The sequence below is a fragment of the Rhizobium sp. WYCCWR10014 genome (assembly GCF_001657485.1).
GTDB lineage: Bacteria > Pseudomonadota > Alphaproteobacteria > Rhizobiales > Rhizobiaceae > Rhizobium.
This window is the reverse complement of record NZ_LXFU01000025.1, coordinates 110,417-308,539: the sequence shown is the minus strand read 5'-3', so window position 1 is coordinate 308,539 and position 198,123 is coordinate 110,417. Positions and strand designations below refer to the sequence as shown.

The 198,123-nt window shown below is 61.1% G+C and carries 200 protein-coding genes, 3 tRNA genes, 4 pseudogenes and 1 riboswitch (1 of these 208 running past the window's edge); of the genes and pseudogenes, 116 read left to right on the top strand and 91 right to left on the bottom strand.

Annotated features, from left to right (window positions below; translation table 11 throughout):
• The first annotated feature begins 296 nt into the window (after window positions 1-296).
• Window positions 297-575 carry a hypothetical protein gene (locus A6U98_RS06405; RefSeq protein WP_003556229.1) on the top strand — a complete coding sequence of 93 codons (279 nt, stop codon included), beginning with the start codon at window positions 297-299 and terminating at the stop codon, window positions 573-575.
• Window positions 576-642: 67 nt separating this feature from the next.
• On the opposite strand, the gene A6U98_RS06400 is transcribed toward A6U98_RS06405, so the two are convergent.
• Window positions 643-1,791 carry an AraC family transcriptional regulator gene (locus A6U98_RS06400; RefSeq protein WP_064648690.1) on the bottom strand — a complete coding sequence of 383 codons (1,149 nt, stop codon included), beginning with the start codon at window positions 1,789-1,791 and terminating at the stop codon, window positions 643-645.
• Window positions 1,792-2,145: 354 nt separating this feature from the next.
• Here A6U98_RS06400 and A6U98_RS06395 point away from each other — a divergent pair, with 354 nt between their 5' ends.
• From A6U98_RS06395 to A6U98_RS06375, 5 genes are read left to right on the top strand one after another with little or no spacing between them, the layout of a single operon-like run.
• Window positions 2,146-3,192, top strand: coding sequence for a UDP-glucuronic acid decarboxylase family protein (locus A6U98_RS06395; RefSeq protein WP_064648688.1), 1,047 nt, complete (start codon window positions 2,146-2,148; stop codon window positions 3,190-3,192).
• Window positions 3,192-4,178 carry a UDP-glucose 4-epimerase GalE gene (gene galE / locus A6U98_RS06390; RefSeq protein ID WP_064648686.1) on the top strand — a complete coding sequence of 329 codons (987 nt, stop codon included), beginning with the start codon at window positions 3,192-3,194 and terminating at the stop codon, window positions 4,176-4,178. Before A6U98_RS06395 ends, galE begins: the two co-directional genes overlap by 1 nt.
• Window positions 4,175-6,082, top strand: coding sequence for a glycosyltransferase family 2 protein (locus tag A6U98_RS06385; RefSeq protein WP_064648684.1), 1,908 nt, complete (start codon window positions 4,175-4,177; stop codon window positions 6,080-6,082). The genes galE and A6U98_RS06385 overlap by 4 nt, the downstream gene beginning before the upstream one ends.
• A gap of 19 nt (window positions 6,083-6,101) precedes the next feature.
• Window positions 6,102-7,040, top strand: a complete 939-nt coding sequence (locus A6U98_RS06380) for a glycosyl hydrolase (RefSeq protein WP_064648682.1) — start codon at window positions 6,102-6,104, stop codon at window positions 7,038-7,040.
• 18 nt (window positions 7,041-7,058) lie between these two features.
• Window positions 7,059-7,568 carry a DUF995 domain-containing protein gene (locus tag A6U98_RS06375; RefSeq protein WP_064648680.1) on the top strand — a complete coding sequence of 170 codons (510 nt, stop codon included), beginning with the start codon at window positions 7,059-7,061 and terminating at the stop codon, window positions 7,566-7,568.
• 131 nt (window positions 7,569-7,699) lie between these two features.
• On the opposite strand, the gene A6U98_RS06370 is transcribed toward A6U98_RS06375, so the two are convergent.
• Window positions 7,700-7,773: transfer RNA gene (locus tag A6U98_RS06370), tRNA-Gly, on the bottom strand.
• 59 nt (window positions 7,774-7,832) lie between these two features.
• Complete coding sequence (locus A6U98_RS06365; RefSeq protein ID WP_064648678.1) at window positions 7,833-8,927, bottom strand: 2'-deoxycytidine 5'-triphosphate deaminase; 1,095 nt, start codon at window positions 8,925-8,927, stop codon at window positions 7,833-7,835.
• A gap of 73 nt (window positions 8,928-9,000) precedes the next feature.
• A riboswitch (SAM riboswitch) is annotated at window positions 9,001-9,079 on the top strand.
• A gap of 42 nt (window positions 9,080-9,121) precedes the next feature.
• On the opposite strand from A6U98_RS06365, the gene A6U98_RS06360 reads away from it, so the two are divergent.
• Entirely contained in the window at window positions 9,122-10,306 is a 1,185-nt protein-coding gene (locus A6U98_RS06360; protein ID WP_064648676.1) for an O-succinylhomoserine sulfhydrylase, read from the top strand.
• Window positions 10,307-10,547: 241 nt separating this feature from the next.
• On the top strand, window positions 10,548-10,940 hold the full coding sequence (apaG, locus tag A6U98_RS06355) for a Co2+/Mg2+ efflux protein ApaG (RefSeq protein WP_008524271.1): 393 nt from the start codon (window positions 10,548-10,550) through the stop codon (window positions 10,938-10,940).
• A gap of 164 nt (window positions 10,941-11,104) precedes the next feature.
• Here apaG and A6U98_RS37490 read toward each other — a convergent pair whose 3' ends face one another.
• The 4 genes from A6U98_RS37490 to A6U98_RS06335 all read right to left on the bottom strand — a co-directional run bounded on the left by A6U98_RS37490 (window position 11,105) and on the right by A6U98_RS06335 (window position 15,048).
• Window positions 11,105-11,449 (bottom strand): hypothetical protein, encoded by a 345-nt coding sequence (locus A6U98_RS37490; protein WP_245304487.1) that lies wholly within the window; start codon window positions 11,447-11,449, stop codon window positions 11,105-11,107.
• 359 nt (window positions 11,450-11,808) lie between these two features.
• Window positions 11,809-12,801 (bottom strand): Hsp33 family molecular chaperone, encoded by a 993-nt coding sequence (locus A6U98_RS06345; RefSeq protein WP_064648674.1) that lies wholly within the window; start codon window positions 12,799-12,801, stop codon window positions 11,809-11,811.
• Between the two features lie 90 nt (window positions 12,802-12,891).
• Window positions 12,892-13,806 carry an ornithine carbamoyltransferase gene (gene argF, locus A6U98_RS06340; protein WP_064648672.1) on the bottom strand — a complete coding sequence of 305 codons (915 nt, stop codon included), beginning with the start codon at window positions 13,804-13,806 and terminating at the stop codon, window positions 12,892-12,894.
• Window positions 13,807-13,848: 42 nt separating this feature from the next.
• Window positions 13,849-15,048: an aspartate aminotransferase family protein gene (locus A6U98_RS06335; RefSeq protein WP_064648670.1), complete on the bottom strand. Its 1,200-nt coding sequence runs from the start codon at window positions 15,046-15,048 to the stop codon at window positions 13,849-13,851.
• A 420-nt stretch (window positions 15,049-15,468) separates the two neighbouring features.
• Here A6U98_RS06335 and A6U98_RS06330 point away from each other — a divergent pair, with 420 nt between their 5' ends.
• Window positions 15,469-16,002, top strand: a complete 534-nt coding sequence (locus tag A6U98_RS06330; protein WP_064648668.1) for a GcrA family cell cycle regulator — start codon at window positions 15,469-15,471, stop codon at window positions 16,000-16,002.
• A gap of 259 nt (window positions 16,003-16,261) precedes the next feature.
• Here the strand turns inward: A6U98_RS06330 and phoB are convergent, their stop codons facing one another.
• From phoB to phoR, 7 genes are all read right to left on the bottom strand, one after another.
• Complete coding sequence (gene phoB / locus A6U98_RS06325) at window positions 16,262-16,945, bottom strand: phosphate regulon transcriptional regulator PhoB (RefSeq protein ID WP_003545181.1); 684 nt, start codon at window positions 16,943-16,945, stop codon at window positions 16,262-16,264.
• 133 nt (window positions 16,946-17,078) lie between these two features.
• Window positions 17,079-17,792 (bottom strand): phosphate signaling complex protein PhoU, encoded by a 714-nt coding sequence (gene phoU / locus A6U98_RS06320; RefSeq protein WP_011650335.1) that lies wholly within the window; start codon window positions 17,790-17,792, stop codon window positions 17,079-17,081.
• Window positions 17,793-17,836: 44 nt separating this feature from the next.
• Entirely contained in the window at window positions 17,837-18,652 is an 816-nt protein-coding gene (pstB, locus tag A6U98_RS06315) for a phosphate ABC transporter ATP-binding protein PstB (protein WP_064648666.1), read from the bottom strand.
• Window positions 18,653-18,668: 16 nt separating this feature from the next.
• Window positions 18,669-19,991: a phosphate ABC transporter permease PstA gene (pstA, locus tag A6U98_RS06310; protein WP_064648663.1), complete on the bottom strand. Its 1,323-nt coding sequence runs from the start codon at window positions 19,989-19,991 to the stop codon at window positions 18,669-18,671.
• Complete coding sequence (pstC, locus tag A6U98_RS06305; RefSeq protein ID WP_064648661.1) at window positions 19,988-21,469, bottom strand: phosphate ABC transporter permease subunit PstC; 1,482 nt, start codon at window positions 21,467-21,469, stop codon at window positions 19,988-19,990. Before pstC ends, pstA begins: the two co-directional genes overlap by 4 nt.
• A 165-nt stretch (window positions 21,470-21,634) precedes the next feature.
• Entirely contained in the window at window positions 21,635-22,669 is a 1,035-nt protein-coding gene (locus tag A6U98_RS06300; RefSeq protein WP_064648659.1) for a substrate-binding domain-containing protein, read from the bottom strand.
• 374 nt (window positions 22,670-23,043) lie between these two features.
• Complete coding sequence (gene phoR / locus A6U98_RS06295) at window positions 23,044-24,267, bottom strand: phosphate regulon sensor histidine kinase PhoR (RefSeq protein WP_064648657.1); 1,224 nt, start codon at window positions 24,265-24,267, stop codon at window positions 23,044-23,046.
• A 242-nt stretch (window positions 24,268-24,509) separates the two neighbouring features.
• Between phoR and ppk2 the strand changes: the two genes are divergently transcribed.
• A complete protein-coding gene (gene ppk2 / locus A6U98_RS06290; RefSeq protein ID WP_064648655.1) occupies window positions 24,510-25,391 on the top strand; it encodes a polyphosphate kinase 2 in 882 nt (293 codons plus the stop codon).
• Window positions 25,392-25,482: 91 nt separating this feature from the next.
• Here the strand turns inward: ppk2 and A6U98_RS06285 are convergent, their stop codons facing one another.
• Window positions 25,483-26,664, bottom strand: a complete 1,182-nt coding sequence (locus A6U98_RS06285; protein ID WP_064648653.1) for a hypothetical protein — start codon at window positions 26,662-26,664, stop codon at window positions 25,483-25,485.
• A gap of 286 nt (window positions 26,665-26,950) precedes the next feature.
• Here A6U98_RS06285 and A6U98_RS06280 point away from each other — a divergent pair, with 286 nt between their 5' ends.
• From A6U98_RS06280 to A6U98_RS06270, 3 genes and pseudogenes are all read left to right on the top strand, one after another.
• Complete coding sequence (locus tag A6U98_RS06280) at window positions 26,951-27,910, top strand: nitronate monooxygenase family protein (protein ID WP_064648650.1); 960 nt, start codon at window positions 26,951-26,953, stop codon at window positions 27,908-27,910.
• Window positions 27,911-28,031: 121 nt separating this feature from the next.
• Window positions 28,032-28,107 (top strand) — tRNA-Thr (locus A6U98_RS06275).
• Between the two features lie 177 nt (window positions 28,108-28,284).
• A pseudogene (locus tag A6U98_RS06270) lies at window positions 28,285-28,757 on the top strand (hypothetical protein).
• Between the two features lie 81 nt (window positions 28,758-28,838).
• Here A6U98_RS06270 and A6U98_RS06265 read toward each other — a convergent pair.
• Window positions 28,839-29,396 (bottom strand): hypothetical protein, encoded by a 558-nt coding sequence (locus A6U98_RS06265; protein WP_156667816.1) that lies wholly within the window; start codon window positions 29,394-29,396, stop codon window positions 28,839-28,841.
• A gap of 241 nt (window positions 29,397-29,637) precedes the next feature.
• On the opposite strand from A6U98_RS06265, the pseudogene A6U98_RS06260 reads away from it, so the two are divergent.
• From A6U98_RS06260 to A6U98_RS06240, 5 genes and pseudogenes are all read left to right on the top strand, one after another.
• A pseudogene (locus tag A6U98_RS06260) lies at window positions 29,638-30,022 on the top strand (hypothetical protein).
• A gap of 232 nt (window positions 30,023-30,254) precedes the next feature.
• Window positions 30,255-31,745 carry an MDR family MFS transporter gene (locus tag A6U98_RS06255; protein ID WP_064648647.1) on the top strand — a complete coding sequence of 497 codons (1,491 nt, stop codon included), beginning with the start codon at window positions 30,255-30,257 and terminating at the stop codon, window positions 31,743-31,745.
• Between the two features lie 41 nt (window positions 31,746-31,786).
• Window positions 31,787-32,227, top strand: coding sequence for a hypothetical protein (locus A6U98_RS06250; protein ID WP_064648645.1), 441 nt, complete (start codon window positions 31,787-31,789; stop codon window positions 32,225-32,227).
• Between the two features lie 63 nt (window positions 32,228-32,290).
• Window positions 32,291-32,857: an AAA family ATPase gene (locus A6U98_RS06245; protein ID WP_064648643.1), complete on the top strand. Its 567-nt coding sequence runs from the start codon at window positions 32,291-32,293 to the stop codon at window positions 32,855-32,857.
• Window positions 32,858-32,940: 83 nt separating this feature from the next.
• On the top strand, window positions 32,941-33,489 hold the full coding sequence (locus tag A6U98_RS06240) for an AAA family ATPase (RefSeq protein WP_064648641.1): 549 nt from the start codon (window positions 32,941-32,943) through the stop codon (window positions 33,487-33,489).
• Here A6U98_RS06240 and A6U98_RS06235 read toward each other — a convergent pair.
• Together A6U98_RS06235 and A6U98_RS06230 are read right to left on the bottom strand one after the other, a co-directional pair.
• A complete protein-coding gene (locus A6U98_RS06235) occupies window positions 33,486-33,707 on the bottom strand; it encodes a hypothetical protein (RefSeq protein ID WP_245304486.1) in 222 nt (73 codons plus the stop codon). The genes A6U98_RS06240 and A6U98_RS06235 overlap by 4 nt on opposite strands.
• Before the next feature lie 81 nt (window positions 33,708-33,788).
• Entirely contained in the window at window positions 33,789-34,166 is a 378-nt protein-coding gene (locus A6U98_RS06230; RefSeq protein ID WP_064648637.1) for a nuclear transport factor 2 family protein, read from the bottom strand.
• Window positions 34,167-34,286: 120 nt separating this feature from the next.
• Between A6U98_RS06230 and A6U98_RS06225 the strand changes: the two genes are divergently transcribed.
• On the top strand, window positions 34,287-34,745 hold the full coding sequence (locus tag A6U98_RS06225) for a MarR family winged helix-turn-helix transcriptional regulator (RefSeq protein WP_064648720.1): 459 nt from the start codon (window positions 34,287-34,289) through the stop codon (window positions 34,743-34,745).
• Between the two features lie 14 nt (window positions 34,746-34,759).
• Window positions 34,760-35,179, top strand: a complete 420-nt coding sequence (locus A6U98_RS06220) for a GFA family protein (protein WP_064648635.1) — start codon at window positions 34,760-34,762, stop codon at window positions 35,177-35,179.
• Here A6U98_RS06220 and A6U98_RS06215 read toward each other — a convergent pair.
• Entirely contained in the window at window positions 35,169-37,175 is a 2,007-nt protein-coding gene (locus A6U98_RS06215; RefSeq protein ID WP_064648633.1) for an ABC transporter ATP-binding protein/permease, read from the bottom strand. The two genes, A6U98_RS06220 and A6U98_RS06215, sit on opposite strands and share 11 nt — an antisense overlap.
• 288 nt (window positions 37,176-37,463) lie before the next feature.
• On the opposite strand from A6U98_RS06215, the gene A6U98_RS06210 reads away from it, so the two are divergent.
• Window positions 37,464-37,940 (top strand): nucleoside deaminase, encoded by a 477-nt coding sequence (locus A6U98_RS06210; RefSeq protein WP_064648632.1) that lies wholly within the window; start codon window positions 37,464-37,466, stop codon window positions 37,938-37,940.
• Between the two features lie 60 nt (window positions 37,941-38,000).
• On the opposite strand, the gene A6U98_RS06205 is transcribed toward A6U98_RS06210, so the two are convergent.
• Complete coding sequence (locus A6U98_RS06205; protein ID WP_064648630.1) at window positions 38,001-38,900, bottom strand: GntR family transcriptional regulator; 900 nt, start codon at window positions 38,898-38,900, stop codon at window positions 38,001-38,003.
• 341 nt (window positions 38,901-39,241) lie between these two features.
• Here A6U98_RS06205 and A6U98_RS06200 point away from each other — a divergent pair, with 341 nt between their 5' ends.
• The 8 genes from A6U98_RS06200 (at window position 39,242) to A6U98_RS06165 (ending at window position 48,118) form a co-directional block, all read left to right on the top strand.
• A complete protein-coding gene (locus tag A6U98_RS06200; protein WP_064648628.1) occupies window positions 39,242-40,744 on the top strand; it encodes an altronate dehydratase family protein in 1,503 nt (500 codons plus the stop codon).
• Window positions 40,745-40,835: 91 nt separating this feature from the next.
• Window positions 40,836-41,855, top strand: coding sequence for an aldo/keto reductase (locus tag A6U98_RS06195; RefSeq protein ID WP_064648626.1), 1,020 nt, complete (start codon window positions 40,836-40,838; stop codon window positions 41,853-41,855).
• 9 nt (window positions 41,856-41,864) lie between these two features.
• Window positions 41,865-42,311, top strand: a complete 447-nt coding sequence (locus A6U98_RS06190; protein ID WP_064648624.1) for an RbsD/FucU domain-containing protein — start codon at window positions 41,865-41,867, stop codon at window positions 42,309-42,311.
• Window positions 42,312-42,519: 208 nt separating this feature from the next.
• Window positions 42,520-43,509: an ABC transporter substrate-binding protein gene (locus tag A6U98_RS06185; RefSeq protein WP_064648622.1), complete on the top strand. Its 990-nt coding sequence runs from the start codon at window positions 42,520-42,522 to the stop codon at window positions 43,507-43,509.
• A gap of 107 nt (window positions 43,510-43,616) precedes the next feature.
• Window positions 43,617-45,170, top strand: a complete 1,554-nt coding sequence (locus A6U98_RS06180) for a sugar ABC transporter ATP-binding protein (RefSeq protein WP_064648620.1) — start codon at window positions 43,617-43,619, stop codon at window positions 45,168-45,170.
• Between the two features lie 27 nt (window positions 45,171-45,197).
• Entirely contained in the window at window positions 45,198-46,172 is a 975-nt protein-coding gene (locus tag A6U98_RS06175) for an ABC transporter permease (RefSeq protein WP_018244613.1), read from the top strand.
• Between the two features lie 281 nt (window positions 46,173-46,453).
• Entirely contained in the window at window positions 46,454-47,473 is a 1,020-nt protein-coding gene (locus A6U98_RS06170; RefSeq protein ID WP_064648618.1) for a zinc-binding alcohol dehydrogenase family protein, read from the top strand.
• 267 nt (window positions 47,474-47,740) lie between these two features.
• Window positions 47,741-48,118: a hypothetical protein gene (locus A6U98_RS06165; RefSeq protein ID WP_064648616.1), complete on the top strand. Its 378-nt coding sequence runs from the start codon at window positions 47,741-47,743 to the stop codon at window positions 48,116-48,118.
• A gap of 363 nt (window positions 48,119-48,481) precedes the next feature.
• On the opposite strand, the gene A6U98_RS06160 is transcribed toward A6U98_RS06165, so the two are convergent.
• Window positions 48,482-49,207: a copper homeostasis protein CutC gene (locus tag A6U98_RS06160; RefSeq protein WP_064648614.1), complete on the bottom strand. Its 726-nt coding sequence runs from the start codon at window positions 49,205-49,207 to the stop codon at window positions 48,482-48,484.
• A 379-nt stretch (window positions 49,208-49,586) separates the two neighbouring features.
• Here A6U98_RS06160 and A6U98_RS06155 point away from each other — a divergent pair, with 379 nt between their 5' ends.
• Window positions 49,587-50,648, top strand: coding sequence for a helix-turn-helix transcriptional regulator (locus A6U98_RS06155; RefSeq protein WP_064648612.1), 1,062 nt, complete (start codon window positions 49,587-49,589; stop codon window positions 50,646-50,648).
• Between the two features lie 111 nt (window positions 50,649-50,759).
• Here A6U98_RS06155 and A6U98_RS06150 read toward each other — a convergent pair whose 3' ends face one another.
• Window positions 50,760-51,980 (bottom strand): LysR family transcriptional regulator, encoded by a 1,221-nt coding sequence (locus A6U98_RS06150; RefSeq protein ID WP_064648610.1) that lies wholly within the window; start codon window positions 51,978-51,980, stop codon window positions 50,760-50,762.
• Window positions 51,981-52,029: 49 nt separating this feature from the next.
• On the opposite strand from A6U98_RS06150, the gene A6U98_RS36645 reads away from it, so the two are divergent.
• The 7 genes from A6U98_RS36645 to A6U98_RS06120 all read left to right on the top strand — a co-directional run bounded on the left by A6U98_RS36645 (window position 52,030) and on the right by A6U98_RS06120 (window position 59,221).
• Window positions 52,030-52,305 (top strand): hypothetical protein, encoded by a 276-nt coding sequence (locus tag A6U98_RS36645; RefSeq protein WP_128400868.1) that lies wholly within the window; start codon window positions 52,030-52,032, stop codon window positions 52,303-52,305.
• Between the two features lie 97 nt (window positions 52,306-52,402).
• Window positions 52,403-53,314, top strand: a complete 912-nt coding sequence (locus A6U98_RS06145; protein ID WP_064648608.1) for an ABC transporter substrate-binding protein — start codon at window positions 52,403-52,405, stop codon at window positions 53,312-53,314.
• Between the two features lie 83 nt (window positions 53,315-53,397).
• Entirely contained in the window at window positions 53,398-54,564 is a 1,167-nt protein-coding gene (locus A6U98_RS06140; RefSeq protein ID WP_064648606.1) for an ABC transporter permease, read from the top strand.
• Entirely contained in the window at window positions 54,561-55,505 is a 945-nt protein-coding gene (locus tag A6U98_RS06135) for an ABC transporter ATP-binding protein (protein WP_064648604.1), read from the top strand. The genes A6U98_RS06140 and A6U98_RS06135 overlap by 4 nt, the downstream gene beginning before the upstream one ends.
• On the top strand, window positions 55,502-56,251 hold the full coding sequence (locus tag A6U98_RS06130) for an ABC transporter permease (protein ID WP_064648602.1): 750 nt from the start codon (window positions 55,502-55,504) through the stop codon (window positions 56,249-56,251). The genes A6U98_RS06135 and A6U98_RS06130 overlap by 4 nt, the downstream gene beginning before the upstream one ends.
• 48 nt (window positions 56,252-56,299) lie before the next feature.
• Complete coding sequence (locus tag A6U98_RS06125; RefSeq protein ID WP_011650298.1) at window positions 56,300-56,695, top strand: VOC family protein; 396 nt, start codon at window positions 56,300-56,302, stop codon at window positions 56,693-56,695.
• 72 nt (window positions 56,696-56,767) lie between these two features.
• Window positions 56,768-59,221, top strand: a complete 2,454-nt coding sequence (locus A6U98_RS06120) for a glycoside hydrolase family 2 protein (RefSeq protein ID WP_064648600.1) — start codon at window positions 56,768-56,770, stop codon at window positions 59,219-59,221.
• 269 nt (window positions 59,222-59,490) lie between these two features.
• Here the strand turns inward: A6U98_RS06120 and A6U98_RS06115 are convergent, their stop codons facing one another.
• The gene (locus A6U98_RS06115) at window positions 59,491-59,883 is read right to left on the bottom strand and encodes a PRC-barrel domain-containing protein (RefSeq protein WP_011650296.1); all 393 of its coding nucleotides are present in this window, start codon (window positions 59,881-59,883) and stop codon (window positions 59,491-59,493) included.
• Window positions 59,884-60,132: 249 nt separating this feature from the next.
• On the opposite strand from A6U98_RS06115, the gene A6U98_RS06110 reads away from it, so the two are divergent.
• From A6U98_RS06110 to otsA, 3 genes are all read left to right on the top strand, one after another.
• Complete coding sequence (locus A6U98_RS06110; protein WP_064648598.1) at window positions 60,133-61,833, top strand: long-chain fatty acid--CoA ligase; 1,701 nt, start codon at window positions 60,133-60,135, stop codon at window positions 61,831-61,833.
• A gap of 137 nt (window positions 61,834-61,970) precedes the next feature.
• Window positions 61,971-63,596, top strand: coding sequence for a glucose-6-phosphate isomerase (gene pgi / locus A6U98_RS06105; RefSeq protein ID WP_064648596.1), 1,626 nt, complete (start codon window positions 61,971-61,973; stop codon window positions 63,594-63,596).
• 546 nt (window positions 63,597-64,142) lie between these two features.
• The gene (gene otsA / locus A6U98_RS06100; protein ID WP_064648594.1) at window positions 64,143-65,549 is read left to right on the top strand and encodes an alpha,alpha-trehalose-phosphate synthase (UDP-forming); all 1,407 of its coding nucleotides are present in this window, start codon (window positions 64,143-64,145) and stop codon (window positions 65,547-65,549) included.
• A gap of 80 nt (window positions 65,550-65,629) precedes the next feature.
• On the opposite strand, the gene A6U98_RS06095 is transcribed toward otsA, so the two are convergent.
• Entirely contained in the window at window positions 65,630-66,592 is a 963-nt protein-coding gene (locus tag A6U98_RS06095; RefSeq protein WP_064648592.1) for an acyl-CoA desaturase, read from the bottom strand.
• A gap of 169 nt (window positions 66,593-66,761) precedes the next feature.
• Between A6U98_RS06095 and A6U98_RS06090 the strand changes: the two genes are divergently transcribed.
• Entirely contained in the window at window positions 66,762-67,142 is a 381-nt protein-coding gene (locus tag A6U98_RS06090; RefSeq protein WP_062939842.1) for a metalloregulator ArsR/SmtB family transcription factor, read from the top strand.
• A 172-nt stretch (window positions 67,143-67,314) separates the two neighbouring features.
• Here A6U98_RS06090 and A6U98_RS06085 read toward each other — a convergent pair whose 3' ends face one another.
• From A6U98_RS06085 to A6U98_RS06075, 3 genes are all read right to left on the bottom strand, one after another.
• Window positions 67,315-68,241 (bottom strand): carbohydrate kinase, encoded by a 927-nt coding sequence (locus A6U98_RS06085; RefSeq protein ID WP_064648590.1) that lies wholly within the window; start codon window positions 68,239-68,241, stop codon window positions 67,315-67,317.
• Window positions 68,242-68,303: 62 nt separating this feature from the next.
• Entirely contained in the window at window positions 68,304-68,993 is a 690-nt protein-coding gene (locus tag A6U98_RS06080) for an orotate phosphoribosyltransferase (RefSeq protein ID WP_028731601.1), read from the bottom strand.
• Between the two features lie 72 nt (window positions 68,994-69,065).
• A complete protein-coding gene (locus A6U98_RS06075; RefSeq protein ID WP_064648588.1) occupies window positions 69,066-69,719 on the bottom strand; it encodes a TetR/AcrR family transcriptional regulator in 654 nt (217 codons plus the stop codon).
• A gap of 99 nt (window positions 69,720-69,818) precedes the next feature.
• On the opposite strand from A6U98_RS06075, the gene A6U98_RS06070 reads away from it, so the two are divergent.
• Both A6U98_RS06070 and A6U98_RS06065 read left to right on the top strand, forming a co-directional pair.
• On the top strand, window positions 69,819-70,643 hold the full coding sequence (locus A6U98_RS06070; protein ID WP_064648586.1) for an NmrA family NAD(P)-binding protein: 825 nt from the start codon (window positions 69,819-69,821) through the stop codon (window positions 70,641-70,643).
• Window positions 70,644-70,645: 2 nt separating this feature from the next.
• On the top strand, window positions 70,646-71,128 hold the full coding sequence (locus A6U98_RS06065) for an anthrone oxygenase family protein (RefSeq protein ID WP_064648718.1): 483 nt from the start codon (window positions 70,646-70,648) through the stop codon (window positions 71,126-71,128).
• Between the two features lie 179 nt (window positions 71,129-71,307).
• On the opposite strand, the gene A6U98_RS06060 is transcribed toward A6U98_RS06065, so the two are convergent.
• From A6U98_RS06060 to A6U98_RS06030, 7 genes are all read right to left on the bottom strand, one after another.
• Complete coding sequence (locus A6U98_RS06060; RefSeq protein WP_064648584.1) at window positions 71,308-71,844, bottom strand: glyoxalase superfamily protein; 537 nt, start codon at window positions 71,842-71,844, stop codon at window positions 71,308-71,310.
• A 190-nt stretch (window positions 71,845-72,034) separates the two neighbouring features.
• Window positions 72,035-73,213, bottom strand: coding sequence for a GGDEF domain-containing protein (locus A6U98_RS06055; protein ID WP_064648581.1), 1,179 nt, complete (start codon window positions 73,211-73,213; stop codon window positions 72,035-72,037).
• A gap of 173 nt (window positions 73,214-73,386) precedes the next feature.
• A complete protein-coding gene (gene pyrC, locus A6U98_RS06050; protein ID WP_064648579.1) occupies window positions 73,387-74,433 on the bottom strand; it encodes a dihydroorotase in 1,047 nt (348 codons plus the stop codon).
• Window positions 74,434-74,505: 72 nt separating this feature from the next.
• Complete coding sequence (locus A6U98_RS06045; RefSeq protein WP_064648577.1) at window positions 74,506-75,138, bottom strand: nucleoside triphosphate hydrolase; 633 nt, start codon at window positions 75,136-75,138, stop codon at window positions 74,506-74,508.
• Window positions 75,135-75,917 (bottom strand): ATP-binding cassette domain-containing protein, encoded by a 783-nt coding sequence (locus tag A6U98_RS06040; protein WP_018244589.1) that lies wholly within the window; start codon window positions 75,915-75,917, stop codon window positions 75,135-75,137. Before A6U98_RS06040 ends, A6U98_RS06045 begins: the two co-directional genes overlap by 4 nt.
• Before the next feature lie 2 nt (window positions 75,918-75,919).
• Window positions 75,920-76,984: an ABC transporter permease gene (locus tag A6U98_RS06035; RefSeq protein ID WP_064648575.1), complete on the bottom strand. Its 1,065-nt coding sequence runs from the start codon at window positions 76,982-76,984 to the stop codon at window positions 75,920-75,922.
• Between the two features lie 155 nt (window positions 76,985-77,139).
• Entirely contained in the window at window positions 77,140-78,159 is a 1,020-nt protein-coding gene (locus tag A6U98_RS06030) for a sugar ABC transporter substrate-binding protein (RefSeq protein ID WP_003556143.1), read from the bottom strand.
• A 229-nt stretch (window positions 78,160-78,388) separates the two neighbouring features.
• On the opposite strand from A6U98_RS06030, the gene A6U98_RS06025 reads away from it, so the two are divergent.
• Window positions 78,389-79,636 carry an ROK family transcriptional regulator gene (locus A6U98_RS06025; RefSeq protein ID WP_064648573.1) on the top strand — a complete coding sequence of 416 codons (1,248 nt, stop codon included), beginning with the start codon at window positions 78,389-78,391 and terminating at the stop codon, window positions 79,634-79,636.
• Entirely contained in the window at window positions 79,620-80,096 is a 477-nt protein-coding gene (locus tag A6U98_RS06020) for an RbsD/FucU domain-containing protein (RefSeq protein WP_018485575.1), read from the top strand. Before A6U98_RS06025 ends, A6U98_RS06020 begins: the two co-directional genes overlap by 17 nt.
• 3 nt (window positions 80,097-80,099) lie before the next feature.
• On the opposite strand, the gene A6U98_RS06015 is transcribed toward A6U98_RS06020, so the two are convergent.
• The gene (locus tag A6U98_RS06015; protein WP_064648571.1) at window positions 80,100-80,582 is read right to left on the bottom strand and encodes a RidA family protein; all 483 of its coding nucleotides are present in this window, start codon (window positions 80,580-80,582) and stop codon (window positions 80,100-80,102) included.
• 19 nt (window positions 80,583-80,601) lie between these two features.
• Window positions 80,602-81,048, bottom strand: coding sequence for a cupin domain-containing protein (locus A6U98_RS06010; RefSeq protein ID WP_064648569.1), 447 nt, complete (start codon window positions 81,046-81,048; stop codon window positions 80,602-80,604).
• 117 nt (window positions 81,049-81,165) lie between these two features.
• Between A6U98_RS06010 and A6U98_RS06005 the strand changes: the two genes are divergently transcribed.
• The 4 genes from A6U98_RS06005 to A6U98_RS05990 all read left to right on the top strand — a co-directional run bounded on the left by A6U98_RS06005 (window position 81,166) and on the right by A6U98_RS05990 (window position 86,271).
• The gene (locus tag A6U98_RS06005; protein WP_064648567.1) at window positions 81,166-82,698 is read left to right on the top strand and encodes a winged helix-turn-helix domain-containing protein; all 1,533 of its coding nucleotides are present in this window, start codon (window positions 81,166-81,168) and stop codon (window positions 82,696-82,698) included.
• Between the two features lie 187 nt (window positions 82,699-82,885).
• Entirely contained in the window at window positions 82,886-83,560 is a 675-nt protein-coding gene (locus tag A6U98_RS06000; protein WP_064648564.1) for a hypothetical protein, read from the top strand.
• A gap of 559 nt (window positions 83,561-84,119) precedes the next feature.
• Window positions 84,120-85,667 carry an EAL domain-containing protein gene (locus tag A6U98_RS05995; RefSeq protein WP_064648562.1) on the top strand — a complete coding sequence of 516 codons (1,548 nt, stop codon included), beginning with the start codon at window positions 84,120-84,122 and terminating at the stop codon, window positions 85,665-85,667.
• A 307-nt stretch (window positions 85,668-85,974) separates the two neighbouring features.
• Window positions 85,975-86,271 (top strand): YciI family protein, encoded by a 297-nt coding sequence (locus tag A6U98_RS05990; RefSeq protein ID WP_064648560.1) that lies wholly within the window; start codon window positions 85,975-85,977, stop codon window positions 86,269-86,271.
• 120 nt (window positions 86,272-86,391) lie between these two features.
• Here the strand turns inward: A6U98_RS05990 and A6U98_RS05985 are convergent, their stop codons facing one another.
• The gene (locus tag A6U98_RS05985; protein ID WP_064648558.1) at window positions 86,392-87,018 is read right to left on the bottom strand and encodes a TetR/AcrR family transcriptional regulator; all 627 of its coding nucleotides are present in this window, start codon (window positions 87,016-87,018) and stop codon (window positions 86,392-86,394) included.
• Window positions 87,019-87,405: 387 nt separating this feature from the next.
• On the opposite strand from A6U98_RS05985, the gene A6U98_RS05980 reads away from it, so the two are divergent.
• On the top strand, window positions 87,406-88,221 hold the full coding sequence (locus tag A6U98_RS05980) for an oxidoreductase (RefSeq protein WP_064648556.1): 816 nt from the start codon (window positions 87,406-87,408) through the stop codon (window positions 88,219-88,221).
• Window positions 88,222-88,367: 146 nt separating this feature from the next.
• On the opposite strand, the gene A6U98_RS05975 is transcribed toward A6U98_RS05980, so the two are convergent.
• Window positions 88,368-89,108 (bottom strand): glucose 1-dehydrogenase, encoded by a 741-nt coding sequence (locus A6U98_RS05975; RefSeq protein ID WP_064648554.1) that lies wholly within the window; start codon window positions 89,106-89,108, stop codon window positions 88,368-88,370.
• 81 nt (window positions 89,109-89,189) lie between these two features.
• Here A6U98_RS05975 and A6U98_RS05970 point away from each other — a divergent pair, with 81 nt between their 5' ends.
• Entirely contained in the window at window positions 89,190-89,873 is a 684-nt protein-coding gene (locus A6U98_RS05970) for a TetR/AcrR family transcriptional regulator (RefSeq protein WP_064648552.1), read from the top strand.
• A gap of 251 nt (window positions 89,874-90,124) precedes the next feature.
• Here the strand turns inward: A6U98_RS05970 and A6U98_RS05965 are convergent, their stop codons facing one another.
• The 4 genes from A6U98_RS05965 to A6U98_RS05950 form a co-directional block, all read right to left on the bottom strand.
• On the bottom strand, window positions 90,125-91,162 hold the full coding sequence (locus A6U98_RS05965) for a 4-hydroxyproline epimerase (protein ID WP_064648550.1): 1,038 nt from the start codon (window positions 91,160-91,162) through the stop codon (window positions 90,125-90,127).
• A 15-nt stretch (window positions 91,163-91,177) separates the two neighbouring features.
• Window positions 91,178-91,888: an SDR family oxidoreductase gene (locus A6U98_RS05960; RefSeq protein WP_064648548.1), complete on the bottom strand. Its 711-nt coding sequence runs from the start codon at window positions 91,886-91,888 to the stop codon at window positions 91,178-91,180.
• A 9-nt stretch (window positions 91,889-91,897) separates the two neighbouring features.
• Window positions 91,898-93,148: an FAD-binding oxidoreductase gene (locus A6U98_RS05955; RefSeq protein ID WP_064648546.1), complete on the bottom strand. Its 1,251-nt coding sequence runs from the start codon at window positions 93,146-93,148 to the stop codon at window positions 91,898-91,900.
• 147 nt (window positions 93,149-93,295) lie between these two features.
• Window positions 93,296-94,573 (bottom strand): alpha/beta hydrolase, encoded by a 1,278-nt coding sequence (locus tag A6U98_RS05950; protein ID WP_064648544.1) that lies wholly within the window; start codon window positions 94,571-94,573, stop codon window positions 93,296-93,298.
• A 199-nt stretch (window positions 94,574-94,772) separates the two neighbouring features.
• Here A6U98_RS05950 and A6U98_RS05945 point away from each other — a divergent pair, with 199 nt between their 5' ends.
• Complete coding sequence (locus A6U98_RS05945) at window positions 94,773-95,156, top strand: hypothetical protein (protein ID WP_064648542.1); 384 nt, start codon at window positions 94,773-94,775, stop codon at window positions 95,154-95,156.
• 573 nt (window positions 95,157-95,729) lie between these two features.
• Here the strand turns inward: A6U98_RS05945 and A6U98_RS05940 are convergent.
• The 6 genes from A6U98_RS05940 to A6U98_RS05915 all read right to left on the bottom strand — a co-directional run bounded on the left by A6U98_RS05940 (window position 95,730) and on the right by A6U98_RS05915 (window position 99,874).
• Entirely contained in the window at window positions 95,730-96,611 is an 882-nt protein-coding gene (locus tag A6U98_RS05940) for an aldo/keto reductase (protein WP_064648540.1), read from the bottom strand.
• Window positions 96,612-96,917: 306 nt separating this feature from the next.
• Entirely contained in the window at window positions 96,918-97,553 is a 636-nt protein-coding gene (locus A6U98_RS05935; RefSeq protein WP_064648538.1) for a TetR family transcriptional regulator, read from the bottom strand.
• Window positions 97,554-97,572: 19 nt separating this feature from the next.
• Window positions 97,573-98,244, bottom strand: coding sequence for a methyltransferase domain-containing protein (locus A6U98_RS05930; protein WP_064648536.1), 672 nt, complete (start codon window positions 98,242-98,244; stop codon window positions 97,573-97,575).
• A gap of 291 nt (window positions 98,245-98,535) precedes the next feature.
• Window positions 98,536-98,838, bottom strand: coding sequence for a hypothetical protein (locus A6U98_RS05925; RefSeq protein WP_064648534.1), 303 nt, complete (start codon window positions 98,836-98,838; stop codon window positions 98,536-98,538).
• Between the two features lie 154 nt (window positions 98,839-98,992).
• On the bottom strand, window positions 98,993-99,364 hold the full coding sequence (locus tag A6U98_RS05920; protein WP_064648532.1) for a hypothetical protein: 372 nt from the start codon (window positions 99,362-99,364) through the stop codon (window positions 98,993-98,995).
• A gap of 189 nt (window positions 99,365-99,553) precedes the next feature.
• Window positions 99,554-99,874 (bottom strand): hypothetical protein, encoded by a 321-nt coding sequence (locus tag A6U98_RS05915; RefSeq protein ID WP_064648530.1) that lies wholly within the window; start codon window positions 99,872-99,874, stop codon window positions 99,554-99,556.
• A 261-nt stretch (window positions 99,875-100,135) separates the two neighbouring features.
• Here A6U98_RS05915 and A6U98_RS05910 point away from each other — a divergent pair, with 261 nt between their 5' ends.
• Complete coding sequence (locus A6U98_RS05910; RefSeq protein ID WP_064648528.1) at window positions 100,136-100,837, top strand: class I SAM-dependent methyltransferase; 702 nt, start codon at window positions 100,136-100,138, stop codon at window positions 100,835-100,837.
• A gap of 86 nt (window positions 100,838-100,923) precedes the next feature.
• On the opposite strand, the pseudogene A6U98_RS05905 reads toward A6U98_RS05910, so the two are convergent.
• Window positions 100,924-101,510: pseudogene (locus tag A6U98_RS05905) on the bottom strand (hypothetical protein).
• Window positions 101,511-101,735: 225 nt separating this feature from the next.
• Between A6U98_RS05905 and A6U98_RS05900 the strand changes: the two are divergent.
• Together A6U98_RS05900 and A6U98_RS05895 are read left to right on the top strand one after the other, a co-directional pair.
• Window positions 101,736-102,161 (top strand): hypothetical protein, encoded by a 426-nt coding sequence (locus A6U98_RS05900; RefSeq protein WP_064648714.1) that lies wholly within the window; start codon window positions 101,736-101,738, stop codon window positions 102,159-102,161.
• A gap of 214 nt (window positions 102,162-102,375) precedes the next feature.
• Window positions 102,376-103,854: a hypothetical protein gene (locus tag A6U98_RS05895; protein ID WP_064648713.1), complete on the top strand. Its 1,479-nt coding sequence runs from the start codon at window positions 102,376-102,378 to the stop codon at window positions 103,852-103,854.
• A gap of 104 nt (window positions 103,855-103,958) precedes the next feature.
• On the opposite strand, the gene A6U98_RS05890 is transcribed toward A6U98_RS05895, so the two are convergent.
• Window positions 103,959-104,255 (bottom strand): hypothetical protein, encoded by a 297-nt coding sequence (locus A6U98_RS05890; protein ID WP_064648526.1) that lies wholly within the window; start codon window positions 104,253-104,255, stop codon window positions 103,959-103,961.
• Window positions 104,256-104,282: 27 nt separating this feature from the next.
• Window positions 104,283-104,465 carry a hypothetical protein gene (locus A6U98_RS05885; protein WP_064648524.1) on the bottom strand — a complete coding sequence of 61 codons (183 nt, stop codon included), beginning with the start codon at window positions 104,463-104,465 and terminating at the stop codon, window positions 104,283-104,285.
• 201 nt (window positions 104,466-104,666) lie between these two features.
• On the opposite strand from A6U98_RS05885, the gene A6U98_RS05880 reads away from it, so the two are divergent.
• The 3 genes from A6U98_RS05880 (at window position 104,667) to A6U98_RS05870 (ending at window position 105,811) form a co-directional block, all read left to right on the top strand.
• Entirely contained in the window at window positions 104,667-105,188 is a 522-nt protein-coding gene (locus A6U98_RS05880; protein ID WP_064648522.1) for a hypothetical protein, read from the top strand.
• A 171-nt stretch (window positions 105,189-105,359) separates the two neighbouring features.
• The gene (locus A6U98_RS05875; protein ID WP_064648520.1) at window positions 105,360-105,605 is read left to right on the top strand and encodes a DUF982 domain-containing protein; all 246 of its coding nucleotides are present in this window, start codon (window positions 105,360-105,362) and stop codon (window positions 105,603-105,605) included.
• Between the two features lie 11 nt (window positions 105,606-105,616).
• Window positions 105,617-105,811 carry a hypothetical protein gene (locus A6U98_RS05870; RefSeq protein WP_064648518.1) on the top strand — a complete coding sequence of 65 codons (195 nt, stop codon included), beginning with the start codon at window positions 105,617-105,619 and terminating at the stop codon, window positions 105,809-105,811.
• 22 nt (window positions 105,812-105,833) lie between these two features.
• Here A6U98_RS05870 and A6U98_RS05865 read toward each other — a convergent pair whose 3' ends face one another.
• From A6U98_RS05865 to A6U98_RS05850, 4 genes are all read right to left on the bottom strand, one after another.
• Window positions 105,834-107,705: an adenylate/guanylate cyclase domain-containing protein gene (locus A6U98_RS05865; protein WP_064648515.1), complete on the bottom strand. Its 1,872-nt coding sequence runs from the start codon at window positions 107,703-107,705 to the stop codon at window positions 105,834-105,836.
• A 607-nt stretch (window positions 107,706-108,312) separates the two neighbouring features.
• Window positions 108,313-108,389, bottom strand: a tRNA-Arg gene (locus A6U98_RS05860).
• A 122-nt stretch (window positions 108,390-108,511) separates the two neighbouring features.
• The gene (locus A6U98_RS05855; RefSeq protein ID WP_064648513.1) at window positions 108,512-110,032 is read right to left on the bottom strand and encodes a HAMP domain-containing sensor histidine kinase; all 1,521 of its coding nucleotides are present in this window, start codon (window positions 110,030-110,032) and stop codon (window positions 108,512-108,514) included.
• A 366-nt stretch (window positions 110,033-110,398) separates the two neighbouring features.
• A complete protein-coding gene (locus A6U98_RS05850; protein ID WP_064648511.1) occupies window positions 110,399-112,396 on the bottom strand; it encodes a methyl-accepting chemotaxis protein in 1,998 nt (665 codons plus the stop codon).
• 420 nt (window positions 112,397-112,816) lie between these two features.
• Here A6U98_RS05850 and rpmH point away from each other — a divergent pair, with 420 nt between their 5' ends.
• The 8 genes from rpmH to A6U98_RS05810 all read left to right on the top strand — a co-directional run bounded on the left by rpmH (window position 112,817) and on the right by A6U98_RS05810 (window position 118,401).
• Window positions 112,817-112,951 carry a 50S ribosomal protein L34 gene (rpmH, locus tag A6U98_RS05845; protein WP_003545006.1) on the top strand — a complete coding sequence of 45 codons (135 nt, stop codon included), beginning with the start codon at window positions 112,817-112,819 and terminating at the stop codon, window positions 112,949-112,951.
• Between the two features lie 20 nt (window positions 112,952-112,971).
• Window positions 112,972-113,373 (top strand): ribonuclease P protein component, encoded by a 402-nt coding sequence (rnpA, locus tag A6U98_RS05840; protein WP_003545005.1) that lies wholly within the window; start codon window positions 112,972-112,974, stop codon window positions 113,371-113,373.
• Complete coding sequence (yidC, locus tag A6U98_RS05835; RefSeq protein WP_064648509.1) at window positions 113,373-115,166, top strand: membrane protein insertase YidC; 1,794 nt, start codon at window positions 113,373-113,375, stop codon at window positions 115,164-115,166. The genes rnpA and yidC overlap by 1 nt, the downstream gene beginning before the upstream one ends.
• Window positions 115,167-115,318: 152 nt before the next feature.
• Window positions 115,319-115,972 carry a ribosome biogenesis GTP-binding protein YihA/YsxC gene (yihA, locus tag A6U98_RS05830; protein ID WP_012755831.1) on the top strand — a complete coding sequence of 218 codons (654 nt, stop codon included), beginning with the start codon at window positions 115,319-115,321 and terminating at the stop codon, window positions 115,970-115,972.
• A gap of 266 nt (window positions 115,973-116,238) precedes the next feature.
• A complete protein-coding gene (locus A6U98_RS05825; protein WP_018244551.1) occupies window positions 116,239-116,448 on the top strand; it encodes a cold-shock protein in 210 nt (69 codons plus the stop codon).
• Between the two features lie 133 nt (window positions 116,449-116,581).
• Window positions 116,582-116,806, top strand: coding sequence for a hypothetical protein (locus A6U98_RS05820; RefSeq protein ID WP_064648507.1), 225 nt, complete (start codon window positions 116,582-116,584; stop codon window positions 116,804-116,806).
• Window positions 116,807-116,927: 121 nt separating this feature from the next.
• Window positions 116,928-117,203 (top strand): hypothetical protein, encoded by a 276-nt coding sequence (locus A6U98_RS05815; protein ID WP_024323874.1) that lies wholly within the window; start codon window positions 116,928-116,930, stop codon window positions 117,201-117,203.
• Window positions 117,204-117,324: 121 nt separating this feature from the next.
• Window positions 117,325-118,401 (top strand): histidine kinase dimerization/phosphoacceptor domain -containing protein, encoded by a 1,077-nt coding sequence (locus A6U98_RS05810; protein WP_064648505.1) that lies wholly within the window; start codon window positions 117,325-117,327, stop codon window positions 118,399-118,401.
• A 124-nt stretch (window positions 118,402-118,525) separates the two neighbouring features.
• Here the strand turns inward: A6U98_RS05810 and A6U98_RS05805 are convergent, their stop codons facing one another.
• From A6U98_RS05805 to A6U98_RS05795, 3 genes are all read right to left on the bottom strand, one after another.
• Window positions 118,526-119,080, bottom strand: a complete 555-nt coding sequence (locus A6U98_RS05805; protein WP_003544994.1) for a fasciclin domain-containing protein — start codon at window positions 119,078-119,080, stop codon at window positions 118,526-118,528.
• A gap of 121 nt (window positions 119,081-119,201) precedes the next feature.
• Entirely contained in the window at window positions 119,202-119,921 is a 720-nt protein-coding gene (locus tag A6U98_RS05800; protein WP_064648503.1) for an anti-sigma factor, read from the bottom strand.
• The gene (locus A6U98_RS05795; RefSeq protein ID WP_064648502.1) at window positions 119,918-120,457 is read right to left on the bottom strand and encodes a sigma-70 family RNA polymerase sigma factor; all 540 of its coding nucleotides are present in this window, start codon (window positions 120,455-120,457) and stop codon (window positions 119,918-119,920) included. Before A6U98_RS05795 ends, A6U98_RS05800 begins: the two co-directional genes overlap by 4 nt.
• A gap of 143 nt (window positions 120,458-120,600) precedes the next feature.
• On the opposite strand from A6U98_RS05795, the gene argB reads away from it, so the two are divergent.
• Together argB and A6U98_RS05785 are read left to right on the top strand one after the other, a co-directional pair.
• Window positions 120,601-121,488 carry an acetylglutamate kinase gene (gene argB / locus A6U98_RS05790; protein ID WP_003544982.1) on the top strand — a complete coding sequence of 296 codons (888 nt, stop codon included), beginning with the start codon at window positions 120,601-120,603 and terminating at the stop codon, window positions 121,486-121,488.
• A gap of 68 nt (window positions 121,489-121,556) precedes the next feature.
• Complete coding sequence (locus A6U98_RS05785; RefSeq protein WP_064648499.1) at window positions 121,557-122,705, top strand: alpha-hydroxy acid oxidase; 1,149 nt, start codon at window positions 121,557-121,559, stop codon at window positions 122,703-122,705.
• Window positions 122,706-122,772: 67 nt separating this feature from the next.
• On the opposite strand, the gene A6U98_RS05780 is transcribed toward A6U98_RS05785, so the two are convergent.
• Window positions 122,773-123,543, bottom strand: coding sequence for an isocitrate lyase/phosphoenolpyruvate mutase family protein (locus tag A6U98_RS05780; protein ID WP_064648497.1), 771 nt, complete (start codon window positions 123,541-123,543; stop codon window positions 122,773-122,775).
• Window positions 123,540-124,616, bottom strand: a complete 1,077-nt coding sequence (locus A6U98_RS05775) for a trifunctional transcriptional activator/DNA repair protein Ada/methylated-DNA--[protein]-cysteine S-methyltransferase (RefSeq protein WP_064648495.1) — start codon at window positions 124,614-124,616, stop codon at window positions 123,540-123,542. The genes A6U98_RS05780 and A6U98_RS05775 overlap by 4 nt, the downstream gene beginning before the upstream one ends.
• A gap of 102 nt (window positions 124,617-124,718) precedes the next feature.
• On the opposite strand from A6U98_RS05775, the gene A6U98_RS05770 reads away from it, so the two are divergent.
• Window positions 124,719-125,426 (top strand): pyrimidine 5'-nucleotidase, encoded by a 708-nt coding sequence (locus A6U98_RS05770; RefSeq protein WP_064648493.1) that lies wholly within the window; start codon window positions 124,719-124,721, stop codon window positions 125,424-125,426.
• A gap of 170 nt (window positions 125,427-125,596) precedes the next feature.
• Entirely contained in the window at window positions 125,597-126,235 is a 639-nt protein-coding gene (locus A6U98_RS05765) for a calcium-binding protein (protein ID WP_064648491.1), read from the top strand.
• Between the two features lie 177 nt (window positions 126,236-126,412).
• On the opposite strand, the gene A6U98_RS05760 is transcribed toward A6U98_RS05765, so the two are convergent.
• Complete coding sequence (locus A6U98_RS05760) at window positions 126,413-127,279, bottom strand: LOG family protein (protein WP_064648711.1); 867 nt, start codon at window positions 127,277-127,279, stop codon at window positions 126,413-126,415.
• Window positions 127,280-127,471: 192 nt separating this feature from the next.
• Between A6U98_RS05760 and dapD the strand changes: the two genes are divergently transcribed.
• From dapD to A6U98_RS05745, 3 genes are all read left to right on the top strand, one after another.
• On the top strand, window positions 127,472-128,332 hold the full coding sequence (gene dapD, locus A6U98_RS05755; protein ID WP_062943804.1) for a 2,3,4,5-tetrahydropyridine-2,6-dicarboxylate N-succinyltransferase: 861 nt from the start codon (window positions 127,472-127,474) through the stop codon (window positions 128,330-128,332).
• Between the two features lie 204 nt (window positions 128,333-128,536).
• Entirely contained in the window at window positions 128,537-129,730 is a 1,194-nt protein-coding gene (dapE, locus tag A6U98_RS05750; protein WP_064648487.1) for a succinyl-diaminopimelate desuccinylase, read from the top strand.
• Window positions 129,717-130,313: a hypothetical protein gene (locus A6U98_RS05745; protein WP_064648486.1), complete on the top strand. Its 597-nt coding sequence runs from the start codon at window positions 129,717-129,719 to the stop codon at window positions 130,311-130,313. The genes dapE and A6U98_RS05745 overlap by 14 nt, the downstream gene beginning before the upstream one ends.
• 6 nt (window positions 130,314-130,319) lie before the next feature.
• Here the strand turns inward: A6U98_RS05745 and truA are convergent, their stop codons facing one another.
• From truA to A6U98_RS05715, 6 genes are all read right to left on the bottom strand, one after another.
• A complete protein-coding gene (gene truA / locus A6U98_RS05740) occupies window positions 130,320-131,126 on the bottom strand; it encodes a tRNA pseudouridine(38-40) synthase TruA (RefSeq protein WP_064648484.1) in 807 nt (268 codons plus the stop codon).
• Complete coding sequence (gene fmt, locus A6U98_RS05735) at window positions 131,126-132,061, bottom strand: methionyl-tRNA formyltransferase (protein ID WP_064648482.1); 936 nt, start codon at window positions 132,059-132,061, stop codon at window positions 131,126-131,128. Before fmt ends, truA begins: the two co-directional genes overlap by 1 nt.
• Before the next feature lie 20 nt (window positions 132,062-132,081).
• A complete protein-coding gene (locus A6U98_RS05730; RefSeq protein WP_064648480.1) occupies window positions 132,082-132,501 on the bottom strand; it encodes a type II toxin-antitoxin system VapC family toxin in 420 nt (139 codons plus the stop codon).
• Window positions 132,498-132,758 (bottom strand): hypothetical protein, encoded by a 261-nt coding sequence (locus tag A6U98_RS05725; RefSeq protein ID WP_064648478.1) that lies wholly within the window; start codon window positions 132,756-132,758, stop codon window positions 132,498-132,500. Before A6U98_RS05725 ends, A6U98_RS05730 begins: the two co-directional genes overlap by 4 nt.
• 64 nt (window positions 132,759-132,822) lie before the next feature.
• Complete coding sequence (gene def, locus A6U98_RS05720) at window positions 132,823-133,338, bottom strand: peptide deformylase (protein ID WP_064648709.1); 516 nt, start codon at window positions 133,336-133,338, stop codon at window positions 132,823-132,825.
• A gap of 97 nt (window positions 133,339-133,435) precedes the next feature.
• Window positions 133,436-134,932: a globin-coupled sensor protein gene (locus A6U98_RS05715; protein WP_064648476.1), complete on the bottom strand. Its 1,497-nt coding sequence runs from the start codon at window positions 134,930-134,932 to the stop codon at window positions 133,436-133,438.
• 206 nt (window positions 134,933-135,138) lie between these two features.
• Here A6U98_RS05715 and A6U98_RS05710 point away from each other — a divergent pair, with 206 nt between their 5' ends.
• Entirely contained in the window at window positions 135,139-136,365 is a 1,227-nt protein-coding gene (locus tag A6U98_RS05710) for a DNA recombination protein RmuC (RefSeq protein ID WP_064648474.1), read from the top strand.
• 192 nt (window positions 136,366-136,557) lie between these two features.
• On the top strand, window positions 136,558-137,457 hold the full coding sequence (locus A6U98_RS05705) for a ribokinase (RefSeq protein WP_064648473.1): 900 nt from the start codon (window positions 136,558-136,560) through the stop codon (window positions 137,455-137,457).
• A gap of 108 nt (window positions 137,458-137,565) precedes the next feature.
• Here A6U98_RS05705 and ptsN read toward each other — a convergent pair whose 3' ends face one another.
• The 7 genes from ptsN to lptC all read right to left on the bottom strand — a co-directional run bounded on the left by ptsN (window position 137,566) and on the right by lptC (window position 143,891).
• Window positions 137,566-138,030 (bottom strand): PTS IIA-like nitrogen regulatory protein PtsN, encoded by a 465-nt coding sequence (gene ptsN, locus A6U98_RS05700; RefSeq protein ID WP_017995882.1) that lies wholly within the window; start codon window positions 138,028-138,030, stop codon window positions 137,566-137,568.
• 70 nt (window positions 138,031-138,100) lie between these two features.
• Window positions 138,101-138,676: a ribosome-associated translation inhibitor RaiA gene (gene raiA / locus A6U98_RS05695; RefSeq protein ID WP_017958734.1), complete on the bottom strand. Its 576-nt coding sequence runs from the start codon at window positions 138,674-138,676 to the stop codon at window positions 138,101-138,103.
• Window positions 138,677-138,968: 292 nt separating this feature from the next.
• Window positions 138,969-139,883 (bottom strand): EamA family transporter, encoded by a 915-nt coding sequence (locus A6U98_RS05690; protein WP_245304485.1) that lies wholly within the window; start codon window positions 139,881-139,883, stop codon window positions 138,969-138,971.
• Window positions 139,884-140,021: 138 nt separating this feature from the next.
• On the bottom strand, window positions 140,022-141,581 hold the full coding sequence (gene rpoN, locus A6U98_RS05685) for an RNA polymerase factor sigma-54 (RefSeq protein ID WP_064648472.1): 1,560 nt from the start codon (window positions 141,579-141,581) through the stop codon (window positions 140,022-140,024).
• 173 nt (window positions 141,582-141,754) lie between these two features.
• Window positions 141,755-142,531 carry an LPS export ABC transporter ATP-binding protein gene (gene lptB, locus A6U98_RS05680; RefSeq protein WP_003556077.1) on the bottom strand — a complete coding sequence of 259 codons (777 nt, stop codon included), beginning with the start codon at window positions 142,529-142,531 and terminating at the stop codon, window positions 141,755-141,757.
• A 40-nt stretch (window positions 142,532-142,571) separates the two neighbouring features.
• Window positions 142,572-143,210 (bottom strand): LptA/OstA family protein, encoded by a 639-nt coding sequence (locus A6U98_RS05675; protein WP_064648471.1) that lies wholly within the window; start codon window positions 143,208-143,210, stop codon window positions 142,572-142,574.
• 15 nt (window positions 143,211-143,225) lie between these two features.
• Window positions 143,226-143,891 (bottom strand): LPS export ABC transporter periplasmic protein LptC, encoded by a 666-nt coding sequence (gene lptC / locus A6U98_RS05670; protein WP_064648469.1) that lies wholly within the window; start codon window positions 143,889-143,891, stop codon window positions 143,226-143,228.
• Window positions 143,892-144,116: 225 nt separating this feature from the next.
• Between lptC and sppA the strand changes: the two genes are divergently transcribed.
• The 3 genes from sppA (at window position 144,117) to A6U98_RS05655 (ending at window position 145,889) form a co-directional block, all read left to right on the top strand.
• Entirely contained in the window at window positions 144,117-145,067 is a 951-nt protein-coding gene (sppA, locus tag A6U98_RS05665; protein ID WP_064648705.1) for a signal peptide peptidase SppA, read from the top strand.
• A 29-nt stretch (window positions 145,068-145,096) separates the two neighbouring features.
• Window positions 145,097-145,396 (top strand): integration host factor subunit beta, encoded by a 300-nt coding sequence (locus tag A6U98_RS05660; protein ID WP_003544934.1) that lies wholly within the window; start codon window positions 145,097-145,099, stop codon window positions 145,394-145,396.
• Window positions 145,397-145,556: 160 nt separating this feature from the next.
• Window positions 145,557-145,889, top strand: coding sequence for a LapA family protein (locus tag A6U98_RS05655; protein ID WP_064648468.1), 333 nt, complete (start codon window positions 145,557-145,559; stop codon window positions 145,887-145,889).
• Between the two features lie 41 nt (window positions 145,890-145,930).
• On the opposite strand, the gene A6U98_RS05650 is transcribed toward A6U98_RS05655, so the two are convergent.
• Together A6U98_RS05650 and A6U98_RS05645 are read right to left on the bottom strand one after the other, a co-directional pair.
• Window positions 145,931-146,365 (bottom strand): GNAT family N-acetyltransferase, encoded by a 435-nt coding sequence (locus tag A6U98_RS05650; RefSeq protein ID WP_064648467.1) that lies wholly within the window; start codon window positions 146,363-146,365, stop codon window positions 145,931-145,933.
• A gap of 37 nt (window positions 146,366-146,402) precedes the next feature.
• Window positions 146,403-146,858, bottom strand: coding sequence for a carbon monoxide dehydrogenase subunit G (locus A6U98_RS05645; protein WP_064648466.1), 456 nt, complete (start codon window positions 146,856-146,858; stop codon window positions 146,403-146,405).
• A gap of 112 nt (window positions 146,859-146,970) precedes the next feature.
• On the opposite strand from A6U98_RS05645, the gene A6U98_RS05640 reads away from it, so the two are divergent.
• The 7 genes from A6U98_RS05640 to A6U98_RS05610 all read left to right on the top strand — a co-directional run bounded on the left by A6U98_RS05640 (window position 146,971) and on the right by A6U98_RS05610 (window position 154,291).
• A complete protein-coding gene (locus A6U98_RS05640; protein WP_064648458.1) occupies window positions 146,971-147,561 on the top strand; it encodes an NUDIX hydrolase in 591 nt (196 codons plus the stop codon).
• A gap of 187 nt (window positions 147,562-147,748) precedes the next feature.
• Window positions 147,749-148,846, top strand: coding sequence for a class I SAM-dependent methyltransferase (locus A6U98_RS05635; protein ID WP_064648455.1), 1,098 nt, complete (start codon window positions 147,749-147,751; stop codon window positions 148,844-148,846).
• Window positions 148,843-149,703, top strand: coding sequence for an RNA methyltransferase (locus tag A6U98_RS05630; RefSeq protein ID WP_064648453.1), 861 nt, complete (start codon window positions 148,843-148,845; stop codon window positions 149,701-149,703). Before A6U98_RS05635 ends, A6U98_RS05630 begins: the two co-directional genes overlap by 4 nt.
• Entirely contained in the window at window positions 149,700-150,203 is a 504-nt protein-coding gene (lspA, locus tag A6U98_RS05625) for a signal peptidase II (protein WP_064648451.1), read from the top strand. Before A6U98_RS05630 ends, lspA begins: the two co-directional genes overlap by 4 nt.
• 54 nt (window positions 150,204-150,257) lie before the next feature.
• Window positions 150,258-152,540, top strand: coding sequence for an ATP-binding protein (locus A6U98_RS05620; protein ID WP_064648449.1), 2,283 nt, complete (start codon window positions 150,258-150,260; stop codon window positions 152,538-152,540).
• Between the two features lie 108 nt (window positions 152,541-152,648).
• Window positions 152,649-153,527 carry a GNAT family N-acetyltransferase gene (locus A6U98_RS05615; RefSeq protein ID WP_064648447.1) on the top strand — a complete coding sequence of 293 codons (879 nt, stop codon included), beginning with the start codon at window positions 152,649-152,651 and terminating at the stop codon, window positions 153,525-153,527.
• 131 nt (window positions 153,528-153,658) lie between these two features.
• On the top strand, window positions 153,659-154,291 hold the full coding sequence (locus A6U98_RS05610; RefSeq protein WP_064648444.1) for a VOC family protein: 633 nt from the start codon (window positions 153,659-153,661) through the stop codon (window positions 154,289-154,291).
• 47 nt (window positions 154,292-154,338) lie between these two features.
• Here A6U98_RS05610 and A6U98_RS05605 read toward each other — a convergent pair whose 3' ends face one another.
• From A6U98_RS05605 to A6U98_RS05595, 3 genes are all read right to left on the bottom strand, one after another.
• Window positions 154,339-154,728, bottom strand: coding sequence for a type II toxin-antitoxin system VapC family toxin (locus tag A6U98_RS05605; protein ID WP_064648443.1), 390 nt, complete (start codon window positions 154,726-154,728; stop codon window positions 154,339-154,341).
• Window positions 154,725-154,967: a type II toxin-antitoxin system prevent-host-death family antitoxin gene (locus A6U98_RS05600; RefSeq protein ID WP_064648442.1), complete on the bottom strand. Its 243-nt coding sequence runs from the start codon at window positions 154,965-154,967 to the stop codon at window positions 154,725-154,727. The genes A6U98_RS05605 and A6U98_RS05600 overlap by 4 nt, the downstream gene beginning before the upstream one ends.
• A 216-nt stretch (window positions 154,968-155,183) precedes the next feature.
• A complete protein-coding gene (locus A6U98_RS05595; RefSeq protein ID WP_064648441.1) occupies window positions 155,184-157,466 on the bottom strand; it encodes an NADP-dependent malic enzyme in 2,283 nt (760 codons plus the stop codon).
• A 113-nt stretch (window positions 157,467-157,579) separates the two neighbouring features.
• On the opposite strand from A6U98_RS05595, the gene mutS reads away from it, so the two are divergent.
• The 4 genes from mutS (at window position 157,580) to murJ (ending at window position 165,239) form a co-directional block, all read left to right on the top strand.
• Window positions 157,580-160,306, top strand: a complete 2,727-nt coding sequence (mutS, locus tag A6U98_RS05590) for a DNA mismatch repair protein MutS (RefSeq protein ID WP_064648440.1) — start codon at window positions 157,580-157,582, stop codon at window positions 160,304-160,306.
• A gap of 12 nt (window positions 160,307-160,318) precedes the next feature.
• A complete protein-coding gene (locus tag A6U98_RS05585; protein WP_003544896.1) occupies window positions 160,319-160,594 on the top strand; it encodes a hypothetical protein in 276 nt (91 codons plus the stop codon).
• Window positions 160,595-160,727: 133 nt separating this feature from the next.
• Window positions 160,728-163,634, top strand: a complete 2,907-nt coding sequence (locus tag A6U98_RS05580) for a [protein-PII] uridylyltransferase (RefSeq protein WP_064648439.1) — start codon at window positions 160,728-160,730, stop codon at window positions 163,632-163,634.
• A 24-nt stretch (window positions 163,635-163,658) separates the two neighbouring features.
• On the top strand, window positions 163,659-165,239 hold the full coding sequence (gene murJ, locus A6U98_RS05575; RefSeq protein WP_064648438.1) for a murein biosynthesis integral membrane protein MurJ: 1,581 nt from the start codon (window positions 163,659-163,661) through the stop codon (window positions 165,237-165,239).
• Between the two features lie 24 nt (window positions 165,240-165,263).
• Here the strand turns inward: murJ and A6U98_RS05570 are convergent, their stop codons facing one another.
• Complete coding sequence (locus A6U98_RS05570; RefSeq protein ID WP_064648437.1) at window positions 165,264-165,692, bottom strand: D-Ala-D-Ala carboxypeptidase family metallohydrolase; 429 nt, start codon at window positions 165,690-165,692, stop codon at window positions 165,264-165,266.
• Window positions 165,693-165,880: 188 nt separating this feature from the next.
• On the opposite strand from A6U98_RS05570, the gene A6U98_RS05565 reads away from it, so the two are divergent.
• The 12 genes from A6U98_RS05565 (at window position 165,881) to A6U98_RS05510 (ending at window position 175,662) form a co-directional block, all read left to right on the top strand.
• On the top strand, window positions 165,881-166,279 hold the full coding sequence (locus A6U98_RS05565; RefSeq protein WP_064648436.1) for a VOC family protein: 399 nt from the start codon (window positions 165,881-165,883) through the stop codon (window positions 166,277-166,279).
• 131 nt (window positions 166,280-166,410) lie between these two features.
• A complete protein-coding gene (gene trpS / locus A6U98_RS05560; protein WP_003544886.1) occupies window positions 166,411-167,475 on the top strand; it encodes a tryptophan--tRNA ligase in 1,065 nt (354 codons plus the stop codon).
• A 129-nt stretch (window positions 167,476-167,604) separates the two neighbouring features.
• Window positions 167,605-168,096, top strand: coding sequence for a universal stress protein (locus tag A6U98_RS05555; protein ID WP_003544884.1), 492 nt, complete (start codon window positions 167,605-167,607; stop codon window positions 168,094-168,096).
• Window positions 168,097-168,315: 219 nt separating this feature from the next.
• Window positions 168,316-168,882, top strand: coding sequence for a NifU family protein (locus A6U98_RS05550; RefSeq protein WP_017958704.1), 567 nt, complete (start codon window positions 168,316-168,318; stop codon window positions 168,880-168,882).
• An 88-nt stretch (window positions 168,883-168,970) separates the two neighbouring features.
• Entirely contained in the window at window positions 168,971-169,633 is a 663-nt protein-coding gene (gene tsaB, locus A6U98_RS05545) for a tRNA (adenosine(37)-N6)-threonylcarbamoyltransferase complex dimerization subunit type 1 TsaB (RefSeq protein WP_064648435.1), read from the top strand.
• Window positions 169,630-170,130 (top strand): N-acetyltransferase, encoded by a 501-nt coding sequence (locus tag A6U98_RS05540; protein ID WP_184499196.1) that lies wholly within the window; start codon window positions 169,630-169,632, stop codon window positions 170,128-170,130. The genes tsaB and A6U98_RS05540 overlap by 4 nt, the downstream gene beginning before the upstream one ends.
• Before the next feature lie 82 nt (window positions 170,131-170,212).
• A complete protein-coding gene (locus A6U98_RS05535) occupies window positions 170,213-170,641 on the top strand; it encodes a Fur family transcriptional regulator (RefSeq protein ID WP_003544875.1) in 429 nt (142 codons plus the stop codon).
• Window positions 170,642-170,668: 27 nt separating this feature from the next.
• Window positions 170,669-171,466, top strand: a complete 798-nt coding sequence (locus A6U98_RS05530) for a 1-acyl-sn-glycerol-3-phosphate acyltransferase (RefSeq protein WP_064648433.1) — start codon at window positions 170,669-170,671, stop codon at window positions 171,464-171,466.
• Between the two features lie 49 nt (window positions 171,467-171,515).
• The gene (gene miaB, locus A6U98_RS05525) at window positions 171,516-172,937 is read left to right on the top strand and encodes a tRNA (N6-isopentenyl adenosine(37)-C2)-methylthiotransferase MiaB (RefSeq protein WP_064648432.1); all 1,422 of its coding nucleotides are present in this window, start codon (window positions 171,516-171,518) and stop codon (window positions 172,935-172,937) included.
• Window positions 172,938-172,955: 18 nt separating this feature from the next.
• Window positions 172,956-174,005 carry a PhoH family protein gene (locus A6U98_RS05520; protein WP_003544862.1) on the top strand — a complete coding sequence of 350 codons (1,050 nt, stop codon included), beginning with the start codon at window positions 172,956-172,958 and terminating at the stop codon, window positions 174,003-174,005.
• Window positions 174,005-174,520: an rRNA maturation RNase YbeY gene (gene ybeY / locus A6U98_RS05515; protein WP_029873916.1), complete on the top strand. Its 516-nt coding sequence runs from the start codon at window positions 174,005-174,007 to the stop codon at window positions 174,518-174,520. The genes A6U98_RS05520 and ybeY overlap by 1 nt, the downstream gene beginning before the upstream one ends.
• Complete coding sequence (locus A6U98_RS05510; RefSeq protein ID WP_064648431.1) at window positions 174,517-175,662, top strand: hemolysin family protein; 1,146 nt, start codon at window positions 174,517-174,519, stop codon at window positions 175,660-175,662. Before ybeY ends, A6U98_RS05510 begins: the two co-directional genes overlap by 4 nt.
• A 283-nt stretch (window positions 175,663-175,945) precedes the next feature.
• On the opposite strand, the gene A6U98_RS05500 is transcribed toward A6U98_RS05510, so the two are convergent.
• From A6U98_RS05500 to A6U98_RS05490, 3 genes are all read right to left on the bottom strand, one after another.
• On the bottom strand, window positions 175,946-176,236 hold the full coding sequence (locus A6U98_RS05500) for a chorismate mutase (RefSeq protein ID WP_064648429.1): 291 nt from the start codon (window positions 176,234-176,236) through the stop codon (window positions 175,946-175,948).
• Between the two features lie 116 nt (window positions 176,237-176,352).
• Complete coding sequence (locus tag A6U98_RS05495) at window positions 176,353-176,802, bottom strand: carboxymuconolactone decarboxylase family protein (RefSeq protein ID WP_064648703.1); 450 nt, start codon at window positions 176,800-176,802, stop codon at window positions 176,353-176,355.
• Between the two features lie 211 nt (window positions 176,803-177,013).
• On the bottom strand, window positions 177,014-178,435 hold the full coding sequence (locus A6U98_RS05490; protein WP_064648428.1) for a PLP-dependent aminotransferase family protein: 1,422 nt from the start codon (window positions 178,433-178,435) through the stop codon (window positions 177,014-177,016).
• Between the two features lie 226 nt (window positions 178,436-178,661).
• Between A6U98_RS05490 and A6U98_RS05485 the strand changes: the two genes are divergently transcribed.
• The 4 genes from A6U98_RS05485 (at window position 178,662) to A6U98_RS05470 (ending at window position 182,820) form a co-directional block, all read left to right on the top strand.
• Window positions 178,662-179,297: an NAD(P)H-dependent oxidoreductase gene (locus A6U98_RS05485; protein WP_064648427.1), complete on the top strand. Its 636-nt coding sequence runs from the start codon at window positions 178,662-178,664 to the stop codon at window positions 179,295-179,297.
• Between the two features lie 152 nt (window positions 179,298-179,449).
• Window positions 179,450-181,171, top strand: a complete 1,722-nt coding sequence (locus tag A6U98_RS05480; RefSeq protein WP_245304484.1) for an acetamidase/formamidase family protein — start codon at window positions 179,450-179,452, stop codon at window positions 181,169-181,171.
• Window positions 181,172-181,173: 2 nt separating this feature from the next.
• Window positions 181,174-181,767: a hypothetical protein gene (locus A6U98_RS05475; protein WP_245304483.1), complete on the top strand. Its 594-nt coding sequence runs from the start codon at window positions 181,174-181,176 to the stop codon at window positions 181,765-181,767.
• Between the two features lie 60 nt (window positions 181,768-181,827).
• Window positions 181,828-182,820: a nitrilase-related carbon-nitrogen hydrolase gene (locus tag A6U98_RS05470; RefSeq protein ID WP_064648425.1), complete on the top strand. Its 993-nt coding sequence runs from the start codon at window positions 181,828-181,830 to the stop codon at window positions 182,818-182,820.
• Here A6U98_RS05470 and A6U98_RS05465 read toward each other — a convergent pair.
• From A6U98_RS05465 to A6U98_RS37485, 3 genes and pseudogenes are all read right to left on the bottom strand, one after another.
• Window positions 182,792-184,195, bottom strand: a complete 1,404-nt coding sequence (locus tag A6U98_RS05465) for an adenylate/guanylate cyclase domain-containing protein (protein WP_245304482.1) — start codon at window positions 184,193-184,195, stop codon at window positions 182,792-182,794. The genes A6U98_RS05470 and A6U98_RS05465 overlap by 29 nt on opposite strands.
• 237 nt (window positions 184,196-184,432) lie before the next feature.
• Window positions 184,433-185,524 (bottom strand): DNA polymerase IV, encoded by a 1,092-nt coding sequence (gene dinB / locus A6U98_RS05460; protein WP_064648699.1) that lies wholly within the window; start codon window positions 185,522-185,524, stop codon window positions 184,433-184,435.
• A gap of 6 nt (window positions 185,525-185,530) precedes the next feature.
• A pseudogene (locus A6U98_RS37485) lies at window positions 185,531-185,741 on the bottom strand (hypothetical protein); the annotation flags it as partial.
• A 22-nt stretch (window positions 185,742-185,763) separates the two neighbouring features.
• Here A6U98_RS37485 and lnt point away from each other — a divergent pair.
• The 4 genes from lnt to A6U98_RS05440 all read left to right on the top strand — a co-directional run bounded on the left by lnt (window position 185,764) and on the right by A6U98_RS05440 (window position 190,064).
• Window positions 185,764-187,368, top strand: coding sequence for an apolipoprotein N-acyltransferase (gene lnt / locus A6U98_RS05455; protein WP_064648424.1), 1,605 nt, complete (start codon window positions 185,764-185,766; stop codon window positions 187,366-187,368).
• Between the two features lie 152 nt (window positions 187,369-187,520).
• Window positions 187,521-187,937: a helix-turn-helix domain-containing protein gene (locus tag A6U98_RS05450; RefSeq protein WP_064648423.1), complete on the top strand. Its 417-nt coding sequence runs from the start codon at window positions 187,521-187,523 to the stop codon at window positions 187,935-187,937.
• Window positions 187,938-188,115: 178 nt separating this feature from the next.
• Window positions 188,116-189,354: a methionine adenosyltransferase gene (gene metK, locus A6U98_RS05445; protein ID WP_064648422.1), complete on the top strand. Its 1,239-nt coding sequence runs from the start codon at window positions 188,116-188,118 to the stop codon at window positions 189,352-189,354.
• An 8-nt stretch (window positions 189,355-189,362) separates the two neighbouring features.
• Window positions 189,363-190,064 carry a tRNA (guanosine(46)-N(7))-methyltransferase TrmB gene (locus tag A6U98_RS05440; RefSeq protein WP_064648421.1) on the top strand — a complete coding sequence of 234 codons (702 nt, stop codon included), beginning with the start codon at window positions 189,363-189,365 and terminating at the stop codon, window positions 190,062-190,064.
• A 200-nt stretch (window positions 190,065-190,264) separates the two neighbouring features.
• Here the strand turns inward: A6U98_RS05440 and A6U98_RS05435 are convergent, their stop codons facing one another.
• Entirely contained in the window at window positions 190,265-190,675 is a 411-nt protein-coding gene (locus A6U98_RS05435; RefSeq protein WP_348627429.1) for a hypothetical protein, read from the bottom strand.
• A gap of 351 nt (window positions 190,676-191,026) precedes the next feature.
• Between A6U98_RS05435 and A6U98_RS05430 the strand changes: the two genes are divergently transcribed.
• Together A6U98_RS05430 and A6U98_RS35470 are read left to right on the top strand one after the other, a co-directional pair.
• On the top strand, window positions 191,027-191,293 hold the full coding sequence (locus A6U98_RS05430; protein WP_017995848.1) for a DUF2277 domain-containing protein: 267 nt from the start codon (window positions 191,027-191,029) through the stop codon (window positions 191,291-191,293).
• A 102-nt stretch (window positions 191,294-191,395) separates the two neighbouring features.
• Entirely contained in the window at window positions 191,396-191,884 is a 489-nt protein-coding gene (locus A6U98_RS35470; RefSeq protein WP_082933845.1) for a GNAT family N-acetyltransferase, read from the top strand.
• A 217-nt stretch (window positions 191,885-192,101) separates the two neighbouring features.
• Here A6U98_RS35470 and A6U98_RS05420 read toward each other — a convergent pair whose 3' ends face one another.
• Complete coding sequence (locus A6U98_RS05420; protein ID WP_003556039.1) at window positions 192,102-192,359, bottom strand: DUF1150 family protein; 258 nt, start codon at window positions 192,357-192,359, stop codon at window positions 192,102-192,104.
• A gap of 47 nt (window positions 192,360-192,406) precedes the next feature.
• Window positions 192,407-192,832, bottom strand: coding sequence for an Hsp20 family protein (locus A6U98_RS05415; protein WP_003544836.1), 426 nt, complete (start codon window positions 192,830-192,832; stop codon window positions 192,407-192,409).
• A 280-nt stretch (window positions 192,833-193,112) separates the two neighbouring features.
• On the opposite strand from A6U98_RS05415, the gene A6U98_RS05410 reads away from it, so the two are divergent.
• The gene (locus A6U98_RS05410) at window positions 193,113-194,057 is read left to right on the top strand and encodes a nucleoside hydrolase (RefSeq protein WP_064648697.1); all 945 of its coding nucleotides are present in this window, start codon (window positions 193,113-193,115) and stop codon (window positions 194,055-194,057) included.
• A 41-nt stretch (window positions 194,058-194,098) separates the two neighbouring features.
• On the opposite strand, the gene grpE is transcribed toward A6U98_RS05410, so the two are convergent.
• Both grpE and hrcA read right to left on the bottom strand, forming a co-directional pair.
• Window positions 194,099-194,731 carry a nucleotide exchange factor GrpE gene (gene grpE, locus A6U98_RS05405; RefSeq protein ID WP_018244488.1) on the bottom strand — a complete coding sequence of 211 codons (633 nt, stop codon included), beginning with the start codon at window positions 194,729-194,731 and terminating at the stop codon, window positions 194,099-194,101.
• 111 nt (window positions 194,732-194,842) lie between these two features.
• Entirely contained in the window at window positions 194,843-195,931 is a 1,089-nt protein-coding gene (gene hrcA / locus A6U98_RS05400; protein ID WP_003556035.1) for a heat-inducible transcriptional repressor HrcA, read from the bottom strand.
• 128 nt (window positions 195,932-196,059) lie between these two features.
• On the opposite strand from hrcA, the gene rph reads away from it, so the two are divergent.
• The 4 genes in view from rph to hemW are tightly spaced (at most 9 nt apart) and all read left to right on the top strand, a layout consistent with a single transcriptional unit that may run on beyond the window.
• On the top strand, window positions 196,060-196,779 hold the full coding sequence (gene rph / locus A6U98_RS05395) for a ribonuclease PH (RefSeq protein ID WP_011650181.1): 720 nt from the start codon (window positions 196,060-196,062) through the stop codon (window positions 196,777-196,779).
• Entirely contained in the window at window positions 196,776-197,201 is a 426-nt protein-coding gene (locus A6U98_RS05390; protein WP_064648418.1) for a VOC family protein, read from the top strand. The genes rph and A6U98_RS05390 overlap by 4 nt, the downstream gene beginning before the upstream one ends.
• A complete protein-coding gene (gene rdgB, locus A6U98_RS05385; RefSeq protein WP_029873925.1) occupies window positions 197,202-197,846 on the top strand; it encodes an RdgB/HAM1 family non-canonical purine NTP pyrophosphatase in 645 nt (214 codons plus the stop codon).
• A gap of 9 nt (window positions 197,847-197,855) precedes the next feature.
• Window positions 197,856-198,123, top strand: partial view of a radical SAM family heme chaperone HemW gene (hemW, locus tag A6U98_RS05380; protein WP_064648417.1) — the beginning only. Its footprint extends 935 nt past the window's final position; only the first 268 of its 1,203 coding nucleotides appear in the window; the start codon lies at window positions 197,856-197,858; its stop codon lies beyond the right edge, outside the window.

Below are 198,123 nucleotides of genomic sequence, written 5' to 3'. Positions count from 1 at the left end.
ACCAGCAACGATCTTGAATCACAAAATCAAAGGCAAGGGAATCTCTCCACACGATTCCGATTAGCGCTGACAGACTCTAGCAGACGACGCCGGTTTCGGCAATGGATGGGTCGGCGCATCTGGAGGAACGGGATTCTCACCCTAATATCCATAGGTGGATGTCGTGTCCGGCCGCTCGCTCACGACGCCCCGGGAATGCTTCCCAAAGGATTGAAGAGCGGCATGGGCATTCGTGTCGTGAACTCTCTCCGGCAAGGCGTAGAGTGACACTATTCGCGGCATTGGGAGGGATGGACATGAAACCTGCAATCATCGGCCTCGTCGGCACGCTCGTTCTCGCGGGATGCAATACCGTCAGCTACAGCGGCCCGGGCCTCGAACCCATCCCCGGCAGCATTACCTATAGCGGTCAACCGCGCACCAAACTCACCAAATCGCCCGTTGGTTCCGCCTTTCCGCATGATTTCATCGACCAGTACGGCCGGCAGGTGGAGGAAACCTACATCATCCAGCCCGACCGGAGCCTGATCATCGCGCATCGGCAATACAAGCCGATCCGGTTCTTCGGGGATTAGGCTTGGTCTGCGTGGTTTGCGGGAGATGGAGCGGGCACTTCGAGTCTGGATTTCAGCCCGAGCCGGATCAACCAGTCAGGGCCAGCCAATCACCGATCGTTTTTCCGTAACGCCGCGTCGAGCGGATGGCCGGGGCCGGCCGCTGTTGGGTTGCCATCGTCCTTCGGATTTCACGCGGGCTCAGCCCGAATTCGTGGATGAAGGCGCGCGTAAAATTGGCGGCGACCTCGAAACCGGCGGCTTCTGCGATTTCTGAAATCGGCCGGTGGTCGGCCGAATTGCTGAGGTCCGCATAGGCCTGCAGCAATCGCCGCTTGCGAATATAATTGAGCACGCCTCCGTTCGCCTCAAACAGCTGGTAAAGCCGCGTGCGCGAAATCCCCAACGCGCGGCACATCATGTCCGGTGTCAAGTTTTCCGAATGGAGATTGACGTGAATGTAGCGATGCGCCCGCTCCATCAGTCCCATGTTGGTCTGGTTTTGACCGGTGTCAGTCCTTGTGGACGACGCGGCGCCCGCAACGACCATATCGCCGATGGTTTGGATGATCCGGGGCACTTCCTCTATCGTCAGATTGCCGAGGTTCGTTTCGAGGCCCGTGAGATAGCCCGTGAGCAACTCGGCGTGGCTGCCCGAAAGAACCGTGTTGCCGGCGCTCTGGAGAAGGCTCGCGTCGCGAGCCAGCAGCTCATACGGCAGGAACACGAGCAAAGCTTCGGTATCGGTCATCCGTCCGCGATAGGGGCTGCCGAGAGACATGAAAAGTATCTCGCCGGCAGCGGTCTCGGTGACACGACGGTTGACCTCGGTCCAGGCTTGGCCGCTGCGCTGCAGGCCGACATTCCAATGGTCGATGGGGCTCGATCGAAGCATGGCCTGATCGCGGATATATCTGTGGGCATGCGCGCGCTGCTGGACGATGAGGATATCGCCGAGATGCCAGCCGATCTGCTCTGCGAGGAACCCGTCTTCCGGTGACTTCCCCTCCGGCAGATGAACATCCACGAGCGGCGCCATATGTTCCTGCCAGGCCTGGAATTGTTCTGCCGGTGGCAGGTCCTGCGTCGAGAATCGCAGCGGCACGAGTGCAGGGGAGGCATGGGATGGGCGTTCCTTGCGCATGGCCGGTTCACGCGGCCAGCGCCGCCGCTCCATATGCGCCGGCCGTTCCTGTTCCGCGGCAGGATCATCGTCGGATTCAGACCCTGTAGCCATCCAATTCCTCCAGCGCATAACTCGACCCGAGCCATGGAAATTGAGAAAAGCAATTGTTTTTGCGGCTGAAATCTCCGCAGAACTCCGTCTGAAAAAGCGCAAGCGCTCGAACAGTCACCTCCATAAGTTGCTTATCATATTCCTTTTCGCTCTGAAATGTACGGAGCGATAATTTCTAGGACGCGAGGATAACGACAATAGCCTCCTTTAGCTGTATCTAAATAAACATCGGTACTTTCCAAAAGAAAAACCGGACGAATAAAATATTCGCATGATCGAACGACTTAGTTTCGCGGGATAGCGAAGTAAAGATCGAAGATCCCACAGCAAAATCTGAAAACACGGGAGGTGGTTGTGAACTATCTTGGCAGGATTCGTGCGCGCTGTTTGCAAACTTCGGCTCGTGATGCAAATAATTCATCCGGAATATCTGGTGCTCCCAAAAGAGTTCTTGTCACCGGCGGTGCAGGTTTCCTCGGATCACATCTGTGCGAGACGCTTTTGGCCGCTGGACACCAGGTGATCTGCCTCGACAACTTTTCCACCGGCATGCGGCGCAATATCGCCCACCTGAGGCGAGTCGATCGCTTCAATGTCATCGCCCACGATGTCGTCCACCCGCTCGATCTGGAAGTCGACGAGATCTATAACCTCGCCTGCCCGGCATCACCCCCGCATTATCAGGCCGATCCGATCCATACGACAAAGACCTGCGTGCTGGGCTCCCTCAACCTTCTGGAGCTGGCCGCGCGCACCAGCGCACGCATCCTTCAGGCATCTACCTCCGAAGTCTACGGCGACCCGAACGTCCACCCGCAAGTCGAAAGCTACTGGGGCAACGTCAATTCGTTCGGACCCCGCTCCTGCTATGACGAGGGCAAGCGATGCGCGGAGACGCTGTTCTTCGACTTCCACAAAACGCACGGCGTCGAGATCAAGATCATCCGCATCTTCAACACCTACGGCCCGCGGATGCGTCCGGACGACGGCCGCGTTGTCTCGAATTTCATCGTTCAGGCCCTGACGGGGCAAGACATCACGATATATGGCGACGGTTCGCAGACCCGCTCGTTCTGTTTCGTCGATGATCTCATCGGCGGCATGGTCCGCATGATGGCCTCACCGTCGTCGCTGACGGGGCCCGTCAATCTCGGCAATCCGGGCGAATTCACGATCCGGGAATTGGCCGAGCAGGTGATCGGATTGACCGGCTCCCGGTCGCAAATCATCCATCGCGCTCTGCCGGTTGACGATCCCCGTCAGCGTCGCCCCGATATTTCGCTTGCCATGCAGGAACTCGACTGGCGGCCGAAGATCGACTTGTCGAGCGGCCTGCGTCAGACGATCGACTATTTCGATGGCCTTCTCACCCGTCCGGCACGCGAACTGGAAACGGTCTGATGGATACGCCCCGGGTCCTTGTCACGGGCGGTGCCGGCTATATCGGCAGCCACACCGCCAAGCTCCTCCGCTCGGAGGGGATTGAGCCTGTCGTCTACGACAATCTTACGACCGGAAACCGTTCGTCCGTGCGCTGGGGCCCTTTCGTCGAAGGTGACGTCCTCGACACGTCATGCCTGATCGAGGTCATCGAGAAATATGCTCCCGATGCCGTCATCCACTTTGCCGCCTCGGCCTATGTGGGCGAGTCCGTGCAAAACCCAGCGAAATATTACAACAACAATGTCTGTGGTGCATTGTCGCTTATCGATGCCTGCCGGCAGACAGGGCTTCAGAACGTCATCTTCTCGTCGAGTTGTGCCGTCTACGGCGTCCCCTCCGTGCTGCCGATCGATGAGACGTTGCCGAAGGCTCCGATCAATCCCTACGGCAAGACCAAGCTGATCTTCGAGCATATGCTCGCCGATTATTCGGCGGCCTACGGCCTGCGGTATGTTGCCCTGCGTTACTTCAATGCCTGTGGAGCCGATCCGGACGGCGAGCTTGGCGAATGGCACGTTCCGGAAACCCATCTCATTCCGCGGGCGCTACTTGCCGCGGCCGGCCGGATTCCGCACCTGGAAATATTCGGCGATGATTACGACACCCCTGACGGGACCTGCATAAGGGACTATATTCACGTCGCAGATCTCGCGCGCGCCCATGTTCAGGCCTTCACCCATCTCGCCAAAGGCGGAGCAAACCTCGCTGTCAACCTCGGCACCGGGCGGGGTTTTTCCATCAGGGAAGTCCTGCGCGTGATCCAGGAAACGACCGGGTGCGAAGTCCCGGTCGTCATCCATCCACGCCGGCCGGGCGATCCGCCCAGCCTCTACGCCGACGCCAGCCTGGCCCGCGAGACGCTCTACTTCCAGCCTCGATATTCAGACCTCGAAACCATCGTGCGAACGGCGGCTCCGTTCTTCGGACTGGAGGCGCGCGCGTGACCGAACTTGCGATTACCCAAGCGACGCATGCTCCGGACCCCTCTCACGAGCCGCTTCTTGTCCCGGTTCTGACTGGACGTCGGCGGGCCGAATATCTGTTGTTGGCGGCCGTATGGGCCTGCGCCTTCGCCTATTTCTGGATCTGGTGGCTGGAGCCGCGCCATCACGTCGATGCTTTCGGCACAATTACGGTGAGCCTCGTTCTTGCCTGGGTTACCGCTCTGCCGGCCTATTTCATCGTCGTCTTCTATCGGGCGGCAAGACCGAACGGTCCCTTGCGCCTGCCGGCAGGCAGTCGAGTGGCCATGGTCGTGACCAAGGCGCCGGCGGAACCCTTCTCGGTCGTCAGTGAAACCCTGCTGGCAATGCTTGCCCAGGAGGTGGAACACGACACCTGGCTTGCCGACGAAGACCCTTCCCCCGAGACTCTCAACTGGTGCTCCGGACACGGGGTCCTCGTCTCGACCCGTAAGGGACGATCCGATTATCATCGGACGTCGTGGCCCCGACGCACGCGGTGCAAGGAAGGCAACCTCGCCTTCTTCTACGACCACTACGGCTACAGCCGCTACGATTTCGTGGCGCAACTCGATGCGGATCATGTTCCCGCGCCCGACTATCTCTTCCACATGCTGCGTCCGTTCGCCGATCCAAAGGTCGGCTATGTCTCGGCCCCCAGCATTTGCGACAAGAACGCTTCCGAAAGCTGGTCGGCACGTGGAAGGCTCTATGCCGAGGCCAGCATGCATGGCTCGCTCCAAGCCGGTTACAATGGCGGCCTGGCGCCGATGTGCATAGGGTCGCATTACGCGGTGCGTACCGTCGCCCTCAAACAGATCGGCGGCCTCGGTCCGGAGTTGGCTGAAGACCATTCGACGACATTGATGATGAATGCCGATGGCTGGCGGGGGGTGCATGCGCTGGATGCTATCGCCCATGGTGACGGCCCCAGAACCTTCAGCGACCTCGTGACGCAGGAATTCCAGTGGTCGCGCAGCCTGGTCATGGTGCTGTTGCGGTATTCGCCGAGCCTCGTCGGCCGGCTGCCGCCCCGGCTCAAGTTCCAGTTCCTCTTTTCGCAACTCTGGTATCCGCTTTTTGCGTTCTTTATGTTGCTCATGTTTGCGCTGCCGATCATCGCGCTCGTGCGCGGCCAGAACTTCGTGACGGTGACCTATCCCGATTTCCTGGCGCATTTCGCACCGCTTTCTATCGCTCTCGTGGTGATGGCCTATCGCTGGCGCGCCAGCAGCTCTTTCCGCCCCTACGACGCCAAGATCCTGAGCTGGGAATGCATGCTCTTTCTCTTCGCGCGCTGGCCCTGGGCGCTCGCTGGCACGCTGGCTGCGGTGCACGATTTTGTGACAGGCTCCTTCGTCGATTTCCGCGTCACGCCGAAAGGGCGGTCCGAAGTCGATCTGCTGCCGGTGCGTGTCCTGGCGCCCTACGCTTTGCTGGCGCTCATGGCGGTATTGCCCGCCCTGGCAATCGACGATGCCGGCGCTTCCAAGGGGGGTTACTTCTTTACCGTCCTGAACGCGGCGATCTACTGCGCGCTGCTGTTGGTCATCGTCGGGCGCCATTCGAAGGAAAATACCGTTGCGGCGGCCCCGCGTTTCTACCGTCCGGCGATGGCGACCGTGCTTGTTGCGCTCGTCGCGCTGCCGGGGGTTGCAACCGTCATGCGCGGAAAGGATGCGACCGAGGCACTCGCCTGGGGCAGCGGCCGCCTGCAGCTGTTCGAAGAGCGCTATGCCGTCGCCGGTGCAGGCCGGGGCGGGACCGCCCTGCGCACGATCTTTTTCAAACCACGATGGATTTCCGATCCGGAGGAGATCCAACTGAGAACCGATGCCGCTCACCCGGATGTGCGGCCGAGCGTGGAGGAAGTACACAATGCATAGCCCATCCAAAATAGCCCTGTTGTCGTTAACCGGCCTGTTGCTGTCGGGAGTCGCGATCCTGCCGACCGCTCTGGGCAGCTCTGCCGAAGGGCAGCCGCTTGCAATGACGACATCGTCCATTGCGCCGCCGGCCAAAATGCCGGTCATCACGAAGGAGTCGATCACGTTCGGCGCCTATGATCCGCACGGAGATTTAGGCGCCTCGTCCGATTCCAAGATCGAACACCTCTTCCTGCCCTGGGAAGATGTCGATCTCCAGACGCTCGCCGTCGCCGACAATTATGCGCAAGCGCGTGGCCGCACCCTGCTGATCTCGGTCGAGCCCTGGACCTGGTCACCGGATTGGCGCCAAACCTCGCAGGAACTGCTGCACAGCATCCTGGACGGTTCGCGCGATGCGAACATGGCCGCCGTCTGCTCGACTGCTGCCAAGCTGAAAAGTCCGGTCATCATTCGCTGGGGACAGGAAATGGACGAAACCGACAGCCAGTTCTCCTGGTCGCATTGGCAGGGCGCCGATTATGTCAAAGCCTATCGCCGGATGGTGGATGTCTGCAAGGTCCACCTGAAGACGGCCAAATACATGTGGTCACCGAAGGGCAATGAGGGGCTTCAAGCCTTCTATCCCGGTAACGATGTCGTCGATCTCATCGGGCTCTCGGTCTTTGGCCTGGAGCAATACGACAGGGACAAGACTGGCCGCGACCAGACGTTTGCCGAGCACCTTGCGCCCGGATACGCGCGTGTCGCTGGTTACGGCAAGCCCATCATGGTTGCCGAACTCGGCTACGAGGGCGACGAACCCTTCGTGCGAAGCTGGGCTGAGAGCGTAACGAAACGCTATCCCCAGTTCCCGGCCCTGAGCGCCGTTGTCTACTTCAACGACCGTGAAGTCTATCCGTGGCCGGACGGCTATGGCCGCCCCGACTGGCGGATCGTCCGCCAAAGCATCAATTGAACAAGAAGGAACCTGACCATGTTCATGCTTCAAAAAGTGCTCCTGGCCGTGGCCCTGACCAGCGGTATCGCCACGGGCGCATCCGCGGCCGGAACCAATGAGCCTGCGGGGATCGAGACCGCAAAACCGATGAGCAGCGCGGAAATCTATCGGCTCTACAACCAGAATTCGTGGATGTGGAAAGCCGGCGCCGGCTACTTCTCCGCAAAGGCGCGTCGCTTTACCGCCTGGTCGCGGGAAAATGGCTCGCCGTCCTTCGGCATGGGCCGCTGGTTCATCACGGAGACGGGTAAACTCTGCTTCAACGCCGACTGGCACGCCAAGACCGGAACGGCGACGGCAATCACCTGCTTCAGCCACCGCAAGAAGGGCGGCCTGATCTATCAGAAACGCGAACCGGACGGTGAATGGTACGTTTTCAAGAGCGCACAGACACAGGCCACCGACGAATTCGCTAAGCTTCGCCACGGCGACTACGTGAGCTCTCAATTGGGGAGGATTGAGACGAGCGTCAGTAAGACCAAATAAAGGCGAAGCTAGGGGTTGCGCGCGGCCGAGGCGCCATCTGTTTCCTTGTAGGAGCCGATGCCTGCGCGCAACCCTTTTCATAAAAGATCGCGAAGCGCCTTCAAAAGGCGGCGAACGGCCTGAGGGTCAGCTGGAGCGGGTGAAGGGAATCGAACCCTCGTATTCAGCTTGGGAAGCTGCTGCTCTACCATTGAGCTACACCCGCGACGATACGAGATTTCCAACAGATAGGGGCGGCTGTCAAGTCGCGCCGCATGCAACGCCTCAGATGCGGAAATGTTTCGAGAGCTTCAGGCCCTGGGCCTGGTAGTTGGAGCCGAGACCGGAGCCGTAGAGGCTGGCGGGCGTTTCCTGCATGTGTTCGTAGACGAGGCGGCCGACGATCTGGCCGTCTTCGAGGATGAAGGGCACTTCGTGGCTGCGCACTTCAAGCACGGCGCGGCTGCCGCGGCCGCCGGCAGGCGCATGGCCGAAGCCCGGATCGAAGAAGCCGGCATAATGGACGCGGAATTCGCCGACCAGCGGATCGAAGGGGGTCATTTCGGCGGCATAATCTGGCGGCACGTGCACCGCCTCGCGCGAGACGAGGATATAGAACTCGTCGGGATCGAGGATCAGCTCGTTGCGGCCGCGGCTATAGAGCGGTTCCCAGAAATCATAGATATCGTGCTGGTCTTTCTTGTCGACATCGACGACGGCGGTGTGATGTTTGCCGCGATAGCCGATCAGGCCGTCCTTGTCTCCGGCGAGGTCGATCGACAGCGCGATGCCGCCGCCTGATACGTTGGGCAGCTTGCTGGCGACCAGCGTCTCGCTTTCATGCAGCTTCAAGAGTTCCGGCTCGCCGAGCAGCGCCTGGCCGACGCGGAAACGGATCTGCGACAGGCGCGAGCCGCGGCGCACGACGATCGGGAAGGTGCGCGGGCTGATTTCGAGATAGAGGGGGCCGGCATAGCCTGATGGAATCTTGTCGAATTCCTGGGCGTAATCGGTGATGACGCGGGTGAAGATATCGAGGCGCCCGGTCGAGCTCTTCGGATTGGCCGAGGCCGACATGTCGGCCGGCAGCGCTAAGCTCTCCATCAGCGGCACGATATAGACGCACCCGGTTTCGAGCACCGCGCCCTCGGAGAGGTCGATCACGTGCAGGCTCAGCCGGTCGAGCTTGTCGGACACCAGGTGCGAGGGGCCGGGCATGAAGCTGGCGCGCACGCGAAACGCCTTGGCGCCCAAGCGCAGGTCGAGACTTGCCGGCTGGATCTGGTCGCGGTCCAGCTCCCGTTCGGAGATCAGACGCCCCGTTTCGAACAGCGCGGAGATCGCGCGATCCGCCAGAATTCCCGTTTCGCGAGCCATCATGCCTCATCCATCATTTGCCGCCGACAAAACCAAACTCGGGGAATTGACGCAAGCAGCTAACAGCAGTATTGCAGAATTATCCCGTGGTGATTTGGCCGGTCGGCTTGCAGCCACGTTAAACAAGTGGCTAAAAAGACCGGGTTGAAACCGGTCTGCTTTTGCGACCGGTTTTTTTGTTATGTGAAGGTGATGGCATGAGCAAGACCTGGCGCCCGGCAACCCAACTCGTCCACGGTGGCACGCTGCGTTCGCAATATGGCGAGACGTCCGAGGCAATCTATCTCACCCAAGGCTTCGTCTATGAGACGTCGGAGGCGGCCGAAGCCCGCTTCAAGGGCGAGACGGAGGGCTTCATCTACGCCCGCTACGGCAGCCCCACCAACGACATGTTCGAAAAGCGCATGTGCATGCTCGAAGGCGCTGAAGACGCCCGCGCCACGGCTTCCGGCATGGCCGCCGTCACCGCGGCGATCCTCTGCCAGCTGAAATCAGGCGATCATATCGTCGCCGCGCGCGCCCTGTTCGGCTCCTGCCGCTGGGTCGTCGAGACGCTGGCGCCGAAATACGGCATCGACTGCACGCTGATCGACGGCCGGGATCTGGCGAACTGGGAAAAGGCGATCACGCCGAAGACCAAGGTGTTCTTCCTGGAAAGCCCGACCAACCCGACGCTCGAAGTGATCGATATCGCAGGCGTCGCCAAGCTCGCCAACCAGATCGGCGCCAAGGTCGTCGTCGACAACGTCTTTGCGACACCGCTCTTCCAGAAGCCCCTGGAGCTCGGCGCCCATATCGTCGTTTATTCCGCCACCAAGCATATTGACGGACAGGGCCGCTGCCTCGGCGGCGTCGTTCTTTCCGACAAGGAATGGATCGACGAGAACCTGCACGACTATTTCCGCCATACCGGCCCGGCGATGTCGCCGTTCAATGCCTGGACGCTGTTGAAGGGCATCGAAACGCTGCCGCTGCGCGTGCGTCAGCAGACCGAGAATGCGGCGAAGATCGCCGATTTCCTGGCCGAGCAAGGCAAGGTCGCCAAGGTGATCTATCCCGGCCGCAAGGACCATCCGCAGGCCGATATCATCGCCAAGCAGATGACCGGCGGCTCGACGCTGGTCGCCTTCGAGCTGAAGGGCGGCAAGGATGCGGCCTTCGCGCTGCAGAATGCGCTCGATATCGTCAAGATCTCCAACAATCTCGGCGACAGCAAGAGCCTGATCACCCATCCGGCGACGACGACGCACAAGAACCTGACGGATGAGGCGCGCGCCGAACTCGGCATTTCCCCGGGCACGGTCCGCCTTTCGGCCGGCATCGAGGATACCGACGACCTGATCGAGGATTTCGCGCGGGCGCTTGCCAAGGTTTCGGCCTGATTTAGGGATAAAGGCGGCCGGACCTCATCTGGGGTTCGGCCGGACCTCACCAAGGTGAGACCGGGGGGGGAACAAGTTCGCCCGCCGGGGCGTTCCGAACCGAAATTAACACTGACAATTAGGCTTAACGATCGAAAACCCTTCGGACCGCAGCCATTTCAGCGATGATAATTGTTCCGTTTCTTGACGGACAGGGCCTCTTATAAGATACGGGTAACATATCTTGACTAAGGTGCAAGGCATGTATCGCGCCCTCACAAGAGAGATCGAAGTAGTCGTCGAGCCGTTCTATCTGGAGGAGCAATCCGATCCGGAAGACGATCGCTATGTCTGGGGTTACCGGATTGTCATCAGCAACAATTCCGGCATAGCCGTTCGGCTGGTCAACCGTTACTGGAACATCACCGACCAGAACGGCCAGGTGGACGAGGTGACTGGTCCCGGCGTCGTCGGCGAGCAGCCGCGGCTCAGCCCCGGCGACACCTACGAATATTCATCCGGCTGCCCGCTCGACACGCCCTCAGGGCTGATGTTCGGCCATTATCAGATGGAAACGGATGAAGGCGAGCTGTTCGATGTCGACATCCCTGCTTTCTCCCTGGATTCACCGGGGCTGCTGCGCGTGCTCAACTGACGGGTTGCTTTGTCAGTTCGAACACCAACGCCGTGCTTNCCTGCTTTCTCCCTGGATTCACCGGGGCTGCTGCGCGTGCTCAACTGACGGGTTGCTTTGTCAGTTCGAACACCAACGCCGTGCCCGCGGTCGTAAATCCTCGGGCTTGCCCAGTCATCAATCTGCTAAAGGTCAAAAGGATCCGAGGCCTGGGTGCCTGGCTTTGCTTCGAACGGATCTTTTGATTGTGGCGGCGCCGGCTGTTTCATGACCGCATTGTTTACCGCCTTTTGGCAGGCGAGCAACTCATCCGCTGCCCTCTCGGAATCTTTCAGACCGAGGGCAGCAATCTCTTTTCCGTTAAAGCGGGCGCGGAAACTCAGTTTACCGGAGAACTCCTCAATCAAGTCGGTATCGTCGGTATCGATCCACAATGATTTGAGGCCGTCGAGATCCAGACCTCTCGCGTCAGCCGTCCATTGAGTCTGGTCTAACGACAGTTCGATGGGATAATGCTTACCTTTCTCCAAGGATTCCCATTCGGATTTCCGAGCAGAATGTACAGAGGTTTGTCCTTTTTTCGGAAATTGAAGCCAAGACGAAAAATGGTGTCGTCATCAAAGGACGTCAGAACAAAACAGCCATTGTCTAAAGTCGGGTCGACAGCCACGGTCCAGCCCCCGACCTCTTTCCATTGGATTGCCTTATCATCAGCCAAGCCAATTCGTGGCATCGCAGCCATGAATGCGAGTACGAAATAAAAAAAGCGCATGAAGTCCCCATCCCTGAACCAGTTGGAGAATAGGTGCACAGCGACTACCGAAAGTCGAGTCACTGTGCTGGATCATCGCTAATCTTTTGTATTCGTTCAACGTGTCCTTAACCGCGCCTACTCCGCCGGCTGGAGCTCGGCCGGCTCGAAGCGGTAGGTGGTCGAGCAGAATTCGCAGGTGACGGCGATCTCGCCGTTTTCCTGGCTGGCTTCGATCTCCTCGGCCGAAAAGCCCTTCAGTACACCCTTGATCTTGTCGCGCGAGCAGCTGCAGCGGTCGAAGACGGCGCGCGGTTCGTAGACGCGCACACCGCGCTCGTGGAACAGGCGGAACAGCAGCCGCTCGGTGCCGACAAGCGGGTCGGTCAGTTCATCGGCATCGATGGTCTCGACCAGCGAACGGGCTTCGACCCAGGCGTCGTCCTCGCCATGCGGGCGGCTGCCGGTGTCGCCGTCGCCGCCGTGGAGATCCCGCTGGCGCATGCGCTCCGGCGCTTCCGGCAGGAACTGGGCGACGAGGCCGCCTGCCCGCCAGCGATGGCGCGGCTTGCCCGCATCGTCGCGATCGAAGAGCTCGGCCGCGGCAAGGCGGACGCGCGTCGGGATCTGCTCCGACTGGCGGAAATAGACGCCGGCAATTTCTTCCAGCGTGGTGCCGTCAAGCGCGACGATGCCCTGGTAAGGCTGGCTGAACTTGCCCTGGTCGATGGTAAAGGCGAGCACGCCCTTGCCGAGCAGTTGCTCCGGCTCGGTCTCGCCTGACTCGATCGCCTTGTTGAGCAGCGCCTGATCGAAACGGGCATAGGCGCGGACATTTTCCGGCGTCGAGAAATCGGCGACGAGAAGATCGACCGGGCCATCGCCCTTGGTCTGCACCGTGAACTTGCCGTCGAACTTCAGCGAGGTGCCGAGCAGCACCGTCAGCACGACGACTTCGGCAAGCAGCCGGGCAACGGGTGCGGGATAATGATGACGCTCGAGGATCGCATCGAGCATCGGGCCGAGCTGGACGGCGCGACCGCGCACATCCAGCCCCTCCACCTGGAAGGGGACGACATGGTCATCGCCGGCGAAATCAAACTGGCCGAGGGCGGCTGCAGCTTCTGCCATGGCTTTCACTCCTAGTTTTCAGAGCGATGGGCCAGCGTGCCCTTCGCTCACGCGGTCGCGAGTTTGTGACTCGCGACGTCCGATTATGGTTCAGATCGCGCCCAGGCACCAAGCAAGAATCGACTTCTGCGCATGAAGACGGTTTTCCGCCTCATCGAAGACCACGGATTGCGGACCGTCGATCACTTCGTCCGTCACTTCCTCACCGCGATGGGCGGGCAGGCAATGCATGAACAATGCATCATTGCCGGCTTTCGCCATCAAGGCCGCGTTGACCTGATAAGGCTGGAAGACATTGTGACCCCGGGCCCGATGTTCCTGATTCATGGAGACCCAGGTATCGGTCACCACGCAATCGACGCCGGCGACCGCACGGTCGGCATCATGGCAAAGCATGATTTCGGCGCCCTCATTGCGGGCCCAGTTCAGATAGTGATCCTTGGGCTCGGAGCCAAGGGGTACGGCCATGTTCATGCGGTAGCCGAAACGCGCGGCACCCTCGACCAGCGAATGCAGCACATTGTTGCCGTCGCCGGTCCAGGCGATGGTCTTGCCCTTGATCGGGCCGCGGTGCTCTTCGAAGGTCATGATGTCGGCCATGATCTGGCAGGGATGGGTATCATCCGTCAGCGCATTGATCACAGGCACGGTCGCATGCTGGGCAAGCTCCAGCAGCCGCGAGTGCTCGGTGGTGCGGATCATGATCGCATCGACATAGCGCGACAGCACCTTGGCGGTGTCGCCGATCGTCTCGGCACGGCCGAGCTGCATCTCGGTGCCGGATAGGAACAGCGTTTCGCCGCCGAGCTGGCGCATGCCGACGTCGAAGGAGACGCGGGTGCGCGTCGAGGGCTTCTCGAAGATCATCGCCAGCATCTTGCCGGCGAGCGGCTTGTCGCCCGTGCCGGCCTTGAAGGCCTGCTTGCGGGCGAGCGCATCGTTCATGATCGTTCTGAGATCGGCGGATGTGACCGCCGAAAGATCGAGGAAGTGTTTAGGGCTCATATCGTCTTCTTACCTGTGCTGCGCCCGAAGGCGGCAATTTCTTCAAGCCGTCTTCTTGACCTTGGAAGCGCGGATGCTCTCGGCGGCGCGCTCGACGCGGGCAAGGCCCTCGCGGGCTTCCTCGGCGGTGACCACGAGCGGCGGAAGAAGGCGGATGACATTGTCGCCGGCGGGCACGCCGAGCAGATGGGCGGCGCGGATCGCCTGCAGCAGTTCGGCTGAGGGAACCGCAGCCTTGATGCCGAGCAAAAGCCCCTCGCCCCTGATATCCTCGATCACATCGGGATATCGATCCTTCAGCGAGGCGAGACCCTGGCGGAAGACAAGGGCTACGTCGCGCACCTGCTGGAGGAAGCCATCGGCAAGGATGATGTCGAGCACGGCGCTGCCGACGGCCATGGCAAGCGGATTGCCGCCATAGGTCGAGCCATGCGTGCCGGCCTTCATGCCGGAGGCGGCCTCTGATGTGGCAAGGCAGGCGCCGAGCGGGAAACCGCCGCCGATGCCCTTGGCGACAGCCATGATGTCCGGCGTGATGCCCGACCATTCATGAGCGAAGAGCTTGCCGGTGCGGCCGACGCCGGTCTGGACCTCGTCGAGGATCAACAGCAGGCCGTTCTCGTCGCAGAGCTGGCGAAGCGCCTTCATGAACTCAGGCGTGGCAGGACGGACGCCGCCCTCGCCCTGCACCGGCTCGATGAGGATGCCGGCCGTCGCCTCGGTGATTGCGGCACGGACCGCTTCGATATCGCCGAAAGCCACCTGATCGAAACCCGGCGCCTTGGGGCCGAAGCCTTCGAGATATTTCTCCTGGCCGCCGGCGGCGATCGTCGCCAGCGTCCGTCCGTGGAAGGCGCCTTCGAAGGTGATGATATGGAAGCGCTCGGGATGGCCCTTGGAAAACTGGTAGCGGCGCGCCGTCTTGATCGCGCATTCGAGCGCCTCGGCGCCCGAATTGGTGAAGAACACCTTGTCGGCGAAGGTGGCTTCCGTCAGCCGTTTTGCCAGACGCTCCTGGCCGGGGATCTCATAGATGTTCGACAGGTGCCAGACCTTGTCAGCCTGCTCCTTCAGCGCGCCGACCACATGCGGATTGCTGTGGCCGACGGAGGTGACGGCAACGCCGGCGCCGAAATCGAGATATCGCTCGCCGCTTTCGGTGATCAGCCACACGCCCTCGCCTCGCTCGAACCGCAGTGGGGCACGAGAATAGGTGTCATAAAGCGGCGCGGCTTCAGCCATGGCGCGATCTCCATCAAAGTTGGCGGGCAATGACTCCGGCTAAGGAAACCAGGCCCGAAAAATTAAAAATGCCGCCTTGCGGCGGCGAGTGGCACTATTTCCTTTTCGCGCTGCAATGTCAACAAAACTGCGCCCTTAGCGTATGCAGCAAGGGTGTACAGCGGCATTTTCAGTCTTCAACAGGCATTATTGCAGAAATGCCACGCAGGGGCAGCAAGTTGGGGAAAACTACGAATTCGATTCATCCGGATTCATGCGACTCTTGTCACGGAGTCAGCCTCACACTAGGTTAAAGATCAATTACTAGACTGCATGCGGCGGAACTAGTCACCAAAATTGATCAAGCGTTTCTTGTTTCGGAGCTCCCGGGACAACGGTGAGGGATTCTGCCATCACCAACGCAAAAGGTGGAGACAGGGCATGAACTGGACAGACGAGCGGGTCGAGAAACTCAAGAAGCTCTGGGCCGAAGGACTGAGCGCCAGCCAGATTGCGGCACAACTTGGCGGTGTCAGCCGAAACGCGGTCATCGGCAAAGTGCACCGGCTGTGCCTTCCCGGCCGTGCCAAGGCCGGCGGCACCAGCACCGCCGCGCGAACGCCGAAGCGCAATACATCGGCGCCGCGCGCACCGAACTACGCCTCACGGATCACGACCCGCACCGTTACCCGCCAGCAGGGCGCGACGATGCTGAAGGAAGAGATCGAGATCGAAACGATCGAGGAAATGGAATACGTGCCGAGAGGCAATGTGGTGGTGCCGATTTCGCGCCGCCTCGGCCTGACGGAACTGACCGAGCGCACCTGCAAATGGCCGGTCGGCGATCCGCTGAAGGACGACTTCCATTTCTGCGGCTGCGAGTCCCCCGACAATTCGCCTTATTGCAGCTATCACCAGAAGCTTGCCTACCAGCCGGTCAACGAACGCCGCCGGGCGGCAGCGCGGGCCAGCTGAGCGGGCTGACCATCGTCAGAATGCAGAAAACGGGCCGAGTGGCCCGTTTTTTTGTGCTTATTGGTTCGCGAGGGTGCCCCTCATCCGCCTGCCGGCACCTTCTCGCCGCGCGCGGGGAGAAGGGGATATGCCGTGACCTCTGCGTTCCCCCGCCAACCCTTCGCGGGGCACGTCCCCTCGCCCCGTTTACGGGGAGAGGGTTAGGGTGAGGGGCAGACGTTAGCACGAGCGACTTTGTCAGCAACCAGAACGGAAGCCCTCAGGCTTCCATCGAATAACCGGCGCCGCGGACGGTGCGGATGACGTCCTGCATGTTGGAGAAATTCAGCGCCTTGCGCAAGCGGCCGACATGGACGTCGACGGTGCGCTCGTCGACATAGATATCGTGGCCCCAGACGCCGTCCAGAAGCTGCGAGCGGGAGAAGACCCGGCCCGGCGACGACATCAGGAATTCCAACAGGCGGAATTCGGTGGGGCCGAGGCGGACTTCGCGGGTCTTGCGATGGACGCGATGGGTCTCTCGATCGAGCTCGATGTCACCACATTTCAGCACTGTCGACAGCACTTCGGGACGGGCGCGGCGCAGCATCGCCTTGACACGGGCAACAAGCTCGGGGGTCGAGAAGGGCTTGACGACATAATCGTCGGCGCCCGTCGACAATCCGCGGACGCGCTCGCTCTCCTCGCCGCGCGCCGTCAGCATGATGATCGGCAGGCGCTCGGTTTCCGGCCGCATGCGCAGGCGCCGGCAGAGCTCGATGCCGGAAACGCCAGGCAGCATCCAATCGAGGATGAGAAGATCGGGCGTGCGCTCCTGAAGCCTCATTTCGGCTTCGTCGCCACGAAGGATGGTATCGACCTCGAAGCCTTCCGCTTCGAGATTGTAGCGAAGAAGCACGCTGAGGGCTTCCTCGTCTTCAACAACTGCAACTCTCGGGATCATGCGTGTCGGTCTCCTCGCGCATGATCCTTAAACCAGGGGTGATTTAAGCAATCCATCCTGCGCAAATTCAGAAATTGGCTGCGACCTCTTTGCGCGCCCGGACGGGCGCGCACGCAATTAGCTGTGCGGGCGGTTATTCCGTGACCGCGCCGACGGTGTTGGCGCTGTCATCCTTCGGACGATCGCCTTCCGGCTGTGCGCCGGTCGTCATGTAAAAGATCGTCTCGGCGATGTTGGTGGCATGGTCGCCGATGCGCTCGATATTCTTGGCGCAGAAGAGAAGATGCGTGCAGCTGGTGATGTTGCGCGGATCTTCCATCATGTAGGTCAGAAGCTCGCGGAACAGCGAGGTGTACATCGCGTCGATCTCGTTGTCGCGTTCACGGATCGCATTCGCCTTGTCGGCTGAACGATTGGTGTAGACATCGAGCACTTCCTTGAGCTGGACGAGCGCCAGCTCGGACAGATGCTCGAGGCCGCGGGCGAGCTTGCGGGGAACGCCGGTGCTTTGGACGGCGATGACGCGCTTGGCGGTGTTCTTGCCGAGGTCGCCGACGCGTTCGAGATCGGCGGCGATGCGGATCGAACCCATGATTTCACGCAGGTCCGAGGCCATCGGCTGACGGCGGGCGATCGTCACGATCGCCTTGTCGCCGATTTCGCGTTCGGCGTGATCGAGGATCACATCGTCCGAGATGACCTTCTGCGCCAGCGCGGTATCGCCGTTGACCAGCGCCCGCACGGATTCGCCGACCATCTGCTCGGCCAGGCCGCCCATTTCGGAAATCCGCCTGGACAGGAACTTCAAATCATCATCATAGGCAGAAAAAATATGTGTCGATGCCATGGGGCTTTATCCTCGAATAACGGGAAGGCTTGATGTCGCCAAAATCAACCGAAGCGACCCATGATGTAGTCCTGGGTGCGCGGATCGTCGGGATTGGTGAACATCTTGTCGGTGTCGTTCTCCTCGACGAGGTTGCCGAGGTGGAACATGGCGGTGCGCTGCGAGACACGCGCGGCCTGCTGCATGGAGTGGGTGACGATGACGATCGTGTAGTTCTCGCGCAGCTCGTGGATCAGTTCCTCGACCTTGGCAGTGGCGATCGGGTCGAGCGCCGAGCAGGGTTCGTCCATCAGGATGACTTCAGGGCTGACGGCGACGGCACGCGCAATGCAGAGGCGCTGCTGCTGACCGCCCGACAGGCCGGTGCCGGACTCGTGCAAGCGGTCCTTGACCTCGTTCCAGAGACCGGCGCGCAGCAGGCTGGTCTCGACGATCTGGTCGAGATCGGCCTTCGACTTGGCAAGGCCATGGATGCGCGGTCCGTAGGAGACGTTTTCATAGATCGTCTTCGGGAACGGGTTCGGCTTCTGGAAGACCATGCCGACGCGGGCGCGAAGTTCGACGACGTCAATATCGGGATCATAGATATCGTCGGTATCAAGCGTGATCTTGCCGGTGACGCGGCAGCCGTCGATCGTGTCGTTCATGCGGTTGAGGCTCCGCAGGAAGGTCGACTTGCCGCAGCCGGACGGGCCGATCAGGGCGGTTACGGTGTTTTCGCGGACGTTCAGGTTCACATCGAAAAGCGCGCGCTTCTCGCCGTAGTATACTGAGACATCCTTTCCGATCATCTTATACGGGACGTTGCTCATCTTCTGATCCAGCGCCTTTTCAACTGCAGCTTCCGTCAACATGTTCATGATCTTGTAACTCCGTTTACCAGCGGCGCTCGAAGCGACGACGCAAGAGGATGGCGCCCATGTTCATGACGATCAGGAACAGGAGCAGGACGATGATGGCACCCGAAGTACGCTCAACGAAGGCACGTTCGGCCTCGTTGGCCCACATATAGACCTGTACAGGCAGAGCCGTCGAGGGATCGAGCGGTGTCGTCGGCGCGCTGGCGACGAAGGCGACCATGCCGATCAAGAGCAGCGGCGCGGTTTCGCCGAGCGCATGCGCCAGGCCGATGATCGTGCCGGTGAGGATGCCGGGCATGGCGAGCGGCAGCACATGGTGGAACACCATCTGCATTTTCGAAGCGCCGAGGCCGAGCGCTGCGGCGCGGATCGACGGCGGCACGGCGCGCAGTGCCGCACGCGTCGCGATGATGATCGTCGGCAGTGTCATCAGCGTCAGCACCAGGCCGCCGACCAGCGAAGCAGAGCGCGGCAGGCCGATGAAGTTGATGAAGACGGAAAGACCGAGCAGACCATAGACGATCGAAGGGACTGCGGCGAGGTTGTTGATGTTGACCTCGATCAGGTCCGTCAGCTTGTTCTTCGGCGCGAACTCCTCGAGATAGATCGAGGCGGCGACGCCGATCGGCAGAGACAGCACAAGCACGATCAGCATCAGGTAGAGCGAGCCGATCAGGGCGACGCCGAGGCCCGCGGCCTCCGGACGGCTGGAATTGCCGTTGACGAAGAGGCCGGTGTTGAACTGCTTGTGGAGAGCGCCGCTCGCCTTCAGCTCGTTCATCCAGCCGACCTGCTTGTCGTTGACCTTGCGGTTCTTTTCATCGACGGAGAGATCGATCTGGCCCTTGTTGGCGCTGTCGACATTGGCGTCGGCGAGCACCGTGACATTGACCGTCTTGCCGATGATCGACGGATCGGCGATCACCATGTCGCGCAGCTGGATCGGCGCACTCTTGGAGAGCATGGCGGATGCATCGCGCACGTCGGGACGGCTTGCGGCATTGACGTTCAGCTGCTTGACGATCGCGTCGCGCAGGAGAACCGGGTAGTTGGCGGCGATCAGCACCGAAGGGTCGGTCGCACGCTTGTTGTTGGGGTCGATTGTCTTCTCGGAAAATTCGATCGGCAGGGTGATCGCCGTCTGCTGGAAGGCGGTATAGCCCTTGCCGATCACCGTCCACAGCAGGATGAAGAGGAAGACGAGACCGAAGGTGATGGCGGCGATGCCATAGGCCTGGAACCGGCGCTCGGCAGCGTAGCGCCGCTTGATACCGATATCGCGGCGCGCTGGCGCCTTGGAAACGGTGACGCCTGATGTGGGAGAAACAATATCCGTCATTCGTACTGCTCCCGGTATTTGCGCACGATGTAGAGCGCATAGATATTGAGGCAAAGCGTGATGCAGAACAGGGTGATGCCAAGGGCAAAGGCAACCAGGGTCTGCGGCGAGGTGAACTCAAGGTCGCCGGTCAGCTGGTTGACGATCTTGACGGTCACCGTCGTCATCGGCTCGAAGGGGTTGATCTGGATGCGGGCGGCGACACCGGCGGCCAGCACGACGATCATGGTTTCGCCGATGGCGCGCGAGGCGGTCATCAGCAATGCGCCGACGATGCCGGGAAGGGCTGCGGGCAAGACCACTTTCTTGATGGTTTCGGAGCGTGTGGCGCCAAGACCGAGCGAACCGTCACGCAGTGCCCGCGGTACGGCAGTGATGATATCGTCCGACAGCGAGGACACGTAAGGGATCAGCATGATGCCCATGACGATGCCGGCCGTCAGAACGCTCTGCGCCTGGATGAAGTTGCTGTAGTTACCGGACAGGAGGCCACTGATCTGCGCGGAGAAATCGCGCAGGAACGGGCCGACGGTGACGAGCGCGAAGAAGCCGTAGACGATCGTCGGAATGCCGGCGAGCACTTCGAGGAGCGGCTTGGCGACCCCACGCACCTTCGGCGAGGCGTATTCGGCCATGTAGATGGCGGCGAAGAGGCCGACCGGCACGGCGACCAGCATGGCCACCAGGCCGATATAAATCGTGCCGAGCAGCAGCGGGATCAGGCCGAACTGACCGAAGGACGAGCTGCCGGCGCCTGCAAAGCGCGGATCCCAGACGGTGCCGAAGAAGAAGTCCATGGCGGGAACGGCCGCAAAGAAGCGCGCGGCTTCTGACAGCATGGAGAGCACGATGCCGATCGTCGTCAGAATGGCGATCGAGGAGGCGAGCAGCAGGCCCCAGAGCATGACGCGCTCGACCCGGTTGCGGGCGCGGAAGCGCGGCGCGATGGAACGCAGCGCGTAGAAGGCGCCGGCGACGGCGAGAGCGAAGACGATCGCCGTCATGGCGATGCGGCTCGTCATGCTCATGGCGTTGAGCTTTTTGGCGGCGTCGAGCATGTAGGGCAGCGGCTGGCTGGCAAGCGGCACACCCTTTTCGAGGAGCTTGGCCTGCAGGGCAGCCGGATCGTTGGCGACCGCGGCAGCTTCATCCGAGGTCAGCATCGTCAGGCCGCGGGCAACCGTTGCCACCGTCGAATAGCCGAGATCCTGCTCGACCGAGGCTTGAGCCCTGATGTCCTCGGGGAAAGCGCCGCGAACCGAGGACTGGATGATGCCGGGGCTGACGGAGAGCCAGACGCAGAGGACGAGCAAGGCGGGAAGAATTGCCCAGATCGCCGCATAGGCGCCGTAATAGCCCGGCCGTGAATGCAATGCGGAGGACCTGCCTCCGGCAAGCGCCGTGGCGCGGTTGCGCGCGACCAGATAGGCGGCGGCACCGATCACCACAAGGCACAAAAGTATGATGGATGTGCTCATTCGTTACGTCCCCAGGCCCATAGCCCCAAAAAAGCCCGGCAGCTTCATTAGCTGCCTTCAGCTTCCAATCATGGAGAAGGAATTCCAACCCTGCAGCGGACATGCCGGCGCAGGGACATAAGCAATGCCGGCGCGGGCCAAAAGGCACCGCGCCGGCTAAGGTCATTACATAGCCTTGCCGGCTTCGACGTCCTTGCGGATCGCTTCGCGCTCGGCATCCGGAGCGGCAACGAGGCCGTATTCGACGAGCGGGCTGTCAGGGCCGATCATCTGGTCGGATACGAAGAAGTTGACGTATTCCTTCAGGCCCGGAACAGCGCCGAGATGTGCCTTCTTGACGTAGAAGAACAGCGGGCGGGAAACCGGGTATGTGCCGTCAGCGATCGTTTCGGTGGACGGAACGATACCGCTCATCGAAGCAACCTTGAGCTTGTCGGCGTTGTTTTCATAGAAGGAAAGCCCGAATACGCCGACGCCGGTCTTGTTCGCGGCGATGCGCGCCAGGGTTTCCGGATAGTCGCCGTCGATGTCGACAGCAGCGCCGTCCTTGCGGACTGCGACGCAGGCCTTGCCCTGGGCTGCCTTGTCGGCGATTTCCTTGGCGATGACGTCGGTTGCGCCAGAGGCCTTGCAGCCGGCAGCGAGAACGTTCTGTTCGAAGACTTCGCGGGTGCCGTGCTTTTCGCCCGGGATATAGGCGGCAATATCAACAGCCGGAAGCTTAGGATTGACTTCCGACCACTTCTTGTAGGGGTTGGCGACGAGCTTACCGTCGACGACGACCTGAGCTGCGAGGGCCTTGTAGATGTCGGCAGGAACGTAGGCGACATCAGCATTGGAAGCGTCGGTTGCGAAGACGATACCGTCATAACCGATCTTGACTTCCTGGATGTCGGTTACGCCGGCAGCCTTGCAGGCTTCCACTTCGTTCTTGTTGATCGGACGCGAGGAATTCGCAATATCGATGGTGTCTTCGCCAACGCCCTTGCAGAATTCCTTCAGGCCAGCGCCCGAGCCGCCGGATTCGACGACCGGCGTCTTGAAGTTGGTGAAGGTTTCGCCGAAGGACTCGGCAACGATCTTTGCGTAAGGCAGGACGGTGGACGAACCAGCGATCTGAATCTGGTCGCGGGCGACGGCGGCGCCAGCGAAAGCAGCGGTTGCAGCGAGCGCGGCAACGGTGAGCTTGAAGGTGTTCATGTAAATCTCCCGGCATTTGGGCTTGTGTGAGTGCGGCCTAGAGAGGCCCTCGCATTGCCTTTTTTCATCGGCGAGACTCTCTTAGCGCTTGAAGCACCGTCCTTTTATGTCAAACGCGTGAAACATTTGTGACAGCTTAAGTAGCTGATTGATAACGATATATTTTAAATCGACCGATTAATCATGTCGGCGAACGGCAAATTCTGACGGGCAATCCACCTTGAGTTGTAAAAACCGCTGCAGGTAGTAGTTCGGTTGCGGCACTTTCCGCCTGCGTCCTCTCATCAAAGTCGTTCCGTGTGATTTGCCCCTCACCCTAACCCTCTCCCCGTAAAAACGGGGAGAGGGGACTACGTCTCAGGCTGCCTGTCGCGTCAAAAACGGACGGTAAAATCGGTGCCCTTGCCGACTTCCGACTTGACGATCAGACGCGCCCGGTGGCGGGTGAGGATGTGTTTGACGATGGCAAGGCCGAGGCCGGTGCCCTTCTTCGAGCGGCTGTCCTCGATGCTGACGCGGTAGAAGCGCTCGGTCAGGCGCGGCACATGTTCGGCCGGAATGCCCGGGCCTCTGTCGACGATGCTGACCTCGACCGGCTGGCCGGTGCCGTTCTTCAGCCAGACATCGACGACCTCGCCCTCCTGGCCGTATTTGCAGGCATTTTCCATCAGGTTTTCGAAGACCTGGACAAGCTCGTCGCGGTCGCCCAGCACCTCGACCTTACCCTCCGGCAGATGCAGGTTGATGTCGACGCCGACATCCTTGGCCAACGGCACCAGTGAATCCCTGACATGGCCGAGCAGCGGCACCAGGTCGATCTTCTCATCCGGCGCGATGTGCGATTTCAGCTCCAGGCGCGAGAGCGACAGCAGGTCATCGACCAGCCGGCTCATGCGCGTCGCCTGATCGAGCATGATATTGAGGAAACGCGCCTGCGCCTTCAGATCGTTCTTCGCCGGCCCCTGGATGGTCTCGATGAAGCCGCGCAGCGAGGCAAGCGGCGTGCGCAGCTCATGGCTGGCATTGGCGACGAAATCCGAGCGCATGCGGTCGATGCGGCGGACCTCGGATATATCGCGGAAGGAGAGGATGAAATAGCGCTCATGCGGGCCGTCATCGGCCGTGAATTCAATGGGCGCGCTGCGCACGATATAGACGCGCTCGGACGGCAGCCGCTCGGAATGCTCGATCTGGTTCGGCGCGTTGGTGGCGATGGTTTCGCGCACCATGTCGAGCACGCCGGGCGAGCGCAGGCGGGCCGATATATGGGCGCCGAGCGCCACCTCGCCGAAAGCCTTTTCGGCAGCGCGGTTCTGGAAGAGCACCGAGGCATCGTCCGAGAGCACCATGACGGGGATATCGAGGCCGGCAAGCGTGGCGGAGACTTCAGGCAGCCGGCTTGGCGGCGCAGCCGGCTTGATCTCCACCGGCGGGGCGGGTTCGGCCTCGATGATCGGCGCCTCGTTGAAAAGCGCGGTGAGGATCATCACCAGCAGCAGGACAAGCACCACCCACTTGTTCATGCCGGCGGCAAGCGCGGCGAGCGCGCTGAGGATCGCCGCAAGCAGCACCGGTCGCTCGCGCCTTATGCGCGCCAACAGGCTTTTTCTCCACGGAGTTTCGTCTGGCAAGTGCCCTCGCGGCGTCGATTCGTTTTTCTTATATTGAACTCTGCCTGATAGCGGCAATTCATGACAGAAGTTTTCGGGCTGCCGCGTCTCAAGCGAAAAGCCGCAGCCGAAACCCACGAAAAATTGCCGGCCGCCCGCGAGAGATTTGATTTTCAACGGTAAATATGTTCGCTTGCAGGAAGAGAAGCGATCGGACGGTGGAGGCTGATATGGACGAGGACGTCGAAAACAGGGCCGTGGAGCTGGATATCCGCGGGAAGAAGCGCATCTTCGATGTCGACGATCCCACCCTGCCGGCCTGGGTGGACGAACGCGCGCTGGAATCCGGCGACTTTCCCCACAAGAAAAAGCTCAAGGAAGAGGACTATCTGGAGCAACTGGAAAAGCTGCAGATCGAACTCGTCAAGGTGCAGTTCTGGCTGCAGGCGACAGGCAAGCGGGTGATGGCGCTGTTCGAAGGGCGCGACGCTGCCGGCAAGGGCGGCGCGATTTCAGCCTCCTCGGCGAATATGAACCCACGCCTTGCGCGGGTCGTGGCGCTGACCAAGCCGACCGACCGCGAGCAGGGACAATGGTATTTCCAGCGTTATGTCGCGCAGTTTCCGACAGCCGGCGAATTCGTGCTGTTCGACCGCTCCTGGTACAACCGCGCCGGCGTCGAGCCGGTCATGGGCTTCTGCACGCCGAAGCAATATGAGGATTTCCTCAAACAGGCGCCACAGCTCGAAAAGATCATTGCCCATGAGGGCATCTTCTTCTTCAAATTCTATCTCGATATCGGCCGCGAGATGCAGCTCAAGCGCTTCCACGACCGCCGGCACGATCCGCTGAAAGTCTGGAAACTGTCGTCAATGGATATCGCCGCACTGACGAAATGGGACGATTACAGCGACAAGCGCAACCGGATGCTGAAGGAAACCCATACGGATTTCGCGCCCTGGACGGTGATCCGCGCCAATGACAAGCGGCGCACGCGCCTCGAACTCATCCGCCACATGCTGAACAAGATGGATTATGACGGCAAGGACAAACAAGCACTCGGCACGGTCGACGAGGAGATCATCGGCTCAGGGCCAGGCTTTTTGAAATAGAGCTTCGGAACAGGCTGGCTTCCTGAAATCGAAGGCGGGGGTTTCACCGGCTCCGCCGGGACCGGGGTCACCGGCTCCGCCGGGACTGGCCTTACTGCCCCGGCAGGATGCGGATGGCGAAGAGGTTGATGCCGCGCGCCTTGCCGTCGAGATCGCTGTTGATCGTCAACGTGCCCGGCGAATTCGGCGCGAGCGAGCGGTCGAACTTCACCTGCAGCAGCGCATCCGACTTTTCCCGGGTGACGTTGAAGCGATGGCGGGCGCAATTGCCGAGCGTCTGGAAATTGCATTCGACGGTAATCTGCGTCGGCTCGTCGGTGGTGGATTGCAGCGTCAGCGCGATCGTCGAGGATTTGCCGGCCAGCTGCTGCAGCACCGAGGGCGGAACGCTGATCGAGATATTGCCATCGGCAGTCCCGCTCTCGGAAATCAGCCGGACGGCGGGGCCGTCATTCTCGGCGATTTTTTCGGTGCGCGCCCGCGGGCCGCTCTGGATCTTGTCGGCGTCCTCAGGCTTGAACAGGGGGATCCAATCGGCCGAGAAACTGTTCTGCGGATCGATGGTCACCGGCTGATCGGTGTGAGAGCCCGCATTCCCGGCGCCCTCGTCATTGCCGGTAAAATCCTCGGGCTGCGTGCTTGCCGGCGGATTGGCGACGCTGGTGTCGCGCTCGGCCGCCGTCATCAGCAGGCCCGACGTATGCGCCCACCAGGCGCCGATGCCGATGAAGGCCAGCAGGACGCACCAGACGAGCAGTCTCGAAAAGAATTTGCGCGGCTTGCGGCCTGCCGCCCGCTCCGGGCGGAAATCCATATTGGTGGCGCGCTGACCTCGCCCAAGGCGCTCCTCGCCGACCGGGGCGGCAGCCAGATGATCGGTATTGCCGGCATGCACGTCGTCGAGGCTGGACTCGTCGCCGCGATGCATAACCTCGGGCGCGCGGGTCTCACCCGATACCACAGGGCCGTCGAACGCATCGGCTTCGGCTTGGTGAACCGGCGGCGCCGGCATTTCCACCACCGGCGGCACGGGCACTTCGGGCGGCCTCTGGCGGGGGTGAAGACGGTCACGCTCCTCGCCTTCGATGGCGTGGATAGTGCTTTCCAGGCGGTGGCGGTGATGGGAGACGACCTCGGTGTCGGTGATGTCCTGCTTGCGCAGCCCGGCTTCCAGCGCTTGGCGGGCGGACTGATAGATCCTCGCTCGAACCTCCGGATTATCGCGATCGGAATTCTCGAGCGCTGTTCTGATGGCCGTTTCTAATCCGCTCACATTCAGTCCTTCACCTTGAATTCGGCATCGGACTGCAATCCCTGCCGTTCTCCATCAAAATTCGGTAGCGGCAAGTGCGGCAAACCGCAAGCCTTGCAGGCCCTGCTGCAGTTGATCGGCGGAGATATCGGCAGGTTTCACCGCTTACGGGCCTTATTCTATTAGCTTTCTCGGACGTATATATTCGGGCTGAAATCGACGAAGGCATGGCAGCCGCTCTTTTATCGCCTTTTCATCTCTGTTATGAGATTGACGTTTTCGTAAACGTCAATGGAAGCGACGAACCATGGCCCTGCCCCCGATCCTCAAGGACAGATTGAGACTGCCGGTTATCGGCTCGCCACTGTTCATCATCTCGCATCCGGCGCTGACGCTGGCGCAATGCAAGGCGGGCATCGTCGGGGCGTTTCCGGCGCTGAACGCCCGGCCGGAAAGCCAGCTTGACGAATGGCTGGCGGAGATTACCGAGGAGCTTGCCCGCCACGACGCCGCCCATCCGGAAAGGCCGACCGCCCCCTTTGCCGTCAACCAGATCGTCCACATGTCGAACAAGCGGCTGGAGCACGACCTCTCGCTCTGCGTCAAATACAAGGTGCCGATCGTCATCTCCTCGCTCGGCGCCGTGCCGGAGGTCAATGCCGCCGTGCATTCCTACGGCGGCATCGTGCTGCATGACATTATCAACAACCGCCACGCCCATTCGGCCATCCGCAAGGGCGCCGACGGGCTGATTGCAGTCGCTGCCGGCGCCGGCGGCCATGCCGGCACGCTGTCGCCTTTTGCGCTCGTCCAGGAAATCCGCGAATGGTTCGAAGGGCCGCTGCTGCTGGCCGGCGCGATCGCCACCGGCGGCGCCATCCTTGCCGCAGAAGCGATGGGCGCCGACATGGCCTATATCGGCTCGCCCTTCATCGCAACGCAAGAAGCCCGCGCCGCGGACGCCTACAAGCAGGCGATCGTCGAAGGGGCGGCCAGCGATATCGTCTATTCCAACTATTTCACCGGCGTGCACGGCAACTATCTCAAACCCTCGATCGTCGCTGCCGGCATGGACCCCGACAACCTGCCGCTTGCCGATGTCTCGAAGATGGATTTCGAGCAGGCTGTCGGCGGCGCCAAGGCCTGGAAGGACATATGGGGCAGCGGCCAGGGCATCAGCGCCATCAAGGCTGTCGAGCCGGTGGCCAAACTCGTCGACCGGCTCGAGGCCGAATACAGGGCGGCGCGCGCCCGGCTGACGCTCTGAGGCGCGCCGTCCCGCCCCTGCCTTCTTTTTTGCCAAAGCCATGACAGGGCGCTTGAAATCTTCCGACAATGGCTGTATCAGCGCCATGCAAATCGCGGGCCGCATGCTTCGGCCGTGAAATGCCGCTTTAGCTCAGGTGGTAGAGCACATCATTCGTAATGATGGGGTCGCAGGTTCGAGTCCTGCAAGCGGCACCATTTCTTTATAAGCCTCTTTTAAAAATCCTTCGTTTACCTTTAGCTGCCTTTGGCCACTCGGCAGGCAAAATTTCAGTAATTAGAGCCTCTTCACTCATGGCGGCTGGACTGCCCTTCATCTACATATGCGCGACCGATATCGATCGAACGAGAGCAGGTTTGCGATTAGGAGGATCTATGAGGACATCGCTGTTAAGTATCGCGCTTTTCACATTTAGCTTGTCCGCTGCGCAGGCAGCAGACTTCCCTCTCGCCTCATGTGCTGGATGGAACGGAACGCTTGTCAGCAAGACCGGCATCGATTCAAGCACCGCAGTTATGAAAGGAAAGGTCACTCAAGCCAATTCCGGGAATACTGCGAGCGAGACCCAGGAGGTGAGACAACAGCACATGGCGGCAAACTTACTGTAAAGCAGTGCGTGGCGACGTATACAAAAGCGAATGGGAAAGACACCTACCGCTCCACCGCCAATTGCATCGAAGGCACCCTGTCCTTCGTTCCTCCTCGTGGAGAACCGCTGCGTGTCACTTTCCCATTACCAGAGGACGCAGATGTGTCGTGCGCCTCAGGCATGCCGCCGCTGATCGAGCAGTTCAAGCTCCTCTGCCCTCAGGCGGCGCGGGAGTTTCTTTTGATGGATGACGAATGACGAGATGGCTGCGTAACAGCACCATAGACTCGCATTTCCCGACAACGTAGCGGCGTTTGTGACGCCGCAGACACAACCCCGTCATCGTTTGATAGCTGACTTGAGAAACCGCCTCAAAACTTCATGGAGAGTCAGAAGGGAAAACAGAGTGATCCACCCGCCGACAAGGCAGATCAGGTAAAACGCGGCAAATCTGAAATGACCAAACAACTCGACTCCACTTCGGCACCTCGCGTTGGTGCATGCGGGAACTTGAGCCATGCCATAGGCAGCTAACCCAACCAGAGCCAAGCTTAAAAACGCAATCCCTAACGCCTTGGCGGTTGAAATCTCAGGGTCAGGTTTGCGGGCGATCTGGCGCGAATAAAGGAAATAGATCGCTAAACATGTGCACGGAAGAGCCGTCGCCAGTAGAGCCAGCAGCATCGAAGCCAACAGCGTCGAAGCAGGCGTCGGATCAACGAGGATCGAGAAAACGTTCGCGAAAAAATAAGCTAAAATAGGAATGCCAAGTATTGAGGTTTCCCAGCCTTTAGGGCCGGGCTTATAGAACTCTTGGAATACGAAGACAAAGTGGGCTCCCAGCGCAAAGAGCGCGGGAAGCAGTGGGAATTCCCATCGTAAAATAAGCAATCTCAACAATTCGAAACCTACCTGGCGCTCTGCCGAAAATGAGGCGATGCGTTGCGCTTTATCTAGAAGAACCGACTCCTCCTCAGTCCAGGAACCATCCTGAATTTCCGGGTTAACTGAACCGTATGAGACCGGGCTTCCGGCGGCTCCCGGTTTATGCCATCAATGACCTGAAAACTGCAACCGACAGGAACAATGCCGCCGCCGAGCAGGTTTTCTCCCTTGAGACAACAAGCATGGAGAAACTATGTCCTGCAAATTCATCGCGATATCGCTGCTTTCCATCGGCCTTGCCGTTCCGGCGCTGGCGCAGACGGCGGGTGGGGCGGATTCCAGTGGGCGGCTTTCGGTGGCGCCTGTTATCGGCGGATCGGGGAGTTCGGGCGGTGGTTCCGCCGGCACCGGCTCGGCTGGAACCGGATCTACCCGGCACCAATTCACGGGGCACCGGTTCCGTCGGTACCGATCCCGGCGCCACCGGCAGCACGAGCGGCAATGGCGGGGTCGAACTCAAGAGCGGCCGGAGCACGATCAATCCCGGTGGGGTCAATCCCGATCTGCAGCCGACGCCGGGTTGCACCGCCGGTTCCGCGGATAGCAGCGGATCGGGTGGCGAGGCCTGCCCGCAATGAGGACAGATGGCCGCCTGACTTTCTGACTGCGAAGGCTCTGGGCGAAGCGGCGCCGGGCCTTCGCTTCGCCCGCTCCCCAATCGGACGAAAATAGCGGCTGTCATGGGAACGGCTTTACGACTCGCGGTTACGGACGTAAAACTACCCGTCACTCCGCAAGCGGCGCATCGCCCCACACCCAGCCAGCCTGCCGATATTTCCGGCATCTGCGGAGCACCCGAAGAGGATCGTCATGTCGAATGCAGCGCAACGCTCGAACCGCGTGCTTATCGTCGCCACCATCATGCTCGCGACCTTCATGGTGGCGATCGAGGCGACGATCGTGGCGACCGCGATGCCGCGCATCGTCGGGGAGCTCGGCGGCTTTTCCTATTACAGCTGGGTGTTTTCAGCCTTCCTGCTGGCACAGTCGACGACGACAGTCATCTACGGCAAGCTCTCCGACATTTTCGGGCGCAAGCCGGTGCTGATCGGCGGCATCCTGATCTTCCTCGTCGGCTCTTTGCTCTGCGGGCTTGCCTGGTCGATGATGTCGCTGGTGCTGTTCCGGCTGCTGCAGGGGCTGGGCGCCGGGGCCATCCAGCCGGTGACGACGACGATCATCGGCGATCTCTTCAAGCTAGAGGAACGCGGCCGCGTCCAGGGCTTCATGGCGACCGTCTGGGCGACCTCGGCTGTCGTCGGGCCGCTGGCCGGCGGCATCATCGTCGACAATATCTCCTGGGCCTGGATCTTCTGGATCAACCTGCCGATCGGCATCATCTCGATCATCGCCTTCATGCTCTTCCTGAAGGAGGACGTGGCGCACAAGCAGGCAAAGATCGATTACCTCGGCTCGGTGCTGTTTTCGATCTCGATCGTGGCACTTCTCGTCATGCTGACGGAAACCGATGCCAGCGCCTGGATCCTGCTGTCGCTTTTCGCCGTCTTCGTGGTCTCGGGCATCCTTTTCCTGGCCCAGGAGAGGCGGGCGCCGGAGCCGATCATCTCGATCCCGCTGTGGAGCCGAAGGCTGATCGCGACCAGCAATGCGGCGACGCTGCTGGCCGGCATGGCGCTGATCGGGCTTTCGACAATCCTGCCGCTCTATGTGCAAGGCGTGCTCGGCCGCTCGCCTCTTGTCGCGGGGTTCACGCTCACCATGCTCGTCGTCGGCTGGCCCTTGGCGGTGATGCTCTCCGGCCGTTTCTACAGGGCCTTCGGCATCCAGCGCACCTTGCGCGTCGGCAGCCTGATGTTTCCCTTCGGCGCCTGTTTCCTGTTGTTCCTGACCCCTGACAGTTCGCCGATTGTTGCCGGCGCCGGCTCCTTCTTCATGGGCTTCGGCATGGGTCTCATCAGCCTCACCAGCATCGTGCTGGTGCAGGACAGCGTCGAATGGTCGATGCGCGGCAGCGCCACTTCGTCGATCATCTTTTCCCGCAGCCTCGGCAATACGCTCGGCGCCACCGTGCTCGGCGCCATCCTCAATGCCGGCATCAACCACTATGCGAGCGGCGAGGCAGCGGCGGGCCTGCATGATGCGCTGAACCAGCCGACCGGGCTCTCGGCGCTCGCCGCCGATCCGGCGATCCGCGCCGTCTTCAATGCGGCCTTGCACTGGAGCTTCTGGGGCGTCGTCGTCGTCGCGGTGCTGACCTTCTTCACCACCTGGCTGATCCCGGTCGGGCCTAGCCAGAAGCGCGAGGGGGCGGCTGTGGCAAGCGAGGCGGCTTCGCATTAACGCGGTTCAACCGTTCGGCGCGACTTAGGTAATAGGCTCTGATGGGTTACGATCTTCACATTACTCGCAAGGCAAATTGGTTCGATGCGTCTCCATCGATCGCTCTCGACGAATGGCTCGAGTACGTTACCAATGATCCCGAAATTCAGCATGAGGGTTTTGCCGAAACTCCCGCCGCCGACGGGGGTGTTTTACGGGTGGAACAGGCGGGCATATCCGTGTGGAAAGGATACTCCCGCGGCGAAAATCGGGAAAACGCCGCATGGCTTTGGTGGAGCGGAGGCAACATCGTTGTCAAAAATCCGGATCAAGAAATCCGTCGGAAATTGTGGCTTATCGCCCAATCTCTCGAAGCCAAAGTCCAGGGAGAAGAGGGAGAATATTATGGCCATGATGGCGAGATGATCGTGATGAAAGGCATACTCGCGCCCGAGCCTTCGATGCCTCCCGATCCAAAGCGTCCATGGTGGAAATTCTGGTAGATTCCAGACAATGTTCTGCACTGCGTTGTTACCGGTGGATTGTGCTGGGAGAGTTGTCGGACGATGGGTGTTTTCGTTTTGCTCTTGGGGTTTCCGGGCGTGGGCAAGCTGACGATCGCCAAAGAACTCGGCTCGCTCATATCCGCAAAGATCGTCGATAATCACTGGTTCAACAACCCGATCTTGCGCCTCCTCGACGAAGAGGGGACCGCTCCTTTGCCAACGGGCATATGGGAGTACACTGGAAGAATCCGGCAGGCCGTTCTGGATGCAATCACTGCCTATAGCGGCCCGTCGGCGAATTTCATCTTCACCCATGCCGGTGTCGAAGGCGATGAGCGGAGCACGCGGACGTACCAACAGTTCGTTGATGCCGCCAGACAGCGCGCCGCGGTCTTCGTTCCGGTGCGATTGCTGTGTGCCGAAGAAGAATTGGCGCGTCGGGTTTCCTCCCCCGCACGGCGCGACCATTTGAAAACCACCGACATCGAGACGTCGAGGAGCCGAAGCCAACAGGCCGTGGTTCTTGATATCCCGCACCAACACGCGCTGACGTTGGATGTGACTTTCATGTCGCCTGCAGAAAGTGCCGCGGCAATACGGGATCATGTTGCGCGACGCAGTACCTGAGGAATGCAGCCCTTCGTGCCGATAGCGGAAGATCGGCCTCGGGCTGGAATGCGTCGCGTGATGGGGGATCAACGAGAACGAAAATGGGCGTCAGAAACTACTTGATCGAAGGCGTTTCCGGCAGCGGCAAAACCACGGTGGCGGAAGAACTGCAGCGGCGCGGTTACCACGTCATCCACGGGGACCGGGCGTTGTCTTATGTCGGCGATCCTGAGACTGGTGAACCACTGGATGGGCTTGCCCATAAGAGCCTGACGGACAGTGTCACATGGGTGCACGAGCATCACATTTGGGATGTCGACAAAGTCAAAGCCGCTGTCGCCGATCACTGCAACGCGATCTCCTTCTTCTGTGGCGGCTCTCGAAATCTCCCCCGCTTTATCGATGTGTTCGACGGGGTTTTCGTTCTCGACATCGATCTCGACACGTTGAACCGGCGGCTTGCCGCGAGACCGGAAGACGAGTTTGGCGGAAGACCTGCCGAGCGGGAGCTGATTGTGCGCTTGCATGCAACGAAAGAGGATATTCCGGAGAGTGGCATCGTCATCGACGCCACTCTCCCGCTCACGATCGTTGTCGACGAGATTCTCTCGACATGCAGCGGTTGGAGTTCAAGAGCGAAAGGCGTTTAAATCAGCCCTACCAGCACTTCCAAAAGAATCGACGGTGAGCTGAGGAAGCCTCCGGCGACAAGGCCGACAAAACCCAACGCCACCGCTCCGGCAACGCCGTGATTTTGCCAGCCGATACGGGCACCCACGGCTGCAGCCGTTATGACAACCGAAACGGTCCAGACGATTTTGACCAACGAGATCAAGCGGTGAACAACTGTTTGTTTTTCTTCCGCCACGGAGCAAAGCAACCTTCCGAAGGACCTCGATGTTCTGAATATAATGTTGAATTTCTTCCCACCAAGAATGCCTGCCTTGGCTTACAGGGCATCCCGGATATCGAAGCGGTCAATCTTGTCGCCTTCCATGCGGAAGATATGCGTCACCGTCTTGTCCTTCAGGCCATGGCTTTGCCCTTCCAGCGGCCGGCCATCGAGGTCGAAGACCGACTGGATCACCTCGACAGCTATGGCGCCATCTTGCGTTTCCTGAAATGCCACCGGCTCGACGTGTGGACTGATGACAGCCCACTGGCGTGTCCAATAATCGCGCACGGCCTGACGACCATGAACGTGCCCGCCATCCATGCCGTTGGCCCAGGCGACATCATCGGAAAGGACGGCAAGGACAGCGTCGATGTCTCTGGCGTTGAAGCTGGCATAGATGCGCTTGATCATTTCGACGTCATTTTGAGACATGTCGTTTCCTCTATGGAGATTTCGCTGCGCGGCATCAAAACGGCATTGCCTCATGCCGCGCATCACGATACATACGTACATATATATCTTGCGGTCAAGCGCAAGCAAGGGGTGAGCGGAATGAATGAAGACGTGCTTTCTACGCCGGGGCATCTCATCAGTCTTGCGGCGCGGGGCTTTGCCCGCCTCAGCGAGTCACGCCTTAAACCGCTCGGCTTCGGTGTCGGCCAGTTGCCTGTCCTGGTCGCGCTGCAGAATGGCAAGGCCAGCACGCAGCGCGACCTCGCCCGCTTTGCCAGGGTAGAGCAGCCGCCGATGGCGCAGATGCTCGCTCGCATGGAGAGGGATGGCTTGATTGAGCGGACGCGCGACCCGGCTGACGGTCGCAGCAGCCGTATCGTGCTGACGAAAACCGCACAGGAATGCATGCCGAAGGCGATTGCGGCCCTATTCCAAGGGAATCGTGAGGCACTGGCCGGGTTCACGGATGCGGAAGCGGGACAACTTGCAGATCTGCTGACGCGGCTGATCGAAAATCTGGATCAGATTGCGAGCTCGGAGTCCTCGGCGCAGCTTTAGAGAGAGGAAGGCTTATGCATAAAGGATCCTGCCTCTGTGGCGCGGTAACTTTTGAGATCGAAGGCGATCTGCGAGCGCCGGATGCGTGCCATTGCTCCAAATGCCGAAAACACTCCGGCCACTTTTTCGCTTCAACCGACGTGCCAAGGCGTCAGATCACCATTCAGGGAGGTGAAAGTGTCACCTGGTACCAATCCTCAGAAAAAGTGAGGCGTGGATTTTGCGGAGTATGTGGATCATCGCTATTTTGGGATCCACCCCACCACGACTGGATTGCTGTCGCGATGGGTGCATTTGATGGACCGACCGAAACCAAACTGAAAATGCATATCTTTGTCGCTGACAAAGGCGACTACTACGACATCACCGACGACCTGCCCCAGAATGAGCAATGGGCAACTGTTGCTCACCCGCGAGCGGCCTTCAATTTCTAGTCTGAGGCTGCGGCCCCTTGCTCGCGGTCGTGTTGCCTTTCGGCAGGGACCGGCGCTTCTCCAAAACGCGTGACAGCAAGTTCCGTTTTCTCTTGCGCTTGATCAGATCGATATCGCTGACGAGCTTTGCGCCGCCTTCGCGCCGCTCGAGCGTGATCTTGCGGCTATGGAAGACTTCCAGCTCAGCGCGATGCGCGACGCTTAGGATGGTGACTTCAGGCAATTCATCGATCACCATCTGCATCATCTTATCCTGGCTCTTCTCATCGAGTGCTGCCGTTGCTTCATCCAGCACGATGATATCGGGTTGGTGCAGCAGCAGACGCGCAAAGGCGAGCCGCTGCTTTTCGCCACCCGACAAGGTCTGGTCCCAGGGCGCCTCTTCCTCGATCTTGTCGTTCAGATAGTCCAGTCCCACCTTGTCGAGCGCCGCCTTGATCTCATCCAACGGCCAACTATCGGCGGCCCCGGGATAGGCGACCGCACGGCGAAGCGTGCCCGAAGGGATATAGGGCCGTTGCGGCAACATGAACAATCGCCTGTCGGCATGGAAATTGACGCTGCCGCCGCCCCACGGCCAGAGACCTGCGATGGCCCTTACCAGCGTGCTCTTGCCCGACCCGGATTCGCCTGACACAAGCACCCGCTCGCCGGGTTCGATCTCGACCCGGGTTTCCGTGACCACTGCGGTGCCATCGTCAAGCGACACGGAGAGATCGTTGAGGCTAAGCATCGCCTCGCCTTCGGTTTCGCCATGCTTGATGCGCCCGAGCGAGTCGCTCTGTTCGGCGCGCTCCAACCCGTCGAGCGACATCATCAGCGAGGCGACGCGCCGTGCACAGGCATTCCAATCGGCAAGACGGGGATAGTTGTCGACCAGCCAGCCGAACGCGCCCTGAACGATGGCAAAAGCAGAGGCGGCCTGCATGACCTGTCCAAGGGTCATGCTGCCTTCGAGAAATTTTGGTGCGCAAAGCAGGACCGGCACGACAGGCGCAATCAGCATCGATCCATGCGACACAAGCGTCGTGCGCATATGCTGGCGGGCAAGGAGCGCCCATTGCTTCAGCACATTGGCGAAGGTCTTCTCGAGGTCGTTACGCTCCTCCTCTTCGCCACCGAGAAGCGCGATGCTCTCGCCGTTTTCCCTGACATGCGTCAGCGTGTAGCGAAACTCGGCTTCAGCCTGATTTTTGGCCTCGGAGACGTGGACGAAATAGCGGCCGATGACCGCCATCGAAGTAGAGGTGATCGCGGCGTAGAGGACCGCAGTGACGACGAGAAAGCCGGGAATGGTAACGGTGAAACCTGCAATCGGCAGAGTGAGGGCCCCGCCGATCGTCCAGAGCACCACGATGAAGGTCGAGGCCGCCAGAAATGCGGAAATGACGCCGGCGATGAAATCGACGGGTGCTTCGGTGGCAATCCGCAAATCCTCGGAAATGCGCGCTTCGGGATTCTTGTGGTCGCCGCCGATAAGATTCAACTGATAGTAACGGCCGTTTGCGAGCCAGCGCGCGATGACTGCTGTTGTCAGCCAGGAACGCCAGCGACGTTGGATCATCATGCGAACGGCGACTTGTATGGTGACAATGGCGACAGTTCCGAGCACGAGCGGCACGAATACGGCGCTCAGGAAATAGACGGTGCCGGCATCGTGTCGCTCTATGGCGTCGAAGATCCCGCGGTTCCACAGATTGATTCCGTACTGGAAGCCGACATTCATGCAGATCATCGCCAATAGCCCGATCGAGAAGGGCCACGCGAATTTGTCGCCACCGCGGCCCCAGTAACGGCGCGCGCTGATCCAGAAACGCTTAAGCAGATACCGCCTGCGCGCCTGCTCGGCCTCCTCAGGCGTCAACTCCGGATCGGGTTCGATGGCATCTGGCGGCAGCATGACCTCGACAGTCGATGCCGTCTCCTGGGGCGAGTTCCCGGCACCGTGCGGTTCGGTGCCGTCGACCGATTTCGGTTTGAGTTTAGCGTCGGTCATAAGCGCGATAACGGCTTACACATCGAAATGTTTCATGAGGCCGGTAGCGAACGTGGCGTCGGAGGGCTTGTCGAGAAAATGAGGGAAGACCGTGGCCGCACTGTCGCTATTGCGCCGTGTCTGAGCTCTTGACGTAGCTGTCGTTCGCCGCGTTCTGGATCATTGCGATGGCGACCGGCGGCAGGATGAAGCTCCACCCAGCTAGCATCTTGAATCTGATTTGCCGCCCCTTGGAAATCCCTTCGATTCAAGAGAAGATCATCCGGCCTAGTGTCTGGGGAAATCCTGATGGAAAACCACGAGCCGTTTTTGCGCGAGGCGATTGCGCTCTCGAAATCCGCGGTGGAAAACGGCGACGAACCGTTTGGCTCGGTGCTGGTGAGGGACGGCAAAATCATCCTGCGCGCCGAAAACAGCGTCTTCACCGGCCACGATATGACGAACCACGCCGAGATGAACCTGGTCAAACTGGCGGCACAACACTACGACACGGCTTTTCTCGCCGGCTGCACGCTCTACACCAGCACGGAGCCGTGCGCGATGTGCTCCGGGGCGATTTACTGGTCGGGCATCGGGCGCATGGTGTTTGCGTGCTCCGAAACGCGGCTTGGCGAGATCGCCGGGATCGGGTTGAACGTGCCGAGCCGGGCGGTGTTGCAAACCGGCGCACGCATCGTCACTGTGGTTGGCCCGGACCCGAACCTCGAAGACGAAGCCGCCGCAGTCCATCAGGAATTCTGGCCGAAGCATCTGGGCAAGGTATAGTCTCTTTCGTCCGAAATGCCGCTGACGAGCACGGCGGTGCCTGGAGTTGCCCTCGCCGGCTCAGGCGGTTTCGGTGGCGATCTGCGGCAGGGATTGCAGCAGGGTCTGGCGGGCGGAGTGCAGATGCGCGCGGCAGGCGGTTTCGATCGCCGCCTGGTCGCCGGATTCCAAGGCTGCGATATAATCCAGATGTTCGTGGATGGCGCGCTCGTTGCGCTGGCGGGCGGCGGCCTTGTTCCACTGGTAGTGATAGTGGAAGACGATGGCGATGGCGTCGTAGAAATCGGCGATGAAGCGGTTCTTCGAGGCGCGGTGGATCAGCAAGTGGAAGCGCTCGTCGAGGACGGAGAAATCCTTGAAGCGCTGGTTGATGTCGGCAAGCATGGCGTGATGTTCGTCGCGAATGGCGGCAAGATCCGCCCAGCTCTGATTATCCCTGGAAAGCCGGCCGAATTCGGCGGCGGAATGCAGCTCGAACATCTCGCGCACATCGGCAAGTTCGAGGGCAAATTCGCGGGTGAAGCCTTTGAGCGTCCAGTGGCTGTTCGGGCGTTTCTCGATGAGGCCGAAGCGGGAGAAACGTATCAGGAATTCGCGCACGCTGGTGGTGCCGGTGCCGATCTCGCGGGCAAGCTCCAATTCATTGATCTGCATGCCAGGTGCTGCATCATCGGCAAGGATGCGCTGCATGAAGCTGCGCTCGATGATGTCATGCAGGGAGTCGGTTTCTTCGGAGGGAAAGAGGTCGTGGTCAGTCGGTTGGCGCAGCACGATCTTCTGACGCTTGTTCCAGCGGATGATGCCTTCTTCGCTCAACCGCGTCAGGATGGCGCGCGCCGTCGAGCGGCTGACGCCGAGTTGGGCGGCGATCTCCGGTTCCGAGGGCAGCGCCGTATCCGTGCGCAGGGCTACGGCATACCTATTGTAGGCTTCCTTGAAGACCGTATTCTGCCTTGCCACCAGACCCCGCTTTCCGCCCTCGTGACCGTGCCCCGCTTCAAAGCAGGACGGAGCGGACCGGGGCTTGTTCAAACGACCTTTAGCTTATTTCCGGTCGCCTGCGGCTCATTGCCTCCCTCGTCCACAGGATCAATATTCCCGTTGACTTGAAAATGTTTATTGTAGATAAAAAACAAAATCAATGCGCTTTCGCCGATGTAGCGAGCCTTTCGATAGAACAGGATGATTTTAGGTGGGATGGCCTAAAAATCTGAATCCTGTTTTAAATTAAAGAGTTAGAGCCTGATGTCGTCCGAAAACCGCTGACACTTTTCGGCATCATGCTTTAGGGAGATAGAGACTTGGACAAACTGCCTTGGATCATCCTTTCGGCCGGCGACAATGTCGCGGTCGCAACGGCGGCAATCGCGCCGGGTTCGACGGTTGCCGGCATTCAGACCCGTGAGAAGATCGACCCCGGCCACAAGGTGGCGATAGCGGATATTCCGCTTGGGTCGCCCGTGGTGAAATACGGACAGGCGATCGGCCGCACCACGGCCGAGGTCAAGGCCGGCGATCATGTGCACAGCCACAACCTGCATTTCGAAAACGACCGGCTGGCGGCGACCGCCAATTCGGCACCGGAAACAGCGTCGGCCGACGACGTGGGGCGCACCTTCATGGGGTATCGCCGCGCCGACGGACGGGCCGCGACCCGCAACTATATCGGCATCATCGCCAGCGTGAACTGTTCCACCACGGTCTGCCGGGCAATCGCCGACGAGGCAAACCGGACGATCCTGCCGCATTATGAAGGCATCGACGGTTTCGTGCCGATCGTGCACGACCAGGGCTGCGGCATGAGCTCGACCGGCGACGGCATGAACGTGCTGCACCGGACGCTCGCCGGCTATACAAGGCATGTAAATTTCGGCGGCGTGCTGATGATCGGCCTCGGCTGCGAGGTCAACCAGCTGACGCTGTACGGCCAGAGCGGTGCGGGTGCCTCGAAGCGGCATTTCAACATCCAGGATGCCGGCGGTTCGCGCCGCGCGGTCGAGCGCGCCATGGGCATGCTGCGCGAGATCGCCGCCGATGTCGGCAAGGAAAAGCGCGTACCGATGTCGATCGGTGAGATCATCATCGGCCTGCAATGCGGCGGCTCGGACGGCTTTTCCGGCATCACCGCCAATCCGGCGCTGGGTGTCGCGGCCGACCTGCTGGCGGCCGCCGGCGGCACGGCGATCCTGTCGGAAACCTCGGAAATCTATGGTGCGGAACATCTGCTGCGCAGCCGCGCCGTCAGCGACGAGGTGGCAAAGAAGCTCGACGACAAGATCGCCTGGTGGGAAGAGTACGTCGCTCTCCACGGCGCCTCGCTCGACAACAACCCCTCGCCCGGCAACAAGCGCGGCGGGCTGACGACCATTCTCGAAAAGTCGCTCGGCGCCGTCGCCAAGGGCGGGCGCTCGCCGCTGACGGCGGTCTATGGTTATGCCGAGCGGGTCACGGCCCCCGGCCTCGTCTTCATGGACACGCCCGGCTACGACCCGGTCTCGGCAACCGGCCAGGTGGCGGGCGGGGCGAACATGATCGCCTTTACCACAGGTCGCGGCAGCTGCTTTGGCTGTCGGCCGGCGCCGTCGCTGAAGCTTTCCAGCAATTCGGCGCTCTATGCCTCGATGGAAGAGGACATGGACATCGATTGCGGCACGATCGCCACCGGCGATGCGACGATCAGCGGCAAGGGCCGCGAGATCTTCGACCTCATCGTCGATACGGCCTCGGGCAAGAAGACCAAGAGCGAGCTCTTCGGCTACGGCGACAATGAATTCGTGCCCTGGCATCTCGGTGCGACGCTGTAATCTTTGATTTTACGCAATCCCGGACGGAAAACCGCTTCACACTTTTCCTGGGATTGCTCCAGATAGTTCAGCTTCTTCGTGAGGAGGAATGATGAAGACGAGACGGATCGGCAAGACCAAGCTGGAAGTGACCGAAATCAGTTTCGGCGCAGCCGCTCTCGGCGGTCTCTACCGCGCATGCCCGCGCGAGCAGGCGATCGATACGCTGCAGGCGGCCTGGGATAGCGGCATTCGCTATTTCGACGTGGCGCCCTGGTATGGGCTCGGCCTTGCCGAGCGGCGGGTCGGCGATTTCCTGCGCGACCAGCCGGACGGCTCTTACGTGCTGTCCACCAAGGTCGGCCGGCTGCTTCGGCCGGTGCCGACCGGCACCGTGCCTGATTACAGCTATGTCGACCCGCTCTCCTTCGATGCCGATTACGACTATTCCTATGACGGCATCATGCGCTCGGTCGAGTTCAGCTATGCGCGTCTCGGCCTCAACCGCATCGATATTCTCTATGTGCACGATCTCGGCGTCTACACACATGGCGCGGCGAAGAATGCGGTCCACCAGAAGCAGTTTCTCGATTCCGGCGTGAAGGCGCTGGAGGAACTCAAGTCGTCTGGCGCGATCTCCGCCTTCGGCCTCGGCGTCAACGAAGTGCCCGTCTGCCTCGACGTCATGCGCCATTCCGATCTCGACTGCATCCTGCTCGCCGGCCGCTACACGCTGCTCGACCGCTCGGCCGTCGCCGAACTGCTGCCGCTCTGCCGGCAGAAGGGCACCTCGCTCGTCGTCGGCGGCGTCTTCAATTCCGGCATCCTCGCCACCGGCCCGGTGCCGGGTTCGCATTTCGACTATATGCCGGCTGATGACGACGTGCTTGCCAAGGTCGGCGCCATGGAGGCGATCGCCAAAAGCCACGGCGTGCCGCTGGCAGCGCCCGCCCTGCAGTTTCCGCTGCGCGAGGCGATCGTCGCATCGGTGCTGATCGGCACGGCCAAGCCTTCGAGCCTGACGCGCAACATGGAGATCGTCGAGCCGCGGCTTGCCGACGACATCTATGCCGAATTCGAACCCTATACGCTGGTCGCGCCGCCGCTCGGCGCCGAAGCCGTCCGAGTCTGAGGAGAGACTATGCTCAAGGGTATTCATCCGCTGCTTGGCCCCGACCTGCTCCATGCATTGAAGACCATGGGACATGGCGACGATATCGTCATATCGGACGCCAATTTTCCCTCGGGCTCGATGGGTCCGCCGGTCATCCGCGCCGACGGCGTCGGCGCCACGGACATGGCCAAGGCCATCCTGACCCATATGCCGCTCGACACCTTCGTGCCGGAAGCGGCGTGGCGGATGGAGGTGGTCGGCGATCCCGATGCGATGCCGGAGGTCTGCACCGAATTCCAGCAGATCGTTTCCAAACATGCCGGCGATTTCCGCATCGTGCCGGTGGAGCGTTTTGCGTTTTATGCGATGGCCCGCAAGGCCACCTACATCGTCGCGACGACGGAATTTCGGCTGTACGGCAACCTGATTTTGAAAAAAGGCGTCGTCCATCCTGATGAGGTCGACATGGCCTGATCCCTATTTTAGGGTATCGTGGTATTGGAATAAAATCAGTTGCTTGGCGGGAGTTTACCAAAGAAAAAAAGCCGGTTTTGCGCACTTGCAATTTGATTGCGCCTCGGCTAGCTTCACCTGGCAAATGTTTTTTATCGATAAAAATCGTCCGCCTGCGTTCAGCGGCCGATTTATTTGGAGGAGAACGCACCCTGAGAGGAGAACCCTTATGAGTATCGTGAAATCCCTTCTGTCCCGCCGCGCCTTTACCGCGCTTGCGGGTGCCGCAGTCATCGCCACGGCGATGCCGGCACCGTCGTTTGCCGCCGACGTGACGATCCCGATCATCGTCAAGGACACGACGTCCTTCTACTGGCAGATCGTTCTGGCCGGTGCCCGCAAGGCCGGCAAGGATCTCGGCGTCAACGTGCCGGAACTCGGCGCACAGGCCGAGTCCGACGTCAACGGCCAGATCAGCATTCTGGAGAACGCCGTTGCCGGCAAGCCGGCCGCCGTCGTCATTTCGCCGACCGAATTCAAGGCGCTCGGCAAGCCGATCGATGAAGCGGCCAAGTCGGTTCCGATCATCGGCATCGACTCAGGCGCCGACTCCAAGGCGTTCAAGTCGTTCCTGACGACCGACAACGTTCAGGGCGGCCGCATCGCCGCTGACGGCCTGGCCGCCGCCATCAAGGAGATGACCGGCAAGGAAGAAGGCGATATCGTCATCCTTACCAATCTTCCCGGCGTCGGCTCGCTGGAGCAGCGCCGCGAAGGCTTCCTGGATCAGGTGAAGACCAAGTATCCGGGTCTTAAGGTCATTGCCGACAAGTACGGCGATGGCCAGGCGACGACCGGCCTCAACATGATGACCGACCTGATCACGGCCAACCCGAACCTCGTCGGCGTCTTCGCCTCGAACCTCATCCTGGCGCAGGGCGTTGGCCAGGCGATCGCCGAAAACAAGCTTGGCGACAAGATCAAGGTCATCGGCTTCGACAGCGACGACAAGACGGTGGGCTTCCTCAAGGACGGCGCGATCGCCGGCCTCGTCGTTCAGGACCCCTATCGCATGGGCTATGACGGCATCAAGACCGCTCTTGCCGTCTCCAAGGGCGAGAAGGTCGAAGAGAATGTCGACACCGGTGCCAATCTCGTCACCAAGGCGAACATGGCCGATCCGAAGATCGACGCGCTGCTGAACCCGAAGATCAAGTAACAAAAACAGACAGGCCGCGCCGGCTTCAAAAACCGGCGCGGCCTTTTCCATCCGTGGTATGTTTTGTGCGGGATGGAGAGCAGAGGCGACACAAGGAGGAGAGGTCCATGATCGGACTGGAAGAGGTCAGTCATCGCCATGATGACAGCGCGACGCTGAAAGAAGCCAATCGAATTCCCGCCGGATCGCCTATCCTCGAACTCAAGGGCCTGCAGAAGAATTACGGTCATGTGCAGGCGCTGAAGCCAGCGACGCTGACCTTTCTTGCCGGTGAAATCCACGCCATCGTCGGAGAGAACGGCGCCGGCAAATCCACCCTCATCAAATTGCTGACAGGCGTCATCACCCGCACCGCCGGCGAGGTGTTGTGGTGCGGCCAGCCGGTGGCGCTGGCGACGCCGAACGAGACGATTGCCCGCGGCATCAACGCCGTGCACCAGGAAGTCGTGCTATGCCGGCACCTGACGGTCGCCGCCAATCTCTTTCTCGGCGACGAGGTCAACCGCTTCGGCCTGATGCGCAAGAAGCAGATGGAGAAGATGGCGCAGGCCGTGCTCGACGATCTCGGCTTCGGCCTGCCGGCCGGTGCGCTCTTAAGCTCGCTGACGATCGGCCAGCAGCAGCTGGTGGCGACGGCGCGCGCGGCGATGCGCGGCACGCAGTTCCTGATCTTCGATGAACCCACCGCCTATCTGACGCGCCAGGAATCGGCACAGCTCTTCAAGCTGATCCGCCGGCTGCAGGGCGAAGGCGTCACCATCGTCTATATCAGCCATCGCATGGAGGAAGTGTTCGAGCTTGCCGACCGTGTCTCGGTGCTGCGCGACGGCACGCATGTCGGGACGCGCCTGATCGGCGAGACCAACGATGCCGAGCTGATCGCGCTGATGATCAACCGCTCGATCGAGCAGATCTACCACAAGGAAGAGATTGCGATCGGCGAGACGATCGTCGAGGTCAAGGGCCTCTCCGGCCCTGGTTTCGAAGACGTGTCGCTCAGCGTCAAGGCAGGACAGATCGTCGGCCTCTACGGGCTGATCGGCGCCGGCCGCAGCGAATTCGCGCTCGGCCTCTACGGACGCCAGCCGATCAGCGCCGGCGAAATCCACTGGAGGGGCAAACGTGTCGATATTCGCAACGAACGCACCGCCATGGAACTCGGCATTGCGCTCGCGCCCGAAAGCCGGCGCGACCAGGGGCTCTGCCTCAACCTGCCGATCGGCCTCAACATCAACCTGCCGGTGTTCGGGCGCCTCAGCCACGGCCCCGTCATCAATCACGCACGCGAATCGGCCAATGCCGACAAGCAGATCCGCGATCTCAGCATCAAGACGCCGAGCCGGCGCGTTCCGGCCTCCAGCATGTCGGGCGGCAACCAGCAGAAGATCGTCATCGGCAAATGGCTGAGCCACGGCGCCCAGCTGTTCATCTTCGACGAACCCACCGTCGGCGTCGACGTCGGCACCAAGGCGGAAATCTACCGGCTGTTCGCCAAGCTTCTGAAGGACGGCGCGGGCATCATCCTGATCTCCTCCTACCTGCCCGAGGTCTATGAACTGGCCGACCGGCTGCACGTCTTCCGCGCCGGCAGGCTCGTCGCGAGCCATGATTTCCACGCGGCGACGCATGAACAAGTGCTCAGCGAAGCGATCGGCGTCTGAGCCAAAAGAATAAGAGGGAGAAAATTCATGACTGCCACCCCCACAGAAATCGTCGCACCGCCGCCGCGCCGGAAAATGAACATCCTGTTCGGCCTGACGCTGATCGGCCTGCTGATCTTCCTCTGGATCGTGCTCGCCGTTGTCACCCCGAGCTTCTGGACGCCGCTCAACATCTCGAACCTGCTGCGTCAGGGCGCGATGACGGCGATCCTCGCACTCGGCCAAACCTTCGTTATCATCACCGCCGGCATCGACCTTTCGGTCGGCGCCATCGTCGGCTTCTGCACGGTGATCATCGCCTGGCTGCTGCAGGCGGGCGTACCGGTCTGGGGTGCGATCGCGCTGACGCTGCTCATGGGTGTGGCGATCGGCGCCTTCCATGGCTTCGGCATCGTGCATATGGGCCTGCCGCCATTCATCATCACGCTGGCAACCCTGACATCGCTGCGCGGCATCGGCCTCTTGATCACCAACGGTTCGACGATCAACATCACCAATGAGGGCTTCAGCAATTTCGCCCGCGCCGATCTGCTCAGTATTCCGAGCTTGTTCTGGATGGTCATCCTGGTGGCGGTCCCCTCCTTCATCTTCCTGCATCTGAGCCGCTGGGGCCGCTATCTCTTCGCGGTCGGTTCGAATGCCGAGGCGGCGCGCCTTTCCGGCGTCAACGTCAAGGGCATGATCTACCTTGCCTATATCCTCTCGGCCTCCTTCGCCGCCTTCGTCGGCGTGCTGCTCGCCTCGCGCATCGCGATCGGCAATGCGACACAGGCCGACGGCTGGGAACTGCAGGCGATCGCCTCCTCCGTTATCGGCGGCACCAGCCTTTTCGGCGCGGTCGGCTCTGTGCACGGCCCGCTGATCGGCGCGTTCATCCTCGCCACCATCAACAACGGCGCAAACCTTCTGAACGTCAACTCCTTCTGGCAGCGTATCATCACCGGTCTGCTGATCATCGTGATCGTGTTCTTCGACCAGCTGCGCCGCCGCAAGAGCAATTGAGAGGCGAGCAGGAGATCGCCGCTCGGGGAGATCGCCGCCTGCCCCTCATCCGCCTGCCGGCACCAACCGGGGTCGAGCCACAGGTCTCGACCCGTCCTTCGGACCCCCGCTCGCGGGGAGAAGGGCAAATGCCGCAAACCTGTCCGTCCCCATTGACGTCGTGCAGGGCACGTCCCCTCGCCCCGTTTACGGGGAGAGGGCTAGGGTGAGGGGCAGCTACCTGCACGAACGAACAGCAGTGGCACGACACAGAGTAAAGAACGAAGAATGTGAGACCCGTCATGAAAGCAGTTCTTTGCCGGGAGCCCGGCGTGCTCGATATCGTCGAGCGTCCTTCGCCAGCGGCTCCCGCCGCCGGCTGGGTGCGGCTTGCCGTCAGCCATGTCGGCATCTGCGGCACCGACTACCACATCTTCGAGGGCAAACATCCCTTCCTCGAATATCCCCGGGTGATGGGGCATGAGATCTCGGCAACGGTGCTGGAAGCGGGCGACGGCGTCACTATCGCCGTCGGCACGCCTGTCATCGTCAATCCCTATCTCTCCTGTGGGCAATGTATTGCCTGCCGTCAGGGCAAGCCGAATTGCTGCACCAATATCAAGGTGCTCGGCGTCCATACCGACGGCGCCTTCTGCGAGGAGATTTCGGTTCCGGCCGAGAACCTCTATGCCGCCGAAGGTGTAAGCCTCGAAGCGGCGGCGACCACCGAGTTCCTGGCGATCGGCGCCCATGCGGTGCGCCGCTCGATGACCGGCGCCGGAGCGCGGGCGCTCGTCATCGGCGCCGGGCCGATCGGCCTCGGGGCGGCGATCTTCTCGCGCATCGCAGGCCATGAGGTGACGCTGCTCGATACCAGCACCGAGCGGCTGCAGATGGCATCCGAGCGCTTCGGCTTCACCTCCGGCATCGTTGCCAACGAGCAAACGGCTAACGCCGTTCGTGACAAAACCAATGGCGACGGTTTCGACGTGGTCTTCGACGCGACGGGGTACGGCCCTTCAATGGAAAAGGCCTTCTCCTTCGTCGCCCATGGCGGCGCGCTGGTGCTGGTCAGCGTCGTCAAGGACGATATCCGCTTCTCCGATCCCGAATTCCACAAGCGCGAGATGATGGTGATCGGCAGCCGTAACGCCACCCGCGTCGATTTCGAGCATGTGGCGGATTCGATCGCCAAAGGGCTGGTGCCGGTGGACAAGCTCATCACCCACCGCACGACGCTCGCCGATGCGCCACGCGATCTCGCCCGCTGGGCGCATGAGAAGAATGGGCTGATCAAGGCGGTGATCCGCATCGGTGCTTAGCGCAATCCCAAGGTACGAAGTCGCATAGCGATTGCCTTGAACGCTTCCGGCAAATCTCGCCGGGAGCCGTTGGCCCTTGGTCTTTCCACAAGACCTTCTGATGGGTGCGCCCGGAAACAACGCGGTTCCGACTCAGACCGGCGCCGGCGATTTCGCGCAACATTTCTCAATCAAAAAGCACACAGACGAAAACGGAAATGTCCATAAGTGGGGGCCGCCGGATACTCGGCAGATGTTCATCAATTGAGTGATGGAAAGGGTCGGCCGATGAAAATGCGAATTGCTTCCTTGGCAATGGCTATTGCGCTGACAATGCCGCTTGCGGTGCCGGCTCGTGCGCAGGTGGTCATCCAGGAAGGTCAGGGATCGGAGTTCTATGCTGATCCTGACGATAACCAGACGGAAACGGACTTTCTGCAGCGATGGAATCGCCACCACGACCAGCGAAGCGGATGGCGCTCGGGTCGGGACAATTTCGGGCCAGACGATGCGGTTCGCCTCCTCGAACGGCGTGGTTATCGCGTCAGAGATGTGAAGGACGTGGGTGAACGATATCTGATCAATGCATGGCGTGACGGGGACGATCTCCTCGTGAGTGTCTCCCGCAGGGGTGAGATCATGGGCGTCGTGCACGACCGCGAGTGATGAGCCGCTTGGGCTTTGTTCAAGAGCCGGGTGTCTGGTTCGCGCCGATGGCTGCCCCAGCTTGCGAGAGCGAGCGGGAACGGAGACGTCGCGGCATGCCCTCTTCTCCCCTCGGGGAGAAGGTGCCGGCAGGCGGATGAGGGGGCCACACGGCACATCCTTCACGTAAAATCTACTCCGCCCCGCCGACGGCAGTCGCGCTGAACACGGTCGAGACTATACCGGCGCGGTCGAAGTTCGCATAGGCGTTGTTGAAAAGACCGGTTTCGCCGGCCCCCTCATCCGCCCTACGGGCACCTTCTCCCCGCTGGGGAGAAGAGGGAATCGAGATGTTGCGGCATATCCCTTCTCCCCGCAGTCGGGCTAACCCACCGCCTCAATCGCCCTGCGCATCTGCCTGACAACGGCGGCATCGGTCTTGTTGGTGCTTTTCGCCTCGAAGCCGAAGGCGACCGCGCGTGGATCGGCGCTTTCGACCGGCGAGCTGCAGGAACCGTGGACCTCGCGGGCGCCGGTCGCCCGCAGGATCTCGCCCACATTTGCCGGGCGGATGCCGCTGCCGGGCATGATGGCGATCCGGCCGGCCGCCTTTGCCGAAATGCGCTTCAGCGTGTCGAGGCCGTCGGCCGCTTTCAAGGCGCAGCCGGAGGTCAGGATGCGTTCGCAACCGAGTTCGACCGCCTGCTCCAACGCTTGATCGGCATCCGGCACCAGATCGAAGGCGCGATGCAGCGTCGAGCCGAGGCCGGCCGCATGCGCCTTCAAACGGTGGATCAGCGGCATGTCGAGCGTGCCGTCCGGCCGGTTGGCGCCGATGACGACACCGGCAAGGCCAGCGGCGCGCACGGCATCGATATCGATCATCATCGCTTCCTCGTCTGCCCCGTCGAAGATGAAGGGACCGGCATGAGGGCGGATCATCGCGTAGACCGGAATGGAAGCCCGAGCGGCGATCCGCATCAGACTCGGCAGCGGCGTCAGGCCGCCGAGTTCCAGCGCCGAGCAGAGCTCGATGCGCCCGGCACCGCCTTCGATTGCCGCCGCAAGGCCCTGAGCGCTATCGACACAGACTTCCAGCAAAACCGTCATATTCCGAATCCTTCTTCTTCCGCCATCGGCCTTCGATTGTCTGCCTAAATGCGATATGGCCGCCAATCAGCCCGGATGGTGGCATTACCGTCAAGTAGCACAAACCGCCAACTCCAGGTTTCAGCTCCCTTGCTTCTGTCAGCAATAAGACCGGGGATGACAAGAATTGCTGCGCGCGACAGCGCGATATCGCGTGACATGCACAGTGCCGAGTTGTGGATAGGTCGCCAGCGAACGCGTCGCGTGAGATGAAGTGAAACTCATATAAATTTTTCTGTAGATTGTGTCGTTTAGCTGCGAGTGAAAACTTCCTTGCATGATCGACGAATTTATGCGCATATATACGCATAAATTTGTCGATCATTAGAAGAGCCAAGTGATGATTAATCGGCTGAAACATTTCCGGGTCATGAATGCCGAAACCCAGACTCAGGCCGCTAAGGCGGCGGGCGTGACGCAACCCACCTATCAGCGCTGGGAAACTGGCAAGGTCGAGATCCCGAGGGGCCACCTTGTCAAGTTGGCAAAGCACTTCAAGACCAGCGAACTGGAATTGCTTGGTCGGCACCCGCCGAAAGAGGCAGCGTTCTACAACGACGAGGCTCCGCTTGACCTACAATACTATGGTGAGTGTGCGGTTCATTTCGGCGGTGGCGGCGAGCCACTGGTGCTTTCGATTTCGGAAGCGGCATACGCGCAAGCCTATCGCGAGTTGCAGAGCAGCAAGCGCTTCATCGTTGTCAAAGACTTGGGTAACCGTACCGTGGCGATCCGACACAAGGCAATTTCCGAGTTTTATTTTTCGAGTGAAGCTTACGACACTTACGGGCCCGATCATGGTGACTACAAACTGGCAACGCCAATCCAGATGCCTGACACTCGCGACTGGGCCATAGTCGAGGCCATTCGAGATGAAGAGGAGGACGGGGACAATTACACGTCGGATTTCGCTAAGGAAGACGTTGAGCGTGTCCAGCGCCAAATCATGATTACTGACGAGCAATTCGATGAGCTGGTCGCCAAGGGGGCCATCAAGCCCGAGGACCTCGCGATTGAGAAGGCCGCGCGAGCAGTTGAAACCGAGGAGATTATGGCCCTAGCTAACACAGTGACCGTCCAGTTCTCGACCGGGAAGCGCCGAGAAATCGACTATGTCAATTGCAACCTTTTCGAATGCATCGAACCTCTTATTGATGTCCATTATCCCTACAGCGGCGATGATGACGATGAACCGCACATGATCCGGTTACCGTATGAGGGCTATCATCGCGCGGCGTTCTTCAACCCGGACGTGCTGGATTATATTTCGTTCCCGACCCACAAAATCGAAGAGGGTGAAATCGAGAGTTATGACGACGGGCTGATCGACGAGGATGAACCCGACAATGATGATGCGGTGGAGATCAAGCCGCTGAAGACCAAAAAGAAGAGGCCGAAGTGAGAACTGACGTATCCATTCTCGCAAAAAAGCGGCCGGTCTCATTCCGGAGAATCGGATAGGGCTGGCGTAAACATATTGCCCATTTTCGTCATACCGGTCCGCTTCAGCCCATTATGCGAAGGCGGCATTTTCCGCGACGGGTGCCAAGACAATTTTTGCAGCGGTCGTGATCAGCAGGTCGCAGGCATCGGCGGCGGCTTTTCGATGGTTGAAGGCGACGTGATAGTACATCGGCAGGTGCTCGTCGAGATCGACGATGCGCACCTTGTCGGCGATCGGCATGGCGCTGACGCGGCCGAGGAAGGAGACGTAACCGTGATTGGCGACGAGGTCGACGATCACGGGCAGCGAATCCGCCGCGGTAATATCCTGACCGCGCAGGCGCCGGTTGGGCGCGCGCTCGTAGCTGAAGGCCATGGCCGCATGGCCGAGGCCGGTGCGCGGGCTCGGCATGCAGATCGGATGGCCGGCAACGAGATCGGCGACGCTGGTCTCGGTGCTATCAGGCGGCGCGATCACCACCATGTCGGTCTGCAGCAATTCGCGATGGCGGAAGTTTTCCAGTCCGAAGACCGAATCCAGGATCGCAACATCGATGCGGCCGCTCTTCAGCGCCTCGCGCAGATCGTCGGCGGTCATCGAGACCAGCGAGATCGCATTGTTGTTGCGGCGTACATTCCATTCCGAGACCAGCGCGCCCAGGCAGCGGGCCACCCAGCTTTCCGATCCGGTCGGAATAATCGAGCCGATGCGCAGCGACCGGGCGGTACGCCGATAACGCTCGTCGGCCGATGATTTGAGATCGTTCCACGCCTGGCTGATCACCATGAAGATCTGGTAGGCCCGCCTGCCCTCTTCCGTCAGCACCGAGCCCTGCGCCTGCCGCTCGAACAGGCGATGGCCTAAAAATTTCTCAAGATTGGCAAGCTGAAGCGAAAGCTGCGGCTGACCGAGGCGAAGGCGGCGGGCGGCCCGGTTGATGCTGCCCTGGTCGGCAACTTCGAGAAAACGCTCCATCGTGACGATCTTGACGGGAATGCGGGATGCCCAGGCCTCGTCGATCTCGGCGCCGGCACGGTCGTGACCGGCCCATCGGCCGAGCTCGCCGATCGCAGCCATGATCGGCTCCAGGCCTTCCAGCACCCTGCCGCTCGCAATCAGCGTCGCGAGCTCGCCTGAGGCGCGTTCCGTCAGCTTCATCGCGAGTTCGGTCTCGAGATTATGGATTGCCGTCGAGACGGTGGAGGGCGACAGCTGGAAGCGCCGCGCCGTCTCGCGGACCGAACCGGAGGTCAGGACATGGCTTGCGATGAACAGGGCACCAAGATGCAATCGGCCACCTCCGGAAAGCGCTGGAAAAACCGGACGATATGATGTGTTCATGAAAAAAGATATCCCTGCCTCCGGAGAGGCGGGCTATCGTTCGATCATAGAAAAAATCCGGGCGGCGGGAATCCGCAACAGAGCACCGGAGCATCGTGGAAACACGCAAGGGGACAAAAACAAATCGCGCCGGCCCTGGAAAAGGGAATGCGTTTCCGCGCGCGGAGGTGCATTCGCCGCCATAATCGTGCCGCGACCGCAAATACTGGAGGGGGCTTGCATCGATTTTTCGGGCATGAACGCTATTTCCATGACGCACGCAATTCCGGCATGATGGCGGCTTGGTCGCCTTCGCCGGCGGATTTCCTATGCGCAGGCCTCCCGCCCGAGGCTTGGGCCACATTCAATAGTTTTGAAAAAGGGGACTTTCCATGCTGAAGAAACTCGCACTTGCCGTCTCGCTCTCCGCCTTCTTCGCGGTGGGTGCGGCCCATGCCGCCGACGTCGTCGTTTCGTCGAAGATCGACACCGAAGGCACGCTGCTCGGCAACGTCATTGCGCTCGCTCTCGAAGCGAACGGCATCAAGACGCAGGACCGCATCGCGCTTGGCGCAACACCCGTCGTGCGCAAGGCGATCACCGCCGGCGAAATCGACATCTATCCCGAATATACCGGCAATGCCGGCTTCTTCTTCAACAAGGCCGATGACGCCGCCTGGAAGAACATCGACCAGGGTTATGAGCTGGCGAAGAAGCTCGATTACGACGCCAACAAGATCGTCTGGCTGACGCCGTCGCCTGCCAACAACACCTGGGCGCTCGCCGTGCGCAGCGACGTCGCCGGCCCGAACAAGCTGAAGAGCCTTACGGACTTCGGCAAATGGGTTGCCGGCGGCGGTGCCGCCAAGCTTGCCGCCTCCGCCGAATTCGTCAATTCGGCCGGCGCGCTTCCCGCCTTCCAGACGACCTACGGCTTCCAGCTGAAGCCCGACCAGATGGTCGTTCTTTCCGGCGGCGACACGGCGGCTACGATCAAGGCGGCCGCCGACCAGACGAACGGCGTCAATACCGCCATGGTCTACGGCACCGACGGCGCCATCGAAGCGGCCGAACTCACCGTTCTCGAAGACGACAAGAATGTGCAGCAGGTCTATGCCCCGACGCCGATCATCCGCGAAGAGGTGCTGAAGGCCAATCCGAAGATCGAGGAAGTGCTCTCGCCGATCTTCAAGAGCCTGACCGCCGACGAATTGCGCAAGCTCAACGCCAAGATCCAGGTCGACGGCGAGCCGGCAAAATCCGTTGCCGAAGCCTATCTCAAGGAAAAGGGCTTCCTGAAGTAATCATCGCTCGCTCCGCCCGATTGCGGGCGGAGCCCCCTTTGCTGATAGGGTTGGGCTGATGTTGGCCAGACAGGGTTGATTTGATGGAAGAAACCTTAGCGGTCCGCAGGCTGGACCGGCTCGGCGTGGTTCTGGTGGCCGGCGGCATCGCGGCGACAGTACTGATGCCCTTCATCTATGTGAAGGCGAACCGCATCGCCGCCGGCAAGCCGATGCTGCTGATGCAGCTTCTTCCCCAGCCTTCCGTCGTCATCCTGACCGTGTTTCTCCTTCTCACCGCCTTCGCCACGCTGTTCCTCGCTAATGCGATAGCGCGGCTTGTCATCGCCACGCTCTGCCTTGCGGCGCTGATCGTTGCGATCGGCCTCGTCTCGACGGCGGCAACGCCCCCCGGCAGCACGGTGGCGCGCATGACGCCCGGCGGCGGCTTCTGGGCGCTGTTTGCGGTGATCGGGCTCGTCATATCCGATGCGCTTGTCAAAATCCGGCTGGCGCCCTGGATGCGGGTCGCAGCCCTTGCAGCCTATACGGCGCTGCTCTTCATCTCGCTCTCCTCCGGCCTGCTCGACAGCCTTTCGATCATGAAGGAATTCTCGACGCGGGCCCCGCAATTCGAGACCGAAGCGATCTCGCATCTGCTGCTGGCGTTCGGCTCGCTTGCCATCGCCATTGTTCTCGGCCTGCCGCTCGGCATCCTCTGCTTCTGGGTGCCGAAGCTGCGGGCCATCGTGCTGCAGGGGCTGAGCCTCATCCAGACGATCCCGAGTCTGGCACTCTTCGGCCTGTTGATGCTGCCGCTCGGCTACCTCGCCACCCACGTGCCGCTCGCCGCCGCGATCGGCATTCGCGGCATCGGCACGGCGCCGGCCTTGATTGCGCTGGTGCTCTATTCGCTGCTGCCGATCGTTGCCAACACCGTCGTCGGCCTGCAGGGCGTCGACCCCTCGGTGCGCGACGCGGCAGCCGGCATGGGGCTGACGCGCTTGCAGATCCTTGCTGGAATCGACATGCCGCTCGCCTTTCCCGTCATTCTCACCGGCATCCGCATCGTACTGGTGCAGGCGATCGGCATGGTGACGATCGCCGCGCTGATCGGCGGCGGCGGCTTCGGCATCTTCATCTTCCAGGGGCTCGGCCAGACGGCCATGGACCTCGTCCTGCTCGGCGCCGTGCCGACCGTCTTCTTCGCCTTCTCATCGGCCGTCATCCTCGATGCGGTCATCGACAGCATCCGGGGATCCGCCGCATGACCATGATCGAGATCAGCAACGTCACCAAGCGCTACGGCGCCGCCACCGTCGTCAACAATGTCTCGATGAGTGTCGAGAAGGGCGAGATCACCGTCATCGTCGGGACATCGGGCTCGGGCAAATCGACGCTGATGCGGATGATCAACCGGCTGGTGCCGATCACCGAAGGCGAAATCTTTGTCGGCGGGCAGAATGTGATGGACGTTCCGGTGACCGAGCTTCGCCGCAAGATCGGCTATGCGATCCAGGGCCACGGCCTGTTTCCGCACCGGACCGTGGCGCAGAATATCGCCACGGTGCCGCAGCTTCTCGATTGGGATACCGCCCGTATTGCCAAACGGGTCGAGGAACTGCTCGGGCTTTTCAATCTCGATCCGGCAACATTTGCCGACAAATACCCGCACCAGCTCTCCGGCGGCCAGCAGCAGCGCGTCGGTGTGGCCCGGGCGCTGGCGGCCGAACCGGAGCTGCTGTTGATGGACGAACCCTTCGGGGCGCTCGATCCCGTCATCCGCGGCAAGGCGCAGGACGATCTCTTGGCGATCCAGAAGCAGTTCGGCACGACAATTATTCTCGTCACCCACGACATGGACGAGGCCTTCCATCTCGGCAACCAGATCGCGGTGATGAGCGAGGGCAGATTGCTGCAATGCTCGACGCCGGAAAAGATCCTCACCGAACCCGCCGATCCCTTCGTGCAGCAATTGACCGGCACCTCCGACCGGGCGCTGAAGCTGATGTCGCTGCTGCCGCTGAAGGAAAGCATGGAGCCGGCCAAGAGCGGTCTCGCCTATGCCCTGCCGCAGTCGCTCAGCCTGCGTGATGCGCTCGCCGAAATGATCTGGCAGGGGGTCGACGAGGCAGCGGTGCAGGACGGCGAAAAGGCGCCTGTCGGATCGATCTCAATGACCCGGCTTCTCGAACTGGGCCGCAAGGCATGAAGCTCCTCGTCGCCAATCTCTTCCGCCTGGCGGCGCTGGCCCTGTTGCTCATCCTGCTGTTCAGGACGGAGTGGCTTTCCTTCCTGCTGGTTCCGCTGACCAGCAATAATGCGCCCGCCGTCTATACGCAAAACAGCCTTGCTTCGCTGGCTGCCGGGCATCTGCAACTGGTGATCGGCTCGATCGTCGGCAGCGCCGTGCTTGCCGTTGTCGGCGGCATCTTCGTGACGCGGGAAAGCGGGGCTGACTTCCTGCCGCTGTCGCGCGCCATCGCCAATGCGGGGCAGACCTTTCCGCCGGTCGCGGTGCTGGCGCTCGCCGTTCCCGCCACCGGCTTCGGCGCCATGCCGACGCTGATCGCGCTCTTTCTCTACGGCCTGCTGCCGATCTTCGAAAACACCGTCGCCGGGCTGAAGCAGGTTTCGCCGCAAGTGCTCGATGCCGCCGACGGCATGGGCATGAACGGCACGCAGCGGCTGTGGCGCGTCGAGCTGCCGCTTGCCCTGCCGCTGATCCTCGAAGGGCTGAAGGTTGCGACCGTGATCAATATCGGCACGGCGACGATCGGCTCGACGGTTGCGGCAAAGGGCCTCGGCGAGGTCATCATCGCCGGGCTGATCTCCGACAATACCGCCTTCATCCTGCAGGGCGGCCTGATCGTCGGCCTGATGGCGGTGCTGATCTATGACGCCATGGGTCTCGTCGAAGCGGCGATCACCCGAAGAATCGGCTTGCGCCCAGCGTAAGAGGACGAGTACCAAGACTGCCGTAATGGATGAAAATGGGAGGCAGAATTGGCGAAGATGATCCACTCCATGATCCGCGTTCTCGATGAGGCGCGCTCCGTCGAATTCTACGAGAGGGCCTTCGGCCTTTCGGTCGCCGACCGCGTCGATTTCGAAACCTTCACGCTGATCTATATGAGCAATGCCGAGACCGGCTTCGAGCTGGAACTGACCGTCAACAAGGGCCGGACCGCGCCCTATGACCTCGGCAATGCCTATGGCCATCTTGCCGTCTCGGTCGAGGAGGTGGCGGTCGAGCGGGAGCGGCTGTCGAAGCTCGGGCTCAAGCCCGGTGAACTGGTGGAGCTCAACCGCGACGGCAAGCTCTTCGGCCTGTTCTTCTTCATCAGCGATCCCGATGGCTACAAGATCGAGGTGCTGCAGCGCCACGGCCGGTTTCTCTGACGCCGAACCACCGAGACGTTCCAATCCACAGATAATCCCACAGCTTCAAGCGGCATACATCAGGAGCCCGCCATGATCGAAAAGACTGCGCTCAATTCCGGCTGGACGCTCTCCTGTAACGATGCAGCAAGACCCGGCATGCCGGCTGCGATACCCGCGACGGTGCCGGGCTGCGTTCATCTCGACCTTCTCGCCAACCGGCTGATCCCCGATCCCTATATCGACGTCAACGAGATCACCAACGACTGGGTCGGCAAGACCGACTGGACCTATCGCTGCAGCTTCGAGGCGATGCCAGACGATGGCAGGGTGCATGAACTGGTCTTCGACGGGCTCGATACGGTCGCGGTGATATCCCTCAACGGCGAAGAGATCGGCCGCACCTTCAACATGCACCGCACCTATCGTTTCGATGTTTCCGGATTGCTGAAGTCCGGTGTGAACGAACTGACGGTCACCTTCCGCTCCGCCTACTCCTATGGCGCGGAGATGGAAAAACATTACGGCTATCGTCCCAACAACTATCCGGGGCCGGGCAATCTGATGCGCAAGATGGCCTGCAACTTCGGCTGGGATTGGGGGCCGACCCTGGTGACGGCGGGTGCCTGGAAGCCCGTCCGGCTGGAAAGCTGGGATCGGGCGCGGCTTGCCGAAACGCGGGTGTCGGCGACACTTGCCGGCGGCGACGGACTGGTGAAGGTGCATGCCAGGCTGGCGCGGCATGGCGACACGACGCCGTTGAGGCTCATCGCCGAAATCGGCGGCGTGACCAAGACGGTGGCGATCGCCGCTGACGAAGACGAGGGTTCCTTCGCGCTTGCCCTCCCCTCGCCGCAGCTCTGGTGGCCGCACCATCTTGGCGCGCAGCCGCTTTATCCGATGATGCTCCGGCTGGTCGACGACGCCAGCGACGATCTGCTCGACAGCTATCAGCGCGAACTCGGGTTCCGCTCGCTGCGGCTCGATACCTCCGCCGACGAGCATGGCTCGGCCTTTACCTTCGTCATCAACGACGTGCCGCTCTTCATCTGCGGGGCGAACTGGATTCCGGACGATTGTTTCCCCCCGCGGGTGACGGCTGAGCGTTATGCCGCGCGGATCGAGGAGGCAAAGGCCGCCAATATTCACATGCTGCGCGTCTGGGGCGGCGGCATCTTCGAGGCCGACGAGTTCTATGAGACCTGCGACCGTGCCGGCATGCTGGTCTGGCAGGATTTCCTCTTTGCCTGCGCCGCCTATCCGGAGGAGGAGCCGCTCAGAAGCGAGGTCGAGGCGGAGGTGCGTGACAATGTCGTGCGGCTGATGCCGCATGCCTCGCTGGTCCTCTGGAACGGCAATAACGAGAACATCTGGGGCTTCGACGAATGGGGCTGGCGGCCGATCATCAAGGCAAGCGAAAGCTGGGGCCTCGGTTATTATCTCGACCTGCTGCCGCGCCTCTGCGCCGAACTCGATCCAGAACGACCCTATTATCCTGGCAGCCCCTATTCCGGCTCGATGGAAATCGAACCCAATGCCGACGCACACGGCTGCAAACATATCTGGGACGTGTGGAACGATGTCGGCTACGAGGTCTACCGCAATTATATCCCACGCTTCTGCTCCGAATTTGGCTGGCAGGCGCCGGCTGCCTGGGCGACGATCGAAGAAAGCGTGCACGACGCGCCGCTGACGCCGCAATCGAACGGCGTCTTCCACCATCAGAAGGCGACTGAGGGCAATGACAAGCTGATCCGCGGCCTGTCCGGCCATCTGCCGGAGCCGCGGACAATGGACGATTGGCACTTCGCCACCCAGCTCAACCAGGCGCGCGCCATCCGCTTCGGCGTCGAGCACATGCGCTCGCATCGGAATATCTGCAAGGGTGCTGTCGTCTGGCAGTTCAACGATTGCTGGCCGGTGACCTCCTGGGCCGCGCTCGATTCGGCCGGACGCCGCAAGCCGCTCTGGTACGCGCTGAAGGCAGCCTATGATCCGCGCCTGCTGACGATCCAGCCGCGCGGCGGCGGGCTTGCCGCGGTGGCCGTCAATGAACGCACCCTGTTCTGGCGGGCGAAGATCAGCGGTAAACGCGTGAAGCTCGACGGCACCGTGCTGGCCGAATTCGAATTCTGGCGCCTGCTCTGCGACCGTTTCGAAGCAAAGGAATTTCCGCTGCCCGAGGAGATCGTCACTCCTGGCTTACCGAAGGACGAGGTGATCGTCGTGCAGATGCTGGACAGGCGGGCCTTCCATTATTTCGTCGAGGATATCGAGCTTGCCCTGCCGGCACCGCGGCTGACTGTCGATGTCGTCGGGATCGACGGCGGGTATGCGATCAAGGTGACGGCGCAAAATTTCCTCAAGGATCTCTGCCTGATGGCCGATCGGCTGGATCCGGATGCCGTTGTCGATTCGATGCTGGTGACGCTGCTGCCGGGCGAGAGCCATGTGTTTGCGGTCAAGACGGCAAAGACGATCGTAGCAGACGATATTGTCATCGGCACCGTTCTGTGGTCGGCCAACGATCTTGTTGCCGGACGTTAGAAGAGCCCCTCATCCGGCTGCCGCCACCTTCTCCCCGCCTGCGGGGAGAAGGGGATACGCCGCGACCTCTCCGTCCCCCGCTCACCTCTCGCAGGGCACGTCCCCTCGCCCCGCAGGCGGGGAGAGGGTTAGGGTGAGGGGCAGCCATCGGTACGAACCTGACAGCAGCGGATCCAACCAAAGAACCCACGTGAGGAACGATCTCATCGCCAAACACCAAAAAGGCCCCGCATCCGCGGGGCCCTTCCAGCTCGGCCTATCGGACGACGTTACATCCAGTAGGGCGGCACGCCGTAGTAATCATAGACCCGGCGGCCATTGTCGTTGTACCAGGTGTCGTCATCGTCCGAATAGCTCGGGGCGCCTTCGATCTGCTCCTTGGTCAGGTCGATGCGATAGCCATCCAGCTGGGTGTCGTAGTTCAGCTTTTCCCAGGGAAGCGGATAGTGATCGTGGCCGATGCCCAGGAAGCCGCCGAAGCTCAGCACGGCATAGGCAACACGGCCGTCGAGCTTTCCGATGATCAAGCGTTCGATCGAGCCAATATGCTTGCCATCGGCCCCATACACACGAGTGCCTTCGACGCGGTCGCTGGCGATCAGCGAGTGTGTGCTCTTGACATTCGGGTCACGGCGGGTGGCGTCAGTATCCTGGTTCAACATTGTGCACCTCCTTTGGGTGTTTCCTCATGGTGAGTATGCAAGATCAACGTCATGGCGGACTCAAAGTTCCCCATCCGTCCAACGATCGGGCAGCGAGCGATTGTTGACGTTTACGTCAAGGTTAGTATAGCTTCATTCGGCTTGAACCGTTCAGGCAATGGCATAAGCTGCCGGACTGGAAGATGGAGGATCCTTCTAGTCGATTGCCGGCTCGGCGCCGGCGGTGGCAGCAAGGGAGAGAGGAAAAAGATGAACAGCATTTCCGTCCATCCGAACGGAGCCAAGCCCGACAAACCCTGGCTTGCCGCCTATCCCGATATCGTTCCGGCAGAGATTCCGCCGCTGGAATATGCCTCGCTTGCCGAACTGCTGGAAAAATCCTGCGCCCGTTACGCCGACCGGACCGCCTTCTCCAGTATGGGAAAAGGGATGCGCTATCGCGAGTTGGAGAGCCAGACGCGCAAACTCGCCGCCTGGCTGCAAAGCACCGGCCTTCAGAAGGGCGACCGCGTCGCCGTGATGATGCCGAACGTGCTGCAGAACCCGATTGCCACCTATGCCATCCTGCGCGCCGGCCTGGTGGTGGTGAACGTCAACCCGCTCTATACGCCGCGCGAACTCGAACACCAGTTGAAGGATTCCGGCGCCAAGGCGATCTTCGTGCTGGAGAATTTCGCCCGCACGGTGGAGCAGGTCCTCAACAAGACCGATCTGCGCCATGTCGTCGTCACCTCGCTTGGGGAAATGCTGGGGCCGAAGGGGCTGATCGTCAACTTCGTCGTGCGCAAGGTGAAAAAGCTCGTTCCCTCCTGGTCGATCCCTCAGCATAAGAGCTTCGGCCAGGTGCTCCGCGAAGGTGCGGGAAAAAAGCTCCAGCCGGTCACGCTGACAGGCAGCGACATCGCCTTCCTGCAATATACCGGCGGCACGACGGGCGTTGCCAAGGGCGCGGTGCTGACGCATCAGAACCTGCTCGCCAACAAGGTGCAGCTGTCGCTCTGGCTGCGATCGGCCTTCGAGCGCAAGAAAGAGCCGGAGGTGCTGAATTTCCTCTGCGCCCTGCCGCTCTACCATATCTTCGCGCTGACGGTGAATTCGCTGATGGGCATGTCGCTCGGCGCCCACAATATCCTGATCGCCAATCCGCGTGACATTCCCGGTCTCGTCAAGGAATTCGAAAAGTCGAAGGTGCATATTTTCCCCGGCCTCAACACGCTGTTCAATGCGCTGATGAACAATGCCGATTTCGCCAAGCTCGACTTCTCCTCGCTGATCATGTCGCTCGGCGGCGGCATGGCTGTGCAGCGCCCGGTCGCCGACCGCTGGCTGAAGATGACAGGCACGTCAGTGACGGAGGGCTACGGCCTTTCCGAGACATCGCCCGTTGCCACCGCCAACCGCTTTGATTCGGCGGAGTTCACCGGCACGATCGGGCTGCCGCTTCCCTCCACCGAACTCGACATCCGCGACGAGGCGGGCAATTCGCTGCCATCAGGCGAGGTCGGCGAGATCTGCATCCGCGGGCCGCAGGTGATGGCCGGCTACTGGCAGAAGCCTGAGGAAACGGCGCGGGTGATGACCGACGACGGCTACTTTCGCTCGGGCGACATGGGTTTCATGGACGACCGCGGCTATACCAAGATCGTCGACCGCAAGAAGGACATGATCCTCGTCTCCGGCTTCAACGTCTATCCGAACGAGATCGAGGAAGTCGCCGCCATGCATGCCGGCATCCTCGAGGCCGCAGCCATCGGCGTGCCGGACGGACATTCGGGCGAGGCAGTGAAGCTCTTCGTCGTCAGGAAGGATCCGAACCTGACGGAAGCGGAGGTGAAAGCCCATTGCATCGCCAACCTCACCAACTACAAACGGCCGCGCTTCATCGAATTCCGCACCGAGCTGCCGAAGTCGCCTGTTGGTAAGATCCTGCGTAAGGACCTGCGCGGCTGAATTTGACGATCTGATGAAAATAAAGCCATCCGCTTGCCGCGGGTGGCTTTTTTCCATTTCGGCAGGTGGCTGAACTTGATTTGCGGGTGAGAAAGCGAATAGTTTCCGCAACCTTTCCGCCTCCAAAGGAGCCTCCCATGAACGCCATCGTCGAACAGCTGAAAAGCACCGCTGATGCCACCAAGGCAACCGATATCCGTGCCGCCTTCGCCGCCGATTCGCAGCGCTTTTCGCGCTTTTCCGTCGCGCTTGACGACCTGCTGATGGATTTTTCCAAGACTGCGGTGAATGACGACATCCTCAAGCTCCTGGTGAAGCTCGCCGAAGAAGGCGGCGTCGAGACGAAGCGCGAGGAAATGTTCTCCGGCAAGGCGATCAACTTCACCGAGGACCGCGCCGTTCTGCACACCGCGCTGCGCAACCGTTCCAACACGCCGGTTCTGGTCGACGGCAAGGACGTCATGCCCGACGTCAATTCCGTGCTTGCCGCCATGGGCAAGTTTGCCGACGACGTCCGCTCCGGCACGCTGAAGGGCGCCACCGGCAAGGCGATCACCGATGTCATCAATATCGGTATCGGCGGCTCGGATCTCGGCCCGGTGATGGCAACGCTGGCGCTTGCCCCATTCCATGACGGCCCGCGCGCCCATTTCGTCTCCAATATCGACGGCGCCCATATCGCCGATATCCTGAAGCTGGTGCAGCCGGAAACGACGCTGTTCATCGTCGCCTCGAAGACCTTCACCACCGTCGAGACGATGACCAATGCGCAGACGGCGCGCAATTTCATCGCCAAGGCGCTCGGCGAAGCCGCCGTGCAGCACCACTTCGCCGCCGTCTCGACGGCGCTCGACAAGGTCGCCGCTTTCGGCATCGACAGCGCCCGCGTCTTCGGCTTCTGGGACTGGGTCGGCGGCCGTTACTCGATCTGGTCGGCGATCGGCCTACCGCTGATGATCGCCGTCGGGCCGGAGAATTTCGCCAAGTTCCTCGACGGTGCTCATGCCGTCGACAATCATTTCCGTAAGGCACCGATTACCGAGAACCTGCCGATGCTGCTCGGCCTGATCGGATTCTACCATCGCAATGTGCTGGGCTACCCCACCCGCGCCATCCTGCCCTACGACCAGCGCCTGTCGCGGTTCCCGGCCTATCTGCAGCAGCTCGACATGGAATCGAACGGCAAGGGCGTCACCATCGACGGCACGCCGGTCGAAGGCAATTCCGGCCCGGTCGTCTGGGGCGAGCCCGGTACCAACGGCCAGCATGCCTTCTACCAGCTGATCCATCAGGGCACGAGCATCATCCCGGCCGAGTTCATGATCGCAGCCAACGCCTTCGAGCCGGAACTGCGCCACCAGCACCAGCTGCTGATCTCCAACGTTCTCGCCCAGTCGGAAGCGCTGATGAGGGGACGCAGTTTCGCAGAAGCCAAGAAGCAGCTGACCGACAAGGGCATGGACGACAAAAAGGCCGATTTCATCGCGCCGCACCGCGTCTTTACCGGCAACCGTCCGTCGATCACCTTCGTCTACGACAAATTGACCCCTTATGCGCTCGGCCGGCTGATCGCGCTTTACGAACACCGCGTCTTCGTCGAAGGCGTGCTCTTCCGCATCAATTCCTTCGACCAGTGGGGCGTCGAGCTCGGCAAGGAACTGGCGACGGGCCTGCTGCCGGTCGTCGAAGGCAAGGAAAGTGCGGCATCGCACGACTCCTCGACGCAGGGCCTGGTTGCGGCACTGGCGAAGTTGGCGAAGTAAGCGATCGAGATTGCCCCTCACCCTAACCCTCTCTCCGTTCTGACGGGGAGAGGGAACGTGCCCTGCGAGAGGCGAGTGAGGAACGGAGAGGTCGCGGCATATTCCCTTCTCCCCGTCAGAACGGGGAGAAGGTTCCGGCAGGCGGATGAGGGCTGACGCTGGCTCTAACCTTACAAACCAATCTCACGCGCTGGGGCGGATTGGCGCCAACATCGACATTGCCGCCGCAAATGATGAACTGATATCAGCCGGCTCGGTGCATCCGCACGATGGGCTTCGTCATGCGAAACCGGATTGAACGTTCTTCTAATCAAAAATTGTAGAATGAATTCTTTCAATCCGCGGGAATCGCCCTAGATTCAAGCAAAATCTGTGCGGAAAATGCTCCGTTCGTTGTTCTTGTTGGCATCTGCACCGGGCCGCTCGCGTTCGGGTCGGCTCTGTTGACGTCGGCGCCTTCACTGCATGGTCCCTGCCAAGTTCAGGAGATGCCTCAAGACGCTCGTCGCACAGCGTTTCATCTCCCATCTTCACTAAAGGAAGCTCATGAGCCGTCTTATCGTCGTTTCCAATCGTGTTCCCATGCCGGCCAAAGATGGGAGCGCCGCTGCCGGCGGCCTGGCCGTCGCGCTGCAGGCAGCCCTGCAGGAGCGGGGCGGCATCTGGATGGGATGGTCGGGAGAATCGAGCGGGGACAGGGAACCTGGCCCTCTGTCGCAACTGCAGAAGGGCAACATCACCTATGCGCTGACCGATCTCACCGACACCGACGTCGAGGAGTATTATCGCGGCTTCGCAAACCGCGTTCTCTGGCCCATCTGCCATTATCGACTGGACCTCGCCGAATATGGCCGGAAGGAAATGGCCGGCTATTTCCGCGTCAACCGCTTCTTCGCTCACAGGTTGGCGCCGATGATCGAGCCGGACGACATCATCTGGGTTCATGATTACCACCTCATTCCGCTGGCGGCCGAACTGCGCCAAATGGGGTTGAAAAACCGGATCGGCTTCTTCCTGCACATTCCCTGGCCGCCGGCCGACATTCTCGTCACGATGCCCGTCCATGAGGAAATCATGCGCGGGCTCTCGCATTACGATCTCGTCGGCTTCCAGACCGACTACGACCTCCAGAACTTTGCCGGGTATCTCAGAAGGGAGGGAATTGGCGACGATCTCGGACATGGATTGTTCGATTCCCATGGGCGGATTTTCAAGGCCGGCGCCTATCCGATCGGGATCGAAACTGCTGGTTTCGCCGAGTTCGCCGAGAGAGCCGCAAACCACATCATGGTACAGAAGACCCGGCGCAGCGTTGAAGGCCGGGACATGATCATCGGGGTCGACCGCCTCGATTATTCGAAGGGCATCATTCAACGACTGGAAGCGTTCGAAACCTTCCTCACCAGCAATCCTGCCTACCAGAACAAGGTCACTTATCTGCAGGTCACGCCAAAATCGCGATCGGAAGTTCCCGAATACGAGCATATGCAGAAGATGGTCGCCGAACAGGCCGGCCGCGTGAACGGCGCCATCGGAACGGTCGACTGGGTGCCGATCCGCTATGTCAACCGATCGATCAGCCGCAACGTGCTTGCCGGCCTCTACCGGCTGGCGACGATCGGGCTGGTCACGCCGCTGCGCGACGGCATGAACCTCGTCGCCAAGGAATATGTCGCCGCTCAGGATCCCGATCGCCCGGGCGTATTGGTGCTATCGCGCTTCGCCGGCGCGGCTCGAGAGTTGAAGGGTGCGCTGCTGGTCAATCCTTACGATGTCGAAGGCACTGCCAATGCCATCGCCAAGGGCCTTGCCATGTCGCTGGAGGAGCGCCGCGACCGCTGGAGCATGATGATGGAGCATCTGCTAACCCACGACGTCTCACTTTGGTGCCAAAACTTCTTGGGGGATCTGGTGCTTGCTCCCGAGCTTCGCCCGGAGCGTGACCCCGGATAGGCTCCTGATCGATCGGCGTCGACCCGTCCTGGCCTCTGGAGAGTAGAGGGAATCGAGACGTTGCGGCAAGGAGGAGGCACTTACGGGCGAGATTCCGCGCGACCTGCTGCGTGATGTGGCGGATGACTGTCGCCCGCCGTTACAATTGCGTCGATGCGTCTCAATCCCCGCCTTGGCACGATCATGTGTGGGAGCTTGATCGCCGAAGCCAGACCGAGCCTTGCCAGCAGCCGGATGAAATACCAACCGAGATCCAGTTGCCCCGGCTCGATGCCGAGCCGCGCCGAATCCGGAAAGGCGTGATGGTTGCCATGGAAGCTCTCGCCAAAGGTCACCAGCCCGAAACGCGGCAGGTTATAGCCCTGCACCGCGACACCATCGACACTCCAGCCCTGATGGCCGGCTCGATGCGCGAAATGACCGACCAGCCAGTGTCCGGTCAGCGACACGGATATCCGCACGACAATACCCCAAACCACCCATGGCAGTCCGCCGAGCGCAAAGAGCGCGAGTCCCAAGGGGATCTGCTGCGCCATCCATGTCGCCTCCAGGAAGCGATAGAAGCGGTCGCGCCGCTCGCGCTCGTCGAGGACGAAACGCGGCGGATGGTCCAGCGCCACGATGCAATGCATCTGCCAGAAGGCATCGATGAAGAAAGACCGCCGATGGGCGTAGAGGTCATGGCAGTCTCGCTGCCGTTGCGCCCAGTCGCGAATGTCGTGCGCGTAGATCATGCCGAAGGGGCCGGCCATGCCGACCAGCGTACCGAGATAGACGAGAAAGTGCTCGATCCAGATATGAGTGCTGAATGAGCGATGGATCAGCAGCCGGTGCATGCCGACCGAATGACCAAGGCAGATCGTGATGGCGGTCAAGAGGATAAAGACGGCAAAGGCGCTCCAGGTGAAGGTCAGTGGGCCACCAATGATGGCAATCAAGGTCATCGCGGTGATCCAGATCGACTTTGCGGGCATCCAGACCACTCTGCCCTTCACCGGATCGCTCCCGTTGTCGATCATTCGTCCAGTGGAAATACTGCTCATGACAAACTCCTTCCCATCGGGCGCATTCTCTACTTGAACATCGCCTACCAATTCATTATTTAAGAAATTACCTAATTACTTTGCATGAACGGAATCAATTAAGCAATGCATTAATTCCTTAATTGATTAACGGATCGATGCGATGATGCCGCTGGCACGGAGACCGGACTTGGACGAAGAGACTTTCGATGACGCCGTGGAAGGCCGTTCCGTCAGCGCCGCCCAGCGGGTATTTCACGCGCTTTCCAGTGCGCCGCGCCGGAAGATCCTCGCCTATCTCTCGGCATCGGGTCTGACCGCTGGCGAGATCGCGGACCGCTTCAGCATGTCCAAGCCAGCCGTTTCGCAGCATCTTTCCATCCTCGAAGCTGCGGGGCTGATCAGACGAGAGAAACAGGGCCAGTTCGTCCACTACTCCCTGATCGAGAACAATCTCGTCAATACGCTCAACGGCTTCGTGCAGGAGGTCTGCCCGGTCGGTCGGCCGATCAAGAAGGAAAGCCAGGCGCGCACCCGGGGCAGATTGGTGCCGGCGAAGCCCGCGAAATAAGCGTTCGAGATTTGCCCCTCACCCTAACCCTCTCCCCGTGAAGAACGGGGAGAGGGGACGTGCCATGCGGGACGTCAAGGGGAACGGAGAGAGCGCGGCAGATCCCCTTCGCCCCGTGTTTACGGGGAGAAGGTGCCGGCAGGCGGATGAGGGGCGGAGGCTTGATCGAGCTTTAAAGCCCGATCTCGCGCGCCCAGGGTGGATTGGCGCCCGCGCGGGAGACGGTGACGGCCGCCGCCTTCGCACCCAGCGCCAGGGCGTTGCGCAGCGCCTTTTCATCGAGCGAGGCGACTTGGCGTTTGGTCAGCAGATTATCCATCTTCAGCGACGCCAGGATGCCGGCATCGAAGGTATCGCCGGCGCCGACCGTGTCGACGACGGTGACGCGCTCACTCGGCACCGTGACTTTGCGATCCTTGGTATAACCGGAAGCACCCTCCGCGCCCTTGGTGATGACGACGAGCTTGGCGCCGTGGTTCAGCCAATGGGCGGCGAGCGCATCATGGTCGCCCTGCAGGCCGAACCATTCGAGATCCTCGTCGGAGAATTTGACGATGTCGGCTTTTGCGGCCATGCGCTTGATACGGGCCATATGCGACGGCTTGTCCTTGATGAAACCGGGACGAATGTTCGGATCGAGCGAGATGACGCGGCTTGCGGCTTCGCGGTCGAGCAGGGCCTCATAGGTTTCGCCGCAGGGGCTGGGGATCAGGCTGATTGCGCCGAAGTGCAAGGCTTCGCAATCGTCGCCGAGAACAGGCAGGTCGGCCGTGGTGATCATCCGGCCGGCCGTGCCTTCGTCGTAGAAGGCATAGGTCGCCTGGCCGTTCACCAGCTTGACGAAGGCGATGGTCGAGGGACGCGGCGTGATGGCGCATGGGCTGTAATCGACATTGCTCGCCTTCAGCGTCTCGAGCAGGATTTCGCCCATCATGTCATCGGCGATGCCGGTGAAGAAGGCCGTGGGAATGCCGAGGCGGCCGAGCGCGATGGCGGTGTTGAAGATGGCGCCGCCGGCATAGGGAGCAAAGCCCTTTTCGCCCAGCGTCGTGTCCCTCGGCAGCATGTCGATCAAGGCTTCGCCGCAGCACAAAATCATCGAATTCCTCCCAACAGCATTTATACGTTCATCAACCGATTAAGTGGGCTTTTGTCAACAGGCTAGAGCGAAAGCTCACTTACGCCACCATTCCTGCCCGACCAGGCCAGCGGCGCATCGAGGAAGGCCTCGACTTCCGACAGCGTCTTGTCGTCGAAGAGCTTCTGCTCTTTGGCGACGGCGAGAACATTCCGCCAGGTGGCGATGTGATGCAACCTGACCTTTCCATCGGCAAAGCGCTGTTCACCGAATATGCCGTAGAAGAACAGCGCGATGCCATGATCGACGACGCCGCCGGCGGCACGGACGGCATCGATGAACTTGAACATGCTGCCGCCGGCCGTCGTCAGGTCTTCGATGACGAGCACCCTCGACCCTTCCGGCATGTTGCCTTCGATCTGGGCGTTGCGGCCATGGCCCTTCGGCTGTTTGCGGACATAGATCATCGGCAGGCCGAGACGATCGGCAAGCAGAGCGGCGAAGGGAATGCCGGCGGTCTCGCCACCGGCGATGCAATCGAACTGCTCGAAACCGGCATCGCGCAAGAGGGTGCTGGCGGCGAAATCCATCACCGTCGAGCGGATGCGCGGGAAGGAGAGCAGCTTGCGGCAATCGATATAGACCGGGCTCGCCATGCCGGAGGAGAGTTTGTAGGGCTGGGCGGCATTGAAATGCACCGCCTTGATCTCCCAGAGCATCTTGGCCAGCAATTCGGCCATCACGGCGCGGTCGGGAAATGTGGTCTGGATCATGCGGCTCTCCTTCGGCTTGGATCCTTGCGGGAATAGCAGCAAGAGCCCGACGTTTCCAGACGAAAGGCGGGGCTATTGCAGCAGACGGCCGATATCAACGATCTGCATCTTCTTGAACAAAGCGACTGTCTGGGCGCCCTCCTCCGCATCCAGCGAAACGGCATAACGCACGCCGGCGGCAAGCAGTTGCATCGTCAGCCGGGCGATCGCCAGCAGCTCCCTGCGGTCGCGATCCGGCCACAGGCGGACCAGCACGGCGAGAAATGCCTGGGCATGAAATTCCATGTCCTCGGCATCCACCTGCTGCAGCAGCTTGTCGGTATGGGTCGCATGCCAGATATCGCGCATGACGGGCTCGCGGCGGAAGAAGGCGTAATATTCGTCGACGATCGTGGCGAGCGCGCCCTGCAGGGCCGCAGCGTCGTTCACCTTCGCCAGTTCCTCTTCGACACACCGCCTGCCCTCTTCGTTGAAGCGCTCGGCCAATGTCCGAATGATCGAGGTCTTGTCGGGGAAATACTGGTAGAGGGCCCCGAAGGAGAGACCGGCCTTTTCGACGATCTCGCTCATCTTCAAGCCGTCGCTGCCATGGCTTTCGATCAGCTCGGCGGCCACAGTGAGGATCTTTTCGAAGCGCTCGCGGCCGCGCTGCTGGCTGGGAATGCGGCGCAGCTGGCCGGTAGACTCCTGCTGGCGCCTGCGCGTTGCGGCCGGCTGTTCCGACATGCTCTCTCCTTTTCCACGTTGACAAACAAAATAAGAGAGATTATCTCATTTTGCAAATGAGAGAGTTTCTCTTGTTTGTAGGTTTGGAGGAGTTTTGACATGCAGACTTCCGAAATCGTCCTCGTCGGTGGATCGGGAAAGACCGGCGGGCGCATCATCAAGCGTCTGGAAGAGCGCGGCCTCACCGTTCGCGCGGCATCGCGCTCCAGCGCACGGCCCTTCGACTGGGAGGACAGGTCGAGCTGGCGCGCGGCGCTTGACGGCGCATCGAGCGCCTATGTCGCCTTCCAGCCGGACCTTTCCGTCGCCTGGGCGGCGGAAGCGATCGAAGCGCTCGCCAAGGTCGCCAGGGAATGCGGCCTTGAGCATATCGTGCTGCTTTCCGGCCGCGGCGAAGAGGGCGCGCAGCGGAGCGAAGCGGCGCTGAAAGCTTCCGGCATAAACACCACCATCCTGCGCGCCTCCTGGTTCTGCCAGAATTTCAGCGAGGGCGCCTTTGTCGAGCAGATCATTGGCGGCCGGCTGCAATTGCCGGCGGGCGAGATCGGCGAACCTTTCATTGATGCCGACGACATTGCCGATGCCGCCGTCGCCGCCTTGACCGACCCGCGCCACCGCAACAAGACCTACGAACTGACCGGCCCGCGGGCGCTGACATTCCGCCAGGCGGTCGCCGAGATCGCTCAGGCCGCCGGGCGGCCGATCGAATATCAGCAGGTGTCGATGGCGGATTTCACCGGCGGACTTGCGGCGGCCGGCCTGCCGCAGGGCCTGATCGATCTTCTGGAGGAGCTCTTCGGCCAGGTGCTCGATGGGCGCAATTCCAACGTGATGGGCGGTGTCGCCGAAATTCTTGGCCGTCCCGCCACCGATTTCAGCGAATATGCCCGCCGGACCGCGGCAACCGGACTATGGAGCGCCTGACCATGCAGATCATTCTCATCCTCTCCCTCGTGGCGGCGGCGATCGGCAGCGGCCTTGTCGCCGGCATCTTCTTCGCCTTCTCGACCTTCATCATGACCGCCTTCTCGCGGATTCCGGCAGAGCAAGGCATCGCGGCGATGAACTCGATCAACGTGACGATCGTCCGCTCTCCCTTCATGTGCCTCTTCGTGCCGACGGCGATCCTCTGCCTCGTCATCGCCGTGCTCGCCCTGATCGACTGGCGCGGCGGGGCATCTTTTCTGATGCTGGCCGGAGCAGCCCTCTATGTCTTCGCCTCCTTCGTCTCGACCATCATCTTCAACGTGCCGATGAACGATGCGCTAGCGAAGGTCGCCGGCAACGGGCCGGAAGCGGTTCAGCTCTGGACCAGCTATGTCAGGGACTGGACGTGGTGGAACCATGTGCGGACCATCGCCTCGCTACTCGCCTCAGTCGCCTTCGTCCGGGCGTTGATGATCGTCTGAGAAGCAAGCGGGGCCTAGAAGGGATATGCCGCAACCTCTCTGTTCCCCCCACCAACCTCTCGCAGGGGCACGTCCCCTCGCCCCGTTTACGGGGAGAGGGTTAGGGTGAGGGACAGCTATCCGCGTGAACCAGACGACTGTGGGGCAAGCCGGAGCATGGCGAAAGAGAAGTTCACCGTCTACGTCTGCTCGCAAAAGACGATGCGGTTGCTGAAGGGGTCGGTGACGGTCATCTCCAGTCCCCACGGCGCTTCCTCGACGCCCGGCTTCATATAGCGATAGTCCTTGCCTGAGAGTTCGGCGTGATAGGCCCGGACATTGGCGACGCGAACGAAGGCCTTGGCGCCGGGGCTGGCATCGCCGGAATGTTCGCTGAGGTGCAGCGCCATGCCGTCACGCGAGACCTGGCAATAGAGCGGGAAGTTTTCGCCGAAGCGGTGTTCCCAATCGAGACGGAAGCCGAGAAAGCCGCAATAGAATTCCATGGCTTTTTCGACCGAGAAGATGCGGAAGATCGGCATCGGCGGCTCGATGCCGATGACGGAGCGGGAGGCGCCCGCCTCCTCTATCTTGGCCGAGAGAATATTCCATTGATCGAGCCCGAATTGCCGGGCAACGATTTCGAGCGTCTCGCTGTGGGTGAGCGAAATGTCGCGGTCGGCGAGGGCCTGCCGCAATGTCTTTGCCAGGAGCTTGGCATCGCGAAAATCGCGCATGATGTCATCCTTCCGTTGGCGGCAAACAGGAAGATCAGTGCCCGCGTCTGCTGACCCGTTCGCCATCGATCGCCAAACGGCAAGGGATGTGAAGGATGTTGTCTGGATGCATTCACCATAACGCAGAAGCGTCGCGGGGCGGCTGGCCGCATCCGGCCGACGGCGATAATATGAGAGGGTCGGTCAGGAATCAAGACGCGGTGCGCGTTGCCTCGACCGGAACCGCCTTGAGGTAGCTGGCAAGCTCGACCCGGTTGCGGCCGGCGCGTTTGGCGACATAGAGCGCCTTGTCGGCGGCACTCAGCATGGTGTCGAAATCCAAGCTCTTCGAACGTCCGGGGGCGACACCGACGCTGACCGTGCATGTCAGCACCTCGTCATCGATATGGATCTCGCGCGCCTCGAATGCCCGGCGGATGCGCTCGGCCGTGAGTTCCGCCCGGCCGGGCATGATCTCCTTCAGCACCAGTACGAATTCCTCGCCGCCGAGCCGGGCAGCGGTGTCGCCGGTGCGGCAATGCGCCGAAAGTTCGCCGGCAAAGACATTGAGCACGCGGTCGCCGGCGGCATGGCCGAAGCGATCGTTGACGGATTTGAAGTGATCGATATCGAAGACGATGACGGCGGTGGTCGTTCCCATCGGGCGCGCGCCGTATTGGTCGAAGAGTGCGCGGCGGTTGAGCAGGCCGGTCAGCGGATCGGTGATCGCATCGAGACGATGGCGAGCAGCGAGCCGCCATTGATGCAGCGCCAGCGACAGCGCACCGATCCCGGTCATGCCGGCGATGCAGACGGCAAGGCTCAGATCTTCGGCCCAGTTGCTGGGGGCTTTGCCGAGCACCAGCTTGCCGTCTGAAATCAGCACCGCGGCGCAGAGAACGAAGGAGATCGCCGTCAGCGTATAGAGCGCGGTAATGCCAAGGAGCGGCGCCGGTGCTTCGGCACGGGCGAGCCAATATTGCCGGGCCGTGGCAAAGAGCAAAAGGGCGATGGCGAGATTGTCGGCGATGAAGGCCAGCCCGTCATAGCCCGACAGCATCGGCACGATGGAGAGGACCATCGCCGCAAGCGCGCGGATCGCGATGGCGAGGAGAGACACCCGGCCGGTGAGGAATTGTTTGCCGGCGCCCCAGATGGTGGCAAAACCGGCATGAAACAGTACGAAATTGGCGACGCCGAGCCATGTCTCCGGCGTATTGACATAGGCGCTGTAGACGAAAATGCCGCTGACGACGAGGACAAGGCCGACGGTGGCGGTGAGCAACACGGTTTCCGAGCGACGGACAAGCCAGCTGCCCATCAGCGTCACCGCAAGGCAGGCCGCGGAGACGCCGAGCGCCAACAGGAGGGAGTTATAGTCAAGCATCATGCTTTTCAGTCTCCGCAGCTATTGTCGCTTCGAATGGCAGCTTGTGGGTCCGCGAGGAGGAATGTCTTATGCATCCGTTAACAAATGATGCACCGCACAATACAAATGTTACGCGTTTAACGTCGCGCCGAAATTTAAGATGAATATTCTATTTAAAATTGAAATCTGAAAGCTTACGCCTGCTGCACCACCTGCCAATGCAGGGGAAACATCGGATCGAACACCGTCACTGGACCGGCGCCGGTTTCAATCCTCGCGGGAAAGACGACCGGCTCGGCCTGCCTCGACAGGGTGATGCGCTCCTCGTTCGGCGGAAGCCCGTACCAGGCCGGCCCGTTCAGCGACACGAAGGCTTCGAGCCGCTCCAGCGCGCCCTCCTGTTCGAAGACATGGGCGAGACAACTCATCGTATTGACCGAGGTATAGATGCCGGCGCAGCCGCAGGCGCATTCCTTCAGCGGATCGACATGCGGGGCGGAATCCGTGCCGAGGAAGAAGCGGGCGTCACCGGTGACGGCCGCCGCACGCAAGGCCAGCCGGTGGTTTTCGCGCTTGGCGACCGGCAGGCAATAATAATGCGGGCGGATGCCGCCGACGAGGATGGCGTTGCGGTTGATGATCAGATGGTGGGTGGTGATCGAGCCGGCGAGGTTGCCCTTGGCCGCCTTGATGTAATCGACGCCATCTGCGGTCGTCACATGCTCCATCGTCACCTTCAGCTCCGGCAGGCGCTGCCGCAGCGGATCGAGCACGGTCTCGATGAAGACCGCCTCGCGGTCGAATATATCGACCTCCGGCGTCGTCACCTCGCCATGGACGCAGAGCGGCAGGCCGATCTTCGCCATGCGCTCCAGCACCGGCATCGCCTTTTCCATGTCGCGGACGCCGCCATGCGAATTGGTCGTGGCGCCGGCGGGATAAAGCTTCACGGCGGTGATGAGGCCGCTGTTCTTCCCCTCCTCCACGTCATCGGGGCTGGTATGTTCGGTCAGATAAAGCGTCATTAGCGGCTGGAAGCGATGGCCCTCCGGCAAGGCCTTGAGGATGCGCTCGCGATAGGCCTTGGCGTCAGTGGTGGTGACGACGGGCGGCACGAGATTGGGCATGATGATGGCGCGGGCGAAGGTGCGGCTCGTATCGGCGATCACGCCTTCCAGCATAGCGCCGTCGCGCAGATGCAGGTGCCAGTCATCAGGACGGCGGATGGTGATCGATTGCATGGCAGGCCTCCGAAGCGATGCGTCTGCCGTCTCGATAGCACTATCTTTTACATGAAAACAATCGCTGCGGCATCACGCCAGCGCGATCTCCAGCGTCACATCGGCCGGGCGGCGGTTTTCGAGGATCAGCCGGCCGTTCGGCAAGTCGTTGCCGTAGACCTTGGCGTTGGCGGCCTCTTCGGTCAGGTTGTAACCGCGCCAGCGATCCCAAAGGCGCTCTTCCAGCACCTCGATTGGTGGGGCGAGCATGATCGTATAGTCGAAGATGCCGTCGAGTTCAGCCCATTTGCCCTGCGTGAAGAGCAGATAGTTGCCTTCGATGATGATGAAACGATCCCCGGGAGCGATCGGGCGGGCAGAGGCAATCGCAAGCTCGCGCGAGCGGTCGAAGACGGGGACGAGAACTTCCTGATCTGCGGGGCGAACCGCGCGGACGATATCCAGGAAGCCACGCACATCGAAGGTTTCCGGAATGCCCTTGCGGGCAAGCAGGCCGCGTTCAATGAGAATGGCATTGTCCATGTGGAACCCATCCATGGGCAGCACCGCGACACTCTCGCCTTTCGCCCTCAGCGCTTCCGCCAGATTGTCGGCCATGGTCGATTTGCCGGCACCCGGCGGTCCGGCAATGGCGACCAGGAAACGCTTGGAATGGCCGGCGCGATCAAGCACCGCGCCGGCGATTTCATCGATACGTGCATTCATGCGGCAACAGGCTCCGTCGGCACCGCCTTGGCGCCGGTCATGAAGGCGACGGCGTCGGACATGGTGTATTCCTTCGGATCGATCACCGTCAGCCGCCGGCCGAGGCGGTGGATATGGATCCGGTCGGCGACTTCGAAGACATGCGGCATGTTGTGAGAGATCAGCACGATCGGCAGGCCGCGGGCGCGCACGTCGAGGATCAGTTCCAGCACGCGGCGGCTTTCCTTGACACCAAGCGCTGCCGTCGGTTCGTCCATGATGATGACCTTCGAGCCGAAGGCGGCCGCACGGGCGACCGCAACACCCTGGCGCTGACCGCCGGAGAGCGTCTCCACCGCCTGGTTGATGTTCTGGATGGTCATCAGGCCGAGTTCGGACAGCTTGTTGCGCGCCAGCTTTTCCATCGCCGGCCGGTCGAGCATGCGGAACATCGAACCGAGCACGCCCGGTTTGCGGATCTCGCGGCCGAGGAACATGTTGTCGGCGATCGACAGCGCCGGCGACAAAGCGAGATTCTGATAGACGGTCTCGATACCGGCCTCGCGCGCTTCCATCGGCGAGCGGAACTGCACCTGTCGGCCTTCGAGGGTAATCACCCCCTCGTCCGGGGTGACAGCGCCCGATATCGCCTTGATCAGCGAAGATTTGCCGGCGCCGTTATCGCCGATGACGGCGAGAATTTCACCCGGATAGAGGTCGAAATCGGCATTGTCGAGCGCGGTCACGCGGCCATAACGCTTGACGAGACCGCGGGCGGTGAGAAGGGGTTCGCGAGCCATGATTACACCGAAACCTTTCTGATCCACTGATCGATGGCGACGGCGGCGATGATCAGCACGCCTGTCAAAAGGACTTTCCATTGCGGGTCGGCGCCGAGCATGTTGAGGCCCATCGAGACGACGCCGACGATCATGGCGCCGAACAGCGTACCGAGAATGGAGCCGCGGCCGCCGAACAGCGAGATGCCGCCGATGACAGTCGCAGTGATCGCCTGGAGGTTAAAATCGGTGACGGCCGAGGACGGCGAGATCGAGCCGTTGCGGCCGATCGAGACCCAGGCGGCCAATCCGGCAATGACACCCGAGATGGCGTAAACGGTCAGCAGCACCTTCTTGGTCTGAATGCCCGAGAGCTTGGCCGCCTCCGGATCGTCGCCGACCGCATAGACATGCCGGCCCCAGGCGGTGTGATTGAGGACATACCAGAGCACCAAGACGAGCAGCACCATGGCGATGACGCCGAGGGTCAGCACGGCGCTGCCGAGCTTGAAGCTCACGGCGAAAAGATGCAGCAGCGGCGCCTTTTCGTCGACGTCGGTATCGCGGATCGTCTCATTGGCGGAATAGATGAAATTCGTCGCCATGACGATGTTCCAGGTGCCGAGCGTGACGATGAAGGGCGGCAGCTTCATATAGGCGACGAGGAAGCCGTTCAGCAATCCGCAAAGGCCGCCGACGACAAGCCCGGCGACCACTGCAATCGGCGTCGGTATGCCGTAAGTGATGGCGACATTGCCCATGATAACCGCCGAGATCACCATGATGACGCCGATCGAAAGATCGATGCCGGCGGTCAGGATGACCAGCGTCTGGGCGGCGCCGAGAATGCCGACGATGGCGATCTGCTGCAGGATCAGCGTCAGCGTATAGGACGAGAAGAACCGTCCGCCGATCGTCATCCCGAAGATGACGATCGCCAGCACCAGCACGATCAGCGGCACGGCGGCCGGCGTCGAGTGGAGAAAATGCTGCGCGCGCTTGATCAGCGAGACTTTCTCGTGCTCGAAGGAGGCAACGCTCTTGTCGCTGCCGTCGAGGACACGTTCGAATTCCTGTGTTCCGGTCATGGTTCCTCCTCCGCATCCGCGCGCCGAACTCGCGCGGGGGCCGTCACCGATATCCATCCGGTCTTTGATTAGCCGGTTCGTGAGGCGACGGCACATCGTCCGTCGAAAACGGCCGGGGATCAAGCCCCGGCCGGTCTGCTTTCAGCAATCAGGGCTCAGCCCCAGCACTTGTCCGTGCCTTCCTTGGTGTCGATCGACTTGACGCCGGAAACCGGCTTGTCGGTGACGAGCGAGACGCCGGTGTCGTAGAAGGACTTGCCTTCGGTCGGCTTCGGCTTTTCACCGCTGTCGGCGAACTTCTTGATCGCTTCGACGCCAAGGGCTGCCATCATCAGCGGGTATTGCTGCGAGGTGGCGCCGATGACGCCTTCCTTAACCGACTTCACGCCCGGGCAACCGCCGTCGACCGAGACGATCAGCACGTTCTTTTCCATGCCGACGGCCTTCAGCGCCTGATAGGCGCCGACAGCGGCCGGCTCATTGATCGTGTGGATGACGTTGATGCTCGGATCCTTCTGGAGAAGGTTTTCCATGGCCTTGCGGCCGCCTTCTTCATTGCCGTTGGTCACGTCATGACCGACGATACGAGCATCGTCCTCGTCGCCGATCTTGTTCGGGTCCTTCGGATCGATGCCGAAGCCCATCATGAAGCCCTGGTCGCGCAGAACGTCGACCGTCGGCTGCGACGGGGTCAGGTCGAGGAAGCCGACCTTGGCATCCTTGGCCTTGTCGCCCATCGTTTCCTTGGCCCACTGGCCGATCAGCTTGCCGGCGAGCAGGTTGTCGGTGGCGAAGGTGGCGTCGGCGGCATCGGCCGGCTCGAGCGGTGTGTCGAGAGCGATGACCAGCAGGCCGGCATCACGGGCCTTCTTCACCGAAGAGACGATGCCCTTGGTGTCGGAAGCAGCGATCAGGATGCCCTTTGCGCCGTCGGCAATGCAGCTTTCGATCGCGGCAACCTGGCTTTCGCTGTCACCGTCGACCTTGCCGGCATAGGACTTCAGCGAGACGCCGAGTTCCTTGGCCTTAGCGGTCGCACCTTCCTTCATCTTGACGAAGAAGGGGTTGGTGTCGGTCTTGGTGATGAGGCAGGCAGCAACGTCAGCCGCCATCACAGGAGCGGAAAAGGTGACACCCAGCGCGAGCGCGCCGAAAGCGAGAACAGATTTCTTCATGGAACTCCTCCCAGAGTTTGCCGGCGCCGCCCCTGCGGGGCCGGAAGCTTAAAGATATGACACTTCGCCGTGGATCGCTAATGCCTCCCAGCGGTCCCGTGCCCTTGACGACGGCAATTAAGAGCGAAAAGAAATTGGCTTGTCAATAAATAAATCCAATTGAATTATTAATTCGATGTGGCATGCTCAATAGAATTAGGGCATAGGCCAACAATCGGGAGGAGCGGCCATGTCGTCCTTGGATGGACCGGAACACACGCCGGTCCCGCCACCAATTCTAAATCCGGCCGGCGGTGCAAACCAGGTCAGGGTGCGAGCCTATAACGAACGGCTCGTGCTGTCGCTGGTGCGTCTCTACGGCGCGCTATCGAAGGCCGATATCGCACGCCGCAGCGGGCTGTCGGCGCAGACCGTCTCCGTCATCATGCGGGTGCTGGAAAAGGAAGGGCTGCTGTCGCGCGGGGAACCGGTGCGCGGCCGTGTCGGCCAGCCGTCGATCCCGATGCATATCAATCCCGACGCCGTCTATTCCTTCGGCCTGAAGATGGGCCGGCGCAGCGCCGATCTGGTGCTGATGGATTTCGTCGGCCGCATCCGCATGCAGCTGCATAAGACCTATGCCTATCCGCTGCCGGATGAAATCCTCGCCTTCGTCACCTCAGGCATCCGGGAACTCGAAGAGCGGCTCGACGACAAGCAGCGCGGCCGCATTGCCGGCCTCGGCATCGCCGCGCCTTTCGAGCTCTGGAATTGGGCCGAAGAGGTGGGGGCGCCGGCCGGCGCTATGGAGGTCTGGCGGGAGATCGACCTGCAGGCCGACATCGCCGCACGCGTCTCCCATCCCGTCTTCATGCAGAATGATGCGACCAGCGCCTGCGGCGCCGAACTGGTCTTCGGCGTCGGGCCGTCCTATCCGGATTTCGTCTATTTCTTCATCGGTTCCTTCATCGGCGGCGGCATCGTCTTGAATTCGGCGATCTTTTCCGGCCGTACCGGCACGGCGGGCGCGATCGGGCCACTGCCGGTGCGCGGCAAGAACGGCGAGACGATGCAGCTGCTTGAAATCGCATCGATTTTCGTGCTCGAAAACATGCTGCGCGAGCGCGGCATCGATCCCGAGCCGCTCTGGTATTCGGCCGACGGCTGGGTGGATTTCGGCGAGCCGATGGAAGCCTGGATCCAGGATAGCGCCAAGGCGCTGGCGCAGGCGATCGTTGCGGCCGCCTCGATCGTCGATTTCAGCGCGGCTGTGATCGACGGCGGCTTTCCCGATTGGGTGCGCAGCCGCGTGGTGCAGGCGACGATCGACGAAGCCGCCAAGCTCGACCTGCAGGGTGTCGTCATGCCCGAAATCATCGAGGGCGCGGTCGGCGCGCAGGCGCGCGCCATCGGCGGCGCCAGCCTGCCGATCTTTGCGCGGTACCTCACCGACCAGAACGTACTCTTCAAGGAGGTAGACCATGCTGAAAGGACTTGATCCGCTGTTGAGCCCGGAGCTGCTTTTTACGCTTCGCGCCATGGGCCACGGCGACGAGATCGCCATCGTCGACGGCAATTATCCGGGCGTCGAACATGCCCGCCGGCTGATCCGGCTCGACGGCCATCACCTCATCCCGGTCCTCAACGCCGTACTCAGCGTGCTGCCGATCGACGATTTCGTGGCGGAGGCGATCTTCCGCTCGACCGTAAAGGCCGAGCGCGACAAGCTTGATCCCGTGCATGAGGAGATGATCGACTGCTGCGCCCGCCACGAGCCGCACCGGCAGGTGGTGCCGCTGATCGGCCAGGATTTCTACGGAAGGGTGAAAACCGCCCATGCGGTGATCCAGACCGGCGAGCCCAGGCTCTATGCCAACATCATCCTGCGCAAGGGCGTGATCTATCCGAAAGAGCCGGGCACCCATGCTGCGGCCGGGGTCGATCCGTTCGTCTACTAGCGGTCACCCGTCGATTTCGACCTCCGCTTCACAGTTTACGGGCGCATTTAAAGGGATGGCCATGCCGATGGACGAGCGGGCGTGGGCGCCAACATTGGGCCCGTACAGCTCCAGTATCAGATCGGAATAGCCGTTTGTGACCAGCGGCGTCTCATCGAAACCCGGAGCAACATTCACCATGGCGAAGACGCGCAGCCAAGCCGTGACCCGATCAAGGTCTCCGACAGCACGTTTGAGGCTGGCGAGATGGGCCAGGGCAACGAGCCGGGCCGACGCATAACCCTGCTCTGGCGAGACCTCCGCTCCGACCTTGCCAAGTGGGGTTGCCAATGTCCCATCGCGGTTGCACGCGATGTGACCCGAAATGTAGGCGCGGTTGCCGCGCACCCGAACCCAGACGAAGGGCATTCGCAGCCCTTCGCGGACTTTCAAAGGCTCGGGCAAATCCAGACCCATTTCGGCCAAACGTTGTTCGATGATGGCCATGGTGCACCTCCCGGCATGATCAAGGTACGATGTTGTCGAGCTCCGGCATCAGAACGACGCTCTCGTTGGCGGCGGGGTCATTGCGGGCACCGAGGAACTCGGCGTTTTCGGTGCTGCGATTGACGGCCACATGGGGAACGCCGGCCGGAATGAAGAGATAGTCGCCGGCGTGGACCAATTCGCACTGTTCGAGCTCCGACCCCGACCAGATCTCGATCTCTTGGCCCGCGGTCATGAGAAGAGCGGTTTCGTGTCCCTCATGGCGATGGGCCCTGGTTCGTCTGCCTGCGGGTAGCGAAATCGTCCCGAGCCACAGCATGGTTGATCCGACGCTTTCCGCCGAGACACCTGAGCGATAGACAGACCCCTGCTCGGCGACATGGCTGCCGCTCCCGCGTACGACTTTCGCAGTTGATGCACGCGGATTTTTCGGCGGATTTTTCGGTTGCTTTGCTTCATTCTTCATCGCTCTCACCACTTCAACCGCTGCACTGAAGCGGAAACTGCGCGCTCAGCCGGCGCAAGTCCTGAAGCGGGGCCGAAAAATTCCGAAAAGCTGCGAAATCGGGTATCATTCCCGGCCATGAACACCCAGCACCTTACCTTCGGCCACTTCGAGTTCATTGCCGAGAACGGATGCCTGTTTCGCGACAATAGGCCTGTCGCTATCGGCGCCCGAGGTGCTTCGCTGCTTGCCGTTCTGCTTTCGGCACAGGGGGGTGTCGTCTCAAAGTCGGCCCTGATGGATGCCGTTTGGCCGGGATTGGCCGTCGAGGAAAGCAATCTTTCCGTTCAGATTGCTGCCCTTCGCAAGCTGCTCGGCCCTGCATCAGACGGCAGCGAATGGATCGTCACGGTTCCGCGCGTCGGGTACAGATTCTCCGGCCCGGTGGAGAGCCGGACCGACGCAGCCGATAGCGGATGGCATGCGCAGACCGGTTCCATCCCGGCGATTGTTGTACTGCCGTTCGAAAATCTCGGCGGCGATGATGAAAGACAGTATCTGGCCGACGGCATCACCGACGACCTGATCATGGCGCTCGTCCGGTTCAGATGGTTCCGCGTCGCATCACGTGGGGCAAGTTTCACAAGGAGGAATGGCTCGAGGGATCCGCAATCTATCGCGCGCGAACTTGGCGTCGATTTTCTCGTGGATGGAGCTGTTCGGTATATCGGCGATCGGATCCGAATATCGGTGCACCTCGCCGATGCAGCGAAAGGCGCCACCGTCTGGTCCGAACATTACGATCTTCAGGTGGCCGAGGTATTTGCGGTGCAAGATGCCATCGCCGAGCGGATCGCAGCGGCGATCGAGCCCGAGCTGCTGTTGCGCCATGGGCTTCAGGTGGCTCCGCACACCGGCAACATCACTGCCTGGGATCTTGTCCGGCAAGGCACATTCCATTTCCACAAGGTCACGCAGTCCACCCACCTCATGGCCCGGCGATTTTTCCGCGAGGCCACGGAGCTCGATCCCCTGCTGCCGGAGGCGCAGATCTGGCGGGCGCGGGTCAATGCGGGCCTCATTGCCTACGGCTGGAGTGATAACCCCGCAGCGGACGGGAAGGAAGGGTTGGATGCGGCGCTGCGAGCGATCTATCTCGATGCGCGAAACCCATACTCGCACTATGCGCTGGCGATTGTGTCGGCCTATACAGGCAGGGCTGACCAGGCGATCCTCGCAGCGGAACGGTCCATCGAACTCGGTTCGAGTTTCGCCTTGGGCTATCTCGTCCTCGGCATGGCCCGTCTTTTTTCGGGTGATGCGGCCGGCGCGCGCAAGCCCCTGGCTCGCGGCCTCGAACTCAACCCCCATGATCCGCAGAATGGGGTTTGGTTCAGCCTCTTGATGCTTGCATTGTTCTTTTCGGGCGACGTGGAGAGCGCGCTCGAAACGGGGCATACGGCGTTAAAGGCGCGGCCTGACTGGCCGGCGCTTCGGCGCATTCAGGCGTGCTGCCATACGGCCGTGGGACATCGTGAGCAGGCTCGCCGCTTTGCTGCGGCGGCCAGCGACCTTCCCGAAGCCGCCGGCGATGCGCTTGGTCCTTTCAGAGATGGCAACAAGGAATGGGCCAGCCGCCTGAACGAGCTGCTGGAAGAGGCGGAACTTTAAAACGACCTTTTAGGTATTCGGACCGGCTGAGGGTCAGTCTTTCCCCATTCATTCGATGGATGTTATTGTGCGGCCGGTGCGTTGGTCTACCGCGCCCGCAAAACCGCTCGGCTGCGAACGGCGCCTGACCACCAAGAGCCGATGTCGCGGGATCAGGCCGGTGAAGCGATGAGGACACGGATCTCACATGGCATCTGACCTGAACGCGCCTCCTCGTCGCAGCACCACCGGTCTGCGCAAGTTTCTGGATCCTGAGCAGCAGCGGGCGTGGATAGAAGGCGAGGCGGAGTTGATCGACGCCGAAGAGCGCTCGGAGTCCCTGGAACAGCGGTTCAAATACGTCGCCCGGTACGAGAAGCTGCTTCGTCGCCCGCAGGCGCAAGACGTTCTGGAGATTCTCGGGGTATACGGACAGGCCTGCATCCCCATCCCGCGCAAGACCGAGCGGCACTACTGGTCGGTTTCGTGCCTGCCCTCGACTTCCGACAAGCCGCTCATCCGCGTCAATGCGAGCTGGATGGAGCTTTTCACGCTCTACGCCGACGGCGAGGGCCTGCGTGCACGATTCCTGGTGCATCTTTCGCATTTCACCATGGACCATTCCCCCGCGCAGGGCGACGTGGACGAGGCTTTTCTCGAGGACTGCGTCGCGACGCCCGAAGACGTCGGTTACTTTTTTCCGCGCGGCGACGACATTTTCGGCATCACTGTGCGGGGCTCGGCCTCGATCCGTAAATTCCTCGCGGAGCGACGCATCGTGCGCGCCATTCGGACTTTCAATGTGACGCATATGAACCGAGGTCGGAACGCCTATCAGGCGAGCCACTGCTACAGCCTGGCGGATACGATGCTGGCAGGTTGATCGGCTCCGGGATGCGCCCTGCACCCATCCGGCGGCCGGGGTCGGTCCCTTCGTGTACTAACCAGGGAGTTTCCTCCTTCTCTCCTGCTTACTCAAAGTGCGGGAGCGTCCCCTGGGAAGGGACGCGCAGCGCTGTAAACGCATTGGCAATTGTTATCTGGAAAGGCTCTAGCAGCGGGTCGGTTTGATGCCGATCCTCCGGCGAATTCTTCAGCCGATCGAAAGAATGTCTGTGTGCGGCGACCGATGGACAGGAACCGAATCCTCATCCGATTTGCGGCAAAGATATCCATTGTGCGCAGCGAAACTCCCGTACGTTTGTAAAGGCAACCCACCATTAACCTACCAAGCGCACGATCTTTGGGATTTGTCGGTGCTGCGCGGCTTCATCAGCCATTGCGATACCGGCCCTCTTAATTCCGCCCGAATGAATTGAGGCGGTTCGATCACGGCGTAGGACCGCCGATGCCGTGACGTTGCGCCATCTGTCGTCGGCATTCGGTGATACGAGCGTACCAATTGGCCATGACGGCTCTTCACACAACAGGAGCCTGTTCATATGCCTCGCTTCCAACCGACCAGACCCCAGGTGGAGATCGTTGTCTGGCTCGCGGTCTTCCTGCTCCTCTTCTGCCTATCGTGGTCCTTCGACTGGCATGAGGAACTGGATGCATTCATCGACAAGCATCATGACTATCCGCTGGACCACGCGCTCCTTGCCCTGAATATCTCCGGGTTTCTCGGGCTGATTTATTCCGCGCTGAGGATCAGCGATCTTTCGAGGGAGGTTCATCGCAGGCTGCAGGCCGAAAAGAACGTAGACTGGATTGCCTGTCACGACACGCTGACCGAACTGCCGAACCACAGGTTTCTGGATTCCGTATGCGCTCGGGAGATGACCGATCAACGGGCACAAGAGACATATGCCGTGTTCAGCATCGATCTCGACGGCTTCAAGAAGATCAATGACCTCCTGGGGCACGATCACGGGGACGCGGTGCTGAAGACCGTCGCTCAGCGGCTCTCCTCCCTCTTTCCGCGTGAGCATGTTTTCCGTCTTGGCGGAGACGAGTTTGTCGTTCTGGCGCGGCGCACTGGAAATCCCGATCTTGCCGCGCTGGGGAACCGCATGGTGAGCGTGATCGGCAAACCCTTCACATTCAATGGCGTCGCCGTCGACCTCGGCGCCAGTGTCGGCTTCGCGCTTTATCCGGAGAACGGCGATGACCTCAGCCAGGTCATTCGACATTCGGACTGTGCGATGTATGTCGCGAAAAAGCAGGGGCGAAATCTGGTGAAGCGCTTCGTGCCTTCGATGCAGGATGAGTTGGCGAAACGGATTCGGGTGGAAGCCGATCTACGAGCCGCCATCAGGAAGGCCGAGATCGTTCCCTACTATCAACCGCTCGTAGACCTGAAGACGAATAGGATTATCGGCTTCGAGGCCCTGGCGCGCTGGATGACGGCCTCCGGCGAATTCATCCCGCCGAACGAATTCATTCCTGTGGCGGAGGAAGCCGGGCTGATCGTCGAATTGACGGACCAACTGCTTCGCCGTGCCTGCACCGATGCGCTTTCCTGGCCAAGTGAGTTCGTCCTGTCGTTCAACCTTTCTCCGATCCAGTTGAGCGACCGGCTGCTGGGCCTGCGAATTCTCAAGATATTGGGTGATGTCGGTCTGCCCGCGCACAGGGTCGAGATGGAAGTGACGGAGAGCGCCATCATCCAGGACGCAGTCACGGCACAAATCGTCCTCGATGATCTGGTGAATGCAGGGGTCAGGATTGCTCTCGACGACTTTGGAACAGGTTATTCCAGCCTCTCACAACTCTCCAACTACCGGTTCGACAAGATCAAGATCGACAGGAGTTTCGTCGCTTCGTTCGAAACCAATGACAAGCAGGACAAGGTGATCAAGGCCATCATCGCTCTCGGCGTCGGACTTGGCGTGACGATAACCGCCGAAGGTATCGAAGAGGAGAGCCAGCTTCAGCGGCTTCAGGATCTGGGTTGCGACATCGGCCAAGGATATCTGCTTGGCAGGCCAGCGCCGGCCGCGGAGCTCGCCACAGATCAGGTCAGCGCCAGGATTTTGCAACGCGGTTGATGGGGCTGCGCTGTATCGGCTCTGATTCAGAGCTGACCGACTTCAGGTGGCGGGTATGCTTGGGCTGAAACCTTAAGCGACGGTTTCTGGCCGTCGCCGCGCTCACCACCGAGCAGGCTGCCTGCGGGTCGTTCGAGCCGTGAAGATTCTTCATTCGATATCTTTTTGATAGTGATTTAGTTTTAAATTGATAGTAACTGAATGCGGGTGGATGTTCCATCGCAACGGCAGCCTGGAGATAGGCAGGGTCAGGCGGTGGCGGTGTCGCTATCGCCTTCAGGCCTCCCGGCAAATCAGGAGTCAATTTATGAAATACTACCTGTGCAAATACATTCCGCCGCGCCCAGACTTTCTGGCGACCATGTCTGCCGACGAGCAGGAATGGATGAAGCAGCACGGGGTTTTCCTCGATACGCTCCTCCAGGAAGGAAAGATCGTCGCGCATGGTCCGGTGATGGATCCTGCCGGCGGCTACGGCGTCTCGCTCTACCAGATTGGCGATGATCAAGACATTCAGGCGATCACGTCGGAAGATCCCATCGTGAAGAACGGCGCCGGCCATTATCAGCATCATCCAATGCTTCATCTGAAGGCGCGTGTCTGACGTCGCATTGGCGCTGTTGCCAGAGACCCCTTGGACCGGGCTGTCCTGTCGGTGTTGCGGAGCCAGTCCTCTGCAAGCGGTCCAAGAGGGGAGCTCTTTCTCAGCGAGTTTTTGACCGGCTCATTGCAGATCTTTCACCGGCCAATTGAAGTTCAACATCGACGGCAGCAAGGTGCCCAGCAGCTCGGTTTCCGGTTCGTCGCTTCTGAGTACGAACGAGAATTTGTCTTCGATTGCCATGTGGGCAATCCCGTGGATCGTTGACACAGCCGAGACGATGCCGGGATGCACGGCATGGTCCGTTTCAGGTGGAAAAGTCGATCCGTAATATTCTGCGGCGGCAAGGACGAAGCCAGCCATGGCGGAATAGACGGCTGGCTCGAAATCGGGATGATGTCGGTTGACGAGATCCTTCCGGCAGATCAGGCGGAAATGACCGGGATTGTCGAGGGCGTATCTGACATAAGCCGCCCCGAGCGATTGGAGCTTCTGCTCAGCAGTTTCATCCTCGATGAGAGCGTCGGACAAATACCGAGCCAGTTGCCCGTAGGCCGCGATTGCCACCTCGGTAAGCAGGCCGACGATGCTGCCAAAATGGTGTTTCGGTGCGCCGGGTGACACGCCGGCTCGGCGGGCTGCCTCCCGCAACGAAAATCCCTCGACGCCGCTTTCTCGAATGATCTCATCCGAGGCCGCGATCAAAGCCGAGCGAAGTTCGCCGTGATGGTAGCTTTCCCGGATTGTCATGCTCACCTTAAATCCTCAAAAATTGCGCCCCAATCTATACACTGCATAAATTCCTCTTTACATGGGATTTATGCAGTGTATAGATCTGCCCTGTCCAGTCCACGCATAACCGAAACTTCAGGGATTTGCATCCATGAGTACATCAATCGCCCTTATCGGCCAGGAAGAGCAAATGGCCTCGCGGGCCTGGCGCCCGTCCGAACGGCGGCGACCGATGGTGTGCTTGAACTCGGCCCCGGCACTGGCATGCTGAGCTAAGTCACCAGCAATCCCCTTCAACAAGCAGGTTTCAACCGGACGGTCCTACGAGGCCACCCGACCCAAAACGACGACCGGAATATCCCACAACCCATTGCCGTTGGCGGCATGATTTGAAGGAAAATTGAAATGAGCAACAACAACCGCGGCGTCGCCGTCGTCACAGGGGCAGCGGCCGGCATCGGCCGCGCCACGGCAAGGGCTCTGGTAACCGCGGGCTACCGCGTCTTCGGAACCAGCCGCAAGGCGACGGCCGGGTCTGCCAATGGCATCACGATGTTGACCTGCGACGTGACGGACAGTCAATCCGTTGCGAGCATGATCGCCGAGGTCATCAAACAGGCTGGCCGCATCGACGTCCTCGTCAACAATGCCGGTGGCGCACTGATCGGCGCAGCGGAAGAGTCCTCAATCGAACAGGCTCAGGCACTTTTCGACCTGAATGTCTTCGGCATCATTCGTGTCACGAACGAGGTCTTGCCGATCATGCGGAACCAGCGCAGCGGCCGCATCATCAACATCAGCTCGGTCGTCGGCTTCATTCCGAGCCCATTCAGTGCCCTCTACACCGCGACGAAACATGCCGTCGAAGGTTATTCCGAATCGCTCGATCATGAAGTCCGCTCGCTGGGGATCCGCGTTCTGCTCGTCGAACCTGCATTTACCCGCACAGCTCTCGACCATAACTCGACGCAGCCTGACCGCATGGTGAGTGTTTACGACGGAAGCCGCAAGACGACGGAGGCTGTCTGGAACACTGCCATCAAAGCAGGCGATGCGCCCGAAGTGGTCGGCGAAGCGGTCGTCAAGGCCGCCACCACGAAATCGCCGAAACTGCGCTATCCGGCCAGCAAAGCTGCCCGGCAACTGCACTTCCTGCGTCGCTTCGTTCCCGCCAGTGCATTCGACAAGAGCCTGCGCAAGCAGATGAAGCTGCCAGTCTGACACGGCCTGCGGCTCAACAATGCGTCTCATGCCGGTATCCGGCATGAGACGCAGGCAAGACACTTATAGGCGATCGGCTCGCATTCGAGCGGACCGCTCTCTGTCGACCTCCATGTCTTTGCAGGCCAGCGGCACCATATCCCAATTCAGGTGTTCAAGCCGCCATCGACTGTGAGGATGGTTCCGGTGATGTGCCTTGCAGCAGGGCTTGCGAGGAAAGCCACAGCGGCGGCCACATCTTCCGGCTCGCCGTAACGTCCAAGTGGAATCAGGGCACGCTGGAAGTCGGCGAAGTCGCCATTGGCGGGATTCATTTCGGTGTCGGTCGAACCCGGCTGGACGAGGTTTACGGTGATATCGCGAGATCCGAGTTCCCGCGCGAGGCCGCGGGTAAACGAGTGGAGCGCGGATTTTGTCATGAAATAGACCGTGCCGGTGTCGCCGACGATGCGTTCGGCGCCGACCGAGCCGATCGTGATGACGCGGCCTCCCGCCTGCAGATAGGGAATGGCGGCCTGTGAAGCGAGCAGAGGCGACCGCACATTGACGTCCAGCAGCGCATCGATCTGCTCGACGCTGACGTCGGCGATCGCACCATAAAGCGCGATTGCAGCATTGTTGACGAGAATGTCGAGACCGCCAAGTGCCTGGGCCGCCTCGTCGACCGAGCGCTTCACGGCTGCCGGATCGGCGCTGTCGGCCTGGATGGCAAGCGCTTTGCGGCCCTTGCCCTCGATGGTCCGGATGACTTCCGCGGCGCGATCGGCCGAACGCTCATAGGTGATGGCGACATCCGCGCCCTTGTCGGCAAGCGCCAATGCGATGGCGGCGCCAATGCCACGCGAGCCACCTGTTACCAGGGCACGCTTTCCAGCCAGTTCTGTCATGATCTTCTCTTTCTGTAGTGATCGACACATAAATAGCTAGGCACGTTGCGATGGGGTGTCAATGGGTTTATATAATGATCGATGCAAAAATCGGATGAGATGTCGAACGTCGATGAAACCCCTGCCCGCAGTCGCGGGCGGCCGCGGGCGTTCGATCGGGAAGCAGCCTTGGCGCAGGCGACCCGCCTGTTCTGGATCAAGGGCTTCGAGGCGACTTCGATCGCCGACCTCACCGAGGCGATGGGGATCGGATCGCCGAGCCTTTACGCGGCATTCGGTTCGAAGGAGGCGCTCTATGCCGAGGCGCTGCGCCACTATCGCGACAACAACGAGGCGCTCGTCTGGGCCGGCTTCTTTTCCGCAGGCACGGCCCGTGAGGCGGTGAGGTCGTTTCTAATGGATTCGGCCGCCGCCTTGACCGGCTGTGTCGTGGATATTCCCCGCGGCTGCATGGTGGCGCTCTCTTCGGTCGGCAGCGAGGGCCATGTGGAACTCGGCGAACTCGTACGAGCCGCCCGCGCCGTCACGCTCGACCGCCTGAAGGCGCGCCTGAACCAGGCGATATCAGCAGGCGAAATTCCAGTCTCGACCGACATCCACGCGCTTGCCCGCTTCGTGCAGACCGTTCAGAACGGCATGTCGATCCTGGCCCGCGACGAAGCGACCCGTGGCGAACTGGAGGCAGTGGCCGAGCTGGCCATGCTGGGTTGGGACACTCGAACCGGGGGTGCTGAGCGCAGGCAGCCTTACGCCGATCATGCGTAACCTTTAGGCAGTCGATCGCGGAAGTTTCGCGGGATCGTTGAAGCGTGCCGCTGCCCCTCATCCGGCTGCCGCCACCTTCTCCCCGCCTGCGGGGCGAAGGGGATGTGCCGCGCCCTCTCCGTTCCTCGCCAGCCTCTCGCGGGGCACGTCCCCTCGCCCCGTTTACGGGGAGAGGGTTAGGGTGAGGGGCGGCCATTGAAGCAAACCGGTCAGGAAACCGCTTCACACTTCCGGCAACATGCTCCTCGCAGTCAAATCTCGCCGGCAGACGGCCCCCAGACATCCGTCAGCGCAAAACCGTTCGGATGCGGATCGAAAGGATCGAGCGCTACCTGGGTCAGGCCGAAGGTGAAGCCGCGGCCGGTGATGGTGGGGATGACGGCGGGGCGGCCGGCCACCTCGGTTACTGCCTGCAGTCCGACCTCGAATTCCGAGCCGATGATCGATTTCGAGGTAAAGACGTCGCCGATCTTGGCCTTGCCGCGGGCATAAAGCGTGGCGAGATTGGCGGAATTGCCGGTGCCGCAGGGCGAGCGATCGGCGCGGCCCGGCCACATGGTGGTGCAGGTGCGCACTGTGCCATCGGCTTCGGTATCGCGGAACATCACATAGGCGACGCCCGAGATCGCCGGGATCTCGGGATGGACGACCTTGATGTCGCGGTTGATCAGTTCCTTGAGGATCATGCCGGCCTGGACGAGGCCGGCGGCATTCGCCTTCTCGATCGTCAGACCGATCTGGCCGACATCGACGAGCGCATAGAAGATGCCGCCATAGCAGATATCGGCCTTGATCCTTCCCCAATGCGGCGTGTCGATCCCGACATCCAGCTCATGGACGAAGGAGGGCACCATGGTCAGCCTGACCTTTTCGCAGCGCCCGTCGCGGCACGTCGCCGTCGCCTTGACCAAGCCGGCGGCGGTTTCGAGGGTGACTATCGTCTCCGGCTCTTTCATCTCGACGATGCCGGATTCGAGCAAGGCCGTGGTGACGCAGATCGAGTTGGAGCCGGAGCTCGCATGCGCCTGGTCGGGCTGCAGGATGATGAAGGCGGCGTCGGCCTCCGGGTGCCGTGCCGGCAGCAGCAGGTTGACCGAGCCGATCGGCGCGCCGCGCGGCTCAAGGCAAAGGAAGCGGCGAAGCTCGTGACCCTTCGGATCGGTGTTCAGCCAATGCAGCTGGGCGGCAATGGTATCGCCCGGGATCTTCGGCACGCCGCCGATCGCGACGCGGCCGATCTCACCTTCGGCGTGGACATCCAGTAGCTGGATGGTGCGCTTCCATCTCATGTCGAAAACTCCAGATCAGACGTGACGGGTGACGCCGCCATCAACGCGAATATTCTGGCCGGTGATATAACCCGCGCCATCGGAGAGCAGGAAGGCCGCGGTCTTGGCGATCTCCTCCACATGGCCGATGCGCTTCATCGGCACCGTCTCGGCAGTCCCCGGCTTGTGGTTCAGGCTATCGATATAACCCGGCAGGATGCAGTTCATGCGGATATTGTCGGCCGCATAACGATCGGAATAAAGCTTGGTGAAGGCGCCGGCAGCGGCGCGATAGGTGCAGGAAACCGGGAAGACCAGCGTCGGCTCGTAGGCGGCGAAAGTGGTGATGTTGACGAAGGCGCCCTTGCCCTGTTTCAGCATGACTGGCGTCACCAGGCGGGCCATGCGCACCAGCGACAGGATCATCATGTCGGAACCGAGCGTCCAGTTCTCATCTGAAATATCGAGCAGGTCGCCCTTCGGCGGATGGCCGCTCAAGTTGACGACGGCATCGATGCGGCCATAGGCCTTCATCGTCAGGTCGAAGATCGCCTTGAGATCCTCGGCCTTTTCGGCAACGCCGCGCGACGCGACGCCGCCAAGTTCGGCCGCCAGCTTCTCACAACTTTCGGACGGCGACATCAGCGCCAGCTGATAACCTTGCGCCGAGAGCTCACGGGCGATCGCCTCGCCCATGCCGCGGCCGCCGCCGGTGATCAGCGCTACGGGTTTCGTGGTATAGGACATCGGGGCCTCCTAATAGCGGTCTATGCGGAACGGGGTCATATCGAGGGATGGTTTGAGCCCGGTCACCATATCGGCGATCACCAGCGCTGTCGTTGCCGAAAAGGTCAGGCCGAGATGGCCGTGGCCGGTCGCATAGAAGACGCCCGGCATCTTCGACGAGGGCGAAATGATCGGGATCGTATCGGGCAGCGCCGGACGATGACCCATCCACTCCGTCGTCTCCTCGACCTTCAGGCCGGGCAGCGCGCGCTGGGCATGGCGCACCAGCACTCGCGGACGGCGGAAATCGGGCGCGGCATCGAGACCGGCGAGCTCGACATTGCCGCCGACACGAATGCCGCCCGCCGTCGGCGTCACCATGAAGGCGCGATGCGGCCAGATCACCGAATAGCGCATGGAGATGCCGGGCTTCATGATCTGCGTGTGATAGCCGCGCTCGGTTTCGAGCGGGATCGGCTCGCCGAGCTTTTCGGCAAGAAAACGGGTGTGGACCCCGGCGGCAAGCACCACCGAGCCGGCCTCGATCCGCTTGCCATCCTCGAGGAGAACGACGGCGGTGCCATCGCCCCTGCGCTCGATATTCCGCACAGTGCCGGAGACGAAGGTCGCGCCTGCAGCTTTTGCTGCGTCGGCGAGTTTCACCACGAGCTTGTAGGGGTCGCGGATCGACTTGTTGTCGGGAAGCAGCACGGCTTTGGCGATCGCCGGCGACAGCGTGGGTTCGTAATATTGGATGGCGCCGTTGCTCAAAACCTCGAATTCGAGGCCGTAGCGCTGCATCATGGCGAGATGGCCGCGATCGGCGGCAAATTCCGCCTCCGTCTCGTAGATCGCCAGACATCCTTCCTCGGTCATCAATTCGGGTGCGCCGATCGCCTCGAGCATCTGCCTGAAATCGCAGAGCGCGCGGTTAGACAGGCTCATGCCGGCATCCTCGATCTCTCGGAGACGCGAGGGCCGGCCGGCGGCGAGGAAGCGCAGGAACCAGGGCAGCATTCTGGCTGCATAGGAGGGACGCAGCCAGACCGGGCCTTCGGGATCGAGCAGCCAGCCGGGGATCTTCTTCCAGGTCGAAGGGCCGGAGCCGGCGGCAAAATCGAGCGCGATGCTCGCCATATTGCCGAAAGAGGTGCCGCGTCCCGGCTCGCCCTTGTCGATCAGCGTCACATCAAGGCCGCGCCGCTGCAGCTCGAAAGCGATCGAAGCGCCGATCACGCCCGCGCCGACGACAGCCACGCTCTTCTTCATCTCATCCGCCATGCCATCAACCCATCGCACGGCAGACAGAAGTGCCGTCGTGAATCTGATATATCACATCAAGATGCGATGCCTAGAGATGTCTTTGTTTTTCGTAATTCCGAAACGAAAACCGCTGTGCACTTTTGCTGGAATTGCTCTGTGGAATTTTTACTGGTTTTCCGGCAGGCCGGCGCCGACGCTGTCGCCGACCGAACCGACGGTGTTATTCATCGACTGGCCGAGACGCTTCAGCTGGGCGTCGTAATTGCGCCGGGTGCGCGGATCGAAGATCGCAATCGGCGTGCTGACGGCAACACTGACCGCACTTCCGGCAGTCTGGGCAGCGCCCATTGCCACCGCGCCGACGGCCTCGCCGAGACCGACATTGGAATCGGTGATCGTCTGGCCGGCAATCAGCCGGTCGCCGATCAGCTTCACCACTTCAGGGCTTTCGGCGAACTTGCCGTGGTTCAGCCGGTCGCCGCCCTTGAGCTTGGTGAGGTCGAGCACGGTGATGCCGGCCGCCTCAAGCTTGCTGCGATAGGGTTCGACGGAGGGATCGATCTGGCCGAGCCGGTCGACATTGCCGGAGATGCGCCGCGACAGCGCCAGAGCCCGGTCGTCCTGCGAGACGAAGATGGTGAAGTGCGGTCGTTCCTTGCCGAGGCTGGCGAACTGGCGGCCGAAGACATCGACATCGAGATCCGGCGAGGCAAGGATGACATTGTTGATCTTCGGTGCGACGTGGCCGTTGCGGATCGCCATCTGCCTGAGCGCTTCGACGGTAAGCCAGGTGCCCATCGAATGCGCCATGATGGTGATGTCGCTGACCGCCGGATTGGCGGCGGTGCGGGTCAGCAGCTCCTCCAGCGCGTCGCGGGAATAATTGGTGCTTTCCTTGTCGTAATTATAATCGAAGATGCTGCCGCGCGACGGCCAGGTGAAGACGACGGGGGCGACGTCGGCATGCGAATCGTGGACGATCTGCGCGAAGCGGTAAACGGCGTCCTCATAACGGTTGTTGAAGCCGTGCACAAAGACGAGCACGCGGCGGCTCTTCGGCATATGGGTCTTCAGCCAGGTCTCGCCGGCCCGCTCGCCTTCCAGGGGATCGACCGAAACGGTGACGAAATTGCGCAACGGATCGGCCGGCAAGCGGCTTGGCCATTGCACCTGGCCGGCCTTGCGATTGGCTTCCGGCGGGATCGAGACGTCGACGGCATTGACGGCGAGGCCAGTACCGCGTTCGCCGGAGAAAAGCACGGCGGGATTGTCGTCGGCAGCGCGCGTCGTGGCGACGAGAAGATCGACCTTGGAGGTGCCCGGAGCGACGGTGCCGGCCGCCTGCATGACACCGACCGGCCTGCCGCCGCAGCCGGCGAGCACCATCGTTGCAACCAGAAGACCTGTCAGGGCCGCGCGCGAGGCGCGCCTTTTGCCGATCATGACCAAACTCCAATCGGTTCACGCACCGGACAGGCGGCGCCCGTTCAAATAGTCCAACGAGGCTTGCCGAGTCAAACCGCGGGAGGTGGACAAGAGCTTTCCTGTGAGAACCGCTGCGCGCTTTTACTGGAATTGCTCCTGAAACTTTCGGCTGTCCGCGGCGTTTTGCCCGATCACATTCAATCGATGGATCAGGGTGATGAAGTTGCTCGCGATCACAGGCTTGTCGTCATTGATGCTGATGCCGTCTCTCGGCTCGACGGAGCCGCTTGGCGAGGCCGATATCCGCCGCGACATCATCGGCAAGACGGTCTATCTCTCCACACCGCTCGGCGGTGAACTGCCGCTGATCTTCCGCTCTTCCGGCAAGGTCGACGGCGACGGCCAGGCGATCGGTCTCGGCCGCTATGTCAAACCCAGCGATACCGGCCAATGGTGGATCGATGCCAACCGCCTCTGCCAGAAATTCCAGAGCTGGAACAAGGGTAAGCCGATGTGCTTCGAACTCGAGCGCGCCGGCGCCAACAAGGTCAAATGGACCCGGGACAACGGCAAGACCGGTGTTGCCCGCATCGGCAATTGATCGATTTCGATTTGGGAGAAAGAGACTTGGGTAAAGAAAAAAGCCCGACGCGGGAGGAGGTGCGCCGGGCTCTTGATCCTGACTGACAACTGGGAGGAGGAGTGTTGTCAGTCCGATGTAAGAGCGCTGGGAGGAGGAGTGCGCTGCTTACGAAGATAATAATAGCCAATTCTTTTGATTCGGAATAGCGAAAATACCGCAATGCAGCAATGCGCTAGACGCAAGGCTTGCCCTCAAAATAACAGGTCGCCGCCTCATTTTACAGCATGTTTGACCGGATGGTCAAAATTATGCCGAAAATTTGGAGCCTCGGCTTGGGGACCCGCCCCGCATCCGGCCGCCGGCAGGCCGACGGCGTTTCGCGCTTTCATCGCGACACGCGTGCGTCAGACCGCTGACAAAGTCGGATAACCTCTCCGTCGTCATGCTCGGGCCTGTCCCGAGCATCTGCGGCCGGTTGATATGTAGCAGATCCTCGGCACAAGGCCGAGGATGACGCCGCGTTTCGAATGAAGCTTTTCAACAAAACGACAGCCGCACGCCGACTGCGCCGGTTGTTCGTGATCTGTCTCGTCAAGCAGCCTTGAAGACCTTGCTGCCTTCGGCGTCGAGGGCGGAGAATTCCTCGTTCGAGAGGGTGATGTCGACGGCCGCGACGTTTTCTTCCAGATGCTTGACCTTGGAGGTGCCGGGGATCGGCAGCATGACCGGGCTGCGCTTCAGCACCCAGGCGAGCGCGATCTGGCTTGGTGCCGCATTGTGCTTTTTGGCGATCGTATCGAGCAGCGAGCCCGGCTTGGCGAGGTCGCCGGCGGCCAGCGGATACCATGGGATGAAGCCGATATTGTGCTTGGCGCAATAGTCGAGCACGTCCTCGCTGGTGCGGTCGACGAGATTGTAGCGGTTCTGGACGGTCGCGACCTTGAAGTGCTTCGAAGCGGCCTCGATGTCGGCAACCGACACTTCGCTCAGACCCGCATGGCGGATGAGGCCGGTATCGAGCAGCGATTTGATCGCATCGAACTGCTCCTTGGCCGGCACCTTCTGATCGATCCTGTGCAGCTGCCAGAGATCGATCTGCTCGAGCCCAAGATTGCGCAGGCTCTTATGCGCCTGCTGGATCAGATATTCGGGACGGCCGACGGGCAGCCAGATATCGGGGCCGTGGCGGGTCAGGCCGCCCTTGGTGGCAACGACAGACTTGCCGCCATAGGGATGCAGCGCTTCCTTGATCAGCCATTCGGAGACATCGGGGCCGTAGGAATCGGCCGTATCGATGAAATTGACCCCGAGTTCCGGCAGGCGCTTCAGCGTGCGGATGGATTCGGCATGATCGGAAGGCTCGCCCCAGATGCCCTTGCCGGTGACGCGCATGGCGCCGAAACCAAGACGATTGATCTCGATATCGCCGCCGATCTTAAAGGTGCCTGACTTTGCTGCGTTGTAACTGGACATGGTCTTTCCTCTCTTATCAATCAATCATTGAAATCGGTGGAACGGTCGGAGGCGGTTGAACAGCGGCGGCACGGATGCCGAGGCTTTCGGAGATGCCTTCGAGCGCGAATGTCTGCCTGATCGAAAGCGATGCCCGGCATGATGATGATCCGCCGATCGGGGGGATCATCAGAATGTGGCCGCTGCGACGCTTGCAGATATAGGATGGCCCGGTTCCGATAACAGGGCCTGATTGACGGGGATGGGTGGAAACATCGACATCGAGCTGATGTCGGAAGTGCGCACGGAGGCTTAGGCGGGGCCGCGTCAACGCCTGGTCTTTGCCTCTTCGCCGAATTCCGCCAGCATCTTCCAAAGGTCGGCGAAAATCTCCCGGGCGAAATCCTGCGGCGAAGCACTTGGCGGGCGCTGCTGCCAGAGCTCCGCCCCGACGCGCAGCGCACCGATGACGATGGCCGCAAGGACGCGCATGCGGGGCCGCTCAAGCGGATCATCTCCCTTGCGCAGAAGCAGCGCCTCGGCGAGCTTCTGTTCGAGCTTGGCGTATTTCAGCTGGTCGCGGGCCTTCAGCGCCGGCGTGCGATGGATGAGATCCCCAAGCGCCAGACCAGGCTCGTCGACGGCCGCGATGACGGTTGCGGTGATCGCCGCCTCGACCGCGGTGACGGAGGATTCGTCCGTCGGCCTTGCGGCGATTGCCGCCATCAGGCGATCGGCGAAGGCATCCTGCCAGGCGAAAACCACCTCTTCCTTGGAGGGGAAATAATCGAAGAAACTGCGCTTGGAGACATCTGCCGCTTCGGTGATGTCCTCGATCGTCGTGGCCTCGAAACCGCGCTGCAGAAAGAGGGTCATCGCAGCGTTTTCGATGCGCGCGCGCGTCTGCCGCCGCTTGCGTTCCCGCCTGCCTTCCGTGGTCTCCGTCCGCTTCTTCTCAGCCATTCCGGCCCGGTATCATCGTTCAGCCGCCGGTTTCGTTGGAAAAGGCGGCGACATCGTCGATGTCAGCCACGCTCTCGCGATAGCTGAAGCGCTCGCGTGACAGCTCCAGCGGCTTGCGGCGCGAAATCCGGTAGACCGAGGCCGGCGGCAAGTTGCGCACCGTGCCGCCGATGCGCACCGCCTTCAGACCGAGACGGTCAAGGATCGGCCGCGGCACCGGGCAGCGCGGACCATAGGTAAACTGATAGACTGCGCCGCCCGGGCGCATATAGGCGAAGGCACCGGCCAGGATCGAGGCGATCTTGCGCGGCGACATGGAGAGCAGCGGCAGCCCACTGACAACCGCGCCGACCGGTTCGCCTTCGAAAATATCGGCATGGGCGAGATGGGCGGCATCCATCTGCAACACACGGGCCGTTGGAAAACGCGCCTGCAGCGATGAGATGAACTCCGGACCGTACTCGATCAGGGTCAGATCCTCTTCACTCACGCCGCGCGCCAGCAGCGCCCGGGTGAAGACGCCGGTTCCCGGGCCAAGCTCGATGATCGGCCCGTCGAGTGCGGCAATTTCACTGGTCATGATCCTGGCAAGCGAATCCCCCGACGGCGCGATGGCCGCGACCCGAAGCGGGTTGCTGACCCAGGAGCGGAAAAAATGCAGGAAATCGGAGCATGCGGCCTTTGCAGTCATGACTATCCCACCTGTCTGAAATTCGTTTGATTATGAAAAGCGACCATCGCGGCGAGCATGGCAATTCCAAGGCAGAGGCGTCAATCGCTGGACGCTGCGGCTTTTCGCAACACCCACTCACCAGTTTGCCTAAATTTGTACTTATTGCATTTTTGCATTCAGCGCAACATTTTCCAAGCTGAACAATCTATCCAGCGCAACCAGTCACCCCGCATACGAAAGGGCGACCCCGAGGCCGCCCCTTCAGCCCAACGCGGGCTGCTCATGATCGCGAAAACGCCGAGCGTCTCGTCAGTAGTTGCAGCTGGAGCCGCTCCCCGGGTTGAAGCCGAGCTTGCAATCCCTCTTGAGGGGCTTCTTTGGGTTCATCATGTAAGGCGTCGAGCCCGGGGTTTCCGAGGCTCGATCGCCAATCGAACCGGTTGTGCGCGTGTCGTGCCGCACCGTGGTTTCTTGTTGGGCAACCGGACGCTGGGCTGCACCCTGCTCTGTCGCGCTCGACTGGAGGGGAGCTGCCGTGGCCGAGACCGCCGAGAGGCCGAGGATTGCGCCGAAGGCAGCGGCCATCAGGCCGTGCTTGAATGTCGTGGTCATAATCGTCTCCTTGGGAGGATTCATGGAATTTACGCCCCGGAGTTAGGAAGGCGATCTGTCACAAACTACGGTGCCAAAGCAGAGGTCACGGATATGTGAGCAGCGGCTCGATCAAGAAAAAGGCGGCTCATCGCCGCCTCTTTCATTTGCCGGCTCAATAGCCGTTGTCACAGGGCATGCTGCCGGGACCGATCGATCCGGAAAACGTAGGGTTGCACATTTCCGGAGCTGCCGGCCTGTTCACCGGCTGGCGGACGATGGAGCCCGTAGTTCCGGCCTCGACGCCGAAGGCGGCAAGGGGATACCAGTAGCCATCGGAGTGGCGGCGGGTGCCGGGGCGCTCTGTGCGGAAGCCCTGATAGCCATGCCAGGACCCGGCATGTGGTTTATATTGCACCATTTTTACGTCCGAGACAGCGGGCGGCCGAGCCGGCTGAACGGGTGCTGCCTGCGCGGGGATGATCGACGTGAGGGCGAGAAGGGCGCCGAGCGCGGCGGTGGATGGGCCAAGTCTGAACATCTTCATGATAAACCCTCCTTATGGATTTATCTCGGGAAAATGCCTTTCAGACGAGCCGAGTTCCATGGCTCACACGCAATTCCAAAACTCGTGATTGCAGGCGATCCGGCGTGACTGAATCGCCGAAAAACGTGAAAAGTCGCGATCAGGAAAGGGCTCGAACGGCGCTGATGACGAAACGTGAATTCTCTGTTCTCAATTCGCGTATAATGTCCGGTAACCTTGGCCGGAGAGGCATGCGACATATTGGCGATGGGCGGCAGCGCGCGCGCTGGTTTCGGCTTCCAGCTCATCCGCCCCGGCATAGCCGGTCAGTTGGGCGCGCAGCTGATACTGCTTCCTCGCCTCGTCATACATGGCGTTGCCGTCGGTCATACAAAGGCCGTGCGCAACGACCGGCGGATTGACCGGCACGCCGACCGCCAGGAGCACGGGATCATTGGCATGGTCGATGCAGCCGGCAAGGGCCGTCATCATCGCCAGGGCAGCCAGAGCCCGAAAAATTCCCACCGTCATGCATTCCTCCGGCTGAAGCGCCTCTGAATCACCAGACCTGCGGATACATGCGCAAGGTTGCGCGAAACTAGGCAAACCGATCTTCGGGGCAAAAGCCGCTGCTTGCCTGCCAACTGCGGCCGGACGGGCAAGCAGCATATCCATTCTTGTCAGCCATGTGGGCTAAGAACGGCAGCGCCTCGAAAGTTTAAATATTGCTTAAATATTATATTAATGCTTACTTATAGTCGTAGACGCTAATCTTTTCGGGAGGGAAAGATTATGGCTTCGCCGTGGGTAAACGACGCGCTGTCGCACGCACAATCAGCTTTTTCCAGCAAGACAGACACAAATATCCTTGAGGTTGGAGGCGGCTCTCGCACGCATATCCCCTTGAAGGGAGCGAGATATACCGTTGTCGATATCTCCAAGGAGCAGCTGGAGAAGAACAAGGACGCCGCTGAGCGAATCCTCGGCGATGCTCAAACCATCGACTATGGAGATCGTCGCTTCGACGCCTGCGTCTTCTGGGACGTTCTCGAGCATTTGGAAAGCCCGCGCTCTGCCTTGTTGAGAGCCCATGACACCCTGTCTCCCGGTGGTCTGGTGTTCGTCAAGGGTCCGATCCTGAACTCAGCCAAGGGGATCTTTACCGATCTGACACCCTGGTGGACCCACGTCTTGTTCTATCGCTACGTGCTCAGGCAGAAAAACTCCGGAAAGCCGGGCTATGCCCCCTTCCGCGTCGAACATGCCGCGGAGGCATCCCATTCGGAGATTGCGGGGACATTAAAGGAACTCGGCATGGATGTCGTCTTCGTCGGCGAATATGTGTCGACACAGGTGCACGCGCTCAAGGACAGAATTCCCCCGCTTTATTGGCTTTATGAAGCTTTCGGCCTTCTGCTTCGCACCACTACGGCTGGGAAGATCGGAGGTCGGGAGACGGAGTTCCTGATAGTGGCAAAGTGCCTTCGACAGTAACTCCCCACCAGAATCTATATAGCACTTCGGAATCCCGAAATTGGTTGCGGCATTGAAATCATTCAGCGTTTTTCACTGTCGACAGCTCACGAAGCGCGGCGGATTTCGGGATCCCGAAGCGGGGGATTTCGGGATTCCGAAGTGGGATTTTTTTCTTCCTGCCGACGCGACCGCGTTTGTCGGCGGCAATCTTGCGGTCGGTCTCGGACCATTTCCGGCACCTTTCCGCCGTGCATCGCTTCCACTCATCGGTGGGTGGCGCGCCTTCATGGTTACCGACAAAAGTCAGCGTGAACCGGTTGGGATGCGCGACACCGCTGCCCGCCCGGCCGCGGCGAACTTTTATCAGCCCCTTATATTCGAGTTCATCGATCGCATCGGCCACATATTCCCCGGTCACGCCGTAAGATACGAACTGAGGGTGCGTCACGATCAGCTTGCCGTTTTCCAAGGCGGCGTGGGCTGTGTGCTCGATAACGATGCGGAAGAAGGCGCGGCAAGCATTCGCACTCAATGTGGTGAAGGCCGGGGATTCCAGCAACTGAACGGTGAACCATTGCCAGCGGAGGCTACCGTTATCCGTCCCGCTCGGCGGAGCGGTATGCTTGCGCACCATCGCCCGCGTCTTTCCCTGACTGGTTCGGCTTTTGTCGCGAGGGTTGAATTCCGCCATCAGCCCCTCGCCCCCGTCGCCGGCCGATCCTTCGGCAATCTGCCTGTGCTGCGAGACCGGCAATTCTGTTCATAAAGCGGCCGACGAACCGGGCTCGTCCCGGCGACCAACTCGCCGATAGGGAAAAATTTGCTCGACATCCGGCATTCCATGGTTGCAATCACGTGCAACCTGTTCGGTTGCGCCTGCTACGATCAGCGCCTGAATATCGAGGGTAGGAGCGCGATGCGAATGATCGGCATGAGGGAAAAGCGCGTGGTGGTTTGCGGCAAGCGGCTGCTGGCATTGATTTCGATCCTGCTGGGAAGCGCCGTTCAGGCTTTTTCCTGCGATCAGCCGGTCGTGATCTCGAATTGGTCCTTCTGTGCGACCGGCAATGTGAGCGCTGAGGGCGGCGCCGCTGATTGGAAAATCGTTCCCGCGTGGACTCGCAAGGACGCCATAAGCGCGTATTTCGGAAATGATCCGCGGCTTTTGGCAAACCACGGGCTTTGCAACGCCAAATTCCAGCGCGTCGTCCTCTGCCAGCCGGGATGGCAAACGGGCAACCCGGATGAGTGCTCATATCTGGTTTGCAGCGGCTATTACGCATCTTTGGTCGGGAAGGAAGAAAGGGAAGCCTATGAGAGAGACCACCCGACCGCTCAATAGTTTTTCGCTTCGCTGCCTTGGGGCAGAGACTGGGGCGGTCGATGAAAAGTGCTTAACCTTGATCTCCCGATCTCGATCTTGAAAACCTGAAGCAGTTTCGCGCAAAACGATTATCGTAGCGTCAGCACTACCCATTCTCTTCATCAGCCAATAAGCTCGCGGCCGGCAGCCGGAAGGCGCCCTACAACCTTCAATGTTCAGAGGCCCTGCCCGCATGACATCACTGTGCTGGAAGAGAATTGTCTGGTTTTGCGTTTGCCTCATACTCTCCCATCCGGCATGGTCCGCCGGCGGCATCGAGATCCCGGGCTACGCGCCAGCGACCGGCGTCGAGCGCAGCTACCGCGTTCAAAAAGCGACCGAGACCGATATGTCGTTCTGGTTCGACAAATCAGGCACCCCGCCGGTGACGGCGCGCGGCGCGTTTCGCCAGGCTATGACGGTCCTGTCGCGGGATGAAGACGGCATGCGGGTCCGCTGGTCCCTCAGCGCCGATTTGCCGGAAGGCATTGCGGGCCTTGCCGACAGCTATCAGATGAACCTGCTCTATCGTAATTCCCTCACAGCCTATGGTACCGCTACGCTCGAACTCGAAACCGACCTGAACGGCAACCCGCGCGATCTCTCCGGTGTCGATCAGATCGTGGCGCACATGCGGGAGGTGGCAGCCAATGGACCGGGTGGAGTTCCCGCGACACCACAAAGCGGGGTCTCTGACATCATCGCCAAGCTGGAGACAAACCCTCTTCAGATTGTTGCCGCCCTGGTGCCGGAGGCGCAACTGCTTGCCACGGGACAATCCTATCAGGCAGAGACCATGGGGATTGGTCAGGTCTCGGCGACCTCGCGGGACGAAGATTATGGCGGCGTCAGCGTGCCGGTGACGTCGACCTGGACCCTGGAATCCACCGACCCGTCCGCACGCACGGCAACCCTTTCCCTGTCGGAGGAAGCCGACGCCGCAGCGTTCAGCCAATCGCAGCAGCCGGCAATCGCAAATTTGATGACGGGCTTTGCCGAGCGGGCAAAGGGGCTCACAAGCGATCAGCTGGCTTCCGTCAAACGCGCCAGCAAGAACCGAAGCGTCGAGCTCGTGGTGTCCCTGAACGATGGTTCGACGCTCGAAGCGTCGGAGATCGTAACAGTTGAGGCAGGAGGGACAATATTGCGCACATATAGCCACATCCAACGCGAGGATATGCCGGCCAGCCTGCAGCTTCCCGCCGTACTGACGGCAAAAGACTTGCAGACGCCCGATTTGCACATCGAGCCGCTGCCATCAGCCAAGGCCGGGCCGGGCATCCTGGATGAGCTTTCCACACCGCCTGCTCCACCCACGGCATCGCAAGAAGCTGCCGTTGCTGCAGACGATGACGCGGCCAAGGCGATTGCGCCTGTCTCGCTTGAGGTGAAGAGTGCGGAGGTAACCCTGTCCCCCATGTCCTACGACCACGGCCTGAATATCGTGCTCACCCCGGAAAGCGCCGCCACATTCCGTGATTTCACGCAGGCGGTGTTGGGACGACAAACGCAGATGCTGATCAACGACAAGGTCGTCATGGAACCCTGGATGAGGGAGCAGATCATGGATGGTCGTATCGTTCTGGCGGGAACAGATAGGAAAGATCTGGAAGCGATGGCGGAACAGTTGAGGGTTCCCGGGGCCAAGATTCTCGTCCGTTTACGCCCATGATGGCGCCAGCTGTGTAGTCCGCATTCCCCTGGTGAGCTGCCCTTCATCTCAGCCGCTGGGGTCGGTCGCCGACGGCAAAATTAAAGGGTGAACGACTCCGGGCTTCAACCCTTCGCTTCAGGGATCAGGCGTATCAGCGTTCCATCACTCGCCGCAGCGCTGATTGCCGTTGCGATCTGCCGGAGCGATCCACGCGCGACGAGCGTCTCTGGCGGAGGAGGTTTTCCGGGACCCGGATCGATAAAGGCCGAACACAGGTGATCCGAGTCGCGCATCGCCATGAATGATGTGGCGACAATCGTTTCGCCGCAGGCGGCGCATCGAAGAATGTAGGAACCGCGGTGGACGATCGATTCTGTTTTGTCCAATCCGCAGGACGGGCAGGCCAACATATTGGTCATTGCTTCACTCCAGCCTGCGCACGCGGCCTATGAGGCAGCCGCCAGAATGATGGCGATCGCGAGCAGCAAGGGACCCATCCACTTGAACTGGCGAACCACCGGCGGCCGGCTGGCCGGCTTGCCTGGGTATGGCAGATAACCAAAGCCGACTGATGTCATCCATAGGCCGGCGCAAAACATGATGATTTCATCGATATAGGCTGCGATCATGACTTTCCCGCCTTCGGATCGGCGCTGCGATATCTCCGTCTCCGCGTCCGATACCACTCATCCTACCCATCAGCACGGCCAGACGGAAGAGAAGAGTGGATCTGAGAGATTAAACTTTGGGTAGCATAATTACCTCGAATCCCCTAGTCATTCGAACTCGTACACACGAATCCGCTAGAGCCACTTTCTCGGGAATGTTTCATGCACAACGCCAAATTCATTCGTTACGCCGCCTTCTCTGCGTGCGTCGCTTTTGCGGCATTTCAGGCCGGACAGGTTCTTGCCGATTCGGCCAATGACAAGTTCTTTGACGCAGCCCTATGCAAGCCACCCTATACGATGACATCGGCAATGAAGATCTATGATGTCGTGGAAGCTCTGGCCAAGCCGGACACGTCGTCTTTGGGCGCGGCGATCTACAAACTCCCGAACCAGATAGGCCGCGACGGCTTTAAGTCGACCGAGATTTTCTTTGCTAACAACGCTGTTGGCGTCTTGATCGAGGGCGAACGCGCCGACGATCTGGCCGCGAAATACGGTTTGAAGCCGGAGACCTCCGATCTGCTCGGCACAGCCACCAAGGGCTATTCGCGCGAGCTGCCGGCAGATCTGCAGCCGGAACCCGGAATGGCCGGGCCTGGAAAGGTCTCTATCATTGCCCGCCAAGGCAACGCCCTGCCAGGCAAAACCTTGCTGGCGTGTGAATTCGTGCAGGAATTCTAAGAGGCTCCGCATAAGCGCGCAAAACGGCGGCACGAAACCCCTTTCGAAAGCATATCCCAGCAGTTCACTGTTTAAGAAATGTATCTCGTTCATCCCCTCGCCTCGCCACACTGGATCAACCGCGCTATGTGAGCAGCCTTACAGAGACCACGCAGCGGAGATCCTGAGATCATGCAAACCATTTGGAAGAAGCCGGTGACGATCGCCCTTGAGGGCCCGGATCAGTGGGTGGTGATCCAGACGACCCAGGCCGCAACATGGGCACTGGTCGAAGACTGGCCGACCGAAGAGGGGCCTGCCTTGGACAAGGCCTGTGCGGTTTGCGCCGATGTCATGGCGGGCAAACGAAACCGGGAGGAGGCGCGGCAGGCGTTCATCGATGCTGCGATCGAAGCCGGAATCCCGATCAAGGAATAAGGCCACGACCCATGCGGCGCCTATTTGGCGGCGACCCGGTCAAGCTCGGTGAAGTCCCTGTGAAGCTTGCCGACGTGGCGAACCCGCCGAAGCAGTTGATGGCGAGCGGTGATGCCATATCAGCGATGGTCTCTGTTCTGGAGCAGCGCCTCGCTGAGCTGCATGCCTATAAAGAGCTGTCCAAGTCCACGGACGGATCATTCTAAAACCGCGACGCAGACAGAAACGTCAAGCCGTCTCCGGGGCTTTGGCTCTCGCCAGGTCCTGCAGGAACTCTTCCATCAAGGGCTTGTCGCCGAACCGGCGATAAGCCCTTTCCGCTTCCAGCGAGAATGTCGGATGGGCTCCAACAAGGCTCGCCATGGTAGCCTGCGCCTTTTCAAGCTCTCCGCTTCCACCCTGCAACGCGGCTTGGATGAGAAGGCAATTCGCATCGCGGGGCGCTCTGACAAGACACTCGCTGATGACCGTGGCCGCCTCTTCGCGGCGGCCATCGGCATAAAGCGCCTGACCATGCACATAGGCATAGTATTCCGGCGCCATGGGGTGCAGTCGGCGCGCCCGCTCCGCATTGGCGACAGCGTCCGGATAGTCTCCGAACCGGACCTGCGCTTTGGCCAGCGCAATCATACTGTCGGGATCGTTGGGGTTCAGTTCGACCGCACGCTGCGCCGCCTGAAGTCCGCCGGAATAGTCCGCCTGCAATGCAAGTCCGAAACTGATTACCTGATATCCAAAACCGAGATTGGGATCGAGCCGCACGGCCTGCCGCGCCTCACTGAGACCCAAATCCAGCTCGGGCGCGGTGGCCTGACCGCCGGACCTTTGCGCCACTTCGCCGATATAGGTCAACGCAAGACCAGCGCGGGCTGCGGCGTAAGCCGGGTCCATTTCCACGGCGCGCTGATACAGGCCACGGGCATCGAGAATAGCGCTACGATCAGTGGCGCCGTGCCGGTAACGGTCGCGGGCCTGCAAGACGAGATCATAGGCCTGCAGACTATCCGTCGGCCGCAGCGCCGCCGCTGCCGCTTCGCTTCGGCCGATATAGGGCGCGAGTTGCGCGACGATTTCCGTGGTGAGCTCGCTCTGGACGGTGAAAACATCAGCAACCTTCTTGTCGAAGCTACGCGACCATAAGTGCGCGCCCGTGCCCACATCAATGAGCTGCGCCGAAACGCGGAGCTGGTCGCCTTCCCGGCGCGCGCTGCCTTCAACCACGTAATCAACGCCAAGCTTTGCCGCGAGCTTACGTACATCCGTCTCCTGACCGCGCGCGGCATAGGTGGAATCGCGGGCGATGACCTGAAGCTCGGGATTACGAGCGAGCGCCGTGGTCACGTCCTCGGTCAGTCCGTCCGCAAAGTAAGGCTGGTTACCGCTGCCGCTCATGGTTGCGAACGGCATGACGGCGATCGAGGGCCTGGGGTCGCGACGGGTCTGGTCCAGAGAGAGTGCAGTCGGGATGCCGCTCACCATCGCTGCCAGCGGAAGAGGTGAAATCTGGGTGCCGATGAGAATGAGAGCGATGGCTGCAACGCCATAAGACCAGCGCGCCGCGCTGCAGCGCAGGACATGTGGCACTTGCTGCCAGATCGACAAGGGAGAGCCCGCCCGCTTTACGCGGTACACTTCAAGCAGCTCGGGAATATTCTTGGCGCGCCTGCGGCCGACTCGGGCGAACAGATCGCCGCGGTTGCGCTCGGCGGCCATCACCACGGCGCCGCTGACGAATATCTGGCCGGGCTCGGTCATGGTCTCAAGCCGGGCCGCGACGTTCACCCCATCCCCATAGACATCGCCATTATCCTCGATGACATCACCGAGGTTGATGCCGATACGCAGCTTGAAAGGCCCGTCGTCAAAACCTTGCTGGATGGCAAGTGCCGCATCAACGGCCTCGTTGACGCTCGGGAACATCGCAAGGAAGCCGTCACCCGTCGTTTTGAAGGTGGTTCCGCCATGGCGCGCGACAGTGGGGGCGATCAGGTGGTCAAAAACGGTGCGCAGCTCAGCATAGGTGGAAGACTCGTCCTCAGCCATCAGCCGGCTATAGCCGACGATATCAGCGGCCATGATTGCCGCGAGCTTGCGTTGCATTTCAGCCTCCCAACGGAGTGGCTTGGCACACGGCCGACACAGCTAACAATTGGTGTGCAGCGATCATTCAGACTAGTCCTGCAGTTCGGGAAGCGGTAATCAATACAGCTCATAAATGCGTGAATATTGAGACGGTCCGTCAGTTGGCAATCCGCCGGCCCCGACTTCGCCCAGAGCCGTCCCGTCGCCTCACCGATGATGGCGACGGCATAACGCAAGGGCTGATACCTTTCCGCCCCGCCTACTTCGCTCCGTTATCGATTATGTCGAAGTCGATGACGATGGAATCCGCATCCTCGGAAGGCGGGACGTTCTGGAGCGTTTGGTGATGAGGGGAGCGGCTGCAGCAAGAGTGCACAGCTTTATATGGAAATGGCGCGCCGGACGAGATGACACGGGGCACCGCTATATCATTGTAGGTGCTTTAAATTTCCGGGCGGCGATCCTACCGTTGCCAGCCCCAGAGGGTCGATAGTCGCGACCGGTCGGCATTCGGGCGGCAAAAAAGTATGGGTCAGGCGGGCGGGGGTATCACGCGTCCTGGGACGGAACTCCAAGCTTCGCGGTATGCGGAAAATCGCCGGTGGCGATGAATTGTGGGGAAAAATGGCGCACCCGAAGAGATTCGAACTCCTGACCCCCAGATTCGTAGTCTGGTGCTCTATCCAGCTGAGCTACGGGTGCGTGCAAAATGCGGCGGTGCCGCTTGCGTGGCGATCCTCTAAAACGTCCTTCGGGACAATGCAAGAGCATTTCTGAAAAAATCGCGTCTTTGTCTGCCAGCAGCCGCGCCTTGGGAAACCCCGTCACTTTTCGATGTGCGTCCGGCTGCGGTAATCCTCCAGCGAAACCGGGCGATCGGGGATCTCGATGCGGAACTGTGTGCCGACCGTCGGTTTTTCCACCAGCGCGATCGTGCCGCCATGGGCGAGCACCAGCTCGCGGGCGATGGTGAGGCCGAGGCCGGTGCCGCCGGAACGGGCGGAGCCGCGGAAGGCGGCAAAAAGGTTCTGGCGCGCCTTCAGCGGCATGCCGGGGCCGGTATCATCCACCGTGATGCTGACGACGCTGCCGACGCGCTGGGCGGAGACGGTGATCCGCCTGACGGAGCCCGGGCCGCCCTCGCCCGGCGACGTCAGCGCCTGCAGCGCGTTGCGGCAGAGATTGTGGATGACGCGGAAAAGCTGCTCGCCGTCGGCATCGACCTCAAGCTCGGCGCCGATCTGCTCTGCGAATTCGATGCCGCTTTGCGGATCGATCCCCAGCATGTCCTTGACGTCCTGGGTCAGTTCCAACAGGCGGATATGGCGGCGGCGCGGCGCGGATTCGCTCGCCTTGCCGTAGGACAGCACCTCGGTGGTGTAACCGACGGCGCGATCGATGGTGCGCAGCAGTTTCGGGGCGAAGCTTTTCACCATCGGATCATCGACATCGACCAGCCGATCCGACATCAGCTGCGCAGAGGCCAGGATATTGCGCATGTCGTGATTGATCTTGGAAACGGCGAGGCCGAGCGCTGCCAGGTTCTTCTGCTGCTTCAGCGTCTTCTGCAGCTCCATCTGCATCGAGGTGAGGTTGCGGCCGGCGACCGCCAGTTCATCGCGGCCGCCGTCGCCGATATAGATATGGGCCGGGTTGTCAGGATCGGAGGAGAATTGCTGCATGCTGCCGGTCAGCCGACGGATCGGGCCGATGAGGATGCGGTTGATCGCAAAGAAGATCAGCGTCGCCGTGAACAGCGAGATAAGCACCGACAGCAGCAGGACATTGCGGGAGTAGACCAACATCGCCCTGCGCAGCTGCCTGTCCTTCATCACCACCTCGACGCCGGTGTTGGTTTCGCCGACGGGGCCATAGACGCGGATCATCCGGCCGCCACCGAAGACCAGCGTGTCGAGCGCGTCGCGTATCGCCGTTACCGGCGGCACATCGGTGAGATCGTAGGACTCGTCGACGGAGGTCGGCATATCGGTCGTCGCCAAGAGCCGCGAGGTGCCGTCCTTGCGCAGCACGATCGCCTTGGTGCCGGTCGCCTCCAAGGTCTCCTTCTGCAGCGCGCGCGGCAGTTCGACCGGCTGCAGCCCATCGATGACGATGGCGGCGGCAGCGGCCGTATTCAGCCTGTCCTGCAGCCAGCGTACTCGCATGCTGGCGACCGATGGGAAGAAGATCAGGATTTCGGCGAGCATGATAAAGAAGACGGTGAGCCAAAGCAGCTTGCCGGAAAGACCGCCGAACAGGCCGGCAGACGGGCACGGCGCCCTGGCGGCCTCGCCGGCCGCCGGGTTTTCCGCCGAAGGATTGTCGCCCTGATCTTGAATCGGCATTCTGGTCTCGCCCGATCGGCAGCACCCAGGCCACCCTTACCGTTGAGCTCTATATTAGACCAAGATGCTCCGCTTTCAAATCTTTGCGAGCAGCGTCATGTCGTCACAAAGAAACGTCCGCCCGAGAGGAGGAAGGCCCCTCCCCAACCCCTCCCCACAAGGGGGAGGGACCAATTTGCGGCGCCCGCGCAGCAAATATCAGCCATTCCGCGGATGAAACGACGAAGTGGGAAGCGCCGGTGCGACAGGTTAAGCCCCTCCCCCTTGTGGGGAGGGGTTGGGGCGGGGTCTTTGCCCGGCACGGACCGGGCAGAAAAAACTAACGCCGCCCGGAGGCGGCGTTAGAATGGCGTGTGATAGGAAGGATCAAAACTCTTCCCAGCTCTGCTCGGCTGCGGCCGCATTGCCGCCGAAGGCGCGGGCGACCTTGGCGATCGCCCGGCGGGCGGGCGAGGCAACCGGTCTTTGCGGCTCGTTGCGGACAAGCGCCACAGGTGCCGGCGCATCATCCGACAGCTTGAAGCGGGCAATGAGGCGCACCAGTCCACCGGCTTCGGCCGAAAGCCTGTGCGTGGCGGCGGAGGTCTCTTCCACCATCGCAGCATTCTGCTGTGTCACCTGGTCCATCTGGTTGACGGCGGTATTGACTTCCTTGAGGCCGGTCGACTGTTCTGTCGCGGCGGTGGCGATCGAGTGGATATGGTCGTTGATGGCGATGACGCGGGTGCCGATTTCGGCCAGCGCCTCGCCGGTCGCCTGGACGAGCTTGACGCCAACCTGCACCTCGTTGCCCGATTTGGTGATCAACGCCTTGATGTCCTTGGCAGCCGTTGCCGAACGCTGGGCGAGTTCGCGCACTTCCTGCGCCACCACGGCGAAGCCCTTTCCGGCATCGCCGGCACGTGCCGCCTCGACGCCGGCATTCAGCGCCAGCAGGTTGGTCTGGAAGGCGATCTCATCGATGACGTTGATGATCTGGCTGATTTCGCGCGAGGCCTGTTCGATTCGGCCCATGGCCTCGACGGCATTGCGCACGACGACACCGGAGCGGCCGGCATTCTCCTTGGCTTCGGACACCATGATGGTGGCTTCATGCGCCCGCTCGGTGGAATTCTGGACGACGGCGGTGATCTCGTCGAGCGCTGCCGAGGTCTCTTCGAGGGCGGCGGCCTGCTGCTCGGTGCGCTTCGACAGATCGTCGCTGGCATTGCGCAGCTCGGCGGTGTTGCCGTTCATCGCCTCCGTCGTCTCACGCACTTCGCGCATCGTCGCCTGCAGGGTGACGAAGGTATTGTTGACGTTCTGCTGCAGTTCAGCGAAGGCGCCCTGGAAGCTGCCGCTCATCGTCTGGGTGAGATCGCCTTCGGCAAGGCTTGCGATGACGCGGCGGGTCTCGCCGATGCCGGCATCGACGCTCGACAGAAGCATGTTGATGTTGCCGGCAAACTGGTTGAGGTTATCGTCCTCGTAGTCCTTGCTGATGCGATGGCTGAAATCGCCAGCCGCAGCCGCAGCCACGACGACCGACATGCTCGACTGCAGGTCGTCGCTCTTGGCGCGCATCGCCGCCTCTTGGGCGTTCAAGCGCTTGATGGCGAGGCCGTTCGCCTTGAAGACCGCAACCGCTGCGGCCATCTCGCCGATTTCGTCCGGACGGCCGGCAAACGGGACCTCGGCGTCGAAATTGCCGTCGGCGACTTCCTTGATCGCATGGGTGACGCGCTTGATCGGGCGGCTCAGATGGCTGGTGCCGATATAGAAGCCCATGCCGACGCCGACCGCGATGCCGATGCCGGTGATGCTGAGCACGAGCATCAGCACCCAGGAGCGGAAGCTCTCGATCTCGGCATTGACGGTCTCCAGCGCTGCCTTGTCGGTGGCGACGACGGCGTCGATTTCCGCCTGGAACGCCTTGCGGTTGGCGCGATTGGCGTCGTTGTTGCCCTGTTGACCGGCAGCCTCAGGGCCGACTTCCGTGCCGAGGCGGGCCGTTTCCGTGCGGAAGGTGCGGAATTCCGCGGCACGGGCGACGAGCTTGGCAAAATCGGCCTTCTGGCTCTCGGGAACGAGCGGCGCCCAGCCCGAGATGACCTTGTCGATCTCGTCGAGACCGGCCATCAGGCCTTTGGCGAAGTTCGGCGTATCCTTGACCGTCTTGGCCGCATAGATGCCCCGCGCCTCCATAACCACAGCCGTGACGAAACGGTTGAGGCGTTCGCCGGCATAGGCGCGGCTGGCGGCATGCTCGTAAGCCGTCAGGTTGCGACTGTATTCGTGCATGGCGGACAATGCCGTTGCGCCGATCAGAAGTGCGACCGCGCCCATCACGCAAACCAGCAGATTAATTTTGCCCCGGATCTTCAATGCAATGCTCCTAGCTACGCCACTGCCTGGAAAGCAAATTCCCAGTCGATACGTTGAATATCGGCGAAATTTATTAAAGTTAGATTTCTAATATTTACGATTGTGGCTTCGGAAATGATCCATGCCGAATACGGTCGGGCGGCGTAAACGCCTGAAAACCGGGGCGATCGATCTGCCGCGGCGCAAATCTACAACCACTCAGGGCAGGCCTCATTTCTTAACACCAGAGTGCGAAATTACTTTCGGGACCGGCAGCCCAGGGCGAAATTATCCGGCATAATTGACTTTTACAGGCTTCATCCTTATAAGCCCGCGCACGTTCGGTCACTCAAGCCTTTCATGGCCCCGCCCGTTCGAAAAACAACGCTCCTTGCATTATGCAAATTCAAGAAGGGCCGCACTCCGCGGTGTTTAAAATAAATGAAGCGTACCTACCAACCATCCAAGCTTGTTCGCAAGCGTCGCCACGGTTTCCGTGCCCGCATGTCCACGAAGGGTGGCCGCAAGGTCATCGCAGCCCGCCGCGCGCAGGGCCGCAATCGTCTGTCGGCGTAAGCCGGGTTGCCCGGTAAGAGATGGCGGGCGAATTGACGATCAGTGAGAAGAAACACACTGTCGGGCGGCTGAAGAGCCGCCCGCAGTTTCTTGCCGCGCGCGAGGGCGAAAAACGCCGGGGCGGCCTCTTCCTTCTCGAAGTCCTCGACCGGAAGGAACCCGACAGCCAGGCACGCGTCGGTTTTACAGTCACCAAAAAACATGGCAACGCGGTCGAACGGAACCGCATGCGCCGCCGCCTGAAAGAGGCGGTGCGGCTTCATGCGGGGTTTGCAATGCAGCCCGGACACGACTATGTGGTTGTCGCGCGCAGGGACGTGCTTGACGCGTCCTTCCAGGAATTGGCCGCGGAACTGAAATCCCGCGTGGAAACCAGGCCGAAACACCGGCGCTCCGGAGACGGACGCCCCAGGAACGTATGATGGAAAACAACCGCAATTACTTCATTGCGATCGCTCTCTCGGTGCTGATCGTCCTCGGCTGGCAGTTTCTCTATATGAATCCGCGCATCGAGGCCCAGCGCAAGGCGCAGGAAGCCCAGAAGGCGCAGCAGCAGACCGAGCAGGTGCAGCAGCCGGCAGCGGGCGGCGAGACGCCGGCCCAGCCGAGCGGTACGGCCCCTTCCGGCCAGGCAGCCGCGACGGCGACGCTCGAGCAGGCGCTGGCAAAGACCCCGCGTGTCGTCATCGATACGCCTGCGCTGTCCGGCTCGATCAACCTTGCCGGCGCCCGCCTCGATGATCTGAAACTCAAGGGCTATCACGAGACCGTCGACGACTCGAGCCCGATCATCACGCTGTTCAGCCCGGCCGAGACAAAGGACGGTTATTTTACCGAGCTCGGCTATATCGGCAGCGACGCGACGGGCAACGTTCCGGGCGCCTCGACGCTGTGGACGGCGCCTGAGGGCGCCAAGCTCACTGAAAAAACGCCGGTGACGCTTTCCTATACCAACGACAAGGGCCTGACCTTTACCCGCACGATTTCCGTCGACGAACGCTACATGTTCACCGTTGCCGACAAGATCACCAATGCCGGCCAGGCGCCTGCCTCACTGTCTTCTTACGGCCGCGTAACGCGCTACAACAAGCCGACGACACCCTCCGTCTACGTGCTGCATGAAGGATTTATCGGCGTCATCGGCGAAGACGGCCTGATCGAAACCAAATATAGCGCCGCCGAAAAGGAAGCCGTGATGCCGGCGAAATCCACCGGCGGCTGGCTTGGCATCACCGACAAATATTGGGCCGCGACGATCGTTCCGCCGCAGAGTGCTGCCTATGAGGCGCGCTTCTCGCATTTTGCCGATGGCCAGCCGCGCTATCAGGCCGATTACAAGGACGATGCCTTCACCGTCGCGCCGGGCCAATCGATCGAGCTGAAGAACCTCGTCTTCGCCGGGGCCAAGGAAGTGCCCGTCATCGACGGCTATGAGGCCAGCTATTCGATCCCGAAATTCGACCGCCTGATCGACTGGGGCTGGTTCTATTTCATCACCAAGCCGATGTTCAAGCTGATGGACTTCTTCTTCCGCTACTTCGGCAATTTCGGCGTGGCGATCCTGTGCACGACCATCGTCGTCAAGGCTCTGTTCTTCCCGCTCGCCAGCAAGCAGTACGCTTCGATGGCGAACATGAAGCGCATGCAGCCGAAGATGGAAGAGCTGAAGGCGAAATTCGCCGACGACCGCATGGGCCTGCAGCAGGCAACGATGCAGCTCTACAAGGAAGAGAAGATCAATCCGATCGCCGGCTGCTGGCCGGTGGCGCTGCAGATCCCGATCTTTTTCTCGCTGTACAAGGTGATCTACATCACCATCGAAATGCGGCACGCACCGTTCTTCGGCTGGATCAAGGACCTTTCGGCGCCCGATCCGACGACGATCGTCAACCTGTTCGGCCTGCTGCCTTTCGAGGGGCCGACGCTGCTGCACCTCGGCGTCTGGCCGCTGATCATGGGCGTTACCATGTTCGTGCAGATGCGCATGAACCCGACGCCGCCCGATCCGACACAGGCGATGATCTTCAACTGGATGCCGCTGGTATTCATGTTCATGCTGGCAAGCTTCCCGGCCGGCCTGGTCATCTACTGGGCCTGGAATAATACGCTGTCAGTGGCGCAGCAGGGGCTGATCATGAAGCGTCACGGCGTCAAGGTCGAACTCTTCGACAATCTGAGGGGTCTGTTCCGACGAAAAGAAGCGCCGTCGAAATGACGCTTGCCAAGCCCCGCTCCGGCGGGGCTTTTCTTTTCCGGCAGCGGAAGAAGGAGGCAAAGCAAAGGCTGCAAACGGCCTCGAAGCTTGACATCCGCCCGCAAAACCACGAAGCCCGGTAAAAGACCCAACCCAGAGATTGCAGAGCCCGCATGCCCGAAACCGAAAAGCCGCTCTTCGGCCACCCATGGATCTTCATCCGCGGCGTGCCGTCCCTGAATTTCCTGCCGCCGGAAGGGCCGTTGGAAGTGGCCTTCGCCGGTCGCTCGAATGTCGGCAAATCCTCGCTGATCAATGCGCTGGTCGGCCAGAAGGGCCTGGCGCGCACCTCGAATACACCGGGACGCACCCAGGAACTGAACTATTTCGTGCCGGATGGTTATTCCGGTGAAGGCCAAGACCTGCCACCGACGGCGATCGTCGACATGCCGGGCTATGGTTATGCGCAGGCGCCGAAGGAACAGGTCGACAAGTGGACCAAGCTCGTCTTCGATTATCTGCGCGGCCGCGCGACGCTGAAGCGCGTCTATGTGCTGATCGACAGCCGCCACGGCATCAAGAAGAACGACGATGATGTGCTTGATCTGCTCGACAAGGCCGCCGTCTCCTATCAGATCGTGCTGACCAAGACCGACAAGATCAAGGCGGCTGGTGTGCCGAAGCTGCTTGCGGAAACGGCGGAAAAGATCCGTAAACGCCCGGCTGCCTATCCCGGCGTGCTGTCCACCTCGTCCGAAAAGGGCGACGGGCTGGACGAACTGCGCCAAGCGATCGCCGAGACCGTCGGTATCGCCCGCTGGAAGTAGAAGGCCTGCGCACGCCGGATGCAAAGCCGTGTTGGTGTAAAGGTCTCAGAGACATCCCATGGTTGAACATAGCGACAACAGAAAACTAACGGTTGACGCCGCAAGCCGGATGAGCTACATAGCGGCCATCGAATTTTGCTTGCTGGCTTGGTTATCGCGCGATTGGCACCGCGCCCTGAACGAACTTCCTTTCAAAAATCGCTATCACCATCCGCATCGCCTTGGCGTTGCGGTTCTTCAATATTGCTATGAAAGGGTTCATGATCATGGCCACTGGCACAGTTAAATGGTTCAATTCCACCAAAGGCTTCGGCTTTATTCAGCCTGATAATGGCGGCGACGACGCCTTCGTTCACATCTCCGCCGTCGAGCGCGCCGGAATGCGCGACCTCGTCGAAGGCCAGAAGATCGGCTTCGACCTCGAGCGTGACAACAAGTCGGGCAAGATGTCCGCTTGCAATCTCCAGAACGCTTAAATCGGTATCTGCTTCCCTTTGACCACGGATGTACTGGCACTGCCGGAAGCACGTTATCAATCCAAGGCCAGGCGATTTGCCTGGCCTTTTTTGTTTTCGCTCGCGCGTCGAGCCCTCCCGTATCGGAGCCAATATGACTGAGACATACAGCAAATCTCGCCAGCGGGCGGAGATTGCCTTCGGCAACGTCCAGACCCAGTTCTTCGCGAAGAACCAGGCGGCCGAAGAGCTCGAATCCGACGCCCAATCGCAACAGGCAAAGACGTTGCGGCTTCGGGAAGCCCGGCTTGCCAGGGAACAGAGTGACCGGGTGTCGGCAACCTCTGCCCTCATTGCCAAACGCGCCAGGGGTCGCTGAGATTACAACCCGATGGACAAGGCTCGAGATTTAAACCGCGTCTGAAAGGACGGGGTTGCAGATCGCGCGCTGCAGCATGGCCGACGGCGTGCTGGCAATCACTCGCACCAAGGAAGCGTCAATGGCAGAGACTGCGAACGAACTTCAATCGATCAATACGGCCTGGCAGATCGCCATTCAGGAGATCCTGCGCATGGTGATCAGAGACATGTATCACGGCGGCGGCGAAGCGTCGTTCAGGACCCATATCAAGCGTATCGAAGAAGCGGCCGTCGACAGTATTTACACGGATTTGCGGCTGCGCGGGACCGATGAATGGACGGAGGTCCTGGTCAAGGAAAGGGCGAGCAATTTCGTCACGACCCTGCTGACGTCATTTACCTATGACCGGGCTTAAATCACCCAGTGGCCGGCAATCGATCGACGTGCCGCCGATCAATGCTTGCGTCCCCGCAGTTTTTAAAGCAACCCTAGTTCTCCTGCTGTGCGGGAGCAGCCGCGTCCACGAGTAATATTTGATGACCGATAGCAAAGACCAGCCGATTTCGCCGGAAGGCGTCGGCAACTTGCCCCATCTTGCCGAAGCCCTTGATGACGACCGGTTTCGACACTTTCTCGATCATGTGCCATTCGCGGTGGCTGTCTCCGAACTCGGTGGCGACGAGCCGCTGATTTACGTCAATCTCGAATTCGAACGGCTGACGGCGCTTGAGGCAACCGAGGTCCAGGGAAAACCCTGGGCAGACATCGAATTGAAGTCCACCGCCGTCTCCGGAGAGGAGCCGCTCACAGCCGCTGTAACCTCTGCGGAGGAATATATTGGTGCCTTCTCGCTGGTGGCCGAACCCGAGAGCACCGTCATTATCGATGTCTGGTCGAATACGATCGTCGACGACGATGACACGCCGCTTTTCCGATTGGTGGCCTTTGCTGCCCGCAATGAGGCGACGGCCGCTGAGAGCTTCAGCGAACTGCTGACGGAGAAAGATGTCCTTCTGCGGGAACTGCAGCATCGCGTGAAGAACAATCTTCAGATGATCACGGCGCTCATCCGAATGGAGGCGCGCAATGCTCAACAGAATGAGGAAAGCGAGAGGTTTGCACGGCTAGCCGGGCGGATCGAAGCCTTGGCCCTGCTCTATCGCTCGCTGTCAGACGAAGAGAAAGGCGCCACAGTCGATCTTGGCACCTATGTCAGCCAGATTGCCGCCTCGGTAATGGCGGCCCACGCCGTGGAAGGGATCCGGCTGGACATGAAGGTCGATACCTGGCCGGTTTCGGTCGATGTCGCCATGCCGGCCGGCCTCGTCATCAACGAACTCCTCACCAATACGCTGAAGCATGCCTTCGTGGGGCGTGATGGCGGTGAGATTACGCTCCGCTGTGTTGTCAGCGATACCGGCTGCAGGATCACCGTTGCCGATAACGGGGTCGGTCTTCCCCAGGATGTGACCTGGCCGCAACCGGGAAAGCTGAGCGCGATGATCGTACAGTCGCTGAAACAGAATGCCCGCGCCGAGGTTGAAGTCAGCTCGTCCCCAGACACCGGCATGAGTGTCTCCCTCGTCTTCCCGAGAGCCGAAGCAGCCCGATAGAGCGCCGCGCGTCTTTTCAGACGCGCTAAGGACGCTCTATCACTTTGAATCTGCGCATAACTCATCAATTTGTGTTTGGGGCGCCCGATAGAGCGCCCCAATGCATCTGCCGATACAGGCGGGCTTACATCTTCGGCAGCAGCACCTTGTCGACGACGTGGATGACGCCGTTCGACTGCTTGACGTCGGCAATCGTCACATGCGAGACACCGCCGTTTTCATCGGTCAGCGTGATCTTGCCCATGTTTTCCTTGGCTTTCAGCACGCAACCGCCGACGGTCTTGATGTCGTGCTCGCCGCCGTCATCCTTGATCATCTTGGCAACGGTCTTGGCCATCGCATCGGCGGCCACGACGTGGCAGGTCAGAACCTTGGTCAGCGTCGCCTTGTTTTCCGGCTTTAGCAGCGTATCGACGGTACCCTTCGGGAGCGCGGCGAAAGCTTCGTTGGTCGGTGCGAAGACGGTGAAGGGGCCCTTGCCCTCGAGCGTGCCGACCAGGCCGGCTGCCTTGACGGCTGCGACTAGCGTTGTGTGATCCTTGGAATTCACGGCATTCTCGATGATGTTCTTGCTGTCGAACATCGCAGCACCGCCAACCGTCGGGTTTTTCGCGGCGGCAAAGGCGACGGCGGACATGGCAGTGGCGAGCGCGAAGCCGCGCAATACGGACTTGATCATGATTTTCTCCTCACCGGACACCATCCGCGGGCTTTATGCCTGAGCGTCGTCCGGACATTTCGAACTACGGAGGGCCGCGCCGAAGAGTTTCAGAAGGGAGACATGATTTATGGCGGCACGATTACGGCCGGTGCAGCGGACCGCTTGCGATCACCGGACCAGTCGCCTGGCCGGTCGGCGAACCGCCGAAGGGTTCGAGGCTGACGGCAAGCGTTGCGCCATCGGCTATCATGCTGCGCAGTTCGGCCGGAATGACAAGTTCACCGCTTTCGCCCGGCTGGAAGACGCCGAGCGATCTCGTCATGCCGCTGCCCGGGACCAGCCAAAGTTCCAGCGACTTCTCCTCCGGCTTGCCGGCGGCGACCGGCACGATCTTCAGCCTGCCGCTCTGCAGCTCATAGGATGCAAGAAGATTGATGGTGCTGTTCTGGCCCGAAAGCGAGGCTACCAGCGGTGCCGGCCCCTGCGACTCCGGCACCACGCCGGAGGCGAAGATGACGGCGCTGGCGGCGACGACGATGCAGGCGAAGCTCAGCGAGCGCCAGAAAACGGCGGAATTCCAGAGTCCCTGCGAAAAGGAGGGCGGCTTTTGGCCATCGCCGAACAGCCGCGCCTCGATCTGCTTGAAGGTTTCCCGGTTCGGAGCAACGCCTTCATACTCGTCGTTGAAGGAGGAGAGGTTGGTTTCCCAGCGGCTGACGATCGCAGCGAAGGGGCGGTCGTGGCGCATGCGCTCTTCCACCACCCGGCGATCCTGCAACGATAGGACGCCAAGCACATATTCGCCGGCGAGAACCTCGTCGCGGGAGCGGTCTCCCTTGCTTTTGTCGGGCGATGTCATCGTTCCATGCACTCTCTCAGTTTCAAGAGGCTGCGCCTGAGCCAGGTCCGCATCGTGTTCAGCGGGACACCAAACTGATCGGCCAGTTCCTGATAGCTCAGCCCTTCGACATAAGCCCGTTTCACCGCGACCGCACGATCAGCTTCCAACTCTTCCATGCAGGTGTCAATCCGCCTTCCTTCATCCTTCGTCACCGTCTGCATTTCCGGGTCGGGTCCGGCATCGGCAAGATCGTAGACCGTGTCTAATTCGTCGGCGACGGGCTTGCGCGCCCGCAGCGCATCGATCGACCGGTTGCGGGCAATCGCCGCCAGCCATGCCGAGGATGAACCCGAGGCGACGGAGAAGCTGCGCGCGCGTTGCCAGATGCTGATATAGACTTCCTGCAGGGCTTCTTCTGCTTCCGTGCGATCCTTCAAGATACGCAGGCAGATTGAGAAAAGTTTCGGTCCGGTCTGATTGTAGAGGGCCACGAAAGCCCTGCGATCGCTGAGTGCGACGCGGCCGATCAGGTCTGCGATCTCATCGCCTTGCATGCCGTTCCTCATCTCAAGCTTGCTTGCGCCAGACGGTAACGGCGTCCGGCTTCGCGCCATATACGAAAAACTATTGCCCTCTGGATTATTCCCTCTGTCAGAAACTTGCGATAAAAGGCCGCGAACAATTCTGCGGGGTTCCCATGAACGAAACCGAAAGCGAAATGCAGGCACGGCTTCTGGCCAAGGCACTGCCCTTCATGCAGCGTTACGAGAACAAGACGATTGTCGTGAAATATGGCGGCCACGCCATGGGCAATCCCGAGCTCGGCAAGGCCTTTGCCAGCGACATCGCCCTTTTGAAGCAGTCCGGCGTCAACCCGATCGTCGTTCACGGCGGCGGCCCACAGATCGGCGCCATGCTCAGCAAGATGGGCATCGAATCGAAATTCGAGGGCGGGCTTCGCGTCACCGACCAGAAGACGGTCGAGATCGTGGAGATGGTGCTCGCCGGCTCGATCAACAAGGAAATCGTCGCGCTCATCAACCAGACCGGCGAATGGGCGATCGGCCTTTGCGGCAAGGACGGCAACATGGTCTTCGCCGAAAAGGCGCGCAAGACCGTGAAGGATCCGGATTCGAACATCGAGCGCGTGCTCGATCTCGGTTTCGTCGGCGAAGTGGTCGAGGTCGACCGGACGCTGCTCGATCTGCTCGCCCGCTCCGAGATGATCCCGGTCATCGCGCCCGTCGCGCCTGGCCGCGACGGCGCCACCTACAATATCAACGCCGATACCTTCGCCGGCGCCATTGCCGGTGCGTTGAACGCGACCCGGCTGCTGTTCCTGACCGATGTGCCCGGCGTACTCGACAAGAACGGCCAGCTCATCAAGGAGCTTTCGGTCGCCGAAGCACATGCGCTGATCGCCGATGGCACGATCTCCGGCGGCATGATCCCGAAGGTCGAGACCTGCATGGATGCGATCAAGGCCGGCGTGCAGGGTGTCGTCATCCTGAACGGCAAGACCGCTCATTCCGTCCTGCTGGAGATCTTCACCGAGCACGGCGTCGGAACGCTGATCGTTCCCTGAACGAGGCTGCGCCCTTCACCACGAAGGGCGGATCTTCCTGGCACGGGAACAGGGTATCGAGGAACGAAATGCGCCTGACAGACTGCTATAATTTTCACGATTTCCGGCGCATGGCCAAACGGCGTCTTCCCGGGCCGATATTCGATTATATAGACGGCGGTGCCGATGACGAGGTGACGTACCGGCGCAATACCGCGGCCTTCGAGGCCTGCGATCTGGTGCCTGACGTCTTGCGCGGGGTGGCCGATGTCGACATGTCGGTGACCGTCATGGGGCAGAAGCTCGCAATGCCGGTCTATTGCTCACCGACCGCGTTGCAGCGCCTTTTCCACCACCAGGGAGAGCGGGCGGTCGCGGCAGCGGCGGCAAAACACGGGACGATGTTCGGCGTCTCCTCGCTCGGCACGATCAGCCTGGAGGAAGCCAGAACGATCAGCAACGGGCCGCAGGTCTATCAGTTCTATTTCCACAAGGACCGCGGGCTCAACCGCGAGATGATGGCGCGAGCGAAAAATGCCGGCGTACAGGCGATGATGCTGACGGTCGACAGCATCACCGGCGGCAACCGCGAGCGCGACAAGCGCACGGGTTTTGCCATTCCCTTCAAGCTCAATCTTGCCGGCATGACCCAGTTCGCGATCAAGCCTTCCTGGGCAATCGACTGGCTGACGCACGAGCGCTTCCGGCTGCCGCAGCTCGAAAACCACGTCAAGATGGATGGCGGCGCGCTATCGATCAGCCGATACTTCACCGAGATGCTGGACCCCTCGATGTCGTGGGACGACGTGGCGGAGATGGTGCGCGAATGGGGCGGACCATTCTGCCTGAAGGGCATCATGTCGGTCGAAGACGCCAAGCGCGCCGCCGAGATCGGCTGCAGCGGCATTGTGCTTTCCAATCATGGCGGGCGCCAGCTCGACGGCTCGCGCAGCGCATTCGATCAGTTGGCCGAGATCGTCGACGCCGTGGGTGACCGGATCGACGTGATGATGGATGGCGGCGTGCAGCGGGGAACGCATGTTCTTAAAGCGCTGTCGCTGGGGGCGAAGGCCGTCGGGCTCGGGCGCTACTACCTCTTCCCGCTTGCCGCTGCCGGACAGCCCGGCGTCGAACGGGCGCTGGAGACGATGCGCACCGAGATCGAGCGCGGCTTGAAGCTGATGGGCTGCACCTCGGTCAGCCAGCTCAGCCGGCGGAATCTGCGCTTCCGTTCCTGAGCAGAACGGGATTTCATTGCGGGCCGCAGGCTTTCGCACCAGATCTGCGGCCCTCGGGCATTCGACGTCAGAGCGGGCTATAAATCGCCGCCGCCTCCTGTTTCAGCTTTTCCATCATCGACCGGTAAGGCCCCGGGCCATAACTGACGCGGCCGACACCGAGCTTGGCGAGCGTCTTCACATCCGGGGCACCTGTCCGCATCATGATGTTGACCGGCAGCGGCGATGCGGCGCAGATCTTCTCGATCAAGGCGGGATCGATCAGGCCAGGCACGAAGAAGCCGCTGCCGCCGGCGGCCGCATAGGCCTTGCCTCGCTCGATCGCCTCGTCCACCAGGCCGGCATGTTTGGAAAGATCGCTCTCGGCCAGGAAACGGTCGGTGCGGGCATTGATGAAGAAGGGAATGCCCTTGCCTTCGGCCATCTCGCGAATGGCGCGGATGCGGGCCGCCTGCCTCTCGGCCGGATAAAGCCCGCCACCGCCGACCACCTGATCCTCGAAATTGATGCCGATAGCGCCGACCTCCACCAGTTTGGCAACGTTGGCGGCCGCTCCCGTGGGGTCGGCCGAATAGGCGCCTTCGAAATCGACCGAAAGCGGCAGATCGACGACAGCGGTGATGGATTTTGCTGTCTCGACCAGCACCGACATCGGCAGCTTTTCGCCGTCGGCATAACCATGGGCTGCGGCAACCGACCAGCTTCCTGTTGCAAGCGCCTTGGCGCCGGCATCGGCGACGGCCTTGGCCGTCCCGGCATCCCAGATATTGTAAAGAACAACCGGGTCGCCCTTGCGGTGCAATGCGCCGAATGCCTTGGCCTTTTCAGTCTGGTTCATGCCGTCTCCTCCATGTTGGGTGCTTGTGCGCTGATCTTCTCTTCATGCCGCAGCAGCCATTGCTTGCGCCAGAGCCCGCCGCCATAGCCGGTCAGCGAACCATCCGCGCCGAGGATGCGATGGCAGGGCACGATGATGGCAAGCTGGTTGGCGCCATTGGCGCGGCCGACGGCCCGCACCACTTCCGGCCTTTCCATCTCCCTTGCAAGATCGCCATAGGCGCGCGTCTGGCCGGCAGGGATATCCATGAGCTTTGCCCAGACATGTTTTTCGAAGGGTGTGCCGCCGAGCGCCAATGGCGTCCTGAAGACGGTGAGCCGCCCTTCGAAATAATCCCGGATTTCTGCCTCGATCTGGTCGATAACAGGTGTGCGGCCGATCGCGACCGACGAGCGGACACGCTTCTGCAGCGCCTCGAGCTCGGTCGGCAGTGCCTTGCGGTCGTGGAATTCGAGAAGATGCAGATGCGTCTGGTCGGCAACGGCTATCATCGGCCCGAGCGGCGTGTCGAACCAGTCGGCAAAGAGCAGTTCGCGGTTCTGCGACAGCGCCGGCGCCTTGCCGACCAGCCGCTGAAAAGCCGTCCGGAAACCGCTTGGGGAGTCATATCCCGCATCGAGCTGCGCATCGATGACGCGCGCGCCATCGGCCAGGTGCCGGGCCGCTTCACCCAGCCGGCGATAGCGGACGATATCGTGGAAGGTCATGCCGAGCCCGCGTTTGAAGGCGCGGCGCACGGTCGAGGGATCGTGGCCGCGGCGCACGAGCTCATCCTCGCTCCAGCGCAGTTGCGGCTCGCGGTCCAATGCGGCAAGCAGCTCGTCGACGATCGGCTCCCTGCCCGGTTGCTCGAGCGGCCTGCAGCGCTGGCACGGGCGGAAGCCGGAATGCATGCAGGCGGCGATCGTATCGAAAAAGAGCGTATTTTCCCGCTTCGGCTTGCGCGCCGGGCAGGTCAGGCGGCAGAAGATGCCTGTCGTCTTGACGCAGACATAGGCCTGCCCTTCATAATCGGCACTGCGCGCGATCAAGGCATCATAAAGCGTATCATCGTCGGGGCGTTCGAAAAGCATGACCGCTTTCTAGCATTCCGTGCCTGCGCCGTCCGCCGAAAATCGGGCGTCTATTCTTTCTTGTCGATTTCCTTGGCGGATAAGCCGTGCCATAAGACCGCCATGACCAAGATCGACCGCACGCCTGATAAAGCCGATTTCCACCACGTCACAGACTGGGTCTTCGACCTCGACAACACGCTCTATCCGCATCATGTCAATCTCTTCGCGCAGATCGACAAGAACATGACCGCCTATGTCGCGGCACTCCTGCACATGGAGCGGGAAGAGGCGCGCAAGCTGCAGAAGCAATATTACCTCGACCATGGCACGACGCTGCAGGGACTGATGATCCATCACGGCATCGACCCGAACGACTTCCTCGAAAAGGCACATGCGATCGACTACACGGCGCTGACGCCGCAGCCGGAACTCGGCGAGGCGATCAAGGCGCTGCCGGGGCGCAAGTTCATCTTCACCAACGGCAGCGTCAAGCATGCCGAAATGACGGCGGAGGCGCTCGGCATTCTCGAACATTTCGACGACATCTTCGATATCGTCGCCGCCGACTACGTGCCGAAGCCGGCGCAGGCGACCTACGACAAGTTCGCGGCGCTGAAGCGCGTCGAAACCAGTAAGGCGGCCATGTTCGAGGATCTGCCGCGCAACCTGACGGTGCCCAAAGCGCTCGGCATGCAGACCGTGCTGCTCGTGCCGCGCAATCTGGAAGAGACGGTGGTCGAATGGTGGGAAAAGACCAGCGGCGAGGAGGATCATATCGATTTCGTCACCGACGATCTCGCCGCCTTCCTAGGCAAGATTACCGGCTGACAGCCAGTCTTTATTTGATGCATGTCGTTGTCCCAAAACTGCTGCACAGTTTTGGGCGACATGCATTGGATTACGAAGTTTTCACTCAGCTTACCGATGTTTAACTGGGTCTTCCGGGTCCGCGGCCATATCTTCTTTCGTGAGGGGACACCTTACGAAAGGCAAACACGATGTACCGCAACAAGCTGATACTGGCAGCGCTTTCCTCCACCCTCATCTTCGGCGCAGCCGCCGGGGCAGGCTTTGCAGCACCCGGTGACGGGCCGCGTCAGCACCCCGGCAGGCACGGTCCTGTGCACGGTCCGGGACCGGCCGCCTTCCGCGAAATCACCTATGTCCGCATGCTCAAGCAATTCGATACGAACAAGGATGGACAGGTCTCCAAGGACGAGGCGACCGCTGGCCTCGACAAGATCTTCGCCGCGATCGATACCAACAAGGATGGCTCGCTGACCCCGGGCGAAATCCGTGAGTACCGGAAAACGCAGATGCAGGCGATGAGAGACCAGCGCAAGCAGGAGGCCGGCGAAAACAAGGATGCGAACGCGGCACCCGAGACGGCAGACAATAGCGACCAGGGACGGCCGCCTCGCGAAGGCCACGATGGTCGTGATGGGCATCGCTGGATGCGCCATGGCGGCAACATCATGCGTGCCTCGATCATGATGCAGCGGGTCGACACCGACCAGAACGGCCAGATTTCCAAACAGGAAGCCACAGCCGCCTTCGACAAGCTGTTTGCGCGGATGGACCGCAACAAGGATGGCGTCATCTCAATCGACGACATGCCGGACCGGCCGCTGCTCTAAAGCATGTCGCGCAAGGGTGCCGCGGTTTTTGCGACAACGGCATGCGTGAAAACAAAGACCTAAAGCGCGAGGAGGGAATCTGAAAGATCGCGACGCGCTTTAGAATAGGATGACGAATTGCCCTGCCTTTCCCCGCCTCGGCGGGGAGAGGCTCTGCAGCGTGCCCCTCCGAAGCGCCTATTCGCGGTGTTCGTAGAAATTCTGAACGATCTTCCATGCCTCTTCGGCCGTATCGACAAAGCTGATCAGCTTGACGTCGTCGGGCGCGATCGTCCCGAATTCCGCCAATGCGTCGAAATTGATGATGCGCCGCCAGAACGCCTCCCCGAAAAGGATCAGCGGCAAGCGCTCCATGCGGCCGGTCTGGATCAGCGTGAGGCATTCGAAGAATTCGTCGAGCGTGCCGAAGCCGCCGGGAAAGACGGCGATCGCCTTGGCGCGCACCATGAAATGCATCTTGCGGATGGCGAAATAGTGGAAGTTGAAGCTGAGCTCCGGCGTCACATAGGCGTTCGGCGCCTGCTCGTGCGGCAGCACGATGTTGAGGCCGATCGAAGGGGCGCCCTCGTCGGCCGCGCCGCGATTGCCGGCCTCCATCACGCCGGGGCCGCCGCCGGTGACGATGACATATTCGTGGAAATTGAAGGTGGCAGAATATTTCGAGCAGAGCCGGGCGAATTTGCGCGCCTCGTCATAATAGACGGAAGCCGCCTCCAGGTTGACGCGCTGGATATCGTTGCGGGCTGCCCAGGCGCTCTGGCCGGGGGCGGGAATGCGGGCGCCGCCGAACATGACGACTGTTGATTTGATGCCGCGTTCGGTCAGCATCATCTCCGGCTTCATCAGTTCCAGCTGCAGGCGGATCGGCCGCAACTCCTCGCGGCAGAGGAAATCCTGGTCGACATAGGCAAGGCGGTAGGCAGGCGACATCGTCTGCGGCGTCTTCGGCACGGCCTCGGCACGCTGCTTGTCGGTCGAGCTGCTCTTCAGCGGGTCCCATACGCCATCCTTGCGCCGCGAACCGCCGTTTCGTCCCTTCGCCATGTCGAAATGCCTTTCAGTATTGCCGGCTACGAAGCCGGATATGTCGCTATAACGTCTTGAATCCAGGTATGATCTTGTCGGAAAAATCATTCCGTTCTACGGCTTCATGCTGTAGAGCAGGGTAAACCCCGCCAACCGCAATTCCGGAGACGCCCCGTCTCCACGATAAAGATCGAAGTTTAAGGAATTCTCATGAGCGCCACCGACCTCGCATCCCTCGAAAAGATCATCGAAGCCGCCTTCGACAATCGCGACAATGTGAACACGTCGACGAAGGGCGAGGTTCGCGATGCGGTCGAATCAGCACTCGACCTGCTCGATGCCGGCAAGGCCCGCGTCGCCGAACGCTCCGCCGACGGTGCCTGGACGGTCAATCAGTGGCTGAAGAAGGCCGTGCTCTTGTCCTTCCGCCTCAACGACATGGACGTGGTGAAGGGCGGCTCGGGCAATTCCACCTGGTGGGACAAGGTCCCCTCGAAGTTCGAAAACTGGGGCGAAAACCACTTCCGCGCCGCCGGCTTCCGCGCCGTGCCGAACTGCGTCGTGCGCCGCTCGGCCTATATCGCCCCGAACGCGATCCTGATGCCCTCCTTCGTCAATCTCGGCGCCTATGTCGGCGAAGGCACGATGGTCGATACCTGGGCGACCGTCGGCTCCTGCGCGCAGATCGGCAAGCATGTGCATCTCTCCGGCGGCGTCGGCATTGGCGGCGTGTTGGAGCCGATGCAGGCCGGCCCGACGATCATCGAGGACAATTGCTTCATCGGCGCCCGTTCCGAGGTGGTCGAAGGCTGCATCATCCGCGAAGGCTCGGTGCTCGGCATGGGCGTCTTTATCGGCAAGTCGACCAAGATCGTCGATCGTGCCACCGGCGAGGTGACATACGGCGAAGTGCCGCCCTATTCCGTCGTCGTCGCCGGCTCGATGCCGTCGGGCAATGCGACGATGGGTAACGGTCAGCCGGCGCCGCATCTCTATTGCGCCGTCATCGTCAAGCGCGTCGATGAAAAGACCCGCTCGAAGACCGGCATCAACGAGCTGCTCAGAGATTGATGACACCGGGACGTTGATCCGGTAAACAGACGGCGTCTTTTTACGCACCTGCATAATTCCTTAAATCGAAATCGATTTAAGGATAAAATTATGCAGCAATTCAAAGTGCTACAGTGTCCTTTGCGCGTCTTAAAAGACGCGCGGCGCTGTAGGCAACCCCGCCTTGCCATGTCTTTGCCATTCCCGCCGGATAGTTCGACCGCCATGACCGCTACCGACCCCGTCGCCAATCTTCAGACGCTGATTCGCTGCCCGTCCGTGACGCCCGCCGAAGGCGGCGCGCTGTCGGCGCTGGAGGCGATGCTTGCGCCGCTCGGCTTTACGGTCGACAAAGTGAAGGCGAGCGAAGAGGGAACACCCGACATCGAAAACCTCTATGCCCGCCTCGGCAAGGACGGCCCGCATCTGATGTTTGCCGGCCATACCGATGTCGTGCCGGTCGGCGACGAAGCCGCCTGGACGCATCCACCCTTTGAAGCCCAGATTTCGAAGGGCGAGCTTTTCGGCCGCGGCGCCGTCGACATGAAGGGCGGCATCGCCTGTTTCGTCGCCGCCGTCGCCCGCCATATCGAGAAAAACGGGCCGCCCAACGGCTCGATCTCCTTCCTGATCACCGGCGATGAGGAAGGGCCGGCGATCAACGGCACGACCAAGCTGCTGCAATGGGCGGCCGAACGCGGCGAAAGCTGGGATGCCTGCCTGGTCGGAGAGCCGACCAATCCAGACAGGCTCGGCGATATGATCAAGATTGGCCGGCGCGGCTCGCTGTCGGGTAAAATCACCGTTCACGGCGTCCAGGGCCATGCCGCCTATCCGCATCTTGCCGACAATCCGGTGCGCGGCATGCTGCAGCTGACGCAGGCGCTGATGGACACGCCGTTTGACGGCGGCACTGACGATTTCCAGCCGTCGAACCTCGAAGTGACCACGGTCGACGTCGGCAATCCGGCGACCAACGTCATTCCGGCCAAGGCATCGGCAAGCTTCAACATCCGCTTCAACGACAGCTGGACCGTCGAAACGCTGCGTGCCGAAATCCTGCGACGCCTCGATGCCGCCGCAGGCAACGGCGCCTTGCGGCCGGGCCGCGAAGCAGTGTCCTATGATATCGTCTGGGCCGACCGGCCGAGCCATGTCTTCCTGACGCGCAACAATGCGCTGATCGCCTCGCTGTCTTCAGCCGTCGAAAGCGTTTCCGGCCAGTCGCCGCGGCTTTCGACCACCGGCGGCACATCGGATGCGCGCTTCATCAAGGATTATTGCCCGGTCGTCGAATTCGGCCTCGTCGGCCAGACGATGCACATGGTCGACGAGCGCGTCGCTGTCGCCGACCTGGAGACGCTGACGGCAATCTACGAAACCTTCATCGCCCGCTGGTTCGCCAATGCCGGGCTTTAGAGAGGTTCAGTACTATCTGGCCGGCCTCTGGCTGCTGATCCGGCTGGATCCGCGCGGCTTCCGCTACCTCGACATCTCCGAGCGCGGCGTCAACCGTTCGTTCTGGGCGATGCTCTGGTGCCTGCCGCCGATGGGTATTTCCTGGCTCTGGTGGCGACAGGCTTTCCTGCGGGCGATGCCGCCGGAAGCCGATGTCGATTTTCCCTTCTATATCAGGCTCGGCCTCGTCGAAGTCGCCAACTGGTTCGTGCCGCTGGTCTTTGCCGGGTTTCTGCTGCTTGCCTTCCGCATGGGCGAGCGTTTCGCGCCTGTCGTCGTCAGCGTCAACTGGCTCGGCGTGCCGCTTTCCTATATCAACGGGCTGCTGCTGGCGCTGGTGTTCTTCCTGCCCGGCTCCGTCGGCCTCGTCTCGCTGCTGCTGCTCGCCTTCATGCTGGCGCAGGTCTTCGTGCTGGCGCGCATCCTCCGGATGATCTGCCACGGTCACGCGCTGATGGTGGGCGCGCTGACACTGGTGCTGCTCGTGCCATCGATGATCCTTTCGGAATATCTGCAGCACTTCCTCGGCATCTATCCTGCCTGATCAGGCTTACGACAGATCATCATCTGTATCGGTATCGGTGACCGGCCTTCGGCGATCGGGGATCACCTCGGGATAATCCACCTGCATGAAATAGAGCCCATCCGGCGGCGCCACCGGGCCGCAGGCCTTGCGGTCGCGCGCTTCAAGCGCCGCCTCGACATCATCAGGCGTCCATTTGCCCTCGCCGGCGAGCTTCAGCGTGCCGGCGAAGGAGCGGATCTGGTTGTGGAGGAAACTCTGCGCCGTGGCGCGGATCTCGATCAGCTCGCCGTTGCGCGTCACATCCAGCCGGTCGAGCGTGCGGACCGGGCTGTTTGCCTGGCAATGGGCGGCGCGGAAGGTGGAGAAATCGTGCCGGCCGACCAGCCTCTGGGCGGCTGCATGCATGACCTCGTGATCGAGCACCTTCGGCACCCACCAGGCCTTGCCGGCTTCGAGCGCCAGCGGCGCCTTGCGACTGACGATGCGATAGAGGTAATGGCGCCGCAGCGCCGAAAAGCGGGCATCGAAGAATTCGGCAGCCGCCTCGACGTCGAGAATGGAGACGCGCTCGCCGGCAAGCCTCAGATGCGCGTTCAAGGCATTCTGCAGCTGGTAGGGCGACCAGTCCTTCGAAAGATCGGCATGGATCACCTGCCCCATGGCATGGACGCCGGAATCCGTACGTCCGGCGCCGCGCACCGACACCGTCTCGCCGGTCAACGACAGCACCGCGGCCTCGATCGCGCCCTGCACCGAAGGGCCGTTCTCCTGCCGCTGCCAGCCGACATAGGGGCCGCCGTCATATTCGACGGTCATACGGAAACGCGGCATCAGGTGAGCCTCGTGCCCGCCGCAAGCGGCGTGCCCCTGAGGAAATCGGCCGCCGCCAGCGGTTTGCCGCCGGCCTTCTGCAGCCTGATCAGCCGCACCGCGCCCGAGCCGCAGGCGACCACGAGATCATCCGTCAGCAATAACCCGGCCGCACCCTGCCCCTCAGCCAGTTCGGACGCCAGCACTTTCACCCGCTCCGGCTTGCCGCCGATTTCGAGCTCGAACCAGGCCCCCGGAAACGGCGCCAGGCCGCGGATGTGATTGTGCACGTCCTTGGCATCCCTGGAAAAGTCGATGCGCGTCTCGGCCTTGTCGATCTTGGAAGCATAGAGCACGCCGTCTTCAGGCTGCGGCGTCAGCGGCAGGTCGTTCATTTCGAGTTTGACCATGGCTTCCGCCATCGCCTTGGCGCCCACGAGCATCAGCCGGTCGTGCAGCTCGCCAGCCGTCATGTTCGGGCCGATCTCGACCTCGCGGGTGAGTGCCACGGCGCCGGTATCCAGGCCCTTGTTCATCTTCATCACCATCATGCCGGTCTTTGCGTCTCCGGCCATGATCGCCCGCTGGATGGGAGCAGCACCCCGCCAGCGCGGCAGCAACGAGGCATGACCGTTATAGCAGCCATCCCTTGTGCCGTTCAAAATCGCTTCCGGCAGCAACAGCCCGTAGGCAACGACGACGCCGACATCGGCATTCAAGCCACGAAACCTCTCGCGCTCCTCGGGGTCCTTGAAATTGACCGGGGTGAAAACCGGCAGGCCGAGCAGTTCGGCCGCCTGATGCACCGGCGATTTCTGCAGATCGAGCCCGCGCCGCCCGCCCGGCCGCGGCGGCTGCGTATAGACCGCAACGATCCTGTGACCGGCATCGACGAGCAGGCGCAGGGTCGGGACCGAGAACTCCGGGGTTCCCATGAAGATCATGCGAAGAGACATTTTATCTCGCCAATTGAGGATCAACCGTCTTCAAACGGGTTTACGAGCTTGAGATCAAGCCCCTCGAAATCTCGGGTGTTGCGGGTCGCAAGCGTCGCGCCGTTTGCAAGGCAGATGGCGGCAATCATAGCATCCTTCGTTTCCATCGGTCGTCCCGCCTTTCTGCGCTCCGCAGCCAGCAGGCCGTAGCGATGCGCCGCACTCAGGGAAAAACCGAGGATACGGCCTGAAAATTCCGACTCGATCCGATTGAAGTCGGACACCAGCGCTGTCTTTCGCCTGCCATCATCAAGGAGTTCAAGACCGTAACGCATTTCGGCGACGGCAATCGTCGTCAGGAAAAGCGTCTCGACGTCGTAGCCGTCCAGCCAGTTCAATATTCGCTCGCTGTGGGTCCTCCCCTGCATTTCGGAAATCACATTCGTATCGAGGACGATCATGTGTCGAAGTGCGGCGGTTCGCGGTCGCGTTCGTGGCGAGATGCGGCAATGGCCTCCACTTCATCTTCGCTCAATCTTTCGTCACTCATCAGAGAGCGCAGGCGCTGCCCGGCGGAAGCTCCCGAGCGCTCCACGGCAATCTGCCGGCGCATGATTTCGATCGCCTCTTCTGAAAGGCTGCGGCCGTTGCGCTGCGCGCTTTCCTGAAGCTGCCGCTTCATCGCATCCGGAACATCTCGAATAAGTAGGTCACCCATTCGGCACCTCCATCATGATATCGGTGATATCATAGTGCCTTGCCGGTGAATTTTCAACGCAGCGTCAGAGCGCCTTGGACTTCGCCGCCTTGGTGAATTTCTTGATGACCATCTCCCGCTTCAGCCGCGAGATATAATCGATGAAGAGCACACCGTTCAGGTGGTCGATCTCGTGCTGCAGGCAGGTGGCGAGCAGGCCGTCGGCTTCCACGGTCTGTTCCTTGCCGTCGCGGTCGAGATATCTGACCGAGACGACAGCCGGGCGCTCGACCTCGGCATAATAATCCGGAATCGAAAGACAGCCTTCCTCATAGACGGAGCGCTCGTCGGAGGATTTGACGATCTCCGGGTTGATGAAGACCTGCGGCTGCTTTTCCTCGCCCTCGCGCGCGATGTCGATGACGAGCATCCGGCGCGGCACGCCGATCTGGATGGCGGCAAGGCCGATGCCCGGCGCGTCGTACATGGTTTCCAGCATATCGTCGGCAAGACGCTGCAGGTCGGAGTCCACCCGCTCGATCGGCTTTGACAGCTGGCGGAGAACGGGATCGGGAAGAATGATGAGTGGCTTGATGGTCATGGCGTTCCCATAACCCATCTTTTCCGACTATGGAATTATCCGGCAGGCGGGGAATACGCTTTTTTGCATCCCCCCCTGGAATTTCGCCATATTCGCCTTAGGCAGCCCGGCTGGCCGCGCGGGCTGGACGGCCTTCCGGCCGAGCGCTGAAGCGCCGCAGCAGCTCGATCAGGGTCTCCACCTCGTCCTTGAGGCGGCGGGTTTCCGCCGAGGAGTGCTCGACCATGTCCGAATTCTGCTGGGTGATCGCACCCATGTTGCGGACGGCGATGCTGACTTCGTTGACACCGGTCGCCTGATCGCGGGCGGCGGCGGCGATATCGGCGACAAAACGGTTGATGATGTCGATGCGGCTGATCATGTCGTTCAGCGCCTCACCGGTGCTTGAGACGATGCTGACGCCCTGATTGACCTGTGTCGAGCTCTGCGAGATCAAGTTCTTGATCTCCTTGGCCGCTTCCGCGGTGCGCTGGGCGAGCTGGCGGACCTCCTGAGCAACGACGGCAAAACCCTTGCCGGCATCACCGGCACGCGCCGCCTCGACGCCGGCGTTCAGCGCCAGCAGATTGGTCTGGAAGGCGATCTCATCGATGACGCCGATGATCTTGGAGATCCCGGTCGAGGATTTCTCGATGCCGGCCATCGCCGAGACGGCGCTGGTGACAAGTTCGCCGGAGTTCTTCGCCTTCTCTTGCGTCTCGCGCACAGCGTCCGAAGCCTTCTCGGCATTGGCGGCCGTCTGGCCGACGCTGACGGACAGCTGCTGCAGGGCGGCCGAGCTCTCCTCGACGCCTGCCGCCTGCTGGGCAGTGCGCAGCGCCAGATCGTTGGTTGCGTTGGAAATGACGTCGGCGCCGCTCATGATATGGCCAGAAGTCTCGCGCACGGAGGCGAAGGACTGGCTTAGCGCCCTGACGGCGCGGTTGTAGTCCTCGGCCATCTGCCGGAAATTGCCCGGCAGGTCGGAGGGCAGGGTGGCTTCGAGATCGCCGTTCGACAGCGCTTCCAGACCGCGGCGCAGCTGCTCCAGCGCGATCGCCTGATCGGATTCGGCCTCAGCGCGCTGCTCTTCCAAAGCGCGGCGCTTGGCTTCGAGCGTCTCAAGATAGACCGAGATGGAATAATCCATGTCGAGCATGCCTGATTTGATGACCGCCGACAGCTTCTCTGCCAATGCCTTGCCCTCTCGGCGCGCGAAGATCGACGGCCACTGCTTCTCCATGATGCCCTTGACGAGTTCGGACATGACGATGGCGTAGCCGCCAATATACCAGCGCGGCTCCAGCCCGATGCGGGCGTGCGTCCGGCCGACCGCGGTCACGCCGTTGACATAGCTCTCGTCGAACGCGCCGCCGGCGAGATTGGCCCAATGGTCCTGCTGGCGCTTCTTGGCATGGCCGACATGGTTCTTATCGGCGAAGAAGCCTGCGACAGCCGGGGTCTTGGCGATCTTGGCGTAGAATTTGTCGAGGGCGCCGCCGATCAGCTCCGATATGACAGGACGCAGATCCCGCATCGACTTGCGCGCTGCCTCATCCAGTTCGATGAAATCGAGGCGCTGCCTGAGGGCACTGTCGGTCTGCTGGGCGGTCATGGAGATCTCTGTACTTGGCGCGACGCGCGCGGGAAGGAATTTCTGCGCCGCAGGTTTTGGCCAATATGGTTGAGCAATCGTTAAATCAGACGACGATTTCTTCTCCCCGAGCGAGGAAGAGCGATAGCTTGGAAAGATAGTGAGGGCGGCTCATTCCGTTCACGTTTTGATCTATATATCACCATTTCTTCTGTTATGCTTGCGACATGACCATCCATTCCGAATCGCTCGCCCTTGCCCTTGCCTCGATCAGCCCGGCCATGCTGGCGCTTATCGGCGGCGTTCTCGCCGCCCTCGCCCTGCTGGTGATCTTGCTTCTGCTGCGCGGCGCCAGCCTTCGCCGCGAGCAGGCCGAGGAAGCGAGCTTTCGTGCTGAGGAAAACGAAGCGCGGATGGCCGAGCTTTTGAAGATCCAGTCGGAGATGCAGGGCCGCATCGCTGTCATGACCGAAGTCTTCGGCGCGCGGCAGAGCGAACTCAACCAGACGATCAGCCAGCGCCTCGACGGCATGTCGCAGCGCGTCAGCTCGACGATCACCGAGCAGACGAAATCGACGCATGAGAACCTGCAGCGGCTGCAGGAGCGGCTGGCGGTCATCGATGCCGCGCAGAACAATATCCAGACGCTCGCCAAGGATGTCGTCGGGCTGCAGGCCATTCTGTCCAACAAGCAGACGCGCGGCGCCTTCGGCCAGTCCAGAATGGAAACGATCGTCGCCGACGGTCTGCCGATGGGCGCCTACGCCTTCCAGCAGACGCTGTCCAACGGGTCGCGGCCCGACTGCACGATCCGCATGCCGAACGGCGCGCCGCCGCTGGTGATCGACGCGAAATTTCCACTCGAAGCCTGGAACGCGATCCGCGACGCCGGCAGCCCCGAAGCCGGCAAGATCGCCGGCCAGCAGTTCCGCCGCGACATGGAGGTCCATATAAGGGACATTTCCGAGAAATATCTGATCCAGGGCGAAACCCAGGATACGGCCTTTCTCTTCGTGCCGTCCGAATCGATCTTCGCCGAGATCCACGAGCACTTCGAGCCGGTGGTGCAGAAGGCCCACCGCGCGCGCATCGTCATCGTCTCGCCATCGCTGCTGATGCTGTCGATCCAGGTCATCCAGGCCGTGCTCAAGGACCAGCGCATGCGGGCGCAGGCGCATCTGATCCAGGGCGAAGTGGCGATCCTGATGGACGACCTCAGCCGCCTCGATGAGCGGGTGCGCAAGCTGCAGGGCCATTTCGCCATGGCGCAGAAGGACATCGACATGGTGGTCACGTCAGCCGACAAGCTCACCAGGCGCGGCGCCAAGATCGAAGCGCTGGAATTCGAGACAGGCGGCGGCGATCCCAAGCCCGCCCGCGACAGCGAACCCCCTGCCAAATCGGTCGAAAGCCGCACCGGTCTTCTGAAGCTCCGGGTGGTTGACGAGGAGTGACCGCTTCGGGCAGTGTCGCGCCCACATGAACAGCAGGAGCATGATTTCATTTGCGGGCTCTAGAACAGGATGACTTTAGGCCGGGTCGGCCTAAAATCTGAATCCTGTTCTACATTATATAGTTAGAGCATGATGTCGTCCGAAAACCGCTCACACTTTTCGGCATCATGCTCTAGAAGACGGGACACATTCATGATCACAGTTTTCGGGTCCATCAACATGGATCTTATCGCCACGACCGAGCGCCTGCCGAAGCCCGGCGAGACGGTGGCCGGCAACGGCTTTGCTACGGCCGCCGGCGGCAAGGGCGCCAACCAGGCGCTGGCAGCGCGCCGCGCCGGCCGCTACGTGCACATGGCCGGCGCCGTCGGCAAGGATGCTTTCGCTGCGGAGGCGCTGGCACTGCTCGATGATGCAGGTACCGACCTTTCTCTGATCAAACATGTCGACGGTCCCACAGGCACGGCGCTGATCCTTGTCGGCGGCGACGGCGAGAACATGATTGCCGTCGTTCCCGGCGCCAATGGCCAGGTCACGCCTGCCGATGCCGAGACGGCGATCGGCCGCATGGACGAAGGCGATATCCTGATGCTGCAGCTGGAAGTGCCGGCTGCCGCCGTCGAAGGCGCGCTGTCGGCGGCCCGCGCCAAGGGCGTCACCAGCATCCTCAACCTTGCGCCGCTGATCCCCGATGCGCCGCGTCTCGGCCGGCTCGCCGATATCGTCATTGCCAACGAGACCGAGTTCGAGCGGCTCGCCGGGCAGGAGGGCATGGACGCGCAAGCGCGCGAGGCAGCCCTTGCGCGTCTGCATGCGGAGACGGGCCAGACGCTGATCGTGACGCTCGGCGCCGACGGGGTCATCGCCATTCGCGACGGGGCGATTTCAAGGGCGCAGGGTCTCAAGATCGAACCTGTCGATACGGTCGGCGCGGGAGACACTTTCTGCGGCTATTTCGCCGCCAGCCTCGACGACGGTCTCGATTTTGTCTCGGCGCTGCGCCGTGCGGCAGTCGCCGGCTCGCTCGCCTGCCTCAAGGCCGGGGCGCAACCATCGATCCCCTTGAGCGAGGAAGTCGCAGACAGGATATAGGAGAGCTGGCAAGAGTCTTGATCGTTCAGCGCATCATAATGCGAAAGGCGCCTGAGAGATCAGGCGCCTTTTTGTATTCGAGAACCGATGCGTTATCGCACGACATGCTCAGGCAGCGTTCGACGTCTGCTCTTCATTGAGGAAGGCGTAGATCGCCGAGGCGGAATCGGTGGCGCGCAGCTTGGCGACCAGATCGTGATCGCGCAGCACGCGGGCGATACGCGACAGAGCCTTGAGATGATCAGCGCCGGCGCCCTCCGGCGCAAGCAGCAGGAACACGAGATCGACAGGCTGGTCGTCCAGCGCCTCGAAATCGACCGGCTGCTCCAGCCGGGCGAAGATGCCGACGATCGAATGGATGTTTCCCAGCTTGCCGTGGGGAATGGCGATGCCGTTGCCGACTCCGGTCGAGCCCAGGCGTTCGCGCTGCAGGATGACGTCGAAGATCTCCCGTTCGGAAAGCCCGGTGATCCTGGAGGCTCTTGCAGCCAATTCCTGAAGCAACTGTTTCTTGGAATTTACTCTGAGGGCGGGAATGATCGCATCCTGATGGAGCAAATCTGCCAATGCCATTTCTTTTTCCTTCTGTCGCCGGGATCAAATGCAAGGAGCGGCGGCAATACCGCCGCTCACCACCCTGATCTCAGCCTTTGATACTGGCTGAATCGATCCAGCCAATATTTCCGTCGTGCCGACGGTAAACGATGTTCAGATGTTCCTTGCCGGGGCTGCGGAACAGGAGAAGCGGCTCGTCGGTCATGTCGAGCGCCATCACTGCGGTGGCGACCGACATGGTCTTCAGCTGCTTCGTGCTTTCTGCGACGATCGCCGGAGCGAAATCGTCGGCGATTTCATCATCGTGATCAGGAACGGAATCCATAACCGTGTAGGAGACCTCTGCAAAACCATTCAGATGGTTTCCGGCGTGATGGTCCTTCAGCTTGCGCTTGTAACGCCGCAGCCGTTTTTCGATCCGCTGGGAGGCGGCGTCGAAAGCCAACTGCGGGTCGGTCGCCTCGCCGGCCGCATGCAGCACCACGCCGCTGTCGAGATGCAGCTTGCAATCCGCCGAGTAACGAGAACTCGCCTTTTCCACGGTCACCTGGCCGGAATATCCCCCGTCGAAGTATTTCGTGATGGCCATACCAATTTGGTCCTCGATCTTTTGACGGAAGGATTCACCAATTTCCATATGTTTCCCGGATACACGCACACTCATGGAGTTTCCCTTCTTATGGTCGTTTGCGGGTATCAGTTTACGCCAAGCCTCAGGTTCATCCAAGCACTTCGCACAATCTCAAGCAAGATCGGCTTAGGCCTGCGGGTCCTTGGTGCCCTTCTGATGCTGGGGATAACTCCAGATGCCGTCCACGGCATCGATTGCGGCGGGCTTCTAGCCATAGGTTACCGAAAAGTCAATAGGGCGACGAATCACCACAAGCGGCACTCGGGCAGCGTGTGCCGGACACCTTGCTGGGCAAGGCATGCCGCCGATCCCCACCCGATCCACTTTACGCATTTCGCGCTTGCGTTGCGCCCGTCCTTGCGGGGATCGTCATGGCGGCGACACCTGCGATGACGCAGACGAGTCCGATCCAGGCCGTCGAGCTCAGCCTTTCGCCGAGGAAGACGATGCCGATCACAACGCCGATCGGCACTCTGAGATAGGCTTGCGCGGTGGTCCCGACCGAGCCCAGCGTCTGGACGAGACGGAAATAGATCACAAAAGCGAGCGCCGTCGAAAAGGCGGAGAGGGCCAGCAGCGCCAGCATCGATGCCGCCGAAGGATCGAGCTCCCACGGCCGATCGACGACGAGACTCATCGGCAAGAGAATGACCGCGCCCGAGATCAGCGAGCCGGCCGCCGGCACTGCGGGATCGAGCCCCTTGAAGTTCTTGCTGAAAATCGCGGCACCTGCATAGCAGATGGTCGCCAGGATGATGGCAAGCTGCGCAATCAGGTTTTCACCGAGACCACTGAGCGCTTCGACGCCGATGACGAGGCAGATTCCGGCAAGCCCGGCCATGACGCCGAAAAGCCTTCGCAGCGTCACCTGCTCATGGCGGGTGATCAGCACGGCCAGCAGGAAGGTGAAGATCGGCGTTGCCGAATTCAGGATCACCGCCAATCCAGCATCGACGGACTGTTCCGCCCAGGCGATCAGCGTGAAGGGAACGACGCTGTTCAGACAGGCCTGAACGAAAAACCGCTGCCAGGTGGCACGATCGCGCGGCAGACGGACACGCCGGTGGCGCAGGACGGCCAGCAGAATGCCACCGGCAATCAGCGTGCGGGCGGCGATCAACGTTATCGGCGGGATCGTCTCGACGCCGATCTTGATGAAGCTATAGGAGGAACCCCAAAGGGTCGCCAGCACCAGCAGCAGGAAAAGCTCCCTGGCAAGGTTGGAATTTTGCGCCGTCATGGTCGGTATTTCGATTTTCGTTGAAGACAATTCAAAGGGTTGCGGCGCCGTTGCGCGTCAGGAAAGACGCAGGGCGCTGGAGAGGAATAGCGGGATTTGCGGGCCGGATGCTTCGATCGAGGTCGAAGCATTGCTGCGTCAGAAGCCCGCGACCTTGGCGAGCGCCCGCTTCTCGCGGCGGCGCTGGACCGAAGAGGCGATGTTCATTGCCTCCCTGTATTTCGCAACGGTGCGGCGGGCGAGATCGACGCCGCCCTTCTTCAGCATGTCGACGATATCGTCATCGGAAAGCACCGCCTCCGGGCTCTCCTGCAGGATCAGCGCGCGGATCTTGTGACGCACGGCCTCGGCCGAGTGGCTGTCGCCGCCGGCAACGGCGCTGATCGAGACGGTGAAGAAATATTTGAGTTCGAAGAGGCCGCGCGGCGTCAGCATATATTTGTTCGACGTGACGCGGCTGACGGTGGATTCATGCATCTTGATCGCCTCGGCGACCGTTTTCAGGTTCAGCGGGCGCAGGTGATCGACGCCGTGCAGCAGGAAGGCATCCTGCTGGCGGACGATTTCGCTTGCCACCTTCATGATGGTTTTTGCCCGCTGGTCGAGGCTGCGGGTCAGCCAGTTGGCGCTCTGCAGGCAATCGGAGAGGAAGGCGTGGTCCTCGCCGTTCTTCGTCACACGGGAAAAATAGGACTGGTTGACCAGCACGCGCGGCAGCGTATCCGGATTGAGCTCGACCAGCCAGCTGCCGTCCGAGGCGGGCCTGACGACTACATCCGGCGTGATCGCTTCGGAAACGCCCGCTTCGAAGCCGCTGCCGGGCTTCGGATTGAGCTGGCGGATCTCGCCGAGCATGTCGAGAAGATCTTCCTCGTCGACGCCGCAGAGCCGCTTCAAGGTGGCGAAATCGCGCCGGGCCAGCAGTTCGAGGTTTTCGACCAGGGCCTGCATGGCCGGGTCGTATCGGTCCTTCTGCCTGAGCTGGATCGCCAGGCATTCGGCGAGGCTGCGGGCGAAAACACCTGGCGGATCAAGGCTCTGGAGGGTGGCAAGCACACGCTCGGCCTGTGCGAGGCTCGTGCCCAGCCTCTCGCCCGCCTCGACGATATCGGCCTGCAGATAACCGCAGTCGTCGAGCTGGTCGACGAAATTCTGCGCGATCAGCCGGTCGGCCATGTCAGGCAAGACGAAGGGGATCTGCTGGGCGAGATGATCGCGCAGCGACACCTGACCGGCCACGAAATCGTCGAGATCGTAGTCGGCGCCCTCACCGCTGCCCGGCATCGACTTCCACTGGCTGACGAGTTCCGGCGCATCGAGGCGCTGCGGGGCACCGTCATCAGGAAAGACATTGGTGTAATTGGCGTCGAGTTCGTCGTTCAGCCGGCTTGTGCTGGCGCTGCCGCCATTGTCATACCAGTCGCTGGAGAGCGCCTCGGTGCGGTTGTCGTAGCCATCGTCCGAGCCGGCATCCTCCGGCTGATGAGCATACTCTCCATCTTCGGCATCGCCGCGTTCGCCGCCCGCCTCGCCGTCATTCGACGGAAATTCCAGCAGCGGGTTCTTCTCCACTTCCAGGGCGATGAACTGGTTGAGTTCGAAATGAGTCATCTGCAGCAACTGGATGGATTGCATCAGTTGCGGTGTCATCACCAGGGACTGGGTCTGGCGCAGGAAAAGATTGGCGGACAGTGCCATGACGGACGCGAAACTCCCCTCGATTCCTCCGGGAAACCGCGTCCGATCAAGGCTTCAGGCCACGGAAATCCAAGTTGGCCCAAAAATTGCTTTTTTATTGTATTTGGTCAAGCGGAACTATGACGGCACGGTGAATTTCTGCCGATCCCGCCTAAAATCATCCGGATCCGGCGTCAGAGGCTGAAATTGTCGCCGAGGTAGAGCCGGCGCACTTCCGGATTGTTGACGATGTCGTTCGCCCGGCCATGGGTCAGCACCTCACCGGCATGGATGATGTAGGCGCGGTCGATCAGACCCAGCGTCTCGCGCACATTGTGGTCGGTGATGAGAACGCCGATGCCGCGCGCCGTCAGGTGGTGAACGAGATTCTGGATGTCGGCGACCGAGATCGGGTCGACGCCGGCAAAGGGTTCGTCGAGCAGCATGAAGGTCGGATCGGTCGCAAGCGCACGCGCGATTTCAAGGCGGCGGCGCTCACCGCCGGACAGGGCGACGGCAGCGCTCTTGCGCAGCTTCTGTATATGGAATTCCTCCAGCAGCTCGTTCAGCTTCTGCTCGCGTTCGGCCTTGTCCTTCACATGCACTTCGAGGACGGCGCGGATATTCTCTTCCACCGTCAGGCCGCGGAAGATCGAAGCTTCCTGCGGCAGGTAACCGACGCCGAGGCGCGAGCGGCGGTACATCGGCATGGTCGTGACATCGTTGCCGTCGATCTCGATCGTGCCCTCATCGACCGGCACCAGGCCGGTGATCATGTAAAAACAGGTGGTCTTGCCGGCGCCGTTCGGGCCGAGCAGGCCGACGGCCTCGCCACGGCGCACCACCAGCGAGACGCCGTTGACGACGCGCCGCGTCGCATAGGTCTTCGTCAGACCCCGTGCGATCAGCGTTCCCTGATAGCGACTCTTGTCGGCGGCGCCCGCAGCTTGTGGCCCGGGCTTGCCGAACATGGTGGATAGCGATGATAATTTCACGTGGGAGGCCGGCTTCTCAGTTCTGCTTCTGCTGCTGCGCATTCGGCTGCGATTTCGGATCGAGCTGAATCTGGACACGCCCGCCGCAGCTTTCAAGCTGCGCCTGACCGGTCTGCATGTGAACCGTCAATTTGCAGCCGGTAAAAACGTTCGGCCCGTCCGACAGAATAACTTTATTCCCCTGATCCGCCGTGAGGATGAATGTCTGCGAGGCCATGTCGAAATTGCCGTCATCGGCGGTCGCCGTCTGTGTGCCCGAGGTCAGGAAGACCTTGTCCGTCACCAGGATCTTGTCGATATCGGCACTTCCCGATGCAAGCGAGGCCGACTGCTGCGGCTGTGCTGCGGGCTGCGCGCCGTCAGCGGCCGGCTTTGCCGCCTTGTCCTTGTAATAGACGGTCATCTTGCCGGACTGCATCGTCGTCGTCCCCTGGACGACCTTGACGTTGCCGGTGAAGAGCGCGGTGTGTTCCTGGTCGTGGATCTCCAGCTTGTCGCTTTCGATCTGGATCGGCTGGTCGTTAGACAGCTTCATGCCCGGCATCGTCGCCGTCGCCTGCGCGCCGGCGCCCGTGGCCGTCAGAATAAGGGCAAATGCGCCGGCAATGAATGCCATGCCTGTCTTGCAAGTGGAAATGCGACAATCTTTTGTCATGGATGACCCGGCTGGTTAAGTGCCCTGTTTATGGATGGCGGATGGATCGACATTCATGCGAACATTCCCCTCGAATGTGATCACCCGCCCCTTATCGGTTATCTGAAGCGTCTTCGCAACAATGGAGGCATTGTCCTTGGTGATGGTGACGGGGTCGTCGCTCCGCATGTTTCCGCCCTTGATGTCGAGCTGCGCGGACTGGAAATTCGCATTGAGGCCGCTGCTCAGCACCAGGGTGAAGGGGGCCGTCATATGCAGGTTGTCGGTGGCGCGGTTGTAATCGGCGGTCGAGGCGACGACGCGGGCGATCAGGCCGTCATTCATCGGCACGGCGGCCTTGATGGTCTCAAGCGTGATGAGATCGGGATTGCGGATATCCTGCAGCGCCCTTTCGGCCAGCATCGAATAATTGATGCCGTCGGAATTGCGACCTGATATCGCCGGCTTTTCCATCACGACCTTGCCGTTCTCGATCTTGGCGCCTTCCATCTTGATATTCTCGGGCAGATAGATGCTGACCAACGCCACCGCGGTAAGGCTCGCTGCGACGATGAGGGCCGCCACCGGCAGCAATATCTTCAACCGCCGCACGCGGGCGGAATGGAACAACGCATCGCCATAGGCATTCCTGCCGGACCCTGAATAGGCGGCATGTCCGTTGTTCTTCAGGGTATCGAGCATAGGCCTCGTCCATGTGCGGTGATCGCCGCGCCTTCATAACAAAGCCGGCCGCCAATCACAGTTCGTTTCGCATTATTACATTGGCTTGCCAATATGGAATTTTTTCTGCAACAAGCAACAAAACGGAAAAACATTGAAAAGTGGCATTCGTACGGGCCGCTGCCACCCTATTTTACCGGATCGATCGGCGGCATGCCGAAGCCGGTGCCAGCGCTGGAGGTTTCTATGGACAGTTCGATCATCGCGGATCGCCGGCGACTGCGCCGCAAGCTGGGCTTCTGGCGCCTCATCGCGGTGGCCCTCATCGTGGCACTGGGTTTCGCCTTCTACCGCTTCGCCCTCGGCGATGCCGGGACGCAGCGCCCGCATATCGCCCATGTGACGATATCCGGGCTGATCGTCGACGACGACGAGCTTCTGGAGCGGCTGAAGAAGGTCGAGACCAGCGACCAGGTGAAGGCAGCGGTGATTTCGATCTCCTCGCCCGGCGGCACGACCTATGGCGGCGAAAAAATCTTCAAGGCGATCCGTGCGATATCAGCCAAGAAGCCTGTCGTCTCCGACGTGCGCACGCTTGCCGCCTCCGCCGGCTACATGATCGCCACCGCCGGCGATACGATCATTGCCGGCGACAGCTCGATCACCGGTTCGATCGGCGTCATCTTCCAGTATCCGCAGATCCAGCCGCTGCTCGACAAGATCGGCGTCTCGCTGCAGGAGATCAAGTCCTCGCCGCTGAAGGCCGAGCCCTCGCCCTTCCACGAGGCGAGCGAAGACGCCAAGGCGATGATCCGCAACATGGTGGTCGACAGCTATAACTGGTTCGTCGACCTGGTCGCCGACCGGCGCAAGCTGCCGCGCGACGAGGTGCTGAAACTGGCCGACGGCACGATCTATACCGGCCGCCAGGCGCTGAAGGTGAAACTCGTCGATGCGATCGGCGGCGAGGCCGAGATTCGCGCCTATCTGACATCGCGCGGCGTCGACAGCGATCTGCCGATGGTCGACTGGGACAAGAAGAGCAATACGCCCTTTTTGCTCGCTGGGGCTGTTTCCCGGTTGATTACGATCTTCGGTTATGATGATCTCATGAAAACCCAGGATATCAATGGAATCCTGCCCCCAAAGTTGCTTCTTGACGGGCTGCTTTCAGTTTGGCAGGTTGGCCACGATTGATAAGAAATCAATAATTTAAGGGGGCGAAAGTGATCAAGTCCGAATTGGTGCAGATTGTTGCGGCACGCAACCCGCATCTCTATCATCGCGACGTCGAGAATATCGTCAACGCGGTTCTCGACGAGATCACGGATGCACTGGCTGCGGGTAACCGAGTCGAATTGCGCGGCTTTGGAGCCTTTTCGGTCAAGAACCGCCCTTCGCGCTCCGGCCGCAACCCGCGGACCGGTGATACCGTCTTCGTCGAGGAGAAGTGGGTTCCCTTCTTCAAGACCGGCAAGGAGCTGCGCGAGCGGCTTAATCCCGGCCAGGCCGACGAAGAGGATTGAGCTGTCGCTGCCTGCGGCGAAACCGCACTTGAACTCGAGGGCCGTTTTCCTATTCTGGTAACGCATCGTGCTTTCCGCGTCTTACAAAGACGCGCGGCGCTTCAAGCATGAAACGCGCCCTTCAAAAAGACCGGCGCAATCTGCCGCGTGGAGAACTCAAATGGCCAAGAAGATCGTCAACCTGTTGATTTTGCTGCCGCTCGGCGTCATCCTCATCGTCTTCTGCGTCGCCAACCGGCAGAGCGTCACGCTCGCCTTCAATCCGTTTCGGCCTGATGATCAGGTGCTTGCGGTGTCTGCGCCCTTCTTCGTCTTCCTGATCATAGCGCTGATATCAGGCATGCTGATCGGCGCGGCCGCCACCTGGTTCAGCCAGGGCAAACACCGCAAGCGCGCCCGCACCGAGGCCAAGGAAGCCATCCGCTGGCAGGGTGAGGCCGATCGCCACAAGAACCGCGCCGAGGAAATCGCCGGGCAGTTGCCGGCGCGGTAAAACTGGTCCATGTTCGACTGGCTGGGTATTTCGGCGGCCCGTCAAACCGGAAAAAAGCTCAGTTCCTCATAGTCGCCCTCCGGCGAGGCGCCGTTGCCGGTCACCTGGAAGCCGTGGGCGAGATAAAACGCCTTTGCCCGCCGGTTCTTCACCAGGCATTTCAGCCGGTATCGGTGTTGCGGCCATTCCGGCAGGGCGTGCAGCAGTGCCGTGCCTGCACCCTGACCCTGGAATTCCGGTTTTAGGTAGAGCATGTGGATGAAATCGTCCTCCGGCCAGAGCGACAGAAAGCCGGCGACGCTGCCGCTTTCATGCGCGCAGACGAAGACCGTCTCGCCATTGGTATGGGCGGCGAAATCCTCGCGATGGAATTTGCCTGGATCGACCCAGACGAATGTTTCGCGGCGCACGGAAAGATAAATCTCCGCGAGCATTTCCTGGTCTTCCGCCCGCGGCGGCCTGATGGTCCACGTCATGACGTCGATTTAAACAAACCCTCGGCCCGCGCCAAGCCTAACCCGCCGCCATCTTCGCGACGACCGCGGCATTGAAATCCGAAAAGAACCCTTCGGCGAGCTTCTGCGAGGTCGAATCGAGCAGGCGGGCGCCGAGCTGGGCGAGCCTGCCGCCGAGTTCGGCCTTCGAGCGGTAGTGCAGGATGGTCTCGGCGCCCCTTTCCTCAAGCACGATATCGGCGCTGCCCCTGGCGAAGCCGGCAAGACCGCCCTTGCCTTCGGCCGACAGCGTGTAACTCTTCGGTGCGTCGATATTGGAAAGCGTCAGCAGCCCGTGGAAGGTGGCAGACAGCAGGCTGAACCTGACCTTGATCGTCGCCTCGAAGACATCAGGCGACAGCCGCTCGATGCTCTGGCAGCCCGGAATGCAGCCGCGCATGATCTCGGGATCGTTGAGTGCTGCCCAGACGACGTCCCGCGGTGCGGCGATGCGTTCTTCGCCGGTGAAATCCATTCGATGGCCCCATCTTCGATTCGCTCATCTTATCCCAGCGGGAAAGCGCTTTGCCAAGGCGGTACGGAATGTTATCTGCCGGGTTCCGATCTGACACATAAGGGATGGGCCGATGAACGACGAACTGAAGCCCTGGAGCGTGACGGCAAGCCGCATCACCTATGAGGATCGCTGGATCCGGGTCCGGAGTGACGATTGCATCACCGCCGATGGAATCGTCGTCGCGCCCTTCCATGTGCTCGACTATCCCGACTGGATCAACGTCATCCCCGTGATGCCTGACGGGCGCGTGCTGCTGACACGGGAATATCGGCACGGCCGCGGCGAGATCGTGCTCGGTCTGGTCGCCGGCAGCCTCGAACCGGGCGACAGCAAGACCGGCGATGCGGCGATGGCGGCGGCCCAACGCGAACTCCGGGAAGAGACCGGCTATGAAGCCTCGACCTTCGTCAAGCTGCTCACCTCCTATCCGAATGCCGCCAGCCACAGCAATATGGTGACGAGCTGGCTGGCGCTTGGCCTGAACCGGGCCGGCGAACCGTCTTTCGACCCCGGCGAGAAGGTCGAGCTGCTGTTTGCGGATCTTGCTGCCATCCTCGGCGAGCTGCAGTCCGGCGCGGTCATCATGCAGTCGATGCATGTCGCAGCCCTCTACGCAGCGGAAAGCTGGCTTCGCACACAGGCCTCCGAGGGCTTGAAATAGGCGCCGCGCCGGGAAAACCTTCTCCTCTTGCCCGGGCTTGGCCGGCGGCGCAGTTGATCCGCCCCGCTTTTCTGGGCTACTGCATATTCAAAGTGCCGCAGTGCGCTTTGCGCGTTTCAAAAGACGCGCGGGGCTGCAGCCGACGCAAAGCCGATAAGACACCCCGACAGAGACGCGGAAGAGCACGTTGAAACAGAGAGAAGGCCGGCCGGGCCAGAAGAAAACATCAGGTCCTTCCAGCGAAAGCCGCAGGGACGATCGGGCAGGCCGGCCGCCGAAGCCGGTCGCGCGGCCCGCGGCAAGCCGTGAGGCGGTGCGCGAGGCTGCCGTGCCTGCCGCCGCCGTGCGTCCTCTGATGACACGCAGCGGCGAGCGTCCGACCGAGCGCGTGCCCGTCATCCTCGAATCGCTCGGGGCCGGCGACTTCCATCTGATCGATAGCGGCAACGGCGAAAAGCTCGAGCAATACGGCCCCTATCGCATCATCCGTCCGGAAGCCCAGGCGCTGTGGCGGCCTTCTCTGCCCGCCCATATCTGGGAGAAGGTCGATGCCGCCTTCACCGGCGACACCGATGAGGAAGGCACCGGCCGCTGGCGCTTCCCCAAGGAGGCGCTCGGCGAGACCTGGCCGCTCAACCTGCTCGGCGTCGATTTCCTCGGCCGCTTCACCTCCTTCCGCCATGTCGGCGTCTTCCCCGAACAGATCGTCCACTGGAGCTGGATGAAAGAGCAGGTCGAAAAGGCCGGCCGGCCGCTGAAAGTGCTGAACCTCTTCGGTTATACCGGCGTCGCCTCGCTGGTTGCCGCCGCAGCCGGCGCCGAGGTCACCCATGTCGACGCCTCGAAGAAGGCGATCGGCTGGGCGCGGGAAAACCAGGCGCTCGGGCGCATGGAGAAGCTGCCGATCCGCTGGATCTGCGAGGATGCGATGAAATTCATCCTGCGCGAGGAACGCCGCGGCAGCCAGTACGATATCATCCTCACCGATCCGCCGAAATTCGGCCGCGGTCCCAATGGCGAAGTCTGGCATCTCTTCGAGCATCTACCGTTGATGCTCGATGTCTGCCGCGAGATCCTGTCGCCGAAAGCAGTCGGCCTGGTGCTGACGGCCTATTCGATCCGCGCCAGCTTCTATTCGATCCACGAGCTGATGCGCGAGACGATGCGGGGCGCCGGCGGTGTGGTCGAATCCGGCGAGCTGGTGATTCGCGAAGCCGGCACTGACGGCAAGACGCAGGGCCGCGCGCTTTCCACCTCCCTCTTTTCCCGCTGGGTGCCGAAATGAGCAAGGACTTCCACGATCAAGGACCGCGCAGGGTTGGACAGGTGAAGGAAGTCACCTCGCTCGCCAATCCGATCATCAAGGACATCAAGGCGCTGACGAACAAGAAGTCGCGCGAGGAAAGCGGTACTTTCCTGGCCGAAGGACTGAAGCTCGTCATCGATGCGATCGAACTCGGCTGGGCGATCCGCACGCTGGTCTATGCCAAGGCCGCCAAGGGCAAGCCGCTGGTCGAGCAGATGGCGGCAAAGACCGTCGCCTCGGGCGGGCTGGTGCTCGAGGTCAGCGAAAAGGTGATCGCCTCGATCACCCGCCGCGACAATCCGCAGATGGTCGTCGGCATCTTCGAACAGCGCTGGACGCCGCTCAAAGGTATTCGACTGAGCGAGGGCGAGACATGGGTGGCGCTCGACCGGGTACGCGACCCCGGCAATCTCGGCACCATCATCCGCACGGCCGATGCGGCAGGGGCTTCCGGCATCATTCTTCTGGGAGAAACGACCGATCCCTTCTCGCTCGAAACGGTGCGGGCCACCATGGGCTCGGTCTTTGCCGTTCCGCTCGCGCGGGCGACGCCTGAGGAATTCATCGCCTGGCGGAAATCGGCCGGCGTTTCCGTCGTCGCGACGCATCTTGCCGGCGCAGTCGATTACCGGACGATCGACTACCGGAAAAAACCCGTCGTGCTGTTGATGGGCAACGAACAATCCGGCTTGCCGGAGCAGCTGGCCAGGGAGGCCGACGCGCTTGCCCGCATTCCGCAGCAGGGCCGTGCCGATTCCTTGAACCTCGCTGTCGCCACCGCCGTCATGCTTTTCGAGGCGCGCCGCCATCTCCTCTCACTTGCCGAGGGCAAATGACCGAACAGACGCTTGCACGCCCCGCGCTGTTTTCGCGCCCGGCACCGATCCTCTTCTTCATCGTCGTCGCCGTTCTCATCGACCAGGTCGTCAAGATCGCCGTCGATCACTACCTGCCGCTACAGGAGGTCGTGCCGGTCATTCCGATGCTGGCGCTCTACCGCACCTACAATCTCGGCGTCGCCTTTTCGATGCTATCAGGCATGGATGGCTGGTTCATCGTCGGTATGCGGCTCGTCATCGTCGCCTTCGTCATCTGGCTATGGTACCGCACGGCGAAGGATCGCTGGCTCGCTCATCTCGGTTATGCGCTGATCATCGCAGGCGCGATCGGCAATCTCGTCGACCGCTTCGCCTATGGGCATGTGATCGATTACATTCTTTTCTACACCGAGAGTTGGTCCTTCGCGGTCTTCAATCTCGCCGACAGTTTCATCACCATCGGCGCCGGTTGCGTCATTCTCGACGAGCTGCTGTTGCCGAAAAAGGCCGGCCACTAAAATCTTATCGAAATCCTGAAGGCATTCGGAACGGGCCTATGTTATCCAGATAGCATGCAGAACCTGGGACAGTTGCAGGAAAGATTGTCCGCCGCCTTCGGTGGACCCGCCGCCAAGCCGCATGAGAAGCGGATGGAGACGGTTTTCTCACGACCGAACGCGGCGGCACCCCGGGGCGCCGACGACCGCCAGGGCGGGCCTGCACCGACACGGCGCCTGCTGTTCTACTGGCTGGGCGGCGCCGGCCTTCTTGCCGCAACGATCTTGATGCTGCTTGCCCATGCCGGCGATCCACTGCTGCTTTCGGGCGGTCTCGTCGTTCTTGGTCTTGCCGTCATCGCCAGTTATGCCCTGCTGATGGTTCGTTCGCGCAGGGCCGGGCAGCGCCCCGGTCAATCCATGCCGGATTGGAACGCCGGCGCAAAGCTGTTTGCCGACGTGCACGACGTGCTCGGCGACATCACGGTCAGCCGCACGATGGACCGGCGCATCATCTCCGCCAACGACACTTTTCGCCGCCTGACCGGGCGCCTGCGTCCGGAAGGAAAAACCTGCGAGGAAATCGGCCTGGCCTTCCGCCCCGGTCCGATATCACACTGCTACGATGTCGAGATCTCGACGCCGGAAGGCCAGCGCATCTTCCTCTGGCGCGACGTCGTTACCCGCGACCCAGCGAACGGCCGCCTGCTGCTGCAGAGCGTTGCCCGCGACGTGACCGACGAGCGGCTGATCGCGCAGGGCCGCGAGGAGGCCCGCCAGAAGGCCGAATATAACAGCGCCGCCAAATCGAGGCTGCTTGCCACCGTCAGCCACGAGGTGCGCACGCCGCTTTCCGGCATCCTCGGCATGACCCATCTGATCGCCGAGACGCGGCTGACGCAGGAACAGCAGAACTATCTCGCGAGCATCCGCCAGTCCGGCCACGCGCTGACACAGCTCGTCGAGGATCTGCTCGATTTCTCCACCATCGAGGTCGGCCGCTTCGCGCTGCATCCGCGCTCGGAATCGCTGCGCAAGCTGCTGGAAAGCGTCGTCGAGATGCTCGCCCACCGGGCGCATGAAAAGGGTATCGAGATCGGCGCCACCGTGTCATCCGATGTGCCCGAAAATATGAGCTTCGACCCGGCGCGGCTGCGCCAGGTTCTGTTCAACGTTATCGGCAACGCCGTGAAGTTCACCCAGGTCGGCGGCGTCTTCATCCGCGTGTCGCTCGACGGCGACGACCTCTCGATCACCGTGACCGACAGCGGTCCCGGCATGACGGCGGAGGAGCAGGCGCGCGTCTTCGGCGAGTTCGAACAGGGCGGGAGCGTTGCCGATAAGAGCAGCGGAACCGGGCTCGGCCTTGCCATCTCCGCCCGTATCATGCGCGAATTCAACGGCGCGCTGACGGTTGCCAGCGAAAAGGGCAGAGGCAGCGAATTCACCATCCGCTTCCCTGTCGATATCGGCAGCGAGCGCCTCGACCGGCGAAACACGCTGCTTTCAGGCAACAGCGTCGTGCTGCTGGCGCCGGCAGGTGCGGCGCGCACTGCCATCGCCGAAACGATCACTGCGCTCGGCGGCCTCTGCCATCTCGTCGGCGACGGCGAGACGGCGAGGGCAACATTGCTCGAGCTGGCAAAGAGCGGACGGCGGCCGACCGACATCATCATCGACCATCGCATGTCGGCGGAATTTTCCGCCCATCTTGCCGATCGCGCCGAAATCGCCGCCCTTGGCCTGCGCAAGGTCCTGCTCGTCAATCCGGAAGAGCGTAGCGCCCATCCGCTCGACCTCTTCGATGCGTGGCTGATCCGGCCGCTGCGCGAACAGTCGCTGATCGACGTGCTGCGCGGGCGCATGCGCGGCATGGAGAAGCGCGACGCGCTGAACGACAACCAGCCGGGCTTCGGCCTTTCGGTGGCGGAGACGCTGGTTGCCGCCAGCGGGCTCAGCATTCTGCTCGGCGAAGACGATCCGATCAATGCCATGCTGGTGCGTGTCGTTCTGGAAAAGGGCGGGCATAAGGTGCGCCATGTCGAAGATTTCGAGGCGCTGCTCGACTGCGCCCTCTGCGAGGCCAATGCCCGGCCCGATATCATCATCAGCGATCTCTCGATGCCTGGCGGCAACGGTATCGACATGCTGGGACGCCTGCGCGGCCACGAGCGGCGGCTCGATCTCGCCTCGGTGCCGGTGATCGTGCTGACTGCCGACAAGAGCGACGAATCGCGCCGCCAAGTCTTGCTCAACGGCGCCAACCGCGTCATGATAAAGCCGGTTGATCCGGTGCGGCTGCTGACCGAAGTTCAAGCGGTCGCCGCCCTTTCCGCCCGTCGGGCAGAGGCGCGGTGAGCGCCTCAGAAACCGGCACACTTCTGGCGCCTGGAAATTCAAAATGTCACTTTCCTGTCGTAGAGAAGTGTTTTATGGCGTCGATAAGCCGGCAACGGGAGAATCGTCATGTCCGCCATCGACATCCTGAATCGTGACACCACCGCGGAGGCTGCACGGCCCTCGACGGCTGCTGTACAGAAGGACGGCGATATCCTCGGCCGCATCGGCAATCTGGAGACCCGCCTTGCCCGCACGGCACGCGAGATCGATGCCGCCCAGGCCGTGCGCTACCGCGTCTTCGTCAACGAAATGAAGGCGCAGCTGCCGCTGGACGCCATGCGCCGCCAGCGCGATGTCGACGCCTATGACGCTGTCTGCGATCATCTTCTGGTTCTCGACCGCTCGATCGAGGGCGACCCGGAAGACCAGATCGTCGGCACCTACCGGCTGTTGCGCCAGGATGTCGCCATCGCCAATGGCGGTTTTTACTCGGCTTCCGAATTCGAAATCGACGCCCTCATCGGCAAACATCCGGACAAGCGCTTCATGGAGCTCGGCCGCTCCTGCGTGCTGCCGGAATACCGCACCAAGCGCACCGTCGAGCTCCTGTGGCAGGGCAACTGGGCCTACGCGCTGAAGCACGGCGTCAGCGCCATGTTCGGCTGCGCCTCTTTCCCCGGCGTCTATCTCGAAAGCCACGCGCTGGCGCTGTCCTTCCTCTACCACAATGTGCTGGCGAAGAACGAATGGGCCGTTGGCGCCCTGCCGCATCTGGCCCGCAACATGGACCTGATGCCGGTCGAGGCCATCAACCCGAAGCGGGCGCTGATGGCCCTGCCGCCGCTAATCAAGGGCTATCTGCGCCTCGGTGCGATGGTCGGCTCCCACGCGGTCGTCGATCATGCCTTCAACACGACCGACGTGCTGATCGTGTTGCCGATCTCCAGCATTTCGGACCGTTATCTGAATTATTACGGCGCCGACGCCGGCCGCTTCGCGAGCTGACCACCGGGGATCGTCAGCCAAAGGCTTGACGATCTCAGGGCATCCCTTCATTCTGACATCGCGTTTTCCGTGGGGCGCATCGGCATCGTGCCGGCTGGGCTATGCCCGCCCATAATCTTCAACCATGCGCCGTGCCGAATTTCGAAAACCTCCGCAAGCGAGCCAAGCTCTATAAACGCTGGCATCAGGACAGATATTATCCGGTCGCCGCTGAAATCCGGCGATGGCTTCCCCGTTACTCCAGCTTGAACGACCTTGAGATCCTCAAGCTGGATTTCAAGCTCGCCGACGCGCAGGAGCTGGTGGCGGCGAAGGAAGGTTTCGAAAGCTGGACGGCGCTGAAACAAGGACTGGCAAAAATGGAAACGCCCCTCCAGACAAGACCCGAAAAGCCGACTTTCATCGATGCGCAGCCGCAGCTCTTCGTCCGCGATATCGCCACTTCCTGCGATTTCTACACCGGCAAGCTCGGCTTCGAGCTCGCCTTCATTTATGGCGAGCCGCCTTTTTACGCGCAGGTTTTCCGGGGCGCGGCGCGGCTCAATCTCCGATCCTCCGACATGCCTTTGTTCCATCCGGATTTCCGGCTTCGGGAAGAGGATGCGCTGTCGGCGACCATCACGCTCGACGACGCCAAGGCGCTGTTCCTGGAATACACGGCATCGGACGTCCCTTTTCATCAGGGTCTCAGGGCCGAACCATGGGGCGCCCAGACCTTCATCATCCGCGATCCCGACGGGAATCTCATCGCCTTTGCAAGCTGACCGCTAGAGCATGATGCCGAAAAGTGTGATCGGGGCAGCTAAGCCAGTCACCGAAACAGCCGGATCGGTCCGGGATAGAGCGCGACCGTCTCGTCCGTCGTCAGCAACTGGATGCCTTCGACGATCGACTGCGCGATGAGGATCCGGTCGAAGGGGTCGGAGTGGATCGGCGGCAATCGATGCACTGCCAGCGTATGCATGACGGTGATCGGCAATTCGCAATAGTCGTTGTCGATGAGGGCACGGTAGAAGAGCGGCGGATCGAGATTGAAATCGTCGCGGCCGACTGCGTGCTTGGCGCTGAGTTCGCCAAAGCTTGCAGGGCTGAAGAACAGCTGGTTGAGCGGATCGGCGACCAATTCCTTCACAGCAGTCGACAGTTTCGGCGAATCCTCGGCGAGCCAGATTAGCAGCAGCGTGTCGAGCAGGAGCTTCATCGCGGCCTTGAAAACCTGGCGACGTCCTGCAGATCCATGCTGTCGAAATCATCGGGCACGGAAATACGCCCCTTCAGGAAACCGACGCGGCGGATCTGCTGCACACCGCCGGCATCGAGCGGCACCACCTTGACCAGCGGCTTGCCGGCCTTGGCAATCACGAAGACCTCACCGTTCGCGGCGTTTTCGACGAGCCGCGACAGATGGGTCTTTGCCTCATGGATGTTGATGATTCGCATCTCGGCTTCGCATCCATAAACTTAGTTCAATCAACTTAGTTTATGGATCTGGATTTCGCAAGAAGCAAAATTCCCGTCGAATCAGTTCATTATCAGCAGCTTAGCGTAAATCGCAGCTTATGCGAAGCCGGGTAAGGATAATCAACAAAAACGCTGTGCCCGGCCGACGCTGTCGGCCGGGCACGGAATGCCATGTCATCTGCGCGGGCGAGTTTACTAACCAGCCCCGTAGGCGGCGATCGCCGCCATGTTGACGATGTCGCTGTCCTTGGCGCCCATCGAGGTGATCTGCACCGGCTTGTCGAGGCCGACAAGGATCGGGCCGATCACCGTGGAGCCGCCGAGCTCCTGCAGCATCTTGGTCGAGATCGAGGCCGAGTGGAAGGCCGGCATGACGAGGACGTTGGCCGGGCCGGAGAGGCGGCAGAAGGGATATTGCTCCATCACCTTACGGTTCAGAGCGACGTCGGCGGCCATCTCGCCGTCATATTCGAAATCGACGCGGCGTTTGTCGAGGATCTTTACCGCCTCGCGCACACGCTCGGAGCGTTCGCCCGAAGGATGGCCGAAGGTGGAATAGGCCAGCATGGCGACACGCGGCGGATAACCCATGCGCCGCGCAAGACCGGCGGCCTCTTCGGCGATATCGGCAAGCTGTTCGGCCGTCGGCATGTCGTGCACCGCCGTATCGGCAACGAAGACCGTGCGACCGCGGCAGAGCGCCAGCGACACGCCGATGACGCGGTGGCCTGGCTTCTCGTCGATGCAGCGGCGCACATCTTCGAGCGCCGTCGAATAGTTTCGGGTGATGCCCGTCACCATGCCGTCGGCGTCACCAAGCGCCACCATGGTGGCGGCGAAGTGGTTGCGGTCGTTATGGATCAGCCGCTGGGCGTCGCGGTGGAGATAACCGTGCCGCTGCAGCCGGGCATAGAGATAGTCGATATAGGCCTCGACCCGGGTCGAAAGCCGGGCATTGACGATTTCGAGGCCCGGCCGGTTGAGATCGATGCCGGCGCGTTCCGCCGTCGCCCGAATCAGGTCCTCGCGGCCGAGCAGGATGGCGGTGCCGAGCTGCTGGTTGGCATAGGACATCGCCGCACGCAGGACCTGTTCTTCCTCGGCCTCGGCAAAGACGATGCGCTTCGGACGGCGGCGGACGCGCTCGTAAAGGCTGGCGAGCGTCGAGGCGATCGGATCGCGGCGCGCCGAAAGCTCGCGGGCATAACCGGCCATGTCGGTGATCACCTTGCGGGCGACGCCGCTTTCGATCGCGGCTTGCGCGACCGCGACCGGGATCGCCGAGATCAGCCTGGGATCGAAGGGAACGGGGATGATGTATTGCGCGCCGAAACGCGGCCGGTTGCCCTGATAGGCGGCGGCCACGTCATCCGGCACGTCCTCACGGGCAAGGTTTGCCAGCGCGTTGACAGCGGCGATTTTCATCGCATCGTTGATTGTGGAGGCACGCACATCGAGAGCGCCGCGGAAGATATAGGGAAAGCCGAGGACGTTGTTGACCTGGTTCGGATAGTCCGAACGGCCGGTCGCCATGATGGCGTCGTCACGGATGCGGGCAACCTCTTCCGGCGTAATCTCGGGATCGGGATTGGCCATGGCGAAGATGATCGGCCGCTCCGCCATCGAGCGGATCATCTTGGCCGAAAACGCGCCCTTCTGCGACAGTCCGAAAACGACGTCCGCGCCTTTCATCGCCTCTTCCAGCGTGCGCGTGTCGGTCTTTGCCGCATGCGCGGATTTCCACTGGTTCATGCCCTCGGTGCGGCCCTGGTAGATGACGCCCTTGGTGTCGCAGAGGATGACGTTCTCAGGCGCAAAACCCATCGCCTTGATGAGTTCGACGCAGGCGATCGCCGCAGCACCCGCACCGTTGCAGACGAGTTTCGTCGTCTTCAGGTCGCGGCCGGTCAGCTCCAGCGCGTTGATCAGGCCGGCGGCGGCGATGATCGCCGTTCCATGCTGGTCGTCGTGGAACACCGGAATGTCCATCAGCTCGCGCAGCCGGCTTTCGATGACGAAACAATCCGGCGCCTTGATATCCTCGAGGTTGATGCCGCCGAAGGAAGGACCGAGGAAGCGCACGCAGTTGATGAACTCGTCGACATTTTCCGTATCGATCTCGAGGTCGATGGAATCGACATCGGCGAAGCGTTTGAACAGCACCGCCTTGCCTTCCATGACGGGCTTGGACGCCAGTGCGCCGAGATTGCCGAGGCCGAGGATCGCCGTGCCGTTGGAAATGACGGCAACCATATTGCCGCGCGCCGTATAATCGTAGGCCGTCTGCGGATCGGCGGCGATCGCCTTCACGGGTACGGCAACACCCGGCGAATAGGCGAGAGAGAGGTCGCGCTGCGTCGCCATCGGCTTGGTCGGGTTGATCTCCAGCTTGCCGGGCCGGCCCATTGCGTGAAATTCGAGCGCCTCCTGGTCGGTAACCGAGGTCACCGGCCGGTCCTTCTTATCGATATCGGGCATAAATCCTCCAACGTCCTGTGGGCGACGCTTTGCTCTTCCTCAAATGCTGTTGTCATCTATAGCGGCGCGCGGATAGGGTTGGCACCTGTTTTTTTGGGAAAAACTCCACCTCCGTGAACGCACGAATAGACACAGGGAATGACGCCTTTTCGGCTGCCGAGCTCGCCACGGCGGAAAGCCGTGCCTCGGCGACGCCGATGATGGAGCAATTTATCGAGATCAAGGCGAACAATCCCGGTTCGCTTCTGTTCTATCGCATGGGCGATTTCTACGAGCTGTTCTTCGAGGATGCGCTGGAGGCTTCACGCGCGCTCGGCATCACGCTGACGAAGCGCGGCCAGCACATGGGCCAGGATATCCCGATGTGCGGCGTTCCGGTGCATGCGGCCGACGATTATCTGCAGAAACTGATTTCGCTCGGCTTCCGCGTCGCCGTCTGCGAGCAGATCGAGGATCCGGCCGAAGCCAAGAAACGCGGCGCGAAATCGGTCGTCAAGCGTGACGTCGTCCGCCTCGTCACTCCCGGCACGATCACCGAGGAAAAGCTGCTTTCGCCCTCGGAATCCAACTATCTGATGGCGCTGACCCGCATTCGCGCCAGCGGCGAGGCCTTGCTGGCGCTTGCCTGGATCGATATTTCCACAGGCGTCTTCCGGCTTGCCGAGACCGAAGCTTCACGGCTGCTTGCCGATATCCTGCGCATCGATCCGCGCGAACTCATCCTGCCCGACACGATCTTCCACGATCCCGAACTCAAGCCGGTCTTCGACGTGCTCGGCCGGACAGCCGTGCCGCAGCCTTCCGTGCTCTTCGATAGCGCCAGCGCCGAAGGCCGGATCGCGCGGTATTTCGGCGTCGCGACGCTCGACGGCTTCGGCACATTCTCGCGCGCCGAGCTGGCAGCAGCCGCGGCCGCAGTCGCCTATGTCGAAAAGACGCAGATTGCCGAGCGTCCGCCGCTTGGAAAGCCGGAACGGGAAAGTGCAGCTTCGACGCTGTTCATCGACCCCGCCACCCGCGCCAATCTCGAACTTGCCCGCACGCTCTCCGGCGATCGCAACGGTTCGCTCTTGAAGGCGATCGATCGCACCGTCACCGGCGGTGGCGCCAGGCTTCTTGCCGAGCGGCTGATGTCGCCGCTGACCGACCCCGCCCGCATCAATGCGCGGCTCGATTCGATCGGCTTCCTGATCGACGAACCCCTGCTCTGCGGCAATCTGCGCGACACGCTGAAACATGTGCCCGACATGCCGCGCGCGCTGTCACGCCTGGCGCTCGACCGCGGCGGCCCGCGCGATCTCTGGGCGATCCGCCAAGGCCTGGAAGCGGCGGGCGGAGTTGCGGCCATGCTCGGCAAGGCGATGCTGCCCGAAGAGCTCGGCCAGGCACTGTCCGGGCTGCAGGCCCTTCCCACGGCCCTGGAGACGCTGCTTGCCGAAACGCTTGCCGACGAATTGCCGCTGTTGAAACGCGATGGCGGCTTCCTGCGCGACGGCGCCAGCGCCGAGCTCGACGAGGTCCGGGCACTGCGCGACCAGTCGCGTCGCGTCATCGCCGGCCTCCAATTGCAATATGCCGAGGAGACCGGCATCCGGTCGCTGAAGATCAAGCACAACAACGTCCTCGGTTATTTCATCGAAGTCACCGCCGGCAATGCCTTGCCGATGACGGAGACGGCGGATGCGAAGGCCCGCTTCATCCACCGTCAGACGATGGCGAACGCGATGCGCTTCACCACGACCGAACTTGCCGACCTCGAAAGCCGCATCGCCAATGCCGCCGACCAGGCGCTGACCATCGAACTCGAAGCCTTCGACAGGATGACGGCCGCCGTCGTTGCGGAAGCCGAGGCGATCAAGTCGGGCGCCCGGGCGCTTGCCGTCATCGACGTCGCCGCCGGCCTGGCGCTTCTCGCCGAAGAGCAGGCCTATTGCCGCCCGCAGGTCGACGGTTCGAAGATGTTTGCCATCGAGGGCGGCCGCCATCCAGTCGTCGAGCAGGCGCTGCGGCGGCAGGCCGGCGGCCCCTTCGTCGCCAATCATTGCGATCTCTCGCCGAGGACCGGCGAGCGGGACGGCGCGATCTGGCTGCTGACCGGCCCGAACATGGGCGGCAAGTCGACCTTCCTGCGCCAAAATGCGCTGATATCAATCCTAGCGCAGATGGGCTCCTTCGTGCCGGCGACATCGGCCCATATCGGCATCGTCGACCGGCTTTTCTCGCGCGTCGGCGCCTCCGACGACCTGGCGCGCGGACGTTCGACCTTCATGGTCGAGATGGTGGAAACGGCGGCGATCCTCAACCAGGCGAGCGACCGTTCCCTCGTCATCCTCGACGAGATCGGTCGCGGCACAGCCACCTTCGACGGCCTGTCGATCGCCTGGGCCGCCGTCGAGCACCTGCATGAGGCCAACCGCTGCCGCGGCCTCTTCGCCACGCATTTCCACGAGCTGACCGTGCTTTCGGAAAAGCTTGGCCGGCTATCGAACGCGACGATGCGCGTCAAGGAATGGGACGGCGACGTCATTTTCCTGCATGAGGTCGGGCCGGGTGCGGCAGACCGCTCCTATGGCATCCAGGTCGCGCGCCTTGCCGGGCTTCCGGCCTCGGTCGTGGCGCGGGCCCGCGACGTGCTCACCCGTCTGGAAGATGCCGACCGCAAGAACCCGGCGAGCCAGCTGATCGACGACCTGCCGCTCTTCCAGGTGGCGGTGCGCCGCGAGGAAACCGCCCGCGGGGCCTCCAAGGTCGAGGAGGCGCTGAAGGCGATGAGCCTTGACGACATGACGCCGCGCGAGGCAATGGATGCGCTTTACGACCTCAAGAAGAAGCTGAAATAGGAGCGGCGCGCCATGTTCATGGAAAAACTGGTTCGCGAAACCGAACGCCTCTCGCTCATCTGTTCCATGCTCGATACGATGCGGCGCGCCGATAAGGACCGCAATGCCCGCGGCTGGACTTCGCCGATCGGCATGCTGAAAATCACCCGCTGCTGCGCTGTGATCTCAGAGCTCGGAACCTCGATCGCCAAGGCCGGCTACCGCGAATGCGACAGGCAGGCGCTCGAGGAGATCATGCGCGAGACACGGCAGGTGCTGCATTTGCTGAATGCGCGGGCCGCCGGCTGAGGATTCGGGAAAGCCGGCGCCTTGCGTCGAAGCGCTCTCGCTTCTTGCGACGAACCAACACCATTTCGCCAAATTTAAAGGTTCTTGCAGTATGAAAGCCCGTGTCAATCGCAGGGCAAAGGGGCTATAGCGCATGCAGACGAAACAAGCGGCAGGCCGTGAACCGGCAGTCCGGCATGAACAGGAAACCGCCCCGGCGACAGCGATGCGCGACCTCGATTTCTCCAATATCCTCGACGTCGAGCTCTTGCAGAAGCAGTGTGACGCCGTTGCCGAGGCCAACAGGAACCGGCCCGACGTCCTGCGCGCCGATCTTCTTGCGGTGCTGAAGAAGGCAAGCACCGAAGGCCGGCAGAAGGCGCGCGCCGCACTGATGGCGGACGGCGGCGGACTCAATTGCGCCTACCGGATTTCCTGGCTGCAGGACCAGATCACTACCGTCCTCTACAATTTCGCCACCGCCCATATCTTTCCGCAGCAGAAGGACAAGTTCGCGGTCACCGCCGTCGGCGGCTACGGCCGCGACACGCTGGCGCCGGGCTCCGATATCGACCTGCTGTTCCTCTTCCTGCCGAGGCCGGCGGAAGAGACGCACAAGGCGGTCGAATTCATGCTCTATGTGCTCTGGGACATGGGTTTCAAGGTCGGTCATGCCACCCGCACGGTGGAGGAATGCATCGCGCTTTCCAAGTCCGACATGACGATCCGCACCGCCATCCTGGAGATGCGCTACATCTGCGGCCTGCAGCGGCTGGAAACCGAGCTCGAGACCCGCTTCGACAAGGAGATCGTCACCGGCACCGGTCCCGAATTCATCGCCGCCAAGCTTGCCGAGCGCGACGAGCGCCACCGCAAGGCGGGCGACACGCGTTATCTCGTCGAACCGAACGTCAAGGAAGGCAAGGGCGGGCTTCGCGATCTGCACACGCTGTTCTGGATCTCGAAATATTATTACCACGTGCGCGACCAGGCGGAGCTGGTCAAGCTCGGGGTGCTCTCCAAGCACGAATACCGCCTGCTTGAGAAAGCCGACGATTTTCTCTGGGCGGTGCGCTGCCATATGCACTTCCTGACCGGCAAGGCCGAGGAACGTCTGTCCTTCGATATCCAGCGCGAGATCGCCGAAGCCTTCGGCTATCACACTCGCCCGGGCCTTTCGGCCGTCGAGCGCTTCATGAAGCACTATTTCCTCGTCGCCAAGGATGTCGGCGATCTCACGCGCATCCTCTGTGCTGCGCTTGAAGACCAGCAGGCGAAGTCGATCCCGGGCCTCACCGGCGTCATCAGCCGCTTCACCCATCGCAACCGCAAGATCGCCGGCAGCATCGAATTCGTCGAAGACCGTGGCCGCATTGCGCTCGCCGACCCCGAAGTCTTCAAGCGCGATCCGGTCAACATCATCCGGCTCTTCCACGTCGCCGACATCAACGGGCTGGAATTCCATCCGGACGCGCTGAAACGCGTCACCCGTTCACTCGCCTTGATCGACAATGCCTTGCGGGAAAACGACGAGGCGAACCGGCTGTTCATGTCGATCCTGACGTCGAAGCGGGATCCGGCGTTGATCCTGCGCCGGATGAACGAGGCCGGCGTGCTCGGCCGCTTCATCCCCGAATTCGGCAAGATCGTCGCGATGATGCAGTTCAACATGTATCACCACTATACGGTCGACGAACATCTGATCCGCACCGTCGACATTCTCTCCGAGATCGACAAGGGGCGCGCCGAGGATCTGCATCCGCTCGCCAACAAGCTGATGCCCGGCATCGAGGACCGCGAGGCGCTTTATGTCGCCGTTCTCCTCCACGACATCGCCAAGGGCCGCCAGGAGGATCATTCGATCGCCGGCGCCCGCGTCGCCCGCAAGCTCTGCACCCGCTTCGGCCTGTCGCAGAAGCAGACGGAAATCGTCGTCTGGCTGATCGAGGAACATCTGACCATGTCGATGGTGGCGCAGACCCGTGACCTCACCGACCGTAAGACCATCACCGATTTCGCCGACCGCGTGCAATCGCTCGACCGGCTGAAGATGCTCTTGATCCTGACGATCTGCGATATCCGCGCCGTCGGTCCGGGTGTGTGGAACGGCTGGAAGGGCCAGCTTCTGCGCACGCTCTATTATGAAACCGAGCTGCTGCTCGCGGGCGGCTTTTCGGAGGTCTCCCGCAAGGAGCGCGCCAATGCCGCCGCCGAGGCGCTGCATTCAGCGCTCGCCGACTGGAGCCAGAAGGATCGCAATACCTATACCAAGCTGCACTATCAGCCCTATCTGCTCTCCGTGCCGCTAGAAGACCAGATCCGCCACGCCCATTTCATCCGTCAGGCGGATAAGGCAGGCCAGGCGCTCGCCACCACGGTGCGCACCGACAGTTTCCACGCGATCACCGAGATCACCGTGCTGTCGCCCGACCATCCGCGACTACTCGCCGTCATTGCCGGCGCCTGTGCCGCGGCCGGGGCCAACATCGTCGACGCGCAGATCTTCACCACGTCGGACGGACGGGCGCTCGACACGATCCATGTCAGCCGCGAATTTACCGACGATGCCGACGAACTGCGCCGGGCCGCGACGATCGGCCGGATGATCGAGGACGTGCTGTCCGGCCGCAAGCGGCTGCCCGAGGTCATCGCCACGCGCGCGCGCAACCGCAAGAAAAGCAAGGCCTTCGTCATTCCTCCGTCGGTCAACATCACCAACAGCCTGTCGAACAAGTTCACGGTCATCGAAGTCGAATGCCTCGACCGGCCGGGACTGCTGTCGGAGATCACCGCCGTACTGTCCGATCTGTCGCTCGACATCCAGTCGGCCCGCATCACCACCTTCGGCGAGAAGGTGATCGACACCTTCTACGTCACCGATCTGGTCGGCCAGAAAATTTCCGGCGACAGCAAGCGCGCCAACATCACCGCCCGGATGAAGGCCGTCATGGCCGAGGAAGAAGACGAGCTGCGCGAGCGCATGCCCTCCGGCATCATCGCACCCGCGGCCACCGCCAGGACCCCGCCTGCCAGCGAAAAGAAGGCCGGTTCCCCCATATGAGCCTGAACGCATGAGCCCCAACGCATGAGCCTCGTCAAGAAATTCGCGACCGTCGGCGGCGCTACCCTCGGCAGCCGCATCTTCGGCTTCGCCCGTGAAACGCTGATGGCTGCCGCCCTCGGTACCGGACCGATGGCCGACGTCTTCTACGCCGCCTTCCGCTTTCCGAATCTCTTCCGCCGGCTGTTTGCCGAGGGCGCCTTCAACGCCGCCTTCGTGCCGCTCTTTGCCAAGGAGATCGAGGCGAATGGCACGGATGGCGCCAAGCGCTTTTCGGAAGAAGTCTTCGGCGTGCTGTTTTCGGTGCTGCTCCTCATCACCATCGTGATGGAGCTTGCCATGCCGCTGCTGGTGCGCTTCGTCATCGCGCCGGGCTTTGCCGACGATCCCGAAAAGTTCTCGATCACGATCCGCATGGCGGCGGTGATGTTTCCCTATCTGATGTGCATGTCGCTGACGGCGATGATGAGCGGCATGCTGAATTCGCTGCATCATTTCTTCGCGGCCGCCATCGCGCCCGTCTTCCTCAACGTGGTGATGATCGGGGCGCTGTTTTATGCGCTCTATACCGGCGCCGATCCGCTGGCGACAGCCTGGTACCTCTCCTGGGGCGTTCTTGCCGCCGGCGTCCTGCAGCTTGCCGTCGTCTATGTCGGCGTGCTTGCGGCCGGCATGAGCATCGGCTTCCGTTTTCCAAAGATGACGCCGAACGTCAAGCGGCTGCTGATCCTGGCGGTGCCGGCTGCGGTGACCGGCGGCATAACCCAGATCAACCAGCTGATCGGCCAGGCGATCGCCTCTTCCCGCGACGGCGCGATCGCAGCACTGCAATATGCCGACCGCATCTATCAGCTGCCGCTCGGCGTCGTCGGCGTCGCCGTCGGCGTGGTGCTTCTGCCGGAACTTGCCCGGGCGCTGAAGGGTGGCAACCTGCGCGAGGCCGGAAACTTGCAGAACCGCTCGATCGAATTCGTGCTGTTTCTGACGATCCCCGCCGCCTTCGCGCTCTGGATCCTGTCCGACGAGATCATCCGCGTTCTCTACGAGCGCGGCGCCTTTCATCAGGAAAACACCGCCGTCGTCGGCTCGATCCTGGCGATTTATGGCATCGGCCTGCCGGCCTTCGTCCTGATCAAGGCGCTGCAGCCCGGCTTCTATGCCCGCGAAGACACCAAGACGCCGATGCGTTTTTCAGCCATCGCGGTTGCGACCAACTGCGCCACGGCGCTGACCCTCTTTCCCTATATGGGCGCGCCCGGCATCGCGGTTGCCGAAGCCACGGCCGGCTGGATCAGCACCGTGCTGCTGTTTGCCACGCTTTTGCGCCGTGGCCACCTGACATGGGAATGGGCGCTGGCAAAGCGCACCGCGCTGCTGATCGTCGCCGCGGCCGTCATGGGTGCGGCCATCGTCTTCCTCAAGCACTACTGGGCGCCGTGGCTTGCTTCCGGCGCGCCGCTTCTCACCAAGATCGGCACCCTCGGGCTGCTGATTGCAATCGCCATGCTGATCTATTTCGCCGCCGCCTTCCTGGTCGGCGGGGCAAATCTCGGCATGATCCGACGCAATCTGAACCGCAAGCCGGCGCCGGCAAAAGACGGGTGAGGTCGCACTTTTCCTGGTATTGCTTCAGCAGTCGACCCATCGCCTTTGCGGTCCGACGTCGACATGAATGATGCCGTTGCAATAGCTGCCGATGCCGCCGATGCCCGGCGCGCTTCTTGCCGCGGCAATGATCGTGCGCTCCGACAGGCCGGGCATCCTGATATCGGCCGCCAGACATTTCCCGTGCAGGGACCCATGGCGGCGGGGATGCGGCCTGTGGCCCGAGGTTATCACAGGGCGTCGGCCGGTCTTCGCAGCAATATGCGACAGGACCGCTCGCAGGCGCCCTGGAAAGCAGCCGGCACGAACGCTGACGGTCTGGACCGTATAGGCGAGACGTGCCTGATGTTTTGGAAGATGAATGCCATGCCTTTTCATGTCTTGACCGACGGCACCCGTTGCTGATTGAAAGGCGAAAAGGCCTGCCATGGCGAGCAAAATTGCGTTCTGCATGGTCGCTCCGATCGGCTATCCCAGCGACCCCAACGGCGCCGGCACCAGGCGCAGGATTTTCGGTTCAAAAAAAGCTTTTTTGTGAAATTTTATACTCAATTATAGGTAAGTCGAATGATCAATTCGGCTTAAAATCCGGGGAATTGCGGCTCAAAGCTGGAATAAACATCTCAAACGCGAGGCAGCACATGGTGATCCAGTCTCTTTTTCTCGTCACCCTCGTGGTCGACGACTACGACCGGGCCAAGGCTTTTTATTGCGATGGACTCGGTTTCGATTGCCTTCAAGACGAGCTGCAGCCGGAGGGCAAGCGCTGGGTGGTGGTGAAGCCGAGGGGCGGGGATGGAGCGGCCTTTCTGCTGGCGCAGGCGGCAGGCGAGACGCAGCGCGCGGCCATCGGCAATCAGACCGGCGGGCGTGTCGGCTTCTTTCTGAAGACCGACAATTTCGCCCGCGACCATGCCGCGATGCTGGCAGCCGGCGTGCGCTTTCTGGAAGAGCCGCGTCATGAGGTTTACGGCACGGTGGCGGTGTTTGCGGATCCCTACGGCAACACTTTCGATCTGATCCAGCACACGGCTGCCTGAACCCCTTGATTGCGACCGGTTGCCCGTGCATAAGCCGCGGCGTTAGCAATATGGGGCGAAAAGCCCTGCTGCATTCTGCAGCAATTTAAACTGTGACAGCGTGGGCCCTCCACCAGCCTATTGAGGACGACATGAGCGAATTCAAGAAACTCGTATTCTCCGGCGTACAGCCGACCGGCAATCTGCATCTCGGCAATTATCTTGGCGCGATCCGCCGGTTCGTGGCGCTACAGGAAGGCAATGACTGCATCTACTGCGTCGTCGACATGCATGCGCTCACCGCCCAACTCGTGCATGAGGACATGCCGAGCCAGACGCGCTCGATCGCCGCCGCCTTCATCGCCGCCGGCATCGATCCGGAAAAGCATATCGTCTTCAATCAGTCGGCCGTGCCGCAGCATGCCGAACTCGCCTGGATCTTCAACTGCGTTGCCCGCATCGGCTGGATGAACCGAATGACGCAGTTCAAGGACAAGGCCGGTAAGGACCGCGAGCAGGCCTCGCTCGGGCTTTACGCCTATCCGAGCCTGATGGCCGCCGACATTCTCGTCTATCGCGCCACCCATGTGCCTGTTGGTGAGGACCAGAAGCAACATCTGGAGCTTGCCCGCGACATCGCGATGAAGTTCAACCTCGATTATGCCGAGCATATCAGCAGGACCGGCTACGGCGTCGACATCACCGTCGGCAACGAGCCGGTGCATGCCTATTTCCCGATGGTTGAGCCGCTGATCGGCGGGCCGGCGCCGCGCGTCATGTCGTTGCGCGACGGCACCAAGAAAATGTCGAAATCGGACCCCTCCGATCTGTCGCGCATCAACCTGATGGATGACGAGGACGCGATCTCGAAGAAGATCCGCAAGGCCAAGACCGATCCTGACGGCTTGCCGAGCGAGATCGACGGGCTGCAGGGCCGTCCGGAAGCCGACAATCTGGTGGCGATCTATGCCGCACTTGCCGACAAGTCGAAGGCGGACGTGCTCGCCGAATTCGGCGGCCAGCAATTCTCCGTCTTCAAACCGGCGCTGGTCGATCTGGCGATCAACGTGCTCGCGCCGATCACCGGCGAGATGCGCCGGCTGATGGACGATACCAGCCATATAGACGCGATCCTGCGCAAGGGCGGCGAGCGCGCAAGGGCGCGCGCCGAAGTGACGATGCGCCAGGTGCGCGACGTCATCGGCTTCCTCTATTGAGATAGATCTCCTCTTCTCCCCGTCGCGGGGAGAAGGGGACCTTCCCCTGGGGAGAAGAGAATCCTCCCCTCGGGGAAGAGGAAAAACTGGACTTGCAAATTTTCCGCTTCAGGTGTCAGAGTCCGCGCCATGGTATCGAAGCGACTCTCACGGCTCGAAGGTCATCGCCGCAAATTCATGGCGGTGATCGACGGTACACCCGAATGCCAACGCGCCGTTCATTATGCCGGCCGGCGCGCGAAGAATTCCAATGGCGGGCTGGTGCTGCTCTACGTAATCCCCGACGGGGATTTCCAGCAATGGCTCGGCGTCGAAGAGATCATGCGGGCCGAAGCGCGCGAGGAAGCCGAGGCGGTGGTTGCCAAGATCGCCCAGATCGTGCGCGAGACCATCGGCATCGAGCCTGAGGTTGTCATCCGCGAGGGCGGTGCTGCCGAACAGATCAATGCCGTGATCGAGGAAGACCGCGATGTGGCGATCCTGGTTCTGGCCGCCGGTTCGGCGAAGGAAGGTCCAGGGCCGCTGGTCTCGTCGGTCGCCGGCCGAGCGGCGGCGTTTCCGATCCCGGTCACCGTGCTACCGGATACGCTGACCAACGAGGAAATTGACGCCCTCTGCTAGAGCCTGATGCCGAAAAGTGTGCGCGGTTTTCGGACCGCATCATGCTCTAACTACATAATGTAGAACAGGATTCAGATTTAAGGCCGACCCAGCCCAAAATCATCCTGTTCCAGCTTTTCTTGAGTACAAGTCTCTTGATTAGAGCCGTCAATCGGCTTATCTTCTTTTGAAGAATTCTAAAGACGGCCGAGACCATGGGCCGGCCGCATGGAGAATCAGATGTTCATTCAGACCGAAGCCACGCCGAACCCCGCCACGCAGAAGTTCCTGCCGGGCAAGGTGGTGATGGAAAATGGCACGGCCGAGTTCCGCAGCGCCGAAGAGGCTCAAGCTTCGCCGCTCGCCGCCCGACTGTTCGAAATATCAGGCGTCACCGGCGTCTATTTCGGCTATGATTTCATTTCCGTCTCCAAGGACAATGCCGACTGGCAGCATCTTAAGCCGGCTATATTAGGCTCGATCATGGAGCACTTCATGTCCGGCAAGCCGGTCATGGGGGATGCCTCGATCCTTTCCGAAGACGCCGATGCCGGCGACGAATTCTTCGACGAAGGCGATGAATCGATCGTGCTGACCATCAAGGAGCTTCTGGAGACCCGCGTGCGCCCCGCCGTTGCCCAGGACGGCGGCGACATCACCTTCCGCGGCTTCAAGGACGGTAAGGTCTATCTGAACATGAAGGGTTCCTGCGCCGGCTGCCCGTCTTCGACGGCAACGCTGAAGCACGGCGTCCAGAACCTGCTGCGCCATTTCGTCCCGGAAGTGCAGGAAGTGATTGCCGCTTAAAAATCCTGAATTCGTGCGGCCGTTCATCTCAGGTTCGGCCGAACGGATTTATCGATAGGCGACACTGGTTTATTCGGAAATTGATGGCATGATCATTCTGGCGCTCGACACGGCGGGTGTGGACTGCGCTGCCGCTGTCTATGACAGCGGCAGGGATACGGTGCTGGGGGAGGCATCGGACATGATCGGCAAGGGGCATGCTGAACATCTGATTGGTATCGTCGATCGCGCACTCGATCAGGCGGGATTGGCCCTTTCTCAAATCGACCGCCTTGCCGTCACCATCGGTCCCGGCTCCTTTACCGGTATCCGCGTCGGTGTTGCCGCAGCCCGCGGTTTTGCGCTCTCCCTTAATGTGCCGGCCGTCGGTATCACCACGCTCGAAGTCATGGCATCAGCCCAGCGCGACAAGACGCCTCATCGCGCTGTGTTGGCGGCGATGGATGCCAAGCGCGACGAGATCTATCTCCAGTCCTTCGCAGCCGACGGTTCGTCCCTCGATGCGCCACGGGCAGTCAGCGTTGCGGAAGCGCAGGCTTTTGCTGCCGGCTTCGACGGCGAGATCACCGGTTCGGCGACGCCCCTTCTGAAGGCCGACGCCGGCGGCGATCACACCAACAGATTCCCGATCTCCATCGTGGCGCGCCTGGGCGCTGCCGCCTCCCCCGATGCCGGAAAGCCGAAGCCCCTTTATCTGCGCGGACCCGATGCCAAGCCGCAGGCCGGGTACGCGATTGCCCGACGAGTATGACGATGCTGGAAGCCTATCTGACACTGAAACCGGAATTCGAGATCATCGCCATGGAGCGCGAGGATTGCCGCGATGTCGCCGTCCTGCACGGCGAACGCTTCGCCCGGCCCTGGGGCGACGGTGAATTTCACGGCCTGCTGATGCAGGACACCGTCTTCGGCTTCGTCGCGCGCCAGACAAATGCCTTCCTGAAAAAGCCGCTTCCGGGGTTCATTCTCGCCCGCCATGTCGCCGGCGAGGCGGAGATCCTGACCATTGCCGTGCAGGCGAAGGTCGCCCGGGCCGGACTTGGCTGGCGGCTGATGCAGGCGGCGATGCGGGAAGCGCGCTCGCGCGGCGGCGAGAGCATGTTTCTCGAGGTCGACAACGGCAATACGGCAGCGCTTGGCCTCTACCGCAAGCTCGGCTTCGAAAAGGTCGGCGAACGTCAGGGTTACTACAGACAAGAAAACGGCGCCCTCTCCACGGCGCTTGTCATGAAGCGCGTTCTTCGGTAGTTCCCTGGCAGCGAGATAACATGCAGGCTGGCGCAAATGCCGTGCGGCGTTGTCGAAACACGAATATCTCTATAGGCCGGCGATGACTGATGTAGCCAAGACCCTTGAGGAGCTTTGCACCGAACGCGGCATGCGCATGACCGAGCAGCGCCGCGTGATCGCGCGCATCCTGGAAGATTCGGAAGACCATCCCGATGTCGAAGAACTCTACCGCCGCTCGGTGAAAGTCGATGCGAAGATCTCGATCTCGACCGTCTATCGCACCGTGAAACTGTTCGAGGATGCCGGCATCATCGCCCGGCACGACTTCCGCGACGGGCGCTCGCGCTACGAAACGGTGCCGGAAGAACATCACGACCATCTCATCGACCTGAAGACCGGCACGGTCATCGAATTCCGCTCGCCGGAGATCGAGGCGCTGCAGGAGCGCATCGCCCGCGAGCACGGCTTCCGGCTGGTCGACCACCGCCTCGAGCTCTACGGCGTTCCGCTGAAGAAAGAAGATCTCTGAAGCAATGGCAGCCCGGGAGACCCGCATTTGATCGCCTGGCTGCGCATCGCCTTCGCCGCGGTCGTCATCCTTGCCGTCAGCATCGTGCTCATGCCGCTGCAGGTACTGGCGCTGCGGTTCGACTGGCGGCTGCGCCGCCGGCTTCCGCGCACTTGGCACCGGATCGTCTGCTATTGCCTCGGCATCCGCGTCCGCGTGAGCGGCAAGCTGGAAGATCGCCGACCGCTGATGCTCTGTTCCAACCATTCCTCCTGGCTTGATATCATGGTGATGTCGGCCGTTGCCGACGTCGTCTTCATTGCCAAGATCGAGGTCAGCGACTGGCCGATCTTCGGCACGCTCGCCAAGCTGCAGAAGAGCGTCTTCGTCGTGCGCGAGGAGCGGCGCAAGACCGGCCATCAGGCAAACGAGATCGCCGGGCGCATGGCCGACGGTGAGATCGTCGTGCTCTTCCCCGAGGGCACGACCTCGGACGGCAACCGGCTGCTCGAGGTCAAGTCCTCGCTGTTCGGCGCCGCCGCGATGGCCGTGCCTTATTCGCCGACGGGAACGGTCGTGGTGCAGCCGGTGGCGGTTGCCTATACCAGGGTGCACGGCATCGCAATGGGGCGCTATCACCGGCCGCTCGCCGCCTGGCCGGGTGATATCGAGCTGCTGCCGCACCTCCTCGACATCGTGCGCTGCGGCGCCATCGACGCCGAAGTTTCCTTCGGCGATGCGGTGGATTACCGCGCCGAGACCAGCCGCAAGGAGGTGAGCGCGACGATCGCCTTGCGCATCCGCAACCTGCTGAACAGCCGCCTGCGCGGGCGGGAAATCTCCTAAAACAAGATTTCGATTTTCTCCGGCGGCAAAAACCACTAAATAGCGCGCCATGACACAGGACAGCGCCCTTCTTCAGGCCCCCGAGGCAATTCCCAGCGACAGCCTCCGCGACGGCAGCAACAGCCGCAAGGTCTTCATCAAGACCTATGGCTGTCAGATGAACGTCTACGATTCCATGCGCATGAGCGATGCGCTCGCCCGCGACGGCTATGAGCCGACCGAAGATATGGAAGAGGCGGACCTCGTTCTCCTCAACACCTGCCATATCCGCGAGAAGGCGGCCGAGAAGGTCTATTCGGCGCTCGGGCGGCTGCGCGAGATGAAAAAGAAGAAAGCGGCTGATGGACGGGAGATGATGATCGGCGTTGCCGGCTGCGTCGCCCAGGCCGAAGGCGAGGAGATCCTGCGCCGCGCACCCGCCGTCGACGTCGTCATCGGCCCGCAGACCTATCATCGCCTGCCGGAAGCGCTGCTTCGGGCCAAACAAGGCCAGCGCGTCGTCGATACCGAATATGCGATCGAGGACAAGTTCGAGCATCTGCCGATCGCCGAGAGCCGAAGGATCCGCGCCCGCGGCGTCACCGCCTTCCTGACGGTACAGGAGGGCTGCGACAAGTTCTGCACCTTCTGTGTCGTGCCCTATACACGCGGCTCGGAAGTGTCGCGGCCGGTTTCCCAGATCGTCGAGGAAGCCGAAAAGCTCGCCGACAGCGGAGTGCGCGAGATCACCCTGCTCGGGCAGAACGTCAATGCCTGGCACGGCGCCGGGCCGCAGGGCGAGGCGTGGAGCCTCGGCGACCTGCTTTACCGGCTGGCCGAGATCCCCGGCCTGGCACGGCTGCGCTATACCACAAGCCATCCGCGCGACATGGACGACCGCCTGATCAATGCCCATCGCGACCTGAGCGCACTGATGCCCTATCTGCACCTGCCGGTGCAATCGGGCTCGGATCGCATCCTGAAAGCGATGAACCGGCGTCACACGGCGGCCGAATATCTGGCGCTGATCGAGCGCATTCGCACGGTGCGGCCGGACATTGCCCTGTCGGGCGATTTCATCACCGGCTTTCCGGGGGAGACAGATGAGGATTTTAAGGATACATTGAGACTTGTGGAGGAGGTCCGTTATGCACAGGCCTTCTCGTTCAAATACTCGACACGGCCGGGCACGCCCGGTGCGGAGCTGAAGGACCAGGTGCCGGAAGAGATCAAGGCAGAACGGCTGGAACGCCTGCAAATGCTTCTCCTGAAGCAGCAGCAGGAATTTGCCGAATCCTGCATCGGCAAAGAGATCGACCTGTTGCTCGAAAAGCCCGGTCGCATGCCGGAACAGCTAATCGGACGCTCTCCCTGGCTTCAATCCGTGAATGTTGATGCAAAAGCATCGCAAATCGGTGACATTATTAAAGTGCGAATCACAGGGACCGGAACAAACAGCCTGTTTGCGGAACGCGCAGAGGCTGCGGTCTAACCCAAGGAGCCCGACCGCTTGAACGGACAAGAATTGGTTTCTTCTTCACCGCGCCACCCCCGCACGCCGAGCGATACCAATCACTTCGTCCTGACGTTCGAGAACAACCGGTTCGCCAGCGAGCTCTTCGGTCAATTCGACCAGAACCTCAAGCTGCTCGAGCAACGGCTGAACATCGATGCGCGGGCACGCGGCAATTCGGTCGTTATCACCGGCGATATCGTGACCACCAACCAGGCGCGGCGCACGCTCGACTATCTCTATGAAAAACTTCAGAAAGGCGGCAGCGTGGAACGATCCGACGTCGAGGGTGCAATCCGCATGGCGGTCGCCGCCGACGATCAGCTCAGCCTGCCGACCATGGAACGCAAGGCCAAGCTGACGATGGCGCAGGTTTCCACCCGCAAGAAGACGATCATCGCCCGCACGCCAACCCAGGACGCCTATATCAGGGCGCTGGAACGCGCCGAGCTTGTCTTCGGCGTCGGCCCGGCCGGCACCGGCAAGACCTATCTCGCGGTTGCCCATGCCGCCCAGCTGCTGGAGCGCGGCGCGGTCGAAAAGATCATCCTGTCGCGCCCGGCCGTCGAAGCCGGCGAACGCCTCGGCTTCCTGCCCGGGGACATGAAGGAAAAGGTCGATCCCTATCTTCGCCCGCTTTATGATGCGCTCTACGACATGATCCCTGCCGACAAGGTCGACCGGGCGATCACCGCCGGCGTCATCGAAATCGCGCCGCTCGCCTTCATGCGCGGCCGCACACTTGCCAATGCCGCCATCATCCTCGACGAAGCGCAGAATACGACGTCGATGCAGATGAAGATGTTCCTGACGCGTCTCGGCGAGAATGCACGGATGATCGTCACCGGCGACCCGAGCCAGATCGATCTGCCGCGCGGCGTCAAATCCGGCCTCGTCGAGGCCCTGCAGCTTCTGAACGGTGTCGAAGGCATCTCGATCGTGCGCTTCACGGATACCGACGTCGTCCGCCACCCGCTGGTCGGGCGCATCGTCAGGGCCTATGATTCCACCTATGCCGTCGCCGAAGACGTCAGCCGGCAGGGCTAATGGCCGAACTCGACATCCAGATCAGCGTCGAGGACATCGGCTGGCCCGGCGAGGAGACGCTGCTGTCGTTTTGCGAACGTGTGCTCGGCGCAGCAGTGGTCTATCTCCGCGACAGCGAGAAGCAGCCCTTCCCCACGATGCCGCCCGAGGTTTCGCTTGTTTTCACCGACGATGCCTCGATCCAGGACATCAACGCCGAATGGCGCGGCAAGGACAAGGCGACCAACGTGCTCTCCTTTCCGGCCTTTCCGGTTCAACCCGGCAAGATGCCCGGCCCGATGCTCGGCGACATCATCATCGCCCGGGAGACGCTGGAGCGGGAAGCGGCCGAGCTCGAAAAGAGTTTCGACGACCACCTGACCCATCTTCTGGTGCACGGTTTCTTGCATCTTCTGGGCTACGACCATATGAATAGTGCCGAAGCCGAAATTATGGAGGGGTTGGAGACTCGCATTTTGGCGCAGCTCGGCCTATCTGATCCCTACGAGGGTCAAGACCTTAAAATGGAACCATGAGCGACTTTACGACGAAGCCGGCGGCAGACGCCAAGGACTCCGAGCCATCCTCCTCTTCGGACGAGGCAGGCAGTAGTAGTCGGCCATCCGGCCGATCACAATCCTTCTGGTCGCGCGCCGCGCGCATCCTTCGCCCGCAGCAGGGCTCGCGACTGCGCGAGGATCTCGCCGACGCGCTGATGACCGATGCGGCTGGCGACGACGCCTTTTCGCCCGACGAACGGGCGATGCTCAACAACATCCTGCGCTTTCGCGAGGTGCGCGTCGCCGACGTGATGGTGCCGCGCGCCGATATCGAGGCGGTCGACCAGAACATCACCATCGGCGAGCTGATGATCCTCTTCGAGGAATCCGGCCGCTCGCGCATGCCCGTCTATGCCGATACGCTCGACGATCCGCGTGGCATGGTGCATATCCGCGACCTGCTCTCCTATGTCGCCAAGCAGGCGCGCAACAAGCGCCGTGGCCCGACGAAACCCGCCGCTGTCGTGCCGGCGATCGAGGTTGCGCCCGAAAACATCCAGAAGACCACGCGTTCGGCCAAGCAGAATTTCGATCTCGCCCGCGTCGACCTGCAAAAGACGCTGGCCGAAGCCGGCATCATCCGCAAGATCCTGTTCGTGCCGCCGTCGATGCTGGCGTCCGACCTGTTGCGCCGAATGCAGGTGAACCGCACGCAGATGGCGCTCGTCATCGACGAATATGGCGGAACCGACGGGCTTGCCTCGCATGAGGACATCGTCGAAATGGTGGTCGGCGACATCGACGACGAACATGATGACGAAGAGGTGATGTTCAAGCGCGTCGCCGAGGACATGTTCATCGCCGACGCCCGCGTCGAGCTGGAAGAGATCGCCCAAGCGATCGGGCCGGATTTCGACATCAGCGAGCAAGTCGACGAGGTCGATACGCTGGGCGGCCTGATCTTCTCGGCACTCGGCCGCATCCCGGTGCGCGGCGAGGTCGTCCAGGCGCTGCCGGGCTTCGAATTCCACATCCTCGACGCCGATCCGCGCCGCATCAAGCGGCTGCGCATCACCCGCAAGCGCCACGCGATCCGCCGCCGCGCCAAGACGGATGGCGACGCTGCTCCCGGCTCCGAGGCCGGCGACGACCGGCCGGCGAAATCGACCGCTAACTGACAGAAGGGCGCGATCCGGGATGTTGGAGAAGCGCTGGGCCTGCCCGAGGCCGTGATCAAGGCTTGTCCTTTGGTGTCTGGGCGTGGTTTGAAGCCGGCGGCGAGAAGCCGGTCGAGAAATTGCACGCGGCCGCTTCAGGTCTGGCTTACGGTGAGCCTCAAGCGAAAAGCCTGACTAATTATCGAATATCGAAACCCGTCAGCATCATCGAGATCATCTTGGTGGGGAGCATACTGTCCTTTCAGACACCGAACGAGACCTTCTAAGAGCGCTGCGTCGCGATCTACCTTGCCGCGGCTGCCCGATGGTGTCGGATCACTTCGTTGATCGTGAAGGTCAGAAATTTCTCGGCAAAGTCAGGGTCTAAACCCGATGTCGATGCGAGTGAGCGCAGTCTTTGGATCTGTGATTGTTCGCGCTCGGGATCAGAGGCGGGGAGGCCTTGCCTAGCCTTGAGCGCCCCAATCGCCTTTGTACAACGGAAACGTTCAGCCAGCATATGCATCAACGCGGCGTCAATGTTGTCTATCGAGGCACGCAAGGCGAGGAGCTCGGGCGGAAAAGTCGATGTCATCGGGGGTACCCTTTAGTTGTGGTCACGTCTGTTTGTCGCGACACTGTCGCGCAAAATCCAAGGCACATTTGGCCAATGGATGCGTTGGCAAAATCTGAACAACCGGCGAGGCTGCTTCAAGCTTTTCCAGAGAGCGTCGAGCGGAACGCCATCCCGATTCGATTCAGAGCGTTCATCAGGGCAATCGCATATGTCAGGTCCGCTAGTTCCTTGTTGCTGAATTCGACAGCAGCAGCCTCATAATCGCTATCAGGAACGCCGGTTTCGGCGACACGTGTAACGGTTTCCGCCCACGCCAGCGCGCTTCGTTCGCGGGCGTTGAATAGGTGACCAGCGTTTCGCCATACGGGCACTTGCCCGAGCTTTTCAACGGTCAGGCCTAACTCCAGGAGACTGCGGGAATGTACGTCGACGTAAAGCGCACTGCGATTCATTTGCGAAACTCGTAGATAAACCAGATTGAACAGTTGCTTGGGAAGGTCGCTCTTCTCAACAGCGGCGCGAACGCCCGCGAAGGCGTTGAAACCGTCAGGGGAAGCACTGGCACAATCAATGCGATCCGCCATGAAGAAATCCATGTTGCGACTGTAGGACGGATCATGTCCAATCTCGCACCAGTCGAGAAGGGCCATGAAGCAACTTGCGCACTGGGCCATGCAATCCTTGATGGACACTACCGGCAAAAGGCGATCGTTTCTTTTTGAAGGAGCGGCCCTTGGAGCTGCCGCTGACGGCAAGATCGCGCCCTGCCGCACAATAGTTCTGAAAATTCACTATTCACATGAGTTGCAATATCCGCTTTGCGAGGTGCTCCGCCACGCTTTGGCTCCCAATGTTCGTAAAGTTGACGAGCAGGGCCGCTGGCGCTTCCGAAAGCATCGTCCAATCGGCCAAGGCCTCGGCGTAGAGTCCGCTTTCTCGCATACGCGCTGAAAGCAAGCGGTCTGATTGCTGGTTTTTCAGCTGGAGAATCAAGTGCATCCCACCTGGTTGGGAGGCAATGCTCATGTGCTTTCCAAGGACCGTCTCGAGGCCTATCGCCGTTGCTTTCCTGCGCTGAGCATAAAGTTTTCGCATCCGTTGGATATGGCGCGCGACGTGCCCCTCTTTGATGAACGCGGTGACGATGGCTTGTGTAAGCTCAGGACTCCCTCCCGCTAAAGTTTGGCTGATATGCTCAAACCGCTCGACCAGATCTTCCGGGACGACAAGATAAGCTAGTCGAAGACCCGGAAAGAGAACCTTGCTGAAGGTGCCGGAATAGAGGACACGCCCATTGCGATCCAAGCTCTTTAGCGCGGGCAGCGGACGACTAACGTAGCGGTACTCGCCGTCATAGTCGTCCTCGATAATCCAAGACTTACTTTTCGCGGCCCAGTCCAGGAGCGCTAATCGCCGCGGCAAAATCAAAGACATGCCCAGTGGACTTTGGTGTGCGGGCGTCACAACGGCTGCAACAGCGCCATGGGCCGCCTTCAAGCCATCGGATATCACCATCCCGTCTTGATCCACTCGCACCGGGACGGTCGTGATTTGCATGTGTCTGAATATCTCTCTCGTTGGCGGATACCCCGGATCCTCAAGCCAGACGTGGTCTCCTGCCTTCAACAAAGTGTCGGCGATCAGTTCTATGGTGTGGCGATAGCCTGATGTTATGAATACCTGAGAAGGCGAGCAGCCAATTCCTCGCGAAACCTGCAGGTAAGTTGCGATCTCCGTTCGCAGTGCGGGTAGACCATATATTGGAGGATGGACCATATCAGACGGCTGCATAGCGCGGACGCATCCCGCGCCCAGCCGCGCCCAGATCTTCCGAGGAAATGCATCGAGGGCTGGCAAGCCCATCTGGAACGGCAAAATGGAATCAGGACGAAAACTAACCTCCGCTGCATTGCCTATTTGCTGCAGGGCTGGGACAGGATCAGGCGTGAGCGTACTGAGGCCCGGTGTTACAACGGTACCTGCTTGACCGTGTGATTCGATGTAGCCCTCGGCTGCGAGCAAAGAATATGCCGATTCGATCGTACCTCTTGCCAAACCGAGTTCTTTTGTCAGCGCCCGCGCCGAGGGTATCCGGTCCCCGGGTTTCAAAAGGCCCGACGCAATGGCGGCGCGGAACCGATCGTAGATTTGCCGATAGAAAGGCACGCCTGCGTTCGGATCTAGTGGCGGGAAGTCGTTGCTCTTCGCGACGGTCATGGGCCAGTCGTCATTTCAGCTTCGCTGCAAAGATCTGTACCATATCGTCCAGTGAACCGACAGCATGAAGGTCACTGATCTTGCGACTTGAGTGTCGTAAGCGCCGGTCCCTGCAACGGCGTTGATGGTCCAGATTCGTTTACCGTTCTTGGACCTTGGGTCTGCTTTGACCGGCCTGTACGCTCATTAATGCGGCCGGTGCCGCGCAAGATCAGGAGTGGATCCAATGAGAGTGCTTCATGTCAGCTGCAGTCCTCGCGGGGAAGCATCCGAGAGCTATCGACTCTCACAACAGATCATCAGCCAGTTGCGGCAGAGCGATCCCGACGCAACGGTAATCGACCGTGTGATTGGCCAAGGCGCCATCCCGCCGATCGACGAGGATTACGCGGTTTCCCAAGGCTCCTCCAAAGACGTGTCTCAACTCGGATCCATGGCCAAGTCTGAGGAGTTGATATTGGAGCTGGAAACTGCGGACGTCGTGGTCATTTCTACGCCAATGCATAATTTGACGCTCCCCGCGACCTTGAAGTTGTGGATCGATCATATCGTTCGAACGCGGAGGACCTTCAATATCGCCAAGTTCGGAAAGGTCGGGACGCTACAGGATCGCCCCGTCTTCGTCGCCATCTCCTCGGGCGGTCGATTCTCCGGTGAGCACCCGCAACAACCCGACTTTCTCACGCCATACCTAACAGCAATCCTAGGCATGATCGGCCTACATAACGTAGCGATATTCTCGGTCCAAGGAACAGGCTCGCACGTCAATGAGCTTGCTTCAATAAGACGCAACACGGATCAATTGGTCCGGGAACATTTTGCCTCTTTCCATCCCGATCTGATCGCGGTGCCAACTTACTGATCGACAATGGTGGGTCGGCTAAAACTCGCAGGGTCAACTTTCAGCGCTGTCGACTTCGATCGTTATCGCGCCAAGCTTGCCAAATCTGACAACAACTCGTTCGTCAGCGACCTTCAGCCAACGCCCAACTTGAACCGCGGCGGTGGCGGCCCATGGGAGGCAATGTCTTCATTCAGAACGACTATCTGAGCCTTTCGCAGCTGGCAGGTGGGTTGCGGGACATGCCCTGGCCTGCCGAGGCTGCGTGCGAAAGAGTACGTGATGGCCCTGGTGTGACGCAACGCACTCATGGACTAATAATGAAGTCTAATCATGGTCCTTCTATCAACATCTCGATGCTAATAAAACAGAAGAAGATCGTCGCTGCATATGCGGCACGCTCTTTTCGCCAACATGTCAAAGCATCGACGAACCTATCGCGAAATAAACCTCGAATTCGCGGGGATATATTTTTGCGTGCTGCGTTCCTCGTCTCTAAATGGAAGGAAATTGCCATGAACAGCCGTATCGACTATCGAAAGACTTCAGCTGCGGTTTCCAGAAATTTCAACGGGTTTCAGGAGCCCTCGCAAAAGATCAGCAAGTGGGCTGCGGTTCCTCGCATCCCAGCACACTGCGTAAGGTCAAAATTTGCATGTGCTGCACCTGCAGTTGCGATGTTCCTTGTTGGCAGCGGTGCCTTCGCGGACACCAGTGACGTCAAGGGGCCAAAGCCGGTAATCGTCGCGAAGTCGGGCGAACATTGCAAGGATGATCCAAACTGCTTTAACCGAATTCACTACGCGGTTAAGCCGGTTGCCCGTGTGAAGCCCGGCCAGAAATTCATTCTCGAGACCCGTGATGGGCTGGATTCCGACCTTGATTTTTCGTCGACCGCGGAGGACGTCGCGGCCGTCGACCTGAACCGCTGCCACCCCCTGACGGGCCCCGTCTATATTGAAGGGGCCAAGAAGGGCGATTCGATTGCCGTGACAGTGGTGGACATCGAGCCTGACGAATTCGGGACGACCACGGTCGTTCCGGGATTTGGTTTCCTGAGAGATATGTTCACCGATCCATACATTGTTCACTGGGATCTGAACCGCCTGGAAGCACGCTCCAAAGACATGCCCGGCATCTCGGTACCAAACAACTCCTTCATGGGTACCATTGGTGTGCTTCCAGACAAGGAAGAACTTCAAAAATGGCTTAAGCGCGAGCAGGAGCTTGCCGATGCAGGAGGTGCGGTGCTGACTCCGCAGCCAGTTGAAGCGCTGCCAGCAGATCTCTGTGGCGTCGATGGCACAGCAAAGTCCGAATGCCTACGCACCGTTCCACCGCGTGAGAACGGAGGGAATGTTGACGCCAGGGAAACAATTGTCGGTACGACGATATTGTTGCCATGCTTCATCGACGGTTGTGGCCTGTTTGCCGGTGACGTCCACTTTGCGATGGGCGGCGGCGAGGTGGCCGGAACCGCCATCGAGACCGGTGGTAGGGTGACACTCGAAGCCCAGGTCAGACGAGGTGGCGCCAAGCTTCAGACCACAATGCATTTCGAAGGCGGTTCACAGCTCAAGCAGCTTGCGCCATCGAGTTTCTACGCGATCTCAGGTCTCCCGGTTAAGAGTGAAGGCGAACTGCCTGTTTTTGAGACCTACCTTGGCGGTGAGAAGATTGCTCCGCTCGCAAACCTCTCGGAGGATCTCACGCTAGCAGCGCGAAACGCCACGCTCAACATGATCGATTTTCTGGTCAAGACCAAGGGACTCACCCGTGAGCAGGCGTACGTTCTGACCAGTGTCGCTGTCGACCTAAACATAGCGCAGGTCGTCGACTACCCCAATGTGGGGGTTACGGCGATCTTGAATCGCGACGTGTTCAAGGAGCAATGATCATGCAACGCCGCACCCTATTGACCTTAGGCACGGGCTTAGCCGTTTCAGTGCTTACGGGGTTCCGTCCGGCGGCTACGACCACCGAGACACACCACAGGCCCGCCGGACTTTGGTTCGTCGATATGGAACCCGACGGCTTGACGCGGACTTACCGCCGGTACCGCCTTCTGCTCGTCGGCCAGAGAGACGACGCAGTAGCGAGTGACCTGTCGGAATCGGCAGTAGAGGTGCTGGAGCGTTTTCTGCCTGCTTCGCGCGCAAGACTGATCCGCGCCGCTGACACACGGCGCGTCGGGGTCCTCATCGGCACACGTCAGCAGGATATCGCCATCATGACGAGGGAGAGCGCCGAGGCGCTCTTCGCCGCCGCCCCCCCCTTCGCCGATATCCGCAATCTGCCATTAAGGCTCATCGTGTCGTTCGACAGCCACGTGCTGGTGAGCCGAACGGATTTTCCGGACAGTCATGCCTACGCCGTCGCGCAAACACTGACCGAGCACAAAAACCTACTGCCGAGACCTGCCGTCGCACCCGACGGGCTGATCCCCGTGCACCGAGGAGCTCACGCTTATTTTACGGGCGAAACCATCTGACAATCGTGACGACGTGAGCATCACACCTCGTGTGATCATGAAACAGAATTGAGGTTGGCAATGACAATCGTAAAGGCCGCCGCGGTCCAGATCAGTCCCTCGCTTTACAGCCGTGAAGAAACGGTCGACAAAGTCGTCGCCAAGATCGCCGACCTTGGTGACAAGGGGGTTCAGTTCGCGACCTTTCCCGAAACGGTCGTCCCGTATTACCCGTATTTCTCCTTCGTCCAGTCCGCCTATGATTTGCGGACAGGAAAAGAGCACCTGCGATTGCTGGATCAATCGGTCACCATCCCATCTGACACCACACGCGCCATCGCTGAAGCCTGTAAGCGAGCGAGGGTGGTCGTTTCCATAGGGGTTAATGAACGTGACGCGGGCACGATCTACAATACCCAGTTGCTGTTTGATGCCGATGGTACTTTGTTGCAGCGACGCCGCAAGATTTCACCGACCTTCCATGAAAGGATGATCTGGGGATATGGCGACGGGTCTGGCCTTCGGGCTGTCGACAGCGCGGTGGGACGTATCGGCCAACTCGCATGCTGGGAGCATTACAATCCGCTTGCGCGCTTCGCGCTCATGGCTGATGGCGAGCAAATTCACTCGGCAATGTATCCCGGTTCGTTTGGGGGAGATCTGTTTTCCGAACAGATGGCTGTCAACATCCGGCAGCACGCGCTGGAATCCGGTTGTTTCGTCGTCAATGCAACAGCCTGGCTCGACCCGCAGCAACAGGCACAGGTCATGGAAGACACCGGCTGCAGTATTGGTCCGATTTCCAGCGGCTGCTTTACCGCGATTGTCGCACCGGACGGCAGCTTGATCGGGGAACCATTGCGCTCAGGCGAAGGCATAGTGATTGCTGATCTCGACTTCACCCTGATCGACAAACGCAAACAGCTGATGGATTCACGCGGACATTATAGCCGGCCCGAACTGCTCAGTCTGTTGATCGATCGTACGCCGACAGTTCACGTGCATGAACGCATCACGCCGTCCGTGCCGACGAATACCGCCGAGGTCACTGAAGGAGGTCCTGCGTTGGTCTGATTGCTGCATCAGCTTCGACCTTCGGAACTTGATCGTTGAAGTCTCTCACCGCCGGCTTATGAAAGGATACCACGATGACCGACAGCAGCGGAATTAGCGTGGTTCGCACCCCGGTTTGGATCGAGCATATTCGCATCCTTCCGGAATGAGGCACGTCGATCGTCAGTTTGCGATCCAACTCTGGGCCTTGAAAGAGCTCAACGGGTCTTTCGAAACCCTTCAATTGGCGATGCCCGATGGGAAGGCGCTCACAACCAGTGTGTGCTTCCACAAATGAACGCGACATCAGCAACTGGCGACTTTCCTCGCTGCAAACATGTTGTATCCGGTTCACCAGATTGACGTCTGGTCCGATCAACGTGAAATCAAGACGGCCGCCGGACCCGATGTTTCCATAGTTGACGATGCCATAGTGCAGCGCGATGCCAACATCCATCTTGATACCGGTGGCTTCTGCCGTTCGGGTCGAGATTTCTATCGCGGCGTTATAAGCGGACGCTGCCGCCCATTCGGCGCTATACGCCGGGAAGAAGGCCAAAACTGCATCTCCCATGAACTTGGCGACTTCACCACCGTTGCCTGTAATCGACGGTACGACCCTATCGTAGTAACAATTGACGAATTGCATGACCTCCTGGGGTAGCAGGCGGTTGGAAAGTTTGGTGAAACCCCGCAGGTCGCAAAGCAGCAGCGCCGCGTCGATGGACTCAACCTCGCCTTGCCGTATGTGGCCAGCCCGAACACGTTGCGCCGTGTAGGGGCCGATGTACGTATCAAGCATGGTGTTCCCCACTTTTCGAAGCGTCAGCAGTTCACAGACGTTACGAAGCGCCGGCGAAACGCGCTGAATGATTTGGCGCTCAATGTCGGTAAAGCCGGTCGGTTTTTGCGTTGCAAAAGAGGCGGTGCTAACCGGGCCGTCGGAATTGCAGAGAGGTGAGACGATCAATTGCTCGAGGTTGCGATCCGCGAAGGTCCTCAGACACTGCCAGCTTGCTCCGACGCCGCTACGACCGACCACGACGGTTCTTCTCGTCCGCATTGCGTGAGATATTGCACTATCCATGAACGCCAGGCTAATGGTCCCGTGTTGGCGATCCTCGATATCGACGGGTTCTCCCTCCGTCCAGGCAATGCTCCTACCGAAATATTCCGGATGCAGCGTTATAAGGTAGAGTGCCAATCGGTCGACTGGAACTCCAATTGCTCGAAGTCGGCAGCCCAGTCCTGAAATGACCCCTGCTTCATCCAGCGCATGGCATTCGTCTCCGGCCAGCCAATCGATAATCGGCGAAGCCGAGGCGACCTCGGCGCCATGCACCAGTTTGTCCGTGCCCCGAGCAGCAACGGTATTATTCTCCACGGGTAGAAGCATGTTACGGTCCTTGTTGTGAAACTGACGGCCTACCGTGCTGCAAGTGGCCACAAGCAGAAAGAGCCAAGAACCTTGTCTTCGGTTAGGGCATAAAGGGCTCTTGCCGGGACTCTCGCGCCGATGCCTCGGCAACGCATGGCTCTGGCTCGACAGGTTGGTACCTGAGGAAGAAATCCTGCGGCCCCTCCCGCGGGACAGGCGGCAGTCGAGCGCTCCCTTCCAGCCAATGCTTGGCGTCTAGAGCGCCAGCCGCAACTGCGGCGTCGTGTCAGACCTTTGCCGTTCCAGCGAAGACAGCGACACGCCAAGCAGTCGTATGCCTTTTCGCGGCGGGAAAAGTGGCGCAAGAAGCAGGTCGACCACCTCCTCAAGATCGGTGAGTGCCGGCAGAGGTGCCGGAAGGGTTTTGCTGCGGGTGATCTGGCTGAAGTCGGCATATTTGACCTTGAGCGTCACCGTCTTGGCGCCAATTTCATTGGCCTCGCAATAGCCCCATACCTTTTCGATCAGCGTCTGAAGCCCTTCGCGCGCGGGTTCATAAGAATGGATGTCCGTAGAGAAAGTGTCTTCCGCACCGACGGATTTCCGCACCCGGTTCGGTCTGACCAGACGATTGTCGATGCCGCGGGCGATGCCATAAAAATACGGTCCTGACTTCCCGAAATGTTCGACGAGGAAGTCGAGCGTTCTCGCCTTGAGGTCCGCTCCGGTCTCGATCCCGAGCCGTTGCATCTTCTCGGCAGTCGCCGGCCCGACGCCATGAAACTTCTTGACGGGCAGGCGCTCGACGAAGGCCGGGCCGTTCTTCGGCGTGATGACGAACTGGCCGTCCGGCTTGTTCTGGTCGGATGCCATCTTGGCGAGGAACTTGTTGTAGGAAATGCCGGCCGAGGCGGTGAGCCCGGTGGTTGCTTTGATTTTGGCGCGGATTTCCGCGGCTATCTCGGTGGCGATCTCCATGCCTTTGAGATTTTCAGTGACGTCGAGATAGGCCTCGTCGAGCGACAATGGCTCGATCATCGGCGTGTACTCGGCAAAGACCGTCCTTATCTGCAGCGAGACGGCCTTATAAACATCGAAGCGCGGCTTGACGAAGATTAGGTCCGGGCATTTCCGCTGCGCAGTCACCGAAGGCATGGCGGAATGCACACCGAACTCTCTGGCCTCATAGCTGGCTGCCGCCACCACTCCGCGGGCAGCAGGACTGCCGACGGCAACCGGCAAGCCACGCAGTTCCGGATTGTCACGCTGCTCGACCGATGCGTAGAAGGCGTCCATGTCCACATGCACGATCTTGCGCGGCCGCTCACGGCTCTCTTCACCCGTCATCATCCAGCTTCCATCAGTGAGACCATACCCCAACATGGGAAGTGTGCCCCGCACTTGTCACCCTCGGCCGTCAGCATTCGCTCACAGCCCATGGCTATGCGTCGGCGGGCTTCCGCGAAGCTGATGTTTGCGCCAAAAGCCTGCGCTCATGCGCGCAATGGCGACCCAACTGACGGGACAAAGAGCCGCTTTTTTGAAAGACTGCGAATGGGTTGATTCGCGGTTTGATGGGAGTGCGCATGGAGCGGCTTGCGGACAGGGTTATCCTCGTCTGGGGTTTCAAACGGTCGCTGCTGGCTATCGCCGCCGGGGCATTCGCGGTTCTGGCGCTGCCGCCTATCGGCTTTTTCGCGGCGATGTTCGTTTCCTTCACGCTGCTCGTCTGGCTGATCGACGGGGCGGCGGCTTCGCCTGAAAGCGGCCTGATCGGCAGGCTGTGGCCGGCGTTTGCCACCGGCTGGCTGTTCGGCTTCGGCTATTTCGTCGCCGGCCTCTGGTGGCTCGGCCATGCGCTGCTGGTCGATCAGGAGGAATTCGCCTGGGCGCTACCGCTGGCAATCTTCGGGCTGCCGGCCTGTCTTGCGATCTTCTACGGCCTGGCAGCCGCCCTTGCCCGCATCGTCTGGTCTGATGGCATGGGGCGGATCGCCGCGCTTGCGGCAAGCTTCGGGCTGATGGAATGGCTTCGAAGCGTCATCCTCACCGGCTTTCCCTGGAACGCCATCGGCTACGGCATCATGCCGGTTCCGCTGATGATGCAGTCGGCGCATGTGATCGGGGCGATGGGGGTAACGGCCCTTGCCGTCTTCGTCTTTTCCGCGCCTGCCCTTGCCGGGACGCGGCAAGGGGCACGGACGGGCATCGCGCTCGCCGCCCTCCTCTTTGCCGCCCATCTCGGCTATGGCGCTTACGCTCTCCATCTCGCGCCGCGGCCGGACGCATTACCTGAGGACAAGCGGCCGGTGGTGCGGCTGGTGCAGCCGGCGATCGACCAGACAGAGAAAATGGATAACGACGTCGACCGCGCCGCGATCTTCGAGACGCATCTGAAACTCTCGGCTGAAGCGCCGAAGAATGGCGGGCGCAAGCCCGATATCATCGTCTGGCCGGAAACGTCGATCCCCTTCATCCTGACCGACAATCAGGATGCGCTGACGCGGATTGCCGATACGCTCGACGACAATCAGATCCTGATCGCCGGCGCCGTTCGCGCCGAGGAGATGGGACCAGGCACGCCGCCGCGCTACTATAATTCCATCTACGTGATCGACGGACGCGGCCAGATCATCGCCGCGTCCGACAAGGTGCATCTGGTGCCCTTCGGCGAATATCTGCCCTTCGAGGACGTGCTCACCGAGTTCGGCATCCAGAACGTCGTCGAGATTCCGGGCGGCTTTTCGGCCGCGGCAAGCCGGCACTTGCTGGCGCTGCCCAGCGGGCTCAATCTCTATCCGCTGATCTGCTACGAGATCATTTTTCCCGGCGAAATGACCGGTGACATAAAAGACGCCAACGCGATCCTCAATATCACCAATGATGCCTGGTTCGGCACGACGCCCGGCCCCTACCAGCATTTCCAACAGGCGCGGATACGGGCTGTTGAAACCGGCCTGCCGCTGATTCGCGACGCCAATAGCGGCATTTCAGCGCTGGTGAATGCGCATGGGGAAATTATTGCGGGCCTCGATCTTGGAGAAACCGGCTTCGTCGATGCAACGCTCGATAGCAACGGCGATGGAGTCGGAACGACATTCCCCCGGCAAACATACTTCTGGTTGACCGAGGCGCTGCTGATTTTGATTGCGCTAATTTCTCGCAGAGGTTTTATTTCCGGGTTGAATTGACCAAAAACCCCTAAAATTGCATAGTGATGTCAATCGGCGTTCTTAACGTATGTTTGAAGGTGGGTTCCTCACCGCTTGCAACGTGGCGTTTTGGGATGGATCAGGGGCATGCCGGTTAGAAACAGGTTGAAATTCTTAGCTAGGGCACGACCATGATTGAAAACAAGAAGAAGCCGAATCCGATCGACATCCATGTTGGCAGCCGTATTCGCCTCCGCCGTACGATGCTGGGCATGAGCCAGGAAAAGCTTGGCGAAAGCCTTGGCATCACCTTCCAGCAGATCCAGAAATACGAAAAGGGCACCAACCGCGTCGGCGCAAGCCGCCTGCAGAACATCTCGAACATCCTCAATGTTCCGGTGTCGTTTTTCTTCGAGGACGCGCCCGGCGAACATTCCACCGCCGGCGGCGGCATGGAAGCCTCCAGCTCGAATTACGTCGTCGATTTCCTCTCCTCCTCGGAAGGACTGCAGCTCAATCGCGCCTTCGTCAAGATTTCCGATCCCAAGGTTCGCCGCAAGGTCGTGGAGCTGGTGAAGGCGCTCGCCGCTGAAGCCGACGCCGACTGAACCAAGACCATCACAGAATTCGAAAGGCGGTCGAAAGGCCGCCTTTTTTGCGTTTTTGGGGCAAAATTTGTCACTTTGCCGCAGATATAAAGATATATTTATGTCCTTCTGCGCTTGTCATCGGCCCTCGAACTGAGTACCTACTAGCAGGCTTTTATTCTTTGAGGGGAATCCCGAAATGCGCGCGAATTATCTCTTTACCAGCGAATCTGTTGCCGAAGGTCATCCGGACAAGGTCTGTGACCGCATCTCCGACGAGATCGTCGATCTGGTCTACCGCGAAGCGGCCAAGACCGGCGTCAATCCATGGGGCGTGCGCATTGCCTGCGAAACGCTGGCGACGACCAACCGGGTCGTCATCGCCGGCGAAGTTCGCCTGCCGCCGAGCCTGATGAAGAAGGACAAGGACGGCAAGGACGTCATCAACCCGTCGAAGTTCAAGGCCGCCGCCCGCCGCGCCATCAAGGATATCGGCTACGAGCAGGACGGCTTCCACTGGAAGAAGGCCAAGATCGACGTGCTCTTGCACTCGCAGTCGGCCGACATCGCGCAGGGCGTCGACAGCGCTTCTGACCAGCAGGGCGACGAAGGCGCCGGCGACCAGGGCATCATGTTCGGTTATGCCTGCCGCGAAACGCCGGACCTGATGCCGGCCCCGATCTATTATTCCCACAAGATCCTGCAGCTGCTCGCAATTGCCCGCAAGAAGGGCGACGGCGAAGTCGCCAAGCTCGGCCCCGACGCGAAGAGCCAAGTGACCGTGCGTTACGTCGACGGCAAGCCGTCGGAAGCGACCTCGATCGTGCTTTCGACCCAGCATCTCGACGAGAGCTGGGATTCGAAGAAGGTTCGCGCCGTCGTCGAGCCCTATATCCGCGAAGCGCTCGGCGAATTGAAGATCGCTGACGATTGCAAGTGGTACATCAACCCGACCGGCAAGTTCGTCATCGGTGGACCGGACGGCGATGCGGGCCTCACCGGCCGCAAGATCATCGTCGACACCTACGGCGGTGCCGCTCCGCATGGCGGCGGGGCATTCTCCGGCAAGGACACGACGAAGGTCGACCGTTCGGCCGCCTATGCCGCCCGTTATCTCGCCAAGAACGTCGTCGCCGCCGGCCTTGCCGACCGCTGCACGATCCAGATCTCCTACGCGATCGGCGTTGCCCAGCCGCTGTCGATCTATGTCGACCTGCACGGAACCGGCAAGGTCACCGAGGATCAGATCGAAGCGGCTATCCGCAAGAACATGGACCTTTCGCCGACCGGTATCCGCCGCCATCTCGACCTCAACAAGCCGATCTATGCCAAGACCTCCGCTTACGGCCATTTCGGCCGCAAGGCCGGCCGCGACGGCTCGTTCTCCTGGGAGCGCACCGACCTCGTGAAGGCGCTCAAGGAAAGCGTAAAGGCCTGAGATAAAGCATGACGGATATGGAACGCCGCGGCCGGGCGACCGAAGCCTTCTTCGGTCGTCGCAAGGGCAAGGCCCTGCGCGAACAGCAGGCCGAAACGCTGAACAGTCTCCTGCCGGCATTCCTGATCGATCTTACAGCGGCTCCCCCGGAGCCGCTGACTTCCCTCCTCCCGGTTCCGGTCGAAAGATTACGGCTGGAAATCGGTTTCGGCGGCGGCGAGCATCTGATCCACCGCGCGCTGGAGACGCCGTCGACCGGCTTCATCGGTGTCGAACCCTTCGTCAATTCCATGCAGAAGCTGCTGTCGCGCATCGGCGAGACCGGTGCCTCCAATATCCGCGTCTATAATGACGACGCGACGCAGCTGCTCGACTGGCTGCCGGACCGCTCACTCGATCAGATCGATCTGCTCTATCCCGATCCCTGGCCGAAACGGAAACACTGGAAGCGGCGTTTCGTCTCGAAAACCAATCTCGACCGCTTTCATCGCGTGCTGAAGCCCGGCGGCCTGTTCTGCTTCGCCTCCGACATCGACACCTATGTGAACTGGACGCTGATCAAATGCCGCGGCCATGGCGGTTTCGACTGGATAGCCGACAATGCAACGGATTGGCTGACCCCCTATGAGGGCTGGCCGAGCACACGTTACGAGGCCAAGGCGCGGCGCGAGGGCCGGTCTTCGGCCTATCTGACATTCAAGAAGATCTGAGGCTGCCGGCAAGTCGGCGAACGCGCCCATGATGTTCCTCGGCGCGAGCAATCGCGTGGGACGCTGGCCTGACGGATTTCCGCGCCGAAGGATGGTCTAAAGCGCGGCGCGATCTTTCAGATTCGCTTGCCACGCTTTAGGTCCTTGGTTTCTCGCATCTCGTTGCCGCAAAACCGCTGCACACTTTTGGGCGACATGCTCTAGCTAAGTTTAGCGGCGGTTAGCGCCGATGGGTATACGGTCAGATAGCTGGTTGGAACGCGATCGCTGCCCACCCCTGGGCCTTCCATCTCTGCTGGGTCATAGAACAGACCGTTTTCCGCGTCGTAAAGCATGAAGTGATCCCCCTGAACGTGGACGATGGCGACCCCCTGGATATCGCTCCATCGACTGGTTTTGATCGGGACTTCGATCGACCATCCGATCTCCGCCAACACGCCGCAAAGATCGTTCCAGGTGGTATAATGCGCCGATTTGTCGCCCCAATCGATCATGGCTGCCACATCGTCGTAGCTCATGCCGGTGAGCATCTGCAGGACAAAGACCCCGCATCCATCGTCTCTCGGGCACTGTGTGTGAAATGGAAATCGATTTGGCTGCGACTGGTTCAATGCAAGCTCCTTTCGTCGCCGGCCATGACCAAGCCAGCGCGGAATACACGCACTCGTCTGTAGCATGAAAAGACACCCGTCTCGAACAAATGGCCGCTGTCGGCGGCGCGAGACGTCGCCCCACGGCAGCTTTCCGATCAACAGACGAATTCAGGTTTCAGGTCGATTCGATCTGAATCATCCGGCTTTAAAGCTGACAACGACAACAGACCGAATCAAAGGAGCTGCGCCCTCACTTGTGGCGCGGAGAGTTCCTCCGTTTGACCGGTTGCCATTGGCGCTCACGCGACTATTTTCTGTGCTGGCCGCCCTCCTCTCAAATGGAAGAGAGACAATGACCGGGAGCAAGTCATGTGCCGAAATATAAAACCCCTGTTCAATTTCGATCCGCCAGCGACGGATGAGGAGATCCACGATGCCGCGCTCCAGTTCGTGCGCAAGGTGAGCGGAGCGACCAAACCGTCGAAGCGCAATGAGCTCGCATTCGAGCACGCGGTCAGTTCGATCGCAGCATGCGCCCGCGAGCTGCTCGATTCGTTGGAAACGTCTCAACCTCCTCGTGATCGCGAAGAGGTAGCGGCAAAGGCGCGCGCGAGAACGGCGGTCCGGTTCGCGTAAGAGAGCCCGTCACGCGCAGGACATCTCAATCAAGCCTTCGAGTGGCCTACCTGACGGCTTTCGGCCCATCCTCACCGCCGCACAATCTGCTAGAGTGATCTAATGTTCGCGACCAATCCGTATGAGATTCGCAGAGCAACCCTGGATGATCTTCCTTTACTGAAAGCGTGGCGGTCGAACCCGCATGTCCTGGAATGGTGGGGTTCTGGTGAGCCGTATGGTGAATCAGAACTGGTCGATCCTCGGGTGGCTCGCTGGATCATTTCAATTGACGAACGGCCATTTGCGTTCTTGCAGGACTACACGGTCCACGGATGGGAAGATCACCATTTTGCCGGCCTTCCCAAAGGGTCGCGGGGAATTGATCAATATATCGGAGATCCCGAAATGGTCGGCGTTGGACATGGCTCAGCGTTTATCGGAATGAGGATGCAGGCTCTTTTCAATGAGGGAGCACCTGTGATCGCGACCGATCCGCATCCAGACAATGAACGGGCGATAGCCGTCTATAAGAAGTTGGGTTTCGAACCGTCTGGACCACCCCAGGAGACCGGATGGGGTTTGATCTTACCGATGCTGGCGACGCGGTAAGCAGAATGGATGCAACGGCAGCAAAGTCTGCATAGTTGCCATAACTCTATAAGGCTGGTGCAGTTGCTACCAAATCCTGGAATTTTCAACGTCATCGCACATAAGGCGTCGAAAGAAGGCGACGCGCATATGTCGCGACATCCGTCCCGACCGCAGCTAAATCAAATAGAACGACCGCACACCGCAAGCAGTGAAGTGCGACAGACGGTCCTGACGGTCAGTGCAGGCTGACCGTCTTCAATTCGTCCTCGGCAGCCTTAAAGAAGGTGCTGGAACGGTTGTCCGTCAGCAGGATCGGCGTGCCGTCGGCGCCGAAGAGTGCCCAGAGATCGACGGTCGGATCAATATCCGGCGCCTCGGGAAAGCACTTGGCGACCTCATCGGTGCGCATTTTTCTGATATAGGCGACCTCGCCGTTGCCGATGTGGGCAAGCTCGGATTTGGTCAAGTGAGACGTGGCTTCTTTCATCAACATTCCTGTTCCTCCGGGAGAAGGGACCAACGGTTCGACAAACCGTTGTGCTACTGTGAGACCGAAATGTTAATTTTCTTGACCATGCGCGCGGGTTCCGGACGAATTAGATCCACGGAGAGCAGACCGTTTTTCAGGCCGGCGCCGAGCACCTGCATGCCGTCGGCAAGAACGAAAGTACGCTGGAACTGACGGGCGGCGATGCCGCGATAAAGATAGTCCCGCTCGCCCTGTTCGACCTGGCGGCCGCGGATCACGAGCTGGTTCTCCTCAATGGAGACATCGAGTTCCTCCTCGCTGAAGCCGGCGACGGCAAGGGTGATGCGCAGACGTTCCGGCGCGCCGGTGTCGGCGGCAATGCGTTCGATATTATAAGGCGGGTATCCGTCGCTCGCCTTGGAAATGCGCTCCAGCGTCTTTTCCATGGCATCGAAGCCCAGAAGCAGCGGGCTGGCGAAAGGGGTAATGCGGCTCATCTCGTTTCAAGTCCTTGATGCAAGCGACCATCCCGGACCTTAACGGCAGCATCCGGATGCCGCTAATATGGGGAGAGCAGCCCGGCGCTGCAAGGCATGGGATGCGACGTGGCGGCGTCACCCTTTCAATTTAAAGGTGGCGGCACTCGGCTCTTTCCTTGACAAAGCGGCGGCTGCCTCGCATCAAAACGTGCCGGCGCGGATTGTGCTGATTTGTGACGGGACGTGAAGAAATCGGTGCATGCCCGATAACACGCAGTGCGAGGATGGAACGATCGGAATGGCAAGCGCAAGAAAGATCATCATCGACACGGATCCCGGCCAGGACGACGCGGCCGCCATCATGCTTGCCTTCGGCAGCCCTGATGAGCTGGAGGTGCTGGGGATCACCACGGTCGCCGGCAATGTGCCGCTTTTGCTCACCAGCCGCAATGCGCGCATCGTCTGCGAGCTCTGCGGCCGGACGGAGACGAAGGTTTTTGCCGGCGCCGACGCGCCGATCGCCCGCAAGCTGGTAACCGCCGAACATGTGCATGGCAAAACCGGGCTCGACGGTCCGGAACTCAGCGAACCGACGATGGCGCTGCAGCCCGGCCATGCCGTCGACTTCATCATCGAGACGCTGCGCCGCGAGCCGGAAGGCACGGTGACGCTGTGTGCGCTCGGGCCGCTTACCAATATCGGCATGGCCTTCCAGAAGGCGCCCGACATTATCCCCCGCATCCGCGAACTGGTGATGATGGGCGGCGGCTTCTTCGAGGGCGGCAACATCACGCCGGCGGCCGAATTCAACATCTATGTCGATCCCGAGGCCGCCGATATCGTCTTTCGCTCGGGCGTTCCGATCGTGATGATGCCGCTTGACGTGACGCACCAGTTGCTGACCCGCAAGGACCGGGTGAAGCGCATGGCCGAGATCGGCTCGGCGCCGGCAAAGGCCATGGTCGAGATGCTGGAATTCTTTGAGCGCTTCGACATCGAGAAATACGGTTCCGACGGCGGGCCGCTGCATGACCCGACCGTTGTCGCCTACCTGCTGAAGCCGGAGCTTTTCAAGGGCCGGGACTGTAATGTCGAGATCGAGGTCGAGTCCGAACTTACCGTCGGCATGACGGTCGTCGACTGGTGGCACGTGACCGAGCGCAGGCGCAATGCCAAGGTCATGCGCTATGTCGATGCGGACGGCTTCTTCGATCTACTGATCGAACGCTTCGCCCGCATCTGATCCTTTAATTTTCCTTCTGCATCAGGCAGGAGGAAGGGATATCAGGCGTCCTTCTCGTCGAAGACGGAGTTGGTTTCGGCTTCGGCCGGCTTCGGGCCGCCCTTGGCGACGCCGACCATGGCCGGGCGCAGCACGCGCTCGCCAATGGTGAAGCCTGCCTGCACGACCTGAACGACCGTGTTGTTCGGCACGTCCGGGTTCGGCACCTCGAACATTGCCTGATGGAAATTCGGATCGAACTTCTGGCCAACCGGCTCCAGCTTGCGAACGCCGTGGCGCTCGAGAGCCGACAGCATGGCGCGCTCGGTCATTTCGACACCCTCGATCAGCGTGCTCAGGCCGGCATCGGCCGCAGCCTTGGTCTCCGGAGAGATGGCATCAAGCGCGCGGCGCAGATTATCGGACACGGCGAGCATGTCGCGCGCGAAACCCGCGACGGAATAGGATTTGGCATCCTTCACCTCGCGCTCGGTGCGTCGGCGCAGATTGTCCATCTCGGCAGCAAGGCGCAGATAACGGTCGCGCAGTTCGCCGTTTTCGGCTTTCAGAAGCTCGATCGGGTCCGGCTGGGCGGGCTCTTGCTGCGCAGTTTCGTTCTCGACGTAGGCGGCAGCGTCGGCTGCGGCGTCGGCCGCAGTTGCGTCAGGTCCGTTTTTCGTCGTGTCATCGGTCATGACGGTCTCCGGTTGGTGTCTTCAGATGCGCCCGATATCGAGGTTTGACCGAAAAAAATCAAGTCTGCGTGACAAAGAAGCGAAAATTCCGCGTGACTGATAGCTGCTGCGTCAAAGCTGATTACGCGAAAGGCGGGAGACGAGCTGGGCCGTATAGTCCACCATCGGCACAATGCGGGAATAATTGAGCCGCGTCGGGCCGATGACGCCGACGGCACCGACGATGCGATCGTCGTCGTCACGATAGGGCGCGACGATGAGCGACGAGCCAGATAGCGAGAAGAGCTTGTTTTCCGAACCGATGAATATACGCACGCCCGAACCGCTTTCGGCGAGATTGAGGATCTCGATCAGGCTGTCCTTCTTCTCGAGATCGTCGAACAGCAGGCGCAACCGGTCGAGATCCTCGGCGCCGGCCAGGCCCTCGAGCAGGTTGGCGCGGCCGCGGATGATCAGCTGCGTCGGCTTTCCCTCGTCCGGGCTGCCGGCCCAGACAGCGATGCCGCGCTCGACCAGATCGCGCGACAGGGCATCGAGTTCGTGACGGACGTCGTCCTTCAACCGGCTTAATTGCTTGCGAAGCTCCGGCAGGGTCTGGCCGGACATATGGGCATTGAGGAAATTTGCCGCCTCGGTCAGCTGCGAGGAAGTGACGCCAGCCGGCAGCTCGATGATGCGGTTTTCCACCTGATCATGATCGCCGACGAGCACGGCCAGCGCCTTTGTCGGTTCGAGCCGGATGAATTCGACATGTTTCAGCACCGGATCGCTTTTCGAGGTGATGACGAGGCCGGCGCCGCGCGAAATGCCGGAGAGCATGCGGCTTGCCTCGTTCATCATCGATTCGACAGGATTGCCGCCGCTTTCGGCCCGCACCTGGCGATCGATGTTGGCGCGCTCCTCGGCGGAGAGATCGCCGACCTGCATGAAGGCATCGACGAAGAAGCGCAGGCCGATCTGGGTCGGCAGCCTGCCGGCGCTGACATGCGGCGAATAGATCAGGCCGAGCTCTTCGAGATCGCTCATGACGTTGCGCACCGAGGCCGGCGACAGCGACATCGGCAGGATACGGGACAGGTTGCGCGAACCGAGCGGCTCGCCGCTTTCCAGGTAACCTTCGACGATGCGACGAAAAATTTCCCTGGAGCGCTCGTCCAGCGCAGCTACGGCATCCGAAACCGACGTCGACCTGATGCCCATGAAGCTTTCGAACCCGCGCTGATGATACTTCCCGAAAAGTAAGTCAAACTAACCCCCGTGGCAAAAGGGAATTTGCAAATGGGCGCCGCCAATCGTAGAAGCGGTCAAATAAACCCCAGGAGATAAGAATGCGGCCTTCAGGCAGAAAAATCGACCAGATGCGCAAGGTCTCGTTCGAGCGCAATTTTTCCAAGCATGCGGAAGGCTCCTGCCTGGTGAAGTTCGGCGATACGCACGTGCTCTGCACGGCGAGCCTCGAAGAAAAGACGCCGCCATGGCTGCGCAATACCGGCAAGGGCTGGGTCACGGCCGAATACGGCATGCTGCCGCGGGCGACCGGCGAACGCATGAAGCGCGAGGCCGCCGCCGGCAAGCAGGGCGGCCGCACTCAGGAAATCCAACGGCTGATCGGCCGGTCGCTGCGCGCCGTCGTCGACCTGCAGGCGCTCGGCGAACGGCAGATCACGCTCGATTGTGACGTCATCCAGGCCGATGGCGGCACGCGGACAGCCTCGATCACCGGCGGTTGGATCGCGCTTTACGACTGCCTGAAATGGATGGAAAGCCGCAACATGATCAAGGTCGACCGGGTCCTGAAGGATCATGTCGCCGCCATCTCCTGCGGCATCTTCGCCAGCCAGCCGGTAATCGATCTCGATTACCTCGAGGATTCCTCGGCCGAGACCGATGCAAACTTCGTCATGACGGGCACCGGCGGGATCGTCGAGATCCAGGGCACGGCCGAAGGCACGCCGTTCAGCGAAGGCGAATTCACCTCGCTGATGCAGCTTGCCAGAAACGGCATCGGCGAACTCGTGGCGCTTCAGAAGCAAGCCGTCGAAGGATGAACCCCATGCTGGAAGGCATGTTGGAAACGGCGCTCTATGCGCGGGATCTCGATAAGGCCGAGACGTTCTACGAAGACGTTCTCGGACTTGAAAAGATCGCCCGCGCCGCCAACCGGCATGTCTTCTTCCGCTGCGGGCCGGGCGTTCTGTTGATCTTCAATCCCGAGGAAACGGTAAAGCCGCCGGCGCCTGAAGCACTGCAGGTGCCGCCGCATGGCACGAGCGGCCAAGGCCATGCCTGTTTCCGGGTGTCCGGACGCAATATCGATGCCATGGCCGAACGGCTGACGGCGGCGGGTGTCGCGATCGAATCCGAGGTGCGCTGGCCGAACGGCGGCCGCTCGATCTATTTCCGCGATCCTGATGGCAACAGCCTGGAATGCGCGGAGGCTAAAATCTGGGGCATCGAACAGGACATCTGAATGCGCAAGCTTGAAACGAAGACCATCGTCGTCGCCAGCCACAATGCCGGCAAGATCCGCGAGATCCAGGAATTGATCGGGCCGCTCGGCTTCACCGCCAAATCGGCCGCCGAGCTGAACTTCGTCGAACCGGATGAGACCGGCACGAGTTTCGAGGAGAATGCGACGATCAAGGCAATCGCCTCGGCCAATGCCGCCGGCATGCCGGCGCTGTCGGACGATTCCGGGCTGGTGGTCGACGCGCTTGGTGGCGATCCCGGTGTCTACACCGCCAATTGGGCGGAAAGGGCCGACGGCACGCGCGATTTCGACATGGCGATGGCCAAGGTGGAAAAGGCTCTGCAGGATGCGGGCGCGACAAAGCCGGAGCAGCGCACGGCGCGGTTCATCAGCGTGCTCTGCCTTGCCTGGCCGGATGGGCACACGGAGCTGTTCCGCGGCGAGGTCGAAGGCAGCGTCGTCTGGCCGCCACGCGGCACGCAGGGCTTCGGCTACGATCCGGTCTTCCAGCCCGAGGGCTACGACATCACCTTCGGCGAAATGAGCGGCGAGGAAAAACACGGCTGGAACGTCGGCAAGCCGCAAGCGCTGTCGCACCGGGCCCGCGCCTTCAAACTCTTTGTCGAAACCTGCCTGGAGGCATAAGGTCGGTCCGTGGACAATCTCGACACGCCAAGCACCTCGCGCGACGCGGCTCTGCTGCCCGATACCGGCGAGCCGGGCTTCGGCGTCTATGTGCATTGGCCCTTCTGCGCGGCGAAGTGTCCCTATTGCGACTTCAACAGCCATGTGCGCCACCAGCCGGTGGATCAGGAGCGCTTTACATCGGCCTTCCTGAAGGAGATGGCGACGGTCCGGACGATGAGCGGGCCGAAGACGGTGACGAGCATCTTCCTCGGCGGCGGCACGCCCTCGCTGATGA

Excerpts from the sequence above, each read along its gene's own strand:
- A6U98_RS06405 (WP_003556229.1), top strand. The coding sequence starts at position 297 with ATGAAACCTGCAATCATCGGCCTCGTCGGCACGCTCGTTCTCGCGGGA.
- A6U98_RS06400 (WP_064648690.1), bottom strand. The coding sequence starts at position 1,791 with ATGGCTACAGGGTCTGAATCCGACGATGATCCTGCCGCGGAACAGGAA.
- galE (WP_064648686.1), top strand. The coding sequence starts at position 3,192 with ATGGATACGCCCCGGGTCCTTGTCACGGGCGGTGCCGGCTATATCGGC.
- A6U98_RS06375 (WP_064648680.1), top strand. The coding sequence starts at position 7,059 with ATGTTCATGCTTCAAAAAGTGCTCCTGGCCGTGGCCCTGACCAGCGGT.
- A6U98_RS06365 (WP_064648678.1), bottom strand. The coding sequence starts at position 8,927 with ATGATGGCTCGCGAAACGGGAATTCTGGCGGATCGCGCGATCTCCGCG.
- A6U98_RS06360 (WP_064648676.1), top strand. The coding sequence starts at position 9,122 with ATGAGCAAGACCTGGCGCCCGGCAACCCAACTCGTCCACGGTGGCACG.
- apaG (WP_008524271.1), top strand. The coding sequence starts at position 10,548 with ATGTATCGCGCCCTCACAAGAGAGATCGAAGTAGTCGTCGAGCCGTTC.
- A6U98_RS06345 (WP_064648674.1), bottom strand. The coding sequence starts at position 12,801 with ATGGCAGAAGCTGCAGCCGCCCTCGGCCAGTTTGATTTCGCCGGCGAT.
- argF (WP_064648672.1), bottom strand. The coding sequence starts at position 13,806 with ATGAGCCCTAAACACTTCCTCGATCTTTCGGCGGTCACATCCGCCGAT.
- A6U98_RS06335 (WP_064648670.1), bottom strand. The coding sequence starts at position 15,048 with ATGGCTGAAGCCGCGCCGCTTTATGACACCTATTCTCGTGCCCCACTG.
- A6U98_RS06330 (WP_064648668.1), top strand. The coding sequence starts at position 15,469 with ATGAACTGGACAGACGAGCGGGTCGAGAAACTCAAGAAGCTCTGGGCC.
- phoB (WP_003545181.1), bottom strand. The coding sequence starts at position 16,945 with ATGATCCCGAGAGTTGCAGTTGTTGAAGACGAGGAAGCCCTCAGCGTG.
- phoU (WP_011650335.1), bottom strand. The coding sequence starts at position 17,792 with ATGGCATCGACACATATTTTTTCTGCCTATGATGATGATTTGAAGTTC.
- pstB (WP_064648666.1), bottom strand. The coding sequence starts at position 18,652 with ATGAACATGTTGACGGAAGCTGCAGTTGAAAAGGCGCTGGATCAGAAG.
- pstA (WP_064648663.1), bottom strand. The coding sequence starts at position 19,991 with ATGACGGATATTGTTTCTCCCACATCAGGCGTCACCGTTTCCAAGGCG.
- pstC (WP_064648661.1), bottom strand. The coding sequence starts at position 21,469 with ATGAGCACATCCATCATACTTTTGTGCCTTGTGGTGATCGGTGCCGCC.
- A6U98_RS06300 (WP_064648659.1), bottom strand. The coding sequence starts at position 22,669 with ATGAACACCTTCAAGCTCACCGTTGCCGCGCTCGCTGCAACCGCTGCT.
- ppk2 (WP_064648655.1), top strand. The coding sequence starts at position 24,510 with ATGGACGAGGACGTCGAAAACAGGGCCGTGGAGCTGGATATCCGCGGG.
- A6U98_RS06280 (WP_064648650.1), top strand. The coding sequence starts at position 26,951 with ATGGCCCTGCCCCCGATCCTCAAGGACAGATTGAGACTGCCGGTTATC.
- A6U98_RS06255 (WP_064648647.1), top strand. The coding sequence starts at position 30,255 with ATGTCGAATGCAGCGCAACGCTCGAACCGCGTGCTTATCGTCGCCACC.
- A6U98_RS06250 (WP_064648645.1), top strand. The coding sequence starts at position 31,787 with ATGGGTTACGATCTTCACATTACTCGCAAGGCAAATTGGTTCGATGCG.
- A6U98_RS06245 (WP_064648643.1), top strand. The coding sequence starts at position 32,291 with ATGGGTGTTTTCGTTTTGCTCTTGGGGTTTCCGGGCGTGGGCAAGCTG.
- A6U98_RS06240 (WP_064648641.1), top strand. The coding sequence starts at position 32,941 with ATGGGCGTCAGAAACTACTTGATCGAAGGCGTTTCCGGCAGCGGCAAA.
- A6U98_RS06230 (WP_064648637.1), bottom strand. The coding sequence starts at position 34,166 with ATGTCTCAAAATGACGTCGAAATGATCAAGCGCATCTATGCCAGCTTC.
- A6U98_RS06225 (WP_064648720.1), top strand. The coding sequence starts at position 34,287 with ATGAATGAAGACGTGCTTTCTACGCCGGGGCATCTCATCAGTCTTGCG.
- A6U98_RS06220 (WP_064648635.1), top strand. The coding sequence starts at position 34,760 with ATGCATAAAGGATCCTGCCTCTGTGGCGCGGTAACTTTTGAGATCGAA.
- A6U98_RS06215 (WP_064648633.1), bottom strand. The coding sequence starts at position 37,175 with ATGACCGACGCTAAACTCAAACCGAAATCGGTCGACGGCACCGAACCG.
- A6U98_RS06210 (WP_064648632.1), top strand. The coding sequence starts at position 37,464 with ATGGAAAACCACGAGCCGTTTTTGCGCGAGGCGATTGCGCTCTCGAAA.
- A6U98_RS06195 (WP_064648626.1), top strand. The coding sequence starts at position 40,836 with ATGAAGACGAGACGGATCGGCAAGACCAAGCTGGAAGTGACCGAAATC.
- A6U98_RS06190 (WP_064648624.1), top strand. The coding sequence starts at position 41,865 with ATGCTCAAGGGTATTCATCCGCTGCTTGGCCCCGACCTGCTCCATGCA.
- A6U98_RS06185 (WP_064648622.1), top strand. The coding sequence starts at position 42,520 with ATGAGTATCGTGAAATCCCTTCTGTCCCGCCGCGCCTTTACCGCGCTT.
- A6U98_RS06180 (WP_064648620.1), top strand. The coding sequence starts at position 43,617 with ATGATCGGACTGGAAGAGGTCAGTCATCGCCATGATGACAGCGCGACG.
- A6U98_RS06175 (WP_018244613.1), top strand. The coding sequence starts at position 45,198 with ATGACTGCCACCCCCACAGAAATCGTCGCACCGCCGCCGCGCCGGAAA.
- A6U98_RS06170 (WP_064648618.1), top strand. The coding sequence starts at position 46,454 with ATGAAAGCAGTTCTTTGCCGGGAGCCCGGCGTGCTCGATATCGTCGAG.
- A6U98_RS06165 (WP_064648616.1), top strand. The coding sequence starts at position 47,741 with ATGAAAATGCGAATTGCTTCCTTGGCAATGGCTATTGCGCTGACAATG.
- A6U98_RS06160 (WP_064648614.1), bottom strand. The coding sequence starts at position 49,207 with ATGACGGTTTTGCTGGAAGTCTGTGTCGATAGCGCTCAGGGCCTTGCG.
- A6U98_RS06155 (WP_064648612.1), top strand. The coding sequence starts at position 49,587 with ATGATTAATCGGCTGAAACATTTCCGGGTCATGAATGCCGAAACCCAG.
- A6U98_RS36645 (WP_128400868.1), top strand. The coding sequence starts at position 52,030 with ATGAAAAAAGATATCCCTGCCTCCGGAGAGGCGGGCTATCGTTCGATC.
- A6U98_RS06145 (WP_064648608.1), top strand. The coding sequence starts at position 52,403 with ATGCTGAAGAAACTCGCACTTGCCGTCTCGCTCTCCGCCTTCTTCGCG.
- A6U98_RS06140 (WP_064648606.1), top strand. The coding sequence starts at position 53,398 with ATGGAAGAAACCTTAGCGGTCCGCAGGCTGGACCGGCTCGGCGTGGTT.
- A6U98_RS06135 (WP_064648604.1), top strand. The coding sequence starts at position 54,561 with ATGACCATGATCGAGATCAGCAACGTCACCAAGCGCTACGGCGCCGCC.
- A6U98_RS06130 (WP_064648602.1), top strand. The coding sequence starts at position 55,502 with ATGAAGCTCCTCGTCGCCAATCTCTTCCGCCTGGCGGCGCTGGCCCTG.
- A6U98_RS06120 (WP_064648600.1), top strand. The coding sequence starts at position 56,768 with ATGATCGAAAAGACTGCGCTCAATTCCGGCTGGACGCTCTCCTGTAAC.
- A6U98_RS06115 (WP_011650296.1), bottom strand. The coding sequence starts at position 59,883 with ATGTTGAACCAGGATACTGACGCCACCCGCCGTGACCCGAATGTCAAG.
- A6U98_RS06110 (WP_064648598.1), top strand. The coding sequence starts at position 60,133 with ATGAACAGCATTTCCGTCCATCCGAACGGAGCCAAGCCCGACAAACCC.
- pgi (WP_064648596.1), top strand. The coding sequence starts at position 61,971 with ATGAACGCCATCGTCGAACAGCTGAAAAGCACCGCTGATGCCACCAAG.
- otsA (WP_064648594.1), top strand. The coding sequence starts at position 64,143 with ATGAGCCGTCTTATCGTCGTTTCCAATCGTGTTCCCATGCCGGCCAAA.
- A6U98_RS06095 (WP_064648592.1), bottom strand. The coding sequence starts at position 66,592 with ATGAGCAGTATTTCCACTGGACGAATGATCGACAACGGGAGCGATCCG.
- A6U98_RS06085 (WP_064648590.1), bottom strand. The coding sequence starts at position 68,241 with ATGATTTTGTGCTGCGGCGAAGCCTTGATCGACATGCTGCCGAGGGAC.
- A6U98_RS06080 (WP_028731601.1), bottom strand. The coding sequence starts at position 68,993 with ATGATCCAGACCACATTTCCCGACCGCGCCGTGATGGCCGAATTGCTG.
- A6U98_RS06075 (WP_064648588.1), bottom strand. The coding sequence starts at position 69,719 with ATGTCGGAACAGCCGGCCGCAACGCGCAGGCGCCAGCAGGAGTCTACC.
- A6U98_RS06070 (WP_064648586.1), top strand. The coding sequence starts at position 69,819 with ATGCAGACTTCCGAAATCGTCCTCGTCGGTGGATCGGGAAAGACCGGC.
- A6U98_RS06065 (WP_064648718.1), top strand. The coding sequence starts at position 70,646 with ATGCAGATCATTCTCATCCTCTCCCTCGTGGCGGCGGCGATCGGCAGC.
- A6U98_RS06060 (WP_064648584.1), bottom strand. The coding sequence starts at position 71,844 with ATGCGCGATTTTCGCGATGCCAAGCTCCTGGCAAAGACATTGCGGCAG.
- A6U98_RS06055 (WP_064648581.1), bottom strand. The coding sequence starts at position 73,213 with ATGATGCTTGACTATAACTCCCTCCTGTTGGCGCTCGGCGTCTCCGCG.
- pyrC (WP_064648579.1), bottom strand. The coding sequence starts at position 74,433 with ATGCAATCGATCACCATCCGCCGTCCTGATGACTGGCACCTGCATCTG.
- A6U98_RS06045 (WP_064648577.1), bottom strand. The coding sequence starts at position 75,138 with ATGAATGCACGTATCGATGAAATCGCCGGCGCGGTGCTTGATCGCGCC.
- A6U98_RS06040 (WP_018244589.1), bottom strand. The coding sequence starts at position 75,917 with ATGGCTCGCGAACCCCTTCTCACCGCCCGCGGTCTCGTCAAGCGTTAT.
- A6U98_RS06035 (WP_064648575.1), bottom strand. The coding sequence starts at position 76,984 with ATGACCGGAACACAGGAATTCGAACGTGTCCTCGACGGCAGCGACAAG.
- A6U98_RS06030 (WP_003556143.1), bottom strand. The coding sequence starts at position 78,159 with ATGAAGAAATCTGTTCTCGCTTTCGGCGCGCTCGCGCTGGGTGTCACC.
- A6U98_RS06025 (WP_064648573.1), top strand. The coding sequence starts at position 78,389 with ATGTCGTCCTTGGATGGACCGGAACACACGCCGGTCCCGCCACCAATT.
- A6U98_RS06020 (WP_018485575.1), top strand. The coding sequence starts at position 79,620 with ATGCTGAAAGGACTTGATCCGCTGTTGAGCCCGGAGCTGCTTTTTACG.
- A6U98_RS06015 (WP_064648571.1), bottom strand. The coding sequence starts at position 80,582 with ATGGCCATCATCGAACAACGTTTGGCCGAAATGGGTCTGGATTTGCCC.
- A6U98_RS06010 (WP_064648569.1), bottom strand. The coding sequence starts at position 81,048 with ATGAAGAATGAAGCAAAGCAACCGAAAAATCCGCCGAAAAATCCGCGT.
- A6U98_RS06005 (WP_064648567.1), top strand. The coding sequence starts at position 81,166 with ATGAACACCCAGCACCTTACCTTCGGCCACTTCGAGTTCATTGCCGAG.
- A6U98_RS06000 (WP_064648564.1), top strand. The coding sequence starts at position 82,886 with ATGGCATCTGACCTGAACGCGCCTCCTCGTCGCAGCACCACCGGTCTG.
- A6U98_RS05995 (WP_064648562.1), top strand. The coding sequence starts at position 84,120 with ATGCCTCGCTTCCAACCGACCAGACCCCAGGTGGAGATCGTTGTCTGG.
- A6U98_RS05990 (WP_064648560.1), top strand. The coding sequence starts at position 85,975 with ATGAAATACTACCTGTGCAAATACATTCCGCCGCGCCCAGACTTTCTG.
- A6U98_RS05985 (WP_064648558.1), bottom strand. The coding sequence starts at position 87,018 with ATGACAATCCGGGAAAGCTACCATCACGGCGAACTTCGCTCGGCTTTG.
- A6U98_RS05980 (WP_064648556.1), top strand. The coding sequence starts at position 87,406 with ATGAGCAACAACAACCGCGGCGTCGCCGTCGTCACAGGGGCAGCGGCC.
- A6U98_RS05975 (WP_064648554.1), bottom strand. The coding sequence starts at position 89,108 with ATGACAGAACTGGCTGGAAAGCGTGCCCTGGTAACAGGTGGCTCGCGT.
- A6U98_RS05970 (WP_064648552.1), top strand. The coding sequence starts at position 89,190 with ATGCAAAAATCGGATGAGATGTCGAACGTCGATGAAACCCCTGCCCGC.
- A6U98_RS05965 (WP_064648550.1), bottom strand. The coding sequence starts at position 91,162 with ATGAGATGGAAGCGCACCATCCAGCTACTGGATGTCCACGCCGAAGGT.
- A6U98_RS05960 (WP_064648548.1), bottom strand. The coding sequence starts at position 91,888 with ATGTCCTATACCACGAAACCCGTAGCGCTGATCACCGGCGGCGGCCGC.
- A6U98_RS05955 (WP_064648546.1), bottom strand. The coding sequence starts at position 93,148 with ATGGCGGATGAGATGAAGAAGAGCGTGGCTGTCGTCGGCGCGGGCGTG.
- A6U98_RS05950 (WP_064648544.1), bottom strand. The coding sequence starts at position 94,573 with ATGATCGGCAAAAGGCGCGCCTCGCGCGCGGCCCTGACAGGTCTTCTG.
- A6U98_RS05945 (WP_064648542.1), top strand. The coding sequence starts at position 94,773 with ATGAAGTTGCTCGCGATCACAGGCTTGTCGTCATTGATGCTGATGCCG.
- A6U98_RS05940 (WP_064648540.1), bottom strand. The coding sequence starts at position 96,611 with ATGTCCAGTTACAACGCAGCAAAGTCAGGCACCTTTAAGATCGGCGGC.
- A6U98_RS05935 (WP_064648538.1), bottom strand. The coding sequence starts at position 97,553 with ATGGCTGAGAAGAAGCGGACGGAGACCACGGAAGGCAGGCGGGAACGC.
- A6U98_RS05930 (WP_064648536.1), bottom strand. The coding sequence starts at position 98,244 with ATGACTGCAAAGGCCGCATGCTCCGATTTCCTGCATTTTTTCCGCTCC.
- A6U98_RS05925 (WP_064648534.1), bottom strand. The coding sequence starts at position 98,838 with ATGACCACGACATTCAAGCACGGCCTGATGGCCGCTGCCTTCGGCGCA.
- A6U98_RS05920 (WP_064648532.1), bottom strand. The coding sequence starts at position 99,364 with ATGAAGATGTTCAGACTTGGCCCATCCACCGCCGCGCTCGGCGCCCTT.
- A6U98_RS05915 (WP_064648530.1), bottom strand. The coding sequence starts at position 99,874 with ATGACGGTGGGAATTTTTCGGGCTCTGGCTGCCCTGGCGATGATGACG.
- A6U98_RS05910 (WP_064648528.1), top strand. The coding sequence starts at position 100,136 with ATGGCTTCGCCGTGGGTAAACGACGCGCTGTCGCACGCACAATCAGCT.
- A6U98_RS05900 (WP_064648714.1), top strand. The coding sequence starts at position 101,736 with ATGCGAATGATCGGCATGAGGGAAAAGCGCGTGGTGGTTTGCGGCAAG.
- A6U98_RS05895 (WP_064648713.1), top strand. The coding sequence starts at position 102,376 with ATGACATCACTGTGCTGGAAGAGAATTGTCTGGTTTTGCGTTTGCCTC.
- A6U98_RS05890 (WP_064648526.1), bottom strand. The coding sequence starts at position 104,255 with ATGACCAATATGTTGGCCTGCCCGTCCTGCGGATTGGACAAAACAGAA.
- A6U98_RS05885 (WP_064648524.1), bottom strand. The coding sequence starts at position 104,465 with ATGATCGCAGCCTATATCGATGAAATCATCATGTTTTGCGCCGGCCTA.
- A6U98_RS05880 (WP_064648522.1), top strand. The coding sequence starts at position 104,667 with ATGCACAACGCCAAATTCATTCGTTACGCCGCCTTCTCTGCGTGCGTC.
- A6U98_RS05875 (WP_064648520.1), top strand. The coding sequence starts at position 105,360 with ATGCAAACCATTTGGAAGAAGCCGGTGACGATCGCCCTTGAGGGCCCG.
- A6U98_RS05870 (WP_064648518.1), top strand. The coding sequence starts at position 105,617 with ATGCGGCGCCTATTTGGCGGCGACCCGGTCAAGCTCGGTGAAGTCCCT.
- A6U98_RS05865 (WP_064648515.1), bottom strand. The coding sequence starts at position 107,705 with ATGCAACGCAAGCTCGCGGCAATCATGGCCGCTGATATCGTCGGCTAT.
- A6U98_RS05855 (WP_064648513.1), bottom strand. The coding sequence starts at position 110,032 with ATGCCGATTCAAGATCAGGGCGACAATCCTTCGGCGGAAAACCCGGCG.
- rpmH (WP_003545006.1), top strand. The coding sequence starts at position 112,817 with ATGAAGCGTACCTACCAACCATCCAAGCTTGTTCGCAAGCGTCGCCAC.
- rnpA (WP_003545005.1), top strand. The coding sequence starts at position 112,972 with ATGGCGGGCGAATTGACGATCAGTGAGAAGAAACACACTGTCGGGCGG.
- yidC (WP_064648509.1), top strand. The coding sequence starts at position 113,373 with ATGGAAAACAACCGCAATTACTTCATTGCGATCGCTCTCTCGGTGCTG.
- yihA (WP_012755831.1), top strand. The coding sequence starts at position 115,319 with ATGCCCGAAACCGAAAAGCCGCTCTTCGGCCACCCATGGATCTTCATC.
- A6U98_RS05825 (WP_018244551.1), top strand. The coding sequence starts at position 116,239 with ATGGCCACTGGCACAGTTAAATGGTTCAATTCCACCAAAGGCTTCGGC.
- A6U98_RS05820 (WP_064648507.1), top strand. The coding sequence starts at position 116,582 with ATGACTGAGACATACAGCAAATCTCGCCAGCGGGCGGAGATTGCCTTC.
- A6U98_RS05815 (WP_024323874.1), top strand. The coding sequence starts at position 116,928 with ATGGCAGAGACTGCGAACGAACTTCAATCGATCAATACGGCCTGGCAG.
- A6U98_RS05810 (WP_064648505.1), top strand. The coding sequence starts at position 117,325 with ATGACCGATAGCAAAGACCAGCCGATTTCGCCGGAAGGCGTCGGCAAC.
- A6U98_RS05805 (WP_003544994.1), bottom strand. The coding sequence starts at position 119,080 with ATGATCAAGTCCGTATTGCGCGGCTTCGCGCTCGCCACTGCCATGTCC.
- A6U98_RS05800 (WP_064648503.1), bottom strand. The coding sequence starts at position 119,921 with ATGACATCGCCCGACAAAAGCAAGGGAGACCGCTCCCGCGACGAGGTT.
- A6U98_RS05795 (WP_064648502.1), bottom strand. The coding sequence starts at position 120,457 with ATGCAAGGCGATGAGATCGCAGACCTGATCGGCCGCGTCGCACTCAGC.
- argB (WP_003544982.1), top strand. The coding sequence starts at position 120,601 with ATGAACGAAACCGAAAGCGAAATGCAGGCACGGCTTCTGGCCAAGGCA.
- A6U98_RS05785 (WP_064648499.1), top strand. The coding sequence starts at position 121,557 with ATGCGCCTGACAGACTGCTATAATTTTCACGATTTCCGGCGCATGGCC.
- A6U98_RS05780 (WP_064648497.1), bottom strand. The coding sequence starts at position 123,543 with ATGAACCAGACTGAAAAGGCCAAGGCATTCGGCGCATTGCACCGCAAG.
- A6U98_RS05775 (WP_064648495.1), bottom strand. The coding sequence starts at position 124,616 with ATGCTTTTCGAACGCCCCGACGATGATACGCTTTATGATGCCTTGATC.
- A6U98_RS05770 (WP_064648493.1), top strand. The coding sequence starts at position 124,719 with ATGACCAAGATCGACCGCACGCCTGATAAAGCCGATTTCCACCACGTC.
- A6U98_RS05765 (WP_064648491.1), top strand. The coding sequence starts at position 125,597 with ATGTACCGCAACAAGCTGATACTGGCAGCGCTTTCCTCCACCCTCATC.
- A6U98_RS05760 (WP_064648711.1), bottom strand. The coding sequence starts at position 127,279 with ATGGCGAAGGGACGAAACGGCGGTTCGCGGCGCAAGGATGGCGTATGG.
- dapD (WP_062943804.1), top strand. The coding sequence starts at position 127,472 with ATGAGCGCCACCGACCTCGCATCCCTCGAAAAGATCATCGAAGCCGCC.
- dapE (WP_064648487.1), top strand. The coding sequence starts at position 128,537 with ATGACCGCTACCGACCCCGTCGCCAATCTTCAGACGCTGATTCGCTGC.
- A6U98_RS05745 (WP_064648486.1), top strand. The coding sequence starts at position 129,717 with ATGCCGGGCTTTAGAGAGGTTCAGTACTATCTGGCCGGCCTCTGGCTG.
- truA (WP_064648484.1), bottom strand. The coding sequence starts at position 131,126 with ATGCCGCGTTTCCGTATGACCGTCGAATATGACGGCGGCCCCTATGTC.
- fmt (WP_064648482.1), bottom strand. The coding sequence starts at position 132,061 with ATGTCTCTTCGCATGATCTTCATGGGAACCCCGGAGTTCTCGGTCCCG.
- A6U98_RS05730 (WP_064648480.1), bottom strand. The coding sequence starts at position 132,501 with ATGATCGTCCTCGATACGAATGTGATTTCCGAAATGCAGGGGAGGACC.
- A6U98_RS05725 (WP_064648478.1), bottom strand. The coding sequence starts at position 132,758 with ATGGGTGACCTACTTATTCGAGATGTTCCGGATGCGATGAAGCGGCAG.
- def (WP_064648709.1), bottom strand. The coding sequence starts at position 133,338 with ATGACCATCAAGCCACTCATCATTCTTCCCGATCCCGTTCTCCGCCAG.
- A6U98_RS05715 (WP_064648476.1), bottom strand. The coding sequence starts at position 134,932 with ATGACCGCCCAGCAGACCGACAGTGCCCTCAGGCAGCGCCTCGATTTC.
- A6U98_RS05710 (WP_064648474.1), top strand. The coding sequence starts at position 135,139 with ATGACCATCCATTCCGAATCGCTCGCCCTTGCCCTTGCCTCGATCAGC.
- A6U98_RS05705 (WP_064648473.1), top strand. The coding sequence starts at position 136,558 with ATGATCACAGTTTTCGGGTCCATCAACATGGATCTTATCGCCACGACC.
- ptsN (WP_017995882.1), bottom strand. The coding sequence starts at position 138,030 with ATGGCATTGGCAGATTTGCTCCATCAGGATGCGATCATTCCCGCCCTC.
- raiA (WP_017958734.1), bottom strand. The coding sequence starts at position 138,676 with ATGAGTGTGCGTGTATCCGGGAAACATATGGAAATTGGTGAATCCTTC.
- A6U98_RS05690 (WP_245304485.1), bottom strand. The coding sequence starts at position 139,883 with ATGACGGCGCAAAATTCCAACCTTGCCAGGGAGCTTTTCCTGCTGCTG.
- rpoN (WP_064648472.1), bottom strand. The coding sequence starts at position 141,581 with ATGGCACTGTCCGCCAATCTTTTCCTGCGCCAGACCCAGTCCCTGGTG.
- lptB (WP_003556077.1), bottom strand. The coding sequence starts at position 142,531 with ATGTTCGGCAAGCCCGGGCCACAAGCTGCGGGCGCCGCCGACAAGAGT.
- A6U98_RS05675 (WP_064648471.1), bottom strand. The coding sequence starts at position 143,210 with ATGACAAAAGATTGTCGCATTTCCACTTGCAAGACAGGCATGGCATTC.
- lptC (WP_064648469.1), bottom strand. The coding sequence starts at position 143,891 with ATGCTCGATACCCTGAAGAACAACGGACATGCCGCCTATTCAGGGTCC.
- sppA (WP_064648705.1), top strand. The coding sequence starts at position 144,117 with ATGGACAGTTCGATCATCGCGGATCGCCGGCGACTGCGCCGCAAGCTG.
- A6U98_RS05655 (WP_064648468.1), top strand. The coding sequence starts at position 145,557 with ATGGCCAAGAAGATCGTCAACCTGTTGATTTTGCTGCCGCTCGGCGTC.
- A6U98_RS05650 (WP_064648467.1), bottom strand. The coding sequence starts at position 146,365 with ATGACGTGGACCATCAGGCCGCCGCGGGCGGAAGACCAGGAAATGCTC.
- A6U98_RS05645 (WP_064648466.1), bottom strand. The coding sequence starts at position 146,858 with ATGGATTTCACCGGCGAAGAACGCATCGCCGCACCGCGGGACGTCGTC.
- A6U98_RS05640 (WP_064648458.1), top strand. The coding sequence starts at position 146,971 with ATGAACGACGAACTGAAGCCCTGGAGCGTGACGGCAAGCCGCATCACC.
- A6U98_RS05630 (WP_064648453.1), top strand. The coding sequence starts at position 148,843 with ATGAGCAAGGACTTCCACGATCAAGGACCGCGCAGGGTTGGACAGGTG.
- lspA (WP_064648451.1), top strand. The coding sequence starts at position 149,700 with ATGACCGAACAGACGCTTGCACGCCCCGCGCTGTTTTCGCGCCCGGCA.
- A6U98_RS05620 (WP_064648449.1), top strand. The coding sequence starts at position 150,258 with ATGCAGAACCTGGGACAGTTGCAGGAAAGATTGTCCGCCGCCTTCGGT.
- A6U98_RS05615 (WP_064648447.1), top strand. The coding sequence starts at position 152,649 with ATGTCCGCCATCGACATCCTGAATCGTGACACCACCGCGGAGGCTGCA.
- A6U98_RS05605 (WP_064648443.1), bottom strand. The coding sequence starts at position 154,728 with ATGAAGCTCCTGCTCGACACGCTGCTGCTAATCTGGCTCGCCGAGGAT.
- A6U98_RS05600 (WP_064648442.1), bottom strand. The coding sequence starts at position 154,967 with ATGCGAATCATCAACATCCATGAGGCAAAGACCCATCTGTCGCGGCTC.
- A6U98_RS05595 (WP_064648441.1), bottom strand. The coding sequence starts at position 157,466 with ATGCCCGATATCGATAAGAAGGACCGGCCGGTGACCTCGGTTACCGAC.
- A6U98_RS05585 (WP_003544896.1), top strand. The coding sequence starts at position 160,319 with ATGTTCATGGAAAAACTGGTTCGCGAAACCGAACGCCTCTCGCTCATC.
- A6U98_RS05580 (WP_064648439.1), top strand. The coding sequence starts at position 160,728 with ATGCAGACGAAACAAGCGGCAGGCCGTGAACCGGCAGTCCGGCATGAA.
- murJ (WP_064648438.1), top strand. The coding sequence starts at position 163,659 with ATGAGCCTCGTCAAGAAATTCGCGACCGTCGGCGGCGCTACCCTCGGC.
- A6U98_RS05570 (WP_064648437.1), bottom strand. The coding sequence starts at position 165,692 with ATGCAGAACGCAATTTTGCTCGCCATGGCAGGCCTTTTCGCCTTTCAA.
- A6U98_RS05565 (WP_064648436.1), top strand. The coding sequence starts at position 165,881 with ATGGTGATCCAGTCTCTTTTTCTCGTCACCCTCGTGGTCGACGACTAC.
- trpS (WP_003544886.1), top strand. The coding sequence starts at position 166,411 with ATGAGCGAATTCAAGAAACTCGTATTCTCCGGCGTACAGCCGACCGGC.
- A6U98_RS05555 (WP_003544884.1), top strand. The coding sequence starts at position 167,605 with ATGGTATCGAAGCGACTCTCACGGCTCGAAGGTCATCGCCGCAAATTC.
- A6U98_RS05550 (WP_017958704.1), top strand. The coding sequence starts at position 168,316 with ATGTTCATTCAGACCGAAGCCACGCCGAACCCCGCCACGCAGAAGTTC.
- tsaB (WP_064648435.1), top strand. The coding sequence starts at position 168,971 with ATGATCATTCTGGCGCTCGACACGGCGGGTGTGGACTGCGCTGCCGCT.
- A6U98_RS05540 (WP_184499196.1), top strand. The coding sequence starts at position 169,630 with ATGACGATGCTGGAAGCCTATCTGACACTGAAACCGGAATTCGAGATC.
- A6U98_RS05535 (WP_003544875.1), top strand. The coding sequence starts at position 170,213 with ATGACTGATGTAGCCAAGACCCTTGAGGAGCTTTGCACCGAACGCGGC.
- miaB (WP_064648432.1), top strand. The coding sequence starts at position 171,516 with ATGACACAGGACAGCGCCCTTCTTCAGGCCCCCGAGGCAATTCCCAGC.
- ybeY (WP_029873916.1), top strand. The coding sequence starts at position 174,005 with ATGGCCGAACTCGACATCCAGATCAGCGTCGAGGACATCGGCTGGCCC.
- A6U98_RS05510 (WP_064648431.1), top strand. The coding sequence starts at position 174,517 with ATGAGCGACTTTACGACGAAGCCGGCGGCAGACGCCAAGGACTCCGAG.
- A6U98_RS05500 (WP_064648429.1), bottom strand. The coding sequence starts at position 176,236 with ATGACATCGACTTTTCCGCCCGAGCTCCTCGCCTTGCGTGCCTCGATA.
- A6U98_RS05495 (WP_064648703.1), bottom strand. The coding sequence starts at position 176,802 with ATGGCGGATCGCATTGATTGTGCCAGTGCTTCCCCTGACGGTTTCAAC.
- A6U98_RS05490 (WP_064648428.1), bottom strand. The coding sequence starts at position 178,435 with ATGACCGTCGCGAAGAGCAACGACTTCCCGCCACTAGATCCGAACGCA.
- A6U98_RS05485 (WP_064648427.1), top strand. The coding sequence starts at position 178,662 with ATGAGAGTGCTTCATGTCAGCTGCAGTCCTCGCGGGGAAGCATCCGAG.
- A6U98_RS05480 (WP_245304484.1), top strand. The coding sequence starts at position 179,450 with ATGGGAGGCAATGTCTTCATTCAGAACGACTATCTGAGCCTTTCGCAG.
- A6U98_RS05475 (WP_245304483.1), top strand. The coding sequence starts at position 181,174 with ATGCAACGCCGCACCCTATTGACCTTAGGCACGGGCTTAGCCGTTTCA.
- A6U98_RS05470 (WP_064648425.1), top strand. The coding sequence starts at position 181,828 with ATGACAATCGTAAAGGCCGCCGCGGTCCAGATCAGTCCCTCGCTTTAC.
- A6U98_RS05465 (WP_245304482.1), bottom strand. The coding sequence starts at position 184,195 with ATGCTTCTACCCGTGGAGAATAATACCGTTGCTGCTCGGGGCACGGAC.
- dinB (WP_064648699.1), bottom strand. The coding sequence starts at position 185,524 with ATGACGGGTGAAGAGAGCCGTGAGCGGCCGCGCAAGATCGTGCATGTG.
- lnt (WP_064648424.1), top strand. The coding sequence starts at position 185,764 with ATGGAGCGGCTTGCGGACAGGGTTATCCTCGTCTGGGGTTTCAAACGG.
- A6U98_RS05450 (WP_064648423.1), top strand. The coding sequence starts at position 187,521 with ATGATTGAAAACAAGAAGAAGCCGAATCCGATCGACATCCATGTTGGC.
- metK (WP_064648422.1), top strand. The coding sequence starts at position 188,116 with ATGCGCGCGAATTATCTCTTTACCAGCGAATCTGTTGCCGAAGGTCAT.
- A6U98_RS05440 (WP_064648421.1), top strand. The coding sequence starts at position 189,363 with ATGACGGATATGGAACGCCGCGGCCGGGCGACCGAAGCCTTCTTCGGT.
- A6U98_RS05430 (WP_017995848.1), top strand. The coding sequence starts at position 191,027 with ATGTGCCGAAATATAAAACCCCTGTTCAATTTCGATCCGCCAGCGACG.
- A6U98_RS35470 (WP_082933845.1), top strand. The coding sequence starts at position 191,396 with ATGTTCGCGACCAATCCGTATGAGATTCGCAGAGCAACCCTGGATGAT.
- A6U98_RS05420 (WP_003556039.1), bottom strand. The coding sequence starts at position 192,359 with ATGTTGATGAAAGAAGCCACGTCTCACTTGACCAAATCCGAGCTTGCC.
- A6U98_RS05415 (WP_003544836.1), bottom strand. The coding sequence starts at position 192,832 with ATGAGCCGCATTACCCCTTTCGCCAGCCCGCTGCTTCTGGGCTTCGAT.
- A6U98_RS05410 (WP_064648697.1), top strand. The coding sequence starts at position 193,113 with ATGGCAAGCGCAAGAAAGATCATCATCGACACGGATCCCGGCCAGGAC.
- grpE (WP_018244488.1), bottom strand. The coding sequence starts at position 194,731 with ATGACCGATGACACGACGAAAAACGGACCTGACGCAACTGCGGCCGAC.
- hrcA (WP_003556035.1), bottom strand. The coding sequence starts at position 195,931 with ATGGGCATCAGGTCGACGTCGGTTTCGGATGCCGTAGCTGCGCTGGAC.
- rph (WP_011650181.1), top strand. The coding sequence starts at position 196,060 with ATGCGGCCTTCAGGCAGAAAAATCGACCAGATGCGCAAGGTCTCGTTC.
- A6U98_RS05390 (WP_064648418.1), top strand. The coding sequence starts at position 196,776 with ATGAACCCCATGCTGGAAGGCATGTTGGAAACGGCGCTCTATGCGCGG.
- rdgB (WP_029873925.1), top strand. The coding sequence starts at position 197,202 with ATGCGCAAGCTTGAAACGAAGACCATCGTCGTCGCCAGCCACAATGCC.